Consider the following 228,579-nt stretch of genomic DNA (forward strand, 5'->3'; position numbering starts at 1 on the left):
CGAGATTGGATTGGTTCTCGCTGATCCAAGGCACTTTGGGTGTCCTGAATTCGAGATTGGATTGGTTCTCGCTGGTTCAAGGCACTTTGGGTGCCTTGGATTCGAGATTGGTTTGGGTTTCGATGATTCAAGGCACTTTGAGTGCCCTGGTTTCGAGATTGGTTTGGGTTTCGCTGTTTCAAGGCACTTTAAGTGCCCTGGATTCGAGATTGGTTTGGGTTTCGCTGGTTCAAGGCACTTTGGGTGCCCTGGATTCGAGATTGGTCTGGGTTTCGCTGGTTCAAGGCACTTTGGATGCCCTGGATCCGAGAGTAAGCTCGTCCTCGCTGATTCAAGGCACTTTGGGTGCCCTGAATTCGAGATCGGGCTCGTCCTCGCTGGTTCAAGGCACTTTGAGTGCCTTGGATTCGAGATTGGGCTCGTCTCGCCCGCCTTTGCTGCCCGCGCGCGGCGTTCAAGTCGCCCTAAAGTCCGACTTCAAGGCATCCCGAAGCCCGACGTCAAGGCATCATTACTGTCGTCGCGTCCCCGCGCAGCTCCTCCCAGCGAAGACGGCGCGTGCAGATGCGCTCGAGCAGCGCCTCGTCGTGGCTGATCGCCAGCACGCCGAGCCCCCGCTCCTGCGCGACGCCGAGCGCCGCGCGCCAAATGCCGGCCTGCGTGAGCGCGTCGAGCATCGCCGTCATCTCGTCGGCGATCAGGACGCGCGTCGCCGGGCCGAGCGCCCGGGCGATGCAGACGCGCTGCAGCTCGCCGCCCGACAGCTCCAAAGGCCAGCGGTCCAGCCAGGAAGGCGCGATCTGCAGCGCCTCCAGCAGGCTCGGCTCCGGCGCTCCCGCTTCGGCGAGGATGCGGCGGATGCGCCAGCGCGGATTGACCGCGCGCTCGGGATGCTGCAGCACGAGCTGCGCCGGATGCGGTCCGCGCCGCGCGGCCGGCCGGCCGCCGTACCGGACCTCCCCTTCGTCCGGAGCCAGATGGCCCGCGAGCATCCGCGCCAGCGTCGATTTGCCGACGCCGCTGTCGCCGCTGATGCCGACCACTTCGCCCGCCTCCAGCGTCAGGCTCATGTCGCGGAGCAGCCAGCGTCCGCCTAGATGAATCCCCACTTTGTCCACTTCCAGCATATCTAGCCTCCTGCCCGGCTCATCCGCCTCGACACGACCGGCGCCTTTTCCGGACCGATCCATGACCATCACTCTGCCCTCATTCCGCCTCGACACGTCCCAACTCCCTTCCAAGCCAAACCGCTCCTCCGCTAACTCACGCGTCCATCCCACCGCCCTCAATCCGAGATCCCCTCCAAGCCAAACCGCTCCGCCGCCACATCGCGCGTCCATTCGACCGTCCTCAGTCCGGCTTGAAGCATCGCACCTGGCCGCCTCTCCACACCCGCATCGCCGGCTTGGCGGCGCGGCACTCCGGCGCGGCCTGCCCGCAGCGGGCGGCGAAGGCGCAGCTGGCCGCGGCTTCCTCGGGCGCCGGCTGCACGCCCGGCAGAGGCCGGAAGCCGTTCGCCGGCAGCGCCTGCCACAGCGCCCGCGTATACGGATGGCGCAGCCGCTCGCCGGCTCCGGCAAAATCGGACGCGGCGGCCAGCTCGACCGCCTCGCCGGCGTACAGCACCGCGACCCGGTCCGCGACGCGCAGCGCCGCCTCGATGTCATGCGTCAGCAGCAGCACGCCGCAGCCGCCGTCCGCCAGCTCGCGCAGCGCCTGCAGCGCTTCCGCCGCCTTGCCCGCCTCCATGCCGGGCGTCGGCTCGTCCGCAACGACGAGGCGCGCGCCGCCGAGCGCCGCGGCGGAGACGAGCACCTTGCGCGCCATGCCGCCGGACAGCTGATGCGGATACAGCCGCTCGGCCCGCTCCGGCAAGCCGAAGCGGGAGAAAACCGCGCGCAGCCGGCTCCGCGCCTGCGGCCCGCGCTGCCGGCCGAGCGCCTGCTCGCCCGCGCGCAGCAGCGGGTCCAGGTACGTGACGCCTTGCGGCACGAGCGCCAGCTCCTTGCCGCGCAGGCGCAGCAGCCTCTCGCCGTCAAGAGGCTCGCCGGCATACCGGATCGAGCCGGATGAGCGGGCATTGTCCGGCAGCAGCCCCATGACGGCATGGGCGAGCAGGCTTTTGCCCGAGCCGCTGGAGCCGACGAGCGCGACGAGCTCGCCCGCTCCTACGCTCAGGTCGACGCCGGCGAGCGCCTGCACGGTCCTTCTTTGCAGCCCGCGACCATACTGCAGGAACGATACGCGCAGCCCTTCGATCTCCAGAAGCGGTGCCGCCGCGCCGAGCGCGGCTTCCTCCGAGCTTGCTCCGCGCCGGGACGCCTCCTGCGCCGGAACACGCTTTGCCCCAATCGCCATCGTCTTCTCCTCCTCGTGCCTCCTCGTGCTTGCCTTTCGTCCGGATGCCGGCCTCACTGCTGCGACCGCCCCGGATCGAGCAGCGCCGACGCCGCATGGCCGAGCCGGTCGAAGGCGCCGACGAGCAGCAGCAGCGCCACGCCCGGGAATACCGCCAGCCACCACAATCCGGCATTGAGATACCGCATCGACTCGGACAAGATGACGCCGATCGCCGGCTGGTCGGGAGGCAGGCCGAGCCCGATGAAGGTGATCGCCGCTTCATGCAGGATCGCATGAGGGAATAGAAGCAGGCAGCCGGTCAGCAGCTGCGGCAGCAGATGGGGCAGCAGATGCCGCGTCATGATCCAGACGCGGGACTTTCCGAGCGACCGCGACACGGCGACATAATCGGCCGACCGCAGCTGCATCGCCTCCGCGCGGATGAGCCTGGCGAGCGAAGGCCAATGGGTCAGGGCGACGCCGATGAGGACGCCGCGCAAGCCGCCTCCGCAAACGAAAGCGATCAGGATCAGCGTCACCAGATGCGGCAGGCTGAGGAACAGATCCATCAGCCAGGAGACGATCCGGTCCGCCGTGCGGCCGAGCAGCGCGGCCGAGAGGCCGGCGGCGGCGGCGATCGCCGTTCCGGCCAACGATGCGAGCAGGCCGACCTGCAGGCTGAGCCACAGCCCTTGCACAGTGCGGACCAGCATGTCGCGTCCGAGCCAGTCCGTGCCGAGCGGATGACCCCAGGACGGCGGCAGGCTGCGCTCGGCCAGATTCGTGCGCAATCCCTCTCCGCCGCCGGAGAGCGACGCCCAGAGGCCGAGCCCCAGCAGAGCGGCGACGAGCAGCGCGGCTCCGACGAGCAGCCGGAGCCGTCCCGACGGCAGGCTTGCCGCCGGGACGGCCTTCCGCTGGGTCGCAGCCTTCATTTCAGGGCGCTCCATCATGATGTACGGCTCCTTTCGCGCAGCCTCGGATCGACCAGCCGATAGCTCAGATCGGCGAGCAGGTTGCCGGCAAAGACGAACAACGCGCTGCCGAGCACGAGCCCCATGAGCAGCGGCACGTCGCCGCGAAGTCCCGCTTGCACCGTCGCCTGGCCGAGCCCCGGATACGAAAACACCTGCTCCGCCAGCACGGCGCCGCCGAACAGCTCGCTGAAGCCGGCCAGCTGCAGCGAGAGCGCCGGCAGGGCGACCGCCCGCAGTCCATGCCTGCGCAGCAGCGCCCAGCCGCGCTCGCCGCGGGAGCGGGCGTACAGCGCATGGTCGCTCGCCAGCACCTCGAGCAGCTTCTGGCGCGTATGGAGCGCGACCGGCGCGATGCCGACGACGCTCAGCGTCAGCGCCGGCAGCGCCATGTGGCGCAGCCGGTCCAGCCAGCCGACCTCCTCCGCCGCCATTCCGGCCGGAGCGGCCAGGCCGATCGGGAACCAGCCGAGCGCGACGCCGAACACCGTGAGCAGCAGCAGCGCCAGCCAGAACGGCGGCGTCGAGGCGAGCAGATAGCAGCAGCGGCGGATGAGCCGATCCGGCCAGCGGCCATGCGCCATCGCGGCCGCGATGCCGGCGGAGAAGCCGAGCGCGCCGGACAGCAGCCACGCCGCGGCCATCAGCAGCGCCGAGCTCGCGAAGCGCTCCGCGATCACGTCCGCCACCGGCTCGCGGTAGATCATCGACGTGCCGAGGTCGCCGCTCAGCAGCGCCCCGACCCAGCGGAAAAACCGCTCGAGCGGAGGCTCGTCCAGCCCCCAGTAGGCGGCGATCTGCGCCTGCTGCTCCGGTCCGACGCGGAGGATGTCGGCGCCGATGTACGCCCGCACCGGATCGACCGGCGAATGGCTGACGAGCGTGAACGTGACGGCGCTCACCGCCGCGAGCAGCAGGATGAGCCGGAGCGCCTTTCCAAGGAGGTACAAGCCCCAGCCGCCCTTGATGCCTTCGCCTCCCGAAGCGGACTGCGCCGCCTCTGCTCCGGCCCCGCGCCTCCGCCCGTCTTGGATGTCCGCGCTCAGCTTTTCCATGTCCAGTCCGCGATGTTGTCGGTAATCGGCCAGCCGTGTCCATGCGGCTGGATGCGCTGCTTGCCGACGTCCAGCTTGTCGCTCACGAGATACAGATGGTCGAGGTTGACGAGCCAAGCCCATGGCGCGTCGCCTAGCGCGCTGAAGCCCGTCTCGCCGTCCCACTGCGCCTTCTTCCAGAACTCCAGCGCTTCGGTCTCGGACGGCGCGGCAAGAGCTTTGTCCATCCAGGCTTCGACGGTCTTGTTGGCGTAATAGCCGGCGTTGTAGTAGCCGACGCCGCCGGACGCGCCGCGGAACAAATGGTCCATCTCCAGCGGATCATGGCTCCCCCAGCCGAACAGCGTCGCATCCGCATGCATGCGCTTCTCGATCTCCTCCCAGCTCTTGCCGTCCGGGCGGATCTCGATGCCTGCCTCCCGCACCATGTCCGCCGCGGCCAGCGCGAGCGACTGGCGGGTCACGTCTCCGGCGGGATAGAGCAGCGTGAATTCCGCCCGTCGGCCGTCCTTGTCCAAAATGCCGTCGCCGTCGGGATCGCTCCAGCCGCCCTGCTCCAGCAGCTGCCGCGCAGCGGCGGGATCTCCGTCCGGCACCGTCGTATCCGGGTTCCACCAAGGCAGACCGTCGCTCGGAGAATAGGCGGGAGAGCCGTAGCCGTCCAGCACGCCGTCGACGAGCGCCTGCCGGTCGATCGCCGCGTTCACCGCTTTGCGGATCGCCGGGTCGGACGTCACGTCGTTGCCGATCGGATCGCCGCCTGACGTCTTGCCGCCGGCGGGCTTGTAGGGGAATTGGATGCCGCGATTGTCCACCGACTTCACGTCGACGAGCGTCATGCCCGCCACCGGCTGACGGCTGAACGACGACGGGATGTAGGCGACGTCCGCCTCCCCGGCCTTGGCGGCCGCGAACGCCGCGTCCTCGCCGAGAAACAGGAACGTCAAGCGCTTGAAGGACGGCTTGCGCCCGTAATAATTGGGATTGGCCTCTACGATCAGCTGCTGGCCCTTGTCCCACTGCACAAGCTGGAACGGCCCCGAGCCGATCGGCTGCTCGGCGTAGCTCGGGCCATACGCATGCTTCGGCACGATGCCGGTGGAGACGAGCAGGCTGACGAACGTCGACTGCGGCGAATGGAGGCGGAATACGACCACATCCACGGCCGGGGCTTCCACGGCCTCGAGATTCGTCAGATCGACGGCCGCCCCGCTCTTCGCCGTCTGCTCGAATGTGAACGCCACATCTTCGGCCGTCACCGGCACGCCGTCCGTGAAGACAGCGTCTCCCCGCAGCTTGACGGTCCACTCCAGTCCGTCGCCGCTGACCTCGTAGCCGGTCGCCAGATCGTTCACGATGTTCAAGTCGTCGTCGCGCTTCAGCAAGGTGCTCTGGAAAAGCGGCGAGCCGTATCGGCCCCAGCCGGTGACCGGGTCGAACCCCGTCTCCGGCTCCGAGCCGACAGCCAGGATAAGGCTGTCCTTCGCCTGGGCTGCGGCTTGCCCGGCGTTGCCGCCCGTCTCCGCGCCGGCCCCTGCCGGCTTGGCCGAAGGCGCCGGCGTTCCTTCCGCTCCAGCGCAGCCTGCTAGCGCGACGGCGATGAGCGCGGCTGCGACAGCCGGCCTCAGCTTTCGGCGCTTTTCCCGGCGGATGCCGGCTCCGCTCCCGTTCCTGACGTCCTGCCTTCCCCGATCATGCCTCATGTTCTCTCCCCCATTTTCCGCTGCACGGCTCCTGTGTGTTACGATTCCTCCCGATTGTAGCACACGATGCCGGATCTGCCTATGAAAAACTGCCTCTTTACGTCATATTATCTGACATATAGACGGATAGGGAAAACGAAAAAGACTGCCCGCAGGTCCGCCGACGCGACCTGGAGCAGCCGTGAGTTGTCCTGGCGCCAACGCGGAACGCTCGCCGCGCGGGACCGAACGAGAACGAAGCGCAGCCAGCCGAATCTCCCCGCGCTCGATCTCCTATTCCAAAAACGTGACCGACATTTCCGCGACCTGCACGCCTTTCTGCGCCTGGATCGCCCCATGGAGCCTGCGCAGCCTCTCCACGCGCCCGCGGATGAGGATGATCTCCATGCACTGATGATGCGTCAGATGGACATGCATCGTGCTGATGATCTCTTCGTGGTAGTCATGCTGCAGCTCGGTCAGCAGCAGCGGCAGCTCCCGCACATGATGGTCGTACACGAGCGAGATCGTGCCCGCGACCGCCGTCTCCGGCGCGATCCCCTCGTCCTCCAGCATGGCCTTGCGGGCCATGTCCCGGATCGCCTCCGAGCGGTTCGTATAGCCCTTCGCCTCGATATAGCCGTCGAACCGCTCGATCAGCGGCGCCGGAAATGCGACGCCGAACCGGACGAGCTCTTCTTTTTCCGCCATGCTCTCCCTCCTCTTGCCTTCGATTTTAGCATAGCGGGAGATTTTTAAGCGAACGCATGTATAAGCGGCGCGCCGGGCGGACATCCTTGTACTACCGGCGTCGAGAGATGCCGTAGACACCGCGGAGAAGGCTTACGTTTCCCCATAAGCTCTTCGTCCGGTTTCTCCTCTCCCATGAAAGAGGCCCCCGCAAGGGGGCCTCGCTTTTTTTGTTGTAAAACCTTATATATCAAGGACTTTTTCGTTTTATCGCAGCTGTTCATCATGACGATTTTGAGAGCTGGGCACCAATTGGGCACCAAATTATCCAAGCCAATTTAAAAAGCCCTGCTTTGGAATCAGAATCTTCTTCCTTTTTAGCCCCTATCCGAACTTGGACAGCACACCCCTTATTCCGATACACTAAAATCAATCGGAGGGGAAGACGGATGGAGAGAAAACGGTACGATCTGAATTTCAAAAAAATGGTGGTAGCCAAAGGCCTGGAGACGGGGAACATGACGGCGGTCGCCAGGCAGCATGAGCTTGATCCCAAAATGGTGCTGCGCTGGGCGAAAGAGCTGAAGCGAAGCGACCTGGGACAGTTGGACGGAGAGGCGTTGAAACAAGCGGCGTTCATTCCTTCTTCGTCAGACTACGCGGCCTTGGAAAAAGAACACGAGAAGCTCAAAAAGCTGTATGCGGAGCAGGCGCTGGAGAGGGAAATCCTCCGTGACCTGTTAAAAAAAACGAACCCTCACTTGCGGATAAAATAGCTCTTGCGCAGACCTACATTCTGCGCGGCCATTCCATCTGTCTCGTGCTCCGCATCCTGGACGTGGAGCGATCCACGTATTATGCCCATGTGAGTCGATCGGCGCCGAAGCAGGAGCGAATCTACACGGGCGGGCGCCCTGCGCCGGGCTACTCCTGCACGCAAGAGGGAAAGCGCATCAGCGATGAACAAATCAGCGAATGGATCATGGAGGCGTTGGCGGACGTTTCGACCGGGCCGTGGTCGCCTGTTATCACGGCTTGTCCTGCGAAGCCAAGGATCTGGTTCGAATCACGCAGGAAGCGCTCATGAGGCGCCAACTCTTTGACAAAGCGAATCGGCCCGTCATTCGATCGGACAATGGCCCCTAGTTCATCAGCCACCGGTTTGAAGAGGCCTGTGGACAGGTTGAAATGGTGCACGAACGCATCCCGCCGAAGACGCCGAATAAGAACGCTCACATCGAATCCTTCCATGCCATTCTGGAAGCAGAGTGTTACCAACGACATGAATTTGAGAGTTATCAACATGCGTACGAGGTCGTCAGCGGCTTTATCGACAACTACAATCGTCATCGCATGCACGGCAGCTTGTACGATCTGTCGCCGTACGAGTATCGGAAAGCGATTGGAGAAGGTGTTGTGGAGCCGAAGGTGATCAAAGTTTAGCCAAGCGTAAACCGACGAAAACAGGCGTAAAATCGTGTTATTCTACGTGCTCAATCGAATAAGAGGTGCGTGGTCCTGATTTAAGGGTTTGAACCGGCTCGATCAGCGTTAGGAGCAGACCCATGAAACCCAAAAAAACCTTACAGACTAATTTTATTCCCGGTCCTGGCGATGAAGCAGCGATCAGCACCTGCTACGCTTATCCTCGTAAGAAAGCTCGAATAGAATTAGAAAGAAACAATCTGACCCACACAAGAAATGACAACTTCTTATATGCTCATAAATTCTTATATCAACCTTCCGTTAAAGGCATAAAAAGAAGCAATGTTAAGTGAGCACTTGACCTTCAACTTTAGTCGGGGTATATTTGCTTACAAGAATTTGGTTGTTACAGGCGTTGGTTCGAATCCAACACTTGCCGAAGGAATGATTCAGACAATGCAGAACCCATTTTCCAACATGCTCGCATCCGGTGCTGTTGGTTGGGCTCTTTCATATCTGCTTCCTCTTATTTCTCCTGAGGGGATGATGCTTATGAGCATATTCATTATTTCGCTGTCCCTGGCAGCACGTGGCAAGAATGGAGCCTTATACAATATGTGGTGCAGGGACCGCGGGGCATTATCCACAAACGGATGATGCCTTTTCAATTTTCACTCTTCTTTCAGTACCTGCGACGTTGCTGCATCAAATAAAAAAACACCCTCATTGGGGTGCTTTCAACCTCATCTGTCTTATTACGTGCCAATCCTCACTCGCTGGAGCAAGAATATTGACTCTATAATCATCCAATTCGAAAATATTCTCGATACAGCCTATTGCTAAAATGATGCTTTGGATCAAATGGAATCTTATTGAGTAATCGGCTTCCTCATCATATACGTACTTATTGAATGTGAATGTGTCATCTTGTTGTTCTCCGTGCAAGTTTCTTGTGTTAGGACTAAAGTGGACAAATCCGCTCATTAAGGTGTACAACTCAACATAAAAATCATAACGTCCCACCTCTTTAGCAAGCAGGTAGACTTTTTTTAATTTATTGGGAACATTAGGTTCTTTCTTTCCAGCATAATGATTTTTGATAACATCTAAATAATCTTGATGAATGTCCGTTTCCAAAGACCAATAGTGGTAATACTTCCCTAAATTAAACAACTCAAGTTTGGCTAAATTCTCATATTGAGAAGCAATCAATCTCATTCTACTCTTATTTTTGTTTATGTAAGCAATGTGGAAATATGATTCAACAATAATTCGTAAAAGAGGAATGGTTTCGATGTAGCTATTTTTAATATCACTCTTCAAAATAACATCAATTGATTTGAAGGTTCTTTTAATTTTAGAGTATAGATGATAAACATACTTCGATATTACAAGGTCGGAATTTTTGAATTTTGAATCAGCCTCTAACTTAGACATAAGAAAATGAACTTGCTCGTTGAATTTTATTGTTCGATCGATTTTCCTCAAAACTTCCACCCCCATCTCATCAGTATGCAAGATCTTCCAAATATCTGCAATAGTCTGTTGTATTGGGAATCATCAAAAAGCTTGAATCGACATTCTGCCTTATCAATATTTAGTAATTTGGATTATTTGAAGTTTGTGTGCTAAAATGAAGCTCTTGGTGAAAGGCCCTCCTATAATGAGAGGAGTCAATCCATGAATATCAACATTTATCTTAGTACAGCAGATTTAGCTATTTGTTTTATTGGAATTCTAGCAATCCTTATCTTGAAACGGTGGACTAAAAAAACTATTACTAAGGATGTTATCAAGGCAAGCAAACAAAACTAGCCAGGCTAATTGGGTCTAACACCGAGCGGACCTTCCTTAAAGGGAGAACTCCGCTCGTCATAAAAATAAAAAATGCAAATCAATGAAAAAAGAGCTCAAGTTTTTTCTTTTCAAACCAAGCCCCCCCCTTTACACAAAGGCATACTGTGACTTGCTACAGACAATGTGTTCATGCTAGATACCGTAAGAGACTTTGCTGCAATGGGGCTTTCACAGTTACACTTCCGCCCCATACGAAAAAACCACTTCCGCTTTGGAGGTGGTTTTTTCGTATGTCTTCATACGGACGTTAGATGAAGTGATAAATAAAAACCGCCCCATTCTGGACTACCAGAAGCGGAAGTGATTTTTTGAATTTGCGACTAGCCGGGTTCGGGGGTCCATCGCACCCGCCGGGGGTCAGGGTCGCCAGGAGGAACCGCCTTGCCTGATTTTCGCCACGATTCGACATGAATCTCGTATAATTCGACAGGTAAACGACATGAATGTATGCTAGTTGCCATACGAGTCGGCTGTTCTTCTGTCAGCAACCTAATCCCGAGATCGGCTTCGATTGCATCGTATGTCGCTTTGATTCTATCGTCAATCTCCCACTGCAATGCCTTGTCATCCCGTGCTATCTCATTGAACTTTCCCAGGTAGTCCACTCTGACGAGGATAATGTCTACGATCTCATCAATGCTCTTCTCTTTCTCCTTGCGGATGTTGTTCGGTGGCTGTAAGATCTAAGGGCAAACAAAAAGGCCACTCTATTGAGTGACCAAAAATTAATTACTGATTACCAAATTTTTGAATTTACTATCAAATGCCCAAAATTCTTTGAGTTCATCAACAAACAAACTTTCATCAATCCCTTCTAAAAAATTGTATTCGTGTAGAATGTACTTCAAACCTACATCATAAGAGTGACAGTAGTAGAAAAGAAAGATTTTCTCGTGATCACCAAATTGTGTCTTGTAAAAATCAAGATACTGTCGCTTTGATGTATAAGTTAATGAGGATTGAGACTTTACAAAATCAACTATTGTAACAGTAGTTTTTATGAAGTTATCAAATGCCAAATTGGATTCCTCATATACCTGCTTAAATGTAACGATGCTATTGTCGGTAAGTCTGGTTCTCATTTTGGTATGAAACTTTTTAAATACCTGATGTCCTTTAATGTTATCTGGGTATTCTAAGCTTTCTAGAACTTGTGAATGCAACGACAATAAATTGAAGAACGTATTGTCAAATTGCTGTTTAGCCATCAATTCCTTTTGCCCAGCAAGTTCGTCCGTTGATTTACTAATCTCTTCTCTTTGTAGGACCAACTCATCCCTCTGAAGGGCGAGCTCTTTGCGCTGCATTTGTATGGTGTAAATGATTCCTGCAAAAGCCAAGCCAGAAAACAAGGCATTCACGGCTCCGAACATATCACCAAATACTCCTCGCCCTTGCGACCACTCATCCTTTGTAAAGATCAAGAATGTGCTCGCCCATAGTACAATAACGAGCAATACGCTCCAGTAGAAGCTCTTTAGTCTCTCCACTTCTTTTCCCCCATTAATCCATAATGAGGGAATTATAGACTGGTATGTGCTTCCTGTACAGCATAAAAACCAGCTAATGTTTGTCAAGCTTGGGCCGCTTGGTCTTATGAAGAAAAGTTGATATAATTTCTGTACACACCAAATAACCTCCATTGGCGTGGAGGGTGTTGGTTAAATATGGGTTACGTTTGATAGGGCTGGCTCTTCTTTAAGATGGCGTTAATGTGATGCAGTAGCTTGTTGGCGCAAGCAATCACCGTCACCTTATAGGGCTTGCCCTCTTCTCTTTTCCTATCGTAATACATCCTTAATTTCACGTTCACACCGCCTCGAATGCCGCATAACACCGCCAAGTACAACGCTCTTCGTAATCGTTTTGAGCCGCGTTTAGTGATCCGATTACGGGAAAGGCGGCTGTCGCCCGCTCTCCCCAGGGCTCCCATTTTATCCGTGTCCGCGGAGCTGCGCCAGAGCGCAGGCGCCTATCCTTTTAGGCCGGAGGTGGCGATGCCCTCGACGAAATGCTTCTGCGCCAGGAAGAAAATGAGCACCGGCGGAAGCACGGACAAGAGCGACATCGCCAGCAGCTGGCCCCAGGCGACGGCGGACTGCGTGTCGATGAACATGCGCAGGGCGAGCGGAACGGTGTACTTGTCCACGGTATTGAGGTAGATCAGCGGGCCGAAGTAGTCGTCCCATCCCCAGATGAACGAGAAGATCATGACCGTGATCAGCGCCGGCACGGTCAGCGGCATGACGATCCGCGCGTAGATGCCGAACCAGGAGCAGCCGTCGATCTTCGCCGACTCGTCGAGCTCTCGCGGGATGCCCCGGATGAACTGCACGAGGAGGAAGATGAAGAACGCTCCGCCCATCGCGGACGGCACGATCAGCGGCAAATACGTGTTGATCCAATCAAAGGCGTGGAACATCGTATACTGCGGAATCAGCGTCACTTGGCCCGGCAGCATCAAGGTGAGCAGCAGGATCGAGAACCACATGCCCTTGAGCGGAAAGGTCAGCCTCGCGAAGCCGAAGGCGACGAGGCTGGCCGAGACGACATGCAGCAGCGTCGTCGTGGCGTTCAGCAGGAGGCTGTTCTCGAAAAACCGCGTGAAGGTGTATTGCGGCAGGGCGACCCAGCCGTCGGAGTAGTTTCGCCAGAGCCACTGCTCGGGAAACAAGCCGGGATTGCCGAGCTCCGCCGCCGATTTGAACGACGCGCCGATCCACCACAGCAGAGGATAGGACATGACCAGGCAAGCGGCGATCATGACCAGATGGACGAGCAGGTTGCTTTTGCGAGGCTTGCCGTTCATTTTCGTCCCTCCGTTTCATAGAACACCCAATACTTCGACGCGACGAAGTTGAGCGCCGTCACGACACCGATGATGACGAGCAGAATCCAGGCCAGCGCCGAGGCGTATCCCATCTGCAGCGAGCCGAACGCCTTGTTGTACAGGAACAGCGCGAACATCTCCGTGGAGTTGACCGGGCCGCCGTTCGTGACGATGTAGGCGGACGTGAACATCTGGAAGGCGTTGATGATGCCCATGACGAGGTTGAACAGGATGACCGGCGACAGCATCGGCAGCGTGATCCGCGCGAACTTGCGCAGCCTCGACGCGCCGTCGACCGAGGCGGCCTCGTACAGCTCGGACGGAATCTGCTTGAGTCCGGCGAGGAAGATGATCATCGCGGAGCCGAACTGCCAGGCGGTCAGAAGCACCAGCGTGCCGAGCGCGGTGGACGGCGTGCCGATCCAGTTCTTGGGATCGATGCCGACCAGGACGGCCAGCTGGTTGACGAAGCCGTTGAGGCCGAAAATATTGCGCCACAGCACGGCCACGGCCAGGCTGCCTCCGATCAGGGAAGGCAGATAGACGAGGGTGCGGTAGAACGAGATGCCCCGGATCTGCCGGTTCAGCAGCATGGCGATCAGCAGGGCGGCGATCAGCTTGAGCGGCACCGAGGCGGCGACATAAACGAAGGTGACACGAAGCGAATTGAAGAACAAGCGGTCCTGCGAGATGTCCCGGTAGTTGTCGAGGCCGATCCAGCGGGCCGGCTCCAGCAGCGAGAACTCGGTCATCGACAGATAGAAGGACTGGATGATCGGCCATAGCTGCAGGATGAGAAAGCCGAGCAGCCAAGGAGCGATGAACAGATAGCCGACGACTGGCGCGTTCCAGCGCTGCCCGGCCTTTTTGGTAATCGCTTTCACATCGGGTCGCGCGCGGGCTGGATCGGCAGGTTGAAGGGAAGGCAAGTCCATGAATTCACCTCTCGCTAGTGGATGAGGCTAGTATAGAGGATGAGGACTCGGGGCTGTAGGCGGCGATCGTACGAATTCTTTCACGATTGACCGATCGGGGGCGGACGAGCCCGTCCTCGGCGATGCCCGGACGCGAGATCGGCGCTCCGGCCCGGCATGGAACGCAAAAACGGGACGAAACGGTGTGGATCTCCGCTTCGTCCCGTTCGCCGGGAGCATGATCGTTCATCGGCCGCAGCCGTCCGGCAGACCCGTCGGTCATGCCTGCACGTCCGGCAAAGCCGCCCTTACGCCGTCCAAAGCCTCCTGCTCCGTGCGCGCCCGCACGAGCCGCTCCCGCTCCTGGTCGTAGCGGTCCGCTCCATGCTCGTAGCGCGGATCGTAATAATGCTCCAGCAGCAGCTCGGCCGCGACGTCGAAGCGGTCCTGCTCGATGCTCTGCTGGATCTCCTTCGCCACGGGAGTGTGCATGCGCGGCTTGATGATCTTGAACGCATGCAGGCAGGCTTCCTTGTGCTCCGCGGGCCGATAGTCCTGCACGATATGCCGCACGCGCGCCGGCATCGGCAGCTCGAGCCGGATCGGCACGCCGCTCTCCTTGGCGTCCATGAGGAACTGCGGCATCGTGCATTTGCCGATGCGCCGGCTCTCCGCCTCCATGATGACATAAGGAGCCCGCTCGAAGCGCAGCAGCGTCTCCAGCAGCTCGGCGTCGAACGTCTTCTGGTTGCTCCCCCGCAGGCCGACGTCGCCGAAGATCGAGCCCCGATGGCACGCGAAGCCCTCGAGATCGAGCACCGGATAGCCTTCCTCGGCAAGCTGGCGGAGGATGGCCGTCTTGCCGGTGCCGGTATTGCCGTGCAGCACGTAGGCCGGCTTGTCCAGCCGGTACGTCTCCAGCGTCTCCACGACCCAGCGGCGGTACTCGCGGTAGCCGCCGGCCACCCGGTAGCAGTGGATGTCCATGAGGCCGAGCAGCGTCGCCGTCGTGCGGCTGCGGCCGCCGCCGCGCCAGCAGAACAGCGCGATCTTGCCCGGCAGCGCCGCGAATTCGGCGATGAACGCCGGCAGCTTGGCGCTCATGAGCTCGAGCCCGCGCCGCTTGGCCTCGGCCATGCCGCGCTGCTTGTAGAGCGTGCCGATCTCCGCCCGTTCGGCGTCGTCGAAGAACGGGATGTTGACGCTGCCGGGAATCGTCGCGTCCGCGAATTCCGAGGGCGAGCGGACGTCGACGATCGTCAGCTCCTTGCGGTCCCTCATGTCCCGCAGCTCGGGTACGGTCAAGTCTTGAAACATCGCCATTCCTTCTCTCTCTTATACGGTCCGGATGCGTCCGGCCTGCTCGGCCGACGCCTCGCCGATGATGGCGGCGTCGACGCCGCCCTCGCGCAGCTCACCGAGCAGCGCCTGCGCCTGCTCCGCAGCGACGGCGATCAGCAGGCCGCCCGACGTGACCGCGTCGCACAGGATGAAGCGGTCGATCTCGTCATGCTGGTCGGCAAAATCGACCGAAGGGCTCACATGCGCATGGTTGTTGCGCGTGCCGCCGGGGATGAAGCCGGCTTCGGCCAGCTCGCGGGCGCGCGGCAGCACCGGCACGGCGTTCTTGACGATCGTCAGGCCGACGCCGCTTCCCTTGGCCATCTCCATCGCGTGGCCGAGCAGGCCGAAGCCGGTCACGTCCGTGCACGCATGCACGTCGTAGCCGTCCATGATCTCGGCGGCGCGGCGGTTCAGCGTCGACATGACGCGCGTCACTTGCGCGACCTCGTCCGGCGAGAGCTGGTCCTTCTTGATCGAGGTCGTGTAGATGCCGACGCCGATCGGCTTCGTCAGCAGCAGCGCGTCGCCCGGCTTCGCCCCGGCGTTGGTCCGCACCCGGTCCGGATGCACGAGGCCGGTGACGGCCATGCCGAACTTCGGCTCCTTGTCGTCGATCGAGTGGCCGCCGAGCAGCGTCGCGCCGGACTCGGCCAGCTTGTCGCCCGCTCCGCGCAGGATGTCGGCCAAAATGGCCTTGTCCAGCGTCTGGATCGGGAACGCGACGATGTTGAGCGCCGTCAGCGGCTTGCCGCCCATCGCATAGATGTCGCTGATCGCATTGGCCGCGGCGATCTGCCCGAACGCATACGGGTCGTCGACGATCGGCGTGAAGAAATCGACCGTCTGCACGAGCGCCATGTCGGCGCTCAGCCGGTAGACGCCGGCGTCGTCGCTCGTATCGAGCCCGACGAGCAGGTCGGGATTGGGCACCGACGGAGGGAGCTGGCGCAGCACCTGCGACAGGTCGGCCGGTCCGATCTTGCAGCCGCAGCCGCCCTTGCTGGACAAGGACGTCAGTTTGACGCTTGGAGTTTTCGACATCGGTTTCCCTCTTTTCCGTAAGCTATCGTTCAACCCATCCATTATACGACAAGCTCGGTCCGGCTCCAACTCCGGCCGGCCGCCGCCTGGCGCTTCGCTTCCGCTTCCGCTTTTGGAGCGCTGTGCTATAATAGTCGAGCATCTGACACCATTCTAGGAGGTTATTCCGTCTTGAGCCCTTCTTCCCCCATGCCCTCCGGGCAGCAGAACGACGGCCGCAAAGCGCTGTGGCTCGCCGTCCTGTTCATCCTCATCGCCGCCGCCGGCCTGACCTACATCAAGTGGTGGCCCTACTACGGCAAGGCGATCAAGGCGATCACCGAGCATACGATTGGCAGCTCGATCCTGACCGGCGGCCAGGAAGCGATTCCGAATCCTTCCTGGCAGTCCGCATGGGACTATGCCGTCGTCTACTATAAAGCCGTATGGAAAGCCGCCGTATTCGGCATCCTGCTCGGCTCGCTCGTGCAGGTGCTGCTGCCCGCGAACTGGCTTATGCGCGTGCTCGGCCAGCGCACGTTCCGCAGCACCGTATGGGGCGGCGTCGCCTCGCTGCCCGGCATGATGTGCTCCTGCTGCGCCGCGCCGATCGCCGCCGGCCTGCGCAAGAAAAACGTCTCCGTCGGAGCCGCGCTCGCGTTCTGGCTCGGCAATCCGCTGCTCAATCCGGCGACGCTGATCTTCATGTTCTTCGTGCTCGGCTGGGACTTCACGCTGCTGCGCCTCGCCTTCGGCCTGGCGATCACGTTCGGCGTCAGCTACTTGGCGAACCGCTTCGCGGGAGACGCGTCCGTCTCCGAGGACAAGCTGCCGGCCGAGGCGCTCGCTCCAGCCCAGGCGGACGACCGGCCGTTCCTCGTCCGCTGGGGACGCAGCCTCGGCACGATGCTGCTGAACGTCATCCCGGCGTACATCCTCGCCGTGCTGCTGCTCGGCGCCGCGCGCGCCTGGCTGTTCCCGACGCTCGGCGAAGGAGCCGGCACGACGGTGCTGGCGCTGATCCTGTTCGCGATCGCGGGCACGCTGTTCGTCATTCCGACGGCGGCGGAAATTCCGATCGTACAGTCGTTCCTGTCGCTCGGCTACGGCGGCGCGGCCGCCGGCGCCCTGCTCGTCACGCTGCCGACGGTCAGCCTGCCCTCGCTGCTCATGCTGCGCCGCGCCTTCCCGGCGCGCGTGCTCTGGCTCGTGTTCGGCTCCGTCGTCGCGTCCGGCCTCTTGAGCGGGCTGATCGGCGCGTTCCTGTTCTAATCGGCTGCATGTAAAAAAAGACGGAAGCCCGGCTGCGGCCGGAAGCTTCCGTCTTTTTTATTTCGAGTAGGGATCAGGCCATCCCGACGCTCAGCCGCCGTCCGGCTCCAGGCAGGCGGCCGCTTCGCTGCGCTTTTCCCGAGCGAGGCGGCCGAGCAGCCGTACGACGACGATGAACAGCGCGAGGGCGAACAGCACTGATGCAAAAGGATGCTCCGGCAACGCCATATAGCCGAACATCGGCCCCATCAGGCCGCCCATCGCGCCGCCGAGCAGACCTTCCAGCGCCGGCGCGGCTCCGTGGCGGCTGCCCGCCGCATAGCCGGCCCAGGCTGCGGCGGCTCCCGCGCCGATCGCAGGAAGCGTGAACTGGCCGAGCAGCACCGACAGGATCGTGCCGCCGGCCAGTCCGGCCGCCATCGAAAAGCCCATGCAGCACATCATGAGCGGCATCTCGGCCGGCCGCTCCATGTATCGCAGCCGCAGCATCTGGCGGATCGTCAAGGCGCCGATCAGCAGCAGCGCCAAGATTTCGAACACGGCCGCAGCGAGCGGCCAGCCCTGCAGCGGCGCCTGCAGCCCGCCGCCCGCCGTTCCACCGCCGTGACTCATGCCATGGCTGGCGGGAGCCGAATCCGGAGCCGGCGCTTGCTGCACGGCTACAACCTGGGTCGTCTGCCGGATCGGATCGGCGCCGGCCGCTTTCGCCGTCCCCGCCATCCCGGCCGATCCGCAGCCGAGGGCGAGCCAAAGCAGCAAGCCCGCCGCGGCGGCGATCAGCCCTTTTGCGGCAGCGCGGACAGCCATGCCGCGCCGATGCTCCGGCAGCCGTCCGTCTGCGGCTTGTCCCGCGTCGGCGGCTGTCCGTCTCGGGGCGGCAATCCTTTTTCGCATCCCATTCCCTCCTCTGGCCCGGTGAGCGAAGTCCATCTCTCATCTGTATGAACCTTGAGGCGGGGCTAGAAGCGGTCGGCGTCCTTTCCAGTTCCTGGTCTTCCCAAACGTACGTTCCCTGTTATACTGGAGACAAGCTCCGTACAGGAGAGAACCGACCAGGAGGACGACCATGACCCGCACCGACAGACGACCGCTTCGCCTGCTCTTCTCCCTGCTCGCCGCGCTGCTGCTGGCGGCGCTGCTCGGCGGCTGCTCGTTCGAGCTCAAGCTGCCGCAGCCATCCGCCGCGCCCTCCGGCCATGACGCGACGATTTATTTCCCGTCCGAGCGGTATCCCGATACGGCCGAGCATATCCGAGCCGCGATCGCCGCCGGCGCCTCGGCCATCTGCACGATCGACCGGGACGGAGCGGACGCCAACCGCCGCGAGTCGCTCCAGGGCATCCCGACGCGCAAGAAATACGACCGGGACGAGTGGCCGATGGCGATGTGCCGCGAAGGCGGAGCCGGCGCGGATGTCGCCTACGTCAAGTCCTCCGACAACCGCGGCGCCGGCTCCTGGATCGGCAACCAGCTGCGGGGCTACGAGGACGGGACGCGCATCCGCTTCGTCGTGCCTTGACCCATGGCGCCGCGGCCCGGATCGAGCCGCATCCGGCGCCGGCCGCGACGCTCCGGCGCAGCTCGAGCGATCTGCTTCCGCCGGTCCAAATGCAAAAAGCCCGCTCCGTCCGACTAGTCGGATGAAGCGGGCTTTTTGCCGCTGAAGCCTCGTTTTACAGCACCTTTTCAAGGAAGCTGATCGTCCGCTCCTGGCGCGGCCGTCCGAACAGCTCCTCCGGCGGGCCTTCCTCGACGATGTAGCCGCCGTCCATGAAGATGACCCGGTCGGCGACCTCGCGGGCGAAGCCCATCTCATGCGTCACGACCATCATCGTCATGCCCTCGCTCGCCAGGCTCTTCATGACGCCGAGCACCTCGCCGACCATCTCCGGATCGAGCGCCGACGTCGGCTCGTCGAACAGCATGATGTCGGGGTTCATCGCCAGCGCCCGGGCGATCGCCACGCGCTGCTTCTGGCCGCCGGACAGCTGCGCCGGGTAAGCGTCCGCCTTGTCGGAGAGCCCGACCCGCTCGAGCAGCCGCAGCGCGGTCTGCCGGGCCGCCGCCTCGTCCAGCTTGCCGAGCTCCGTCGGAGCGAAGGCGATGTTGCGAAGGACGTTGAAGTGTGGGAACAGGTTGAAATGCTGGAACACCATGCCGATGTTTTCGCGCACCTTGTTGATGTCCGTATCCTTGGCGTTGATGTCGACGTCGTCGACGACGACGCTGCCGGCGGTGATGTCCTCCAGCCGGTTCATGCAGCGCAGCAGCGTGCTTTTGCCGGAGCCGGACGGTCCGATGACGCAGACGACCTCGCCGGGCTGCACTTGCAGGTCGATTCCTTTCAGCACCTCGTTCGAGCCGAAGCTCTTCTTCAGCCCCTCGACGCGGATCTTACCCATGGCGCACCTTCCTTTCCATGCGCTCCGCCAGCTTCGTCAGCGCGATGATGACGATCAGGTAGAGCACCATGACCGTCGTCCAGATCGTGAACGACTCGAACGTGCGGGCGATGATGATCTTGCCGGACTGGGTCAGCTCGACGAGGCCGATGACCGACAGGATCGACGTATCCTTGAGCGTGATGACCATCTGGTTGATGAAAGACGGCACCATGACGCGGATCGCCTGCGGCAGGATGATCTTGCGCATCGCCTTGCCGTAAGGCAGGCCGAGCGAGCGCGCCGCCTCCATCTGGCCGCGGTCGATCGACTGGATGCCGCCGCGGATGATCTCGGTCACGTACGCGCCGGCGTTGAGGCTGAGCGTCAGGATCGCCGCCAGGAACAGCGGCATCGTGAAGCCGAACGCCTGCGGGATGCCGAAGTAGATGAAGAAGGCCAGCACGATGAGCGGGATGCCGCGGAACACGTCGACGTACACCGTCGCCACGCCTCGCAGGAAGCGGCTGCCGCCGACCTTCATGAAGGCGAACAGCAAGCCGAGCAGGAAGGCGAAAAACAGCGAGACGATCGTATACAGGAGCGTTTTGCCCAGCCCTTCAAGTAAGTACGGCAGCGACTCGGTGATCAGGTTCCAGCCGCCTCCGCTCGCCTGCTGCGCGCCCTCGCCCAGATAGGCTTCCTGAATGCGGGCATGCTCGCCGCTGTTTTTCAGGTTGGCGAGGCCGTCGTTGAACATGCGCAGCAGCTCGGCGTTCTGCCCCTTGCGCACGGCGAAGCCGTAGGAAGCTCCGGCCACCTTCTCCTCGTCAGTCAGCTGCAGCCCGTTGCCCTGCTGGATGCCGTAGGCGATGACCGGAAAATCGTCGAAGCACGCGACCGAATTGCCGCCTTTGACATCGTCGTACATCTGCGCCGAGTCGTCGAACGGCACGATCGTGAAGCCATACTCGCCGGCGATCGACTCCGCGTAGCGGTAGCCCTCGGTTCCGGTCTTGACGGCGACCTTCTTGCCCCGCAGATCCTCGTACGTCCGCGTCTGGCTGTCGTTCTCGCGCACCGCCATGATGACGCCGGAGTCGAAGTACGGCTCCGAAAAATCGAACTTGAGCTTGCGCTCGTCCGTGATGCTCATGCCGGCGATGACGCCGTCCACCTGGCCGGACTCCAGCGCCTGCACGGCGGCATTGAAGCCGAGCGGCTTGATCTCGTAGCGGAAGCCTTGATCGCGGGCGATCGCCTCCATCAGATCCATGTCGATGCCGACGAACTTGCCGCTCGCATCCTGGAACTCGAACGGCGCGAATGTGACGTCCGTTCCGATCTGATACACCTTGCCGGCGGCCGGCTCCGACGCCGAAGCGGTTCCGGTCCATCCGGCCGCGCCCGTCACCGTCAGGATCAGGAGCAGCCATGCCAGCCCAAGCGCGCGAATCGTTCTCATAGTGACCTCCCTTGATGTGTCAACTCCGATGTTTGTTACCCACCAAAAGAACTTTCGTAACAGGCTGAGCTCCATTCGATGGCGGAGGCGGTTGTTCGATTAGAATATCCAGATCGAAAAAAGGGATTCCCGTCCGGCGTGATGCCGGGCAGAAATCCCTGGCTTGCAAGTCCAGCCGCGCTCAGGAGGCGGAGCAGTGGGGCATGGCGAGGCCGCCTAGCGGCAGACCCGCACGAGCAGCGCTCAGTAGGCGGAGGAGCGATCGAGCAAGGCGAGGCCGCCTAGCGGACCTGCGCGTGCAGAAAATACAAGAATTCCGCAAGGCGAGGCCGCCTAGCGGACCTGCGCGTGCAGCGAGTGCGGGATCGAGCCAGGCGAGGCCGCCTAACGGACTCGTACGAGCAGCGCGTTGCTGAGCAGGCGTCCCGGGCGGGTGAGGTAGCTGCCGTTGTAATAAAGGCCGCTCGATGCGCCGCCGTCGAGGTTCATCGCCTGCCAAGCGCCCGCCGCCTTCATGATCGAGGCGAGCTGCGGAATCGTCGCGCCGCCGACGGTGAGCAGCAGCAGCTCGTGTTCCTTCGTCAGGCCGAGCGCGCTGCGCGCCCCGCCGCCCGTCAGGATTTTCGGATCGCGGAAGCCTTCCGTCTTCGGATCGAGCTTCGTCTCGCCGTTCACGAGCAGACGCGGACCGGCCTGGAGCGCGCCGTCAATGTCCTCGCCGATCCGCTCCGCGAAGTCGAGGCCCGGCAGCAGCTCGGCCAGATGGTTGGCGTCGTAGGTGAACACCGTCTTTTTGTCGCCGCTGCTCTTGTACAGCATGCTGCCGCCGTTGAACAGATAGCCGTACGGGTTTTTGACGGCGCCGTCGGTGTAGGCGTCGAAAAACGTGCCGTTCACGGCGAGCAGCGCTCCGCCGCGCCGCGCGATGGAGGCGAGCTCCTCGGTGCTGCCGATTTTGTCCTTGGCCGCCGCCACCTCCAGATCGACCCGCGGGTCGAGCAGCGACACGGTCGCCAGCTGGACGGAGAAGCTGCGGCCGGCTGCCCGGATCGTCCGGCTCTCGACCTTAACCGGCTTGCGGGCCAGACTGACCGAGCCGCGCGGAGCGACGGGCACGCGAAGCTGCGCTTCCCCTTTGCCGAGCACGATCGAGCCGGAGGACGGCTCCTGCTTCACGCTCACGCCGAACCGCTCGATCAGCAGCCGCACCGGCACATAGGCCGTTCCTCCGTCGAGGAAAGGCGCACGCGCCAGCGCGAAGCTCTCACCGCCGGAGCGGGCCGTCTTCGAGCCGATCGTGACGGTCGCGCTCCTCTCCTGCTCCGCGATCGAGGCCGTCTTTGACGCCGCGTCCCAAGCGACGCTCAGGCCGGGCAGCTGCTTGACCGCGCGCAGCGGCACATAGCTGGAGCCTTCCTCAGCGTAAGCGAATGTTTTTTCGGCGGCGGCGGCAGGCGCCGCGCCCAGGACGAGGGCGGGCAGCATGCTCGCGGCGACCGCGGCGGCGATCATTTTAGCGGCGCTATGCGCCTTGCTGGCGGCGCTATGCGCCTTGCTGGCGGCGCCATGCGCCTTGCTGGCGGCGCCATGCGCCTTGCTGGCGGCGCCATGCGCCTTACTGGCGGCGCCATGCGCCTTACTGGCGGCGCCATGCGCCTTACTGGCGGCGCTATGCGCCTTACTGGCGGCGCTTTGCGCCTTACTGGGTAATCGGTTCATTTCGGTCCAAGCTCCTTCTCGACATCGTGAAATCGTGGAATGGCATGCATCCTAACGATATCGGCCGCTGCCTCCGTCGACGTTAGCTTGCGGCGATGCGGCGGCGTCCGGCTCGCCTGCTCGCTTATCGCACTCCGAGCCGAATGCCGCTCGGCCCCATCCAAGGCACATTTCTGCCCTGGATCCTCAAATTCCGGCCGCCCATCCGAATCCAAGGCACATTTCTGCCTTGGATCCCCAAATTCCGGCCGCCCGCCCAATCCAAGGCACATTTCTGCCTTGGATCCTCAAAATCCGGCCCGATCAGCCCCATCCAAGGCACATTTCTGCCTTGGATCCCCAAATTCCGGCCGCCCGGCCCAATCCAAGGCACATTTCTGCCCTGGATCCGCGAATCCCGGCCGATCGGTCCCATCCAAGGCACATTTCTGCCTTGGATCCCCAAATTCCGGCCGCCCATCCGAATCCAAGGCACATTTCTGCCCTGGATCCTCAAATTCCGGCCGCTCGGCCCCATCCAAGGCACATTTCTGCCTTGGATCCGCAAAATCCCGGCCGCTCGGCCCCATCCAAGGCACATTCCTGCCCCGGATCCTCATAATCCCGGCCGCTCGGCCGAAGCCGGCCGTCTCCCTCCCATCGGCCGGCTGCAACGAGCAAAAAAGCCCTCTTCCGCGGATCGAAATCGCACGGAAGAGGACTTCGCCCCAACTTTTCCCCGCCGCCAACTCGGCAAGACCGCCAGGACGCGGATCAGACCGCTTCCGCCGCGTCGCCGACCAGCTCGCCGCGGACATGCCAGCTATGCGCCTCGGTCACCTTGACCTGGACGAGCCGGCCGACCAGCGAGCGCGGACCGTCCAGATGGACCAGCTTGTTCGTGCGCGTGCGGCCGGAGAGGACGTCCGGGCGGGTCTTGCTCTCGCCCTCGACGAGCACCTCGACCGTCTGCCCGACCATCGCCTCGTTCGCCTCGCGCCCGAGGACGGCCAGCAGGTCGTTGAGCCGGCGGAGACGTTCTTTTTTGACCGCTTCCGGCACGTTGTCCTCCATCCCCGCCGCCGGCGTGCCGGCGCGCGGAGAGTAGATGAACGTATAGGCGGAATCGAAGCGGACCTCGCGCACGAGCGACATCGTCTCCTCGAACTGCTCGTTCGTCTCGCCGGGGAAGCCGACGATGATGTCGCTCGTCAGCGACGCGCCCGGGATGGCCGCCTTGATCTTGCGCACGAGCTCCAAGTAGGACTCGCGCGTATACTTGCGGCTCATCCGCTTCAGCACCTCGGTGCTGCCGGACTGCACCGGCAAATGGATATGCTCCGCCAGATTGCCGCCTTGGGCGAGCACCTGTATGAGCCGGTCGTCGAAATCGCGCGGATGCGAGGTCGTGAAGCGGACGCGCGGCACCGCGATCCGCGAGATGTCGTGCATGAGGTCGCCAAAGCGGTACGTCCGGTCCTCGAAATCCTTGCCGTAGGCGTTGACGTTCTGCCCGAGCAGCGTAATCTCCTGAAAGCCCTGGCGAGCCAGCTCGCGCACCTCGGCCAGCACGTCCTCGGGCCGGCGGCTGCGCTCCTTGCCCCGGGTATAGGGGACGATGCAGTACGTGCAGAACTTGTCGCAGCCGTACATGATGTTCACCCAAGCGCGCAGCCCTTCCCGCTTCTTGGGCAGGTTCTCGATGATGTCGCCTTCCTTGGACCAGACCTCCACGACGAGCTCGCGGCTATGCGCCGCATCCCGCAGCAGCTCGGGCAGCCGGTGGATGTTGTGCGTGCCGAAGACGAGGTCGACGAACGCATGCTTCTGCAGGATGCGGCTGACGACCGTCTCCTCCTGCGACATGCAGCCGCAGACGCCGAGCAGCAGCCCGGGCCGCTCGGTCTTGAGCTTCTTCAAATGGCCGAGCTCGCCGAACACTTTGTCCTCCGCGTTCTCGCGGATCGCGCAGGTGTTGAGCAGGATGACGTCCGCCTGCGCATACTCGTCCGCCTGCTCGTAGCCCATCGCCTCGAACATGCCGCGCATGACCTCGGTGTCGTGCTCGTTCATCTGGCAGCCGTAGGTGCGGATATGATAGCTCTTGCCGCGGCCGAAGCCGGCCATGTCTTCCGGGATGCCGAAGCCGCGGTGCACCTCGACCTCCTGCTTGCCGCGCTTCTTCTCGTCGCGATGCGAAGGAGCGCTGCTGACCTGGATCGTGCGCCCGTTGATCCGATAGGCTGTCTTTCCGTCTTCTTCCCGGATGATCTTGGCGGTCGAAAAGTCAAAATACTTGGCATAGTCCTTCGCTTCTCCGGCCGTCGCGCCGGATCGATTCGAGCTGTCGCGTTCCATGGTTCAGTTCTCCCTTCTGGAAATCAAGCATTCGCCGGCAGAGCTTCTCTGCGAGCGGCGATCAGGAAAAGACGAGGCGCAGCTGCACGACCTCGGAGCGGCTGCCCAGGCGGATCGGCGGTCCCCAGAAGCCGAAGCCCGAGGTGACGACGGACGTCATCTGCTCCTTGCGCAGCACGCCCCAGTCGTTCTCGTAGATCGCGCCCGTGATCAGATGGCCCGGAGCAATCTGGCCGCGATGCGTATGGCCCGACACCATCAGGTCGATGCCGCTGCGCGCGGCGATGTCCAGCTCGTACGGCTGGTGATCCAGCAGGAGGAGCGGCTTCGACGGATCGGCCTGCGCGGCCAGCTCCGCGAGCGGCGCCCGGTCCTGCTCGGTGCGGTCCTTGCGGCCGATCAGCGTCAGCTTGTCCTCGATCGTCACGACCTCGTCGTACAGCACCTGCATGCCGCTCGCTTCGAGCGACTCGATGATGCGCTCCGTCGGGCCGTCGAACTTGTCATGGTTGCCGAGCGTCGCATAGACGCCGTACGGAGCTTGGATCCTGGCGAGGATCTCGCCGATGCCGCTGCTCTCGTACAGCTCGAGATCGTCGTCGATGATGTCTCCCGGGAACAGCACGAGATCCGGCTGCAGCTTCTCGATCTCCCGCACGAGACGCTCGGCGTGGGCCGGACCGGAAAGCAAGCCGAAATGCATGTCCGCCGCCATGACGACGTTCAGCTCCTCGAGCCCTCCCGCCGGCTTGTCGACGCGCACCTCATAGGTGCGGACGACCGGGCTGTACGCTTGGTACGAGCCGAAGGCGAGCAGGCCGAGCAGCACGGCCAGCGTGAGCGCTCCGCCCCATTTTTCCGCCCGATGGCGGGGAATCCGCGTAAGCCTCAGCAGAAGCAGCAGCAGCTGCGCGACCGGCAGCACCATGAGCAGCAGCGCGAACAGCGCGAGCCAGTACGAGCCGATGCGGCTGATCAGAGCTTGTTCGGGGAAAAAGCGCCCGAGAAAAAACGACAGCGCCAGAAACGACAGTCCGGCGATGTAAAGGACGCGGAACCAGGCGGCCGCGGCCGGCCTCAGCCAGCGCCAGCCGCTCCAGCCGACATACCAGACCAGCCCTCCGTAAAGAAGCAGAAAAACGATTCCAAGCATGATGTGCACCAGCTGCAGCTCTCCTTTGATCGCATGTTCTCCATCTATCGTACAGGATCGGCGGAGGCGCGGTCAAAAAACGGGCTTGCAAAAACTAATACAATTAGTTAAAGTAAAGCTAATCGGATTAGCAAACCCCGAAACGGAGGTTTTTCCCATGAAAATGACCCGCTCGAACGGCATCGTTCAGCTGGCTTTCCTGCCGCGCTTGTTTCCTGTCAACGCCTATCTGGTCGAGGAGGAGGACGGCCTGACGCTGATCGACGCCGCCTTGCCCTACAGCGCCAAAGCCATTTTGGACGCCGCCCGCGCGCTCGGCCAGCCGATCGCGCGCATCGTCCTGACGCATGCCCACGGCGACCATGTCGGAGCGCTCGACGCGCTCAAGGCCGCGCTGCCGGACGTTCCGGTGCACTTGTCGGCGCGGGACGCGCGCCTGCTGGACGGCGACCGCTCGCTCGATCCGAACGAGCCCCCGTCCCCGATCCGCGGCGACGTGCCGCGCAAGCTGCGCACGCGTCCCGATGTCCTGCTGCAAGACGGCGACCGAATCGGATCGCTGCTCGCCGTTGCGGCTCCGGGCCATACGCCGGGCTCGATGGCCTTTTTCGATACGCGCAGCAAAGCGCTCGTCTGCGGCGACGCTTTTCAGGTGCGAGGCGGGTTCGCCGTCAGCGGCCAGGTGCAGTGGCGCTTCCCATTCCCCGGGATGGCGACCTGGAATGCCGCGACCGCGCTCGCATCCGCCCGCAGGCTGGCGAAGCTCGGTCCGTCGCTGCTGGCCGCCGGGCACGGCCGCATGCTGGAGCGGCCGGAGGCAGCGCTCGAAAAAGCGATCCGCGCCGCCGCCGCGGCGCTCGAAGGAGGCTTCGGCGATGCCGCGCATCGGGCTTGATCGGGATACGCTGCTCGCCGCTGCCGCGGAGCTGGCCGACGAGCGCGGCTTCGAGGCGCTGGCGCTGAACGCGCTCGCGCTTAAGCTTGGCGTCCGCTCGCCTTCCCTGTACAATCACGTCTCCGGGCTGCCGGAGCTGCGCCGCCTGCTCGCCATCCGCGCGGTCGAGCGGCTGACGGCAACGCTGGAAGCGGCCGCATCGAGAGCGAACGAAGACGCCGCATCCGCCATTTCACTCGCCTATCTTGCGTTCGCGCGTGCCTATCCGGGCCAGTACGAGGCGATCCAGCGGGCTCCCGAGCCGGACGATGCCGACCTGCAGGCCGCCGCCGATCGGCTCGTCCAGCTCATAATCCGCATCTTGTCCGGCTACGGATTGGCGGAGGACGAGTTGATCCACGCCGTGCGCGGCATCCGCAGCCTGCTGCACGGCTTCGTCTCGCTGGAGCGGATCGGCGCCTTCGGGATGCCGCAGGATCGGGACGCCAGCTTCCGCTTCATGCTGCATGCGTACCTGTACGGCTTGAGCCGCGGCGGCGGGGAGTAGAGGCGGAGAGTACAGGCCGGCGATGACGGGGGAGAACCATTTCCAGGCCGCTGTGCTTTCTGCAAAAGAACGGACTTGACCCCATGGCCTCCTGCGCCTGGGTTCAAGTCCGTTTTTACTCCTCATTCGGCCGTTCTGCCGCATCTTCAGCGCGGGAGCTGAAGATGGCCTCCTATTGTATGCGGTCCCGCTTGATGCAGTCCCGTTTGATGCAGTCCCGCCGCTGCTCAGCGCAGGCCGTACAGCCTGCGGGCATTGCCCGCCAGAGCCTCGGCCGTCTCCCGCTCGCCGAGCCCGCGCAGGCGGGCGATTTCGCGCGCCGCCTCGCGCACCAGGAGCGGATGCGTCGGCTGCCCCGCGAACGGACCTTCGAACGGCCAAGGGCCGTCCGTCTCGGTCATCAGCTGTCCGAGCGGATAGCTCGCCGCCAGCTCGCGGATTTCCGGCTCGTACAGCACGTCGGGCGTCACCGACACGCTCCAGCCGGCCTGCGCCAGAACGCCCGTCGTTTCCGCATCTCCCTTGTACCAATGGAAATGCGCCCGGCGTACTCCATGTCGGAGCAGCAGCTTCGCCGCCTTGAAGGCGTCCTCGTAGACGGCATGCAGGACGAGCGGCCGATCCAGCTCGGCCGCCAGCGCCGCGAAGCGGTCCAGCGTCCCGATATAGCCGCGCTCGTCGAACGAGCCCCCGGCGCTTTCCACCTCGGATCGCGTGTAATAGGGCAGGCCGACTTCCCCGATCGCGAACCGTTCGCCGTCCGCATGCCGCTCCCGAATCCAGCCGATCAGCTCGTCCAGCTCCCCATCCTGCAGCAGCGGCTGCTCCGGATGCCAGCCGTACGCCGGCAGCACGAGCTCCGGATGGCGCAGCGCCAGCTCCCGGGTGCGGCGGCTCGACGCCAAATCCATCGAGACGGCGACGATGCCGCGCACCCCCTCCCGCCTGGCCTCCTCCAGCATCGACTCCCGTTCCTGCTCGCCGTATTGCTCCAGATGCAGATGCGTGTCGTACAGCGCCGCGGCCGCCGCTCCACGCTCCGCCTGCCCGCCGGCTTGTCCTTGCTTCGCCTGCCCGGGGGCTTGTCCTTCCTTGCCGATGCCTTCCATTCAATCCGCTCCTCTCGTCCGCTCCAAAAAGCGCCCGGCTTCCGCCGAGCGCTTCTAATTAGTACTCCCTCACAGCTGGCTTCCCGGCGTCAGCCGTCAAGCCCGGCCTTCGCCGGACCCGCCCCGCTCGCGGCGGAGCGCCTGGTACAGCTCCTCCTTGAGCTCGCCGAACGCGGACTCGCTCCACAGCTGCCGCCGGCGCGGCCGCCCGAACGGCACGGCCAGCTCCCGCACGATCGTCGCCGGTGCGGACGAGAGCACGAGGATGCGGTCCGACAGCAGCAGCGCCTCCTCGATCGAATGCGTGACGAGCAGCACCGAGCGCCGGTCCTGCTCCCAGAGCGACAGTAGCCACTCCTGCATCTCCTGCCGCGTCAGCGCGTCGAGCGCGCCGAACGGCTCGTCGAGCAGCATGAGCGGCTGCGGCGACAGCAGCGCGCGCAGGAACGAGACGCGCTGCTGCATGCCGCCGGACAGCACCTGCGGATAGCTGCGCGCATGACGCTCCAGGCCGAGCCGCTCCAGCCCCTCGCGCGCCAGCCGCCGCGCCTCCTCCCGACTGCGCCCGGCGATGCGCAGCGCCAGCTCGATGTTGCCCTGCACGGTGCGCCAGGGCAGCAGCGCCGCCTGCTGCGGCATGTAGGCCGCGAGGCCCGGGCGGCTGCCGGCAGGCTCGCCGGCGACGAGGATGCGGCCTGAATCCGGCCGCTCCAGCCCGCCGACGAGCCCGAGCAGCGTCGTCTTGCCGCTGCCGGACGGGCCGAGCAGCGACACGAACTCGCCCGCGCCCACGCTCAGGCTGACGCCGCCGAGCACCTGCGTCCGCCCCGCGGCCTGCGGATAGGACAGCGCGACCCGGTCGACCTCAAGCACGAGGGGAGCGGACGGCGACGCTCCGTTCGATCGCTTCCTGTTCATGCCGCTCCCCCTCTCTCCGAGCGCCAGCGCAGCGCGAGCCGCTCCGCCCCCGCGACGGCGGCGACGAGCAGCAGGCTGAGCGCGACGACGATGGCGACGCCCGCGAACACGAGCGACGTCTTGAAGCCTTTGGACGACAGCAGCATGAAATAGCCGAGCCCGCGGTCCGAGCCGATCCATTCGGCGACGACCGCGCTCGTCACGCTGTACGATGCCGCCAGCTTGAGCCCGGAGAACAGATGCGGCGCGGAGCTCGGCAGCTCGAGGCTGGCGAAGCGCCGCCAGCGGCCGGCCCCGATCATGCGCAGATAGCGCTCCAGCGCCGGATCCGCGCCGCGCAGCCCGCCGAGCATCGCGACGCAGACGGGGAAGAAGCAGACGAGCATGACGAGCAGCAGCTTCGGCAGCAGCCCGAAGCCGAACCAGATGACGAGCAGCGGCCCGAGCGCGATGATCGGCACGTTTTGCGACAGCACGAGCAGCGGGTAGACGCCGGCGCGGACGAGCGGCAGCAGATGCAGCAAGGCGGCGAGCGCGAAGCCCGCCGCCGATCCTCCCGCGAAGCCGAGCAGCGTCAGGCTCAGCGTCGCGCCGGCATGGCCGGCGAGCCGCTCTCGCGCTTCCCACGCATCGGACAGGATGCGGCCCGGCGAAGGCATGAGCCATGCCTCGACGCCCCACAGCCGCACTGCCGCCTCCCAGAGCAGCAGCAGCGCCGCGAGCACGGCGAGCGGCGGCCACGCCGCCTTCAGCCGCGCGCGCGTTCGGCCGCCGGCCCGCGCACGCGCCGACTTAGCGCCATTGGCCGCCGCTCCAGCCCGCTCCGACGCCGCGCCATCGGCTGCCGCTCCGGCCCGCTCCGACGCCGCGCCATCCGCCGCCGCTCCAGCCCGCTCCGACGCCGCGCCATCGGCTGCCGCGTCGCGCCGGACGGCTTCGCGTCCGTCCGCCTCGTTCCGATCCGGCCCGCGATGGCCGCTACCGGCCATCCGGATATTTTTCGAGCAGGCGGTCCATCGAGGCTCCGCTGCCCGGATTGTAGTAGATTTTCACCTGGGAGATGACGGACGGGCAGCCGAGCTCGGCCAGCGCCTCGCTCATGCGGGCGACGACCGCGAGCAGCTGCTGCAGGTCGCCCTCCATCGTCGTCTCCAGCGGAGCGACGCGATAAGGCACGCCGGCCTCCTTGATGATGTCGATCGCCCGGTCGACGTACGGCAGGACGCTTTCTCCTCCCGGCGTCGTCGGCAAAATCTGGATGCTTACCAGCGCGTTGGCCATGTCGATGCTCTCCTCTCGTTCGAAACAGGGATCAATTTCCGTCTGCGGGCAGGAACTCGTTCGTGAACGCCTTCGCCAGGTCCGGCTTGGCGTCCATCAGGCCGTGCTCGACCATCCAGTCGGCGTACCCGTTCCACACCTCGGCCTTCTGCTCGCCCCAGCGGGCGGCGTCATCCTGGTATTTCGGGCTCAGCCACTTCTGGCTGGCGCGCACGAGCTCCGGGTTCAGATCGGGCACGGCCGCGATCAACGTTTCCGCCGCGCCTTCCGGATCGCGGATCGCGTCCTCGTAGCCGGCTGCCGCGCCGGCGACGAACGCGCGCACGAGCTCCGGCCGCTCGGCGATCAGCTTCTCGCTCGTCTGCAGCAGCGGCGTATAGTAGTCGAGCTTGTCGCTATAGTCGGTCAGATAGACCATGTTCAGCTGCTCGCCGCGCAGCTCCGCCTCGACGCCCGTCCATCCGTAGAAGATCCAGGCGAAGTCGATGTCGCGCTTGACGGCGGTGAAGAAGTCGGCGTTGCCCATGTTGACGATCTTGACCTGGCCGACATCCGCCTGCTGCTCCTGCATGAGCGAGGCGAGCACCTCCTGCTCGACCGGCGCTCCCCAGCCGCCGTACGTCTTGCCCTCGAAGTCCTTGGGCTCCTTGATGCCCTTGTCCGCCGGCGAGGCGAAGCCCGACGTATTGTGCTGGATGACCGCCGCGACCGAGACGAGCGGCAGCTCTTGCGTGCGCGCGAGCGTCAGGTTTTCCTGATAGCCGATGCCGAACTCCGCCTCGCCCTTGGCGACGAGCGTATCGGCGGCCGTCCCTTCGGGCGGCTGCACGATCTCGACGTCGAGCCCTTGCTCCTTGAAGTACCCCTTGTCGCGCGCCACATAAAGGCCGGTATGGTTCGTATTCGGCGTCCAGTCGAGCACGACCTTCACCTTTTGCAGCGGCGCGTCCGTCGCCGCCGCTCCGCCGTTCTCCTGCTCGGCGCTGCCGCCGCAGGCGGCCAGCGCGAGCGCCAGCGCCGCCGTCAGCATGCCGCTTGTCCATCTTGTCTTGCTCCCCATGTCTCTCCCCTGCTTTCTTCTCTCTCATGCCCGCATCGCCTTCGTCGCCGTCCGCCGTCCGATCCGCGCAGCCGATCCCGCCCGAACAAAAAAAGACGTCTCCCCAAGGAAGACGTCGTGATGGATCGCAGATCGAGACTTGCCGTACGGAAGCTCCCGAAAGGGCTGCTCCGCGGCGAGTCGGCTGCATACGGTTCCTACGCTGGCATTATCCAGATCAGGTGTACGGGTCGGGATGCTTCTCCCCTCTCAGCCGGCGTGCGCCAGCTCCCCAGCTATGCGGTTGTCAATAGTGCCATTATAGCAGAGCTCGGGCCGATTGCAACCGGATTGAAAAAGGACGCGGCCGGATTGCGGCAAGTCCGCAAGCCTGCAAGCCCGCAGGCCCGTCAGCGCCCTCCCGGCCGGACGCCGCTTTTGTCAGAGCCACTCCAGCTCGACGCGGACGCCCGCAGGGCGGCCTTCGTGGCGCAGCAGCAGCGTGGACGAGGCGGCATGGAACTCCGCCTCTACCGCATGGCCGCCGGATGCGTCAGCGCCCGGCCCGGCCAGCGGGGTATCCGCCGCGCAGGCGCGGATGCGGCTCGGCATGGAACAAGCGCGCAGCCTCGTGCTCACCGTCATCTCGGACGGCGACTCCGACACGTAGCGGAACCGTCCGCCTTCCCGAGCCGCGTCCCGGACGCGGGAGGAGCTGACAAGCACGGAGGCGCGCCGCGCCGCCTCCGCCGCTCCCGGGCCGGCGTGCGCAGAGCCTGCCTGTGCCGCTCCCGCTCCCGGGCCGCCGTGCGCGGACCCCGCCTCCGCCTCTCCCGCTCCCGGGCCGCCGTGCGCGGACCCCGCCTCCTCCGCTCCCGCTCCCGGGCCGCCGTGCGCGGAGCCCGCCTGCGCCGGCTCCCCCTCGCCCCGGCCGCCGGCCGCTTCGCCCAGATCGTACAGCAGGGCGTCCTCGCCCGGCGCGAGCTCGATCCGATTCCGCACCGTCAGCTCCGCGTCGAACAGATCGACAAACGCTCCCTCGAGCACGGCCGAGCCGCCTGCCGCTTCGCTCTCGTCCAGCGCATGCGCGATCACATAAGGACCGCGCCGGATGCGCAGCAAGCCGCTCTCGCGGTAGTCGTCCGCCTCGCCGCGCAGCTCCAGCGCGCGCCGGATCGCGCCGAGCACGCGCTCCGCGCCTGCCGCGGAGCGCGACAGCTCGGCCGGATGGCAGCGCAGATGCAGCAGCGCGCCCTCCCCGACGGCATGCTCGCCCGGCTCCGGTTCCCGGCCTAGCCCCATCGCCTCGAACAGATGCTGCTCGGGACGCTCGTAGACGCGGCTTCCCGCCCCGCGATTCCACCATTCGCGCACGCCGTGGAACGGATCCGAGCCGTCGCCGGCATAGATCAGCACGCCGCCCTCCCGCGCCCATTGGGCGAGCGCCTGATGGATGCCGGGATGCTCCGGCTTCATGAACTCGTAGCTGAGCAGCAGGACGCGGTAGCCCTCGAGATAGCCGGGGAACGTCAGGATGTTGTCGAGCTGGACCGGGCGCAGCGGGATGCCCTTCTTGACCGGCGGCAGCGCCAGTCCGTAAAAGGCCGAGAAGTCCAGCAGCTCCAGCTGCCGCGTCGTCAGTCCGTCCGCCGCCTTCGTGCCGTCGTAGTTGAACTCGCCTCCGTCCTCTCCCTCCCCGAGCACGTCGCCCCGCTGGTACATGGACGAGTTGGCCAGGCAGAGGCCGATGCCGGACGGTCCGGCCCCGGCGCCGGACGGATCGGGAGCCTCCTCGTGGCGATGCATGTCTCGCAGCAGGTTCATGACGGTCAGCAGCTCCGTCTTGTAGGCTTCGGGGATCGGCTCCTTGCCGCTGCCGTCCTCGGTCGGATAGTCCAGCTCGAACACCCGCCACGGCCACGGGCACACCTCGTACTGCTTCACGTCCGGATGCAGCAGGGAGGCGACGACCGTCGCCCGGTAGTTGCGGCGGTAGTCGCTCCAGCTGTAGCGCGGATTGTCCTCGATCGGATCGTGCAGGAACCACATCTCGCGGCCGGTGCCGCGCGTCAGCTCCTGCATGATGCCATATTCCAAATAGGCCGTCTCGAACGTGCGCTCGCGGCGCACGCCCCGATAGACGTTGGCCGTGCGCGCCGTGCCGGTCCAGATCTGGGCGATATAGCCGTCGCATGACGGCATCGAGACGAGCAGCGCCTCCGGGCTGACGATCCGCCACTGGGCGTAGTTGATCAGGCTGTGCGTCGGCACGTAGAAGCGGATCGCCCGATCATAGGCGACGAGCGCGTATTCCTTCATCTCGCCGCAGATGCGCTCGAGCGTGCGCGCGTACATCGCCGCCTTCAGCTTCGAGGCCCGGTACTGGGCGTCCGGCGAGCGATGCGGCTCCTGCCAGTCCTCGCCGTAATAGCTCCGCCACTCCCGCTTGAACGCCTCCTCGTAGCCCGACTGCGCCCAGAACTCCGGCTCCTCCAGATGGATCGCCTCGACGCCGCAGTCGATCGCCCGGCGGATCTGCTCCGCCAAATACCGGGCGAACGAGATCGTCGGCGCCATGTACGGCACGTCCTTGCCGTGCAGCATCGGGTCGCCGGAGCGCAGCGTCTGCGCCTCGTCCCAGTGCTCCCGCCCGTCGAACCTGCCGTACAGGTAATCCTGGTACTCGCCCCACGAGACGCCGGTCATGAGATGGATCGTGTAGCCGGCCTTCCTCCAGCCCTCGATCCGCTCGGGCAGATCGTCCGAAATGCCGTACACCATGACGAAATCCGTCCGCAGATCGTACTTGGGCCCGTACGGACGGGATTCCTGGAATCCCGTCCGCTCCTGCCGGCCCGCTTCCTCCCGCTTCATGTCGCGGCCTCCTTTCAGGCAAGCGCCCGGATCAGTTCGGCATCTGCAGCTGCACGACTTCCTTGCCCTTCAGGTTCTCGTTCACATACTGGATCGCCTCCGGATAGCCGGTCTTCTTGATCTGCTCGCGCAGCGCGCCGATGATGTCCAGCGCCGCTTCGTCGGACTTGGCGAATACCGCTTCCTTCCAGACGTCGCCGATTTTGTCCATCGACGGCTTGAGCTCCTCCCACTGCGGCGACTTGGCCATGACGTCGGCGGCGTTGTAGGCCGAGATGACGGAGATGCCGTTCGGACGGAGGATTTTGCGCGCGCTTTCCATCTTGGCGATCCGCTCCTGGTCCGCCCAGATGTCGCCGCCGAGCGTGTTCGTCCGGTCCTGGCCGGTCATGTCCTCGAAGCCGGTCGCGAAGCCCTCGTTTTTCTTGGCCTTGCCCGTCGTGTCGGCCGCGAACTTGTCGAAGAACTCCGCCTTGGCGACCGGCTTGCCGTCCACCATGTCGTAATGCGTGCCCTCGATGCCGTAGCGGACGAGCTTGAAGCCTTCCTCCGAGGCGAGGAACTCCAGCAGCTTGAGCGCCGCGTCGACATTTTTGCATGCCTTGGTGATGACGGTGACGTTGTTGCCCTGGATGCCGAGATCGACGGGACGATCCGGCTCGGCGCCGGCCCGCTCCAGCGGCCCGATCGGCACGTAGTCGCTGCCTGGATGCGCTTTCACATAATCCTTGGAGGCGTCGATGATCGCCGGCAGATGCGCCGCCAGCACGGCGATGCGGCCCTGCTTGATCTTTTCCTGGGCGATCGGATCGGTCTGCGTGAACGCCTCCGGATCGAGCAGTCCCTCGGCCAGCAGCTTGCGGTAATACAGCGTGTAGTCCTCGTACGGCTTGGTGAAGAACACATGCTCGAGCGTGCCGCCGCCCTGGTCCAAATACTCCGTGCCGTAGAACATCGTGTTGCCGATGCCGACGGCCCAGCCGTTGGAGAAGCCGCCGAGCGGGAACACCGGCATGCCGTTCTCCTTCAGATCCGCGTCCTTGATCTTCTTGAGGAAGGCGTACAGATCGTCCTTCGTCCGGACCGACTGCGGATCGACGCCGACCTGATCGGCGATGTCCTTGCGGACGTAAAAGCCGTACAGCCAATCCATGGCGTCCTTGTCCGTCAGCGGCTGGTTTTGGAACAGCATGTAGCTCTGGTCGCCGAAGGCTCCGATCGCCTTCTCGTACAGCGCCGGCGGCACGTTTTCCTTGGCGATCGCCCGGGACAGGTTCGGATACGCGTCCAGCTTGCCCGACAGGTCGACGAGCTGGTCCTCGCGCGCCGCCTTGACGATGCCGTCCAGCTCCCCGCCCCAGGCCGGTCCGGTGTAGATGTCGGGCAGGTCCTGCGTCGCGAAGATCTGGTTCACCTTTTCGACCTCGCTGCCCTTCGTGTAGTCCATCTTCACCTTGACGCCGGTCTTCGCCTGGATCGCCTTGGCGATCGGCGTCAAGTCCGCCTCCACGTCGCCCGCGCCGGAGCCGTTCCAGTTGTGCAGAATCTTCAGCGTCACCTCGCCGCCGTCGCCGCTGTTCCCTCCGCCGCCCCCGTCGCTGCATCCGATGAGCGAGCCGCCCATCGCCATCGCCGCCAGCAGCGCCGCGGCGGCCTTGATCCGCTTGTTCCTCATGAGAACCCCTCCCGATCGTCGTAAGTGGTATATGACAAAGTCCGGCGGCTGCGGCGGACCCGCCGCCCGCAGCCGCTTGCGGACGTTCATCCTAGCCTTTGACCGAACCCATCATGACGCCCTTGACGAAGTACTTCTGCAGAAAAGGATAGATGCACAGGATCGGAAACACGGTGACGACGAGCAGCGCCATCCGCAGCGACTCCGGCGTCGATCCGGCCGCGCCGGTGTTGATCGTCTGCCCGCCCTGCTGGGCGGCCCGCTGCATCGAGGACGAGAGCGCCTCGGCCTCGGTGAGCATCTGCTGCAGCAGCGTCTGCACGGGAATGAGGCTCTTGTCGGAGACGTAATAGGCTCCGGTGAACCAGTCGTTCCAGTGGGCGACGCCGATGAACAGCGAGATCGTCGCCAGCACCGGCCCCGACAGCGGCAGGACGATCTTGAGGAAGATCTGGAAGTCGCCGTAGCCGTCGATGCGCGCCGACTCCTCCAGCTCCTCCGGGATGCCCTGCAGGAACGTGCGGATGATGACGATGTGGAAGAAGCTGAACAGCATCGGAATGACGTACACCCAGAAGCTGTTGATGAGCTGAAGCTTCTGCAGCGTGATGAAGTAAGGGATGAAGCCCGCGCTGAAGATCGTCGGCAGGAAGATGTAGAAGGTGAAGAACGTCCGTCCCGGCAGCGTCTTTTTGGACAGCGCGTAGGCGGTCAGCGTGCATAGCGCCACATGCAGCGCCGTGCCGAGCGCCGTGCGCAGCAGCGTGATCTTGTACGCCTGCCAGATTTTCGCGTTGTCGAAGATCTGGGCGTAGTTGTCGAGCGTGAACTGCCGAGGGTAGAAGTAGAGCGCTCCGAGCATCGAGTCCTTGCCGTCGTTCAGCGAGTAGACGAGGATGTAGATGAACGGATAGATCATCGTGAAGCCGAACAGCGCGAGCAGCGTGTAGTTGGCCGCGCTGAACAGCGAGAGCTTGCGCCTTCCCATGCGGATGCTCCTTTCGGGTTAGAAAAGGGATACGTCGCTGACCTTGCGGGCGATCCGGTTGACCGCCAGGATGAGGACGAGCGCGATCGCGCTCTGGAACAGGCCGACCGCGGCCGCGTAGCTGAGCCGCCCCTCGCCGATGCCGGCGCCGATGACATGCACGTCGAGCACGCTGCCGATCGCGGCGGTCGCCGGTCCGTTCAGCAGCAGCAGCTGCTCGTAGCCGGCGCTCATGAGGCTGCCCGCCGCGAGGATGAACAGGATGACGGCGATGTTGCGCACGCCCGGCAGCGTCACATGCCACATCTGGCGGAACCGCCCGGCTCCGTCGATTTTCGCCGCCTCGTACAGCTGCTGGTCGATGCCGGCGATCGCCGCCATGTAGATGATGGAGTTCCAGCCGATGTTCTTCCAGATGTCCGAGCCGATGACGATCTGGTAGAACCAGCTCGTATTGTTGAGGAACTGGATCGGGTCCTTGAGCAGGCCCGACGAGACGAGCAGGTCGTTCACCGGTCCGCCGTAAGGCGTGAGCAGGCGCTGCATGAGGGTGACGACGACGACCCAGGAGACGAAGTACGGGAGATAAGAAAGCGTTTGCAAAGTTTTCTTGAACTTGAGGTTCCGGATCTCGTTGAGCAGGATCGCCAGCACGATCGGCATCGCGAAGCCGATCGTCAGCTTCAAGCCGCTGATGAGTATCGTGTTGCGGATCAGCTGGCTGGACTGATAATAATCGAAAAACTGGCGGAAGTACTTCAGGCCGGCCCAGGGGCTGCCGGTGAAGCCGCCGGAAAAGCGGAAATCGCGGAACGCGATCTGGATGCCGTACAAAGGAACGTAGGAGAACAGGAAAAACCAGACGACCGCCGGCAGCAGGAACAGATAGAGCAGGCGATGCCGCCAGATCCGCTTCAGGAGCGGGTTCGTCCTCATAGGCTTCGACCTCCTTGTCGGATGAAAATCAAGCCGGATGCGGCGGCGCCCTCCCGCATGCAGAAAGCGCCGCTTCTCCGGATGGCGCCTGGCTCGGAGCCTGGCCTCAGCTCCGCGTCAGCTTGAGCGTCTTGACCTCGAACGGGCCGAACTCCAGCTCCACCGCGCCGCCGCCGAGGTCGAGCGGCTCCTCGTCCCGCTCCAGCAGGTCGGCGAGCCGCGCCGCGGACACCGGGAAGCCGGGCCGCAGCTTCGTCCGCAGCCTCGTGCCGGCCGTTTCGTACAGCCGCACGACCAGCTCGTCGCCGTCCTCCGCCCGCTTGACCGCCTCCGCCATCACATGGGGATGGTCCAGCTCCAGGAACGAAGCGCCCTCCCGCCAGCCGGCCGCCGCAGATCCCGCTGCGGCAGAGGCCGGATCGACGAGGCGCAGCGGCACGTTGAGCTCGTACCCGCGCCGGCATACCTGCGCCTGCACATGATCGCCGGGATGCGGATAGAGGGAGTAGAGGAACTCATGCTCGGCCCGGTCGGCCTCGGGATCCGGGTAGGACGGGCTGCGCAGCAGGTTGAGGTCGAGCTCGCCGCCCTCCGCGCGATGCCCGTACTTGCAGTCGTTGAGCAGCGCCGCGCCGTAGTCCGGCTCGGACAGGTCCGCGTACTGATGCGCGCAGATCTCGTCCTTGGCGTAGTCCCACATCGTGTTGCGATGCGTCGGCCGCCGCAGGTAGCCGAACTGGATGTCGCAGCTGGCGTGGTCGGCCCGGATCGCCAGCGGAAACGAGGCGCGCAGCATCTTGCCGGACTCCCGCCAGTCGACCTTGGTGTCGAAGTCGAGCCGGCGGCTGCCGTCCGTCAGCGCCACCCGCTGCGTCAGCGTCGACTCGCCGGTCGCCCAGGTGAGCATCAGGCCGGCCACCGGCCCGTCCGCGAACGCCTCCAGCCGCAGCAGCGACAGCTCCGCGCCGCCTCCCGCCCGGTAGTCCTGGCGGAAATCCCAGGCGTCTCCGTCGTCGGCGTAGACGCGCAGCGCATTCGCCTCGCGGCCCGCCTGCACGAGCTCCCGGCCCGCCTCCTTGTCGACGATCGAGACGATGCCGCCGCTTGCGCCGAGCGCGACCTTGAGCAGGCCGTTCTCGATCGTCCGCTCCTCGGCCGACACCTTCAGGCCGGGGAAGGCCGGCTCCGGCTCGTCTGCGCCGGCCGCCGCATCCACCGCGGCGAAGCCCATTGGTGGCACCGCCACGCGCCGCCAGCGGCCGCCGATCCGCAGCCACTCCTCCCGTTCCCACGGAAGCGAGTTGAACACGGCGGTGCCGGCCGCGCCGGCCGCCGCCGCGGCGTAGGCTTCGCCGAGCATCCGCTCGACCTGCCGCAGCAGCGCCTCGTACCGCTCGAGCGACTCGTCGTACACCCGCTTGATCGAGGAGCCGGGCAGGATGTCGTGGAACTGGTAAAGGAGCACTTCCTTCCACACCGCCTCCAGCTCCGCGGCCGGGTACGGCCGTCCTGCCGCCGTCTCCGCCAGCGCGGCGGCGAACTCCAGCTCGCGCAGCGACTTCTCCAGCTTGCGGTTGTAGCGCTTGCTGCGCCCTTGGCTCGTCAGCGTGCCCTGATGCTTCTCCAGGTACAGCTCTCCGCGCCACGTCTCGTAGCGCTCCGCTCCTTCCGCAAGGCGCTCGAAAAAGCGCGACGACGGCTCCTGCTCCACCGGACTGAGGCCGAGCAGGTCCTTCTCCCGGGCGAGCCGCTCCAGATGCTCCTCCCCGGGACCGCCGCCGCCGTCGCCGATGCCGAACAGCATCAACGCGCGGTCCGAGACGCCCTTGTCGAGGTAGTCCTGCTCCGCCTTGACGATCGAGCGCGGCGCCGCCGGACTGTTGTAGGTATCCTCCGGCGGCATATGCGTCAGCACGCGCGAGCCGTCGATCCCCTCCCAGTGGAACGTGTGGTGCGGATGCTTGTTGTAGACGCTCCAGCTCAGCTTCTGGGTCATCATGTAGTCGACGCCGGCCTTCTTGAGCAGCTGCGGAAGGCTCGCCGTATAGCCGAACACGTCCGGCATCCACAGCGACTTCATCTCCTGCCCGAACTCCTGCTGGAAATACCGCTTGCCGTAAAGCAGCTGGCGGACGAGCGACTCGCCTCCGGGCACGTTCGTATCCGACTCGACCCACATCGCCCCCTGCGGCTCCCAGCGCCCCTCGGCGACGCGTTCCTTGATCTCGCGATACAGCTTCGGATAATGGCGCTTCATCCAATCGTACAGCTGCGGCTGGCTCGCGCCGAACACGTAGTCCGGGTAGCGCTCCATCATCCGCAGCGCCGTGGAGAACGTGCGCGCGCCCTTGCGGATCGTCTCCCGGATCGGCCACAGCCAGGCCAGGTCGATATGCGCGTGGCCGATCGCGCTGATCGTCAGCACGGGATCCCCGCCCCGCTTGGCCAGCAGCTCGGCCAGCATGCGGCGCGCCTCGGCGATCCGCTCGTCCGTCAGGCTCGCGAGCCGATGCGAGACGTCATGCAGCGTCCGGAAAATCCGCTCCTTGCGCGCGGATCCGGCCGGCAGCCGCTCGGCCGTCTCCAGCAGCACCTCGAAGTCGTAGTACAGCTGCCGCAGCTCCTCCCGGCATGTCGCCACGACCGCTTCCTTGAGCGTGCCGCTGCGATATCGGCCGAACAGATCGTTGCAGCCCGCGTCGGCCCACAGGTCGATCGTCTCCGAGCCGCTCGCGCGCTCGCTCACGAGCACGACCCGCTTCCCCGGGAGCCCGAGCGAGAAGTCGAACTCGGAATTGATGTTGGTCAGGCCCTGAACCGGGGAGCCTTCCTCGTCGACGAGGCACAGCTCGCCGTTCACGTCGATCAGCAGCACGACGTTGGCGTCCTTGGCGCTCTCGGGCACGCGTCCGGAAAAATGGAACCAGGCGCAGTCCCACAGCTCGCCCCAGCGGTCGCCGGGCTGCAGCCGCAGCGGCCGTCCGGAGCTCCGTTCCCCATAGGGCACCGGCTCCGGGGTGACCCAGGCCGATACGCTCAGCTCGGCGATCGGCTCGTAAATGCCCGCCCGCAGGCGCTCCAGCACGCCCTTCAACTGCTCAGGCCGGATGACTTCATATGGCATGCGTTCATCGTCTCCTTTTTGGCGAGCCCGCCCTCAAGCTCCACTTTCTTCCCCCCAACTATAATCGATGCATTGTATATGTTCAATATATTTTTATAAACCACAAAAAAACCGGCTCCCTGAGGAGCCGGCTGGCGTTTCTCGCTTGATCAAGCTAAACGGCGTCCGCCGCAGGCGGCGGTCCGGACGTCTGGCGGACGACCAGCTCGGGCTCGAGCAGCGTCTTCGCGTAGCGTCCGCCCGCCCCGCCGCCCGCCTGGATGACCTCCAGCAGCTTGTCGGCGGCCTGCGCGCCCATGTCGGACTCGAATTGGCGGATATGGGTGAACAGGCTGAACTCGTCCACGATCGAGGTCGGATCGTCGAAGCTGACGATCGACAGATCCTCCGGCACGCGCAGCCCCGCCTGCTTCGCCATCTGGTAGATCTGCACGGCGAGGCGGCCGTTCAGCGTAATGTAGGCGGTCGCCATCCGGTTGCGAATATACCGGAACAGCGGATGCGACTCCGCTTCCTTGAGGCTGTCCACCCGGAACCCGCTGATCATATGCGCGGGATTGATGAGCGCGCCCTTGCGCCGCAAGCCGTCGATATACCCTTCGATCCGCTCCTGCACGGTGACGGTCTGGATCGGCGAGTCGGAGCAGATGGCGATCTCGCGGTGGCCGAGCTCCCACAGATGGTCGACGGCGAGCGAGGTGCCGAGCCGCCCGTCGGCGGCGATGTAATTCGTCTCCACGCCGGGCAGGTAGCGGTCCATCAGCACGAACGGGAAGCCCGCGAACTTCATCGCGAGGATCTCCTCGTTGTACTGCTCCTCGTCCACGGGGAAGATGAGCAGCCCCTCGGCACCGATCTCCTTCAGCGTCTTGATCGCTTCCTTCTCCTGCTCCAGCTGGCCGCCGGACAGCAGGATGACGCTCCGGTAGCCGCGCCGCTCGAGCGCCCTGCGGGCGCCGTCGATGAGCCGGATCGCAAAATAGTCGTCGATGGACGGCATGACGAGCCCGATCAGCCCGGTCCGCCCGCGCGGGGCTGCGGCCGGCGAGGCGTCATGCGGCGCCAGGCCGGCGGGCGCGCCGGCGGCTGCGGCCCCTGCCGTCCGGTCGCTCACGAAGCTGCCCCGCCCCGGCACGCGGGTGATCCACCTTTCGTTGGCGAGGCCCGAGAGGGCGTTGACGACCGTGATCTTGCTGACGTTGAACTGCTCCATCAGCTCTTTTTCCGTCGGGATGCGGTCGCCGGCCTTGAGGCCTTCGCTTTCGATCCGCTCGCGGATGTAGTCTTGAATTTTCTGGTACAGCGGCGTTCGTTCGGTCGAGCTCATCGTTCCATCACCAGTTTCGGTTCGAGATTTGTATATATGATATAGGCTGAGTCCTCGAGAAGCAACCGCCGCCCTCCGGCGACATGGGCTCAAAGCCGCATCCCGCGCCGTTTTCTCGTATGACGATGGTCCTGGCCGGGCGCCCTTCGATGCATTTTGCGCTCCGAATTTGTCGAAGCCCTTGAATCATATATGTAAAATATATTAAATATAAATGCAAGCGATTTCAGTCCTCCATTCTCCGCCGAGGAGGTGAAGGCAAGCTTGCGGCCTCGCCGGCCGCGACATCCCGCCCTTGTTTCGCCATTCTGAGAAAAAGAGGTGCTTTTGTTAATGAAACGCAAGCTTACCGCCGCCGCTCTCGCGCTTGCCTGCTTCGGATCGTTCGGCCTCGGCGCGTCCGCCGAGCCCGGCCCTGCGGATGCCGCGGCCGGAGCCGCCAAGCCGCCGTCCGGCTCCATCTCCTGGCCCGCGCAGCAGCAGCTGCCCCGCTTCGCGAAGGTCAAGCAGCTCGAGGTCGCGGACATCTACGACGCCCCGGGCGACGTCAAGCTGCTTTTCGCTACGCTGCAGGGCCTCGTCAACCGCAGCGAGCCGCGCATTTACCTGCTTGAGAACAAGGAAGAGGGCAAGTTCGCCTGGCTGAACGAGCTGGACGTCCCCTACAAGGTCCGCGACAGCGAATGGTCGATTCTCGACAAGTTCAAGCAGGACGTCAAAGGAATCATCGTCTACGATCCGCAGCTGCCCGATTCGATCAACGTCGCCACGACGCTCGCCGGAATCAAAAGCGCCGTCGTCGCCAGCCCCGAGCTGGCCGAGAAGCTGACCGCCCCGCCGTATGCCTTCCCCGTGCTGGACGATCTGCGGGGACGCTTCAAGGACCGTCTCGACGCCTACGCCTGGCAGTACGAGCAGCTGTGGAGCCGGACGACGCGGCGCATGCTCGTCGGACTGAGCCCGGATACGTCCGTCCGCCTGCCGGAGAGCGGCATCCCGTCCTCGTTCAAGACGGTCGCCGAGGAGACGGCGCAGGAGCGGGACGCGGCCAACCGCAAGGTGTACGAGCTGGATTTGTCGCCGTTCCTCGGCCAGGAATCGGTCTACCTGCGCTTCGACGACGCCTTCCCGCAGGACGGCTGGGGCCCTGCCGTCCATGAGGTGGCGGTCCAGGCCGACGGGCAGGAGATCGCCCGCTTCGTCGCCGGCACTCCGCAGGAGCAGCCTTATCTGTACGACGCCCAGCAGTCGCAAGCATCGGAAGGCAGCGGCGGCCACCGCTTCGCCGACAACGGACGCTACTTCGTCTACCGCTTCACGCCGCCCGCAGGCGCCAAAAAGCTGACCGCCGCCGTCGAGATGTGGAACCAGTTCAAGGTCAGCGCCGGCAGCGCGCAGCCGCCCACGTCCGAGCAGAAGGAGCCGTACGGCTACCTGCGGGACTATGCCGTCGCCAACAAGGCGATGGTGTTCTGGCTCGACCCGAACCTCCCCCGGGAGCGGGAGCTGTTCGAGCGCATTCTCGCGGATACCGCCCCCGGCACGCCCTACCTCGGCTGGTTCAGCAACGATACGGCCGGAGAGTTCAGCGGCGTGGAGATCGCTTCGCGGCATAGCGTCTACGTGCTCGCCGCCGACTGGTTCAGCAACCTGACCGTCTTCTCCGGCGAGCGCCCGATCGGCGCGCCGCTCAAGCCCGCCAAGGCGCCGAAGCTCCAGAACAAGATCTACGTCAGCTATACGTTCAGCGAAGGCGACAACTTCCAGTACAACCAGCACCGGATGCGCGTCCTTTGGGACGATCCCGCGCGCGGCCAGGTGCCGATCAACTGGACGTCAAGCCCGCTGCTGCTGGACGGCGCGCCGGCGATGCTCCAGTATTACCTGAAGACGGCGACGCCGAACGACCAGCTCGTCTCCGGTCCTTCCGGAGCCGGCTACTTCTATCCCGAAGCCTGGCCGGACAGCACGTTCGCGTCCTTCCTGAAGCAGACGTATCCGTATCTGAAAAAGACCGGCATGACGATTCCCTACGTGCTCAACCGCATCGACAGCGACAACGTGCCGCTCAGCGCCGCCAAGGCGAGCGCCTATGCCGACGAGTACGATGCTCCCGGCCTGTTCCTCAGCTGGGAGGACCGGTTCGGCGTCGAGATCGCCCAAAACAAGCTGCCGATCTCGACGATCCAAGGCATCGGCACGGTCGACGACGGGAAGCGGGTCCTCGCCGCGGCCAAGGCAGGCTGGGACGGCAAGTCGCCGCTCTTCGTCTCGCTCGGCCTGCTCGCCTGGAGCTTGACGCCGACGGACGTCGCCGCCCTGAACGGCTCCCTCGGACCGGAATTCGAGGCGGTCCTCGCCGATCCGTATTTCTCGCTCGTGCGCGAGGCGAACGGCCTCAAGCGCTGATCCGCCGCATGGCGTGATCCGCCGCATGGCGCCCCTGCCCCTGCCCGGCCCGCCGCCGTTCGCGTCCGTTTTCCGTGCGCGGACGCGGGCAGCGCGGCCGGCCGAGGCGGCGCAGCGCCAAAAAAGCCCTTGGACGCGTCCAAGGGCTTTTTCGCTTGCGAACCAAGGACCGGGCTCAAGACGAGGATCGCGGCTCCCCGCCGCTTCGGCTTCCGCCCTTCGCTCCGTCCGCTCCGCCGGCCTTGCCTGCGCCGGTCTTGCCTGCGCCGGCTCGGCCTCCCTCCGCGCGCTGCCGCTCCGCCTTGCGCTTCACCCAGCCGATGCCCATGACGAGCATGAGCGCCGGGAGCAGCAGCTGGTAGATCGGCGTCAGCTTGAGCGACAGCTCCAGACCGAGCCACAGATGGAACGTGTTCGTCGGCTCCAGGAACGCCGCCCCGTAGATGATCGGTCCGATCATCAGGGCGCCGGCCGGCAGCGGCAAGCCGCAGGCGGAGCGCAGCAGCAGCGCGGACGCCAGATAGAGGGCCGAGATCTTGACGTACAGGCCGATGTAGAGCAGCAGCGTGACGAGGATGTCGAGCCGCTCGATGAAGCTGGCCAGCCGGATCAGCTCGACCGCCTCCAGCGTCGGCAGCGCCTTGATCGAGGCGATGGCCGGGCCGAGCACCATCATGATGACGGCGTTGACGGCGACCAGGAACAGAGCCACGACGGCGTAGGCGCCGTAGCTGGCCGCGCCCGCCCGCTTGCTGGCGGCGGCGTATTTCCAATAGACGAGCAGCACGATCGTCTGGCTGAACGGAAAGGCGAGCAGGTCGGGAAACGCCGTATCCAGCACCGGACCGAGGCCGTTCTCCAGCATCGGCCGCAGCCGGTCCGGCTCGATCCGCCCGGAGGCCAGCAGCAGCACGAGCAGCAGCACGTAGCTGCCCGCGAGCGCAGGCAGCAGAATCTGCGTGATCCGGAAAAACGTCTCGACCCCTTTGGTGACGGTATAAAACGCGATGCCCGTAATAAGCAGCATGACGCACCAGATCGGCGTTTCCGGCAGCAGCGTCATGCTCGTCAGCTCGCCGAAGTCGCGGACGTTCCGCATCGACTCGTAGGCGAGCAGCAAGCCCATCGCCAGCCCGAGCGCCGTGCCGATCGCCCGGCCGAAATGCAGCTTGAACAGCCCGGCGAGATCTTCCTCCGGAGCCCGGTTTTGCAGCGTCCGGTAGCCCCACAGCACGCCCAGGCCGGCGATCGCGGCGGCGCCGAGGGCGATCCACGAATCCTGCCTCGCGTCGATGCCGAGCTCGAACATCGGCGTGCTGCCGATGCAGAATAGGATCAGGAAGATCCCGATCTGCCCGGCGCTTATTCCTTCCGGCTTGCTCATGCCGCCCTCACTCCTTCCCGCGGCTGTCCTCGGCCGCCTGCTCATAGGAGCCGTTGCTCCGTCCGGTCCGGACGATCGATACGGCGACGTCCAGCTGGGTCTCGAGCTGCGGGAACAGCCTGTCGTTCCATTCCTGCTCGAGCGCCTTCCATTCCTTCGGATAGCGGAGCCTCAGCTCGTTGCCGAAGCCGGTCAGGTCCGTCCCCAGCCTCTGCGAGGCCTTGATGCCGTCCTCCATGTCCGACTTGAGCTCCTGCGCGATCCGCAGCTCCAGCTCCAGCAGGTCGGCGGGCTTGTCGAGCGCTCCCTTGCAGTTGTACTCGAGCAGCGTGCCGGCCGCCTCGGCCTTCACCCGCATGAGCCAGCCCCCGTCCGGCTTGCGCGTCGGAATCACCTGCGTCCGGACCTGCTTGAGGCGGATGCTGTTGCGCTTCAGCCTGGCGTCCGGACAGCCGAAGGAGACGGTCGTCTCCCGTTCCTTTCCCTTGACCCACATGAGGCCGCGCGTCTCATGCGTGGAGAGCCAGCCGACGAGCCGGTCCTCCTTGAAGACGCCGAGCTTCTGCAGCCTTACCTTGGCGCCGGTATGCGTCATCTTGGCCGCATCCACGGTGTCCACCGGCTCGTCCGATCCGCTCAGTCCGATGCCCGGCACGCCGGTCGTGCGGATCGGACTGAGCAGCTCCTGCGCGACGTCGAACACCGTCATCTGGCGGAAGTTGCCTCCCTGCTTCTCCTCCTGCGTGATGAGCCGGACGATGCCCGCCCCGGAAATCTTCTCCATCGGCAGCAGCTGCTCGAGAACCAAGCGCGCGCTGCCCTCCGTGACGAACATCATGACGGTCTCGCGCGAGTCGCCGTTGCGCATGTAAGCTTCGATCAGCTCGGCGATGCCCTTGCGGGCGGCCGCTTCGCCGACGATGACGACCTGGTTGTGGGCGAAATAAAGCCGCCGCGACATCTCCTGGGTCGCCTTGGACACCGCGCCCCGGAAGCTGTCGCCTTCGGTCGTGAACACATTGACCGGCGCATGGCCCGTGCCCACATACGAGCCCTGGGCCGAGATCGCGCTCGGGATGACGAGCTGATAGCTGAGCTTCCAGCGCCCGCTCTCCGTCACGTCTACCCCGGTCGCCGAGATGATGCCGAGCTCGTTGAGCTCCTGCCGGTCCCAGCAGCCCGCCGCGCCGAGCGGGAGCAGCGCGAGCAGCAGCGCGAGCGCCGCGAGCCGCCTCATGGCTTGCCGCCGGCCTGCCGCTTGCGGCTTCCTTTGCGGGCCAGCGCGGGACGCAGCGTCATGCTCCAGCGCGGCATGCGCAGGATCGTATCCCGCCAGCTTCCTTTGACCCAGGGCGCCATCGGCGCGAGGTACGGAATCCCGAACGAATGCAGCCCCGCCAAGTGGATGATGAGGATAAGGTCCAGGGAGATGATGCCGACGAACCCGAGCACGCCCGCGCTCAGCATGAACAGGAAGCGCATCAGGCGGGCGGCGTTCGCGATGTTGACCTGCGGCGCGACGAAGCTCGAGATCGCCGTGAAGGCGACGATGATGACCATCGCGGCGGAGACGAGCCCCGCCTGCACGGTCGCCGTGCCGATGACGAGCGCGCCGACGATCGAGATCGCCGGTCCGATCGCCCTCGGCATGCGCACGCCCGCCTCGCGCAGCACCTCGAACGTCAGCTCCATCAGCAGCGCCTCCACGAGCGCCGGGAACGGAACGCCCTCCCTCTGGGCGGACAGGCTGATGAGCAGATTGGTCGGCATCATTTCCTGATGGAAGGTCGTGATCGCAATGTACAGCGCCGGCAGGTGCAGGGAAATCAGAAAGGCGCCCATGCGTATGAGGCGCAGGAAGCTGGCGATGTCGAAGCGCTGGTAATAGTCCTCCGGCGACTGGAAGAAGCGGTACAGCGTGACCGGCGCGAGCAGCGCGAACGGGCTTCCGTCGGAGAGGATCGCCACATGGCCCTCCAGTAGGTAGGCGGCCGTCTGGTCCGGCCGCTCCGTATTGAGCAGCGTCGGAAAAAACGTGAACGTCTTGTCCTGGATATACTCCTCGAGGTAGCCGCTGTCGATGACGCCGTCGACGTCGATCGCCGCCAGCCGGCGCCGCGCCTCCTCGACCAGCTCCGGACGGGCCGTGTCCTTGAGGTAGACGAGCGCCACCTCCGTGCAGGTCTGGCGGCCGATGCGCCGCGACTCCACGATCAGCCGCTCCGAGCGGATGATGCGGCGCAGCTGGCCGAGATTCGTGCCGATCGACTCCGTGAAGCCCTGCTGCGGCCCGCGGATGACCGTCTGCGAGATCGGCTCCCCGACCGGGCGCCGCTCTCCCCCGTCGGCGTCGGCGGCGAGCGCCGTGCCGCTGCCGTCGATCAGGATGAGGCAGCAGCCGAGCAGCAGCGAGTCGAGCGCCTTCTCGATCGTCGCCACCGGCTCGGTCAGGCCGGCGGTGATGACGCCCGCGCGCAGCCGCTCCGTCGCCTCGGCCAGCCCGCCGCGGTCTGCGCGGCGGCCTTCCTCCGCGGGCGGAGGCGCCGATTGCAGCTTGTCGAGAATGCTCTCGCGGATGCCGTTCTCGTCCACGATGCCCTGCAGGTAGAGCACGGCGAGGCGGACGCCCGGAAAAGCCGGCGATTCCGTCATCCGCAGCCGCAGATCGGCGGAATCGCCGAATTGGCGGCGAATCGCCTGCGCGTTCGCCGCCAGCGACGCGCTGAGCGGCGTCGCGCTTTTGCGCCGGCCGGGCGAAGGGGCCGCCTTCAGCGGGCCCCCCGTCCGCTTCTCCGCTCCGCCGCCGCTCCGGTCCGCGGCGCTTGTATCGCCGGCGCCGCTCCGCGCGCCGCCGCTTCCCGCTCCGGTTCCGTCCGACGCTCCCGGACCGGATCCGGCCGTCTTGTTTCCGCCGCCGCTTTCCATCTCTTGTCCCTCCTTTGCCAAGTCGTCCTTATTTTGGGCCAGGAACAGGAAAATTATGTCCGCTCCATGCTGCGGCTCGCTCCTCGCTTTTTCGAACGTTTCCGGGGAACTATGGAGGACGCGCGCTGCGCTGGCTTCGCGCGGTTTTTCCGCGCGCAGGGCGCCCCAGCGACTCCTCCAGTGGTACATTTACCATTGACGCGCGCTTTCTCCGCCCCAGCGGCTCCTCCAGTGGTACATTTACCGTTGATGCGCGCTTTTTCCACCCCAAGCGCTCCGCCTCGTCTAACCGAATGGACGGCGAGACGGACTCTGGGGCCGCTTGCAGAAGTCCTTTGACGAAAAACTCGGGCTGCAGACTCCCTGGCACGCGATGCCAAGGCTGCAGCCCGAAAAACGGGGCAAGGCCTCCCCTGTTCGTTCCATCCCCTAACCCGCCTGCGAAGATAGGACCGCTTTAACGCCAAAAAACCTTGCCGCCGCTCGAGGCGAAGGCAAGGCCAGACGGGACGACTGCAACGATTGCAACGGCTGGACCGATTGGAACGGCTGGAACCCGGACTGCGGCTCCCGGCGACCGCCGGCTGGACGCCTCCAGCGGCGGGCGGACACCAGCTGGACGGCTCAGCGGCGAGCGGACGCTAACCGACGTCTCCACCGGCAGGCGACCGCCAGCCGGACATCTCCAGCGGCGAGCGGCCGCTAGCCGGACGCCTCCGGCTGCTCCGGCGGCAGCAGCCGCAGCCGGTACAGCGCCGACTGCTCCTCCGCCCAGCCGTCGAACGCCAGCCCGTCCTGCAGCAGCGACGCTCCGGACCGCAGGAGCGGCTCCGACGTCCCTCCGAGCTCCCGCAGCTCGTAGGCTCCGTCCGGCCGCAAGCCCCGGAGCCGGACGACTCGGCTCGCCTCGCCGCCTTCCAGGCGGAAGACGGCCAGCAGATGCTCCTCGCCGAGCGCGTACTGGAACGCCGCCCAGCGGCTGCCTCGTCCATCGCGCAGCGGCTGCGCCGTCAGCCGGTACAGATCCGCTTCGCGCACGAAGCGGCTGACCTGCTCGCGGTAATCGCGGACATGGACGGCCAACCTTTCCGCCAGCCGCCGCGGAAGCTCGGGCAGCTTTTGCGAGACGCCGAACGCGCCGAGCATGCCAATGCGCGTATAGTAGTCGAAGCGGACTTCCGACAGCGTCGGATCCTGCGGATCGAAGCGCTGCTTGGCGAAGTCGCCGAGCCAGTGCGAATAGCTCCAATGCAGCGCGCGCTCGGGCGCGAGGAACGTGCTGGCGCCCCAGAACACCTGCAAGCTGTGCTCCGGCCAGTCGGGATCGCTGAGAAACGACAGATGCGTGACGCGGGCCATGCCGAGATCGAGCCGCAGCCCGCCCGAGGAGCAGTTTTCCAGCAGCACCTCCGGATGGACGGCGCGCAGCCGCTCCAGCACCTCGTACAGGCCGCGCACATGCTCGAACAGCCCGTCTCCCTCGCCATGCCCGTGATCGGTACGGTCGCAGCCCCCGAGCGGATCGACGTTGAAATCGAGCTTCACCCATTCGCAGCCGCTCTCGCGGATGAGGCGGTCTAGCTCGGCGAACGCCCACTCGCGCGCTTGCGGATTGCCGAGGCAGACGTAGCCGAGCGGCTCGCCCTCGCGCCGCGCCGGGAAGTCCGGCCTGCGCCCCGCGAGCTCCGCGTGCCGGCCCAGCCCTTCGATCTCGCACCACAGGCCGAAGCGCATCCCGAGCCGCCGAGCCTCGTCCGCGCACTCCCGCACTCCACCCGGAAACCGCATGCGGTTGACCTTGTCCCAATCGCCGCGCTGCTCGTGCCAGCCGCCTTCCGCATCCTCGCTTCCGAACCAGCCCGCGTCGAGCGTGCAGACGCCGAAGCCGAGCTCCGCCGCGGCCGCCGCGTTCGCCTTGAACGTCGCGGCGTCGATCTGCGTGTCTTCGTAGCTCCACCAATGGTTCCACTCGGCGGGCAGCTCGCGGCTCACCGCGTTGTCCGGGTACCAGTGGCGGCGTCCGACCCGCGCCAGCGGCAGCGAGAGCGCATGCCAGTCTCCCCCTTCCCCGGCGACGACCGCGACGGACGGCGTCCGCATCGACTCGCCCGGCTGAAGCGTCTTGAAAAACGCCCACTCGTTCAATCCGGCTCCGGCGTCGATGCCGCTCGGCGTCCGCCGGCAGGAGGCCGACCAGTTGCCGGACCAGATCGGCGACAGATGCACCAGGCGGCCGTCCGAGCGCTCCAGCGTCAGCCAGGGATGCATGCCCTTCGACGAGCGTCCCCAGCGCGTCTGCGCGATAAACTCGACATCCAGCTTTTCCGAGCGCGGCTCGAATTCCGCTCCCCAGTCGCTGTCAAACGCATGGACGATGTACTCGCCATCCTCCAGCCTCAGCCGCATCGGCTCGATCCGCTCGATCCGGAGCGGCTGATCGCCGGCGTTGCGGATGTCCAGCCAGCGCTCCGCCACCGCTTCGCCCTCATAAAATACCGTATGGCAAACGATATCGAGGCCCGCCCCGGCAAGCCGGGCCGACTCCCGCCAGCGACCCTCCTCCTGCCGCGTCTCCGTGCCGAGAGGCTGCAGCAGGGGAGACAGGCCGGTCAGCTCGGCTCCCCCGGCCGTCAGGCGAAACCCCTCTCCCGCGTCGCTCTCTGCGCCGAACAGGCCGATGCCCGTACCGAGCCGATGCGCGCTTCGCGACAGCAGCCGGCCCGGCTCGCTGTCTGCTCCTCTTGCCTTCATCCTCCGCTTCCTCCTTCCGGTTCGCTCGCTTCGATTGGTTCGACCGCCGTCCGGCCCTGTCCAGGCCTATCCAGCCTATCCGGACCTGTCAAAGCCAAATCCAGTCCTATCCGGCCCTACCCGGCCCTAACCGGACCGGCCCGGGCTCAAGCGCCGCCCGTTGCCGACCGGCGGATCCGCCGCACCGTGAGCGGCGTGCCGCCCCGGGCTTCCAGCCGCAGCTCGCCGTCGGCGCGGCCGACGATGCGGCAGTCCGCCCCGGCGGCCTCGACCTCCTCCCGCTCGCCGCAAGGCAAGGAGAGCTGCATCGTCCAGTCCGGAGCGCTCAGCTCGATGCGGTATTCGTCACCGTCCTCCCCGAGCCGGATGGCCATCGCCAGCTCGATGCCGTCCTGCTCGCCGCCGAGCAGGAGCCGGTCCAGCGAAGCCTCCTTCCAGGCTTCGGGCAGACGGGGCCTCAGCTCGACCCGCCGCTCATGGGCGCGCGGCGTCACGCCGAAGAACTGGCGCACGAGCGGGTAGTGCAGGCCGTAGCCCGTCCACGCCTGGACGAAGCAGCCGTAGTCCGGCGACATCTCGCTGATCGAGCCCGGCAGACGCCGGCCCAGCGTGCCGGCGATCTTGCCCATATTGCGCAGCGCCTCGTCCATCCGGCCGTAGCGCGCTTCCGCCACCGCCTGCACGGCGGTCGAGATCGTCATCATCTGCGTGCGGTACATGCCCGACAGATACATGCCGTCCGGGCCGGAGAACTCCTCGCCCGCCAGCCGGTCCAGCGCCCGCAGCGCCTTCTCCCGCGGAGCGAGCCCCGCCTCAAGAGGGGTGTTGACGACCCAATTCTTGAACAGCCAGGCACGCCGCTCGTCTGCGGGCGCCTCCTCGATCGACGCCAGCAGCCGCTCGAGCTCGCGCGCGGCCGCCGGCGCCTCCATCGCGTCGGCGCGGGCGACATGTACCGGCAGCCGCTCGCGCACCTCGCCGACCGACGCGACGGCATCGGCGTACAGCCCTTCCTCCTCGAGCCACAGCTCCTCGTCGATCTGCCGCTCCAGCCGATCCGCCAGCCGCCTCCAGCGCCGCGCCTCCTCGCCTTCGCCGACAAGCTCCGCCATCTCCGCGCCGTCCTTCAGCGCCTTCCAGGCGTAGACCGCCGTATCGACGAGCCGCACGTTCAAGCCTTCGATCTCGATGATGCCGTAGCCGAGAGGCAGCAGGTCGTCCGTCTCCTCCTTGCCGGCGAACAGCCATTCCAGCCCGTCCCGGACGGCCGGATAAGAGCGCTGCAAATACGCCCGGTCCCCGGTCCAGCAGAAGATTTCCCAGACGCAGGAGATGAAATGCGGCGTTTCCTGCGCGTTGCCCGGATGGGCCGCGACGCCGAGCGTCGTCAGCTCGTGCAGGATGCGCCCGTTGCCGTTCGCCTTGGCGGAGGCTTCGCGGATCAGCTCCGACGTCTCGATCGCGAGCGACTGGCGGCCGATCGTCAGCAGCGCCGGCAAGGCGTAGCTGTTGTCGCAGCCGAACCACCACGGATACTCCGGTATGCCCGCCGCCAGTCCGCGGCCGACGCCGGGAACGTCGACATGCAGCCACTCGGCATGGACCTTCGCCCAATCGAACGCCTCGACCAGCCGCTCGTCGGGCAGCTCGACCGTCGTGCGCCCCGCGTATTCCTCGTAGCGAAGCCGCTTCTGGCCGCGCAGCTCGGCATGCCGCTCGCGGATCGTACGGAACGAGGCGAGCGCCTCCTCCTCGGAGACGGACGAGCCCGCCACGAAATAGCGCAGCCGCGCCGTCCCTCCAGCGGCAAGCTCGATCCGCCGCTTCACATGCCCCGCCGCTCCCGGTCCGGCGGTGCGCGGCGCGTCCGGACCGTAGTCCCCGACCGCCGCCTCCGCCTCATCCGTCTCCGCGCCGAATACGACGGTCCACGGATGAGCCGTGTCGCGAGCCGCGATGCCGATGCCGGGAACCGCCGCCGCCTCATCCGGGGCGTCCTCGACGCCGGCCTGCTCGCTGAACCAGACGGGACGCAGGTCGGAGCGCGCCTGAAACACGACTTCCAGCTCCCGGCTCCGGCCGCTGCGATCGCGCAGCTCGAGCTCTACGACCAGTCCCGCCAGCCCGTCGGGGCAAAACTGCGAGCGGACAGCCTCCAGCTCCAGCGCCGGCAGCGTGTAGACATGCTCGTTGAAATAAGCGTAGTTGCGGAACTGCTCCGCCTTTTGCAGCCATTCGCCGCCGGCCGATCCGCCAGCGCCAGCTTCGGCCACATGCACCCAGAAGCCGTCCAGCAGCTTGATCGGATGCGCCCACAGCCCGCCCATCTCGTCCGGAATATGATGGCCGAAATCGGGAAAGCCGCCGTCCTGCGCGCCGATCAGCATGCTGCGCGTTCCGGCCGCGACGAACAGATCGAGCGGCTCTCCCTCGCGATTGCGGCGGCTCGCCTGCAGCCCGCGCAGCCGCTCCGCTCCCGCGGTCCGTTCCGCCCCTTCGGTCCGCTCTACTCCCGCGGTCCGTTCCGCTCCCGCGAACGGCTCGTTGTCTCTATCGGTTGACATGGGCCCCTCCCCTTTCCTTGGCTTTCGACGCTTCCCCGCGCCCGAAGCGCGCGGCGGGAAGCAGCAGCAAGTAGCATAGGCATGCGGCCGCCAGCGTCCAGCGCAAGCCCGCCGTCAGCGCCAGCGCGGCGCCGAGCCAGGAGCCCCACAGCCCCGCGATGCCGGAGACGGCGAACAGCAGCGGCGAGCTGCCCGGCCGGCGCCGCTCGGCGACGGCCAGGCGCTGCGGCAGCGGCACGCCGGCCAGCAGGCCGATCGCCGCGCCCGCCAGCCCGAGCGCCCCGAGCCGGGCCGCGGCCGGCAGCGCCGTCAGGCTGCCGCCCCACAGCGCCTCGGCGGCGGTCAGCGCGGCGATCAGCAGCGCCGCCCCGATCGCCGCCGCCGATTCCGGCAGGCGGCGCCCGGCGAGCCGGCTGCCGAGGCTGCCCCCGGCCAGCATCGCCGCCAGCACGATCGCGGCCGCCAGCGCCGGACTGCCGGCATATTTGAGCGCCTTTTGGATCAGCGCCGCCTGCAGCAGCATATAGCCGGCTCCGGCCAGCACGGCGACGAGCAGGCTCGCCTGGTCCGCCCGCGCTCCGGACGGACCGGCCGCCCGGGACAGCGCGCGCTCGCGCCTCCAGATCCAGACGCCGAGCAGCGCGGTGAGCAGCGCGACGGCCGCCAGCCACGTCCGCAGCGATGCCGGCAGTCCCGGCGTCAGCAAGTAGAAGAACGGCCGGTCGTCGACCGTCGGATAGACGTTGTAGTCCGAGTCGGCGACAAACCGATCGAACGGCATGGCGCCGTCGATGAGCGGCTTCAGCAGCTGCTCGCTGCTCCCCGGCAGGAACAGCGTCTGCAGCTTCAGCGCCTGCGCTCCCGCGAGCAGCGTATCGAGCTGCTTCTGCTGCAGCGGCTGCCGCTGCAGCACCGTCAGCGCCAGCCCCGGCGACTTCGATTCGGGCGAAGCGAGCAGCAGCGCGGCGTGGCGCACCGCCTCCGCCGGCTTCGCTCCGGTCAGCTCCATATGCGCCGCAAGCGCCGTATAAAAGGCGCGTACGCCCTCGATGCCCTGATGCGAGACGACGATCAAGCGGCCGTTTTCGTTCAGCTTCTGCATATAGGCTTGAAACGCTTCCCGCGTGAACGCGTAATTTTCGCTCAGCGCGTGCCCGTTCGTCCCTCCGACCTGGGAGTAGACCAAATCGAGCGCGATCAGGTCGAAGCCGCCGTCCGAGCGCTCCAGCACGCTGCGCCCGTCGCCGACGACGACCTCGACTCCGGGCTCGGCCAGCAGGGCTCGGCCGAACTGCTCGTCCTCGCGCATCGCCTGGACGAGCGAGCCGCTCATCTCGACCGCGGTCACCGACTTCGCGCCGGCGAGCAGCGCGTACAGGATGTCGCGCCCGCCGCCGGAGCCGACGATTGCCGTCTTGCCGGCCGGACCGGCGGCGAACGGCAGGAACTCGATGTCGCCGGCCAGAGAGGCGACCGAGCGCAGGTTCCCGTCGTAGCGGTACATGTAGCTGCCCGCTCCGCCGTCGACGAATACCGTCTTGCGGTCCGCTTCCGCGCCGCCGACGACGTCGGCGCGCGCGAACGCGTCCCAGTAGGAGCGCTCCAGCTCCGCTCCCGGCTGCCGCAGCGCGGCGACGATCGTTTTGTCCGGAGCGGCCCCCGACAGTCCCGCGAAGTTGATCTGCCACAGGCCGGGCCCGCCTGCCGCGGCGACCAGCGGCACGGCCGCGAGCAGCAGCGCCGCCGTCCAGCGGCGCTGCGCCGGCCTGCGCTCCGGCCTGCCGCCGGGCAGCAGCAGCGCCGCGGCGAATGCCGGCGCGGCCAGCGCGAACAGCGCCGCCAGCCCGCCCAGCAGCTGCAGCAAGCCGTAGGCGGCGGCGACGCCGAGCGCGGCGCCGAGCAGGTCGGCCGCATACAGGCGGCGAGGCTCGGCTCCGGACGACAGCGCCTTGCCCATGCACCAGCCGAACAGCACGAACGGCACGGACGCCGCCAGCGCATAAAGCGGCAGCTGGCCGACATAGGGGTAGCGGGCAAGCGCGAAGCTCAGCAGCGCCGCGTAGAGGCCGGTCGCGAGCGCCGCTCCCGCGGCGGACGAGCCGGGCCGCTCCGGCAGCGCCCGCGCCGCGTAGCCGCCGATGCCGATGCCCAGCACCGCGAGCGAGACGACGAGCGAGACGTAGTGATATTGCAGCAGCACGCCGAATACGCGGGTGAGCGCGATTTCCAGCCCGAGCGCCGACGCCGACAGGCAGCCGATGCCGAGCATCCAGCGCAGAGAGGCAGGGCGGGCGTTCGCGGGAGCCACGATCGATCTCATCCTTTCATGCCGGTCAGCGTGATGCTTTCGACGAAGTATTTCTGTCCGATGAAATAAAACACGAGCGAAGGCAGCATCGTGACGACCGAGGCGGCCATCAGGAAGTTCCACTGCACGTCGTTCTGGCTCTTGAAGAAGTTGATGCCGAGCGAGAGCGTATACAGGTCCGGCTTGCTCAAATACAAAATCGGCTGCATGAAATCTTTCCAGGAATCGTTGAACTGGAAAATCGCGATCGTCACGATGGCCGGAACGGTCAGAGGGAGGATGATCCGCAGCAGGATGCCGAACGTGGACGCGCCGTCGATCTTGGCCGCTTCCTCGAGGTCGGCAGGGATGGAGAGGAAAAACTGCCTAAGCAGAAAGATGAAGTAGGCCTTGCCGAAAAACAGCGGCACGATGAGCGGATAAAACGTGTTGATCCAGCCGAACTCGCTGAACAGATAGAACTTCGGAATCATCGTGACCGTGTCCGGCAGCATCATCGTCGCCAGCGTCAGCAGGAACAGCGCGTTGCGTCCGCGCGCGCGGAAGCGGGCGAAGCCGTACGAGACGACGATGCAGGAGACGACGGCGCCGACGATCGACAGCGACGTGATGAGAAGCGTGTTGTTGAACCAGGTGCCGAACGGCAGCGAGGTGAACGTCGTTTTGTAGTTGCTCCAGCGGATCGGATCCGGCACCCACTTCGGCGGCCAGGCGAACACCTGGTACGATTCCTTGAGCGAGGTGGACAGCATCCAGGCGAACGGCACGAGCATGACGAGGGAGCCGAGCGCCAGCAGGAAATAGACGGGCGCTTGCCGCAGCAGCGCGCGGATGGGATTCGTTTTGGCCATGGCGGCTCAGCTCCTTTCTCCTTCGTAATAGACCCAGGCGGCGGATGAGCGGACGACGAGCGCCGTCAGGCCGAGGATCAGCACGAACAGCACCCAGGCAAGCGCGGAGGCGTAGCCCATGCGGAAGTTCTGGAAGGCGTGGTCGAACAGGTAGAAGTTGAAGAACAGCGTCGAGTTCATCGGTCCGCCCTTGGTCATGACGTACGCTTCGCCGAACGCCTGCATCGCCCCGATGATGCCCATGACGAGGTTGAAAAAGATCGTCGGCGTCAGCATCGGCACGGTGACGCACCAAAACTTCTGCAGCGGTCCGGCGCCGTCCAGCTCCGCCGCCTCGTACAGCGTCGACGGAATGCCCTTGAGCCCGGCCAGCCAGATGATGACGCTGCCGCCGACCGACGACCAAAGGCTCATGATGACCATCGACGGCAGCGCCCAGTCGGGGTCGAAGATCCAGCCCGGGCCTTCGATGCCGAACGCGCCGAGCACCATGTTGATGAGTCCGATCTGCGGGTTGAAGATCCACATCCACAGCACCATGACCGAGACGCCGCTGACGACCGACGGCAGGTAGAAGATCGTGCGGAACAGGCGCATGCCGCGTACGGCCTGGTTGAGCAGCAGCGACAGCAGCAGCGAGAAGACGAGGCCTAGCGGCACCGAGAACAGCGCGTACAGCGTCGTCACCTTGAGCGACTGCCAAAACAGCGGATCGCCGGTGAACGCCTGGGTGTAGTTGCGCAGGCCGACGAACTCGGCCGGCGTCAGCATGTCCCAGCGGGTCAGGCTGATGCCGAGCGAGACCGCCATCGGCACGGCGAAAAAGACGGCGAGGCCGATCAGCCAAGGCCCGGTCAACGCGTAGAACGCCAGCTCCTCCTTGCGCTCCGCGCGCGTCAGCCGCCGCTTCGTACGCTTGCCGCTCCCAGCTTCGCTTGCGGGTTGCGTTTTCATGGACAGACACCTTCTTTCCTAGGCTGCGACCGGTAGACCGCCCGTTGGCGGGTCTGCCGGAGAGAAATGCGGCGGGAAGCCGCTTCGAGGCTTCCCGCCGGATCGTTACTGCTGCTGCGCCGTCGCCAGATCGGCGGTCGCCTGCTTGGCCGCGGCGTCCAGCTCGCTCTTGATGTCGAGCGGCTTGCCGAGCATCATTTTGTCGAGCACCGTCTGCATCGCCTTGCCTCCCGAAGCGCTGAAGTGCTCGCTCGTCTTTTCCGGGAATTCCTTGATGTTCGGGATGTCGTCGAGGAACGGCTTCAGATGCTCGTTGGACGACTGGCCGAGCTTCTCGGTCGTCGACTTGACGGCGGTGAACGCGTACTGCGCCATGATTTCCTGGCCTTGCGGGCCGGTCAGGTACTTCAGGTAGTCCCAGGCCGCATCCTTGTTCGCCGACTTGGAATAGAGGCCGTAGCCGGAGTAGCAGATCGTGTTCGCCGCTCCCGCAGGTCCGGCCGGCATTTGCGCGACGCCGAAGTCGAGCTCCGGATTTTTCTCGTATTCCGCGACCGGCCAGCGTCCCGTCACCGTCATCGCGACCTTGCCGGCGGCGAACAGGTCGACGCCCTGGAAGGCGGCCGAATCGGTGCTGGAAGGCGTGATCTTATCCTTCAGGTACATGTCCTGGTACAGCTCGAGCGCCTTGACGGTGCCGTCGCTGTTCATATAGCCGTCGTACGACTTGCCGTCGGGGCTGATGACGCTGCCGCCGTAGCTGTGGATCAGCGGCAGAATCGCGCGCAGCCACGTGCCGGGCAGATTGGCCCCCCACTGCGTCGTCTTTTCGCCCTTTTTGACGGTCAGCTGCTTCGCCGTCGCATAAAAGTCGTCCCACGTCCAGCCCGCCTGCGGATAAGCGACGCCCGCCTCGTCGAACAGCTTCTTGTTGTAGTAGACCGCGATGTCGGAATAGTCCTTCGGCAGCGTGTAGTACTGGTCGCCGAGCTTGCCGACGTCGAGCACGCTTTCAAAATAGTCCTGCAGATCGATGCCCGAGGAGCCGCCGATATACGGCGTCAGATCCTCCAGCGCGCCTTTTTGCATGAACATCTTCACGTCGCCGTCGCCGACCTGGAACACGTCGGGCGCCTGGCCGGCGGCTACTTGCGTCAGCAGCTTCGTGCCGTATTGGTCCGGCACCGACTCGATGGCGATTTTGACGTTCGGGTGCTCCTTCATATAGTTGTCTGCGATCTGCTGCTGCTGCTTCAAGCCGTCGCCGCCATCCCAGGTGCCGATGCGAAGCGTTACGTTCTCGGCCTTCGGCGCGGCCGAGCCGTTCTCGGAAGCGCTTGCACTTGGCGCCGGAGTCGATGCTCCCGTGTCTCCGATGCTGTTGCCTCCGCTGCAGCCGGACAAAGCGACCGTAGCGGCCAATCCGAGCGCGGTGAATGCTGTTCCCCTTTTTCTCATGCCCAAAACACTCCTTTTTTGGATGGTGTCGGTATGTGTTTCAAAGGCTGCCGCCGCCCAGGGCGGCGGAGCCTGAAAAACCTTCGGTTAAACGGTCCGCGGAGCTCAGACCGGGGCCGCGGCCGCCGCCTCGCAGCGGACGGCGAGCCCGGTCGTGTTGGCGGTGACGACGGCGCGGAAGCCGTCCCTCTCGCGGCGCACCTCCACGTCGAGCCGTCCTTTGCCGATGCGGATTCCTTTCGCCTCCAGCCGGTCCATGCCGTCCGGCAGCGACGGAGACAGCGTCACGACGCCGTCTGCGCAGTCGGGGCGAAGGCCCAGCATCGCCGTCAGCATGACGAGCGGCGTGCCCGCCGCCCACGCCTGCGGCGAGCAGGCGACCGGATAGCGCACCGGCTTGCCGGCGTCGCGGCCGTAGCCGCAAAACAGCTCCGGCAGCCGCGCGCCTTCGAAATGGGCGGCAGAGGCGAGCAGCCCCTCGACGACGGTCGCGGCTTCTGCCGCGAAGCCTTGCTCGGCCAAGCCGAGCAGGCACATGGAATTGTCATGGGGCCAGACGCTGCCGTCGTGATAGCTCATCGGATTGTAGCCGGTCTGCCCGGCGGCCATCGTGCGGATGCCGTAGCCGCTGAACAAATCCGGCGCGACGAGCCGCCGTGCGACGGCTGCCGCCCGCTCCGGCGCGAACAGTCCGGATGACAGCGCATGGCCCGGGTTCGAGGTGACCGACCGCACCGGACGCCCGTCGCGGTCGAGTGCGATCGCGTAGTACGACTCGTCCTCGAGCCAGAATGCCGCCTCGAACCGCTGCCGCAGCGCCTCCGCCTCCGCCTCCAGCCGCCGGGCCCATTCGTCCCATCCGTCGCCCGGTCCCTCGCTCAGTCCGGCGAACTGCCGGGCGAGCTGCGACTTGGCGCGGTAGACGTAGCCCTGCACCTCGACGAGGGCGATCGGCGTCGCCGCGTACTCTCCCTCGCAGTGCACGATCGAATCGGCGGAGTCCTTCCAGCCTTGATTGGCGATGCCCTTGGCCGACTCGCTGTGATAGGAGACGAAGCCTCCGTAGCGGGCGGCGTTGTCGTCGACCCATTGCAGCGCCCGCTCCAGATGCGGCTTCAGCTCGCGCAGCGCCTCGGCCTCGCCGGTCCAGCGGACGTATTCGGCGGCCAGCAGCAGGAACAGCGGCGTCGCGTCGACCGTGCCGTAATACGGAGAGAACGGCACCTGATCGGTGGCGGCCAGCTCTCCGCGCCGCAGCTCGTGCATGATCTTGCCGGGCTGCTCGTCGCGCCAGGCGTCGTGGCGGTCGCCTTGCCAGCGGGCCATCATGCGCAGCGTCGCCAGCGCCGTTTCCGGACGGATCGGCAGCAGCTGCAGCGCCGTGATGAGGCTGTCGCGGCCGAACAGCACGGCGTACCACGGCAAGCCGGCGACCGGGAAGCGGCCGAGCCCCTCGTCGTTCAGCAGCACGCGCAGATCCATCAGCCCCCGCTCGTAGAGCGCGTCGAGCAGCGGACGGTCGCTGCGGACGGAGCAGCTGCCGTCCCTCCAGTCGGCGTACTCCGCCTCCAGCCGAGCCAGCGCCTCGGCCGGCCGCAGCGGCGACGGCTCGACCCCCGCCAGCGAAGGCAGCAGCCGCAGCGACAGCTCGGCGCTCGCTCCCGGAGCGAGCGACACCGGCCGGCGCAGGACGCCGTCCGCGCCGGCGACGGCCGCCGCGTCGTCCCAGACGACGCGCAGCGCCCGGGCGATGCCGTCGGAGCCGTCATAGGCGAAGCGCAGCTCGCCGGGAGCGGCCTGCGGCGGATGCGCGACGCCGAGCTTGCCGCCCATGAAGCCGCGCACGACGAACATGTCGGTGAAGTCGGCCTCGAAGCGGATCGCCAGCTCGAAGTCCAGCGGCTGCGGGCTGAAATTCGTCATCCGCACGGTCTCATACAGCACGTCTCCGTAAATGAAGCGCTCTCGCCGCAGCTCCACCGACTCGCGCCACAAGATCAGCTTGCCGTCCTCCTCCATATGCGGATTCGTCAGCACGACCGTCGCCGCGTAGTTCTGATCCGCCTCCGAGGCGAGCACGATCGGCCTGCGTCCGTTGACGAGCAGCTCCATCCGGCTCAAGAAGCGGGTATCGCTCCGGTACAGGCCGTATCCGGTCAGCTGCTCCTCGCCCGCCGTCTGCTCGGGCGTGACGTCGCCCGCCAGATTCGTCAGGAGGAACAGATCGTTTTCTTTCAGGACCCGGTAGTTCATGTTCATTCTCCTTCGTCGGCCGCATCGCTCGGGATGATGCCGCCCTTCATTTCTAGGAGCGCTCGTACCGCTCCAGCTTTATCCAAAACGTTTCGGATTTGATGGAAACGAAACCGCCTCGCACAGGCGGCATCTCCATTTGAAGCCGTTACTCCTTGCAAGGCGCCGTGCTTTTGCGGACGACCAGCTCGGAATGAAGAACGATCTTGCGGCCGACCTCCCGCTGCTCCAGCATGTCGATCAGCAGCTGCGCCGACTGGTAGCCCATCTCGTAGCGGTCCTGGCGGATCGTCGTGAGCGGCGGCGAGCAATGCGCGGCGATGGCGATGTCGTCGTAGCCGACGATCGACATCTGCTCCGGCGCCTTGCGTCCCATCCGCTCGAGCGCCCGCAGCGCCCCGAGCACCATCAGGTCGCTCGCCGAGAAGACGGCGGTGACGTCCTTACGGTTGTAGCCGATCTCGTACATTGCCTCGAAGCCGCCCTCCTCGCGGAAGCCGCCGTTGTAGACGAGCTGCGGATCGAACGGAATGCCGGCCCCTTCCAGCGCCCGCCGGTATCCCTCCAGCCGATCCCGGCTGACCGCCGCCTCGTCATGCCCGTTGATCATCGCGATGCGCCGGTGCCCCAGCCCGATCAGATGGCCGACCGCCGCAGCCGCTCCCTTCACGTTGTCGGTCGTCACGTGGCCGACCTCGCGGCTTTCCAGCGGGATGTCGATCAGCACGCACGGGAAGTCGGTATCGTGCACGACCTCCTCCAGGTACGGATCATGCAGCCGCAGCCCCGACAGGATCGCGCCGTCTACGTTGCGCTCCTTGCACAGGTCGGCGTAGGACTTGGACTTCTGCTTCTTGGAGCTGGTGCTGAACAGCAGGATGTCGTAGTCCAGCTCCGTCGCCCGGTCGTTGATGCCGCACAGCGTCTCGAATGCGAGCGAGTCCTTCGCGCCCTCGCGGTTGATCTCGGACAGGATGACGCCGATCGTGCGCGTCTTTTTCGTCACCAGGCTGCGGGCTACGGCATTGGGCCGATAGCTCAGCTTCTCCGCGATCGCCTGGATTTTCTGCCTCGTCTTTTCGTTCACGTCGTAATAGCCGTTGAGCGCCCGGGATACGGTCGTGACGGATACGCCTGCCGCCTTCGCGATGTCTTTGATCGTTGTCAAACGTACCCCCCTCATCTTTCCAAAACGTTTCGGAAACCTGTGAGCTCATTATAGGCGGAGATGTAAGCCTTTGCAACCCTTTTTTTCCCCGCCGCAAGCAGCCCCGGTCAAGGGGCTCCCTCCGTCCCTCGCTTTTTCTTGCCGTCATCCTTCATCCGCTCGGCCAGCTCCGCCGCATACCGGGTCAGGCGCCAGCTGATCTCCGAGCGCATCACCTCGCGGGTCATGCCGAAGTGCTCCTCGTAGCCCCGGCAGTAGTAGCGATGATGGACGATCGAGGACGACTGCTCCTCCGCGACGATGCGGATGTTGCGGGCCTTCAGCTCGCGGCGCAGCGCGTACTGGTCCTGCATGATCCGGTTCAGCACGAGCTGGCCGGCGGTGCCGTACAGCCGCCGCAGCATGTTGCCGGAATGCTCGAGCTCGGCGAGGCTCTTCTCGACCATGACGGCCATATGGGGAAGGAGGATGGAGTCGCGGATCATGACGCGCTCCTCCGCCGTCGTCACCTTGGCCTCCGCTCCCGCCTGGCTCCGGTCATACTGCTCCACATGCTCGGTCAGCAGCATCTTGGACTTCCAGCGCTCGTTGCCGTCCAGCTTGCTCATCGGTAATGCCCCCCAATCTGTTCGGCGCGCTCGCGCGCCACTCCCGCTTCCAGCAGCGACGACGCCCGCATGATGGCGTCCGCTCCGAACCGTTCCTTGATGCGGTCGATCGTCTGCTCCTTGCGATAAGCCCGGTCCCGGTCCTCGAACAGCGTCAGCTGCATGACGCCGTCGTCCGTCAGTCCCGAGACGGTCACGCTCAGCCGCCCGACCGGCAGGCCGCTCCAGTGGCGCGCGAACAGCTCGCGCGCCGCCGCGGCGACCTCATGCGTCAGCGACGTCGGCTGCCCCAGCGTCAGCTGGCGGCTGAAGCCGCCCGTCCGCTCGCCGTCGGTCTCCGTCGCGGACACCGCGACGACCGTTCCCATGCAGCCGTGCCTCCGCATGCGCTGGCACACCTCGAGGACGAGCTCGAGCAGCACGACCTCGATATCCGCCCGGCAGCGGTACATCCGCCAGCGCAGCGCCTTGCCGTGGCCGACGGACTTCAGCTGGTGGCGGATGCCGGAGACGACCGGGCTCGGGTCGATGCCGCGCGCCGTCTGCCAGTAGTAGCCGGCCTGGATGTCGCTCTGCCGCCCCATCTCGAGCCGCATGCGCCGCTTGAACTCCGGGAACTCCAGCCGCGCGATGTCGCCGATCGTCGTCAGCCCCATCCGGTTGAAGTGCCGGGTCATCCGCGAGGCGACCATGAACATTTGATGCACCGGCAGCGTCCACAGCGTCGCGTCCAGCGTCTCCGGCCTCAGCTCGAACACGCCCTCCGGACTCTTCTTGGCGTAATTGTCGGCGGCCATCTTGGCCAGAATCTTCGTCGGGCCGATCCCGATCCGGGACTTGATGCCCGTCGACAGCAGGATATGGTTCTGGATGTCGCGCGCCGTCCGCCTCGGCCCGCCGTAGTAGGCCGCGGAGCCCGTGACGTCGAGGAACTGCTCGTCGATGCTGTAGGGCTCGACCTGATCCGTGTACCGTTTGAAAATCTGCGTGATGAACAGCGACACCTCGATGTAGCGCTGCATCCGCGGCCGGATGACGACCAGCTCCGGACAAAGCGTCAGCGCCTCTCCGACCCGCGAGGCCGTCGTCACGCCGCGCGCTTTGGCGAGCGGGCACGCCGCCAGCACGATGCCGCTCCTCCGCGACGGATCGCCGACGGCGACCGGCTGGTCGCGATATTCGGGATGCGCCGCCTTTTCCGCCGAGGCATAGAACGACTGGCAGTCCGCCAGCAGGATCGCTCTCTCCACCGGGCATACCTCCTGCTCTCTAGGGATCGGGCCTGCGAAGAGCCGGCCGCGAGCCCTGTTGCTCGTTGATCGAATATATGTTCGCATTTCGCTCTAAACGTATTATATACCGAATGTATGTTCCCTATGCAAGAGGGAAAATAAGGAAGCGCAAGCAGCCCGCAAGCCTCTGCAGAGGCTTGCGGGCTGAAAGGGCGGCGGGCGAAGAGCGGACGGCGGACGAGAGCGGGAAGCGGGCCGGGCGCTGCGAGCGAAGGCGGACACGGCGAGCGGACGGGCACGGGCCGCGGACGGCGAACGAGAGCGGGAAGCGGGATAGCGAGCCGGGCGCGGGTGAGCGAAGGCGGACAAGGCGAGCGGACAGGCACGGGCCGCGGACGGCGAGCGGCGAGGCGCTATCGGCTCCACGAGGGAGCCGAATGTTCCTTGATTCGACGATCTCCGGCGCTTCGGCTCCACGAGGGAGCCGAAGGTTCCTTGATTCGACGTTATCCGGCGCTTCGGCTCACGGGGGAGCCGAAGGTTCCTTGATTCGACGTTATCCGGCGCTTCGGCTCCATGAGGGAGCTGAATGTTCCTTGATTCGACGTCACCCGGCGCTTCGGCTCCACGAGGGAGCCGAATGTTCCTTGATTCGACGATCACTGGCGCTTCGGCTCGACGAGGGAACCGAATGTTCCTTGATTCGACGTTATCCGGCGCTTCGGCTCCACGAGGGAGCCGAAGGTTCCTTGATTCGACGATCTCCGGCGCTTCGGCTCCACGAGGGAGCCGAAGGTTCCTTGGCTCGCGCCAGCGCTTTGAATAAACGCCCTAACCCGCCGATCATGAATCCTTAGCCGCTTCAACCGCATGCTTCAACAATATAGAACTGGCAATAGGTCCTGTTCTGCCTGGAACCAGCGTTATTGCACTTGGCAGGTCCAAGCAGCCCTCGTAGTCGACATCATGCAAATTTGATGTCCGCGATCACGCCCGCCGGCTCGAAGCCGAGGCGGCGGTAGACGCGGTTGGAGTCGGGATAGGCGCAGTCGGCATAGAGCATCGGCACGAGCCCTTGGCCAGCGATGCGGCCGGCAACGCCGGCGACGAGCGCGCTCCCGTAGCCTCTGCGCCTGCGGTCCGGGGGCGTGTACACGGCGTTGATGCGCCCGTGCCGCGGCGAGGCGCCGCCGTAGCCCGCCATCGCGGACGGCTCGCCGCCGTCTTCCCACAGGTAGAGCTTGGCCGCGCGGATGAGCGTGTCGGCCGTGGCCAGCTGGCCGGCGGCGTCAGCCGGCTCGCCGTACACGTCGCGGACCATGCCGGCGAGGAATTCCGCCGCGAGCCCCCGCTCGTCCGCCCCGAACAGGCGCATCCGTCCGGAGACGCCGGTCGGCGGAAGGAGGGCCGGCGCCGCGTAGGCTTCCATGACCATGCCGACCCGCGTTCCCCTCCCCGTGCGCTCCCCGTGCCGCGCCGCGAAGCTTGGCGCCGCGTCCGGCGAGCCGGATACGCCTGGCAGCAGCTCGTCCGCCAGCGCTTCGTCCAGCTCGCCCAGCAGGCGCTCCCGCTCCGGCGGCTCGAGCTCCGGAGACAGCCAGAGCCAGCCGTTGCGGCCTGGCGACTGGGCGAACACGAGCCGTCCGTCGCCCGAGCGCAGCCGCCTCGATTCCGGCGCCGCGCTGATGGTGTGGATCAGATTGAAAGCCGTCTCTTCCCGCACGAACGCTTTCTGCTCCAGCGTGCCGTCTCCCGGCAGAAACGATTGCAGCATGGCCGATCCCCTCCTTTCATGTCTGGCTCCGGCGGGAGCCAGGCGGGCCGTCAGCCCGATTCGCCGTCTCCGGCCCGCCCGTCCTCCAGGGCGTCGCGGAGCGCGCCAAGCGCCTGCTCCCAGCGCCGCTTCATGAGCTCACGCTCGGCGGGACCGGCCAGCCGCTCCTGATGGAAGCTCACCGCCGTCCGGCCCTCGCCGGAGGGCAGCAAGCGGATCTGCAGCGTCGAAGGCTCGTCCCATTCCGGCAGCCGCCAGCGAAGCCGCAGCTGGCGCCCGGGCTTCACGACGACGAAGCGGCTCTCGATGCCTTCCGAAGAGACAAGCTCGCTTCCCGGCTCCAGCTCCCGAGGCCGCGCGTCTCCGAGCCACAGCGCGAGGCCTGCCTCTGTCCCCGTCAGATGCCGCCAGATGCGCTCGGCGGAAGCGCCGAGCGTGCGGCGCACGCCGATCTGCCAGCCCGCATCCGCCGTAAGGCCGACGGGCCGTCCCTCGGCCTGATCCGCATTCCGATCCATCTCTTCCCCTCCTAAAATCGGACGTTTTTTCCAGCTTACCTCGTTCGCCGGCGGCTGTAAATGCTCGCCTCCGCCGGATCCCCGCTTCCAGCCGGGAAGGATCGGAAGCGCTGCCCGCCGCGCGCCTCGGCCGAAGCGCTGCCCGCGCCTCGACTCCGCTTGCCGGCAGAGCCGGGGGAGCGGCCGATCAGCGCCATGCCGAGCATGACGAGCAAGCCGCCGCTCCACTGCGTCCAGCCGGCATGCTCGCCGAGCACGAGCACCGACAGCAGCAGCGCGCTGAACGGCATCATCCCGGAGCAGGCCGCCGCCGTCGACGCCGGGCAGCGCCGGATGCCGGCGTACCACAGGCCGAACGCCGCCGCCGTCACGACCGGGCCGTACCAGAGAAGCGCCAGCCACTCGGTCGCGCCGAGCGCGGCGAATGCTCCGAGCGGCCGCTCGAAGGCGGCGAGCGGCAGGCTGAGCAGCAGCGCCATGCCGGCGACGAGCGCCGTCTGCAGCGCCGGACGGAGCGGCGCCTCCGCGCCCTCGGCCGGTTGCGCCGCCGCCCCGGACGGCTCGCCCGCGTCCCCGCTGCTACCCGCCCCCGCCTCTGCAGACGGCCGTCCTACGGCCCCGCTCCCGCTCGCCGCCTCTGCAGACGACCGGCCCGCGTCCCCGCTGCTGCCCGCCGCCGCCTCTGCAGACAACCGGCCCGTGTCCCCGCTGCCGCTCGCCTCCGCCGCCCCGGACGGCTCGCCCGCGGCCCCGCTCCCGCTCGCCTCCGCCTCCCCGGACGGCCGTCCTACGGCCCCGCTCCCGCTCGCCTCCGCGCCGCACGCCGCACGCCCCCCGGCCCGGCCGGCCGCCGTCCAGCGCGACAGCACGCTGAACAGCGCCTCGCTCCCGGCAGCTCCGAGCACCCACAGATTGCCGGCCAGATGCGCCGCCGTCAGCGCGCCTCCGCCGGCCGATGCCGCTCCCTGGATGAGCATGACGCCGAGCACGGTCGCCAGCACGCCGCCCAGCCGCGCCGGACCGCTGCGCTCGCGCAGCAGCAGCCAGGCGATTCCGACGGTCAGCGCGGGCGTCGCGCCGATCATGATGCCCGCCTCCGCGGAACTCGTCCGCTCCAGGCCCAGCTGCAGGCAGACGCGGAACAGCACGATGCCGAACGCCGCCTGTCCGGCCAGCTGCAGCCATTGTCCTCGCGACAGGCGGCGCAGCGAGGCGATCGCGCTGCGTCCGAGCGCGGGCAGCAGGCAGAGCAGCGACAGCAGCAGGCTCGCCGCCGTCAGCGTGAACGGCTGCAGATGCCTGCCGAGCAGCGCCGCCGCGATGACGGAGCTGCCGGCCAGGCTGAACGAGGCGAGCAGCAGCAGCATGCCTGTTCTCGATGATCGATCCATGCGCTTCCCCTCCTTTTTCTGCCATCTTAGTCCAGAAGCTGGTATGATGAAAGAGCCAGTCGGGCCCGGCATCGGCCGGACCAGTGACAAGAGAACGGAATGGGGGCATGAGGGCGATGTGGGGAATCCGCCTGGACCGGGACGGCGACATGCCGATGAAGCGCCAGCTGTTCGCCGCGCTGCGGGAGCGGATCTGGTCGGGAGCGCTCGCCGCCGGCGAGGAGCTGCCGTCGACGCGGCGGCTCGCGGAGGCGCTCGGCGTCTCGCGCAATACGGTGAACGAGGCGTTCGAGATGCTGCTCGCGGAAGGCTACGCAGTCAGCCGTCAGGGGGCGCCGACGCGGATCGCCGACGGCGTGCGGCTGGACCCTCGGTCCGCGTCAGCGCCGCGTCCGCCCGCCCCTCCGCCCGCGCGGCTGCTGGCGGACTTCCGCACGGGGCAGCCGGACCTGCGGACGTTCCCCCGCTACTTGTGGCAGCAGCTCGCCGCCAAGGCGATGCGCGACATGCCGGAGCCGTGGCTCGGCTATACGGGCCCGCAAGGGCTGCCGCGGCTGCGCGAGGAGATCGCCGCCTGGCTGCTGCGCAGCAAGGGGCTGCAGGCCGATCCTTCCGACCTGTTCATCACGGCGGGAGCGACGCACGCCCTGCATCTGGCCGCCGACCTGCTGTACGAGCCGGGGCTCGATCTCATCACCGAGGATCCGTGCCATGCGGAGATGATCCGCGTCTTTCTGGAAAAGGGCTACGCCGCCAAGCGCATCCCCGTGGACGAGCACGGCATGGTCACGTCGCGGCTCGGAGGGCGCCCGGGCAGCCCGATCTACGTGACGCCGTCCCACCAGTTCCCGCTCGGCGGCATCCTGCCTGCCGCGCGGCGGGCGGAGCTGCTGCGCTTCGCGCGCGAGAGCGGCAGCTACATCCTCGAGGACGACTACGACAGCGAGTTCCGCTACTACGGCGATCCGGCGACACCGCTGGCCGCGATGGACGCGGAGCGGGTCGTCTACATCGGCACGTTCAGCAAGGCGCTCTTCCCCGCCCTGCGCATCGGCTACGCGATCGTGCCGCGCGCGCTCCAGAGCCGCTGGACGTACGCCCGCCTGCATGTCGACGTCCAGAACCCGGCGTTCGACCAGGCGGTGCTGGCCGAATTCCTCGCCGCCCGCAAGCTCGACCGCCACGTCGCCCGCATGCGCCGCCTGTACCGCGAGCGCCGGCAGGCGCTGCTGGAGGCGCTGTCCGAGCAGTTCGGGGACCGCTGGCGCTGCTGGGGCGACGCGGCGGGGCTGCATCTCGCCGTCGAATTCCCCGGACGCCGCTTCGGCGAGACGTTCCGCGAGCTCGCGCTGCTGCGCGGCATCCGCATCGTCCCGCTGGAGCAGCATTGCCTCCAGAAAGGCCGGCACGAGAGCAAGCTGCTGTTCGGCTACGGCCATCTCGAGCCGGAGGAGATCACCGCGGGGATGCGAGCGCTGAAGGCGCTGCTGGACGAAGCCGGAAGCTGATCCGCACCGCCATGCCCTGCGCCGCGGGATCGGCCGCGCTCCTCGCCGCTCCTGCCCCCATGCGCCCCAAGGCGAAAGGCAAAGCGAATCCAAGGCACATTTAAGCCTTGGTTGATGCGGAATCCGCGATTCAAAAAGCCGCCGGCCGCTCCCGAAGGAGCCGCCGGCGGCCGAGAACAAGAAAAAGGGGTCGCCCCCGGGTCCGTCGAAACGGCTCCCGGAGGCGGCCCCTTGCGGCTTTCACAAACCGATCCGGCAGGCCGGATCAGCCCTTGGACGCGCCGGACATCATGCCCTGCACGAGGAAGCGCTGCAGGAAGAAGAACAGCAGCGTGATCGGCACGGCGATCAGCACCGCGCCGGCGGCGAACAGCGTAAAGTTGCTGTTCTGGAAGGAGTTGACGAGATCCCACATGCCGACGGCGAGCGTCCAGTTCTCTTTCGTGCGCAGCACGAGCCGGGCGAAGATGAAGTCCACCCACGCGCCGGTGAAGGTCGTCAGCGCGACGTAGGTGAGCATCGGCTTGGACAGCGGCAGCATGATCTTCAGGAACACCTGCAGATGCGTCGCCCCGTCGATGCGGGCCGCCTCGTCGAGGCTGCGCGGAATCGTGTCGTAGAAGCCCTTGACGACGAAGCCGCCGAGCACCGAGCCCGCCGAGTAGACGAGGATGAGCGCCGCGTGCGTGTCGAGCAGGTTGAGCTGCAGCAGGAAGATGAAGATCGCGATCATGCTCATGAAGCCCGGGAACATGCCGAGCACGAGCATCGTCGTGAGGATGTTCTGCCGGCCGCGGAAGCGGAAGCGGGACAGCGCGTACATGCTCAGCGTGATCAGGATCGTCGAGAAGACCATGGTCAGCGTCGCGATCTTGAGCGTATTCAGGTACCAGCGGCCGTACTGGAAGCTCGGGTTGTTGAACAGCTCCTTGTAGTGCGCGATCGTGAACGTTTCCGGAATCAAGGTCTCGCTGTACAGCGACGTGCCGGGACGGAACGAGGAGAGCAGGATCCAGAGCGCCGGATAGATCGCAATGACCGCGATCGCGATCAGCAGCAAGTATTTAAGCACGAGAAAGATCGTCGAGCGCGTTTTCATTGGATCATGTCCTCCTCTTTGAACGACCGCGTGCGTCTGTAGTTCCAGATGGAGAACGACGCCACGATCAGGAATATGATGATGCCGATGGCCGAGGCCATGTTGAACTGGCTGTTGTTGAGCGTCAGCTTATACAGCCAGGTGACGAGCAGGTCGGTGCTGCCGGCGTACTGGTAGCTGCCGTTGACCGGATCGCCGTTCGTGAGCAGGAAGATGACGTTGAAGTTGTTGATGTTGCCCGCGAACTGCGTGATGAGGATCGGCGCGGTCGAGAACAGGATGAACGGCATCGTGATGATGCGGAATTTCTGGAAGCCGGTCGCTCCGTCCACGTCCGCCGCCTCGTACATGTCCTTCGGAATCGCCGTCAGGATGCCGAGGATGAGCACCATCGTCACCGGGATGCCGATCCACATGTTGACGAGGATGACCGTCGCCTTGGCCCAGAGCGGATCGGTCAGCCACGGCAGCTTGCCGAGGCCGAAGTAGCCGAGATACTGGTTGATCGGACCGAACTGGCCGTTGAACAGGTTGCGCATGGCGAGCAGCGAGATGAGCTGCGGGATCGCATACGGCAGGATGAAGATCGTGCGCCACAGCTTCTTGAAGCGCACGCCCTTGGACTCGATGAGCAGCGCGACGAGGATGCCGCCGAAATACGTCGTGACCGTCGCGACGACGGCCCAGACGATCGTCCAGGTGAAGACGCCGACGAACGTGCCGCTCCAGGTCTTGAGCGTGAGCAGGTTGGCGAACGTGCCGAAGCCGACCCAGTCGACGAGCGACTTCGGCGGGATATGGTTCGGCGAGGCGTAGTTGGTGAACGCCAGCATGATCATGAACACGATCGGCATGATCGTCAGGAACAGCACCCCGGCCGCCGGCAGCGCCAGCATGAGATGCGGGAACTTCTTATCCGTCACATAAGCGAACGTCTGCTTGAACGAGGCCGGCTTCGCTCCCGCTTCGCGGGCAGCTCCCGTCCGGTAGGCGTCGCGGATATTCATGATATAGATGATGAGGAAAATCGCGAACAGGAACAGCGTGATCAGTCCGCTGATCAGCAGATAGATCGAGTGGTCCCCTTCGACGCGGACCGTGACCCTGCCGACCTTTTCGAATCCTTGCGTCTTCTCTCCGAGCGTGTACACGCCCCAGATCGCCTTGCCGAGGCTCGGCAAGAACGTGAAAATAGCCAGCGCTTCAACGGCTGCTAGCAGCAGGCCCTTGAGGTATTGGCGGTTGTACAGCTGTCCGAGGCCCATGAAGAGCGTGGACAGCACAGCTGCGAGGCTACGATGGCGCATCCTGCCGGCTCCCTCCCTTGTCTATCTAGGCTCCATGTGAATGAACAGGGCCCGCCGGCAGCTTGCGCTGGCCGGCGGGCTTGCTCAGTCGATTGTTCCGTTCCGCCAGCTTACTTCGGAGCGGCTCCGTTGTTGGCGTCTTTGATTTGCTGCACGGCGTTGTCGAGCGCCGTCTTGGCGTCCTTGCCCTCGTTCCATACGTCGGACAGAGCGGCGCCGACCGGGCTCCATACGTTGCCCATTTCCGGGATGGAAGGCATCGGAGTCGATTGGTTGAACTGCTCGAGGAAGCCTTTGACGATCTCGTTGCTCTGCACGGAAGGATCGTTCGCCGCTTCCTTGTTGGCCGGCAGCGCGCCCGTCATCTCGAAGTTCTTGAGCTGGGCTTCCTTCGTCGACGTGAAGTGCGCGAACAGGCGAGCCGCGTTCGGGTACTTGGAGAAGGAGTTGACGTACCAAGCCTTGACGCCGGAGAAGGAAGATGCCGGCTGGCCGTTGATCGACGGCAGCGGAGCGACTCCGAAGTCGAGGCCGGCATTGCGGTACTCGGCCGTCGTCCAAGGACCGTTGATGTCCATCGCCAGCGTGCCGTTCATGAACAGGCCCTTCTTGATGTCGTAGGTGATGTCGCCGGAGTTCAGCGGCAGCAGCTTGTTTTTCAGCGAGCCGTAGTACGTCATGCCTTGGACTGCGCCTTCGTTGTTCAGGCCGATGTCTTCCTTGTTCTGGCCGTTGTCGCCGTAGATGTAGCCGCCGGTGGACAGGAACGGATAGTTGAAGTACAGGTTGCCGACTTCCCACATGATGGCGAATTTGTTCGCTTTCGGATCATTGTAGGTTTTGGCGAAGGCTTCGACTTCCTCGAACGTCTTCGGAGGCGTCGGCACGAGCTTCTTGTTGTAGAACAGCGCGTACGTCTCGACCGAGCGCGGGTAGCCGTACAGCATGCCGTCATAAGTGACGGCGTTCAGCGCGATTTCGGAGCTGGCCGCTTTGGTCTCTTCCTCGTAGTAGTCGTTCGGCAGAACGAGGCCGGCGGATACCGCCTTGCCGAGGTTGTCATGCGGGAACAGCACGACGTCGGCGCCGAGGCCGGCCGGACCGTCGTTGATCAGCTTGTTGACCTGGTCGCCCGCGCCCAGCTCCTCGAATTTCACTTGAACGCCGTACTTCTCGGTGAACTCCTTGGCGATCGCCTCGACGAACGGACGCTCCTCCTTGCTCTCCCAGACGAGCAGGGAAGCGCCTTCCTCCGGCTGGAGCTCCTCGGCTGCCGCGCCTCCGGCGTCCGCGTTCGCGGCCGGGCTCGGAGCGGTGCTGGCCGCAGGCTCTGCCGAGTTTCCTCCGTTGCCGCCGTTGTTGCCGCATGCCGATACGAGCGCCATCGCCGCGACCATCGTCCATACATAAGCCTTTTTCATGTTCGTACTGACCCCTTTCGTATGTTCCAGCTTAATGATCAGGGAAAGAAAGACCGAAATCCGCCAAAACGCGCAAACGTTTGCCAAATTTGCGAAACTTGTCGAACGGATCTTTCTTTCCCCTGACTTGCGTTTTGACCGCCTTTCATGAAAGCGGTTCATTCATTAACCTCATCCATCATACATCAGCAAAACCGGTTTGTTAAATCGTTTGCACTGCTTGTTTTCCGCCTATAATCGCTCGTTTACAGTATTTTTCCCTTAATACCTCTGTTTTACGCAGGATATCTCTTTTTTTGATCCGTTTGTCCCTCCCGCACGCGGGACGAGCCTACTGCCACGTATAGACGACAGTATCGGCCGAGCCGGATGTCGGCGCAGTGAACGTGCGGTTCGATCCGCCTTCCCAGACGACATTGCCGCTCGCGTCCTTTTTGACGAACTTGAACTGGAACGTCGCGCCCTTCGGCACGCTGACCGGCAGGAACCAGACCGGATAGTTCGGGTTCATCATCGCTTCGGTGGACTTGGCCGCATCCCAGCTGCCGAGCTCCGCGATGCTGCCGACAAGATGGATGTTCTGTCCCGGCGTGGTCGTCGCGTTCACCTTGAAGATGACCTGCACCTGATCGTCAGTCAGCACCTCATAGGCGAACGTATTGCTGACGCTGCTGCCCTTGGTCACGGTAATCGTCTGCGGGCCTGCGGCGACGCTTGGCACGACCGCTTCGATGAACGTATCGCTGCTGCTGACGACGGTCGCCGTCGTCGCGCCGAACTTCACGACCGGCGAGCCGCCGAGTCCGGTGCCGTAGATGTAGACCGTATTGCCCGGACGGCCGGAGGTCGAGACGACGTCGCCGATGCGCGGCACGGTCGTGCCGAGGGAAGGATTGTACGACCAGACGTTCACTTGGCCGCCGGCGAGCGTGAAGCTGCCGATCTTGTTCTGGCCGGAGACGTTCGTCACGCTGGCCGAAGCGCCGGACAGCAGTCCGCCAAGCGTGTCGGCATAGGTGCCGGCAGGCAGCGTCGTGTTGATCGCCGGCACGGTGAAGCTCGAGTTCGGCTGGCGGTTCACGGCGACGACGACCTGCTTGTCGTAGAACTGGCGCTGGTAGACGAGCACGTCGTTCGTGCTGTACAGCACCGACGTCGTGCCGTAGGCGACCGCCTCGTTGGACTGGCGCAGCGCCGACAGGCTCTTGATGACCTTGTACGCCGTCGAGTTCTGGTTGAACGACGCGGCCTTCTCCATGAACACGCGGCCCGCGATGTCGCTGCTGTCCGCCGACGACAGGTACTGCTCCGTGCCGTAGTAGATGTTCGGCGTGCCGCGGCTCGTCATGAGCGTCGCCAGCGCGGCATGGTACGGCTTGTCGTTCGGCTGGATGTAGCGGAAGCGCGTGACGTCGTGGTTGTCGAGGAACGTCACCGCCTGGTTCTCGTAGGTGTAGTCCGCGCTCGTCGTCAGCAGCATGTTGCCGAAGCTGCTCATCGTCTCGGAGAAGTTGCCGAACGCGTTGGTCGACGCGCGGAAATACTCGAAGTCGAGGTTGTTCACGCCGGTACGGTCCGGGAACGTCCGGTACTCGTCGTACTTCGGATCGGGACGCGAGATGAAGAATTCGCCGAAATGCGTCATCGGACCGCCGGAGGCGGAGTCGATCGCGTCTTTCAGCCCTTTCGTGAAGGCCGGGTTCATATGCAGCGTCGCGTCATGCCGGAAGCCGTCAACGCCCTTGGACTTCCAGAACGTCGCCGCTTTTTCCAGATGGGCGATGACCGCGCTGTTCTCCTGCGAGAAGTCGGCGAGCGAGCCGAGATCCTTGTGGCGGAAGCCGTAGCGGGAGCTGTCGGCGCCGCGGTCGCCGAGCCCGTGGAACCAGCCGTTCACGTCGTTGTGCGGATCGGCGAGCAGGTTGTCCGTCTTGCCGTCGCCGTTGGCGTCGAGCAGGTCGCCGGCGGCATTGAACTGATAGGCGCCCGCTGCGTTTTTGTCCGGCTCGTACAGCTTGCCGTCCTCGGCGCTGTAGCCGCTTGTCGGGTTCTGCCAGCGGCTCGTATGGTTCGTGACGAAGTCGATGACGAGCTTGATGCCCTGGGCGTGCAGCGCGTCGCGCAGCCCCTCGAAGTCCTTCATCAGGCCGAAATGCTTGTTCGTCGCGAAGTAGTTGCGCACATGGTAGCCGTGGAAGCTCGTCCAGCGGTTGATGGCGCCGCCCGCCTGATAGTCGTTGATGGCGGTATCGCGGTTGGAGTAAGGCGCGGAGATCCAGACGGCCGTGACGCCCATGTTTTTCAAATAGGGGATCTTGTCGATGATGCCCTTCCAATCGCCGCCCTGATACAGCTTGAGATCGTTGCCGTCGCCGCGCCCGTCGCCGTTCGCGTCGTCGAACAGCGTCGGGTCGAAGCCCGCCGGCTTGTTGTTGCTCGTATCGCCGTCTACGAAACGGTCCGTAATGATCTGATAGACCGTGTCCTTCGGCGTGACCGGGCTGAGCGCCCCGGAAGCCGTAAGCGCTTCCGCTTTAGGCGGGTGGATCGCTCCGGACGGCAGCAACAGGCCGCCTGCCAGCACCGCGATCGTCAATTTTTTCCATACCTTCACTCGTCAACACTCCCCGCTAGAATGGATGGTCGAACAAGAGCTCCTTCCGAGCTCCGGGTTCCCGAACGGTTCCCCCCACCTCCTTTCATCGTTCGGGTCCGGTTCGAATCCATCCGTCCTAGGCCGGCCGGGAGCGCGGGCCTGGACGCTGCCCCTCCGGGACTAGCGGGAAGGCGGCGCCGTGCTTTGGCGCGGCACGAGCTCGACGCCGAGCGTCACGCGCCGCTCCGCGAGCGGCTCCCGCTCCAGCTGGGCCGTCAGCAGGCGGACCGCGGTCCGCCCTTTTTCTACGATGTCCTGGCGCACCGTCGTCAGCGCGGGGATGCAATAGCGCGCCCGCTCGTCATCGTCGAAGCCGACGACCGAGATGTCGCGGGGCACGACGATTCCGAGATCGTGCAGCCCCTTGACGAGGCCGATCGCCGCCATGTCGGACAGGGCGAATACGGCGGTGATGCCGCCCGTCTTGGCCCCGATGCGCGAGGCGGCGCGGTAGCCGCCGAGCGAGGAGGTCGGCTCCTCGTAGACGAGCTCCGGCCGATAAGGCACTCCCGCCTCCTCCAGCGCCCGCCGGTACCCCTGCCAGCGGCAGTAGTTGACGCCGCCTTCGAGCAGCACGCCGGTCAGCAGCGCGATCCGCTCGTGGCCGAGCGACAGCAGATGCTTCGTGCCGATGTAGCCGCCGAGCTCGTCGTCGAGCGCGACCTGGTAGAAGGACGGATCGTCGACGAGGCTGTCCATGAAGACGCACGGTACCCCGAGGCGCAGCATGCTTTCCACAAGCTCCGTGCGGGCGAACGCGCCGACGAAGATCAGGCCGTCCAGATGCTGCTCGCGCACGAACGAGAACGTCTCGTCCGGGCCGATGCCGACGAGGATGACATGCAGCTTGACGCCGCGCGCGCTCTCCTCGATGCCCCGGACGAGATGCCAGTAGAACGGGTTGTCCTGCAAGCGGCCCTTCTCCAGCAGCGGGACGACGACGGCGATCAGCGACGATTTCTTGTCCTTGAGGTTGCGCGCCGACGCGCTCGGCGCGAAGTCGAGCTGGCCGATCGCCTGCTCCACCTTGCGCTGGGTTTCCGGGGAGACGCGCCCCGTGCCGTTGATGACGTTGGATACGGTCGCGATGGACACTTGGGCCAGCTTGGCGACATCCTTGATCGTAACGCGACTGGCGCTCATGCTTGAAGCTCCTTGCTCTTTGGATTAAACGTTTCATCGCATGAAGCAACGACCCCTTCACCGATACCAAAACAGACATGTTGCAGCTTTGACTTGTCTATGATTAAACGTTTCACACCCTGATCATAATCGGCGTCCCGAATTTTGTCAACGAGAAAATGAAAGCGTATTCTATCGAAGGATCGCCGCCGCTTCGCCCGGCCGAGGCGCTTCGGCCCCCCTCGCGAAAAGGGCGCTTGCCGGTTAGCTCGGCAAGCGCCCCTTCCATCAGGACTCGCTTGTGCGGATCCGCACGCTGCGCACGACGAAGCCGTCGCCCGCGGCGTTCGGCCGCGAAGGAAGCGCGCGGATATAGCGGCCCTGCACCATGACGCCGCGCTGGGACAGCTTGAGGCCCGGACTGCGGCCGTCAACCCGGCAGCGGCGGAACGGCAGCGGCGTGATGCGCGCGAAGGTCGCGATGTCTCCGCCGATCTGCGGCGCCTCGACAATCCATTCGGCCGAGCGCTGCGGGCCGCGATACGTCTGGACGGTGCGGAACGTCCAGCCGCGCGTGACGTTGCGCAGCGCGATCGACCAGCGGCCGCGGCTCACGCGGGCGATGCGGGCGGCCATGACGTCGCCGGGGCGGACCGGATGCGGGATGCGCGTCTCCGAGGCGGGCAGGATTTCCCACCAGGCGTAATACTCTGCACGGCCGTCGACATAGTCGTGGGCGGTGCCGGTCTGGATCAGATCGCTGTTGCTGTAGCCGTCGATGCCGATCCAGGCCGACGAATAAGTGGATTGGGACGTCGGGCGCGCGACCGGGACGGTCCAGCGGGCGGAAATGCTGGAGAAGGCGCCTCGCGATCCTTCGATCGCGTAGCCGCTCCAGTTGCCGGAGCTCCAGTTGGAGCGCCCGGCTTTCTTTTGATCGCGCAGCCTGCGGCAAGGCGGATGCAGGCTGGCGCTGCGTGTACGGACAGGCATCGTTTCACATCCTTAGCGGAAGGATGCTCTATTCGATGCGCCGGACGCCGCGTCCGCCTGTACGGACGCCCTTGGCGGGCTCGGCTTTTTTGCGCCGCTACGCTCCGTCCGCGGGCCGGCCGATCCGGCCGAGGAACAGCCAGGCGCCCGAGACCCCGTCCTCGATCGCGAGGAAAAACGGCCGGTCCGCCCGGAATTCGAACGGATCGCTCGGGGGCGCCGCGCCGCCTTCCGCCATCAGCGTCGCCGCGGCCGCTTCCGTCCCCTTCTCGTTCACCTCCAGCACGACCTGCTGCAGGACGAGGCTGAGCTGGAGGTCCGGGCTGCCCTCCAGCATGCCGCCGAAGTCGGCGCCCGGCGCGAACGCCTGCCGCATGCCGAGCTGCCGCAGCGGCTCGTTCAGCACGCTGCGGACCGCGGCCTTGAAGCGCGGCAGCGCGACGCTGCCGGCCTTGGCCTGCAGCTCGTCCTGCCACTCCTCGTAGCGCTCCAAGTCCGGCAGCAGGTCATCCACGCCGAGCCCGCGAGCCGGCAGGACGAGCAGCAGCCGGTATCCGCCCTTCAGCCCGTACGGCAGGCGCACCGCCTCGAAGCGCTCCGTCCGCAGGTGCGGATAGCTGCCGCCCCGCTGCATCATCGCGACATCGAGCCGCTCGCCGCCGTCCATCGCGAACGCGGCCTGCTCCGTCCGCGCCGGATCGAACTCGTCCTGCCAGCCGCCCTTGAAATAAACCGTGTTCAGCAGCACGGCGAGCGTCTCCGGATCAAGCGGCTCGTTCGAATCGACGATTTGCGGGATCATGCCCTCGGTATGCCGGTCGACCCAGCGGTTCATGCGCTCCGCCGCTTCCGCGCCGCCGCCAGCGAAGTCCGCCGTCTCGAGCTCGGCTCCGTAATCCGCTTGCAGCGTCTTGCGGTAGGACGGCAGCGGCTCCCGCCGGACGTCATGGACGTCATCGACGTCGCTTTTGGCCGCTGGCTGAGACCAGCCGCGCCGAGCGGGCCGCAGGGCCGGGCCGTCAGCCCGGCTTCGGGCCGAAGCCCGAGCCGGAGGCCGCCAGCACGGCGAGCTCCACCTTGCCGAGCGCGATGCGGTAGTCCGCCGTCAGCTCGAACCGATCCGGCACCGGCAGCGCCCGGAAATACGGCAGCACGTCCTCCGGCCCTTTGAACCAGTCGCCCGGCTCCGGGTCGTCCACCGGCCGGTCCGCCCAGGCGGCCGACAGCGGCGGGCTGTACAGCGGCTCCGCTCCCGGCAGCAGCCTGCCGCCGCGCAGCCGCTCGCGGTAGGCGGCGCCGGGAGCCCCGTGCCGTACCGGCGCGTACAGCTCCGGCGCGTAATCCGATCTCGATCCGGTATGGCGCGTCGCCTTGACGAAGGCGAGGGCGCCTTTCGCGACGCCCGGAACCGCGAACAGCATCGCATACAGCCGCTTGCCGAACTCGATGCGCTCGGCCAGGTCGGAGAAGTCCTCGAGGATGAGTCCCGCGACGAGCGGATCGCCGCCCTCGTCCTTGCCGTACGGGAACAGGACCTGGTTGAGCTGCAGCACCGACTGCATGCCGAAGAAGAACGTGTTCAGCACCTTTCGCCGATAATACGGATTTTGCACGACCCGCTCCTCGATGAAATGCTGCTCGTTGACGATCAGGCCGACCGTCAGCGGCACCGCGTCGCCTGTGCGCAGGAACTGCTGCCAGACGGGACGCATGAACGCGGACACGCCGAGCTGCGGCAGCAGATGCAGCAGATTGCGCCTCGTGCGGCGGCATTCCTCATAGAGCAGCAGCTGCGGATAGGCGTCGTGGAAAATGAGCGCGTTCGCCCGCTCCAGCATGCCGAACGTGCAGCGGCGCTTGTGTAGGTCGAGCAGCCGGGGCAGCCACTCGCCCTGCAGATCGGACATGTTCCAGCCGCCGTTGCGCGAGACGAGATGCGCGAGCAGCGCCCAGTGCACCTCCGGCCGACGCAAATAAAACGCGCGGTATGCCTCCGTGCGCGTCACGTTGTTGCGATTGAGACGCGCCGTCTCCGCGCGCAGCCGCTGCACGAGCGCGGCATCGCCGGCCGGGCCGGCCGGCAGCGCCGGCGGCGCGCCGAGGGCGGCCGCCGCCTCTGCGCTCCAGGCAGGGCTCGCCTTCGGCAGCCCCGCCCATGCGGCGGCCTTGCCGCCCGCAGGCGCGCTCGGCGCCGGAGCGGCCGCGGCTGCCGCGGCTTTAGCCTTGGCGGCGGCGCGCTCGAGCTTGCGCCACGCGGCGCGCAGCTCCGCGACGGCCGGCGCCGCCAGCGCGAGCGGCGGCGAGCCTGCCGCCAGCGCCGCGGCCGCCTTGCGGCTGCGACGCTTGCCGGCGGCATACGCATAGGCTGCCGCCGGCAGCGCCGCCGGCAGCAGCAGCAGCTCCAGCAGCCGGCGGCGCTGCGGCGGGGCAGCCTTTGCCGATGCGGAAGGCCGCTCCTGCCTGCCGCTTCCTTGCCCGTTTTCCGAACCCGATCCAGCCTCCATGACTCTCTTCCTCCCGCTCTGACGATCTGTTAGAAGTATAGTCGGGAAGAAGGCCGCTTAACCCCCGGACGGGCATGCGCTATACTAGGAGCAACGAGAGTGAGCGAAAGGAGCGGGAGACGATGTGCGGACGCTACACGCTGACCGTCACGCTCGAGGAGCTGATGCTGCGCTTCCTGATCGGCGAGGCGGGGCTGGGGGACTACGAGCCGAGGTACAATATCGCGCCGGCCCAGATGGTGCTGGCGATCATTCATGACGGGGAGAAAAATCGGCTCGGCGAGCTCAAGTGGGGGCTCGTGCCGCCGTGGGCCGACGATCCGAAGATCGGCAGCCGCATGCTGAACGCCCGCTCCGAGACGGCCGCCGCCAAGCCCGCCTTCCGCGAGGCGCTGCGGCGCAAGCGCTGCCTCATTCCGGCGGACGGCTTTTACGAATGGCAGCAGCAGGACGGGGCCAAGCAGCCGCTGCGCGTCACGCTGAAGAGCGGCGCGCCGTTCGCCATGGCCGGCCTGTACGAGACATGGATCTCGCCGGCCGGCGAGAAGCTGTCCACCTGCACCGTGCTGACGACGGAGCCGAACGAGCTGATGCGCCCGATCCATGACCGGATGCCGGTCATCCTGCGTCCCGAGGACGAGGCGCTCTGGCTCGACCGCGGCCTGCGCGATCCGCAGCGGCTGCAGCCGCTGCTCCGCCCTTATCCGCCGGAGGAGATGCGCGCGTACCCGGTCCGCCGCGAGGTCGGCAGCGTGCGCAGCCAAGGCCCGGTCTGCATCGAGCCGCTGTCCGACTGAGCTCGACTGCATGGAGGACAGTCCGATTCGGCGGATCCAAGGCACATTTGTGCCCTGGTTGTCCGTTGCAAGCCCAATTTCGGGCGAATCCAAGGCACATTTGTGCCTTGGTTGTCCGTTCCTAGCCCGATTCGGCGAATCCAAGGCACATTTGTGCCCTGGTTGTCCGTTCCTAGCCCGATTCGGGCGAATCCAAGGCACATTTGTGCCTTGGTTGTCCGTTCCTAGCCCGATTCGGCGAATCCAAGGCACATTTGTGCCCTGGTTGTCCGTTCCTAGCCCGATTCGGGCGAATCCAAGGCACATTTATGCCCTGGTTCCCAGTTCCAAGCCCGATTCGGCGAATCCAAGGCACATTTATGCCCTGGTTGTCCGTTCCAAGCCCGATTCGGCGGTTCCAAGGCAGGAGCAGCCGCGAATCGCAAAGCGGATGGCAAAGCAAAAGCTCCTTTCCCCTCGGACAAGCGGGGAAAGGAGCTTTTGCTTTTTGCGAGAAGGCGCTTCTTCGTCGTTCGCGCCTCCGGCTCGCGAGCGCCTTCAGCCGTCGACCTGCCGAGAGATCCCGCTCAGCTCCCGTCCTAGGCGCCGGCCGGATCGAGCTGCGGCCGCGGACCGCCCGCCGTGCGGGTGCGGCTCTGCTTGCCCTCCACGCTGACCGGCACGTCGCCCGCCAGCGTCACGCGGCGCACGATGCGGCGCTGCTCGCCGTAGTCGTTGACCGCCACATGCTGCGTCGCGCGATTGTCCCAGATGACGACGTCGCCTTCCTCCCAGCGCCAGCGCACCGTATGGTTCAGCCGCACGACATGCTCCTGGAACAGCTCGAGCAGCTGCCGGGACGCCGAAGTGGATACGTTCAGGATGCGCTTGGCGAAGCTGCCAAGCACGAGCGCCTTTTCGCCCGTATCGGGCAGCACGCGGACGAGCGGATGCTCCGTCTCGTAGACGGTGGACGCGAACACCTGGCGGTAATCGCGCTCCTGCTCCAGCGGCACGCCCTTGCGCTGAGCCGCCACCGCATAGTCGAAGTCGTTGCTGTGCACCGCCCACAGCCGCTCGGCCAGCTCCTTCAGCTCCTGCGGAAGGCTCTCGTAGGCCGCGGCCGTATTCGCCCATACGGTGTCGCCGCCGGCCTCCGGAACGACGACCGCGCGCAGGATCGACGCCGACGGATACGCATCAAGGAACGTGATGTCCGTATGCCACTGGTCCGCCCGGCCGCCATGCTGCGAGTCGACGTCAAGGATGTAGCCCGTCCCTTCCTTGGAAGGGACCGTCGGATGGGCGAACGGCTGCCCGAGCCGGGCGGCGAACGCCTCCTGCGCGGCGTCGTCCAGATGGCCCTGGCCGCGGAAGAACAGCACCTTATGCCGCGCGAGCGCCTCGCGCAGCCGGACGATATCCTCCTCGCCGAGCCGATCCGACAGCACCACTCCGCTCACTTCCGCTCCCGTCGCCGGCGTGACCGGCCGGATTTCCCATGCTCCACTCTGCTCTGCCTGCTGCTGCTCGCTCATCCTTTTCATCCTCCTGTTGCCCTTCTGCCTGGAAAAAAAGCCAAAAAGGCCCACGACAGCTCCTGTACGCTGTCATGGACCTCCGGTTTGACCGGCGGGCCTATTCCCAAGTTTCCCGGGCTATTTATTTGGTCTTTCTGCATTCATCCTACCGCTCGATGCAGCAGCTGTCAATCTATATTTTTATATTCCTACCCGAATAGTGTGAATAGGTGGATTCCAGCCGCTTTTTCATCGCGATGCCCGCCAGCGGCTCCAGCTCCGGACCCAGCTTGCGCAGGATCCGGTACGGCTCCCAGCCCAGTCCGCTGTAAAGCAGCAGCGCCTTGGCATTCGGGCTATGGCAGACGAGATGCAGCTCGTCCGCGCCTAGCCTTTCCCCGGCGTCCCGGCACAGCTTCAGCAGCAGCGCCTCGGCGGCGCCTCGCCCCCGCAGCTCGGGATTCACGATGACGTTGCCGATCCACCATTGCCCCTCGTCCTCATACACGTTGGCGTAGGCGGCCGGCGTCCCAGAGGCGTCCAGCATCAGCGTCGGCAGCCGGCGCTCCGCGGCGCGCGCCTGCAGCCGCTCCGCCCGCAGCGGCCAGCCGCCGCTCGGGAACATGTAGTACGCTTCCGATCGGCTGCGCGGCCAGCCTGCGATCTTCTCGAAGTCGGCCGCCTCCGGCTCGCGGCTGCCGTAGCGGCGCAGCTCGCAGCGCCAGCGCTCGCGGCCGGGATGGAGCTCGCCGAGCGGACGCGCCGTGCAGCCGATGCGCCGATAAAAGCCGACGGCGTCGTCGTCCGTCTCGGCGACGAGCCGGCCTGCCGCGGAGCGCTCGAGCGCATGCCGGACGAGCCTGCGGCCGATGCCGCAGCGCTCCGCCTCGGGCAGCACCGCCAGATGCCGCAGCTCGACGCCGCCGTCCGCCTCCCTCCGCCACCCGGCCAGTCCGACGAGCCTTCCTTGCTCGATCCGTCCGGCCAGCTCCAGCTCCGGCTCGCTTTCGTAGCGGGCTGCGATCTCCGCGGCCCGGCCGGGATCGAACAGCGAGCGGGCGAGCAGCGCGTTCCGCTCCTCCCGAGGCCCGGTCCGCAGATCGATCCATCCGCCCTTCCCCTCCGGCGCCGTCAGATCGCCTGCACCGCCTTCAGCCAAGCCTCGGCGATCAGCGCCGCGCCCGCCGCGGACGGGTGAACGCCGTCCGGAGCCCAATAGGCCGGACCGGTCCGAGCCGCCGCTTGCGCGAACAGGCCGTCCAGCGGCACATAGAGCGTCTTGTACTCGCCGGCCAGCTCGCGGACGGCCTGGATTTTCGGATCGAGATCTTCCCGCCACGCCTTCTGCCCTTCGTTCACGGGCAGCACGAACGGCTCGACGAGCACGAGCCGCGGCGAAGAAGCCTCGAGCGCCCGCTCGATCAGCCGGCGATAGCCGTCCTTGTACGCCTGCGCGGTCGTCGGCGAGCCGCTGTCGTACCGGCGCCAGGTGTCGTTGATGCCGATGTAGATCGACAGCCAGTCCGGACGCAGCTCCAGGCAGTCCCGCTCCCAGCGCTCCTGCAGGTCAGCGACACGATCGCCTCCGATGCCCCGATTGAGGAAGCGCACCCCCTTCTCCGCATGCAGGCTGCCGAACCGGCCCGCCGCCAGAAGCGCGTAGCCCGCACCGAGGCTTGCCGCGTCGCCGCGGTCGCGTCCCGCGTCGGTAATGCTGTCTCCCTGGAACAATACGAGCGAATGCTCTTGAATAAGCGTCGTCATCTGTGCAAAGCACCTCCAAGAGCCAGTATAAACCGGGGCCGCTGGAAAAGGATACCGTGAAAATCGGACGTTTCGCCGAAACGCCCGATGCGCTCTCCTGGCTCATGCCCGCTCCGGAGACGGAATCTCGTTCCGCTTCGAAACGGCAGGCTTTCGGCCCGCTCATCCTCCCAGTCCGAACAAGCGGACGAGGCCGTAGCCGAGCGCGGCCAGCAGCAGCGAGCCGATCAGGCCGGCGGCGAACACGCGCCCGCCCAGCCGGCGGAACGTGGCGAAGTCGACGCCGAGCCCGAGGCCCGCCATCCCCATCGCGATCAGCAGGTAGGCGGCCGTCGTCATGCCTTGCGCGGCCGCCTGCGGCACGATGCCGAGCGTATGGACGCCGCTCATCGCCAGGAAGCCGAGGATGAACCACGGCGCCGCCACGCGCGTCCGTCCTGCGCCGCCGCCAGCCGAAGCGTCCTGCGCGGCGGCGCGCCGCGACTCGCGGCGCTGCGCCCACAGCCCGATCAGCAGCGCCGCCGGCACGAGCATCGCGACCCGCGTCAGCTTCACGAGCACGGCCATGTCCAGCGCCTCCTGGCCGAACGGCTCCGCCGCCGCCAGCGCATGGGCGACCTCGTGCAGCGTCGATCCGGCCCAGGCGCCGTAAGCGGCCGGGGCGAGCTGCAGCAGCGGCTGCAGCAGCGTGTACGCGATCGTGAAGATCGTGCCGAGGATGGCGACCGTCGCGGCCGCGACAGCGGTCTCCTCGCCCCTCGCCTTCAGCTGCGGCGAGATCGCCGCGACAGCGGCGGCGCCGCAGATCGCCGTGCCGCAGGCGGTCAGCAGAGCGAGCCTGCGGTCCGCTCCGAGCCTGCCCGCCAGCCAGCAGACGAACGGGATCGTCAGCGCGACATGGATCGCATCGATCGCCAGCACGCCGGGACCTGCCGCGACGATGTCTCCGAGATCGAGGCGCATGCCGAGCAGCACGATGCCGAGGCGCAGCAGCTGCTTGGAGGAAAAGGCGATGCCGGCGGCCGCGCTCAGCGGCACGCCTCCCAGCCATTCGCGGTAGGCCATGCCGAGCAGGATGGCCAGCACGAGCGGCCCCAGCACGCCGAAGCCCGGCAGCTCGCCGAGCATCCTGCCGGCGGCGGCCAGCAGCGCGGTCAGGAACAATCCCGGCAGCAGGCTCGGCCTGCGCCAGGCAGCGCCTTGCCTCCGCGTCGGGCGAAATGCCTTCGTCTCCAACCGCATCCGCGCCCTGCCGTCCGCCTTCGCCTCGGCTGGCATCCGCGCCGCCGCGCTCCGTGCGCCTGCGCTCCTCTCGAGCCCGACTGCTATTTTCCCGACATTGCCCGCCATGCGCCTCGCCTCCAGCCCGCTCTTGCTTGTTGCTATCCACGATACCGCAGAGGGGCCGGAATTCCCAATCCGAATGTCCGATGCGATCGATCAGCAAATCTTATAAGCGGCGCAGGAACGCGGTCACCTCCTCGATGAAGGCGGATTCCATCTCCACATTCGGCAGATGGGCGGAGGGCAGGACAAGCAGCTCTGCGCCCGGTATCGTCTTGGCCAGCAGCTCTCCGTGCTCGGGCAGCGTCACCGGATCCTGCTCGCCGGCGATGACCAGCGTCGGCCGGTCGATGAGCGAGGCCGTCCGGCGCAGGTCCATGTCGCGGATGGCAGCCCAGCTTCCCGCGATTCCCTGCGGACGGGTAGCGAGCACCATCTCGCGGAACGACTTGACGATCGGATTGTCCGGCGTCAGCATGGACGAGGGGAACCAGTTCTTCATGAACGACTCCGCGGTCTCAGGCATGCTGCCCGGCTTCAGCACGGACGCGATCAGGCCTTCCCACAGCTCGGGCGAACCGAGATGAGCGGCGGTATTGCTCAGGATGAGCCGATCGATCCGCTCCGGCGCGTGGATCGCCACCCATTGCGCGACGATGCCGCCGAGCGACAGCCCCAGAAAATGGACCCGATCGATCCGAAGCGCGTCGAGCAGCTCGACGGCATCCCTTCCCAATCGGTCGAGCGAGTAAGGGCCAGCAGGCGTATCCGAGCCTCCATGCCCCCGATAATCATAGCGCAGCAGCCGGAAATGCTCCTTCAGCCGGGCAGCCTGCCCTTCCCACATGTCCATCGAAGTCGCGATCGAGTTCGCCAGCAGCAGCACCGGCTTATCCACCGATCCGTCGAGCCGGTACGCGATCCGCACGCCGTCTCCCGTCGTGAACTCGAGCGCGCCTTGCTTCGTTTCAAGTGTCGCCATCGTCCTTCACTCCCTCTTTCGTTGATAGTGACAGTTTACGGAACCGGCACTACAATCGAAATAAGAAATCAACGGAGTTCGAGGGCTGAATCTTTATTTCTATCGTACGTTCAGGCCCTTGCCCGATAAAAACGAGGTGGCTCAGCATGGATTCGATCGATTTCAAGATTTTGGCCATTCTGCACGACAATGCCAGGATCACAGTCTCGGAGATAGGCCGGATGATCGCGATGTCGCAGCCTGCCGTGACCGAAAGACTGCGCAAGCTGGAGGAGCGCGAAGTGATCACGGGGTACGGAGCCAAACTGTCGCCGTCCAAGCTAGGCAAGCATGCGGCCGCGTTCGTCCTGTTCAAGACCGCTTCGTGCAAGGACTTCGAAGCTTTTGCCGATACGGCCCCCGAGATCGTCGACCTCTACCGGACGAGCGGGGAGTACAACTATTTGATGAAGGTCATGACCGAAACGGGCGAGTCGCTGGAAGCGTTTCTGGAAACTTGCCACGCCTTCGGCTTCTCCTCGACTCTGGTCGTCCTTTCGACCCGATTCGAAGACCGAAGCCTCGTCGCCGGCCGCGAAGCGCCCAACTAAGCGAGAGAAATAAAAGCGGCTCCGCCCGAAGGCGGAGCCGCTTGGCGTTCGAGGCGCCTCCGCCCGTTCAGCGGAACATGCCCCACAGCTTGATGAGATGGAACGTATTGTTCGGATCGATCTTCTGGCCGAGCACGAACTGCACGAGCTGCTCCTCCTGCGTGTCCGTCAGCTTCTCGTGCAGGATGCTCGCCGCGCTCTTGACGAGCTTGCGCACTTTGGCGCGGTCGGCGAGATCGTACTTGGTCAGCCCGTTCACGAGCAGCTTGATCCGCTCCTTGACGGCCGGGTTTTTCAGCTTCAGCTTGACGCGTTCGACGAATTCGGGCCGGATTCCGTATTTGACGTAGCTCATGCAGCAGGGCACCTCCATCGATTTGGTCGGGCTTCCGCCCCTAACCACCGATGTTACTATATGCCCTCGTCTGCCCGGAGTTGCCTCCTCCGCATTCGTCCATGCCGATTCAGTCGAGCTGGCTGCCCTGGAAAATCGGATCCTTGGCGAGGATCGCGCGCAGCGGCGCGTATTCCTCCTCCGTCCAGAATCCGTCCTCGGCGGCCAGCTCCGCCGCGTCCTCGCGGGCCGCCTCCAGCACGGCGAAGTCCGCCGCCATGTCGGCCAGCTTGAAGTCCGGCATGCCGCTTTGCTTGGTGCCGAAAAAATCTCCCGGTCCGCGCAGCTCCAGGTCGCGGCGGGCCACCTCGAAGCCGTCGTCGGTCTCCTGCATGACCGCCATCCGCTCCTTGCCGGTCTCCGTCTTGGGATCCGCGACGAGCACGCAGTACGACGCATGGGCGCCGCGTCCGACGCGTCCGCGCAGCTGATGCAGCTGCGACAGCCCGAAGCGCTCCGCGTCCATGATGATCATGAGCGTCGCGTTCGGCACGTCGACGCCGACCTCGACGACCGTCGTGGCGACGAGCACCTGCACGTCCGCCGCGGCGAACGCCGCCATGACCTCGTCCTTTTCCGATGCCGTCATGCGCCCGTGCAGCAGCCCGATCCGCAGATCGGGAAACGCCTGCTGCAGCTGCACGAACTGGTCGATCGCGTTCTGCACGTCGAGCTTCTCCGATTCCTCGATGAGCGGGCAGATGACGTACGCCTGCCGGCCGCCGTCGATCTCGCGCCGGATGAAGCCGTACACGCGGTCCATCATGCCGTGCTTGACCCAGTACGTCTGGATCGGGATGCGCCCCTTCGGCCGCTCCTTGATCGTCGAGACGTCCATGTCGCCGAACGCCGTGATCGCCAGCGTCCGCGGAATCGGCGTCGCCGTCATCGTCAGCACGTCGGGGCTCGGCCCTTTGCGCCGCAGCACGCTGCGCTGGTTGACGCCGAAGCGATGCTGCTCGTCGGTGACGACGAGGCCGAGCGAGCGGAATTCCACATCGTCCTGGATGAGCGCATGCGTGCCGATGAGCACGTCGATCAGCCCCATCTGCAGGCCGGCGAGCAGGTCCCGGCGCTTCTTGTCGCTGACGCTGCCTGTCAGCAGCGCCGTCTGCAGCCCCGTCCCTTCGTACAGGCGCGTCAAGGAGCGCATGTGCTGCTCGGCTAAAATCTCGGTCGGCACCATGAGCGCGCCTTGATGGCCCGCCTTGACGGCGGCGAGCAGCGCGATCGCGGCGACGACGGTTTTGCCGGCGCCGACGTCGCCCTGCAGCAGCCGGTTCATCGCCGACGGCTGGCGCATGTCGGCGAGAATCTCGTTGACGACCTTCTTCTGCGCATCGGTCAGCTCGAACGGCAGCGAGGCCGCGAACTGCCGGATGATCTCCGGGTCGACGCGATGCACGATGCCGTCCGCCTTGCGCCGGTTCAGCATGCGGTACGCCTGCAGCTTGAGCTGGAACAGGAACAGCTCCTCGTAGACGAGCCGCCGCCGCGCGCCCTGGCCGTCCTTCGGATCGTCGGGATGATGGATGTGATAGACCGCCTCGCTTCTCGGCATGAGGCGGTATTTGCGCAGCAGCCGCTCCGGCAGGTTCTCCTCCAGCAGCGGCCCGAACTGCTCCAGCGCCTGGCGGATCGTCTTGCGCATCCACGATTGCGTGATCGTGCCGCCGACGGAATAGACCGGCTGCAGCGTGCCGGTCTTGGCCGTTCCCTTGTCCGGAAACTCCGAATCGGTGACGGTGATCTGCATGCGCCGCGCATCCCACTTGCCGGTCAGCGTAATTTCCCGACCGAGCTGCAGCTGGTCCTTGATGAACATGCGGTTGAACCAGACGGCGGTGATCAGCTGCCCGTCCGCCTCCGTCTTCGCGGTGATGCGCGTCTTGCCCTTGCCGAAGCGGGCGACCATCGGCAGGCCGCGCACGATGCCTTGGATCGTGATCTTCTCTCCGTCCTTGACCTCGGCCAGCGAGCGCAGCCGGTAGTCCTCATAGCGGAACGGGAAGTAGTTCAGCAGATCCAGCACGGTATAGATGCCAAAGGCGTGAAGCTCCTGCTCCTTCGGAGCGCTCACGCCTTTGATTTGCCTCGCCGGAACGGATTCCGGCAGGGCAGATGGAGGATTCATTTGCGGTGCATGAACACGGCGACAGTGCCGGGACCGACATGGGCGCCGACGACCGGACCGAGCGTCGTGATGGAAGTCGACTGCACGTTGAAGCTCGACGTGATCGCCTCCTGCAGGTCCAGAGCGGAGCCTCTCTGATGCGTCCAGGCGAAGTGAACGGCGACCGGCTGCTCCGGCGGGAACTTCTCGCGAAGCATGTCGACGATGCGCTGGATCGCTTTTTTGGAGCCGCGCACCTTGTCTACCGGCGTGATCACGCCGGTAGGGTCGATCGTCAGGATCGGCTTGATATTTAGGATAGAGCCGATGAGTGCGGAAGCCTTGCCGATCCGTCCGCCTTTTTGGAGGTATTCGAGCGTGTCGACGAGGAAGTACAGCTCCGTCTCGCTGCGCATGCGCTCGATCTCGGCCAGGATCTCGTCCTTGGAGCTGCCCTCGCGGGCCATCTGCGCGGCGCGGATGACGAGCATGCCGATGCCGCAGGAAGCCGAACGGGAGTCGAACACGGCGATGTCCGCCTCGCGCTCGAGCATCGTGCTCGCGAGCAGCGCCGACTGGTACGTGCCGCTGAACTGCGAGGACAGATGGATGGAGAGGATCGGCGCGTCCGGCGTCTCGTCCAGCAGCCGCTCGTAGACGACCATGAATTCGGCCGGCGACGGCTGGGAGGTCGTCGGCAGGCCGCTGAATTCGACCAGCTTGTCGTAGAACGCCTCCGACTTCAGCGTGATCGAGTCCAGAAAGGCTTCCGTGCCGAACAGGACCTGCAGCGGCACCATCTCGATGCCGAGCTCCCTTCGGATCTCCTCCGGAATATCCGACGTGCTGTCGGTTACGATGCGAACCTGAGTCATAGGGCTACCTCCACGGCCCTGCGTCCCGCTGTCGGGGAACGCAAGGAATGATATGCCGCTCCGGCGGCGCGGCTTCGATTATTCGAGGGCGAATAAATACGGATAAAGAGGCTGTCCGCCCTCATGCACTTCAAGCTCGATGTCCGGATAGGTCTCGGAGACCCAGCTCGCCAGCTCGTCCGTGCCGGACGGCTCGGAGCCCTCGCCGGTGAGGATCGTCAGCAGGTCTCCGCCGTTCTCGAGCAGCTGGCCGATGAGGCCGCGGCACGCTTCCTGGAGGTCCGGCTCGGAGATGACGATCCGTTTTTCGACGATGCCGATGTAGTCGCCCTCCTGCACCTCGACGCCGTCGATCTCCGTCTGGCGCACCGCCTGGGTGACGCTGCCGGAGCGGACCGCTTCCGCGGCGCCGGCCATGAGGGCCGTATTGCGCTCCGGCGTCTCGCTCTCCTTGAAGGCGAGCACGGCGGCGAGCCCTTGGGGCACCGTGCGGGTCGGGATGACGGATACGGAGCGTTCGGACAGCTCGGCCGCCTGCTCCGCCGCCAGAATGATGTTGCCGTTGTTGGGCAGCAGGAAGATATGCTCCGCCGGCAGCGAGTCGATCGCCTTGAGGAAGTCCTCCGTGCTCGGGTTCATCGTCTGGCCGCCCGAGAGGACGACGTCGACGTTGTTGTCGCTGAAAATGCCGGAGATGCCGTCGCCGATCGCGACCGCGACGATGCCGTACGGCGCCCATTCATAAGCGGCCTCGGCGATGCCCTGCGGCGAGGCGCCGGTCAGCACCTCGGCGACGGCCAGCGCCTCATCCGGCGCAAGGTCGGAGCCGAGAGCGCTGAAGTCGATCTCCTCGCCGACGATCTCCCGATGCTGCTCGCGCATGTTGAGGATATGCAGCTCGGTCAGCTCGCCGTACTGGTACGCCAGGTTGAGCACGTCGCCGGGACGGCGGGAATGCACGTGCACCTTGACGATCTCGTCGTCGGCGATCACGATGATGGAGTCCCCGTCCACGGCGAGCGCCCGCCGGAACGCGTCCTCGTCGAACGCCGGAGCTCCCGGAGGCGCGAGCCGGCGCTTGATGAAGAACTCCATGTCGTAGAAGAACTCGATCTCGCTCGTCGACAGCTGGGCCTGGGCATTGCCACCCGCGGAAGGGATGGACGGCCTGGCCGGCTCGGCGGCGCGCGGAGCGTCCGCCAGGTAGCGGAACGACTCCGCCGGAGCCGCCTCGCTCGCCGTGTCGCCCGTCTCCGCCGGGCTGCCGGCAAGGTACTCGAGAAAGCCTTCGTAAATGAGCACGAGGCCCTGGCCTCCGGAGTCGACGACGCCGACCTGCTTGAGCACCGGGAGCAGCTCCGGCGTGCGCTGCAGCGATTCGTTCGCCGCCGCGTACACCTCCTGCAGCAGCGACTCCATGTCAGGCGCCCGGCGGGCGGCCTGCTGGGCATGCCGCGCCGTCTCGCGCGCGACGGTGAGGATCGTGCCCTCCACCGGCTTGACGACGGCCTTGTAGGCCATGTCGACGCCTTGCTGGAGAGCCGCCGCGAATTGGCTCGGGTCGGCCTCGTCGAGTCCGGACAGCGCCTTGGCCGTGCCGCGGAACAGCTGGGACAGAATGACGCCGGAGTTGCCGCGAGCGCCCATCAGCAGTCCCTTGGACAGCGCCTCCGCCGTACGGCCGACCGAGTCCGAGCGCTTGCTCTGCAGCTCGCGCACCCCCGAGGCCATCGTTAAGTTCATGTTCGTTCCCGTATCGCCGTCCGGAACGGGAAATACATTCAGAGCGTTGACGCGCTCCGCGCCGCGCTGCAGCTTCTCCGCACCGAGCAAAGCCATACCGGCGAAGTCCGAACCATTAATAAAGCGCTTTCCCAAGCAAAATTTCCCCTTCCTGACTAACGGATGACCCGCACGCCCTGGACAAAAATATGGACATGGTCGACCTTCAGGCCGATCACTTCATTCAGTACGTATTTGACCTTGGTCTGGATGTTGTGGGCAACCTCGGAAATCCGGGTGCCGTAGCCGACGATGATGTGCAGGTCGATATGCGTCTCCTCGTTCTCGCGCCGCACCTCGACGCCTCTCGAGAGGTTGTCCCGCTTGAGCAATTCGGCGATTCCGTCCTTGAGCTGCTTGCGGGATGCCATGCCGACAAGGCCGTAGCATTCCAGCGCCGCCGAGCCCGCGATGACGGCGATTACATCGTCTGTTACGTTGATTTTACCTAATTCGTTGGCAAGCTGCATAGGCATGGCCGGTCACACGCTCCTTCTCTGCGGGCCGTTCGGCTGATGCCGACTGCGCCCAAAGCCCCGATTTGGCCGGGACTGACCTTCATTGTACTATAAACGGAGCCGTTTATGAAGTCTGAAACGCCGTTCTCTTCCGTTTTCGCGTATTTGCGCCGTTTTCCCGCCCGCGTCTCCTGCCAAACGATGGTTGATGAGACGGACGTTCTATGATAAGATAACCAAGTATGTTTGCCTACGGAATCCTTCGGTTTCGTACTTGCAACCTGCAAGCTGCAAAGGAGGTGTACTGCATGTCTCGCAAATGCTTCGTTACGGGTAAGGCACCCGGCACAGGAAACCATGTTTCCCACGCGAATAACCGCAACCGCCGCACTTGGGGCGTCAACGTTCAGAAGGTCCGCATTCTGGTCGACGGCAAGCCAAAACGCGTTTGGGTCAGCACCCGCGCACTGAAATCCGGCAAAGTCACTCGTGTATAACCGCAAAAACAGCGTTCCGCCGTTCACCAGACGGCAGGAACGCTGTTTTTTTTCGCCCTGCGGCGGCTTGCCCCTGCCGCGGCACGCGAAAAAGAGCGTGCGCCGTGCCGGCGCGGCGCTCTCTGACGCTCGGGATCGAAAGTCGGGCGGCCGGCAGCCGCAGTCGCCATCGCTCAGCTTTTCTGGAAGGTGTTCAGGATCGCCTTGACGAATCCGCCCAAAAACTTCGGCAGCTTGATCGTATAGAACTTCATGCTTCATCCCTCCTCGAGATCGCTGATCGTTGACGGGCAGCACTGCCGGGCCTGCATGTTCATCCCCGTTTCAGGCCGCACGGGCCCATTCCCTCGAAAGCAAAAAAGGCTACAAGAACCTAGGTTCATGTAACCATCCTATGCGGACCCGCGATGTCCTATTCCGGGGGCCGAGCCCAAGTTGCCAGCGAGAAGGCGCCGCATGCCGGCGCTCCGCTGCCTCGTCCCGGCCGTGAAGCCGCTAGGGCGCGGTCGGCATGCCGTCGCGGATGAACATCACCATCGTGACGAACAGCACGATCAGGAAGAAGAAAACGAGCGCGGAAACGACGAAGCCGATGCGGCGCCAGAGCGATTCGTGGCTGCGGAAGAAGCGCACGCCGAGCCAAAGCGCGATCAGCGAGAAGACGAAGCGGAGCATGCTCTGGACGAGCACGAACATCGCCAGCAGCGCTCCGCCGAGCAGCGCGTAGCCGGCGACGACCGCGATGGTTTTCAGCCTCTCTCTCATCCGGCCTACCTCAGCGCGGCGATCGCCGCGGCAGGCGACTGATGGCCGAAGACGAAGCTGCCGGCGACGAGCACGTTCGCGCCGGCCTCGCGCACGAGCGCCGAGGTCGACGGATTGATGCCTCCGTCCACCTGGACGGAGACGCCGCTCAGGCCGCGCTCGTGCAGCCGCGAGCGCAGGTCGCGCAGCTTCTGCAGCGAGTACGGGATGAACGACTGGCCGCCGAAGCCGGGATTGACCGTCATGACGAGCACGAGGTCGACATCCTCCAGCACCGGCTCCAGCAGGCTGATCGGCGTCGCCGGATTGATCGCGACTCCGGCCGGAAGCCCGAGCTCCTTGATCTGATGCAGCGTGCGGTGCAGATGCGTGCAAGCCTCGAGATGCACGGTGATGCGGTCCGCGCCGGCCGCCGCGTAATCGGCGATGCTGCGCTCCGGCTGCTCGATCATCAGATGCACGTCGAAGGGAAGCTTCGTCGCTCCCCTCACGGCGGAGATGACCGGCGGGCCGAACGTCAGGTTCGGCACGAACCGGCCGTCCATGACGTCGACGTGGATCCAGTCGGCGCCGGCCTGCTCGATCGCGGCGATCTCATCGCCGAGCTTGGCAAAATCAGCGGATAGAATCGAGGGTGCGATGATGGTCATGGTCAGTACCTCCGCTTTTTCTCTTTCATCTCGCCCAGGAACTGGACGTAGCTGTCATGCCGGCTTTGCGCCGCCTCGCCCGCCGCCAGCGCCGCCAGCACGGCGCAGTCCGGCTCATGCGTATGCGTGCAGCCCCGGAACTTGCAGCCTGCGGACAGCGCCCGGAACTCGCGGAAGCCGTAGCCGAGGTCCTCGATGCCGAGCTCCTGAAAATCGAGCTGGCTGAAGCCCGGCGTATCCGCTACATGGCCGCTGCCGACGCGCACCAGCTCGACGTGCCGGGTCGTATGCCGTCCGCGGCCGAGCCGGGCGCTGATCTCGCTCGTCTCCAGCTCGAGCCCGGGCAGCAGCGCGTTGAGCAGCGAGGACTTGCCGACGCCGGACTGTCCGGCGAACAGCGCGAGCCGCCCTTCGAGCGTCCCGCGCAGCTCCTCGAGGCCGGAGCCTTGACGCGAGCTCGTGCCGATGACCCGGTAGCCGATGCGTCCGTAGATCCGCTGCACCGTCTCCGCCGCCTCGATCGCCTCCTTGCGGCCCTCCTCCGACAAGTCCTGCTTGCTGAGGCAGAGCACCGCCTCCAGCCCCGCATGCTCGATGTGCACGAGGAACTTGTCCAGCAGCGTCAGGCTGAGCGAAGGCTCCGTGACCGAAAAGACGAGCACGGCCAGATCGGCGTTGGCGACCGGCGGCCGCACGAGCTCCGTCGTCCGCGGATGGATCGCCTCGACCGTGCCTTCTCCCGTGCCGCTGACGCTGAAGTCGACGCGATCGCCGACGAGCGGCGACTCGCCGCGCTTCTTGAAAATGCCGCGCGCGCGGCATTGGATCGGCTGCTCCGAGCCGCCGTCCTCCGCCACATAATAGTAGCCGCTCAGAGCTTTGACGATCAGTCCTTGGCCCTCGCGGGCCGAGCCGTCCTTAGTCATCGTGTCCGTCCTCCCCGTCGCCGCTGCCGAATGCGGTCTCCTGGCCGTCGCTCTGCCCGTCGGGGCTCGCGGCCGCGTTCGGATCGGCCGACGGGCTCGTTTCCGGCGAGGCGACAGGCGGCGGGCTCGGCTCGGAACCCGGCACGGTCGTCGGACCGCTGTCGGCGCCGCTCTTCACCTCGTCGTAAGTGCGGGAGAACGTGTCGGCGAGCTGGCCGTCGCGGTAGACGCTGACGAACGCCTCCGTGTTCGGCGCGAGCACGACCTTCACCGGGAAGCTGCGCGTATCCTTGATCGCGCGCTTGTGGGCCTCGATGTCCTTGCCGGTCGCGTCGGTGTAGACGATGCGGATCTCGCTCGCCTTGCCGGCCCGAGCCGGAGAGATGAGCAGGTCGAACGTGTACTCCAGCGCGTCCTTCGGCAGGCCCGAGCTGACGGTGATCGACACCTGCTCGCCCTTGCGGGCCGGACTGCCGGCATCGTAAGGGAACTGCGAGAGCACTTCGCCCTCCGGCCTGTAGCTGCCTTCCTTGACGATGTTGTCTTCTCGAAGCTGCAAGCCCGCGTCCGCGATGAGCTTGCGGGCCTCCTCGGTCGTCTTGCCGACGAGATCCGGCATCTTCACCGTCTCCGGACCTTTGCTGACGGTCAGCGTCACCGTATCGACGAGCGGATCAAGCTGGCTGTTCGCGCCCGGCTCCTGGCTCAGCACGACGCCCGGCTCCGCCGAATCGTCGGCGACCTCGTTCAGGCGGATCGATCCTTCCGGGAAGCCGAGCGCCCGAAGCGCCGCGACGACGTCGGAGGCCTTCTGCCCCTTGTAGTCCCCGAGCTGCTTGAGCTCAGGCCCGTCGCTGATCGACAGCCGGACCCTCGAGCCGGTCTTCACGCGCATGTTGGACTTGGACTGGGCGAATACCTGATCCTTCGGCACGTCCGGCTTGAACGCCCGGATGGACGGCTCCTCCAGCAGCAGCCCCTTTGCCTCGAGCGCGGCTTTGGCGTCCGTCTCGGTCATGCCGACGACATAAGGCACGTCGACCTCCGCGACGTCGAGCGAGCCGGAGACGAGCCGGAACACGCCGTAGACGACGGCCAGCACGGCCAGCGTCGAGAGCACGATGACGAGCGGCTTCACCCAGCCGCGCCGGCGCGCCGGCTCCTCGTCCTGTTCTTCGTCGACGGCCTCCTGGCGAGCGGTCGCCTGTCCGTCCTCCGGCAGCGGAGGCGGCTCTGCGCCCGCACGGACCGGCTCCTTGAGCCCGAGGCCCGGCCGGATCGCCGGCATGACGCGCGTCTCGTCGAAGTCGCCGCCGCCGAACTGCAGCTTCGGCTCGTTGCGGCGCGCAGGCGACAGCGCCGTCTCCAGATCCTCCAGCATCTCGCCCGCCGAGCGGTAGCGCTCGGACGGATTTTTGCGCAGCGCCTTGATGATGATGTTCTCGACGCTCTGCGGCACAAGCGGATTGACCGTGCGAGGATCCTCCAGCGGCTCCTGCAGATGCTTGAGCGCGACGCTGATCGGGCTCTCTCCGAGGAAAGGCAGCTTGCCGGTCACCATCTGATAGAGCACGATGCCGAGCGAGTAGATGTCGGATTTCTCGCCGGCGCTGACGCCCTTGGCATGCTCCGGCGAGAAGTAATGCACCGAGCCGATGACGGAGCCCGTCTGGGTGATCGTCGACGAGGTGACGGCGCGCGCGATGCCGAAGTCCGTCACCTTGACGCGGCCGTTCTTGCCGATCAGGATGTTGTGCGGCTTGATGTCCCGATGGATGATATGGTTCTGATGGGCATGGTCGAGGGCGTCGGCGATCTGCGCCGCGATGCGCACCGCCTCGTCCGCCTGGAGCGGCGCGCGCTCCTGGATGACCTCGTTGAGGTTTTGGCCGTCGACGCATTCCATGACGATATAGTGGATCTCTTCTTCCTGGCCGACATCGTAGATGCTGACGACGTTCGGATGGGACAGCGCCGCCGCCGACTGGGCTTCCCGCCGGAAGCGGCGGATGAACTCCTCGTCGTGCACGTACTGCTGCCGCAGCACCTTGACCGCGACGTTGCGGCTGAGCAGCAGGTCATGGGCCTTGTAGACGAGCGCCATGCCCCCGCCGCCGATGCGCGTCAGAATCTCGTAGCGGCCCCCTAGTTCTCTTCCGATCATGATGAAGTCCTCACTCCTCCCCGTCCGCTGCGGCGCCGGATTGCATCAGGACTACCGTGATATTGTCGTCTCCGCCGGCGGCGAGCGCGAGCGAGATGAGGCGGTCCGCCTTGGCCTCGAGGCTCAGGCCGGCCTCTCCCGCCACTTGCAGCAGCTCGCTGTCGTCCAGCATGCCGCTCAGGCCGTCGCTGCACAGCAGCAGGATGTCGCCCGGCTGCCAGTCGAGCATCCGGACGTCCAGCTCCACCTCCTCGTCGGTGCCGAGCGCCCGCGTCAGCACGTTGCGGCGCGGATGATGGGCCGCCTCCTCGAAGCTGATCTGGCCGGAGCGCACGAGCTCGTTGACGAGCGTGTGGTCCTCGGTCAGCTGGGCGATGCCCTGCTCCGAGATCCGGTACGCGCGGCTGTCGCCGATATGGCCGAGGATGAGGCGGCTGTCCTCGACGAACAGGGCCGCGACGACCGTCGTGCCCATGTTGTGGTACTGCTCGTTGCGGGACGCCATGTCGTACACGACCTCGTTGGCGCGCCGGATCGCCTCCTGCAGCATGCGGCTCGCCTCGTCGGCGGATACCCCCGCCGGAAGCGGCTCCATCGCCTCGCGGAAGGCGTCGACGGCGAGCTGGCTGGCGACGTCGCCGGCCTGATGGCCGCCCATGCCGTCGGCCACGATCGCAAGCGTCAGCCCTCCGGCCGTCACGCCTGCCCAGGAACGATCCTCGTTGGCCATCCGGATGCGGCCGATATCACTGCGGTTCACTGTCAACATCCCGTCACCTCGTTACGTTAGTTCCATATGTTTCGCTCGAAGCTGCCCGCAGGCAGCGGCGATGTCATGGCCCTGCTCGCGACGGATCGTCGCGTTGATGCCGTTTTTCTCGAGAATGCGCTGGAACTCGAAAATATCCTCCCGCGGCGTGCGCACGTACTTGCGCTCCGGCACATGGTTGACCGGGATGAGGTTGACGTGGCAAAGCATGCCCTGCAGCACCTCGGCGAGCTCCTGCGCATGCTCGGGACGGTCGTTCGTGCCGCCGATGAGCGCGTACTCGAACGTGATGCGGCGCCCGGTCTTGGCGATGTAGTTGCGGCAGGCGTCGATGACCTCCTGGAACGGATAGCGGCGGTTGACCGGCATCAGCTTGGAGCGCAGCTCGTCGTTCGGGGCATGGATCGAGATCGCGAGGTTGATCTGCGTGTTCTCCTCCGTGAACTTGTACATGCTCGGCACGATGCCGCTCGTGGAGACGGTGATGTGGCGCTGGCCGATGTTCAGTCCCTTCGGATGGATCATCATGCGCAGGAACGCCATCGTCGCCTCGTAGTTCTCGAACGGCTCGCCGGAGCCCATGATGACGATGCTCGACACCCGCTGATCCTCCGGATCGAGCATCTGCTGCGCCTTGACGACCTGCGCGACGATCTCGCCCGACGTCAGGTTGCGCTTGAGGCCGCCGAGCGTCGAGGCGCAGAACGTGCAGCCGATCCGGCAGCCGACCTGCGTCGTGACGCAGACGCTGTTGCCGTAGTTGTGGCGCATGATGACCGTCTCGATCGCATGGTTGTCATGCAGGCCGAACAGGAACTTGACCGTGCCGTCCTTGGACTCGAAGCGGGTGATCTCGTTCAGGGTGATGAACTGGAACGAGGCCGCCAGCTTGTCCCTCAGCGGCTTCGGCAGATTCGTCATCTCGTCGAACGAGGAGACGCGCTTGACATAGAGCCAGTCGAACAGCTGGCCGGCCCGGAAGGCGGGCTCTCCCTGCTCCTTCATCCAGTCCTGCAGCTGCTCCAGGGAATAGTCATATATAAAGGGTGTTTCCACGATATAAGGCTGATCGAATGCTTTCATCTCAATGCTTCATCTCATTTCATCGTTCTTGGAGCGCCGTCCGGCACTGCCTCCGCAGGACGCTCGTCGCTCTAGTTTACCACAAACGTCCATTCCAAGACCACAGCCATGCCTGGCCCGGGCTCGCTGCCGCTGGCCGCCCGCGCGAGGACGGGCGGAAGAAGCCGGCTCGAGACGGCCCGGCGCAACAAGAAAGGACGGAGCCGCCGCTCCGTCCATCCTTGCTCCCGCCTTAGCTTCCTTCCCCGAACAGCAGCTCCTTGGCGTACCCTTGGCCTTCGAGCAGGTCGAACTGGATCATGCGGTAGTCGTCCAGCAGGCGCTGCTGCTCCTCCGTCAGCGCCGCCTTGTCGAGCGCCGCGCCTCCGGCGCCCAGCGTCACCTTTTTGCCGAGGCCGGGCAGCTGCTGCCGCACCGCCTCGAGCAGCTTGTAGAAAGCCGGCTGCGGAAGTCCCGCATAACGCAGCGCGAGCGGTCCGGCGAACGACGGGCTGATCGTCCCGAGCGGCTCGCGTCCGAGCTCGTAGTTGGCCAGCAGCAGCAGCGGCGTCTCATGGCGCAGGCGCTCGTCGGTCCAGCCGGCATCCTCGTAGATTTTCGCCGGAAGCCCCGGCAGATGGTCGCCCCAGAGCACGACGAGCGTCGGCCGGTCCAACTTCTGGATCGCTTCGTTCAGGTAGCGGAGCGCGCCGTCCGTCTGCTTGATGCCCTCGACGTACGTCTCCAGCTGGTCCTTCAGCGCCGGATCGACGCCTTCGGCCTCGATCGAGTTGCCGCCGTGGATCTCCTTGTTCGTATACGGGTAATGGTTCTGCATCGTGACCAGATGCAGGAACAACGGCTTGCCGTCCGCCTTCTCCAGCTCCTGCGCCGCTTCCTTCATCGCCGCCATGTCGGACAGATAGCTGCGCGAGCCGAGCCACTCGCGGTTTTTCATGTCGTCCTGCCCGATGAACCGCTCGAAGCCGAGCATCGGATAGACCTGGTTGCGGCTGTAGAACGTCTTGTCGTACGGGTGGAGAGCGAGCGCGTCGTAGCCCCGGCTCTTGAGGATGCTCACGACCGAGGGCAGATCCGTCTGCTTCGTCAGATTTTGCTGGAACGGCACCGCGCCGTCATGAAGCAGCGACATCGACAGCCCCGTCAGCGCCTCGAACTCGACGTTCGCCGTGCTGCCGCCGAATTCAGGAGAAAGGACGTAGCCCGACGGCCGGGACTGCTGCGCGCCATGCCAAAACGGCAGCGGATCCTCGGCGAGCTTGTATTCCGTCAGCCGCGTCGCGTCGAACAGCGCCTCGTTCATGACGAACACGATGTTCGGAGGCTCGGACGGCGATGCCGCCGGCGGAGCCTCGGGCAGCGAGCCGTAGCGCTCCGCGATGGCCTCCACCGCCTCCCTCCCGTAGCCTTCCGGCTCGTCGATCAGCGTCTGGTTCAGGTTGGAGGCGAAGGCGAGCACGAACCCGTTGTAGCGGTAGTTCGCCTTTTGATCCCAGAAAATGTTCTGGTAGCTGAGCTTGTCGAGCAGCGCCGGATATTTGCCCCCTGCGGTCTGCACGAACAGCGCGACCGCCGTGATCGACGCGGCGGCGAGCGCGACGCGCAGCACGAGCGGAAAACGCAGCTTCGGAAGCTTGAAGATGAGCCAGCCGAGGCCGGCCAGCACGAGCGCGGTGAGGATGAGCACGACCGGCGAGAACAGGCCGTCGGCCATCGAGACCATCTCGGACATGTTCTTCAGCTGCATGAGATCCCAAGGGAACAGCGGCTCCCCGGTCGCTTTCATCTTTTCGTAAACGGCCAGGCCGGTCAGGCCGGCGACGGCGCCGACGAGCAGCGAGCCTCCGTACACGTTGCGGAACAAGGCCGCCGCCCCGCACAGCAGGAAAAAGAAAAACGTGCTGCCCCAAAAGAACATCGGCAGCTGTCCGGCCGCCCAGTCCCAGGCGGCGCCGGCGTCGAAGCCGAGCGCCGAGGCCTGGATATAGAAATGAATGATCATGCCGAAACCGTAAAGGCCGAGCAGCGTGGACAAATATCGGATGCTCCGGCGGAACTTGCTCTTCATGCGCATCTTCTCCTGTAAGCGGTCTTCGCGAGCTTTCCTTTTACGATAGTTTAATATAAACCGCTCCGAGGCGCCAATGAAAAAGCGCTCGCGAACCGGTTCGCGAGCGCGGAAAGCGACGGCTGCGGCGCCGGCGCGCGGCCTCAGGCGCGCAAAAAAAACCTCGCTCCGACGGTCGGAGCGAGGAAGGCTAGCGGTGATCTCCCCGGCGCAAGCGGGCGATATAGAAGCCGTCGCTGCCGAAATGATGCGGCAGCAGCTGCAGCGAGCCGTCGAAGCGGCCGGCATCCGCGTCGCCGATGCCGGCGGCGCGCAGAGGAGCGAGCACGGACTCCGGCCAGCCGGCCGGATCGAGCGCGAACGCCGGATGCCGCTCCAGGAAGGAAGCGATCTGCGCGGAGTTCTCCTCGCCGGCGATCGTGCAGGTGCTGTAGAGCAGCGTGCCGCCGGGCTTCACGAGCTCGGCCGCCGCGTCCAGCAGACGCTCCTGGACGGCGGCGATGGCCTCGATGTCGGCCGGCGACTTGGTCCATTTGATTTCCGGCTTGCGGCGGATGACGCCGAGGCCGGAGCATGGAGCGTCGAGCAGCACGAGATCGAACGAGCCGGGCGCGAAATGCTCCGGCAGCTCCACCGCATCGCCGGCGACCGCATGGATGAGGCCGAGGCCGAGGCGGGCGGCCTGGCTTTCGACGAGAGCCTTTTTATGCGGATGCAGGTCGTTGGCGACGATCTCGCCGCGCCCGTCCATCAGCTCGCCGAGATGCGCCGACTTGCCGCCCGGAGCGGCGCAGCAGTCGAGCACGCGGAAGCCGGGCTGAGGCGCGGCCGCGGCGGCGACGATCATCGAGCTCTCGTCCTGGATCGACCAGAGCCCCTCCGTATAGCCGTCCGTGCCGGCCAGATTGCCGCCGCGGTCGACGACGACGCCCGCCCATGGGGCGGCGGCGGACGGACGGGCGTCGAGCCCCGCCTGCCGCAGCCGCTCCAGCGCCTGCTGCGGCGAGAGCCGCAGCCGGTTGACGCGCAGGCTGCCCTGCGGCGCCTCGTTGCCGGCGCTCATCATCGCCTCGGCTGTGTCCTCGCCGTATGCCGCGATCCACCGCTCGGCCAGCCATTCCGGGTAGGAATGACGCAGCGACAGCCGCCGCGCGGCATCCGGCTCGGAGGCGAAGTCCTCCGCCTTGAGCTGCGGCAGCTGGCGGACGGCGCTGCGCAGCACGCCGTTCAGCATGCCCGCGATGCCGGCATGTCCGCGGCGGCGGCCGATCTCGACCGCCTCGTTGACCGCCGCATGAGGCGGCACGCGGTCGAGGTAGACGAGCTGGTACAGGCTCATCCGCAGCAGCGACAGCACCCATGGCTCCAGCTTGGCGAAGCCTTTGGCCACGAATTGGCGCAGCCAGCGGTCGAGCGTCAGCTGCCGCTGCAGCGTGCCGTAGACGAGCTCGGTCGCGAGCCCGGCGTCGGCGCGCGACAGCTCGGCCTCCTGCAGCGCGTGATGCAGCTGCAGGTTGCTGTACGCGCCGCTCGTCGCGACGCGGACGAGCGCGTCCAGCGCGAGCTCGCGCGCGCTGCGGCGCCTCCGCGCCGGCGGCTGCGCGGCGCGCGGCTTGCCGCCGGGAGCAGCGCCCCGGCGGGACGCGCCTGCGGCGCCGGCTTTGCCCGGCGCCGCGCCCTGGCGGCGGCCGCCTTGCGGGCCGCCGCTCATCGGCGGCCGCCTTCGCCGGCGGCCGCGTCTGCCGCGCCCGGCTCCGCCGCGGGCGCGCCGAGCACGGTGCCCGCTGCGAGCCGGGCACCCTTGAGCCATTCGGCAGCGGGCATCGCCCGCTTGCCGGCCGGCTGAATTTCCGTCAGCCGCAGCACGCCGCTGCCGGTCATGACGCGGATGCCGTCCGGCCCGGCATCCAGCACCTGCCCCGGCGCCGCGCCTGCCGGCCCGGGCTTGTCCTCGGGCGCGCAGGCGCGCACCTTGAACGGCTCGCCGCCGAGCAGCGTGAAGCCGCCGGCCATCGGCGACAGGCCGCGCACCTGCAGCCACAGCTCGCGCGCGCCGCGCGTCCAGTCGAGGCGCTCGTCCTCGCGCGTCAGGTTCGGCGCATGCGTCGCCTGCGAGTCATCCTGCGGCACGCGCGGAGCTCGTCCCTCAAGCAGCTCCGGCAGCGTCTCGGCGAGCAGCCGCGCGCCGGCCTCGCTCAGCTTGGCGAACATCGTGCCGGAGTCGTCGGCGTCCGTGATCGGCACCTCGACGCGGCTGATCATGTCGCCCGTGTCGAGCCCTTCGGCCATGTACATGATCGTCACGCCCGTCTTGTCCTCGCCGTTCATGATCGAACGCTGGATCGGCGCTCCGCCCCGGTACTTCGGCAGCAGCGAGCCGTGCACGTTGATGCAGCCCAGGCGCGGCATCTCCAGCACCGACAGCGGCAGGATCTGGCCATACGCCGCCGTCACGATCAGCTCCGGCGCAAGCCCCTTCAGCTCCTCGACCGCTTCCGCGCGGCGCAGCCGCTCCGGCTGCAGCACGGGCAGCCCGTACTCCAGCGCGGCCGCCTTGACCGGCGTCGGCGCGAGCTCCTTCTTGCGTCCCTTCGGACGGTCGGGCTGGGAGACGACGCCGACGACCTCGACGCCGAGCGCTTTCGCCTCCTCGCCCATCAGCCAATGCAGCGAAGGCACGGCGAACTCCGGCGTGCCCATGAATACGACGCGCATCGGCCTCACTCCTCGCCTTCGCGGCGGTCGCGCGCGGAGCCGTCGTACAGCTCTTCCGCGAGGTCGATGAACAGGATGCCGTTCAGATGATCCACCTCATGCTGGAACGCCCGCGCGAGGAAGCCTTCCGCCTCCAGCTCGAATGTCTCGCCGTCGCGGTTCTGGCCGCGCACGCGGATTTTGTTCGCCCGGCGCACGTCGCCGTTCAGGTTCTGGATGCTCAGGCAGCCCTCCGGACCGAACTGCTCGCCCTCGCGCTCGACGATCTCCGGGTTCACCATCTCGATCAGCCCGTTGTCGTCTCCGACATCGACGACGATGACGCGCTTGGAGATGCCGATCTGCGGCGCGGCGAGTCCGACGCCTTCGGCGTGGTACATCGTATCGGCCATATTGTCCAGCAGCTTGTGCAGGTTGGCGTTGAACTTCGTGACTTCCTTGGCGACCTCGCGCAGGACGGGGTCGGGATTTTGAACGATAAGACGGATTGCCATGAGGCATGCACCTTCCTTGGATGAAATCGAACGTTATAAAATCATATGCGGATCGACATCGACGCTGAACAGCACGCCGCTGCGCGGCGCCTCGGCCTCGGCCTGCCGGATCGCCTCCGAGACGAGCTCGGCGGCCGGCACCGCTCCGCGGTATTTGACCATGCACTGGAACCGGTACCGGTCCTTGATGCGGGAAATCGGCGAGGCGACCGGACCGAGCAGCTCGAGCGCCCGCGCGCCGCTGCCGTGCAGCGGCTGCAGCACGCCGCGCTGGCCGGCCAGCTCGATCAGCCGGCGGGCGAAGCGGTCGCTCGCCGCCGACAGCGTCGCGAGCTGCTCATGGGACATCGTCACGAGGATGAGCCGGCAGAACGGCGGATAGCCCATCATCCGGCGATGCTTCATCTCTTCCGCGACGAAGCCCTCGTAATCATGCCGCTGCGAGGCGATGACCGCATAATGCTCCGGGTTGTACGTCTGGATGATGACCTCTCCCGGCAGATGATGGCGCCCCGCGCGCCCGGCCACCTGCGTCAGCAGCTGGAACGTCCGCTCCGCCGCCCGGAAGTCGGGCAGGTTGAGCGACGTATCCGCCGCGATGACGCCGACGAGCGTCACATAAGGGAAGTCGAGCCCTTTGGCGACCATCTGCGTGCCGAGCAGCACGTCGGCCTTGCGCTCGCCGAACAGCTTGAGCCATTTTTCATGCGCGTTCTTCTCCGTCGTCGTGTCGACGTCCATGCGGATGACGCGGATGCCGGGGAACAGCTTGGCCAGCTCCTCCTCGACCTTTTGCGTGCCCGCGCCGAAATAGCGGATCTGCTCGCTCTCGCAGGACGGGCAGGCGCTCGGCGCGAGCTCCGCATGGCCGCAGTAATGGCAGCGCATCGCCCGCGTCTTTTGGTGGTAGGTGAGCGAAATGTCGCAGTGCGGGCAGAGCGCCGTATAGCCGCAGGAGCGGCAAATGACGAACGTCGAGTAGCCGCGCCGGTTCAGCAGCAGCACCGACTGCTCGCCGCGCTCGAGCCGCGCCTGCAGCGCCTCGTGCAGCGCGCGGCTGAACATGGAGCGGTTGCCGCTCTTGAGCTCGTCGCGCATGTCGGTCACCGTCACGGGCGGAAGAGCGCTGGCGACGGCGCGCTCGGACAGGCGCAGCAGCGCGCCGCCCGCCCCGTCCCGCGCCGCGGCCGCGTACGTCTCCAGCGACGGCGTCGCCGAGCCGAGCACGACGACGGCGCCGTGCTGGCGGGCCCGCTGCACGGCGACGTCCCGGGCGTGGTATTTGGGCGTCTCCTCCTGCTTGTAGCTCGACTCATGCTCCTCGTCGATGACGATGAGGCCGAGCCGGGCAAACGGAGCGAACACCGCCGAGCGCGCCCCGATCGCCACCTTGGCGCCGCCGCGGCGGATGCGCCGCCACTCGTCGTAGCGCTCGCCGCTCGAGAGGCGGCTGTGCAGGACGGCCACCTCGTCGCCGAAGCGGCCTTTGAAGCGCTCGACCATCTGCGGCGTCAGCGAGATCTCGGGCACGAGCACGATTGCCTCGCGGCCGAGCTCCAGCGCGCGCTGGATGGACTGCATGTAGATCTCGGTCTTGCCGCTGCCGGTCACTCCCTGCAGCAGGAACGTCGCGGGAGCCGTCCGCTCCACCGCATCCCGGATGCGCACGAATACCTCGCGCTGCGCGTCCGTCAGCGGCAGCGGCTCGGAGCGGCGGAACTCGCGTCCGGCGTACGGGTCGCGCTGCTGCTCCGCCTCCTCGACGAGGATGTAGCCCTTGTCCGCCAAAGCCTTGGCCGACGAGGCGCTGGCGCCGGTGTCGGCCAGCATCGCCTGCAGCGTCACCGGCCCTTCGAGCGCGAGCACGTAAAGGAGCAGCTCCTTTTGCCGCTTGGCCGTGCCGGGCAGCGCCTCCAGCGCCGCCTGCGCCGCTTCGCGGTCCAGCGGCGGATAGACGGTGAGCTGCGTGCGCACGCCGATGCGGTCGCGGATCGACGTCTCCTCGATCAGCACGCCTTGCGCGAGCGCGCGCTTGATCGCGCCGCCCGCCTCCGGCCATCGCTGCCGCGCCGCTTCCAGCTTCAGGCTGCCGTGGCGGCGCAGCTCGCGGACGAGCTCCTGCGGCAGCGTCTCGGACGGCGGCAGCTCCGGAGCCGCCTCTCCCGGCATGGCCCAAAACGCCTCCGGCCGGCCGTCATCGGACCGCGCCGCAGCCGACTCGGCCGCAGCTTCGGCAGCCGGCTCGTCTGCGCCCTCTGCCAGCCGCAGATGCCGCTCCGCCTTGCCCTTGATCGCCGAAGGCACCATCGCCTGCAGCGCCGCCGTCCATGTGCAGCAATATTTCTCGCTGATCCACCGCGCCAGCTCCACCAGATCCGGCAGCAGCGGCGGCAGCGGATCGAGCAGCTCCGCGATCGGCTTGAGCTTGGCCGGGCCTTCGGCCGGAGGCTCGTCCGCCAGGCTGACGACGAACCCTTGCAGCGTGCGGCCGGCGAACGGCACGCCGACGCGGCTGCCGGGCTCGATCCACGCCCGCATGTCCGCCGGCACGGCATAGCTGAACGGCCGGTCCGTGCTGCGGCTCGGCACGTCGACGATGACGCCGGCGACGCGGCTCATCGCGAGCCCTCCGGCGACGCGCCTCCGAGCCGCGAGGCGACGAGTCCGAGCAGCCTTTCGGCCGTCTCGCGCTTGCTCTGCACCGGCAGCGAAAGCGCCGCGCCGTCCCGGTCGAACACCTGCACCGCGTTCGTATCGCCGCCGAAGCCCGCGCCTTCCATCGTCACGTCGTTGGCGACGATCAGATCGCAGTTTTTGCGGCGCAGCTTGTCCATCGCATGCTCCGCCAGCCGCTCGGTCTCCGCCGCGAAGCCGACGAGGAACTGGCCGCTTTTGCGGCGGCCGAGCTCCGCCAGGATGTCCGTCGTTTTTTCCAGCTCCAGCGTAAGCGTGCCGGCCGACTTCTTGAGCTTGGAGGCATGGCGCTCGACCGGCCGGTAGTCGGCGACGGCGGCCGCCTTGACGACGATGTCCGCCTCCGCATAGCGGGACAGCACCGCCTCCAGCATCTGCTCCGCCGACTCGACGCGCACGAGCTCCACGCCGCCGGGCGCCGGCACGTCCGTGCGGGCGGCGACGACCGTCACCTCGGCGCCCATGTCGCGTGCCGCCTCCGCGATCGCGAAGCCCATCTTGCCGGAGGAATCATTGGTCAGGTAGCGCACCGGATCGAAGCGCTCCACCGTGCCGCCGGCCGTGACGAGCAGCCGCTTGCCGGCCAGCAGCGTCCGCGAGGCGAAGAACTTCTCGACCGCGAGCACGATCTCCTCCGGCTCGGCGAGCCGTCCCTTGGCGACATAGCCGCAGGCAAGCTGGCCCGTGCCCGGATCGAGGAAGCGAACGCCCCGCCGGCCGAGCGTCTCCATGTTGGCGACCGTCGCCGGATGCTCGTACATGTGCACGTTCATCGCAGGCGCGGCGATGATCGGCGCCGTCGCCGCGAGCAGCGTCGTCGACAGCATGTCGTCGGCGAGCCCTGCGGCCAGCTTGGCCAGCGAATTCGCCGTCGCCGGCGCGATCAGGATGAGGTCGGCGCGGTCCGCGAGGTCGATGTGCGTCACGACGGCCGGATCCTTCTCGTCGAACGTATCGAGATGCACCGGGTGGCGCGAGAGCGTCTGCAGCGTGAGCGGCGCGATGAAGCGGACCGCCGATTCCGTCATGATGACATGGACCTCGGCGCCCTTCTGCACGAGCTTGCTGCACAAGGCGGCCGCCTTGTAGGCGGCGATGCCGCCGGTGACGCCGAGTAGGATCGTTTTGCCGCGTAGCATGTCCGCAGCTCCTTTCTGCTATCTGCCTGTTTTGCCTGGCGATAAAAAAATAACAACCGCAAGGGTTGTTAATTCATGCGCTATGCGGCTGCTGGCTCCGCCGGGCCGAGGGGCCAGGCGGACCGATCCGAAAAGCCGGCTAGTCCTCGTTGCGCTGCTCGACCTGCAGAAGATCGTGGTAGATCTCCTCGAGAGCGACGCCGACCTGCTTATGGGACTTGGCCCCTTTGAGCTCGCTCTTCTCTCCGTCGCGCAGGGAGCGCGCGCGGCGGCTTGCCGCTACGACCAGAGAATACTTGCTGTCGACCTTCTTCATCATTTCGTCAATGGATGGATACAACATCGTTCGAATCACTCCGTTCAGGCTTTTTCGGATGCGGCGGTCTTCACGGTCTCCGGCAGATTGGCGAGGAAGCGCTCCTTGCGGCAGTGCTCGGCCGTGACGATGCTCTGGATGCGGTGGCAGGCAGCCTCGATCTCGTCGTTGACGACCGCGTAGTCATAGTAGCGGATGAGTCCGATCTCCTCGGCGGCGACCGACATGCGCGAGTCGATCACGTCCTGGCTCTCGGTGCCGCGGCCGACGATGCGCTGCTTGAGCACGTCGAGCGAAGGCGGCATCAGGAAAATGAAGACGCCCTGCGGGAACGTCTCCTTGACCTTGAGCGCCCCCTGCACCTCGATCTCGAGGATGATGTCCTTGCCGCTGTTGATCGTCTGCTCGACGAAATCGCGCGGCGTGCCGTAGTAGTTGCCGACGTACTCCGCGTGCTCCAGCATGGCTCCGCGCGCGATCATCTCCTGGAACTGGTCGCGCGACTTGAAGAAATAGTTGATGCCGTCCGTCTCGCCCTGGCGCGGCGAGCGCGTCGTGGCCGAGACGGAGTAGACGAGCTCCGGCATCTTGTGGCGGAGCACCGAGCAGACCGTGCCCTTGCCGACTCCCGAAGGGCCGGACAATACAATCAATAATCCCTTGTTCATAGTACTCCCCGCTATTATTCGTCGTGATCGTCGTCCTTGGCGGACAGACGGTGCGCGACCGTCTCCGGCTGGACTGCCGACAGGATGACATGATCGCTGTCCGTGATGATGACCGCGCGAGTACGCCTGCCGTAGGTCGCGTCGATCAGCATGTGGCGGTCGCGCGCCTCCTGGATGATCCTCTTGATCGGCGCCGATTCCGGGCTGACGATCGAGATGATCCGGTTCGCCGATACGATGTTCCCGAAGCCGATATTGATGAGCTTGATAGCCATGTCAGGTTCTCCCTCCGGACGATATGGAACAGGATCGGACGCCTGTCTCCGGGTCCATCCTCTGGCAATGGGCAGAACCATTGCAACTAGTGTTGACACAAATTCCACGGCCCAAACTCCGGCCGCCGCTCGCGGGCAGCCCGCTCCCGCTTGCCCTGTCCGCTCCGGCTGCGGCCGGGCGGGCATTCGTGTACCTATTCTAATCGATAATCGGTCCGCGAACAAGGCACAATGCGAAATCCGGAGCGAAAGGGCGATTCGCGCGCTTTTTCGGCTATTGGCGGGACAGCCGCAAAAAGCGGAAAAGCCCTCTCCCGCATGGGGAGAGGGCCGACAAAGCAGATGCGCCGCGCCACGCGCTTGGCGATTACGGATGAAGCTCCTTGCCGAGCTTCTCGACGGCGGCGAAGATCTGGTCGCCGTAGCCCCAGTACGCGTTGAAGTCGATGAAGTAGACGCGCTTGTTCTTGATGGCGGAGATGTCCTTGAGCGCCTCGTTGGCGTAGAACGACTCGAGCGTCTTCTCCTTGGCCGGCGAGCCCGTGTAGATCGTCACGAGCAGCACGTCGGGGTTCAAGGCGACGAGCTCCTCGACGCTGGCCTCGTCCGAAGGCATGTCGGCAAAGCCGTTCTTCAGCTTGAGCAGGCTCAGCGCGTCGGCCTGGAACGTATCGGTGATGCCGCTGTACGGAGCGATCGCGCCCTCTCCCGGATCGGAGGCGAAGGCGAAGGTCAGCTCGTCCTGCGCGGCATACGCCTGCTTGATCGACTCCGCATGGGCCTTCAGCTTCGCCACATGGGCGGCCGCGCTTTCCTGGACATCGAAGATCTGTCCGATCTTGTCGACATCGTCGTAAAGGCTGTCCAGCGTCGCGCCCTTGATGCTCGTCGTGTTCACGAAGGTGTTGATGCCGAGCTCGTTGAGGCCGTCCACCGTGCCTACGCCCCAGTCCGCGTCGGCGAACAGGCCGCCGCGGCCCATGACCAGATCCGGATCGGCCGCCACGACCGGCTCCTTGCTCACATAATCCTTGGACAGCACCGGCACCTTGGCGAACGCCTCGGCCACCTCCGGATCCAGCTCCCCGTAGAGGGCGGCGACGCCGACCAGCTTGTCCGCGAGACCCAGCTTGATCATCAGCTCGGCGATCGGCTGCGTATTGACGACGACGCGCTCGGGCGCCTTGTCGAAGGTCTGATCCTTGGCCTCCCACTCTCCGCCCTCCGCTTTCAGCGTGAAGTTCTGGATCGTCAGCGGATACGCCGTCTTGGCGGCGGCAGGCGACGGAGACGCGGAGGCGGCCGGCGGAGCCGAGGATGGAGACGGCGTGGCCGAAGAGGCGGGAGCGTTGTCCCCGTTCGCCGAGCAGGCGGACAGCAGCAATGTCGCGAGCAGGATGGAGCCGGCTTTGAAGCGGGCGGAAACGGATGTGGAAGCGTTCATGAATAGACCCCTTTTGTCGTGAGTTTATTGAGAATGATTATCATTTTCGCCTCGGAGACTCCCCTTGTCAACTCTTTTTTCTAATGTTGACAACGATAATCGTTCTCATTTACTCTCGATAGATAGCTTCATCCCGAGTCTATCGCTTCTGGAGAAAGGATCGATCCGCTTGTCCATGCCCTCTGCCGTTCCCAAACGCCGCTTCGCCGCCTTGCCTTCCGGCAAGGCCGGCTTCGCCCTGCTGCAGCTGCTGCTCGCCGGCTTCACGCTGCTGTCCATCGGCATCGCCGTCTCGCTCGGACAGGTCGACGTCCCGCTCGGACAGTCGTTCCAGATTCTCGCCCATCGCTTGTTCGGCCTGACCATCGGCGATTCCGCCGACATCCTGAGCGGGCCGAACGCCAACATCATCTGGACGATCCGCTTTCCCCGCGTGCTGCTCGCGCTCCTCGTCGGAGCCGGACTCAGCCTGTGCGGCACGATCATGCAGGCGTCCGTCCAGAATCCGCTCGCCGATCCGTACATTCTCGGCATCTCGTCGGGCGCCTCGCTCGGCGCCACCTTCTCCATCATGATCGGCTTCGGAGCCGGAGGCGTGCTCGGACAGCTCGGCCTCGCCTTCTGGGCGTTCGCCGGCGCGATCGGCGCTTCCGTGCTCGTGCTCGCCCTGTCCGGCATCGGCAGCCGGATGACCTCCGCCAAGCTCGTGCTGTCGGGCATGGTCATCCATGCGCTCTGCACGGCGTTCGCCAATTCCATCATCTATTTCGCCAACAACACGGAGGGCATCCGCACCGTCACCTTCTGGACGATGGGCAGCCTCGCGGCGGCCAAATGGGACCGCCTCCCGCTCGTCGCGGCGGCGGTGCTGCTGGCGGCGCTGTTCTTCCTGCTGCAGTCGCGCATCCTCAATACGATGCTGCTTGGCGAGGAGGCGGCCGTCACGCTCGGCGTCAACCTCAACCGGCATCGCCGCTTCTATCTGATCGCCACGGCGCTGCTGACCGGCGTCCTCGTCTCGAGCTGCGGGATGATCGGCTTTGTCGGCCTGATCATCCCGCACATGGTCCGGGCCGCCGTCGGCTCGGACCACCGCCGGCTGCTGCCGCTGTCGATCTGGGCGGGCGGACTGTTCCTGATCTGGACCGACATCATCGCCCGCACCGCCATCCCGAAGGTCGAGCTGCCGATCGGCATCATCACGGCGCTGATCGGGGCCCCGCTGTTCATGTACATGCTCATCAAAAAAGGCTACGAGTTCGGAGGGAAATGACATGCAGCTCGATGTGAACGACGTATCCGTAACGCTGGCGCGCGCCGACATCGTGAAAAGCGTAAGCCTCCGCGTCGAGGACGGCCGCTTCGTCGGCCTGATCGGGCCGAACGGCTGCGGCAAGTCGACTCTGCTCAAGAGCATCTACAAGGTCGTGCAGCCGTCCGCCGGCAGCGTCGTCCTCGGCGGCGCCGACGTGCTACGCGCCTCGCCCAAGACCGTCGCCCGCATGATGGGCGTCGTCGGCCAGTTCAACGAGCTCAGCTTCGACTTCACCGTGCGCGAGATGGTCATGATGGGCCGGACGCCGCATAAGAAGCTGCTGGACGCGGACAGCGCGGAAGACGAGCGCCTCGTGGAGGAGGCGCTGCTCACGGTCGGCATGCTGCCGATGGCCGGACGCAGCTTCCTCTCCTTGTCCGGCGGCGAGAAGCAGCGGGTCGTCCTCGCCCGCGCCTTGGCCCAGCAGCCCCGCTTCCTCGTCCTGGACGAGCCGACCAACCATCTGGACATCAAGTACCAGCTGCAGATTCTCTCGCTCGTGAAGTCGCTCGGCATCGGCGTCCTGGCGGCGCTGCACGACCTGGAGCTGGCCGCAGCCTACTGCGATCATCTCTATCTCGTCAAGCAAGGCCGCATCTACGCCGAAGGGCCTCCCCGCAGCGTCCTCACCCGCGAGATCATCTCCGAGGTGTTCGAGGTGGACTGCCAGATCTACGAGAACCCGGTTACCGGCGGGCTCGGCATCGCCTACCTGGAGTCCGGGCCGAGCGCGGCGGCGGAAGCCGCCGCGGCGCGGGCCGGGAGCTGAGCTTTTTCGGGAGCCGCCTGCGCGGGCCTCTCGTCGCCGCCAGACGCAAGAAAAACCCCCTCCGTCTTCCTGCGAAGACGGAGGGGGTTTTGTTCATTCGGCCGCAGCTGCCTGTCGGCTCGCGCGAGGCGTCCGCCGGCTGGCCCGCCTGCCCGGCCGGATCGGCGCGCCCTTACAGCTCGCCGCGGAACACTTCCGCCGCCGGACCGGTCATGTACACATGATTGTCGCTCTCGCTCCACTCGATATGCAGGTCGCCGCCCTTGAGGGAGACGACCGCCTTGCGGTCGGTGAGGCCGTTCAGCACGGAGGAGACGAGCGTAGCGCAGGCGCCGGTGCCGCAGGCGAGCGTCGGACCCGCTCCACGCTCCCAGACGCGCATGTCCGCCTGCTCGCGGCTGTTCACCGTGACGAACTCGACGTTCGTCTTGCGCGGGAACATCGGATGCGTCTCCAGCTTGGGCCCCCACTCGGCGAGGTCGAACGATGCCGCGTCGTCGACATAGATGACCGCATGCGGGTTGCCCATGGAGACGGCGGTGAAGCGGAACTCGCGCCCGCCCGCTTCGATCGGGTGGGAGACGACGCGCTCGGCGTCGATCGTCGTCGGCACCTGCAGGCCGCTCAGGATCGGCTCGCCCATGTCGACGCGCACGAGCTCGACCTTGCCGTCCCGAGTCGTCAGCTCGACCTGCTGCACGCCGGCGCCGAGCGTCTCGATCGTCAGCGACTCCTTGTCGGCATGGCCGTGGTCGTAGACGTACTTGGCGACGCAGCGGATCGCGTTGCCGCACTGCTCCGCCTCGGAGCCGTCCGAGTTGATGATGCGCATGCGGAAGTCCGCGCGCTCCGACGGCAGGATGTAGACGAGCCCGTCGGCGCCGATGCCGAAGTAGCGGTTGCACAGCTCCACCGCCAGCTTGTCCACGCCGGCCGGCAGGTCGCGCTCGCCGTAGACGACGATGAAGTCGTTTCCGAGTCCGTTCATTTTGGTGAATTGCATCTCTATGCACGCTCCTTGAATGGTGGAAGTAAAGGTAGGGAACGGCGGCACCGCCGCCTGTTGACGATTTCTTTAGCATAGCTCATCCGGGTCCGGCACGCTATTCCCAAATGCGTCGAAGATTTGCACTTTTAAGCGAAAAAGCCGCTCCCCCGAGCGTCCGCGCGGAGCGGAGCCCAGAGGAGCGGCCGATGGTCAGCGGAGCGAAGGCTGGCTGCCGCCGCTCGTGTAGCTGATGCGCGACTTCGGCTTGCGCTTCTTGGACGAGCCGAGCACGCTGCCGATGCCCATGACGAACGTCGGGATGCCGGCGGCGACGAGCGAGAGGCACCATTCGCGCAGTCCGATCGGCACCGTCTTGAAGATCGGCTGCAAGGCAGGCACGTACAGGACGGCCAGCATGAGGCCGAGCGACGAGAGCACGGCGAGCACGAGGTACTTGTTCTGCAGGATGTTGCGATGGAAGATCGAGCGCGAGCTGCGGCAGTCGAACACATGGATCAGCTGCGCCATGACGAGCGTGACGAAAGCGACGGTCTGCGCAAGAGCGAGGCCGGCCGCTCCCTCCGGAGCGCTCCTCAGCGTGATCCAGAACGCGCCGAGCGTGCAGACGCCGATCAGGATGCCGCGGCTGACGATCTTCCAGCCGAGCCGCCGGGCGAAGATGCTCTCGCGCGCCGAACGCGGCTTCTGCGTCATCAGGTCGTTCTCCGCCTGGTCGACGCCGAGCGCCATCGCCGGCAGTCCGTCGGTGACGAGATTCACCCACAGGATCTGGATCGGCAGCAGCGGCAGCGGCAGGCCCGCCATCATCGCGAGGAACATCGTCAGGATCTCGCCGACGTTGGAGGCGAGCAGGTAGCGGATGAACTTGCGGATGTTCTCGTAGATGCTGCGCCCTTCCTCGATCGCCGACACGATGCTGGCGAAATTGTCGTCGCCGAGCACGAGCGAGGACGCCTCCTTGGACACGTCGGTGCCCGAGATGCCCATCGCGATGCCGATGTCGGCCGCCTTGATCGCCGGCGCGTCGTTCACGCCGTCGCCGGTCATCGCCACGACATGGCCCTTGCGCTGCAGCGACTTGACGATGCGCAGCTTGTGCTCCGGCGAGACGCGGGCGTAGACGTAGATGTTGTCGACGACCTTGTCGAGCTCCTCGTCCGACATCGCGGCGAGCTCGCGCCCGCTGACCGACAGCCCGCCTCGCGGCATGATGCCGAGCTGCGCGGCGATCGCCTCGGCCGTCAGCTGATGGTCTCCGGTGATCATCACCGTCTTGATGCCGGCGCGGCGGCAGGTCGCGATCGCGGCCTGCACCTCGCGGCGCGGCGGGTCGATCATGCCGGCGAGGCCGGCGAAGACGAGCTGGCATTCCGCCTCCTCCGCCGTCTCGCAGCTCTCGTGCGGCTTGAGCTCGCGATAGGCGAGGCCGAGCACGCGCAGCGCCGACTGCGCCATCGCTTCCTGCGCCTGCTGCACCTTCGTGCGGAGCGTGCCGGTGAACGGCACGACCTTGCCGTCCCAGAGGATGTACGCGCAGCGCTCCAGCAGCAGATCGGGCGCGCCCTTGACGCAAGCGAGGCGGCCGCCCTGATGGCTGACGACGACCGACATGCGCTTGCGCTCCGAGTCGAACGGGAACTCCTGCTCCCGCTTGTACAGCCCTTCCAAGGAGGAGGCGGAAAGGCCCATCTTCGCCGCCAGCACGACGAGCGCGCCCTCCGTCGGATCGCCCTTCAGCTCCCACGCCTCCTCCGGCTCCGGCGCGCTCGAGCGGACCGCAGCGGCCGGCTCGGCCGTCCGCTGCAGCACGGCGTTGTTGCACAGCGCCGCTATTTGCAGCACGCGCCGCAGCGACGCGTCGTCCTTGGCCTCGACCGGCTTGCCGCCGTCGAAGCAGCCTCCCTGAGGCACATAGCCCTCGCCGGTCACCTCCAGCTCGCGGCTGCCAGTCCATACCCGGGTCACCGTCATCTTGTTCTGCGTCAGCGTGCCGGTCTTGTCGGAGCAGATGACCGACGCGCAGCCGAGCGTCTCGACCGAAGGCAGCTTGCGCACGATCGCCTTGCGCCGGATCATCCGCTGCACGCCGAGCGCGAGCGCGACGGTGACGATCGCGGGCAGCCCTTCCGGGATGGCCGCCACCGCGAGGCTGACGCCCGCCAGGAACATGCCGTAGGCCGGCTGGCCGTGCAGGATGCCGGCGACGACGACCATGACGGTCAGGCCGAGCGCGACGACGATCAGAATCTTGCCGAGCTGCTCGAGCCGGCGCTGCAGCGGAGTCTCCATTTCCTCCGTCTGCTGGATGAGGTCGGCGATCTTGCCCATCTCCGTGCCCATCCCCGTGCGCACGACGACGCCGCGCGCGGTGCCGCTGGTCAGCAGCGTGCCGAGGAAGGCCATGTTGCGCCGGTCGCCGAGCGGCAGATCGTCCTCGTCGATCGGATCGGCATGCTTCGATACCGGCACGGACTCGCCGGTCAGGGCGGATTCCTCGGCCTGGCAGCCGTTCGCGCTCAGCAGCCGCAGGTCGGCCGGCACGCGATCTCCGCTCTGCAGCAGCACGATATCTCCCGGCACGAGCTCGCTCGCCGCCACGGAGACGATGCTCCCTCCCCTCAGCGCATGCGCCGTCGGCGCCGACAGCTCCTTGAGCGCCCGCAGCGAGCGCTCGGCGCGGAACTCCTGGATGAAGCCGAGCACGGCGTTGATGACGATGATCGCCAAAATGGTGATCGCGTCGAGGTATTCGCCGAGCAGGCCGGAAATCAGCGTCGCGCCGATCAGCACGAGCACCATGAAGTCCTTGAACTGATTCAGGAACAGCTTGGCCGGCGACAGCTTCTCGCCCTCCGACAGCTCGTTGCGGCCATGCTCCGCGAGCCGCCTCGCCGCCTCGTCCGGAGCCAGCCCGCTTTCCGGCGAGCAGCCGAGCCGGGCCAGCAGCTCTTCTTCCGACAGCCGATGCCAATTCGTATTTTCCATTCGACTCTTCTCCCTCCCGCTGCCCGCACTCATGCTGCCGCCAGCATCCGCAAGGCTCTAGGACACTATATGAGGACAATCTCCGAATTATCCCTTGTCCGGCGAGCCGGCCAGGCTGCCGGATGCCATGCGCCGCAGGGTGTGGTACACTTGAGGACGCATCGATCCATCCATCCGCGCGCGCCCGGCGCTTCTTCTCTTCCGCACGCCGCGCCCATTCGCAAAAAGGAGAACGACCCGACATGGCCCTAGACGGATTCGTCCTGCGCGCCGCCGCGCATGAGCTGCAGCAGCTCGTCGGCAGCCGCATCCATAAGATCCACCAGCCCTCTGCCCACGATCTCGTGCTGCAGACCCGCGGCGCCGGCGGCGGCAAGCGGCTGCTGCTGTCCGCCAACCCGACCTACCCGCGCGTCCATCTGACCGAGCGGACTTATCAGAACCCGATGGAGCCGCCGATGTTCTGCATGCTGCTCCGCAAATACTGCGAAGGCGGCCAGATCGAGTCGATCCGCCAGATCGGCATGGAGCGCGTCCTGCACATCGAGATCCGCCAGCGCGACGAGCTCGGCGACCTGTCGCTCAAGACGATCATCGTCGAGCTGATGGGCCGCCACAGCAACATCATCCTGACCGACTCCGCCAGCGGTACGATCCACGACGGCATCCACCATGTCACGCCGGCGATCAGCGCCTACCGCATCGTCATGCCCGGCTCCCGCTACACGGCTCCGCCGGAGCAAGGCAAGCAGGACCCGCTCGGCATCGTCACCCGGGAGCAGTTCGAAGCCGCGTTGGAAGCGGTCGAGGCCCGCGCCGACGCGGATGCCGAGGCGCCGCGTCCCGCGCCCGCGCCGGAGAAGCGGCTCGTCGCCGCCTTCAGCGGCTTCAGCCCGCTGCTCGGCCGCGAGCTCGCCTACCGCGCCTCCAAGGCGGCGGGCACGGACCCGGCCGAGGCGCTGTGGACGGAGTTCGACCGGTTCCTGAACGCCGCGCGCGATCATGACGACGAGCCGGGCATCGTCGAGCAGCCGGACGGCAAGGCGCTCTTTTCGATCACTCCGCTCACTCATGCCGCCGGCGAGCGCCGAGCGTTCGCCACCATCAGCGAGTGCCTGGAGGCGTACTACGGCGACAAGGCCGGCCGCGACGCCGTCAAGCAGCGCGTCTCCGACATGCTGCAGTTCCTGCACAACGAACGCGCCAAAAACGTCAAGAAGCTCGAGAAGCAAGCCGCGACGCTTGAAGAAGCCAAGGACGCGGACAAGCACCGCAAGCTCGGCGAGCTGCTCACGACGTACATGCATTCGTTCCAAAAAGGCGACCGCTCGGTCACCGTCGTCGACTACTATGACGAGAACGGCGCCGAGATCGACATCGAGCTCGATCCGCAGCTGAGCCCGTCGGACAACGCCCAGCGGTACTTCCGCCGCTACGCCAAAGCCCGCAACAGCACCGGCGCGGTGCTGGAGCAGATGGAGCTGGCGCGCGAGGAGATCCGCTACCTCGACTCGCTGCTGCAGCAGCTCGGCTCCGCCTCCCTGCAGGATGTCGAGGAGATCCGCGACGAGCTCGTCGCCGGAGGCTACCTGCGCGCGCGAGAGAAGCGCGGCGCCAAGCGCAAGAAGCCGGCCCGTCCGTCGCTGCTCTGCTACACCTCCTCCGAGGGGCTGCCGATTTATGTGGGCAAGAACAATACGCAGAACGAGCATCTGACCAACAAGCTGGCCGCCTCCGGCGACACCTGGCTGCATACGAAGGACATCCCCGGCTCCCACGTCGTCATCCGCGCGGCCGAGTTCGGCGATCCGACGCTGGAGGAAGCCGCGATGCTGGCGGCCCACTACAGCCAGGCCCAAGGCTCGAGCATGATCCCGGTCGACTACACGCTGATCCGCCACGTGCACAAGCCGAGCGGCGCCAAGCCCGGATTCGTCATCTACGACCGGCAGAAAACGCTGTTCATCACCCCCGACGAGGAGCGCATCAAGGCGCTGCCGTCGACGATCAAAAGCTGATACGCGAAAAACAAAAAAGCATCCCCCAGGTCCGTGAATGGACCCGGGGGATGCTTTTTTGTTCCTGCTGTCGCCGCGGATGGCGGCATCGACGGCGGCATCGACGGCGGCATCGACGGCTTCCGCCCGTCAAGCAGACGGCGTCCAGCGGGGCCTAGCCTACAGCCGCGCCGCGAGCCGCTCCAGGAGCGGAGCGGCATCGGCGGTCTTGGCCCCGACCGCGCTGTGGCGCTGCTCTCCTCCGCGATTCCCGTGATAGTCGGAGCCGCCCGTCGCGAACAGGCCGAACCGATCCGCGATCGCCGCGTAGCGCTGCTCCTGCCGTTCGTCATGGCTCGGATGGCTCGTCTCGATGCCGGCGAGGCGGCCGCCGGACGCCAGCCGCTTCACGATGTCGTCGCGGCCGTACAGGCCCGGATGGGCGAGCACGGGGACGCCGCCCGCCTCGATAATCCATTCGACCGCCTCCTCCGGCGCGATGCGCGGCAGCGCCGCATATCCCGGAGCGCCTTCGCCGAGATATCGGTCGAACGCATCGCGGATGCTCGCCGCCGCTCCTTTGGCGACGAGCACCGACGCCAGATGCGGGCGGCCGAGGCTGGCCGGCTCCGCGCCGGCCGCCCGAGCGGCCTCCATCGCCTCCTCGAGCGTAAGCTCGATGCCGAGCGCCTGCAGCCGCTCGACCATCCGCTCGTTGCGCCGCGTGCGCGCGCTGCCCTGGAGCAGCAGCCGCTCGCGCCAGAGCGGATCGTCGGCGTCCATGCCGTAGCCGAGCACATGAATGTCGATGCCGTCCTCGGAAGCGCTCAGCTCGATGCCGGGCAGCACCAGCAGGCCGAGCCGCTTCCCTTCGCGGACCGCCTCCTCGACGCCGGCCATCGTATCGTGATCGGTGATCGCCAGCGCATCGAGTCCGGCCTCGGCCGCCATCCGCGCGACGGACGCCGGCGAGTCGACGCCGTCGGAGGCGTTCGTATGCGCATGCAGATCCGCTCGAATCACAGCCACTGGCTCAGGTCCCTCCCCCGCAGGAAATTCAGCAGCGAGACGGCCGGCAGCGGCAGCACCGCCGACTTGAGATAGATGGAATAGAACTTGCGGCTGAAGTCGGCGTCGACGATCCGGACCGTCTCCAGCAGGCCGAGCGACAGCTCATGCTTGATCGACGAGGCCGATACGAACGACATGCCGATGCCCGCCTCGACCGCCGACTTGACCGCCCCCGTGCTGCCGAGCTCCATGACGATCTGCAGATCCTGCGGATGGATCGCCTGCAGCGTCATCTGATCCTCCATCACCTGACGGGTGCCGGAGCCCTCCTCGCGCAGCACGAGCGGGTACCCGATCGCCTCCGCCAGCGTCACCTCGCCTCGTCCCGCGAGCGGATGGCGGCGGCCGACGATGAGCTGCAGCTCGTCGCTCAGCACCGGCTCCGTCTGCAGGTCGGGATGGGTGATCGGCGCTTCGATCAAGCCGAAGTCGAGCTGATGGTTCTGGATGTGGTCCATGATCTGCGTCGTGTTCATCACCTTCATCCGGATCGAGATGTCGGGATGCTCCCGATTGAAAGGACCGAGCAGCCGCGGCAGGATGTAGTCGCCGATCGTCAGGCTCGCGCCGAGCTGCAGCCGGCCCTTGAGGCCGCTGGCGTAACGGGCCATCGCGCCTTCGGCCTCGCGGATGAGGTCCATGCTCCGCCGGGCGTACGGCATGAGCACGCTGCCGGCGTCGGTCAGCTCGATGCGCTTCGTGCTCCGCAGCAGCAGCTTCGTCCCGAGCAGCTCCTCGAGCGACTGCACCTGCATCGTCACGGCAGGCTGCGTCATGTGCAGCGCCTGCGCCGCCGCCGAGAAGCTTCCTTTTTCGGCAACGGTATGGAAGATATGCAGCTGATGAAAATTGAGAGCCACCGGTTTCGCCTCCTTAAGCGACATTATACCGCAAACCGTGCCTTTGGGCATTTTCATAGGAAAAAGATTAAACCAACAAAAACAAGCCTTTTCATCGGGGGCTGAAAGGCTTGTTTTAATCCAAAGAAATCCATATTTGACTGAGGTTAGTCAAATTATTCTTTTTATCTGCGTTTCCGGCTGCTTTTTATCAGCGTCATCCGCCTGGAATGCCTGAGCCAGGAATAATAGGACTTCAAGTCCCTCAATTCGATCGTTTCCGACATCCGGCCCAGGAACGTGACGACAATCATCTTGTGCAGAGGCGTGCCCGCGAGGTCGAAATCCTTTTCGGAATCGGTGAATTCCGCGACGAACACGAGATCGTCGTCGATCAGATACACGTCCTCTTCCTTGCGGTAGTAGGGCTCGACCCTTCCCTGCTTGAGGCACTGCCAGATGAAGTCTGCGATATCCTCGTAGCCGGTCTTCTGGCTCTCCACCCGATCCGTCCAACGGTCGCGGGCATGGTTCGTAATGATGATGTCCGCCACGCGCTTGTCGCCGAGCTGCACGTGGAACGTCTCGTAGGTGCTCCATCTCTCCGTTACTCGATCCTTCACCTTGTCCACTCCTTCTGAGGAAGCAGGCCTTTATATCTATATATAGTTTAGGCTTATTCTACCATGACTATTTCCTTTTTCAAATATAAAATAAGTCCTCCCCATTATTGGCACATTTTGGATTATCAAGCGAGGCCTCTCCTCCTCTAGACGATTCGGCAAGCAAAAAAGCCTTCGCTCCCGAATCGGGAGCGAAGGCTTGAAGGCGCGCATCCGATCGTCCGCGCCAAACGGGAGGCTACATGCTGTAGAAGCGCGTCTTGTCCTCGGATTCCTTGGTGTACTCCGTCTTGAGCTCGCTGCGCAGCGAGCGCTCGATCTTCTTCACGTAAGGAAGCCGCTGCAGGTTGCGAAGCGTCTCTTCCTCGCGGTCCGCGTCCACGTAGACGACCGCATAGTGGAGGCGGCGGGAAATGAAGTGGACGTTGCCGTATTTCTCCAAACTGCGGGCGGCCTTGACGTCGCTCACCCAGACGATATGTCCCTTTCTCTGTTCCGAAAGCATGCTAGGATTCACCGTCCTGATCCTGTGTAAATGTCGGTCCGGCCTTAAAAATTCGGTCACATCTGCTTCCTTCGGGGCATGCAGACACGCCCTAGCCGCAGCCGCCGCTTCCGCAGCTGCAGGAGCCGCCGCTTCCGCAGCCGCCCGTCGGCAGCGGGTTGTTGCTCGGCACCTTGATCGCGCTCGACACCGATTCGGCGATGAGCAGCGACACGTCGTAGAGCAGCGCGTCCACCTCCGCCTCCGTCTCCTTGTAGCGGCGGATGCTCTCCACCTCGGCCATCTCGGCCTCGACTTTTTTGACGGCGTCCTTGGCCGCATGGTAATCGGGGTGGAAGCGTCCGAAGCGCTCGCATTCGGCGAACAGCTCCTTGGCCTTGGCGAATTCCCGCTTCAGCCGAAGCGCCTCCGGGTCCTGTTCCACGCGGTCCTTCCAATATAGATATTCGGCGACAAGCGCCGACTGATTGATCGAATCGCCGAGCTCGTAGGCGCGCAGCACGAGCGGCGCCATGTCCAGCGGGGCAGGCTCCGCGAGGGAAAGATCCTGCATCATCCGCGATCACTCCTTTCCGCAGCTGCAGCCGCTTATCGCTTATCATAGCACAACCGCGAGCGAATCGGATACTGCCGCCGGCGGACTTTCCCGGCCGTCCGGCTGCCGAGGGCGGGCCTGTCCCGCAGCCAGGCCGCTGCGCAGGAGCTTGATCCCGGCGAAAGGATGCGGACGGGACTCAGCGCGGGAGAAGCAGGCGCAGCGCCGCCTTGTCCGCGGAATCCAGCTTGCCCGCCCCGGCGGGACAACCGCCGCTGTCGCGGAATCTGCCGCCGGCCGTCCAGCCGCCGCCCGGCTCGCGCTCGACCCGCTCCGGCACGAAAATGTGCCGGCCTTCGGCGGTCGACAGCTCGACCGGCAGTCCGATCCGCAGCGCGCTCTCGAGCAGCTGCAGCGCGGTCGAGGCGTGATAGCGGCGCGGCTTCTCGCACCAGGCGGCCGGCAGTCCCGGGCGCGACCGCTCCAGCTCGGTCCGCCCTTGCCGCGTAGGCTCGGCTGCCGGCAGCTGCTGGAGACCGAACGGATCCTCCGCCTGGGCGCAGGCCTGGCGCAGCTGGCCGCGCGCGGCGGCCGCCCCGGCGGGCGTGGCGGCCGGCTGCGGCAGCAGGCCCATGCAGCCCGCCCAAAACTTGTCCTCGCCGGACTCGGCGGCAAATGCGCGGACGCGCTCCGCACCGCCCGCAGCGACCGCTTCGCTACTCGCCGTCCATTCCCGGATCGCGCCGAGCGTTGCGGCCGGCAGCGGGCAGCCGCAGGCCTGCTCCAGCAGGCTCGCCAGCCCGCTTCCGTCCCCGCCTTGGCCGAGCCTCGCCAGCGAGCGCGGCGTCAGCCGGTAAGAGGTCAGCTCGCGCAGCTCCCCCCGCTCGGCGACCAGCTCCAGCAGCCAGATTGCGCGGTAGTCCGACCAGCTCGCCGCCCACAGCTCGCCTCCCGGCTGCGCCAGCAGCGGCTCGCAATCCGCCGTTTCCCCGTCCTGTCCGTCAAAAGCAAGCTGCATCCGCAGGACCGGCTCGCCATCATGCGTCTCGGCGAGCTCCGCCCAGCCGCAAGAGCGCAGCAGCTCGAGCCAGGCGCGCAAGCAGCGCTGCGCCGCCTCCGGCTCGCCGCGGACGCTCGCGGCCTGTTCCAGCTCCCGGATCCGGTACCAGCGGTCCGGCTCCAGCCCCGCCGTGGCGGAAGCGGCGGCAGCCTCGCTCGGCCCCTTTCGCAGCGCCCGGCGGGTCAGCGCGCGCAGCAGCGAGCTTTCGCGCTGCAGCATCGGCCGCTCGAGCCAGCCGCGCAGGCGCTCGCCGTCCAGCAGCCAGCCTTCGCCGCTCGCGGAGAGCCAGCCATGCTCCGCCATCAGATCGAGCGCAAGCGCGAGCGGCGGCTCATACTCCAGCGTCCAGGCAGGCGGCAGCCGCAGCAGGCTCAGCCCTTCCTCCGGCAGCCGCAGCTCTTCCTCCAGGCTCCGGCACAGCTTGCGGTGCAGCCGTCCCTTGGCGGTGACGGCGAAGCCGTCGCGCGCCAGCTGCGCCGCCGCTCCGAGCAGCACCCGCGACAGCAGCCGCGTGCTGGCGCCGCCCGGCAGCTCCCGCACGCCTTGCTGCAGCGGCAGCGGCTCCGCCTGCGCGGGAAACTCCCGCTGCAGCAGGGCGAGCGCGTCCGCCTCGGGCACATGCACGATCCGCTCGCCCCAGAATCGGGCGCGCACCTGGGCGTCGCCGGATCGCGCAAGCGCCTCCAGCGCCGCCTCCGCTTCGAGGCTGGACCATGCATGCTCGGCGCAAGCGGCCTCCAGCAGCCGCCCCTCCTCCGCTCCGGCAAGCCCGTAGCGGCGAAGCAGCAGCCGCAGCAGCCGCGCAGCCGGCCGGCTGCGCTCCTCGGCGGCGCTGCCGGAGCGCCCGGTCGCCCCCTCCGCAGGAGCGCCCGTCAGGCCGGCAAGCGCGCTCCATCCCGCATCGTCAGCGGACGGAGACGGCTGCGCTTCCGCCGCCGCTCCGGCGCCGTGAAGCGCCCCGCCAGACTTCTCGACGGGCGCGCCGCCCGCACGAACGGCCGGTCGGCTTCGTTCCCACGGCTTGCTGCCGCTCATCCGCTCCATCCCCTTTCCGCCGTTTCCGGTCCAATCGTCTCGTACGCATAGCCCTGCTCCACCATGAACAGCTGCCGCTTGAGCGCGAACTCCGTCTCCTTGGTGCCCGCGCTGACAACCGTATAAAACAGCGACGGCATGCCGTCCGCCTTCGGACGGAGCAGGCGCCCGATGCGCTGCGCCTCCTCCTGGCGCGAGCCGAACGTCCCCGACACCTGCACCGCGAGCGAGGCGTCCGGCAGATCGACCGCGAAGTTCGCGACGCGGGAGACGACGAGCCGCCGCAGCTCGCCGGCATTGAAGCGGCGGAACAGCTCCTCGCGCTCCGGCGCCGGCGTGCTGCCGCACAGCACCGGCGCCTCGAGCGCCTGGCCGAGGGCATGCAGCTGGTCCAGATACTGGCCGATGATGAGCGCGGGACGGTCCGGATGAGCGCCGAGCACCCGGTTCACCGCCTCCAGCTTCGCCGGATTCGAGCTCGCCAGGCGCAGCTTCGTCTTGCGGTCCGCGCGCTCGTATCGCTCGGCGATCGAGTCGCACAGCGGCACGCGCAGCTCGCGGCAGCGCACGCCCGCGATCCAGCCCTGGCGCTCCAGCGTCCGCCACGGCAGCTCGTACAGCTTCGGACCGATGAGCGAGAACACGTCCTCCGCCCGGCCGTCCTCGCGCACGAGCGTCGCCGTCAGGCCGAGCCGGCGCGTCGCCTGCAGCTCCGCTGTGAGACGAAAGACGGGCGCCGGCAGCAGATGGACTTCATCATAGATGATCAGGCCCCAGTCGCGGCTGCCGAACAGGTCGAAGTGGCCTCCGTCCGCCCGGGCTCCCGACGCGCCCTTGCCATGGGCGACGATCTGGTACGAGGCGACGGTGACCGGGCGGATCTGCTTGAGATCGCCCGTGTATTCCCCGATGTCGCTCTCCCGCAGCGTCGTTTTTTCCAGCAGCTCTCTTTTCCACTGCCGAACCGAGGTCGAGCCCGACGTCAGCACGAGCGTCGCCTGGCCGAGCCGGGCGAGCGCCGCCGCGCCGACGACCGTCTTGCCCGCTCCGCACGGCAGCACGACGACGCCGCTGCCGCCGGCTCCGTCCTCGCGGCAAAAGCGGTCCACCGCCTCCGCCTGATAGTCCCGCAGCTCGAACGACCGCCCGCCCGCCAGCTCGCCGCGCAGGCGGATGTCAAGCGACTCGCCTGCCCGGTAGCCCGCCCGATCCTTCACCGGCAAGCCGAGCCGCAGCAGCTCGCGCTTCAGCTCTCCGCGCCGGTCGGCGGGCAGCTCCCATCCCTGCTCCGTCCGCCGGGCCGCATGCGATTGAAAAAACGGCTCCGGCAGCTCCTCCAGGAGCGCCTGCTCCCCGACGAGCAGCAGAGCTCCCTCCCGGCCGCTCCGCAGCTCGAGTCCGCCGCAGCGCCCGACCCACTGCCGGATCTGCTCCGCCAAAGCGGCCGGCACCGGGTAGCGGGCATGACGCCGCAGCGGCTCCAGCATCTGCTCCGCCGTCATTCCTTGCGAAGCCGCATTCCAGACCGGAAGCGGCCCGATTCGATAGTGATGAAGCGTGCCCGGCCGTTTGACGAGCTCGGCGAACCGTCCGAGCGCTTCCCTCGCCTCCTCCGCTGCCGGATGCGACTCGTCCAGCAGCACCGTGCCGTCCGCCTGCACGACCAATGGGCCGCTGCTTCGTTTCAGCATCGCCAGGGCTCCTTTCCCCAATCCTGTTTTTGACAGTATGGGGCAGCGAAGCCTGATTTTATGCCCTCTGTGCGCCCCTCCCTCCGCCGCGGCGCGCCAAAAAGCCCTTCTCCCCGCCTGTGCAGGCAGAAAAAAGGGCCGAGGGCCGCCGTACGGCGCTGCGGCGCCAGGCGCCGCGAAAAAGTCAGCCGTTCGCGTCTGCGAACGACTCCGCGCAGCCGATGAGCAGCAAGGCGGCCTGCTTCATCGAGCTCTCGTCGATGTCGAAGCGCGGATGATGATGCGGGTAGACGGCGCCAAGCTCCGGATTGCCGGCTCCGACGAAGACGAAGCAGCCGGGAATCCGCTCGAGATAGTAGGCGAAATCCTCGCCCGCCGTAATGAGCTCCGACAGGCCCGCGGCGTCCTCGCCGAACAGCATCGCCGCCGTCCGCAGGCAGCGCGCGGCTTCCGCCTCGTCGTTGATGACCGGCGGATAGCCTTCGCGGTAGTCGAGCCGCCCCTCGGTGCCGTAGCCGGCGCAGACGCTGCGCGTCAGCTCCCGGATGCGGGCGCGGATCTGATCGCGCACGCCGAGGTCGAACGTACGCACCGTCCCTTTGAGCCGGCAGTGGCCGGCGATGATGTTGCTCGCTTCTCCGGCCTGGAACGAGCCGATCGTCACGACCGCCGTCTCGAGCGGACTGACGTTGCGGCTGACGATCGTCTGCAGCGCCGTCACGAGCGCCGCGCCGGCGACGATCGCGTCCGCCGTATGCTGCGGCATGCCGCCGTGGCCGCCGCGACCGACGATGTCGATCGTGAACTCGTCCACTCCGGCCATGAACGCGCCGGCTCTCGTCTCGACCCGGCCCGCCGGCAGCGGGCTCCACAGATGCACGCCGTAGATGGCGTCGACTCCGCTCAGCGCGCCGGCCTCGATCATCGGCTTCGCTCCGCCCGGCGTCAGCTCCTCCGCCGGCTGGAACAGCAGGCGCCGCGTCCCCTTGAAGGCGCCCTGCAGCGACTCGTAGTAGGCCGCGACGCCGAGCAGGCCGGCCGTGTGCGCGTCATGGCCGCAAGCGTGCATGACGCCCGGCACGGTCGAGGCGTAGTCCGCTCCCGTCTCCTCCTCGATCGGCAGCGCGTCCATGTCGGCCCGCAGCGCGACCGTAGGACCTGGCTCGAGACCCGTCCACTCCGCGACGATGCCGAAGCCGCCGACGGCGGTCCGCACGCTGCCGCAGCCGATGTCGGCCAGCCGCTCCGCGATCCAGGACGATGTCCGCGCCTCCTGGAAGCTCAGCTCCGGATGGCGGTGAAGATGGCGCCGATGCTCCACCATCCGCGGCATGAGCCGCTCCAGCGTCCGCTCCGCCTCCAGACGTCTTTGGTTGTCCATTCCCATCTCCTCCTTGCTCTCACGGACTAGTGTACCAGAAGGCCGGCCGGGGGAGATAGAGCGCCGTTTCAAAAAAAGCCGCGCCCTTGCGCTCGACTTTGAAACATACTAATATGAATGATGAACGTGCATACAGTCTTTGCCAAGCTGCTGAGGAGGATATTCATGATTATTGAAAACACCGGCCTTGACGGAATGAAGAGCGATCTGGCTCACCTGGACGAGAGCGCGGAAAGTCTCGGATTCGTCCGCTGGCAGTGGGAATATTACCGGGCTACATACGACCTTAAGTTCGTCGACCGCAGCACGGACTTCGAGTACTTCCTGCGCTTGAATACCCGCGCCGTCGAAGGCAAGCTGGAAAACCCGGCCGCCGTGCTTGCGATCGAGCATGTCTACATCGGCCGCGCCACCTTCCCCCACGGAATGGAATATGAATCTGCCGTACCGCAGCCGATCCTGAGCGCCGCCAAGCAAAAGCTGGCCGAGCTGAAGCAAAAGCTGGCCGAATAAGGTGATGGTATGAAATGAAAGCAAACCCGGAAAGCCGCCGCGGCCGACCGGACTTCCTGCTTCTCATCCTGACGCTGGCGCTGGTCGGCTTCGGCCTCGTCATGGTTTTCAGCGCCAGCGCCAGCATCGCAGAGGTGGACAGGCGGTACGGATACGATCCGCTGCACTTTTTCAAGAAACAGCTTCTATTCGCCGGTCTCGGCACGGGATTGATGCTCCTTTTGATGAACTTCCGCTATCAGTTCTTCAAGAAGGGCTTCATCCTTTTTTTCATTCCGGCCATGCTCATGCTGCTCCTCGTGCCCTTCGTGGCGGATGAGATCAACGGGGCGAGAAGCTGGATCAACCTGTTCGGCTTCACCATCCAGCCGACCGAGTTCGCCAAGATCGCCCTCATCCTTTATCTCGGCTCGCTCATCGCCAAAAAGGGCGAGCGGTTCCGCAGCTTCAAGCGCGGCCTCGTGCCGGTCATCGTCATCGTCGCCGTCGTCTGCGGCATGATCATGCTGCAGCCCGACATGGGCTCCTGCCTCGTCATCTGCGCCTGCGCGATGATGATGATTTTCGCCGGAGGCGCCAACCTGCGCCAGCTCGTCGCCTCGGGGTTTTTCGGCGCCATCGCCATCGCGATCGTCATCGCGATCAGCTTCCTCGTCGACAGCGACGGCTGGGCATATCGGCTGGAGCGGTTCACCAGCTACCGCGATCCGCTCGCCCACGCGCTCGAATCCGGCATGCAGGTGAGCCGCTCGCTGATGGCGCTCGGACATGGCGGCTTCACCGGAGCCGGCCTCGGCCATAGCGTGCAAAAGGTCCAGTACCTGCCCTTCGCCTACAACGACTTCATCTTCGCGATCATCGGCGAGGAGCTGGGCTTCCTGGGCAGCAGCCTGTTCCTGCTCGTCTTCCTGATGTTCCTGTGGCGCGGCATCATCGTGGCGCTCCGCTGCCCGGACATCTACGGCACCGTCGTCGGAGCCGGCATCGTCTCGCTGTTCGCCATCCAGGCGTTCGTCAACATCGGCGGCGTCACCGGCGCGATCCCGCTGACCGGCGTCACGCTGCCGTTCATCAGCTACGGCGGATCGTCGCTGCTCGCCTCGCTCATCGCGATGGGCGTCATGCTGAGCATCTCCCGCGAGGCCAATCGGGATCCGGCGATCCAGACGTCGCCGAACGCGCGGCCTCGATCTGCGAAGCAGCCGATGCTGTCCGAAAACTAACGCTTTCGTCCTTCTCGGCGCCTCTGCCCGAATCACCGGCAGAGGCGCTTTTGCCTGCTCTTTTCGCTGTCTCCCCTCCGCCTTCCGCTCCTCGCCTGCGAGCGGCCACGCCGTCGGATCAAAAAAAAGCCTGTCCCGCTCGAGCGGGACAAGCAAAGGCGAAGCTATTTGATCGCACGGCTGGCGCCGGAAGCCGGCTCCTCCGCCGTCTCTTCCTTGAACATGACGCCGTCGACCTTGACGTTCACCTCGACGACATGAAGGCCGGTCATGTTCTCGACCGCCTCCCGTACGCCGAGCTGCAGCTGCCGGCATACTTCCTGGATCGGAATCCCATACTGCACGATGACGCGCAGGTCGATCGCAGCCTCCAGCTGTCCGACCTCGACCGTCACGCCCTTCTGGGCGTTCTTTCCGCTCAGCCGCTTGGCCAGCCCTTCGGAGATGCCGCCCGACATGGCGGCGATCCCCGGCGTCTCGAGCGCGGCGAGTCCTGCGATCGTTGCGACTACGTCATCTGAAATCCGAATCATTCCTGTTTCAAGATCTTCCGCCACGACGCTCCACCCCTTCGTTTGACTCCACTTTCATCCATTGTAAAGGATGCGCTCTCGGAAATGCAAGACAGTCCGGAAGCCGCTCGCCTCCGTTTACTTTAGTCCTTGAATTGGGTATAGTAAGATACATATTTTGCCGGGTCCCGACCCGGCTCATCCTTGCCAAAGAGGTGCATTATGGCCAAGCGTCGCCAGCTGTTCTTCGCCGGGCTCATCCTCACGTTCGTCGTGAGCGGACTCGCCCATTATCTCCACTGGAACGAGATGCTCCAGTTCGCCGTATCGGCGATCTCGGTCATCTTCGTCGCCGGCTTTCTCGGCCAGGCGACGGAATCGGTCGCCCATTACGCCGGCCAGCGGCTCGGAGGCTTCCTCAACGCCACGTTCGGCAACGCGGCGGAGCTGATCATCGCCATCTTCCTCGTGAAAGCCGGCTCGTTCGAGACGGTCAAGGCCAGCCTGACCGGCTCGATCATCGGCAACCTGCTGCTCGTGCTCGGCCTCAGCATCCTGCTGGGCGGCCTCAAGTTCAAGGAGCAGCGCTACAACGTGCAGCTCGCCACCCACAACTCCACGCTGATGATCCTGGCCGTCGTCGCCCTGTTCATTCCGGCGACGTTCGTCACGTCCGAGCATTTCAGCTTCCGCCAGGACCAGATCCTGAGCATCACGGTCGCGATCATCCTGATCGTCAGCTACCTGCTCTGGCTCGTGTTCTCGATGGTCACCCACAAGGACATGCTGTCCGAGATGGAGGACAAGGCCGAGGCCGGAGCGGACGCGCATGAGGAAAAGCCGCTCTGGTCCCTCAAGCGCTCGGTGCTCTACCTCGTCGTCGCGACCGTCATGGTCGCATTCGTCAGCGAATGGCTCGTCGGCACGCTGCACGGCGTATCGGAGCGCTTCGGCCTGTCCGAGCTGTTCATCGGCGCCTTCGTCGTCGCGATCGTCGGCAACGCGGCCGAGCACAGCGCGGCCATCATGCTCGCGATGAAAAACAAGATGGGCGCCGCCGTCGAGATCGCCGTCGGCTCGAGCCTGCAGATCGCGCTGTTCGTGGCGCCGGTGCTCGTCCTCATCAGCGGCTTTTTCGGCCCGACGATGGACATTGTCTTCACGCCGATCGAGCTTGCCGCCATCGCCGTCTCGGTGTTCATCGCCAAGGCGGTTTCGAGCGACGGACGCACGAACTGGTACGAGGGCTTCCTGCTCGTCATGGTGTACATCATTCTCGGCTTCGCGTTCTACCTCGTGTAGCGCATCTAAGCAAAAAAGCGGCACCGCTGTCTGTCGACGCGGCGCCGCTTTTTCATTTGCCTTCGGTCCATCCTATAGAAGCTGGGATTTTTGGTCCAGCGCTTCGTACAATTGAGCCAAGTTGCGCTCCAGCTTGCTGATGATGGCCTTCCCTGCCGATTCCTCGATCAGGCCAGCCCGCACCGCAAAGTCTACTTCCCGGGAAAAACCGTACATCTGGGTATCCAGAACCTCTTCGTACAGAGGACATTTGCGGGTCGCAAGATTTTCCATCTGCACTTCGATGAGCTTCTCGATCTTGTTTGCGTCATCCTGCAGCAGTAGAACCGCCTTCTGATGCAGATGGACCAGAACTTCCGGTGAAGACATAGTTTCCCCCCCTGTGCGGATGTCTCGCCGTTGTTGTCATTGGTTTGCCTAATATCTCTAATAGTAGACGATTCGGGGGGAATACACAAGGACAAACAAAGAAGGCGACTCCGCCCGCATGACGGGTAGAGTCGCCCTTCGCCGGCATCTATTCGCCGATGATCGTAATGTTGAGATTGTGCTTGGCGAATACTTCGGCAAGCGCCTTTTTCGCCTCGTCGGCGTCAGGCCCGTGGACGTGAAGCTCGTAGGAATGCGTACCCACCAACGTCGTGAACAGGCCGAGGATGCTCTTCACGTCGATGTACTTGTTTTCGGCTTGAAGCACGATCGACGAGCGGAACCGGCTGGCAACTTGGGAAATTTCTACGATAGCCGCATTGTTGGACATGGGTATTCCTCCCTGTTAAAAAACTTAAGAAAACGTTTCCTCCATCATACTCCGAAACGCTCCCCCGTTCAAGATGAACAGGATATTTTTACCCGGAAGCCCATCTGCGGAATCCGCTTATTTCAATCGCTCGGGATTGAGCCCTTCCAGCTCCGGCAGCACGAACAGCCCGTCCTTGCGGATCAGCACGTCGTCGAAATAGATCTCGCCGCCGCCGTACTCGGGACGCTGGATCAGGACGAGATCCCAGTGGACCGCGGACCGGTTGCCGTTGTCCGCTTCCTCGTAAGCCTGTCCCGGGGTGAAGTGCAGCGAGCCGGCGATCTTCTCGTCGAACAGCGTATCGTTCATCGGGTGCAGGATGTACGGGTTGAAGCCGAGGCTGAACTCGCCGATGTAGCGGGCTCCTTCGTCCGTGTCGAGAATCTCGTTGATCCGGTCCGTATCGCTGCTCGTCGCCTTGACGATGCGGCCGTTCTCGAACGTGAAGGAGATGTTGTCGAACGTCACGCCCGAGTTGACGCTCGACGTGTTGTACGTGATCGTGCCCTGCACGGAGTCGCGGATCGGCGCCGTGTACAGCTCTCCGTCCGGAATATTGCGCTCGCCGGCGCATTTGACGGAGCCGATGCCCTTGATCGAGAAGCTCAGGTCCGTGCCCGGTCCGACGATGCGGACCTTGTCCGTGCGGTCCATCAGCTGCTGGAGCGGCGTCATCGCCTCCTCCATGCGGCTGTAGTCGAGGTTGCACACGTCGAAGTAGAAGTCCTCGAACGCCTCGGTGCTCATTTTGGCGAGCTGGGACATCGAGGCGTTCGGATAGCGCAGCACGACCCACTTCGTCTTCTTGACGCGGATCTCAGAGTGCACCGGATGGGAGTAGAGCTGCTGGTACAGCTTCATCTTGTCCTCCGGCACGTCCGACAGCTCGTTGACGTTTTCACCCGATCGGATCCCTATGTACCCTTGCATCTGCTTCATGCGCTCCTGGTCGAGCTTCGACCACAGCCCGATCTGCTCCGGCGTCGCGTGCAGCAGCATCGAGCGCAGCACGGAACGGTCGCTCGTCTCGACGAACGGACGGCCGCCGGCGCGGGCCACTTCTTCCACGAGGCATTTGGCCAGTTCCCGCTCCGGGCCGATCATGTCGATCAGGATGTTCTCGCCAGGCTGGACGCGCACGGAGTGGCGGACCAGATTGGCGGCTAATGTTTGCAGGCGCGGATCGCGCATGGCTGCATACCTCCTCGAATAGATGAATTCCGTTCCCATCCTATCACGAGCGTTCCTGCTTCTGCACGGCTCCGCGTCATCGCATCACGGTTCCGTCTCGAAGCGGAACCGCAGCGACCGCTCCTCCTCGACCCGCTTTCCGCCGTCGGCAAAAACCAGCCTGGACCGCTCCGTCAGCTCCACCGGCACGAGCCGATGCCGATCCACGACAAGCTCGCAGCGCATGTCGGCCGCCTGCAGCGGACGGGCCGCGGAGCTTGGCTCGGCCTGCGAGCGCAGCCGCTTGCTCCAGAGGCCCGACGCGAAGCTCGCACTAGGCTTGATGAGCAGCACTGCCTCTCCTCCGTCCGAGCGGGCCTCGTCCAGCCGGACGCTCGCCGCTCCATCCAGCAGCCCCTCCAGCAGCGCCGAAGGGTTGTAGCTGTCCTCGCCGTACCGGTCGCTCCCGTCGATCCGGACCGCCGCTCCCGCTCCGCTGGTCAACAGGCGAAGTCCGTCATGCCGGCGCACTTCGCCCTTCCACTCCTCCTGCCGCGCCGCTCCGGCACCGGACGGATCGGTCTCGATCAACGCGAAGCGATAGCTTTCCGGGACGGACAGCCCCGATACGGCGAGGCGCAGCAGCTCCCGCGGCGAGCGCTCCGCGGACGTTGCCGCGCAGCCGGCGAGCAGCGACGCCGCGGCGAGCAGCGCCAGCAGCGTATGAATTCGCTTTATGGGGATGCGGAAGGTCATCAAAAGCACTCCTCTCATTCCTGCGTTCCGTAGGATTTTCCCTCGCTTGCCCTTCCCTTATGCAGAAGCGGCGATTCCCTTGACATGTCGAGCATGAATCCTTTAAAATTAGTTGTTGAATATAGGCCAAAGGTTTTGTGACACCCTCATGGGTGCTGCAGCTGCGGGGGCAGCGGCTGAACTTCCCCTTCAGGTCATGGCTCGTCCATGTTCATGCAGCATTCGGCGAAACGTTGGACCCTTTTCAAACATTCCATTTGAAGAAGGAGCTACACCCAATATGTCACGTTATACAGGTCCCAAGTTTAAACTCAGCCGCCGCCTCGGCATCTCCCTGAGCGGCACCGGCAAAGAACTCGCGAAGCGCGCTTTCCCTCCGGGTCAGCACGGCCAAGCGAGCCAGCGCAAAAAAGTGAGCGGCTACGGCCTCCAGCTCGCGGAAAAGCAAAAGCTGCGCCACATGTACGGCGTGAACGAAAAGCAATTCCGCAACCTGTTCGACAAAGCTTCGAAAATCAAAGGTATCTCCGGCGAGAACTTCATGTTCCTGCTTGAGAGCCGCCTGGACAACCTCGTGTACCGTCTTGCTTTCGCCAACTCCCGTGCAGGCGCTCGCCAGCTCGTAGCGCATGGCCACGTGACGGTGAACGGCAAGAAGGTCGACATCGCTTCCTACCAAGTCCAGCCTGGCGATGTGATCGGCCTGCGTGAGCGCAGCCGTTCCCTCAAGCTGGTCAAAGAAGCTATGGAAGGCCGCCATCACCTGCCGGCGTACCTGGAATTCAACGAGCAAGCTCTCGAAGGCAAGTACATCCGCCTGCCAGAGCGCGGCGAGCTGAGCTCCGACATCGACGAAAAGCAAATCGTCGAGTTCTACAGCCGTTAATCCGACTTCGGATCAGCAGCCTCAAAAGCCTCGCGGCATATGCCGCGAGGCTTTTTTGCGCGCTCCTTGCTAGACGAAAAAAGCCGTTCCCGCCGCTAGGGCGGAAACGGCTCGCATTCCAGCATGAATGCGGAGGATCAGGACTTGCTCGGCGCCTCGGCTGCGGCCGCGCTCAGCGCAGCCGCGGCGGGCAGCGCCGGCTCGGCCTTCGGAAGCGACGCCGCAGCTGCCGGCGACGCCGATCGGGACGTCAGGCTGCGCATCAGCTCGTTGACGTCGATGCCGGCGACGCTCTTGAGCATCTCGGGAGCGGTCGCCATCAGGTCGGTCACGTAGTTGGAGAGGCGCGCCGCTCCGGCGCCGTTGCCGGTATCGACGACCGTCAGCTTGTCGATCGACTTGATCGGCTCCGCGACGTTCGCAGCCAGCTCCGGCAGCATCTTGACGATGATGTCGAGGACGGCTGCCTCGCCGAACTTCTCGAACGCCAGGGCGAGCTTTTCCTTCGCCTCGGCTTCGGCGAGACCGCGCAGCCGGATGACTTCGGCTTCCGCCGTACCTTTGGCGCGCTCGGCGTCGGCTTGCGCCTGGCCCTCGAGCCGCTTCTGCTCGGCCATCGCGTGAGCTTCCGCCTCGATGCGATATTTGAGCGCATCGGCAGCGCGGTACTGCCGCTCCTTCTCCGCCTCGGCGGCCTGCACGACGGCATACCGGTCGGCGTCGGCCTTTTTCTTGACCTCGGAGTCGTACTGCTTCTCGCGGCGCAGGATCTCCTTCGTCTCCAGATCGATCTCGCGCTCCTTGCGGACCAGCTCGACCTTCATCTGCTCCTCGACGACCTGCTGCTTGATGCGGGCTTCCTGGATCGTATACGCCTGATCCGCCTCTGCCTTGGCCGTATCCTGCTCCTTCTTGAACTCGGCCACCTTCAGCTGGTTCTGCTTGGACGCCTCGGCGATGTTCGTGTCGCGCAGCAGCTCGGCCTTCTGGCCTTCTTCCTCCGCCGCCGCCTTCTGAATCCGCGAGTCACGGAGCGCCTGAGCCTCGGCGATTTCCGCATCCCGCTTGACGGCGGCGATGCGCGGCTTGCCGAGAGCGTCCAGATAGCCGTGCTTGTCGCGCAGATCCTTGATCGTGAACGAGACGATCTGCAGCCCCATCTTTTTCAAATCCTTCGCCGCGACCGACTGCACCTCCTGCGCGAACTTGTCGCGGTTGCGGTACACTTCTTCGACCGTCATCGAGCCGAGGATCGCCCGCAGATGGCCCTCCAGCACTTCCTGAGCCTCGCTCTTGAGCGCCTCGACCGGCTTGCCCATGAACTGCTCGGCCGCCGTCGCGACATCCTCGATCGAGCCGCCGATCTTGATGATGGCGACGCCGTCGGCCATGACCGGCACGCCCTGCTCCGTGTACACCTCCGGCGTGGAGACGTCGAGCTTCATCGACAGCAGCGACAGGAACTCCACCCGCTGGAACACCGGCAGGATGAACGCGCCCCCGCCGCGGACGATCTTGATGCTCCGGCCGGAATCATCCGACGCGACATTGCTCGCGCCGAGGAAAGAACCGGTGACGACCATCGCCTCGTCCGGGCTCGCCGTCTTGTAGCGAGCCCAGAAAGCGAGGCCCAGCAAGACGATGACGCCGACGACAATCGAAGGAATTACGAGAAATTCTGGCATTACAGGTCTCCTCTCTCATTCATCATGGCGACCGAAAGCGCGTCCGGCTTCACCTCGACGACGACGACACGGCTGCCGGACGGAATGTCCCGGCTCTCAAAGCTCTCCGCCGTATGGTTCGTAACGCCTGCGCCGATCCGGATCAGCACCTCGCCGCATCCATGGGCGGGGATCGGAGTGATGACCTCGCCGATCATCCCGCCCAGCTCCCGGACCGAGTAGCCCGACGACACCTCACTGTTCCTCATCGGCTTCACATAAAGGAAGAACATCGCCACGGAGCCGGCGATCGCGAGCAGAACCGACAGGCTCGCCGTCGCTCCCGCGCCAAGCTCGGTGTACTTCTCCAGCATGAGGCCGGCCCCGCCGAACGCGGTGATCCCGCCCGCCAGCGCCGCCGGCTGGAAAATGCCGCCGGCATCCGCCGAGAGGAAATCCAGCGCTCCGTCAAGCGCCGAGCCGAGCAGATCGCCAAGCACGACGCTGACGAGCGCGAACAGCACGCCGAAAGCCAAGCAGGATAAATATAGCGTCTCCATTTCACTCACCCCCCATTATTGGAAGCGATTGTAACCGCCTGGTCTTCTATACGCCCGATTCAAGGAAATGTTTCACTACTTTGACAAATGACCGGTCAACTTTTATCGAAGCGGATCCGCGCCATCCTCCGGCGTCCGACCTGAACGACATCCCCATCCCGGGGACGCAGCTCCGCGGACGCATCGTCCAGCCGCTCTCCGTTGATCCGGACAGCGCCTTGCTGCACGCTCCGGCGCGCCTCGCTGCCGGATTCGGACAGTCCGAGGACGGTCAGCAGCCGGGACAGCCGGATCGCTCCGTCCTCCAGCTCCGCTGCGGGCAGAAACGCTTCCTCGATCTCCTCCGGGAGCTCCCGCTGCTGGAATACCTCGCGGAACCGCTCGGCCGCTGCGTCGGCCGCTGCGGCGCCGTGGTACTGGCGGACGAGCGTCCAGGCGAGGCGCTGCTTCGCTTCCATCGGATGGAGAGCTCCGCTCTCCAATCCGTCGCGGATTCCGGCCTGCTCGGCTTCGTCCAGATCGGTCGCCAGCAGGAAGTATTTCGCCATCAGCTCGTCGGGGATGCTCATCGCCTTGCCGAACATGTCGGAAGGCTCGTCGGAGATGCCGATGTAGTTGCCGAGGCTCTTGCTCATCTTCTGCACGCCGTCGAGGCCTTCGAGGATCGGCATCGTGATCGCGATCTGGCGGCGCTTGCCGTACTCTTTTTGCAGCTGGCGTCCCATGAGCAGGTTGAACGTCTGGTCGGTGCCGCCAAGCTCGACGTCCGTATCGAGCGCGACGGAATCGTAGCCCTGCATCAGCGGGTAGAAGAACTCATGGATGCCGATCGGCTGGCCCGCCCGATGCCGCTTGGTGAAGTCGTCCCGCTCCAGCATGCGCGCGACCGTCGACTTGGCCGCCAGCCCCAGAATGTCGCCGAACTGGAGCGGAGACAGCCATTCGGAATTGTAGTACAGCTTGGTCCGCTCAGGATCGAGAACCTGGAACATCTGATCCTGGTACGTCTGCGCGTTGCGCCGCACGTCCGCCTCCGACAGCGGCTTGCGCGTCTCCGACTTGCCCGTCGGATCGCCGATGCGGCCGGTAAAGTCGCCGATAATGAGCTGGACCTGATGGCCCAGGCTCTGGAACTGGCGCAGCTTCTGCAGCACGACCGTATGGCCGATATGGATGTCCGGCGCCGACGGGTCGAGGCCGAGCTTCACGTTGAGCGGCCTGCCCTCGAGCACCGACTGCTCCAGCTTCTCCCGCAGCCCGTCCGCCGGGACGATCTCCGCCGCTCCACGGGCGAGAATGTCCAGCTGGCGCCTGACCTCCTCCTGCTGCGCCTCCGACAAGCGCTTCTTCTCCTGCTCCTTCTGCTCCTCAACGCTCATGATGGGGGTCCCCTTTCTTAAATGAAATGCAAAAAGATCCTTCTTGTCCGAAGGGACGAGAAGGATCAGCTCGCGGTACCACCCTTGTTGGAGCGGCGGCTTCTCCATTCGGAAAAGCCAAAACTGCCCCCACTTCGTTGAAGATAACGGAAGACTGCTTCCGGGACCGGACTACATGCCGATCGCTCAGCCTCGTCCAGCCGGCTCCGGGCGGTAATTCGCCAAGACGCTGCGCACCGGTTCGCACCACCCACCGGCTCTCTGATCCGCTTCGACGTCCGGCTACTGGAGGCCCATCCATGCCGTTCACGCTATGCGCTTCCGCGGACCGGGCCGGGATGCGGTTTGTTGCTGCAAGTTATATCATGCCCCTGGCGCGGCTGTCAACCCGCAGCATTTTCCGACAGCAGACGGCAGGCGGCGAATCGCAGCGAACGCTGTCCGGCCGTGCCGATTCAGGAAGCATGTGATATAATAGCTCTGTTCATTTGGAGGAGGATACGTACATATGGCTCAAGACCAGGAACAGCTCCGCAAGCCGCGCAGCGGCTGGAGGACCTTCGGCCTTGTCGTCTGGATAACGGTCAAATGGCTCGTTATATTCGGCATCACGGGCGCCTTGTTCGCGGGAGGCATCGCCACCGGCTATGTCGCCGCGCTCGTCAAGGACGATCCGGTGCGGCCGGGCAGCGAGCTCGAAGCCAAGGTCAACGAAAACGCCTTGACCGGCTTCGTCTACTTCAACGACGGCACGACGCCGGTCGGCCAACTGAGGACCGACGAGGATCGCCGGCTCGTCGACCTGTCGAACATCCCGCAGTCCGTCATCGACGCCCTGCTTTCGACCGAAGACAGCAATTTTTATAATCATATCGGAGTCGACTACAAAGGCCTCGGCAGAGCGGTCAAGGAAAAGCTGCTGAACGAGGACCGGCAGACCGGGGGCAGCACGCTGACCCAGCAGGTCGCCCGCCGCGTCTTTCTCAGCCTCGACCGCACGGACAGCCGCAAGTTCAAGGAGATCCTGCTGTCCATCCGGATGGAGCGCTACCTGACCAAGGAGCAGATCCTGGCCGCGTACCTCAACAAGATGCCGTTCGGCAACGGCTCGTCCGGCTACAACCTGTACGGCATCAAGTCGGCCTCGATCGGCATCTTCAACATCGCCGACCTGAACAAGCTCAATCTGGCGCAGTCGGCCTATCTTGCCGGCCTGCCGCAGCTGCCGTCCGCCTACTCGGCGTTCAACGGCAAGGGCCAGTTCAACGAGTCCGGCTTCAACCGGGCGATCTCCCGCCAGAAGTTCGTCCTCTCCCGCATGCTGGAGACCGGCCGCATCACGCAGGCCGAGTACGACGAGGCGCTCGCCTTCGACATCAAGGGCTCGCTCGCGCCGCATCGCGAGAAGGCGTACAACACGTTCCCGTACCTGATGCTCGAGACGGAGCGGGAGGCGGCCGAGCTCATCGCCCTCAAGCAGAACCCGAATCTCCAAAAAGCGGATCTCGCCAAAAGCGAGAACGCCGAAATCGTGCAGGCGGCGCGCGAGCAGCTGCTCCGCTCGGGCTACCGCATCTACACGACGATCGACAAGGTCATCTACAACAACATGCGCGAGATCGGCAACGATCCCGACAACTTCGGCCCGACGAGCAAGTCCAAAGGACCGGAGCAGGCGGCCGCGATCATGATCGACCATCATACGGGAGCGATCCTCGGCATGCTGGAAGGGCGCGACTTCAACATCGAGCAGATGAACTACGCGACCCAGATGACCCGCCAGCCCGGCTCGACGATGAAGCCCATCTCGGCCTACCTGCCGGCGCTAGAAGCCGGGCTCGTACAGCCGGCAAGCGTGCTGGACGATTCGCCGATCATCCTCAAGGACGGCCAGAAGGGCTACCATATCCCGATGAACGCCAACAAGAAGTTCAACGGCCTCGTCACGGCGAGGGATGCGCTCAACCGCTCGCTGAACATCCCGGCGCTCAAGCTGTTCCTCGACAAGGTGACGATCGAGAAGGCGTGGGAATTTTCCCGCTCGCTCGGCATCACGACGCTGCAGCCGGAGGACGACAACGCCCAGACCGGCGTCATCGGCGGACTGAGCAAAGGCGTTTCCGTCAAAGAGCTGACAAACGCGTACGCGACGATTCCTAACGGCGGCAAGTACAACGAGCCGTATCTCATCAGCAAGATTGTCGACGCCTCCGGCCATATCGTCTATGAGCACAAGCTGGCGCCGAAGCAGGTATACTCGGAGCAGACGGCGTTCCTCATGACGGACATGCTGCGCACCGTCATCGCCGACCGGAGCGGCACGGGCCACAGCGTAGCGAGCAGCTTCGACGCCTACGGCAAGATTCCGATCGCCGGCAAGACCGGCTCGACGCAAAGCTACGGCGACGTCTGGTTCATGGGCTTCAGCCCCGACATCACGCTTGGCGTCTGGGTCGGCTACAAGGAGCAGAAAAATACGCTCGTCAAAGCCTCCCAGTCCAGGGCGCGCACGCTCTGGTCCAAAATCATGAACGAAACGGTCAAGGACCGTCCGGACATCTTCAAGACCGACGCGTTCCCGCAGCCGGGCGGGCTCGTCAAGGCGACCGTATCGAGCGTCAGCGGCCTGCTGCCGAGTCCGCTGATCCGCTCGAGCGGCCTGCTCACGACCGACTGGTTCAACAAAAAATACCTTCCGGTCAAAGTCGACGACGTGCTCGGCGCGATGAGCTTCATCCGCTACAACGGCGTCAACTACATCGCCCAGGACGGCACGCCTGCCGACTTCGTGTTCACGAAGACGACGATCCGGCGCGAGAAGCCGCTCGGCGATCTGATCGAGGAGATCAACAAGGCGCAGGCCGTCATGCCGGCCGAATACCGCAAGCCGATCTCCGCGTTCATCCCTAAAGACGCCGAGAGCGAGGCTCCGTCGAGGCTCGATCCGCGGCAGGATGACGGAGCGGCGCCGTCCGCGCCGTCCAATGTCGTGCTGGAGTCGCTGAGCGGCGCCTACCGCATCACCTTCTCGGCGAGCCCGCAAAACGACGTCGTCGGCTACCGCCTCTACCGCTCGTCGGGCGGCGACTTCGCCAAGGTCGGCGATTCCATCCTGGCCGGCGACGCCACAGCATTCGTCGACCGCTCCGGCGGCTTCGGCAGCACGTATTACGTCACCGCGGTCGACGTCGCGGGGCATGAGTCCGAGCGCAGCCAGACGGTAAGCCCTGGCGGCTCGATCACGCTGCCGGGCCTTCCGGGCTTCCCGGGCACGGGCAACGGCTCCGGAGACGGCGAAGCTCCTCCAGCTACGGAGCAGCCCGGCAACGAGCAGCAGCAGCCTGCAGCGATGAAGCCGTCCGGTCCGAGCGGGCTCAAGGCTTCCGGCACCGGCACCGGCGTCAAGCTCGAATGGAGCGGCAACAGCGCCGCGGAAGGAGTCACCTCGTATCAGGTGTACTTCAGCGCCGGCAACGACGGCAGCTTCCAGAACATCGGCTCGACCGGCGGCACGAGCTTCGAATACGTCGCTCCGATCAGTACCGGCACGTTCCGGATCACGGCCGTCAATGCGGCCGGAGAGTCGGACTTTTCCCAAGCGGTCACCTGGTCGGCCCGCTGATCCTTCTTGCCAAGCTTGCGGACAGCTTCCTCGGTCCGCAAGCTTTTTTTCTAGACAAAAACACGAAGAAGCCCTGCTCCGATCGGAGCAGGGCTTCTTCGTGTGCGGCATGAAGGATAACGGGGATCAGTCCTCGATCGTCGACAGGTCGCCCGTCGGCAGGTTCAGCTCCCAAGCCTTGAGGACGCGGCGCATGATCTTGCCGCTGCGCGTTTTCGGCAGCTTGTCTTTGAACTCGATCTCGCGCGGCGACGCGTGCGCGGACAGCCCTTCCTTGACGAAGCGGGCGATGTCCGCCTTGAGCTCGTCGGAAGGCTCGAAGCCTTCGCGCAGGGAGATGAACGCCTTGATGATCTCGCCGCGCATCGGATCGGGCTTGCCGATGACGCCGGCCTCGGCGACGGCGGGATGCTCCACCAGCTTGCTCTCGACCTCGAACGGTCCGACCCGCTCGCCCGCCGTGTTGATGACGTCGTCGATGCGGCCTTGGAACCAGAAGTAGCCGTCCTCGTCGCGGTAGGCGGAGTCGCCGGAGATGTACCAGCCCGGAATGCGGAAGTACTCCTCGTACTTGGCCGGATTGTTCCAGATCTTGCGCATCATCGACGGCCAAGGCGTGCGTACCGCCAGATTGCCCATGCGGTACGGCGGCAGCTCGTTGCCGGCATCGTCGATGATGGCGGCTTCGACGCCTGGAATCGGGCGTCCCATCGAGCCCGGCTTGATCTCCATCGACGGGTAGTTGCAGATGAGCTGTCCGCCCGTCTCCGTCATCCACCACGTATCGTGGATGCGCTGGCCGTACACTTTGAGTCCCCAGCGGACGACCTCGGGATTGAGCGGCTCGCCCACGCTCAGCACATGGCGCAGGCTGGAAAGATCGTATTGAGCGACGCTGTCGTCGCCTGCGCCCATCAGCATGCGGAACGCCGTCGGCGCGCTGTACCAGACGGTCACGCCGTAGCGCTGGAGCGTCGTGTACCAGTCCTGCGGACTGAAGCGGCCGCCGCGGATGACGTTCGTGGCGCCGTTCAGCCAAGGCGCGAAAATGCCGTACGACGTGCCCGTCACCCAGCCCGGGTCGGCGGTGCACCAGTAGACGTCGTCTTCCTTCAGGTCGAGGACGACCCGTCCCGTATGGTAATGCTGCAGCATCGCGTTCTGCACGTGGAAGACGCCCTTGGGCTTGCCGGTGGAGCCGGACGTGTAGTGGATGAGCAGCCCGTCCTCGCGGTCCAGCCATTCGATCTGCGCCTCTTCGGAAGCGGCGGCCATCTCGTCCTTGTAGGAGACCGTGCCCTCCGGCACGTCTTCATCGGATACGACGATGACATGCTTCAGGTCCGGCAGCTCGTCGCGCTTGATCCGGGGCAGCAGCGCCGGCGTCGTCACGATCGCCGTCGCCGTGCTGTCGAGCAGCCGGTCCTTGACCGCCGTCTCCATGAACGCCTCGAACAGAGGGCCGACGACGACGCCGACCTTGAGCGAGCCGAGCAGCGCCACGTAGAGCTCCGGAGAGCGGGGCATGAAAATGAACAGCCGCTCGCCCTTGCTGAGGCCCAGCTTGCGGAGGACGTTGGAGAAGCGGTTCGACAGGCGGCTCAGCTGCTCGAACGTATAGGATTCATCCCGCTTCGGATCGCTGTAGAGCAGAGCGGTCTTCTGCCCCCGGCCCTCGGCCAGATGGCGGTCGATCGCCTCGTGCGCCATGTTGACCTTGCCCGTCTCATGCCAGGTGAAATGCTTCTCTACCTCGCTCCAGTCAAACGAAGCATGCTCTTCCTCATAGCTGCCCATATTCGGAGAAGCAGCGGAAACCGCGATCTTTTCCTTGTGGTCAATCGACATGCTAATCACCTTCCATCGTCATCATCGTAGTGTACTGCAACGGATCGGATGCGCTTACAAGCCAAGGATGAATCGGAATTCATGTTCTTCCAGTATAGCATATGGAAATGTATGCGCCTACTTTTCGCCTATTTTTACCCCTGTTCGACTAAAAAGTCGCCCTCCGGGCGTGACGCTTGTCCTTTCCATCCCGCTTTTTTTCTGCTATAAGTGATAAGAGGCGCGGACCGCCTATTTTTGGTCTGCCGCCATTTCGCTTTGGAGGTGCGATCACGTTGGAGCCTATCAAGCGCCACCATTCCCTTGTCGTTCCTTTCGGCAATCGGGAGCTCGTGCTCGAAGGGCCGGTCGATCCGTCCCGGCTCGCCGACTGTACGATGCATCCCGGCCTGGATGCCTTCCGCCGGCCGAAGGACCAGCTGGAAGCGTTGATCGAGATCGCCGGCCTCGAGGAAGGCCGCATCATCATAACCCGCGACGGAGACATGATCGTCGGCTACGTCACCTTCCATTATCCGGACGAGCTGGAGCGCTGGTCCGAAGGCGGCATGGACGATCTGATCGAGCTCGGCGCCGTCGAAGTGGCAAAGGACTACCGCTCCGTCGGACTCGGCAAAAAAATGATCGCGCTCGCATTCGAGGACGGGCAGCTGGAGAACTTCATCGTCTACACGACCGAGTACTATTGGCACTGGGATCTGGAGGGCACCGGCCTCGGCATCTGGGACTACCGCCGCATGATGGAGAAGCTGATGAAATCGGTCGGCATGGTCTGGTTCGCCACCGACGACCCGGAGATCTGCTCCCATCCGGCCAACTGCCTCATGGTGCGCATCGGCAAGCAGGTCCCGCTGTCGTCGGTCGAGCAGTTCGACCGCGTCCGGTTCCGGCAGCGATTCATGTACTGATCGATTCAGGAGGAAGAACATGAAGGATAAAGCCGTCTATGTCCGCTCGACCGGCGCAAGCCCGTATAGGTTCAACGATGAGCATCCGTTCAGCCCGCTGCGCGTGGAGCTCGCCGAGACGCTGCTCGAAGCGAGCGGGGCTCTGCCTTCCGAATCCGTCTTGAAAGCGGATACGGCCCTGGATGAGCAGCTCGCGCTCATCCACCGCCCCGACTACATCGAGGCGGTGCGCGGCCTCAGCCAGCCGGTTCCGCCGGCCAGCGCCGCGGGACTCGCCCGCCGCTTCGGCCTCGATTCCGAGGATACGCCCTATTTCACCGGCATGCATGAGGCGGCGTCCGCCATCGTCGGCGGCTCGATCGCGGCGGCGGACGCGGTTCTGTCGGGACGCGCCCTTCACGCCTATCATATGGGCGGCGGGCTGCATCACGCCTTTCCCGGCCATGGCTCCGGCTTCTGCGTCTACAACGACGCCGCAATCGCCATCGCCGCGATGCGGCGCAAGCACGGCGCGCGCGTGCTCTACATCGACACGGACGTCCATCACGGCGACGGCGTGCAGTACGCGTTTTACGAGGATCCGGACGTGTTCACCTACTCGATCCACGAGACCGGCAAGTATTTGTTCCCCGGCACCGGCTTCACCCATGAAAAAGGCATCGACAAAGGCTTCGGCGCCTGCTGCAACGTGCCCGTGCAGCCGTATACCGAGGACGAGTCGTGGCTGGAGTGCTTCACGGAGACCGTCACGCGCATCGCCCGCGCCTTCAAGCCTGACCTCATCGTCAGCCAGCACGGTTGCGACGCGCATGCGTTCGATCCGCTGTCGCATGTGCATTGCAGCATGCGGATCTATCTGGAGATGCCCCGGCTGATCCGCCAGCTTGCCCATGAGCTGTGCGGCGGACGGTGGGTGGCGCTCGGCGGCGGCGGCTACGACCCGTGGCGCGTCGTCCCGCGCGCATGGTCGCTCGTCTGGCTCGTCATGTCCGGCCACCCGCTCGCTTCCCGGCTGCAGGAGCCGCAAGGCGGCCTCTCCCTTCTGCCCCAAGCCTGGCTTGACCGCTGGCAGCCTCAGGCTCCGGTCGCGCTGCCCCTCCACTGGCTCGACGATACGTCGGCCTGGAGCCCGATGCCGCGGCGCGCCGAGATTACGCTCCAAAACCGGCGGACATGGGAGCTTTCGGCCCAGGACTATTGATGTCGACATGGCAAAAAGCAGCCGCCGGCCTCCTCTCGGAGACCGGCGGCTGCTGGTCTAGAAATCGCGCTCAGCCTTGGCTGAGGCGGCGGATCATCGCGTCGATGACTTCGAACGACTGGTTCGCGGCCAGCATCGTGAATTCCTCGAAATTCATATGCGCGCTGCCGTCCGCCTGATCGGACATCGACCGGATGACGACATACGGCACCTCGTTGAGATGGCAAACTTGAGCGACCGCCGCGCCCTCCATCTCGGCGCAGGCTCCGCCGAAGCTGTCGCGCAGCTGCTGCACCTTGTCCCGGCTGGCGATGAACTGGTCGCCCGACAGCACGATGCCGCGGATCGCCTTGCCCTTGGCGGCCGACTGGCCGGCTTCCGCCGCCAGCTCGACCAGCTCCGCGTCGGCGGGGAAGACCGATACTTCCTGATACGGAATGACGCCCGGTCCGAAGCCGAGGGCGGTCACGTCCATATCATGCTGGATGCAGGCCGTCGACACGACGATGTCGCCGATGCGCAGCTCGGGATCGATCGCGCCGGCCACGCCGGTGAACAGGACGCAGTCCGCGCCGAGATCGACAAGAGCCTGCGTGCAGACGGCGGCGTTCACCTTGCCGACGCCCGACTTGACGGCGAGGATCGGCTGTCCGTGCAGCGTGCCGCGACGAAACGTCATGCCCGCCTTGCGCGTCTCCTCGCCCATTTCGGCGCTGCGGAAGAGCAGCTCGAGCTCCTCCGCCATCGCGCCGATGATTCCGATCGTTCCGTACGTCATGCTTTTGCCGCTCCGGCCGAGTTCCGCTTGACGATGTCATGAGGCAGGACGACCTTCGCCTGCTCGACCGGCTCCTTTTTCATCAGCTTGGTGAGCAGGCGCATCGATACGGCGCCGATATCGTACATCGGCTGGGCGACGGCAGACAGCGTCGGACGGACCATCTCCGCCATGCGGCTGTTGTCGACGCTGATGACCGAGATGTCGCCGGGCACGGCGAGGCCCTTGTCCTGGATCGCATGGATGGCGCCGATCGCCATCTCGTCCGTCGCCGCGAAGACGGCGGTCGGCAGCTTGTCCAGCTCGAGGAAATGGCCCATCGCCTCGACGCCGGACTCGTACCGGTAATTGCCGATGCGCACGAAGTCTTCGCGCTCCGCGATGCCGGCTTCCTGCAAGGCGCGCTTGTAGCCTTGGTAGCGGGCGTAGCCGTTCGACGGATCCTGCAGCGTGCCGCTGATCATCGCGATGTCGCGATGGCCTTGGCCGATCAGCGTCTTGACGGCGTCGTAGGCGGCCGCCTCATGATCGATGTCGACGGACGGAATCTCGTTCTGCTCGTCCGTCGTCGCGCACAGCACGACCGGCACGTTGGCCGTCTTGAACGCCTGCTTGTGCTCCTCCGTCACCGCGCCGCCCATGAAGAGGAGGCCGTCGACCTGCTTCTCCAGCAGCGTGTTGATGACGCGGATCTCCTTTTCCTTGCGCTTGTCGGCGCTGCACAGGATGATATTGTAGTGATACATGTTGGCGATATCCTCGATGCCCCGCGCGACCTCGGCGAAGTTCGAGTTGGAGATGTCGGGGATGACGACGCCGACGGTCGTCGTCTTCTTGCTGGCGAGTCCGCGCGCGACCGCGTTCGGGCGGTAGCCGAGCCTTTCGATCGCCTCGTACACCTTCTTGCGCGTTTGCGGCTTGACGTTGGGATTGTTGTTGACGACGCGGGAGACTGTAGCCATGGACACTCCCGCTTCTCTTGCAACATCGTAAATGGTTACAGTCACGGTTCCTTCTCTCCAATATGATGAATTATTTGGCAGCATGATACCCCTTTACGTTACGGCTATCATACGACAAACGCAGGGGCGGTTGCAATGTCAGCGGGCGTTCTCGGCCAGCGAGGACTCCGTAATGTTCCAGTGCGAGGCGTTCCACTCGGCCTTGCCGTCCTTCACCAGAATCGCCTGCGGCGAAGCGTGCTTGACGCCGAGGCTCTCCTCGATGGCGTTCGATACCGGACGCTCCTCGACGACGCGCACGAGCGCCGTCTCCACGCCCTCGTCCTTGGCCGTACGCGTCCAGCTCTCCCAAGCTTCATGCGCCTCCGCGCTGACCGAGCAGCGCGTGCTGTGCTTGAACACCAGCACCGGCTTCTCATGCGACTTTTCGAGCACGCGGTTCCAATCCTCTAGCGTCTGAAGGGAAATGAAGCTCATCGGTTCCCACTCTCCTATTCGTTCGATAGTCAGCTCTTGTTCTTATGTATGCAAGGTGCAGCGGCTCAGCTGGGCGAGCCTTTTCTCGATATCCTGCCTCCACGCCTCGTCTCCGACCGATCCGGCCAGCAGCAGCAGCTCCAGCAGGCTGTCGATGCGCTCGTCTACGATCTGCTGGACGGCGGCGCCGTTCGGCGTCTTGCGGGTGGCGGAAGCCTCTAGCAGTAAATCTGCCCACTCGTTCAGCTCGTTAAACAAAAGCGTCTGCTTGGCCGGCTCTTCGCCGAGCTGGCCGATCAGGCCCGTCAGGTCGGGCTTCACTTCCGGCAGCACCTCGCTGCGGCTGCAGGAAGGGCAGGAATAGATCGGAACATTGTCGATTTCGACCTTGCCGGAGTAAATGACGGTGCGCAGCTTCATCGTCATCGTCTGTCCGCAAGTACAGGTTTTGTGCATGATTGGTCCACTCCTTCGTCATCGGCAGCATGGCCGCCCGGCCCGGCAGCGGCGAATCCGCTTGCTCGGCGCCCGGGCTCCGCTCTGCCCGGCGGCGCTGGGAGGCACGTCGTTCCCGTCCGTGCTCGCTTTTGCTTACTTCGACCTTTTTCGCGAAAATTCCTGCTGACGCGCGGCAAGCATTTTCTGTCAGCGGTTTCGCCGCGCCCGTCCGTTTGATTTGTCCCGTCTCCCTGCCTTACAATGGCTGCTAGAGGAGAGTGATCGAACATGACGCTGCAAGGAAAACGAGTCATCTGCCTCCTGGATGACGAATTCGAGGATCTCGAGCTGTGGTATCCCGTCTATCGCGTCCGTGAGGAGGGAGCTCTCGTGGAATTCGCCGGTCCGTCGAAAGGCAAGACCCATATCGGCAAGTACGGCGTGCCCGCGACCGCCGATCTCGCCTACGAGGAGGTCGACGCCTCGCAGGTGGACGGGCTGCTCGTGCCCGGCGGCTGGGCGCCGGACAAGATCCGCCGCTATCCCGAGGTGCTTCGCCTCGTGCAGGAGATGGACCGCGACGGCAAGCCGATCGGCCAGATCTGCCATGCCGGCTGGGTGCTCATTTCCGCCAAGATCCTGCAGGGCCGCCAAGTGACCTCCACGCCCGGCATCCGGGACGACATGGAGAACGCCGGAGCGGTCTGGCATGACGAGGCCGTCGTCGTGGACGGCAACCTGATCTCGGCGCGCCGTCCGCCGGATCTGCCGCCCTATGCCAAAGCGTTCGTCGATGCGCTGAAAAGCCGCTGAAGACGAGTGCCGCCCCAAGCAAAAGCCTTGCCGGAAACGTTCCGGCAAGGCTTTTTTGGTCGTCCGCCTATCCGTTGCAGCGCCGGCCGTCGGCCAGCTCCGGCGTCTCGCGCTCGTCGACCTCGCGCTTGAAGCGCTGCAGCTGCAGCTTCGCCTCGGCCGCCGTGCTGCTCGCCATCACATGCTCCAGCGCGGCGCGGCTCTCTTCCTGGCTCGTGCGCAGCAGCCGCTCCTTGACCTGCAGGATCGAATGCGACGACATGCTCAGCCCGTCGACGTTGAGCCCGAGCCAGATCGGCAGCGCCGCCGGATCGCCGGCCATCTCGCCGCATACGCCGACCGTGATGCCCTGCCTCCGCCCGGCCTCCACCGTCGTGCGCAGCATGCGCAGCACCGCCGGATGGTAAGGCTCGTAGAGATGCGAGATCTTGTCGTTCATCCGGTCGACGGCGAGCGTGAACTGAACGAGGTCGTTCGTGCCGATGCTGAAAAAGTCGACCTCTCTGGCCAGCAGCTCCGCGATCATGACGGCGGCCGGCAGCTCGATCATGACGCCGGTCTCCATCGCTCGATTGAACGGCTTGCCTTCCGCCTCGAGCTCCGCCATCGCCTCGCGCAGCAGCCGGTTCGCCTCCCGCACCTCCTCGACCGAGGAGATGAGCGGGTACATCACCTTGACGTCTCCATAGTGAGAGGCGCGGAGGATGGCGCGCAGCTGCGTGCGGAACAGGTCCTTGCGGTCGAGGCTGATGCGGATCGCGCGATAGCCGAGAAAAGGATTCTCCTCCTCCGGCAGCTCGAAGTAGTCGAGATGCTTGTCGCCGCCGATGTCGAGCGTGCGGATGACGAGCGGACCGCCGTCCAGCTTTTCGGCGACGCTGCGATACACCTCGAACTGCTCCTCTTCCTTGGGAAAGCGGGTCCGGTCCATGTAGAGGAACTCCGTGCGGAACAGCCCGACGCCGTGCGCTCCGCTCGACAAGGCGATCTCCAGCTCCTTGAGGGAGCTGATGTTGGCCGACAGCCGCAGCCGCTTGCCGTCCGGCGTCGACGGATCGACATGGGCCAGGCCGCGCAGCCGTGCCTTCTCCTCCTCCTGCTCCTGCTTGAGCCGGGCATAGGCCGCGACGAGCTCCGCCGAAGGGCTCAGCTCCACGAAGCCGCTCCCGCCGTCCAGCAGCAGGACGTCGCCGGTCTGCACGCGCTCCTCCAGGTCGTCGTCGACCGCGACGACGAGCGGGATGCCGAGCGCCCGGGCCATGATCGCCGAATGCGACGTCGTGCTGCCGCCGAAGGTGACGATGCCGAGCACGTTGCGCGGATTGAGATGGGCGAGCTGCGAAGGAGACAGCTCCTTGGCCACGAGGACGTAAGGCTGCGTATCGGAAGGAAGGGTGATCTCGGGCGCGCCGAGCAGATGCTTGAGCAGCCGGTTGCCGACATCGCGGATGTCGAGCGCCCGCTCCTTCATATACTCGTCGTCCAGCAGGTCGAACATCGTCACGAAGTGGTCGATCGCTTCCTTGACCGCCACCTCCGCCGCCTTGTACTGCCGCTCGATCATGCCCTGGATCTCGTTCATGAAGACCGGATCGTCCAGAATCGCCAGATGGGCGTCGAAAATGCTCCTCTCGTCGGGACCGACAACCTCGCTGAGCTCGTCTTTCATCTGCTCGATCTCGACCTTGGAGGTGCGGATGCCCTCGTAAAGGCGCTCGAACTCCCGCGCCAGGTCGGCGACGTCGATCTTCTGCTCCGGCAGGTCCCATTCCCAGTTCGGGAGCACGAAGCACTTGCCGATCGCGATTCCCGCCGAAGCTCCAATTCCCTGTGTCATGAGCGTTTCCCTCCAGCCTGACTGTCCTTGGATTCGCGGAGCATGACGGACATGACGGCCGTCTGGCCCCGCTTCACCGTCTTGAATGGTCCGAAGCCCCACGAACGGACGAGCTGCGGATTCGTGATGAGCATCGGCGTCGCCAGCGACTTGCCCGCCTTGCGCAGCCGCTGGATGTCGAACGAGATGAGCAGCTGGCCGGGGATGACCTCATCCCCTTCCTTGACCGCCGCATGGAAATAGCCGTCCAAGGACGACGTATCGATGCCGATATGCATCAATACCTCCAAGCCCTCCGGCGTACGCAGGCCGATGGCGTGCATCGTCGGATAGAGCAGGATGACCTCGCCCTTGACCGGGGCGACGAGCTCTCCGCGCTCCGGCAGGAACGCCGCCCCGTCGCCGACGAGCTTGCCCGCGAAGATCGGATCGGGCACCTCGTCCAGCGGGATCATCCGGCCCTGGACCGGCGAGCTGAACAGCACCTGCGCGCGGTCGCGCTGCATCGTCTTGAGCATCTCCTCGCGGATCAGCTCGGAGAACGTGCCGAAGACGACCTGCACGTTGCCGCCGCCGAGTCGGATGACGCCGGCCGCGCCGAGATCGCGCAGCGCCGCGTTGTCGAGCAGCTTGTCGTTGCGCACCTTGATCCGCAGCCGAGTGATGCAGGCCTCGAGCGTCTCGACGTTCTCCTTGCCGCCGATCGCCTGCAGGATGAGCGGCGCGCGGTACGGGATGTCGCCGGCCCACTCGTCGAGCGCCGAGCCTTCCTCGCGTCCCGGCGTCGGAATCTGGAAGCGGCGGATCGCCCAGCGGAAAAGTCCATAATACAGCAGAAACACGACGATGCCCAGAGGAAGAAGCAGCCAGCCCTTGGTCGCCAGATGCATGTTGATGACGTAGTCGATCGCGCCGCCGGAGAACGAGAAGCCGTGCCGGATGCCGAGCTCGTACGCGGCCCACATGATGAGGCCGGACAGCACGGAATGGATGACGAACAGATAGGGCGCGACGAACAGGAAGGCGAACTCCACCGGCTCCGAGACGCCGGTCAGGAACGAGGCGAGCGCCGCCGACAGGAACGTGCGCTTGATCTTCGGCTTGAGATCCTCCCGCGCCTCCTGGATGATCGCCAGCGCGATCGCCGGCAGGGCGAACATCATCGTCGGATACAGCCCGGCCATGAACGCCCCCGCAGTCGGGTCGCCCGCGAAGAAGCGCGGCAGGTCGCCGTACACCATCTCGCCTCCGTCCATCCGGTAGCCGCCGATCTGAAACCAGAACACATGGTTGAGCAGATGATGCAGGCCGAATACGACGAGAATGCGGTGCAGGAAGCCGTACAGGAACACGCCGAAGCCTCCGGCCGAGGCGACGACGTCGCCGAGCCAGAGCAGGCCGCGGCTCAGCGAAGGAGCCGCCGCGACCATGAACAGCGAGAACAGGATGCAGACGAAGCTGACGAACAGCGGCACGAACCGCGGACCCCCGAAAAACTGGATCGACTCGGGCAGCCGGATCGACTTGAACCGCTCGTAGCTGTATCCGGCGAGCATGCCGATCAGCGCGCCGATCAGCACCGTCGGCTCGATGTCGTAGCTGCTCGACTGCACGATGCCCGAGTAGATGAACATGCCGGCCAGCGCGGACAGGCTCGCCGCTCCCCCGTTGCTCGAGGTGCCCCAGGCGACTCCGGCGGCGAACAGATAGGGCAGGAAGAGGAACAGCGAGCGGCCGGCGATCTGCAGGTACTCCGCCATCGCCGGCAGGCCCGCCGCATCCCACGGAAGCTGCGCCAGGCTCATGCAGATCGCCGCGGCAGGCAGCACGATCATCGGCAGCATGACGGCCCGGCCGAGCTGCTGCAAGTTGCCCATGAAGTTCAAGCCTGCTCCTCCTTTCTTGCTACCGATCTAGATTACGCCGCGCGCCCTATCCTTGTCAAAAGAAAGAAGGCAGGCCGGCTCGGCCTGCCTCCGCGCTTGTCCGGACGGCTGCTCGGCAGCGTCCGCCTCAGCGGATTCGGGGCTGGAGGATGGAGTCCTCCACCTTGATGCAGCGGTCCATCACGACGTCGAGCCCGCCCTGGCGGGCGATCTCGGCCGCTTCCTCGCTGTAGACGCCGAGCTGCAGCCAGAGCACCTTGGCTCCGGCTGCGACCGCCTCGCGCGCGATGTCGGGCGTGAACTCGCTGCGCCGGAACACGTTGACGATGCCGATCGGCTCCGGCACGGAGGCGAGGTCGGGGTAGCAGCGCTCCCCCAAAATGTCGCCTTGCACCGCCGGATTGACCGGAATGATGCGGTAGCCCCGCTGCTGCATCGCCTGCGAGACGGCATGGGACGTGCGGTCCGGCTTGTCGGAGAGGCCGACGACCGCGACGGTCGTGTGCGCCTCGAGCAGGCTCTTGATCTGTTCGCGTTCGGGATTGGCAAACGGCATGGCGTACGATTCCTCCTCGGCATGGGTAAGGATGGGTTGCGTCAAGATATACGTTGCCCCGAGCGGCGGGCGCTTACGCTACTCCTGCCACTGCACGTTCGCGCCGAGCGCCTGCAGATGGTCGAAGAAGATCGGGTACGACTTGGCGACATGATGCGCGTCGCGGATGCGCAGCGGCTGGCGGCAGCGCAGGCCGACGACCGTCAGCGCCATGATGACGCGGTGGTCGTAGTGGGCGTTGATCTCGACGCCGCCCTCCAGACCTTCCGGCTTGCCGTGCACGATGATCTCGTCGCGCTTCTCCTCGACGTCCGCTCCCGCCTTGCGCAGCTCCGCCAGGTAGTCGGTGATGCGGTCGCATTCCTTGTAGCGCAGGTTCTCGACGTTGTAAAAGCGGGACGTGCCCTCGGCGTACACGGCCGCCGCGACCATCGCCAGCACCGCGTCGGTGGCCGCGTCCCCGTCGAATTCGACCGCCTTGAGCTTGCCGTTGCCGCGCACGGTAATGTCGTCGCCGTCATGCACGAGCGGCGTCTCCATCATGCGCAGCACGTCGACGACGGCGCGCTCGCCCTGGCGGCTCTTCTCCGGCAGGCCGTGGATCGTCACCTCGGAGCGCGTGACCGCCGCTGCGGCCAGCACCGCCGCCGAGCCCGGATAATCGCCCTGCACCCGGTAGGTGCGGGCCTGGTAGCGCTGGCCGCCCGGCACGCGATAGCGCATCAGGTCCTCGGACGCTTCGATGACGATGCCCGCCTGCTCCAGCACCTCCAGCGTCTGGCCGACGACGACCTTGGACTTGAGGTCGTCCAGCACCTCGATCTCGCTGTCCTCCTCCAGCAGCGGCGCGAGGAACAGCAGCGCGCTCAGGAACTGCGAGCTGACGTTGCCCGATACGGTGATGTTGCCGCCCTTCGGCGCGCCGCCGCGGATCGTGATCGGCAGCTTGCCCTCATGGTCGTCGACCTCGACGCCGAGCTGGCGCAGCGAGACGATCAGATCGTCGTGCGGGCGCTTGCCGAGCGAGTCCGGGTACGCATTGACGAACGTCACGTCCGGACAAAGCGCGGCGACCGCCATCAGGAAGCGCAGCACGGCGCCGGCATTGCCGACATTGAGCTCGCGCACGTCGCGCGGCTTGCTGCCGAAGCCCTTGATGACGATCTTCTCGCCATCCTCCTCCAGCTCTGCGCCGAGGTCGCGGATGCAGCGCCGCATCGCGTCGCTGTCCTCGCTGTGCGCCGGATGATAGATCGTGCTCGTGCCTTCCGCCAGCGCGGCCACGAGCAGGTAGCGGGTCGTGTAGTTTTTGGAGGATAGAGCCTGGATGCTGCCCTTCAGCTCCGGTGTCGGCGTTACCACTACGTCCATGTTCGTCATACCCCTTTGTCTGTTGGTTGAAAATTTGTCTGCCGGAGGGCTACAGGTCGGAAGCGCGGTAAAGCCTTGAAGCGTCTTGATACGCCAAGGCTACCGCCTCCGCCGCCTGCTCCGGGGAAAGTCCGTCCGTCATCACCTGCAGAGGCGCGAAATCGTACGCCCCCCGGCGCTTCTCCAGCAGCTCGCGGACTTTGGCGGCCGGATCGCCCGCCAGCAGCGGACGGCCCTGGTCATGGCGCACCCGCTCCACGATGACGGCCTCGGAAGCCTGCAGCGCCGCGACGAACGCGCCGCCCAGCATGAGCTGCCGGTTGCGCTCGCGCAGCACCGCTCCGCCGCCGGTCGCGATGACGAGCGGATCTCCGCATGCCAGCAGCCGCTCGAGCGCTCTTGTCTCCGCGTCGCGGAAGAAGGCTTCTCCGCGCGTCGCGAACAGCTCGGCGATCGAGCTGCCTTGCTCCCGCACGACCTCGGCATCGGTATCGGCGCATCGCCAGCCGAGCCGCTCGGCCAGCATGGCGGCTACCGTCGATTTGCCCGTGCCCATGAAGCCGATGAGGACGATTTTGTCCCTATCCTGTTCTGCCTGGCGCATCGTGTCTGTCTTCCCACCCTTGCGGTCGTTTTCCTTCCGAATATCATATCATCAATTGCTAGAGACGGGGTATAAAAATCTCTATTTTTCATAAGGATTGAATAGAGAACGAGAACGGCATAAGGAGGCGGTTCCATGACCGGCCGCAGCTTGGATCCAGGGGCCGCCGAACGGCGGATGAGCCGGATCGTCGGGTCCGGCGAGACGCTCTCGCGGGAGGACGTCATCTGGGCGCTCGATTATATCCGAAAAAAAGTGGCTGACGGCGCCCCTGCCTTGCAGGGGCTGCCGCAGCCACGTTGGTTGACTTGCTTCGAGGGCTTCGCCGAGGCCTCCATGAGCCTGCTGCGCTCGCCGCGCAGCGGCCCGCTGGAGGCGGACCGGCTGCGCCGGAAGCTGCGCGAGGCGCTGGAAGCGCTGGAGCCGGATCGGCCTTAGCCTTCGCTGGAGTCCATCCACTCGAAGTGGAAGGCGCCTTCCTTGTCCGTGCGCTGGAACGTATGCGCGCCGAAGTAGTCGCGCTGCGCCTGCAGCAGGTTCGCCGGCAGGCGCTCCGTGCGGTAGCTGTCGAAGTACGCCAGCGCGCTGGAGAAGCCCGGCACCGGGATGCCGCTCGCCACGGCCGCCGTGATCACTTCGCGCCAAGCTCCCTGGTACGATTCGACGATGTTCTTGAAGTACTCGTCGAGCAGCAGGTTCCGGAGCTCCGGATCGCGGTCGTAGGCGTCCTTGATGTTCTGCAGGAAGCGGGCGCGGATGATGCAGCCGCCGCGGAAGATCATCGCGATGTCGCCGTAGCGCAGGTTCCAGCCGAACTCGTCGGATGCCGCGCGCATCTGGGCGAAGCCCTGCGCGTAGGAGCAGATCTTGCTCGCGAACAGCGCCTTGCGCACCGCTTCGACGAAGGCGGCCTTGTCGCCTGCATACGGAGCCGGCTTCGGTCCGCTCAGCACCTTGCTCGCGGCGACGCGCTCTTCCTTCATCGCGGACAGGAAGCGCGAGAAGACGGACTGCGTGATGATCGACAGCGGCACGCCGAGGTCGAGGGCGCTTTGGCTCGTCCATTTGCCCGTGCCCTTCTGGCCGGCGGAGTCGAGGATGACGTCGACCATCGGCAGGCCCGTCTCCGGATCCTTCTTGGAGAAGATGTCGGCCGTGATCTCGATCAGGTAGCTGTCGAGCTCGCCTTTGTTCCACTCGGTGAAGATCTCGTGCAGCTCGTCGGTCGACAGCCCCAGCACCGAGCTCAGCAGATGGTACGCCTCGGTGATGAGCTGCATGTCGCCGTATTCGATGCCGTTATGCACCATCTTGACGTAGTGGCCGGCGCCGCCAGGCCCGATGTACGTGCAGCAAGGGTCGCCGTTCACTTTGGCGGAGATGCCCGTCAGGATCGGCTCGACCAGCTTGTAGGCCGATTCCGGACCGCCCGGCATGATCGAAGGCCCTTTGAGCGCGCCTTCCTCCCCGCCCGATACGCCCGTGCCGACGAAGCGGAAGCCTTGGGCTTCAAGCGCCTTGCTGCGGCGCTCGGTGTCCGGGAAGTAGGCGTTGCCGCCGTCGATGATGATGTCTCCCTGCTCCAGATGAGGCACGAGCTCGTCGATGACCGCGTCCGTAGGACCGCCCGCCTTGACCATGATGAGGATTTTGCGCGGCACTTCCAGGGAAGCGACGAATTCCTCGATCGTGTAGGCCGGATGAAGGTTCTTGCCCGGCGATTCGGCCAGAAGCTCGTCCGTCTTCTCGCGGGAACGGTTGTATACCGATACGGTGAAGCCTTTGCTCTCGATGTTAAGCGCGAGGTTCTTGCCCATGACGGCGAGACCGACGACGCCGATTTGCTGTTTCGACATGAATGACCATTCCTTTGCTGAGTTAGTCCCGATATGCATCTTGCCCTAGTGTACCCTTTTTGATCGGTTATGCAAATGATTGTACCACGAACGATTCGCCGTGCGGAACGCCCGCTACATGAATATTGGATGAACGGCGGACGGAACGCTTCAGCGGCTGTCCGCTCCCGCCCGCTGGATGTCCGCCAGCTCGCGGAACGTTCCGGCCAGCCGGCCGAACACCGGGCGGTAGATCCCGTACAGGCGGTCGTAGGTCAAGCCGGCGGCCGGATCGGGCTCGCGCCGATCGGTGATCGGCACCTCGGGCGCCGCCTCCCCGCCGCGGCCGAGCGCCTCGAGCGCGAGCCGGCCCGCTCCGACGGAGGAGGCTTCCGCCGTGTCCGTGAGCAGCACGGGCAGCCCCGTCATGTCCGCGAGCATCTGGCGCAGCGGCGCGGAGCGGAGCAGGCCGCCGCTGGCGCGGATCTCGCGCAGCGGGCCGGCCGTCTCCCGCAGCGCTTCCAGCACCGAGCGCAGGCCGTACAGGATGCCCTCCAGGGCGGCGCGGATCAGGTGGCGGCGGTCATGCTCCAGCGACAAGCCGACGAAGACGCCCCGGGCATCCTCGTTCCAATGCGGAGCCCGCTCGCCCGCCAGATGCGGCAGGCAGAGCAGGCCGTCCGCCCCCGGCGGCGTCTGCAGCGCCAGCTCGACCAGGTAGGAGTAAGGGTCCATTCCTTTGCGCTCCGCTTCCTCCGCGATGCCGGGAAACAGCTTGTCCCGCACCCAGCGGAACACGACGCCGCCGCTGTTGACCGGGCCGCCCGCGATCCATCGCCCTTCGCCGAGCTCGTAGCAGAACAGCCTCCCCTCGGCGTCCGCCGCCGGGCGGCTCACCGCCGCCCGCACCGCGCCGCTCGTGCCGACGGTGACCGAGGCGATGCCGTCCTGCACCGCTCCCGCGCCGAGATTGGCGAGCACGCCGTCCGCGCCGCCGAGCACGAGCGGCGTGCCCGCAGGCAGGCCGAGGCGCTCCGCCGCTTCTTCGCTCAAGCCTTGCCGATCGATCCAGGCTGCCGGCGCCAGCTCGGGCAGGCGATCGGCTCCGATGCCCGCGAGCTCCAGCGCTTCGGCATCCCAGCGGCGTCCCTGCAGGTCATACAGGCCGGTGCCGCCCGCGATCGACGGATCGACGCGGCAAGGACGCCCCGTCCAGCCGCGCATCACATACTCGCGGATGCCGACGAAGCAGGCCGCCTCGCGATGCAGCTGCGGCCGCTGCTCGCGCATCCAGACGAGCTTGCACAGCGGCAGCATCGCATGGACGGGCACGCCGATTCGGCCGCGCAGCCCCTGCAGCGCCTCGTCCTCGCGCAGCCGCCGCGCCTGCTCCGCCGCCCGCTGGTCGGCCCAGGTGATGCAGGGCGTAAGCGCCCTGCCTTGTCCATCGAGCGCGATGAGCGAGTGCATCGCGCTGCTGAACGATAGCGCCAGCACCTGCAGCGGGCGGCCTGCCAGCGCCTGCAGCGCTTGCCGCAGCGCCTGCTCCGCCGCCTCGCGGATCTGATCCGGATCCTGCTCCGCCCAGCCGGGCTCGGCGGCAAGCAGCGGATAGCCGCAGTCGGCGGCGGCCTCGACCGTCAGCCGGCCGCCCGACGCATTCATCAGCACCGCCTTCGCGCTCGTCGTCCCGAGATCGATCGCCGCCACCAGCTCCAGCCGGTCCCCGGGACCGCTAACCCTACCATCCATCGTTCGTTCTCCCCCCGAAGTCGCTTCCGAACCGCTTGGCTCAAGCGGCCTTCCTCTAATAGTAGACCGGGCAGCCGTCAAACGCAAAGCCGGAACGGACGCGAAAAAGCCCGTCCGGCGGCGGACGGGCCTCGAGCACGGCCTTCAAGCGGAACAAGACGGAGCGCTGATCCAAGCGGATCCGCGTCTCCGTCTTCCGGCCGGCTTCAGCTCGCGGCGATGCCGCCGCCAAGCTTCGATTCCGGTCCGCTTGTCACCTTTTGTCACCTTGCCGAATAAGATGGGCTTAACCGCTCGCCTAGTGACTCGCGTGGTTAAAGCTCGTCAATTGACTTACAGCTCCCTGCCCGCGTAACCGCTCGCCTGACCGGTTCGCGTGGTTACAGCTCTCTGTTCGCGTAACCGCTCACCTGACCGGTTCGCGAGGTTACAGCTCTAGCTGAAGCATTTCCCCACGCATCTGGACGAGGCGGTCGCGGCTGTCTTCCGCGGCCTGGCTGTCGCCTGCCTGCAGCGCGTCGTAGAGGACGCACAGCTCGTAATCCAGCTCGTAGCGGAGCACCGCTGCCCGCTCCTCCGCTCGGGTCGACTGGAAGGCTTTCGTAATTTCCTCCAGGGTGACGACAGGCTTCTTCTGATAAATAATCCGATGCTCCATCCCTGACACCTCCACGAGTCGAATGATTTCGCCGAACATAATATTTTCAATGACGATCTGACGGTCCTTCATCCGTTTTACGACCGCATGGCCGCGCGTATCGCCGATCAGCTTCTCGATCAGCTCCGACAGCTTTTCGTCCTTGATGATGTAGTCGCCCACGATCTTGTACCGGTTCTTCATTTTTTGGAACCTGAGCTTCACCAGCTTGCGGCCCGTGCGGATCGAGATCAAAAATTGGGCCTCGGTCTCGCTCCAGTAGAGGGAGTAGCCTTCATGGATCAAATCGCGGATGAGATTCTGGATTTGCCGGCGGTCAAATCTCAGCTCCAAGTTGCAATATTCCACTTCGTAGCTTTTATTCACGGCAATCCCTCCCCTGCTTTAGGTTGTTTTGACTAAATGTTCAGACAATTTGATCTTACCCGTAGTTTATACTCCATCTTATGTGATGGCAACTTGGTTTATTGACTAATTTTGAAGAAAAGGGCGCAAGCCTGTTCGGAATGACAGCGCTCCCAATGTCGACTTACGCCGCTCGCGTCCGCCGCGCCTGTCCGGCACGCGGTCTTTCCGCTAAAAGGGAGACTTGTCCAGCCTCGATGCACGCTGTGATATACTATATGGACGACGATCCGTCCTGATGACCGGGAGCCGGTTCGTCCGCGAACTTTTCATTTACGAAAGGACAACAAGCCTATGACCCAACCTCCATCCCGCGGATCCAGCGCCTCGGCACTGGACGAGCGCCATAAGGACTTCCCCGGCTTCGGACCGGCCGATTTCGACGTTTTCGCCATCGACGGCCTGGAGCCGCGCATGTCGGCCCTCATCTCGGGCATCCGCCCCAAGCTGGAGGAGCTCGGCAGCCGCCTCTCCCCCGAGCTGTCCGTCCTGTCCGGCACGGAGTTCCACCCTCACGTCGCCAAGCACGCCCGGCGCACGGTCAATCCGCCGAGCGACACCTGGGTCGCCTTTGCCGCCAACAAGCGGGGCTACAAGGCGCATCCCCATTTTCAGATCGGCCTGTGGGGCACCCATGCCTTCATCCAGTTCGCCGTCATCTACGAGGCGGAAGGCAAGGCCGAGTTCGCGAGACGCGCCCTCGAGAGGCTGGACGCGATCTACGCCCTGCCTCCGGCCGGACAAGGCTACGTCTGGTCCGGCGACCATACCCGGCCGGAAGCCGCGCCGCATGACGGCATGAGCCGGGACGAGCTGCGGGCGTTGTTCGAGCGCTTGCGCACGGTCAAAGCCGCCGAGCTGCTCTGCGGCGTCCATCTGGACCGCAGCGACCCGCTGCTGCAGGACGGCGAGGCGTTCGTGCGCAAGGCCGAATCGGTGTTCCAGACGCTCATGCCGCTCTACCTGCTGGCGTCTCGCTAAATTCGGACGCGCGCCGGGCGGAAGCCCGCGCTCCGGAACGACAAAGGGGCTGTCCCCAAAGCAAATGGAGACACTCCAAAATCTCCAAAAGAAACAAAGACCTCGAATGAAGCATGAAGCCAGCTGCCTCGGCTCCATTTCCATTCGGGGTCTTTGTGCATCCACAGCTGCCCTCTTCAGTAGATTGTGGGCAAGGGAAGGCCACCCGACCTCCAAGCTTGCTTTTGGTAAGCCGCGAAGCAGAAAACACCGGAACCTCGGGAACCCCCCGGGGCTGACATTGATTTCTCGGTTTCCTTCCGCTTTCGTGCAGGTTGGTTTCCGGCGTGCCGGATCCAAGGCACATTTCTGCCTTGGTTGGCCCGCTTCCCGGCCGGCGTGCCGGATCCAAGGCACATTTCTGCCTTGGTTGGCCCGCTTCCCGGCCGGCGTGCCGGATCCAAGGCACATTTCTGCCTTGGTTGGCCCGCTTCCCGGCCGGCGTGCCGGATCCAAGGCACATTTCTGCCTTGATTGGCCCGCTTCCCGGCCGGCGTGCCGGATCCAAGGCATATTTCTGCCTTGGTTGGCCCGCTTCCCGGCCGGCGAGCCGGATCCAAGGCACATTTCTGCCTTGGTTGGCCCGCTTCCCGGCCGGCGTGCCGGATCCAAGGCACATTTCTGCCTTGGTTGGCCCGCTTCCCGAAGGCGGTTCGCGAGAACATCCCATTCATGCAGCTGTCTCGGCAAACATCTTGTCGTTCATGCGGCCCACCGCCGCCGCATTCACGACACGAACGAGGCGGATTTCGGGGAGTCCTCGACAAATCCATGGGCAGGGCAAGCGGATCCGTGGTCTGCTGGATGCCCAAAAAAAATCTTCCTTTCTGGCCCATGTTGGGTGATGCCTGCATCTTGCCAGAGGAAGATTTTTTTTGTGTACAACCCATTTAGAAGATGTTGTCCCTAGTAAGCCAAGGTGTCGGAATCCCCTCTTTTGGTGCGTCACGGGCCTGCAGCTGCGCTCTAAGCGAGAGAGATGCGTCCCCGGCGGATGATGAGCAGATGCAGGACGAACAGCACGACGAGCGAGGCGCCGCTGATGAGGAACGGCGCGTGCGGACCGAAGCTGTCCCACAGGCGGCCGGAGAGGATCGAGCCGAACACCATGCCGAGTCCCTCGATCGTCAGGAAGAAGCCCCAGACGGCGCCGCGCTCCTCCTTCGGAATCGCCTTGGCGATGAGCGCGTTCCACGCCGGGATGATGCAGGCGTAGCCGAGCCCGACGACGGCGACGACAACGAGCACGAGCGGCAGGTAGCGCATGTAGCCGAGCACCGGCAGCGACACCGCGGCAAGCAGGAAGCCCGCGTGCAGGAACCAGCGGGTGCCGTAGCGGTCGACGCCGCGCCCGATCGGAATGAGGCCGAGCACGGTGATCGCGCCTCCGGCGAGCAGGAAATAGCTGTACTGCTGCGGCGACAGATGCAGCACCGTCCGCGCGTACTGGGTCAGCACCGGCGTCAGCAGCCCGAGCGCGAAGTTTTGGATGAACATCGCGGGATAGAGCAGGCGGCTCGCATGCAGCGACTGTCCGACCTTGCGGAAGTACGCCCGGATCCGCTCCGGCAGCGGCTCGGAGCTTTTGCTCGGCGCTTCGTCCGCCAGGCGGCCTTCGATTTCCCGAGAGGCCCGCCGGCCCGGCAGCGTCATCGTCACGGCGACGATCGCCGCCATGATCGCGCCCATCAGCCAGAACGCCGGCTCGTAGCGGCTGATGATGAAGAAGTTGATGACGATCGGGCCCATGCCGACGCCGACGAGCCAGCTCATGTAGATGACGCTCATCATGCTGCCGCCGGCCTCGTCGCCGGCGACCGCCGTCGCCCCGGTGATGACGCACGGCCAGAGCGGCGAGGTGCCGATGCCGAGCAGCACGCAGGCGACGATGATCCAGCCCGTCTGGTCGGTCAGCGCGATGACGAGCACGGACAGTCCCGTGAACAGCACGCCGAGCAGCATGACCGTGCGGTAGCCGATGCGGTCGATGATCCAGCCGAGCGGGCTGCGGAAGAAATTGTCGCCGATGTACTGGCTCGCCAGCGCCCATCCGACCGCGTAGGCGGTCAGGCCGAGCTCGTCCCTCATATAGACGGGCAGCACGGAGACGAGCATCGCCCCCTTGACGAATTCGACGCCGAACATGATGATCAATAGCTTGATGACAAACGGAGAGCGGATAATCTTCTTGCTGTTTTTCGGCAGGCTCAGCTTCACGGATCGACAAGCTCCTTTCCCAGTTCGGGCGGGGGAATCCGCAGGCTTGCAATCCCCCCCGTACATGCTATACTCAACCTTGTTTGTTATCCTTGAATCCGAATCTGAAAGGCTGTGGATGAATACGGTGGACCATAACCGCACCCCTCTCTTCAGCGCGCTCCGCCGCCATGCGGAGAACAACCCGCTGCAATTCCATATTCCCGGGCACAAAAAAGGCGCTGGAACCGACTCTGAATTTCGCTCCTTCATCGGCGACAACGCCTTGTCGATCGATTTGATCAATATAGCTCCGCTGGACGACCTGCATCAGCCGACCGGCGTCATCGAGGAAAGCCAGAAATTGGCTGCCGATGCGTTCGGAGCCGATTATACCTTTTTTTCCGTCCAAGGCACAAGCGGCGCCATCATGACGATGATCCTCTCGGTATGCGCGCCGGGAGACAAGATCATCGTGCCGCGCAACGTCCATAAGTCCGTCATGTCGGCGATCATCTTCGCCGGAGCCCGTCCCGTCTTCATCTCTCCGGCGCGCGACGGCAACCTCGGCATCGACCACGGCATCACGACGCGCTCCGTGCGGCGCGCGCTCGAGCGCCATCCCGACGCCAAGGCCGTGCTCGTCATCAACCCGACCTACTTCGGCATCTGCGCCGACCTCAAGGAAATCGTCGATCTCGTCCACAGCTACGACATCCCGGTGCTGGTCGACGAGGCGCACGGCGTGCTGATCCATTTCAGCGACCGGCTGCCGATGAGCGCCATGCAGGCCGGAGCCGACATGGCGGCGACGAGCGTGCACAAGCTCGGCGGCTCGATGACGCAGAGCTCGGTGCTCAACCTGAGGGCGGGACGCGTCAATCCTCAGCGCGTGCAGACGATCATCAGCATGCTGACGACGACGTCGACCTCGTACATCCTGCTCGCCTCGCTCGATACGTCGCGCCGCAATCTGGCCGTGAACGGCCAGGCGATGGCGGAGAAGGCGATCGGCCTCGCCGAGTTTGCCCGCGAGGCGATCAACGCGATTCCCGGTCTGTACTGCTTCGGCAAGGAGATTCTCGGCGGCGAGGCGACGTTCGACTACGATCCGACCAAGCTGACGATCCATGTCCGCCATCTCGGCATCACCGGCTACGAGGCGGAGAACTGGCTGCGCGACAACTTCAATCTCGAGGTCGAGCTGTCGGATATGTACAACATCCTCTGCCTGATCACGCCGGGCGACTCCGAGGACACGGTCGGCCAGCTGCTCGGCGCGCTGCGCGCGATGGTGGAGCGCTATCCGCAGGTGGACGAGGTGCAGGAGCTCGTCGTCAAGATCCCCGAGATCCCGCAGCTGTCGCTGACGCCGCGCGAGGCTTTCTACGGCGAGACCGAGGTGCTGCCGTTCAAGGAATCGGCCGGCCGCATCATCGCGGAATTCATCTACGTCTACCCTCCGGGCATCCCGATCCTGCTGCCGGGCGAGGTCATCTCGCAGTCCAACATCGACTACATCGTCGATCATGTCGAGGTCGGCCTGCCGGTCAAAGGCCCCGAGGATCGCAGCATCCAGTTCGTCAAGGTCATCGTCGAGGAATCCGCCATTTTCTAAAGCTGTTCGAGCCGCCCCGGCCAAGGGGCGGCTTTTTTTGCGAACGCCGGGCGAAACGTCAAAAAGCCCGGCCGCAACGGCCGGGCTTGACAGGCTTGGAAAGCTGGGCTCAGCCCTGCTTTTCGTTCTCTTGACGCGCGAATTCCTCGTAGATCGCCGTGACGCGCTCCCACTCGGCATCATCCTCGATGCCGACGAGGAAAGCTTCGTCGTCCTCTTCCTCGACGCGCAGGATCAGCCCGTCCTCTTCGGGATTGTTGCGGTCCAGAAGAACGGCATACGCCTGGTTGTCGGATTCGAACTGGTACACCATCACCATCTCGCGCTCGACGCCCTCTTCGTCGGAAACGACGAATACCGGCTCTTCGTGGTCATGGTCATGGCCGCAGCCGCAGTTGTCGTCATGCTTGTGCTCGCTCATATCTATCCCTGCTTTCATCAGTGCTCTCGAATTAACTCTGGTATCGTACCATGAGCCGCCTCACGGGTCAAATCGGGATTACTTGGCAAGCAGATTCTTCTCGGACACGACGCTCCAATCGTCTGCGGCCGCCAGCCGGATCGAAAAACGGACCGAATACTTGCCCGCGCTGTCGAAGCTGTATTTGAAATCATCCGTCAGAAACCAGAAGTTGTCCTTGCTCGCCTTCATCGTATCCTGCTGGATCAAAGACTCCTTGCCGGACGGGTCGGTGATGGTGATCCGAAACGAATGGATGTCCGTCGTCAGCGTGTCGATCTGCGCGAAAACGCTGAACGTGACCTTCTTGCCGACTTCGACGCCGCCGAAGGTGGACTTGTCCGGCTTGAACAGAAACATATGTACGTTGGGCTTGATGATCGATGCCTTCTTGCCGTTTTCGTCCCAAAGGACGAGCGCCTGCATCTGGCTCGCCAGCTGTCTAAGCGGGAGGTAGCTCTTGCCTTCGCTCATGATGCCGCCCTCGGACAGCTCGCTGCCGTTGAGCGCCACCCGGATCGCTTGCGAGGCCGAGTTCGCGAAAATCATCGTCCCGCCCCAAAGCGCCATGGCCAGCGTCAGCACCAGAACCTTCTTCCCTTTCATGAATATCCCCTCTTCCGGAACCAGTTGAACAGTTATACTCATCGCTTGAGCCAAAGTTGCGGGAGGCGGCGCAACCATTTGCTCGGCTTGAGCCAAAGTTGCGGGAGGCGGCGCAACCATTTGCTCGGCTTGATCCAAAGTTGCGGGAGGCGGCGCAACCATTTGCTCGGCTTGAGCCAAAGTTGCGGGAGGCGGCGCAACCATCTGCTCGGCTCCGGGAATTCCGCATCCTCTTCGGCGCGGGGAGCGTCTTGTCGGAAGATGCGGTATTTTGCGCTTGCCCGGGAAATACCGTGCCGCCGGCGCTCAGCCGTAGGTGCGGGTAAGGACGCACGGCACGCCTTTGCCGAGCGCTCCCGGCTGGCGCATCCGGGCCAGATACTGCTGTCCGCGGGAGCAGGGAGTCTTGCATACCGCGCATGTGTCGGACAGGACCAGCTTCATCTGGACCTGCCGACGGTCGGATGCGGGCGCCTTTTTCTTCGCGGTCTTCGTCTTGGAGCCGCCTTTGCTCATGCTGCCATTCTCCTTCCGGGCGTCCCGCTGCAGGACGCTTCCCCGCTATCCTATGCAGCGGTCCGGCGGATGGCCCGCCCGCGGACGGGCAGAGACAGCAAAAAAGCGCGCCTCCGCCAGCCAGCGGAAAACGCGCGGTTCGAGCTGTCCGAAGGCTCGTCAGAAGAGCGGCAGCTGATCCAGGTTGTTGGTCGGGTCTCCGTCCGCGTCTCCGCGCAGGTAGTGGCCGCCATCCTTGCCCTTGAACACGTTCACGCCGGCGAGCAGGCCCTGGTTCGCCTCGGCGATCGCCTGGTCGTACGCGAGCACGCGGCCGCTGTCGGTTTTGAACGAGGTCAGATCGCCGTCGCCGTTTTTCTGCACGGCAACGATGCTTTCGCGCTTCTGCGCTTCTCCGTTTCCGATCTCCATGGGGGATTCCCCTCCTTTTCATGTAGGGAAGCGGAACGATCCGCTTGCAGGTTCAGCTTTCCCTCGCCGCCCCTTTTTTATCCGCGAGTAGCCCGTGCCGCCCAGATGCGGTATGATGAAGGCATGACTGCACGCCCGCAAAGCGGCGGGCGGACTCGGGAAGAGGTGACGTTGACATGGGCATGGGAGGCGTGCTGTTCCTTTCCGGCTTGATGGTAGCGCTGATGATCTGGCTGCTGCTGGCCGTAACCAAAAAAGCCTACTCCAAAAAATGGGACGAGGAATGATTTCCTCGTCCCATTTTTCCGTCTCAATAAGCCTGCTTCCACGTCCGGTCCCGGTCATGGCGCCGCTGCGGAGCGAGTCCGCCGTCCGACGACGGCCGCTCTCCGTAGAGGGCCGATCGGACCGACTCCGGATAAAGGGCGGAGCGGACCGATTCCGTTCTGCCCTGCGTCGGCTCCGCCGCGCCGCGCAGCGTCCAAGCTCCTTGGCAGCCGGCGGCCAATCCGAGCAGCGCCGCCAGCAAGGCCGCTTGTCCCAACTTATTTTTCACGAGGCGTCGGCTTCCTTTCTACGAGCTGATCTTGCGATCAGTATCGCCCTATCGCCCCGTTCCTTATTCCGGCTTGCCGTTTCTTTCGGAACGGTCCAGCTCCTCCCCGTACCCGACCCACACATACGTCCGGTCATATTTGTACGAATCCCATCGGATCAGCCGGCTGAGCGGATAGACCGCCGTTCCGACCAAAGCCGCCAAGCCGAGCAGCCAAATTGCCAGCTCCGCCGTCCATACCGCCGCATTGCCCATCGCTTCAGCTCTCCTCCCCGTCTTTGCGAACCGCTTCCCTCGTCTGCTTGAACAGCTGATGGCCGTAAACGGATACGGCTCCGCACAGCAGCCCTTGCAGCGCCACCTCCAACGTGAAGCCCTGGAGCGCCATCGCAAGCAAGATCGCCGCTCCCGACACGATGTAGACGATGGTCCAGTTCGGAATTTGAGGCGTCCCCTTCAAGATCATGCCGATGACCCAGCACGCGGCGACGACAATGGTCAGCTCGGGATCGATCATCTCAGATAGCGCTTCGACCGTCATCCTCGTCCCCCCTCTCTTCCTTGGCAAGCTACTATATGATGGAAGCGGGACAAATATGACGAGCGGTCGGCGGAAAAACGCAAAAAAGCCGCAGCGCGAGGCTGCGGCGGTCGATCGTCGATTAGTGGCGTTCCGGATTGCGCGAGCGCATCCCGGCCAGACCGAACAGGCCGAGCAGGCCAAGCCAGCCCCAGCCGGCATGGCTGCGCGTGTTGGTCGTAGCGGCAGCCGTGTAGTGGCCTGTCGTGCCGACATTGTGCGCGCGGTACGTTCCTGCCGCCATGCCGTCGTAGGTTCCGGCGCGGTAGCCGGTCGGGCTCGTCACCGTGCCGTTTGTGTTGATGCGGTGATGGCGGTTCAGATCCAGATCGTTCTCCAGACGGTTCACGCCGCGTTCCAGATGGTGCATGCCGCGGTTCGCTCCGCGCTCCAGACCGGTCATGCCGCGGTTCATGCCGCGCTCTACATCCGTCGTGACGGATGACGGGTTAAGGTTCTGGCCGATGTTGCGGGTCATGTCCTTCATGTTGGCATGAGCAGGAACGCTCAGCATGGAAGCCAGCACGGCTACGGAAGCTAGGGATGTCATCGTTTTTTTCACAGGTCAGACCTCCAGGTTCGCTAATGGGATGGGATGAAACGGCCAAGTGGAACAGCCGCAAAAGGAAGCCCTCCTAGCATCCCCCCGGAGGCGATCCGCAACCCCGTCAACCGTTGGCTCGTCTGGTCCTCCTTGGACGGAAAGAGCAAACTCTCCAGCGATGAAGGGTCCGCCGCATCAATCGCGCTCGGCAATGGCCGCAGAAGCCGCCGGGACGAGTTCCGTCACAGGCGCCCGCCGCTTGTTCGCGAGGAAGAACGACAGCGCCAGCGCGACCGTCGCGAACCCGATGATCCAGACGTAGGCGTCGTTGATGCCTTGAATCGAGGCTTCCACGATCATCTGTTCCTTGGTGAGCGCTCCGCCTGCCGCAAGCTCGCCGATATGGACTTTCGTGCGATCGGTCATGATCGTGACGAGCAGCGACGTGCCGACCGCTCCCGCGACCTGGCGGACGGTATTGGAGATGGCCGTGCCATGGGGGTTCAGGCGCGAGGGCAGCTCGTTCAGCCCGGCGGTCTGGATCGGCATCGTGAGCAGCGCCATGCCGATCCGCCGGCCCGTCGACAGAAGCAGCAGGTCCATATAGCTTGTCGAATCGGTCAGGTTGATGAAGCTGAACGTCGTCCCGATCGTAACGACAAGGCCGATGACGGCCAGCCATTTGACGCCAAAACGGTCGAACAGCTTGCCCGCGACCGGCATGAGCACGCCCATGACGAGCGCGCCCGGAAGCATCAGCAGGCCGGTCTCCAGCGCCGTATAGCCGCGCGCGTTTTGCAAATAAAGCGGAAGCAGCATCATGTCGGCATACATGACCATCGTGACGGCTACTTGGATGAGCGTCGTCAGCGCGAACTGCCGATAACGGAATGCGCGCAGATCAAGAAGCGGAGCCTTCAAGATGAGCTGCCTCCAGATAAAGGCGCCCAGCGCCAGCGCTCCGCCGCCGATTGTGACGAGAACCTCGGCGCTTGCCCATCCCGCGCTCGCGGCGCGGCTGAAGCCGTAGAGCATGCCTCCGAAGCCGATCGTCGACAGGATGACGCTCCCGATGTCGAGGCGGGCGTCGATTTTTTCCGAAACGTTCCTTAAATAAATGAAGCCGCATCCGATGGCGATGAGCGCCAGCGGAATCATGCCGTAGAACATGACCTCCCAATCGTAGCTCTCCAAAATATAGCCCGCCAGCACCGGACCGATCGCCGGAGCGAAGATGATCGCGAGTCCGACCATGCCCATCGCGGCTCCGCGGTTGTCCGCCGGGAAGATCGTCAGGATGACGTTCATCAGCAGCGGCATGATGATGCCTGCTCCCGCGGCCTGCACCATGCGCCCGGTCAGCAGCAGCGGGAAATCCGTCGAAATCGCCGAGATGACGGTGCCCGCCAGAAAAATCCACATCGAGGCCTGGAACAGCTGACGCGTCGAGAAGCGCTGCATGAAAAACGCCGTGATCGGAATAAGCACTCCGTTCACCAGCATGTAGCCCGTCGTCAGCCATTGCGCCGTCGATGCTTCGATGCCGAACTCCACGATTAGCTTTGGGATCGCTACCGTCATGACCGTCTGGTTCAGCGTCGCCAGAAACGCTCCGAGAATCATGACGAACAAAATCGGTCCCTTTTTGATTCCATCCCTTTCTCCTGCATGGCTGTCGCCCATTCTCCATCACCCTCCGCCGACTCTGGAATCTTTTTTACACAGTGTTGTATACTAAACACGGCATAAAGGAGATTATAGTCCGTTTCAACGGAGGTTCAAGCGACAGAATCCATCGATCTGTAAAGAAAATCCGATTGAAAACGCTCGCTGTCGTTTTGATGGATGATATTAAACATTTACCACTAAATTGTTTAGGAGGGGCGGAAATGGCGGAAACGGGGCCTCGTGTCGATCCCCGCATCCTGCGCACGCGCCAGCTGCTGAAGGATGCCTTTATCGAGCTGCTCGGAGAAACGGAGCTTGATAAAATTACGGTGCAGCGGCTGACCCAGCGCGCTTCGATCAACCGGGTGACGTTTTATTTGCATTACCGGGACATTCCGGATCTGATGGATCGGCTGGCGGAAGAAATGGCCGAGCAGATCCGGCTGATCCTGTTCGCCTCCTCTTCCCAGGAAACGGAGGAGCTCGAGCAGACGTTGATCGACCTGCTGGAGCATATCGCCATGCACTCCTCCTTTTACAAAGCCGTGCTCGCCGCGCGCCTCATGCCGGCTTTCGCCGATAGGCTGCTGCAGCTCCTGTCGGAGCTTATTACCAGCCGCATGCAATGGAAGGCGGAGCAGTCGGGCGAAGAACCGGCTGTTCCGAAGGATATCGTCATCTGGTACGGCTCGTCCGCGCTGATCGGATTGATCGTCTCGTGGCTCCGTAGAGACATGCCCTATACCCCCCGCTTTCTTGCTAAGCAATTCATGCTTCTGACCAAGCGCAAAGGAGCCTGAAGCCGCAAGAAGAGCCAGAGCGAGAACGCTCGCTCTGGCTTCTTTGGCCGATCAGGCGTTATAAGGGCTGCTTGCTCCTGGAATCCCGCAACGCTCCATTTAACTCCGGCGGGGAGTCAGGACCAGAACATGAACGGAGTGGGGCGGGATGTCGATCGCCAGCGGTCCGCTTTCCGATAGGTCGAGCTCCCGCTCCATCACTCGGATATCATCGGGACAATGCACGTCGTTATAAGCGTCCTTGCCGGGCGCTACGATGCTGTGCAGTACGGCCGATGCCGCATCCCCCGGCATGCCGAGCGCTGTCAGATCGAGCGGCACCGCCTTGTCCGGATGGCGGTTGACGACAGCCAGACGGAGCGATTCGTCCTCCGAGGATACGGTCGCAGCGACATCCAGTGCCGGAACCCGGATCGCCTGGCCCTTGCGGTCAACGCTCCCGAAGTCCTCATTGCCGTCCAGCCAGCTGTCCACGACCCGGTCGCCGAGCAGCTTGCCGTACAGCTGGAACACGAAGTAGGTCGAGCGCAGCACGATGCCATTCTCGTGGGCATAGATGGCACCGCGCGTATTGACGGTCGGGGCAAAGTTGGCCATGCCAACTGCATCGCAATGCTTCAGGCACTGATTCAGGAAGCAGGCGTTGAAAACCGCGTCCGCCATCGTATAGCTGTCGTTCCGGTTGTTCAGCTTGCGGGGCGTCAAATAATCCTCCGTCGCCGAATCGACATGCGGGTGATGCCATCCGCGAAGATTCCACTCATCGAACGCGATGCGGATTTTTCCGAGGTATCCGAATGCGCCCAGCATGTGCTTCGTAGTGACGATGCGGTTCTCAATCTCCAGCGAGTATGCCATGCAAGTCTCGTACGAGGACAAATCGTTGTTCTGCCATCTCTCGTCCCAGTAGCCATGGATGGAGATCCAGTCGAGATAGCTCCCTGCTTCCTGCAGGAGATGCCGGTTCCATTCGAGATCGGGAACGCTGGCTGCAAGCACCTCGATGGTCGGATCGACGCGCTTCATCATCTTGGCCGATTCCCGTACGAATACCCCCCACTCCAGCGGCGTCTTGGCTCCGATTTCCCCGGGCAGATAATTCTCGTTCCCGATGCTCCAGTACTTCACCTTGAACGGCTCGACATGACCGTTGGCGATCCGCTTCCTGGCGTATTTTCCTTCACTGCGCAGATTGCAATATTCCACCCAGTTGCTCATTTCCTCCGGAGTCCCCGTGCCGGCGTTCGTGCAGATGTAGGGCTCCGCGCCGATCCTCCGGCATAACGCGATGAACTCGTCCGTTCCGAACGTATTCGGGTCCTCCACCCGCCAGGCCTTATCGAAGGACGGCTGGCGCTCCGGTCCGACTCCGTCTTCCCAGTGGTAGGCGGAGACAAAGCAGCCCCCGGGCCAGCGCACGACGGGAGGATTCAAAGCCGCGATAGCCTCCGTCACGTCCATGCGCAGGCCGCTCTCATCGGAGAGAGGCGAATCCGGCTTGTAAACGCCTCCATAAATCTGATCATCGAAATGCTCTATAAACTGCCCGAACAGGTTCGGGTCCTTCGTCCCCAAGCTTCGATTCACCTGAATGACGGCTTTGATCGGCTTCAATGGCTCATCTCCGTTCTACGGCATGAATTTCCTGGCCTCAGTCCAACCCAGTGTAGCTGATCCATCAGCACGCATCAATGCTCGTTTGCTGTGCGACATCTAGGAATGCATTTCAATGTGTCCAGCCCCAATTATTGCATAAAGAATTTAGGGAATCTGCATAATACCTCAAAAGAGGTGGTTGATGTTGCAGTATTTGGATCAAGACTATGCTCAAAGCTTGGAGAGCGAGCTGCAGGAACGACTTCATCAAAGAGCGGATTTTCTATGCAAGCACGTTGTCATTGCAGGAGAGAAATTTAAAGGCTATTATCTGCGAACTCTAGTAAACTTGCCGGTGACGCTGTCGATTCTAAATCAAATCGTCATGGATAAAAATAATGACTTGAAATGGGATGCGCTCCATTCGATGGAAGTGGATGCTTCGGGATCGCTGAATGCCTTGTTTGATTATGTGCTGAAAGGAAAGCTTATCCTTTTTGGCCAAGAGGGATTTTTCGCCATCATTGAACCTGAGGGGGCGGAGCTCTCCAGGGCTGTCATGAGTCCCAACAGCGAAAATCCCCTGCAGTCGGCATTTGATGCCTTTACGGAAGATCTGGATACCAATATCGGGTTGATTCAAAAAAAAATGATCTCGGACCAATTAGTGATCGAAACTCGATCCGTCGGCAACCGAGCCTTAAAGAAAATCGCCATGGTTTATCTAAAAGGAACAACACTTCCGGAAGTAATTGAATCAGTGAAGAAAAAGCTGGATGAAAATGCCCATTTAGAGCTTTCCACCGTACGGGATTTGACCCGAATTCTGGGACATCCTAAACTCACTCTTATTCCAACTTATATTTCCTCGGAATTGCCCGAGGAGACGGTGCAAAATCTGCTCAATGGCAAAGTGGTTATTTTAATGGACCAATTTTCCTTTGCTTTCGCATTTCCCGCTATCGTCAGCGATTTATGGTCCACTACCCTGGATGTCCAATACCCGCTTCTGTTTCAAGTGTTTCTTCGTGCCATTCGCGGCGCATCCTTGTTGCTATCCGTCACGCTTCCAGGCTTATACGTTGTTCTCAACTCCGTGAATCCGGAGCTGCTCCGCATCCAGCTGGCCATTACCGTAGCCAAGAGCAGGGAGGGCGTGCCGTATCCATCGCTCATTGAAGCACTGTTGGTGTTATTGTTGCTGGAGATGATTATAGAAGCGACAATAAGGCTGCCCAAAAACATTGGTCCGACGATAACGATGATTGGCGGCATCTTGCTGGGACAGGCCATCGTTCAGGCTAAACTGGTCAGTAATTTGCTTATTATTATTTTAGTTGCGTCTGCCATTTCAAATTTTGCCTTGACGAGCTACATGAATGCGGTCGGAGTAAGACTATACAAGTATGTGGTGTTGGTTGTCAGTTCCATCTTCGGCATTTGGGGTCTAGAGGCTGCCCTGGTTTGGGTCATTCTTTACTTTGCATCGTTGACGACCTGTGCGGTGCCTTACTTGAGCTGGAGTGTGAAGGGAAGGATGGCTGATGAATAAATTCCAGACGATTATCCTTTTCTTCTTGCTGCATCTAGCTTCCATATTCGCCATCTTTCCGGAGCGAATGATAGCTTCCGCCTCCAAAGGACACTGGATGCCGGTTGCGATCATTTTTTTGGCGGAGCTGCTGGTATTGTGGCTCTACCTGAAGGCTATGTCAAAATTTCCAGAAAAAACGGTCATGGAGCTTTGCTCGGATTCTATCGGAAAATGGGGGGCCGGGCTGATCGTGCTCCCGCTGTTGGTTTTTCTATTTCTAGAAGTAGTCCTGCTTACTTATTACCTGTCTTCAGAGATCCGAACTGTCCTGCTCCCAGAAACACCTGCATACGCTACTTCGGCCATTTTTGTCGCCATCTGTTTCTACGGAGCCTGGACGGGACTAGCCGCAATGATTCGGGCGAGTATGGGATGGTTTATTTTGTTCATGCCTTTCATCCTTTTCTCCTTGCTGATCAGCATAGGCAACTTTAATTTCCACTACATTTTCCCGGTTTGGGACAGCCAGTTTTCGTTCCTGTTGCGGCCGGATTTTTATGTGGGGACCATTATTTTCGCAGGGTTTCTGTTTCTTGGCATGACTCCGTCCCATTTAAGGATCCGTTTTGGCACTGCTGCTGCGCTAGTCGGAGTTATCTTCCTGATTGCGCTGACCTCCGTCTACGTCCCTCTGCTCATTTTTGGACAGGAAACGGCCATTCATTTTCAATATCCGATGCTCATGGCCTCCGATACCGTCGATTTGGAATGGGTCGTTTTTGACTGGCTTCCGAGTTTTTATGTCGTTTCTTCCAGCGGGTTGGGATTAATAAAAGTTGCTGTTCTGCTCTGGATGTTCACGTCTATGCTGAAACAGCTCTATTTGCCTAAGGCGAAAAGTCGATGGATCCTGGCCGTTGTATGCCTGTTCCTGTATGCCGCCAGTCAGTGGATTCCTAACATTATGGCTCTCGATAAATTTCTTTATATCAACGCTTGCTTATGCTTGTATTCCACCGTTGGTTTTCCAATTATCGTCTACTTGTCGACATTGTGGCGCAGAAAGGAGGTCCGCGCATGATAAGCTTAAGGATGAAGATTGTTGCCGTCATGATTGGAATGATGATCTTGTTGGAAGGATGCTGGGATACGAAAGATATTAACAAGCAGTATCTTCCGGTCGTTATGGGGATCGGGAAGGGTTCGAATGAAAAATACAACATTATTTTAGAAATCCCGGATGCAGCAGGAAAAATTCAGTTTTTGGAAAAGGAAGCCAAATCTATCAGTAAAGCGATTGATCTCATTCGTACCGATTCCGAAAAAAGCATCAATTTGGTGCATTTAAGGCTCTTATTGTTCGATTACAAGATTGCCGGCGAAGGTATTCGAGACATTATCGATTATGCCGTCAGAGCAAACGACCTTTCAATTAAAGGCATGGTCGCCATTGTCGATGGCGATTTCGACAAGACGATGTATCATGTTATCTCGCCAACACCAGAAATATCTACCTATGATTTTTTCAACAAAGAAGCAGGCTGGACTCCAAACCAATCCCTTTTACGGATATGGGAAGCTTATCGCAGCCAGAATTCCTATTCCGAAGACATGGCCATACCCTTGCTTCAAAATGGTGAACGCACCATGTATAAGTTTAAAGGAACAGCCGTCATGCGTGAGGACCGCATGGTTGGGAGGCTGAATCGAGAAGAGACGTTTCTGTACAATTTATTTAAAGGCGAATATACGGGAGGAACGATTGAGATTGCAGAGAATACAAGCGTTCTCATCAAAAATGTAAAAATAAGACATTATCCCCGCTGGTCGGCTAAAGGGCCCTCATTAAGAACGGATATCACCCTTGATGTTACCATTGCTGAAGGCCCTAGCGGAAAAAGCAATATGGAGATTGAAAGAGAGGTTCGCAAGCAGTTAAATCGAAACTTTGAAAAGACCGTCAAAAAATTAGAGCTTCTTCGCTCAGATGTGCTAGGCGTCGGCGTTATTTACCGTCCACAGCTATCGGAAGAGCAGCTAAAAAATTGGAAATCAGAATGGTTTCCTAAGCTTGAGCAGAAAATCAATGTTCAAGTTAACGTCATCAACGATATCTTCATTAAAAATGAAATTCAAAAGGATAAGACCTTAATTCGATAAAAACGTTCTCAGGTCACATTTATAGCCACGTTGTTGACCAGGGCATGATCTGTCCTCGGACGCCGGACGCTTATCCATACAAGAGGAACACTGATATCGCTTTCTTCCTCAAAATGAAAAAAACCCTTGCTCCGCAAGGGTTTTTGGTATGATCTGTAGTGGGCTCGAACCACTGACCCCCACCCTGTCAAGATGGTGCTCTCCCAGCTGAGCTAACAGATCATGTTTAGAAGGGATATTTCTTTCTTTCATCTCGTCCGCGTTTGTCCCGCGAACAATTAATACTATACCAGCTCGACCAAACATCGTCAACACTTTTTTCAAAAAAAGTTTCCGGCCTGTTTCGCAGGCGATTCCATCGGCTATACTGCAAACCAAACGGCCAACGAAAAGGAGTGATCCGCCGCCATGCCGACAAAACCGAATCCTCATCCTCTGCGCCTAGCCGCCGTGCTTGCCTGGGCCGGCCTCCTGCTCATGCTCACCGGCACGGAAAGCCTCCGTCAGCTCCTCCTTCATCGGGAGCTGGTTTTCTCCTTCGATCTTTCTCCCGACTTCCGGCCGTTTTTCCATTGGGCGGACATCCGCTCCATCCATAGCGAATGGCTGCTCGTCAAGCTCGGCCACTTTCTCGGCTTCGCGGTGCTCGACCTGCTGCTCATGCTGTGGTTAGGACGCAAGCTCCCGGCGCTGGCTCTTTCGCTGCTGTTCGCGTTGGCGACGGAAGCGCTGCAGCTGTTTCAGCATCGGGACGGCAGGCTGTACGACGTGATCATCGATCTGTCGGGAGCCCTGACCGCAGCCTTTTTACTCGTCTGTTTTGCCGCCTTGTCCAAAAAAGACCGGTGACCCCTGTTTCAAACCGAGTTCAATCGCTTTAAGAATAGTCATAGAGAGTGGCAATATATAGTAAATTATGCATAAGTTGTCGACATCATCCATCAATTTTTCTAAGGATGTGACTGACCATGTCGAAAAAGACCGAGATCATGAAGGATATCGAACGGTTGCGCGAAGCCCTCAATAAGGCTCCCGTAAGCTCTTCTGGATACAGTCTGGAGCTAAGCAGACGTTTGGACGAATTGATCGTTTCTTTTTATAAAGCAGGCTGATTCCGTATAATCGTTCTTTCGTCCTATTGCCTCTTCCATTCTACAGGCCTTTTATGATACAATTCGTATCATAGTAGATTGGTTTAGGGGTTGCTGTCATGCTAGTGCTGAGGCTGCTGAGCGAGCCGGCCCATTTCCAGCAGGCCGTCGACGAAGGATGGACCGTGTCCGTTTACAAGGATTCCCGCCTGATCCTAAGCGGCCATCCGATCGAGATGTTCAATCGCGATACGGTGAAAATTGCCGGAACTTATTTTTTCATGGAACAATGCAAGTTCGAGGGCTGCCGCACCGTCCTTCCGCATCGCCCTGCAGTCGAATCGCTCGCGCCGCGCGTCCGCAGGCGCAAGCAGCCCCCTCCTTCGCTGCACCAAGCATCCGACTCCTAAATAAAACGAAATCGACCGCGATGGTCCGCCGGCAGGGGACGATCGCGGTCTTTTGACGATGGGCCATGGAAGCCTCTCGGCGGCGGCAGGAGCGCCCGCAGGAACGCCTGCCTCATCCTTGCCCAAAACCTAGGCGCGCCGCGCGTTCCACCAGATCGGGATGCGCAGCAGCAGATTGAGCAGCAGGACGACGATCAGCAGCACGGCAGCCGCATGCGAAGCGATGTCAGCGGCGTCCGGCACGATCGCCTCGGATTGCACGTACCAGAGATGCACGGCCAGCGTCGCTCCCGGCGACATCGGATCGAAGTCCCACATGAGCCCTGAGGTGGAGACGCCCGATACGAGCACGATGACGGCGCTCTCTCCGAACGCGCGTCCCGCCGTCAGGCTGATGCCGGTCATGATGCTGGACAAGGCGGCCGGCAAGCACACCTTGAAGATCGTCTGCGTATGCGTCGCGCCAAGCGCCAGCGAGCCTTGCTTGTACTCCGGCGGCACCGAGCGCATCGCCTCCTCCGTCACCCGCGTCAGCAGCGGCAGATTGAGCAGCGCGAGCGTCACGGCCCCGCCGATGATTGTCAGACCGATGCCCATGCCCTCCACGAACAGCGCGATGCCGAACAGGCCGAAAATAAGCGACGGCACGGACGCCAGTCCCTCGACGCAGATGCGGATGAGGCCGATCGCGCGGTTGTCGGGAGCAAACTCCGCCAGATAGATGCCGGAAGCAAGGCCGAGCGGAATCGAGATGAGCAGCGAGAGCACGAGAATATACAGCGAGTTGAACAGCGCCGGTCCGATGCCGCCTCCTTCCTCGATCTCGCTTGGCAAGCCGAGCACGAAGCTCCACGACAATCCCGGAAGCCCCTCCGCCAAAATCGTGCCGAGCAGCGCGAGCGTGAACAGCACGCAGCCGAGGCCGACGGACCAGACGACGGCGGTGAACGCCTTGTCGGCGCGACGGCTGCGGCGGAGCGCGGTGCGCCGCGCTTGATTCGCAGCTTGACTCATGCCGCATTCTCCCCTTTCTTCTGCAGCATCCGGACGACGCCGATCATCAGCAGCGAGATCGCGAGCAGCAGGAAGCCCATCATGTACAGCGCGTTGTTCCAGGTCGAGTCGAAAGGCACGTTCGGCAGCTGCATGACGATATTGCTCGTCAGCACCGACGTCGGCTTGAGCAGGCTGTCCGCCAGCTGCGGCGTATTGCCGATGACCATGACGACGGCCATCGTCTCGCCGATCGCGCGCGCCATGCCGAGGATGACCGCCTGCACGATGCCGCGGCCGGCGGCCGGCAGGATGACGCCCGTGACGGTCTGAAAGCGCGTCGCACCGAGCGCGAACGAGCCCTGGACATACTTGCGCGGCACGGCGCGCAGCGCGTCGTCGCTGATGCGCGTAATCGTCGGCAGCACCATGACCGCCAGCACGAGCGATGCCGCCAGCACGCCGTCGCCCAGATTCGAGCCGGTGACCGCGCGCAGCGCCGGAATGAGCAGCGTCAGGCCCATATAGCCGTACACGACGGACGGGATGCCGACGAGCAGGTCAAGGATCGGACGCACGACTCGGCTGAGCCGCTGCGGAGCGAGCTCGGCCAGGAACAGCGCCGCCAGCAGCGAGATCGGCACGGCGATGAGCAGCGTCAGGCCCGTCACCGCGAACGTGCCGAGAATGAAGACGAGCGCGCCGTACTTCTCGTTTTCCGGCTCCCAGGCCGTAGACAGGAAAAACTCGCTGACCGGGACGTCGCGGAACGTCAGCACGCCGGTGCGGAACATGAAGAACAGCATCGCCAGCAGCACGCCGCAGACGAGCACGGCCGATGACGCGCACAGCAGCCGGAACGAGCGATGCTCCAGCCTCAGGCGCAGCCTGCGGACGCTGGAGCTGCGCGAAGGGCGCTGCGGGGCGGATAGGGTTGGAATGGTTTTGCTCATGGGCGGACGATCCTCTCCGAGAGATGAAAAGCATCCCCGGAAGCCGGCCTCCCGGGACGTGTTTGCAAACCGGCTTAGGAGCCTTGCAAACACGCCCTGGGCGCGGTTTCCGGGGAGCGGGTTAAGCGGGAATGACACCGGAATGGAAGGCGAGATTATTACTCGCCTTTCATTGCCGTAATCGGGATGAACTTCAGCTTCTTCAGCGAGCCGTTTTGGAACTTGGCGCTCTGGATGTACTCGATGAACGCTTTCGTCGCGCCGGTCGGCTGGCCCTTCGTCATGTAGTAGCCGTAGCTCCACACCTTGTACTTGCCGTTGATGACGTTGTCCGTCGTCGGAGCGACGTTGTCGATTTTGACGGCGTTCATCTTGTCCGTCACGTAGACGAGGTCGATGTAGCCGATCGCGTTCGGCGTCGTCTCGACGGCCGTTTTCATGTCGCCGCTCGATTTGACTTCTTTATAGTTGTCGCCTTTGGAGATGAAGTCGGTGCCCTTGAGCGCCTTCAGCTGGAAGTTGACGCGCGTGCCGGAGCCGAAGGCGCGGTTGACGACGACGATGTCGGCATCCTTGCCGCCTACTTCCTTCCAGTTTGTCACCTTGCCGGAGAAGATGTCCTGCAGCTCTTTCGTCGACAGCTCGGTCACGCCCGTGCTTTTGTTGACGATCGCCGCGAACGGGATGACCGCCACTTTATTGGCGACCTGGCCGTCGAACTTCTTGAAGCCCGGAACGTCCGTGGAGGCGTCCCAGTCGCAAGCGCCGATGTCGGCGATGCCTTTGCGGACCGATTGAGGACCGGTCACGGAGCCCGCGGCGGAGGCGGAGATGCGCACCTTCGGATGCAGCTTCTTGAATTCGCTCGCAGCTTGCAGCGACAGCGGCAGCAGCGCGGAGGAGCCGTTGATGACGATTTTGCCGCTCAGTTTGGAGGCGGCCGCCGTGGCGGAGCCGGAGTAGGAGCCGAGCAGCAGCGTCGCCGCCAGCGTGATCGTAGTCATTTTGCCGAACCATTTCATGTGGAAGTTTCCCCTTTCGATTGGACCCGTAAAAATTGGCCGTCAGGCCGTGCTTGCCGCTTACTTGCTGAGAGTTGTCCAGCGTCCGTCCGCGCCGAGCGACTGCAGCCGTCCGTCCGCGATCAGCGCGGCGCGCTTGCCGTCCTTGGACAGCGTCAGGCCGTAGGCGCCTTCCGGAGCGGCAGCCAGCTTCGTCACCGCTTCGGTGGACTCGTCCAGCACGTAGACCGACGTTTCGGTCAGGATGCCGATGAAGCTGCCCGCCTGGACGGCTTCCAGCACGTCCTCTTTGTCGAAGGCGGTTTTCGCTTGCTCGCCTTTTTGCGAGACGAGCGTGGAGATCGTCTTCTCGTCGCCGGCCTTCACATAATAAACAGTGCCGGATGCGGAGCGCTGGATGAACAGCTTGTCCTCGTCGCCCTTGGTCAGAGCGGCCGGCTTGGCGTCAGCGGCGCCAAGCGCCAGATCGAACAGCTGCGGGCTCGTGCCGGCCAAGTCGATCGCGACATCGTCGAGGCTGACGTCCTTGTTCGCATCGGCGGTCACCTTGCCGGTCTTCACGACCGAATACGTCAGGCCCGCTCCGTTCACGGACAGGTCGCCCTTGTACTCGACCTTGTCGTCCAGCACCTTGGACACTTTGCCGTCTTCGAGGGAAATCGCCGCGATGACAGAGGTTTTGTCGCCTTGCAGGAAGAACAGGCTCTTGCCGTCCGGCGCCCATTGCAGATTGCTCTTGATGCTCGTGTCCGTGCCGAGCTTGCGCATCGTCCGCGCCGCCAGATCGACGATCCGCACGACGCCGTCAGCATCCGCGAACGCCGCCGAGGCGCCGTCCGGCGAGACGACCAGCTCGGAAGCGCCGTTCGAGGTGAGCAGCTGTGTCCGCGCTCCGGTCGCCGGGTCGACGATGTAGTCGAGGCGGCCGTCCTCCGTCGTGACGGATGCGATCAGTCCGCTGCCTGCCCATTGGACCGAGTCGACCGCATCGAGCAGGTCGAGCGTCTCGATCGACCAGCCGTCCGCTCCGCCCTTCCACGTCGCTCCGAGAGCGGCCGCATAGGCGCCAGGCTCGATGTAGTTGACCTGCTTCCAGCTCGTGACGGCGCTGGACAGAGCGACCGGACCTTCGTCCGTCTGGATCTGCTTGGAGCCGGCTTGCAGCAGCAGCGTGCGGTCTCCGAGCGTGACGCGCACGCCGGCTCCGCCGGGAAGAACCTCCAGCTCGGCGCCGAGAGCATGGGCGAGATCAGCGGCGGACAGCAGCTGGCTGCCCCCCTGGACGATCGAGCGTACGATCACTTCGTTTCCATTGACGCTGATCGTGGCTTGCTTCGCTTCGGCCGCGGACACCGCTGTTGCCGCACCGGCTCCGATCGCGGCGACCAGCGCCGCTGCAATTGCTTTAGATCCTCTGTTCATGGTTGGCTCTTCACCCTTCTTTGCGACTATTGTCCCGTACAAGCTGATCCTAAGGCATAATTGTTTAGGCTATATTTGGAATTTTTAACGATTATGTAAAGGAAAGACCCAGGCGAAAGGGGGCTTCGGTCGCATATGCTACCGGGAAGGGAGAAGGTCCGCATGCCTAAATACCGCATCATCGTCGATCTGTCCGATCGCGCGCTCTATCTGCTGGACGGAGATATTGTCGTGAGGCAGTTTCCGATTGCTGTCGGCAAGATGCTGACCCGGACTCCGACCGGAGAGTACACGATCATCAACAAGCAGCTGAATCCGGGCGGGCCGTTCGGAGCGCTATGGATGGGGCTGTCGAAGCCTCACTACGGCATTCATGGCACGAACGATCCCGCCTCCATCGGGCGCGCAGTCTCTCATGGCTGCATCCGCATGCACAACGAGGACGTGCTCGAGCTTTCGGCGCTCGTGCCGCTCGGGACCAGAGTCACGATCCGTCCCTGAGCCGCAACCATTCGCTCCTGGACTGCGTCTGTAACGGCAGAATGGTCTTTGCTTGCCGGGCCGAGTTTTGGGCCAACCTACAGATAGCGGAATCGAGAAGGGAGCGAGGGAAGATGACGAGGAATAGAAAGAAAAGCCGGCTGCTGGCCGGCGGTCTGGCAGCGGCGCTGCTGCTGGCGGCCGCGCCGCTCCATGCCGGCGCTTTTGCCGATGTGGAAGCGGATCCGAACGCGGCCGCCATCCGCAGCTTGGAACAGGCCGGGCTGCTGAGCGGCGGAGACGGCAAGTTCCGGCCGGCGGAGGCGCTGACGAATGCGGAAGGAATAGCTCTGCTCGTGAAGGCGTTCGGACTCAATCTGGACCGGATCCGGTTCATTCAGGCTCCGCAGGCGAGCCAGTACTATCCGGGCATGAGCGACAGCGCATGGTATTCGGAGTCGTTTCTGATCGGCGCGGCGCTCGGCGTCGGGCTGCCGAAGGACGTGAAGCCGGGCGCGCCGATGTCCCGCGAGACGTTCGCGGCGCTGCTGCTGCAGGCGATGAAGGCGGCTGACGGCGGGTGGAGCGGAGCAAAAGGCGAGGCGCCCGAGGACGATTCCGCGGTCGGAAGCGCCTATCGGGACAGCGTGCTCGAGCTGATCGGCGCGGGTCTGCCGCTGCTCGATCCGTCGGGAAATTTCCAGCCCAAAAAGGCCGTCTCGCGCAGCGACGCGGCAGCCTGGGTCGAAGGAGGAAGGAAGCTCGTGAAAGGCATAAAACCGGAAAGCGAATCTCCCTCTCCCGTCTCGCCGCTTGCAGGCGTCGAGCTGACGACGGCGAAGCTGGCGGACGGCGTCGTCAAAGTGACCGTATCCGCTCAAGCACCGAATCCCGGCTACGGCATCCGGATCGCCTCGATCCGCTTCGACGGCGGACAGGCGATCGTGAGCGTCGCCGTCGTACGGCCGAAGCCGGGCCAGATGTACCCGCAGGTCATCACCGAGGTGAGCGCCGACACGTATGTCGACGAAGCTTATACGGCCGTGCTCGACGAAGCGGCGGCCAGCAGCGGCGAGCCGCTCAAGGGAGGAATCCTGCCCGGGAAAAATGCACGCTGACGTCCGGGCTTGCCAGCAGCGACTCATAGAACCGGTCCGCGGCGGCCGGCGCATAGTCGGCCTCGAGGCCGAGGGAACGGTACTGCTCCCTCATGCCGAGCTGGCCGGAGCGCCGGCCGCCGCTGCCGTCTCCGCGGTGGAAGTCGTCGACGACGATGCGCGGCGCCTCGCGGACGAGACGGCTTGCGAACCGCTCCGTATGGGGCAGCAGCGGCGAGACGGCCGCCTGCACGGGAATGCCCGCCTCGCGCAGCTCCTTCAGCGCGCGCCAGCGGGCGGCGAGCGGCGGCGCCTGCGGCGTGAACCGGCGGCGCATCGCCTCGTCGTCCGTCTCGATCGTCACGCTCGCGCGCAGCCTGCCGCCGAAGCGGGCCAGCAGCTCCTTGTCCCGCAGGATCAAGGCGCTGCGCGTCTGCAGCAGGATGAACTCCGGCGGGCGCTCCAGCATGAGCTCGAGCAGCGAAGCGGTCGTGCGCGCCTGCGCCTCCGCGGGCTGGTACGGATCGGTCGCCGAGCCGAAAAAGAGCCGGATCGGTCCTTTGTCTGATTCGCGGCTCCATTCGCGCCGGAACGAGGCCGCATCGAGCTTCTTGACGTCGACCCAGCTGCCCCACGGCTCGGCCCGGAACAGTCCGACCGGCATCCGGCGGACATAGCAGTAGCTGCAGCCGAAGCTGCAGCCCGTGTACGGATTGAGCGTATGCGTATAGCCTTCGAGATAGCCTGCCGCAGGATTGAGCCAGCGGGCCGGCCGTTTCGCCGGGCCGCTCATCGGGCGCCGCGCTCGTGCCCGGCGGCGGCTTCGTCGCGAGCGGCCGGCTCGGCCGTCCGGCACCAATCGATCGGCTCCATGCCGTGCTTTTCCAAAAAAGCGTTCGCCTTGGAGAAGGGCCGGCTGCCCAGGAAGCCGCGATGGGCCGAGAACGGACTCGGATGCGGCGTAGACAGCAGCAGATGCCGGCTCCCGTCCAGAAAAGCGGCCTTGTTCTGCGCATGCTTGCCCCAGAGCAGGAACACCGCCGGACGCTCCCTTTCGCCGATCAGCCGCACGATGCGGTCCGTGAACCGCTCCCAGCCGAGCCCCTGATGCGAAGCGGCTTGTCCCCGCCGCACGGTGAGCACGTTGTTGAGCAGCAGCACGCCCTGGCGCGCCCAGCCGCGCAGGTCGCCGCTCTCGGGCAACGGACAGCCGATGTCGTCCTGAAGCTCCTTGTAGATGTTTTGCAGCGACGGCGGGATGCGCACGCCCGGCTGTACGGAGAAGCTGAGGCCATGCGCCTGGCCGGGGCCGTGATACGGGTCCTGGCCGAGGATGACGACCTTCGTGTCTGCGAGCGAGGTCAGATGCAGCGCGTTGAAAATATCATGCATGTCGGGATAGACCGGACCGCTGCGGTATTCCTCCGCCAGCCGGCCTCGCAGCTCGCGGTAATACGGCTGCTGCATCTCCTCCCGGATAAACGGCTCCCAGTCGTTGCGGAACGTCACGGTCATTTGACATCGCCCTCCGTAGAAAGTAAAATTGATTAGCCCATATCGAAGAAAGTCGCAGGTGATGGCCATGAGTTACCGTCCGCTCGTAACGAACGTCAAGCTCGCGGAGCGCAACGACTCCACCCAGCTGTACCAGGTCGTCGTAAAGCTCAAGGACGGCGGAGAATGCCGCCTGTTCTACGGCCCGGAAGGCACCAAGATCAATCGTCTCCAGACGACGCCTTGTCCGGTATGCCGCCGAGACTACTACTGCAACTGCATGGACAAGTTCATCGAGGAAATCAGCAGCCAGGTCGACCTGGAAGAGCTGAAGGCTGCCGAGCCGGCAGCGAAGTAAGAGGCCTCCAGGGGCTTCTTTTTTTCTGTCTCCAGTGTACTGGATTCAGCCAAGCCGGGCAATCCGGCGTTATTTTTCACGCTGATCCGTTTAATGGAATGAAAAAACCTGCCGATATAGTTCGTATCCACGGGAGGGAGCGTGATTGCCATGCGCTTGGCTACAGCCGTCGGCTGGATGATGGCTCCGTTCGTCATGCTGCCGGCCAGATGGAGCAAGCTGTCTGCGACGAGCCGCCTGGTCGGCGCCGTCTGGTCCTCCGCTCTGCTGCTGTCGCTGCTCGCTCTGGCGATGCCCCACGGCGCGCCGAGCAATCCGGCCCAGCAGGTGCAGGCCAAGGTCGTTCCCGCCGCCGCAAGTCCGGCCGCTCCTGCCACGCCGGATTCGGACGAGCTTCCTTGATCGGCCGCGCGAAAGCATGATCCACGCAAAAAAGCAGCCCGAGGGCTGCTTTTTTGCGTATGATGCCGAAGACCGGACTCGAACCGGTACGGGGTTGCCCCCGACAGATTTTAAGTCTGTTGTGTCTGCCATTCCACCACTCCGGCAAGACGAGATGCGCCGTATGAGCGACATGACGAAAGACAGCTTACCATACTTCGCCAGCGCGCGTCAACGGATTGTCCGGACCGCCGGGAAATAAAAAACCGCCTCGCATCGCGAGGCGGTCCGTTCGTTCTGATTGGTGGGCCCTGCAGGACTCGAACCTGCGACCAATCGGTTATGAGCCGACCGCTCTAACCAACTGAGCTAAGGGCCCTTTTGAGGGATAGGTTGACTCGCATAAGGGCGAATAAGTTGCGGGGGCAGGATTTGAACCTGCGGCCTTCGGGTTATGAGCCCGACGAGCTACCGGGCTGCTCCACCCCGCGTCAAAAATCACGGTTCCGCTTGGGAACACAAACATAAATATACTACAGCCGCTCTGGCAAAGTCAACCTGCCGGCCGGCGGGCTTTGATTCGATGCAAACTCTCGCAAATCGCAATTGACGACTCTAGCAGGAATTGGTAAGATCACCCTATAAATCATGCGTCAAAAGGCCCATATATACCGATTTTTATCGGTTTATAGGACCTATGACCTTGTTTATATCCATCACCTGATAGGAGGGGTAGAATGAAGAAAAAAGCAACGCTGCTCGTTGCCGCTGCAATCGCGGTCCAAACGCTGCTCGCTGGAAGCGCCTTTGCCGCCTACAAGCCTGAACAGGACATTACCGTCGGCATCAACCTGCTGCCAAGCGTCATCAAGCCTTCGGGCGCACTGGGCGAAGCGACCTTCAATCTGCAAGAAGACGTGCATGGGACGGTAACCGGCCTCACCGGCCTTTCCATCGATCATTCCTACGCCATGGTCAAGCTGAACGGCTTCTCCCTGCTGGCCGTCGATCCGCCCCTGGCGCTGATCAACAGGCCAAAAACGTAAAACCTGCCTGGCTGCGGGCTCTCTCGAGAGCTCGGGGCCAGGCAGGTTTTTTTATAGCTGATGCGCCAGCTTGAAAAAGGCGTCCATGACATCGGGATGATATTTTCCGCGGGAGCGCTCCATCTCTTCCCATGCCTGCTCCTTGGGCACGGCTGCCTTGTAGACGCGCTGGGCCGTGATCGCATCGTAGGAATCGACGACGGCGACGATCGCCGAGCCGATGTGGATGCTGCCGCCCTTCAAGCCATACGGATAGCCGCTGCCGTCGAATCGCTCGTGATGCTGCTCCACGATGAGCCCGGCCGCCTTCAGATGGGTCATCCCGGTTTCGTTCAGGATGCTGCGCCCTAGCGCCGCATGGGTCTTCATGATTTCGTATTCCTCGCTCGTCAGCTTGCCGGGCTTGCCTAAGATGCTGGCCGGCACCCTCGTCTTGCCGATGTCATGAAAGAACGAGCCGTAATTCAGCTCCATCAGCTGGGCGGAGGTGAGGCCCATGCTCTCCCCGATCATCATCGCCATCCTCATGATCGTGTAGCAATGGTCGGCGGTGTAGCCGTCTTTCTGCTCGATGTCGACAGCCAGCCTCATGAGCTCCTTGGCATTTTCGCTATAGTGGTGGAACACGGGCTGCGAAGCGACATACAAAAACTCGCAATCCGTCTCGGCGATGAAAATCGTCTCGTCCCGAACCGGCTCTCCGGAGACGGAGTCCCCGCTCCTCAGCACATGGTCGCCCGACGGAGAATGCCAGATCAACGAGCCCGTCAGCACGTAGACGAACTCCAGCGCTTCCCATCCGTCGGCGGGATACAACGCCCAGCGGCTTCCGGCCTTCAGCCGGTGGTGAATGATCTCGGTGCCGTCGCCGGATGCGATCAGCTTCAGCTCCAAGCCGCTGCTCGTCAGCGAGACCGTCTCCATGGGCTGGTCGAAGCTCCGAATCGTCAAGCCGGACTGGCTTTCCTTCATGCGCGCCCCTCCCTTCGCTCTCTGCCAAGCTGACGTTTGAACGCGTCATTCGGCTTCATGCTACCGCTATTCTATCGCGTTCAATTTCCGGCTGCAACGAGATTTTGGAGAGCGGCCCCGAGCAGGCTCAGGGCATGTAGCGGACGCCGTACTTTCCCCGTTTCGATTGAAACACTTCGATTTCCTTCGGGCATTCGTAGCCGTAAATCCACCAATCGTTCTCCATCCGCTTGACGAGGCAGCCCGCCTGGAACTTGCTGTCGTACAGGCGTCCCCAATAAATCCATCTTGTCATCGCTGTCATCGCGTCGCTCGCATCCTTTCGTCGTCGGGCGGCTCCTGCCTGTCGTCCGAGCCTCTTTATCGTCATCGTTCCCCTGATGTACGCGCTTCATTCCGGATGCACGCGCGAAAACGGCAGGATTGCCGGACGCGCCTTCCGTCCGTTAAGATGAAGGAAACCGCGCATGACATGGCCAGGCATTCGCCTGGCTGACGCAGAGGAGGCTACCATGGAACCGACATCGTTGCAGCTGTCCGTCCTCGTCCTCTGCTCCATCCTCATCGGCTTTTCCAAAACCGGCATGCCGACGCTCGGCTTGTTCGTCGCCGCCGTCATGGCGAGCGTCTATCCGGCACGGGAATCCGTCGGCCTGATCACGCCGGTGCTTATCATCGGCGACATCATCGCGATCCTCTATTACCGCAAGGAGGTCGTCTGGCGGCATCTGGCGACGCTGCTGCCGTGGGTGTTCGCCGGCTTGATCGGCGGCTTCCTCGTGCTCGGGCGCATCCATGACCGGCCGCTCTCGATTCTGCTCGGCAGCCTCGTGCTCGCCTTGCTGCTGCTGCATCTGTTCAAGAACCGCATCGAAAGCGCCGCGTCCGTCTCGCTGAGCTCCGCTCCGGCGTTCAACAACAGCCTCGGCGTGCTGGCGGGCTTCACGACGATGATCGGCAACGCCGCCGGCAGCATCATGTCGATCTACCTGCTCGCCAAGGGCATGGACAAAATGCGCTTCGTCGGCACGAACGCCATGTTCTTCTTCATCGTCAACGTCGCTAAAGTGCCGTTCACCGCCTCGCTCGGGCTGATCACGGCCGATACGCTCGTCCTGAACGCGTGGATGATTCCGGCGGTCGCCGCCGGCGCCTGGGTCGGCATCAAGCTGCTGCCGCTCATTCCGCAAAAGCTGTTCCAAGCGCTGATCCTCGGGCTTGCCGCGCTTGGCGGCCTCAATCTGATCCTTTTCTAGGACGCAACGCATCCCGCAGGACAAAAAGGGACGAAGCGCAGCGATGCGCGCTTCGTCCCTTTTTGACGCCTGCCGGAACGATCCGGCCGGCAGTCCGACAATCGCCGGCTCGGCTCGGGACGCCGCCCCGAGAGCCGGCGGATTCGAATGCCTTCCGTCAGCCGGCCGGCAGAACCTCCACCGCTCCTCCGTCCGTGCTTCCGCCTTCCTTGCCTTCCGGACTGTTCGTCGGGTTCGTCTTCAGCTTCGCCAGCAAAGCGTTGCCCTTCGTCGCCCAGTCCTTGACCGCTTCCTCGGCCGTCATCTTGCCGCTGAGCGCCTGCTGGAACGACTGCTGTCCAATCGATTGCACCTCGTAGATGCCCGGCTTCTTGCGCGCGAGCTCTTCCATCGCGCTGCTCGTCGGCGGCACCGGCTTCAGCGAGTAGAACGCCTTGATGTTGTACTGCATGCCGTCGATCGGCTTGATGAACTCCGCGCGCGCCGGAATTTCATAGGTGCTGCGCGATTTCAGCTTCGCCCATTCGCGGCTGTTGAGGAACTTGATGAATTCCCAAGCGCCGTCCGGATTCTGCGCCTTGGCGTTGATGCCCATCGGCTGGCCGAGGTAGGAGTTGCCGCCGACATCCGGGTGCTCCTCGAACACCGGCACCGTCACGACGTCCCAGTCGATCGGCTTCATGTTTTTGTTCGTCGCGGCCGCATCCTTGATGTTCTTGAGCTCCATGATGTAGTTGTAGTCGGCGATCGTCATCGCGACGTTGCCGGAGTTGAACAGGTCGTTCTGGTACATGAACGAGTTCTGGTCCTTTTCCCGCTGCTTCTGCTGCGCTTCGTTGATTTTCTGGATCTTCTCCTGCGTCGGCAGGACGTCCTCCTTGTACAGCTTGAGGATCGTATCCCAGGCGTTGGACCAGGCCGGTCCGCTGTCGACGAGCATTTTCTCGCCCTTATCGTCAAACATCTTAAGCTGCAGCGGAGCGATATACGTCTGAAGGTCGCTGAACGGATCGCCGCCGCTCCAGCGGTTCATCGTCAGGCCGAACACCTGCTTCTCCCCCGTGCCGCCCTTCACCTTGCGGGCGAGGTCGAACACCTGGTTCCATGTCATCTTGTCGGTCGGCGGCTGCACGCCGGCGTCCGAGAAAATCTTCTTGTTGTAGAACAGGGCGGAGCCGGAGAAGGTCGGCGTCAGCACGTAGATCTTGGAGTCTCCGGCCGCCTTGATGCCGTCGATGACCGTCGGCACGTAGTCGCTGATATCGAACTTATCCTTGGCGATGAGCGGGTCGAGCTGCTGCAGCAGGCCGTCCTGCACCATCCGCTGGAGCTGGTAATAGTCGACCATCACGACGTCGACCGGATTTTGTCCGGTCAGCAGCTCCTGCATCTTCTCGTACGGATCCGGCTGCTCCTTCTGCTGGTCGCCGTTCGTGTAGCGCATGTCGTTGTAATTGTTCGCATAGACGATTTCCAAGCTGACGTTCGGATGCGTGAACTCGAACGTATCGGTGTACTGCTGGCGGAACCACGAGTCATTGTCCGGCGAGCCGTACAGCATGCCGATGCGCAGCACGCTCTGCTCCGCCTGCTCCGACGAGGAGCCGCTGCAGCCTACAAGCGTTCCCGCGGCCAGTGCCGCCGCCATCGCGGCCAAGCCGGCCGCGCGCAGGCGCGTCCCCTTCTTTTTTACCACGGCGTTTTCTCCAAGCTCCTTCATGCCTGTTCCCCCTCAATTAGCTTCGGTTTCGTAATGATGATGCGCTCCCCGTCGAACTCCATCGACGCCTTGCCTGTAATGCCGAGCGCGGTCAGGTACTCCTTGGGCACTTGCAGCCGCCCGGCCCGGTCCACGACGGCGAAAGCCTCGTGCACGTCCTGCAGGCCGCCCTGTCCGAAGCCGGTCGCTTCGTCGAGATGCGTGTTGCGCCGCAGGAACTCGGTGCTCGTGAGGCCGTCGCGGATGGCGACGACCCGGTCGACCTTGCCCGCGAGCGACAGGTCATGGGTGACGATGACGATCGTCAGGCCGAGCTCGCGGTTGAGCGTGCGGAAAATGTCCATGATAAGGTCGCTCGTGCGGCTGTCGACGGAGCCGGTCGGCTCGTCGGCGAGCAGCATCTGCGGCCGGTTGGACAGCGAGATCGCGATCGCGACCCGCTGCTGCTCCCCGCCGGACAGCTGATGCAGCTTGTTGTGCATCCGCTCCTTCAGACCGACCCACTCCAGCAGCTGCCGAGAATAGGCGCGGTCCACCTTGCCGCGCAGCATCATCGGCATCTCGACGTTTTCGATCGCCGACAGGTACGGCAGCAGGTTGCGGGCGTTGTTTTGCCAGATGAAGCCGACCGTCTCCCGCTTGTACTTGACGAGCTGCTCGTCGGTGATCTTGAGCAGATCCCACGGGCCGACGCGCACCGTTCCGGCCGACGGCCGGTCGAGGCCGCCGAGGATGTTGAGCAGCGTCGACTTGCCGCTGCCGCTGTTGCCGATGATCGCCATCAGCTCGCCGTCCTTGACGCTGAGGTTGAGCCCCTGCAGGGCGACGACCTCGAGATCGTCGGTCTTGTAGATCTTGACCAGCCCTTCGCAATCAATCATGACCCATCATCGCTCCTCTCCCATCTTGACCGCCTGATGCACCCGCAGCCTGCGGATATGGAGCATCAGCAGCAGCGCGCCGACGAGCATCATGAAGGCGACGACGACGTACAGCTGCATCGTATCCTGACTGTTGAACACGACGCGGAAAGGAGGCACGTTGCCCGATGCGTTGTCCGCCGTCTGCAGGAACGGCAGGAACAGCAGGCTCGCGATTTTGCCGATCGCGACGCCGAGCCCGATGCTGAGGCCGGCGGTGAACAGCTGCTCGAGCAGCAGCATCCCGGTCAGCTGGCGCTTGGACAGCCCCATCGCCCGCAGCACGCCGAACTGCACGACCCGTCCCGACAGGTTGAAGAACCAGTACAGGATGTAGCCGGTCAGCGTGACGATGACGGAGACGAGGAAGCCGAGGCTCAGGATGCCGAACACGCCGCCGCGCGTCGGCAGCTTGCTCTGGGCGATCAGCGCCGAGCGCACGTCCTTGACGCTCGCCAGCTCGATGCCGTGCTGCTGAAGCTCGGTCATGAGCGGGGCGACCTTGGCGTCCGGCTTCATCTTGAGCCAGACCTCGTACGGAAGGAGCGGCACCTGATCGTAGATGTAGTCCAGGTTGGCGATCAGGAACGGCGATTCGTCCGGATACTGCGACGGCCAGTACGGCAGGATGCCGACGACCGCGAAGTCGATCATGCCGTCGGAAAGCCCCATCGAGATCGTATCGCCGAGCTTGAGCTGATACTTCTCGGCGAGGCCGGACGGGACGATCGCTCCGGCGCCTTCGGCATAGATGCCGAGGTTGTTGAGATAATGGTTCGGATGGACCGGATACAAATCGTCCCGGAACCAGCCCACCTTGGCGAAGTCGACATTGTCGATGCCCATCAGCGTGCCCTGGCCGATCGAGCGGCCGGAGACGACGAGGTTGCCTTTGGCCTGCAGCACGCGGGCCGCCGCCTCGACGCCGTCCAGCGATCGGAACACCTCGAACGGCGGCTCCGAATACCGGACCTTGACCGGCTGCTGGCCGCCTCCGCCCGGATTGCCGCCTCCGCCGCCGCCGTTGCCGCCGCCATTGCCGTTTCCGCCGTTGCCGCCGTTTCCTCCATTGCCGCCTCCGCCATTGCCGCCGTTGCCGCCGTTGCCTCCGCCTCCGTTGCCGCCCTGGCCGGGCTGCAGCTCCGGCGTGCTGGACCATACGGTCTGCATGACGACGTCGGTGCCGTATTGGTAGAGCGTGCGCTCGGTCGAGTTGAGGTCGATCGTGCGCGCGGCCGAGGCGTTGTAGACGCCGAGCCCGAGCGTCAGGATGAGCAGGATCATGAGCGGATAATAGCCTTGGGACGAGCGCGACAGCTGCGTCAGCGTCAAGTAGAGCGGCACCGGCAGCAGCTTGCGGCCGAGCCAGTTGAACAGCCGCAGCAGCCACGGGAACAGCCGCAGGAAGAACAGGCCGAGCGAGAAGATCGCCAGCGCCGGCACGAAGAACAGGAACGGCTGCACGTTCAGCTGATCCGTCGTCATTCCGGTCTGGAACGTCAGCATCTGGCGCTCGCTCAGCAGGTACCAGCCGTAGCCGCTCGCGCCGAGCAGCAGCACGTCGAGGAACCAGCGCTGCCAGAACGGCGCGCGGTCCGAGCGCGCCAGCTTCTGCTTGTAGCCGACGATCGACGCCCGCGCGTAGACGACGGCCGGGATGACCGTCGCCAGCACGGCCAGCAGCACGGCCGCGCTGCCGGCGATGATCGCATCGGTCGTGAAGCCGACCGGAATCGACTTGCGGTCGACGAATTCAAGGAAGCCGTTGGCCGAGCCGATGCTCTTGGCCATGAACCAGCCGAGCAGCGGGCCGAGCACGAACGCCGCGCCGCCGAGCAGCAGGCTCTCCAGCAGATAGAGCCCGATGATCTGCCGGGTGCCGGCGCCGCGGCTGCGCAGCACGGCGATGTCGCTGCGCTGCTTGTCGAGCGCCTGGCGGGCGTTCATCGCGATGAAATAGAACACCATCGCGATCATCGGCGCGGCGAGCGTGAACAGCAGCGTCTGCAGCTGCAGGCTCGTCGTCCGGAACTGCTGCAGGATCGACGCGAAGCTGATCTCGACGCGCGTATCCGGCAGCTTTTGGTACAGCTCGATGTTCAGCCTCTCCAGCGTGCGGCTCAGCGGAGCGAGCTCGCCGGTGCGAATCTCGCGCAGGTCGAACGCGTAGTACCAGGTGCCGCTGTGGAGCGGCAGCTTGCGGTCTTTCAGGATGCCGTCCGTCATGGCGGGCTCGCTCGTGAGGAAGGTGTTCATCATCCCTTCGAGGCCCTGGTACCAGAACGGATCCGTATCCTGCTTCGGCTTGAACGTGCCGACGATCTGGACGCGCAGCGTCTGGTTCGAGCCGCCTCCGTAGGCCGGGTAAAGGAACACGTCGCCTACGTGCATGTCGGCGCGGTACAGCGCCTCCTCCAGCACGACCGCCTCGATCGTATCCCCGCCGCCCTTGCCGGGCACGAACCAGCGCCCCTGCGTCAGCTCGGCCTTGCCCTCGAGCCCCGTCAGCGCCTGCAGCGAGAACTTGCGGCTGACGCTGGCGCTGACCTTGGTCGGGTCCTCCGGCGTGATGTCGGCGCTGCGGATCGAGTAGCTGCGCGTCGCCGTCTCGATCGGGAAGCCGATCTGAGCCGGGACGTCGTCGCGGATGTAGCCGTCGACGCTGCCGAGCGCGGCCAGATCGGTCGGGCCCGGGCTTGCATTGTAGCGCATGAGCAGGGAGCCGGCCGGCAGCCCCTCGCTCTCCTCCTGCAGCGATTGCGTGACGACGCGCTTCAGCGAGCCGTCCGCGTACATCGGGATGCTGACCGCGAACGCGACCGCCAGCACGAGGCCGGCGAGCGAGCTGAGCGTCAGCCATCTGGTGTTCCACATCTTGCGGAACAGGAATCGGATCAGCAGCACGTTACCTGCCCACCACTTTCATCCCGGGCTCGAGGCCCTTCAGAATCTCGACCGCAGTCGCCGTCTGCTCGCCGACCTCCACGTCCACCTCCCGCTTCGTCTCGCCCTCGACGACCTGCACGTAGGTGCGGGAGCCGATGCTGCGCAGCGTGGACGGCGGGATGACGATGGCGTTCGGCTTGCTTTTGACGACGATGCTGACGGAGAGCATCGTGCCGCGCGCCACGTTCGCCGGCACCTTGTCGAGCTGGATGAGCAGGAAGTCCTCCGGACGCTCCGGCGTGGACGCGCCTCCGTTGCCTCCATTGCCTCCGTTTCCGTTGCCGCCGTTGTCGTCAGGCTGCGCCACCGGCAAAGCGGTGATCTTGCCGCTGACCTCGCCGACGCCGTTGATGTCGACGACAGCCTTCATGCCGACCGTCACCTGCTCCAGCTCGTCGGCGTCGAGCTTGATGCCGGGCACGAGCTGGCCCGTATCGGCGATGACGCAGATCGGATCGTAGGCCTTGATCGCGTCTCCCTTCTGCACCGGCAGCTGCACGACCGTGCCGGCGAACGGCGCGACGAGCGTCGCCTTGCCGATCTCCTCCTCCAGGTCGCCGATCGCCTGGCGCTTCTCCTCGAAGGCGATGACGGCCGCCTCGAAGTCGACCGGCGGCATTTCGTCCTTCTTTCGCAGCGTCTCCTTCATCGCGACTTCGTCCTTGCGGAACTGCAGGCGCTGGTCGCGCAGCTGCTTCTGCATGTCCTCGACGTCGAGCGACGCGATCGGATCGCCTTTCTTCACTTTTTGTCCGGGTTTTATGTACAAGTCCTTGAGCCGTTTTCCATCCAGCGTGTAATAGAGCGTCTCCTCGCGCAGCGAGATCAGCTTGCCGGCGGCCTCGACGCGCGTCTCCAGCGTCTGCGTCGTGACCTCGTACTCCGGCTTCTTGGAAATCTGCGGCGGAGCGATGGTCGGCAGCACCTCTTCCTCCGGCTCGGCCGGCAGCAGCGAGCAGCCGGCGGAGAGCGCCAACGAGCAGCCCAGCAGCAGAGCGGCGGCACGCTTAGATGAACGTCCCGTCCACCATTTCGTAAACATGATCGGCAACCTCCAAAATCGTAGGATCGTGAGTCGTCATGCAGATCGTGACGCCCTCGGATTGAATCATTGTGCGGAATACGGACATGATCTGCGCCGACATCTGCGTGTCGAGCTCCGCGGTCGGCTCGTCGGCCAGCAGCAGGCGCGGCCGATGGGCGATCGCCTTGGCGATGGCGACCCGCTGCTGCTCGCCGCCGGACATCTCGAACGGGCGGTGCTTCATGCGGCGCTCGAGGCCGACCATCGCGAGGCAATGCTCCACGCGGCCCTTCCACTCGGAGCGGGGCGTTCCGGCCATGCGCAGCGACAGCTCGACGTTCTCGTACGCGGACAGCAGCGGCATGAGCGCGAACGCTTGGAAGATGAAGCCCATCCGCTCGCGCCGGATAACCGTGCGCTTGTCGTCGCCGAGCTTGTGGATCGGCTCACCGTCGAACCAGATCTCGCCGCTGGACGGCGTATCGAGTCCCCCGATCAGATTGAGCAGCGTCGTCTTGCCGGAGCCCGAGCGGCCCTTGAGCATGACGAGGCGGCGATGCGGCACCTCCATCGTGATGCCCTTGAGCACATGGATGGGACCGCCCGAGGCCGGAAAGCTGCGCTGGACGCCGCTGACCTGAAGCAGCGGCTCGCCGGACAGGACGTCCGTTTCCGCTGCCGCGGCTTCGATGCGGCCGGCGGCAGCGCCCGAATGCGTGCCGCCCTGGAGCCCGGCGGGATCGGCCGGATGCGTGCCGCCCTGGAGCCCGGCGGGATCGGCCAGTCCGACCGCCTCGACAAGCTCGCCTTCGGCGGTCGGTTCCGGCGACAGTTCATCCGGCGGCGCCTGAGCAGGAGAATCTTTTTTCTTCTTTTTCCAGATCATGGTGAATCTCGACCCTCCATTTTCTCATCTTTCTCATTTTTCCTGTAGACGGATGGAAATGCTTAAAGGTTACACCGGAAATTGCCTTTTTCGAAAAAAAACCAAAAAACGCGACAAAAGTCCCGTTTCAGATGCGGCTTCCCGGGCTAAAGCTCCGGACTTGAACGTCCGAGTGACGGAGACTCTTCTCGATCTTCGTGGAGCCCAAAGCCACGATTTCCCTTTTCCGGCACAAGCGCCGGTCCGGCAAGCTCCTCGAGAACGGAGGCATCTTACAGCCGCTTCCATTTGTGTTGTCCGCATCCTTGGAGGGCTAACAATACGGAGAGACGCTATTTCGCCGAAAACCGCCTTTCTGAACTTTTAACGAAACTGACGAGCGCTATGGGGCCTTCAACTCCGAAAAATCGGTGTTGAAGCCTTCAATAGCACTTCTCAGTATCGTTACAATTTTATTTGCGCCTATTTCGGACAAATAACGTTCCTCAGTTTCGTTAGCTCCGCCCGCGCCTCCCGGCCGCCCGCACCGCTCGCGTCCCGCCTTGCACATCCCGCGCTCCCGCTGCCTGCATCCTCGCCTCCGCAGCCCGCACTCCCCCACGCCGTCCGCGTCCCGCTCGAATGCCACCGTTTGCATTCTCCGCTCGCGCCCCCCCGCTCGCGCCCCCCGACCGACGCCGCCCGAGCTCAGCAGCCCGCACACGTCTCCTCGTCTCCACACCCCAGTTGCTCGGTTTTTCCGCGTATCTCCCCCCGTCTACTCGTCTTCGCACCCGAGCTACTCGGTTTTTCCGCGCATCTCCGTCGTTTCTCCAACTGTCCTCCAGGTAACATGATTTTTTCGACTTCATGCCTCGATCACGCTCCTCCGTTCACCAGCTAGCTTCGCCAATGGCTGGCTGACGAGGCAGTAGGGTCGGCAGCTTGGCAGATCATAGCCTGCTTAGAAGTCGACGCGGGTTGGGCGGACGCGGAGATGGAGCAAAGCCGAGCTAGCTTGGCGAGCGCTGGGCACAGTCGAGGCTGCCGTCTCCCAGGTTTGCGGGAGACGGCCCTCCCCCCTAAAAAAAGGGGAAGCGGGCGGCGGACGAAGGGAGCGAAGCGAGACGATGCCTTTCGGAGAAGCGGCAGCGGTCCTCTTGGAAGACGGATGGCCTCCGAATAGGAGGTCAGGGGATCAAGCCATCCGGCTTCCAGTGGAATCGGAGAGAGGCTCGGCTCGCGCAGCGACCTGTTCGTCCCACAGGCTTGGCTCGGCTCACACAGCGGCCTATTCGTCCCACAGGCTTGGCTTGGCTCGGCTCGCGCAGCGGCCTGTTCGTCCCAGTCAGCCCGCACAGCGGCTTGTCCGCCCCCGAACGCCAGTCCCCTTATCCCGCACACAAAAAGAAGCCGTCCCCAACCGGCGCGCAGCCGGCCTGGAAGCAGCCTCTTCCCTCATCTCTTGTACCCTTGATTCGCGCCGCCCCTGCCCTTACGCCCGGTCCGCCGGGAACACAAGCCCGATCTGGCGGCGCGCCTCGTCCATGACCTCCATCACGGCGAGCGACAGCTCGAACGTGTTGATGTCCGACTCGGTCCGGCCTTCGGCGATCAGCCGTACGAAAGCCTCGATCTCGTACTGCATCGTATTGGCTGCCTGCGGCCGGCTCAAGTCCTCTTCCGGCCCGCCGCGGAGCTGCAGCCGAACGGACGCCGGCTGGCTGATCCGCTCAATGCGCATGACGCCCTGCTCCCCCTGAATCTCGGCCGGCAGCGACGAATCGCTGATCTTGGAGTGCGCGATCAGCGCCTCCATCCCCGGATAGCCGAGCAGCAGGCTGCCGCGGCCGTCGACGCCGGTATCCAGCATGACGGCGCTCGCCTGCACCGTCTGCGGCTTGCCGAACAGCGCTACGAGCGGATACAGGCAGTAGACGCCGATATCCATCAGCGAGCCGTTGGACAGCTCCGGCTTGAAGGCGTTCAGCACCTCGCCCGCCTTGTAGCGGTCATAGCGCGAGGAATACTGGCAGAACGAAGCGAAATACTGCCGCACCTCGCCAAGACGGCCGAGGTTGTCCCGGATCGCGGCGAAGTTCGGCAGGAACGTCGACTTCATCGCCTCGAGCAGCAGCACTCCATGCTCCCTGGAGGCGGCGATCATCTCCCGCAGCTCGCGGCTGTTGGAGGCGATCGGCTTCTCGCACAGCACATGCTTGCCGCGCTTCATGAACAAGACCGCCTGCTCCGCATGCAGCGAGTTCGGGCTGGCGATGTAGACGGCGTCGAGCTCGCGGCTCGCCGCCATCTCCTCGAGATCCGTGAACCGGCACGGGATGCCGTGCTTGTCCGCAAATTCCGCCCCCCGCTCGGCGCTCCGCGAATAATGGGCCGCGAGCTGCAGCCCGTCGACATGCCGAGCCGCGTCGATGAACGTTTCCGTGATGAAATTGGAGCCGATGATTCCGATACGCAGCATGCTTGTTCCTCCTTGGATCTGGATCGTATCCAGTCTATCACAGAGCGGCCTTAGGCAGATAGAAAAGCCCGCCTCCGAATTCGGAGACGGGCGGGCGGCGACCGGCATCATCGAACGGGCTCCTCTGCGATCGGGCCGCTCATCGAACGACCTCCTCTGCTCGAGCCGCTCATCGGACGGGCTCCTCTGCGATCGGGCCGCTCATCGCCCGGCGCGGCTCACGCCGGAGCGCCGGCTCCGAGCAGCCTTCGGATATGGCTCTCGATCTTCTCCGGCTTGTCGGTCGGCGCGAAGCGCTGCACGACGCGGCCGTCCCGGTCGACGAGGAACTTCGTGAAGTTCCACTTGATCGCCTTCGTGCCGAGAAAGCCCTTGGCCTCGCTCGTCAAGTATTGAAACAGCGGCGACGCGCCGTCGCCGTTCACGTCGACCTTGGCGTACAGCGGAAACGTGACGCCGAAGTTGATGCGGCACGCCTCCTGGATCTGATCGTCGCCGCCGGGTTCCTGATTGGCGAACTGGCCGCACGGAAAGCCGAGCACGGCCAGCCCTTCGTCCTTATACGTCTGATGCAGCTTCTCCAAGCCGTCGAACTGCGGCGCCAGCCCGCATTTGGTCGCCGTATTGACGATCAGCATCACCTTGCCGCGATAGGGCTCCAGCGTCGTCTGCTCCCCGCCGGACTTCTCCACTGGAATCTCATAGATCAACATCGGCATCGCCTCCCAATTAAATCGTTTCTGATTCAATTGTATAAAATTAATTCAATGCCGTCAACGCGACGATCCTCCCCAGCCGAGATCCTCCAGCCAGCTCCGGGAAAGCTCCAGCCAGCCGCCGGCGCGGCGGTCGTCCGCCGCCATGCCGATGCCGTGCCGCCCGCGCTGATACACATGGAGGTCGTAGGAGACGCCGTGCTCCGCCAGCGCCATCGCGAATCGGAGGCTGTTGCGAGAAGAGACGCCTTCATCCTCCGCCGTATGCCACAGGAACGTCGGCGGCGTATCCGGGCCGACCTGCTCGTCCGCGCTCAGCAGCGCCTCCAGCTCCGGATCGGGCCGCTCGCCGAGCAGGTTGCGCCGCGATCCGCCATGCGTCACGTCCGGGCGCATGCTGATGACCGGATAGCAGAGCAGCAGCGCGTCCGGGCGGCAGCCGATCCGCCGGATCGGGTCGTCCGACAGCGGGTCGCCGTCGTTGCTGAGCGTGCCTGCGCTCGCCGCCACATGCCCGCCTGCCGAAAAACCGAGCAGCGCGATCCGCTCCGGATCGACGCCCCACTCCTGCGCGTGCAGCCGTACGAGACGGATCGCCTGCTGGGCGTCCTCCAGCGCGCTCGGATAGGCGTACGGGGCGACGCGATAATGCAGGACGAACGCGTGGAAGCCGCGTTCCTGGTACCAGGCCGCGATCGGGTCGGCCTCATGTCCGGCCCGCATCGCGTAGCCTCCTCCGGGGCAGACGACGACGGCCCCTCTCGCTGCCGTGCCGGCCGCGGGGAAGCGCAGCAGATGCGGCCGATCCTCCTCTTGCGTGCCGAGCGCGCCCGGCGCTCCTTGCGGCCATAGCTCGATTTTTTCCATGATGCATGCTCCTCTCGAGTGCTGATGCGGCGTTTCGTTTCCTTAATGCCTTATACCCTCTTCCTCGCCGCTCTGCCGTTCTCCTCCCTCTTCTCTACCCCATATCGGGCCGGTCGATTATACTAGCAGAAGCATGCCCCACCCGAAGGAGGAATCGACGGTGACGAAAGTCGGTCTCGTCATGAGAAAAATTCAATTCGCGGAGGCCCAGGGCCCCCGCATCTATGCCGAAAGGCTGCAGGCGCTCAGCCGCGAGCTCGGCGTCGAGATCGTGTTCGTCGCGCCGGACCGCCATGTGAGCGGATACGACCAGGCGCCCGGCTACGAGTACGAAAAAGGCGATCTCGTCAACTACGACCTCGTGCTGGAGCAGCTCGACCGGGAGCGGATCGAGCATGTCATCTACACGGTATCCGGGTTCACGTTCCTCAAGATGTTCCGCGACAAGGCGGTGCTGTTCCCGCACAGCTACCCGCATCCCGACCTGACCGGCTACGAGATGATGAAGCCGTTCTACTCGATCGTGGACAAGGCGGTCGTGCATACGGACTATCTGAAAGGCCTGTTCCGCGCCGATTGGGGCGTCACGGACGTGGACGTCATCCCGATCGGCTTCGAGGAGGAGCTCGCCGAGCGCCATTACGACCCGTCGCAGGTGGTCGAGAACCGCATCCTGTGGATCGGGCGCGACGAGCCGAACCGCCGTCCCGACCTGCCGCTCGAGTACGCGCGCCGCAATCCGGACAAGGACGTCGTGATGGCGATGGGCGGCCTCCGCTACCGCGAGAGCATGAAGCGCTACGACATCCCGTCCAACGTGACGCTGAAGTTCGCGCTGTCCAGGGACGAGGTGTTCGAGCTGATGAATTCGGCAAAGGTGTACTGGAGCAGCAGCCGCTTCGACACGTTCTCGATGCCGCTCGCGGAGGCGATGGCGATGGGCAAGCTCGTCGTCAAGCCCGAGCATCCTTGCTACGGGCATATCGCGTCGACGCATACGTTCGCCGGCAGCGAGTCCAACTGGTTCGAGCTGCTGAACATGGCGGCCGCGCATCCGCGCCGGGTGTCCGAGGACAACCGCGACCAGGCGTTCAGCCGCTTCGGCGGACGCGTCATGAAGGCCGGCTACGAGAAATTCTACTCCGGCTGGCTGTAGGCATTCGCTGGCCGCAGCCATTCCGCCGGCTGGACGTCAGCTCCTCATCGCCATCCGGTTGCCCGAGCTGTAGCGCCGCAGGCCCGCATAGAACAGTCCGAGCGACAGCGCCGCCAGCAGCAGCAGCATGCCGGCTGCCGCCAGCATGAACGATCCGTCCCAGCCGCGCAGCAGGCCGATCGGCATGTAGCTGATGAAGCCCGCCGGAACGATCGTGAACAGCAGCAGCCGGCCGAGCCCTTTGAAGATGTCCGCCGGGTAGGTCGTGAACGCGAGGAAGCTGTTGAACAGCTGGAAGGCGATGCCCTCGGCGTTGCCGAAGAAAAACGCCAGCGAGCCGGCCGCGAGCGTGAAGAACAGGAAGAACAGGCCGGACATCAGCAGCGCGAGCAGGAAAGAGGCCAGCCCTGTCCAGCTATGGTCGCCGACGTACGCATAAATCGCCGCGCCGAACAGGAAGTCGCCGATCGCCGTCAGCGACATGCGGCTCGCCAGCACGTTCAGCAGCAGCGGCTTCGGCTGGGTCAGGTAGACGTCCAGCTCCCCGTTCGCCGTCAGATAGGCGATGCGCGTGAAGTTGCCGAGCAGCACGCTCGCCCAGCCGAAGCCGCCTGCGCTGACCGCCCAGAGCAGCATGACGTCCTTCAGCTCCCAGCCGGCGACATCCGGGAAGCGGTCGAAAAAGATGCCCCAGAACAGCAGCCAGATGACGTTGTTCAGGAACATCATGCCGGCGGTCATGAGGAAGCTCAGGCGGAACTCCATCGCGCCGGCGAGATTCAGCTTCCAGCAGGTGAGCAGGAACGGCAGCGTGCCTCGCCAAAACGTTCCTTTGCGCCGGTCCGCGGCCGCCGCGGAAGCGGCCATGGTCGCGGCCCGGGTCGGCGCGGCCGCCGACGCGGACCGCTCGGCCGGCTTGCGATCAGCCTCCATTGGCATTCAGCCTCCTTATGCCCCGCGAATAGATCCAGGCGCACAGCGCCGCCATGACGGCGATCCAGCCGAGCTGCTGCGCCACGTAGGCGCCCAGCTCCGCCCCGCCGCTGACGGCCGACTTGGCCGGAAAATACAGCACCGCCTGGAACGGCAGCCAGGCGCATATCTGCTGCAGCCAGTGCGGCATCAGGTCGAGCGGGATGAGCATGCCGCCGACGGTGAACTGCAGCTTTTGCAGGATGAACTCCAGTCCCCGCGTCTCCTCCACCCAAAAGGAGCAGAGCGCGATCGACAGGTTGAGCAGGAACGCCAGCGTGAAGCTGCCGAGCCCGAGCACCGCGATCGAGGACCAGCCGGCTCCGAGCTCCGGCGGGCCGACGAGCATCCAGCCGATGAGGCTGCCGCAGGCCAGATTGACGACGAACCGCAGCGCCGCCTCCCCGAGATAGGACGCGTACTGGTAGCCGGCGTACGAGATCGGCGTCAGCAGGCGGACGGCGATGCCGCCGCTCTTGACCTCCTCCTCGATGCGCGTGCACAGCTGCGGAAACGCCATCGTGAACGCCTCGGTCAGCACGAGGTACCAGATGATGTCCTTGAGCCGGAAGCCGGCGATCTCCGCGCCCTCGCCCTGGCCGCTGTACGCCGCCGACCAGAGCTGCATGAACACGTAGAGGATGAGCAGCAGGAACAGCGAGCGCATGAGGAAGTCCATCCGGTAAGCGGTCTGCTGTTTGAGCGTGATGCGGACGACGGCGGCGTATTTCGCGCCTTTGGCGGCGATCATGGCGCATCCTCCTCTCGCGCGGCCACGCCTTCGTCCCGGCCTCGGGCGAACAGCGTCTTGATGACCTCTTCCATCGGCGGGTCTTCGATCGTCACGTCCGCGATCGCCAGCGTCGACATGAGCCCTTGCAGCACCTGCTCGACGCCGATCTCCGTCAGATCGACCGACAGCCGCAGCTGGCCGGCGTCGGCCGGCAGCCGCCGCGCCCCGGGAGGCAGCGGCAGCAACTCGGCGGGCGGGGACGACTCGGCGAGCCGCACGGCGACCGTCTTGTAGCGGAGGATGTCGCGCTTCAGCCGCTGCACGGAGCCGTCGACCATGATGCCGCCGTGATGGATGACGACCGCCCGCCGGCACAGCCGCTCGATGTCGCCCGCGTCATGGGACGTCAGGAACACCGTCGTCCCCTCCTCCCGGTTCAGCTCCGCGATCAGCTCGCGGATCCGCTCCTTGATCATGGCGTCGAGGCCGATCGTCGGCTCGTCGAGGAACAGCAGGCGCGGCCGGTGCAGGAACGAGCAGGCGATCTCGCAGCGCATCCTTTCGCCCAGCGACAGACGCCGCACGGCCGTATCGAGGTACGGCCCGAGCTCGAAGCGCTCGATCAGCAGGTCGCGCCGGCGGCGGTAGTCGTCCCGGTCGAGCTCGTAGATGCGGCTCATCAGCTCGAACGTGTCGCTCGGCGGCAGATGGTACCACAGCTGCGACTTCTGCCCGAAGACGGTGCCGATCCGGTAGGCGAGCTGCTTGCGCTCCTGCCACGGCACATGGCCGAGCACGGTCGCCTCGCCGCCGCTCGGATGCAGGATGCCGGTCAGCATCTTGATCGTCGTCGACTTGCCGGCTCCGTTCGGACCGAGGAAAGCGATCGTCTCCCCCTCCTCGACCGCGAGGTCGATGCCCGACACCGCTTCCTTCTCGCTCCAGCTCGGCGCCCACAGCGAGCGGAGGCTCGCCGCGAATCCCGGCTCCTTGCGCTTGACGCGGAACGTCTTCCGCAGTCCCTTCGTCTCCAATACGTTCATGCTCTCCGCTCCCTTCGTCCCTGTTGTCTGAGCTGCCTCCGCACGCCGATGGAGGTCGCGCCGGCCTCGGCCGGAATCGGCAAAAAGACCTTCGGAAAGCCGGCCGGCACAGGCGTGCAGGCGGAACTTTCCGAAGGTCTTTTATCCCTTACGGTGTACGCGGCCTATGGCGCCGCGCCGGTCTCGCTCGGTTCGGTCGAAGAGGGCCGCATCGGCGCGGCCGCTTCCCGGATCCCTAGAAACCCTTCCGTTTGATGATTCATCTTACACGGAAGGGAAGGTTTGGTAAAGGCTTTTTTCACCATACCTGATCCAGCTTGTCCGCATAAAAACGGATCGCCCGCGCATAATCCCGCACGCCGGCGGCGGAGCTGCTGTCCGCCAGCTCGCGCAGCAGCAGCTCCATCGCGCGGGCGGCCTCGCCTTCGTTGTACAGCGCCATCGCCAGGAACACGCGAAATTCCGCCCGCTCCGGGTACCGCTGCGCCGACGCCTCCAGCAGCTGCCGCGCCTCGGCGTAGCGGCCGAGCGTCCGCAGCGTGCTCCCGAGTCCGAGCCTCGCTCCCGCATCGTCTCCCGGCTCCGCCAGTCCGATCGAGAGCGCCCGCTCGTAATGCGGCACCGCCTCCCGCTCCAGTCCGAGCGAGTCATGCGCCCAGGCGAGCTGGTACTGCAGTTCGGCGTCATCCTCGGCATGCTCCGCCAGCGCCTTCAGCAGCCGCAGCGCTTCCTCGCCCTGGCCTTCGCCGCGCAAGCGCGCCGCGGCGCGGATCGTTTCCTCTCGATTCATCTGGGCCTGCCTCCTTCTTCCGCTTCACTTAAAAAAGCCCATCCGACAATGCGGACGGGCTCGGTTCCTATACGCTTGCCGCGGTCTGCTGCAGCAGCGCGGTCAGCTCGGCGTTGCCGAGCTCCTTGGCAAGATCCAGCGGCGTTTTTTCCGTAGACGGATTTTTCTTGTTCGGGTCGGCGCCCTTGGCGAGCAGCAGCTTGACGATGTCCAGCGCCTCGGCGTCGACTGCCTCGTACAGCGCATGATCCCGCTTCGGATCGGCTCCATGCTGGAGCAGCAGCTCGACGACGCGGGCTTCCGGCTTGTAGGCGATGCCGTCATCCTGGGCGTCGTACAGCATGCCGCTCGCGAGCTCAAGCGGCGTGTAGCTCTCCTTGACGTCGCAGTTGCAGTCGTTCGGATCGGCGCCGTTCTTGAGCAGCAGCTCCATCATGGCGTACGCGCGGCTGCCGTCAGCGCCGACATAGCCGGCAGCGGCGGCGAGCGGCGCAGCGAATTGCTGCTTGCCGTCGGACTTGGCGCTCGCTCCGGCCGCCAGCAGCTCCTTCACGATCTCCAGGCGTCCGGCGTGGATCGCCGTCCAGACGAGGTTGCCGTTCTCCTGCTCGAGGCCGGCGATGTCCGGCTTGGCGGAGAGCAGCAGCCGCAAGAGCTCCAGATCGGACGCCTCGGTCGTTGCCGGATATTCCCCGTCCGCCGTCTCGCGGTAAGGCAACGTCGCCGCTTCGACGAGCGCGATGGCGTCGCCCTCTTCCATCGTGACGATCATGTTGACGTCGGCTCCGTTGTCGAGGAACAGCTTGACGATGTCCTTGTTTTTGGTGAAGACGCTCGTGATGAACGCCTGCTCGCTGAGCGCCGGCTTCCAGCCTGCGGCAAGCATCGCCTTGAGCTTGTCCAGCTTGCCGGCCCAGGCGAAGCTGTTGGCCTTGTCCGCCCAGCGCGCCTGCAGCTCGGCGCCTTGGAGCGGAGCGACCGTCACCTGCTGCTTGGCGGCGTTCCAGCCGACCTTGCTGTCAAGCGCTTCGCCGATGAAGCGAAGCGGCACGAGCGTGCGTCCTTTGAGCACGAGCGAAGGCTGGGACAGCTCGACCTTCTGGCCGTCGACGAGCGCCCAGTTCTGGCCGATCGTATGGACGATCGTCGTGAAGCCCTTCGTCGCGGTGATCTGCTTGCCGCTGACGGACACTTTGGCGCCGAGCCCTTCGAAAATGCCGCGCAGCGGCACGAGCGTCGAGCCGTTCACGATGACCGGCGGCTGATCGTACTTCTGCGTCTTGCCGTTCAGCACGACGCTGATCGCCGGCTTGGCGGCGGCCGCCGCGGCCGAATCGGCCGCGCCGCTTCCGAGACTCGTCGCGATGACGGCCGCAGCGATTGCCGTGGCGGCAAGACCTTTCCAATGGTTCATGATTGGCATTCCCCTGACCTCGATTATGTAAGCTCCACGTATGGAAAACTTCAACTCTATTATCGGAGGTCGGCCTCGCCTTGTCTATCGGAAAATCAACGGGGGCCGGAAGTCCCGGCACCCGCGTCGGAGCGGGGAAGATCCATCGACAGCCGAATCATGTCGACGCACGGAATTCCATTCTCCACGATCGGCTCGTCGTAGTGGCGCACGAAAAAATCGCGGTCGACGCCCGCGATGCGGAAGCCGCAGCGCTGATAGAGCGCCAGCTGGCCGATGCTGGAGTTGCCCGTGCCGACCTCGAGCGTCGCCGCCCCGAGCTCGCGGGCGCGCTCGACCGCATGGAGCACGAGCCGCTTGCCGAGGCCTTGGCCCTGGCGCTCCTCGGCGACCGCCACATTGACGAGCTCCAGCGTCGCCGGCCTCGTCGGCAGCAGCATGTACGCGCCGATCGGCGGTTCGTCGCCGTCGGCCAGCAGCCAGCATTCACCGCGCTCCGCGTAGGAAGCGACCATCTCGGCGGACGGGTCGGAGAGCAGCAGCAGCTCCATCGGCAGCGGCTCTTCCGGATTTCGTTTACGAATGATGATCATAGGGTTGGCGCCTCCTTGTCGACTCTGTGCCTGCGGACACGGGCTAGACGGAACGGCAGCCGCAGCGCCAGCAGCTCGGCGATGCCGAGCAGGAGGACGCCGCCTCCATACCAGACCCACCACTGCAGCTCCTCTAGATTGAACTGGAACGGATAGAACACCAGCAGGACAAAAGCGAGCAGCGCATAAAACGTCCGCCTGCCTCCGGCCTGATGCTGGATATCCCTCGCTTTCGCCTTGGATGCCGCCTCGCGCAGCCCTGTGCAAAGCAGCACGATCAGCACGGCGTGAAGCGCCAGCATCAGCTGGCCGTACAGCTGGACCGGCAGCGGCAGCTGCGAGATTCCCTCCGTCGGATTCATGGTATACGGCATGAGCACAGCCGGGAGCGAGACGGCCGCCAGCCCCCAGGCGAGCCGCCCGGCGCGGCGCATAGCGGGAAACTCGCTGCCGAGCCGCAGCGATCCCGACGCCGCCATCATATAGCCCACGAAGTCCGGCAGCCAGTCGATGCCCGCGATCCGCACGTCGAGCAGCACGAGGAGGAGGCCCCAGCCGATGCGGCGAAGCGGCTTTCGCCAGGATACATTCATCGCGAGCTCCCTCCGTTCATGGCCGGATGCGGCTCGCTTCCTTTTCGAAGCTGCTTCACCAGCGCCGTCAAGTCGTTCTCGTCGATGGCCAAGTTCGGAAAAGCAAGCGGCTCCCGCTCCCGGATGATCCGGCCGTCCTCCGTCCGGAACGTCAGCTCCAGGCCCATCTCGTAATAATGGGCTCCGCGAAGGCTGTTCCCGCCGTCAGGCGCGAACGACCAGTCGATCCGGATCGTCTCCCCTTTGGTCAGCGCGACCGGCGGCTGCAGCGACTTAGCCCCGAAGCCGTAAGGCTTCAACCGGATCGAGTCGCCAAGCTCAGCAGGAACGACTTCGATTCTTTCGAGCGTGCAGTCGCAAGCGGCTGCGCCGTTTACGGAACCGTTGTCGGACCCGCCCCCCTTGCCCTTGATGCCTAGAACCGACTCCTCGCGCTTGCGCAGCGTGCCGGCCCGGACCTGCTTTATGGTTCCATTGCGGTAATGTACGGTCAACGTTATCGGCTGCGGCTCCTTGAGCTGTTCATAGGCCTCTTGATCCACTTCCCAACTGGCATAGGCCGTCAGCTGGCGCTGGTAGCGGAAGCCCATCGTCTCTTGCAGCACGATGGCAGCATCGGGCCGCTCGTTCCATTGCACGAATAGGACGGAATTCCGCTCTCGGCGATTTTCCAAGTAAGGGATGTAGAGCTGATTGGTGCCGGGATGGACGAGCTGATCCTGCGTGAAAAAATAAGGCTCTTCCAATAGCTGCGTGCCGCGATAGAGCAGATTCCCGGTCCAGCTCGCCGCGATCAGCACGACCGCCGCCGCTGCCGCCGTCCACGGACGGCGCTTGATCCAGCCTAGCATTGCGCGTCTCCTCCTTCAACCTGCCTATCATAGCATGATCCAGGAGTATTTTGGGAAAGTATGCAAAAAATCCCCGGAACCGTTCGGTCGGCACCGGGGAGGGAAGACAGCTTATTTGGCTGGATGCAGTTCCTTGAGCTGGAGCGCCTTGGCCGTAGAGGCCTCGATCTGCGCGATCAGCTGCGGGTGCTGGAGAAGCTTGAGGCCGTAGGAAGGGATCATTTGCTTGATCTTCGGCTCCCATGCCTTGAGCTGCTGCGGGAAGCATTTTTCAATGACCTCCAGCATGACGGAAACCGCAGTCGATGCTCCCGGCGAGGCGCCAAGCAGCGCCGCGATCGAGCCGTCGGCCGCGCTTACGACTTCCGTACCGAATTGCAGGATGCCTTTGCCCGCCGGCGTATCCTTGATGACCTGCACGCGCTGGCCGGCTACGACGAGCTCCCAGTCCTCGCTCTTGGCTTCCGGAACGAACTCGCGCAGCGCGTTCATCCGCTGCTCCTTGGACAGCGACAGCTCCTTGAGCAGGTACTTCACGAGCGGCACGTTCTTGGCGCCGGAAGCGAGCATCGTCACCAGGTTGTTCGGCTTGACGGACGTGATCAGATCGAGCATCGAGCCGTTCTTGAGAAACTTCGGCGAGAAGCCGGCGAAAGGTCCGAAGAACAGCATTTCCTTGCCCTCGATATAACGCTTGTCAAGATGAGGCACGGACATCGGCGGCGCGCCGACGGCGGCCTTGCCGTACACCTTGGCGTGATGCCGGGAGACGACCTCCGGATTTTGGCATACCATGAAGATGCCGCTGATCGGGAAGCCGCCGATGGCGCGTCCTTCTGGAATGCCGGACTTCTGCAGCAGATGCAGGCTGCCGCCGCCGCCGCCGAGGAAGACGAACTTGGCGTTATGGCGTTCGACCGCTCCTCGGCCGTCGCGCACCTTGATCTCCCAGCTGCCGTCGCCGGCACGCTTCACGTCGTCGACCTGATGGTTGTAGCGGACATCGACGCCTTGCCTTTGCAGATGGGCGAACAGCATGCGCGTTAAAGCGCCAAAGTTGACGTCCGTTCCGGAGTCGATCTTCGTCGCCGCAATCGGCTCGTCGACCTTGCGTCCGTCCATGATGAGCGGAATCCACTGCTTGAGCTGGTCGGGACGGTCGGAATACTCCATACCCCGGAACAGCGGGTTGTCCTTGAGCGCTTCGTGGCGCTTGCGGAGGAAGTTGACGTTGTTCTGCCCGAACACGAGGCTCATATGCGGCAGCGCCTTGATGAACTCCTGAGGATGCTGGATAAGTCCGCTTGCCGCCAGATGCGCCCAGAACTGCTTGGATACCTGGAATTCCTCGTTGACCTTGACCGCCTTGCTGATGTCGATCGAGCCGTCGGCCTTCTCGGTCGTGTAGTTGAGCTCGCACAGGGAGGAGTGGCCCGTACCGGCATTGTTCCATTCGTTCGAGCTTTCCTCGCCTGCCGAGGCGAGCTTTTCGAACACTTTGATGTTCCAGTCCGGCGCAAGCTCCTTCAGCAAGGCGCCAAGGGTGGCGCTCATGATGCCGGCGCCGATCAAGATCACGTCAGTTGCAGGTTGTCGATTGCTCAATGTTATCGGTCCTTACCCATGAATTTTTTAAAGCCGGATCGACTCGGATCCACAATCACTCCCTCTAGTATAGCACGATTCGACGGCGCTTTGTAATGACCGCTCGAGTCCTATCTTCGCTTGTCGGAGCGCGGACACCGGGACCGATCCGCTTCGCGGAGCGGGGACTCGTTCCGATCTTCCTAGAGCCCAGATTCCTCTGATTCCATTCTCCAGCAGGGGTGGAACCCGGCCTCCAAGGGACCCGCGGCCGCTTCTTCGCGAGTCTCCCGTCCGCTTCGCTCCTGGTCCTGGCATATTGCTCACGCTTCGCGCATGTTGCACGGTTCCGCGCCTGTTGCAACAAGTGCAGCATCTTACTTCTGCATTCAGATGCGCAACCAGACCGCTCCACCAACCGCCCCTGAACTTCCAGCTCCACAGCCGCACCGAGTTGCTCGATTTTTCCGCGCAGCTCGCTCCGTTTCGCTCCGTGGACACTCGAGTTACTCGGTTTTTCCGCACAACTCGTTCCGTTTCTCCCCCTGGACACCCGAGTTACTCGGTTTTTCCGCGCAACTCGCCCCGTTTCTCCCCCGGGCACCCGAGTTGCTCGGTTTTTCCGTGCAACTCGTTCCGTTTCTCCCCCTGGACGCCCGAGTTACTCGGTTTTTCCGCGCAACTCGTTCCGTTTCTCCCCCTGGACGCCCGAGTTACTCGGTTTTTCCGCGCAGCTCGCCTATGTAATTGGTCGAGCAGGGCTGGGATGGTTTGTGCAGGCAGCTTTGCCTGCTTGCTGGCTCGGTCTGTTTTAAGGCCAGTTTGTTGGCCGCGCGAAGCGCTGTCGTCTCCCAGTATTCGGGAGACGGTCCTCCCTCCTAATAAGAAGGGGGGAGGGAGCAAGCTTGCGGGGCGAGGCAGAGCGGAGCGAGACGATGCCTTTCGGAGAAGCGGCAGCGGTCCTCTTGGAAGACGGATGGCCTCCGAATAGGAGGTCGGGAAATCAGGGCATCCGGCTTCCAGTGGAATCGGAGAAAGGCTCGGCTCGCGCAGCGGGCTTCCTGCCCCTCAGGGTCTGCTTCTCCGGCTTCACCGGAGAAAGGCTCCTCCCCCTCAGCCCGCGCAGCGGCCCTCCTGCCCAAACAGCGAAAAGGACGGTCGGCCTCATGCGCCGTCCCGCCCCTCTATCGCTCTGCCTCGGCGCGAGGCCGATCTCGCCGCCTACTTGCCGTAGCTGGCCGGGTCCTCTCGCCACGCCTGCAGCGACGCGAGCTGCCCGCTCTGCACGATGCCGCGCTCGGCCGCCACGTCGATCAGCGCCGAGTAGCCCGACAGCGTGCGCAGCGGCACGCCCGCCTCCGCGAAAGCCTTCTCGGCGCTCGCGAACTGATACGAGAAGATGGCGACGACCGCCAGCACCTCGCCGCCCGCCTCGGCGACCGCCTGCGCCGCCTTGATCGAGCTGCCGCCGGTCGAGATCAGATCCTCGATGACGACGACCTTCTGCCCCGCGGCGATGCGGCCTTCGATCTGGTTCTGCTTGCCGTGGCCCTTGGCCTTGTCGCGGATGTAGGCCATCGGCAGGTTCAGCTTCTGCGCGACCCAGGCGGCATGCGGGATGCCCGCCGTCGCCGTGCCGGCGATGACGTCGGCGTCCGGATAGCTCTCGCGAATGACCGCGGCAAAGCCCTCCGCCACGAGGTCGCGGATATCCGGGTAGGACATCGTCAGCCGGTTGTCGCAGTAGATCGGCGACTTCAGCCCGCTCGTCCAGGTGAACGGCTCCTCCGGCCGCAGCGCGACCGCTCCGATGTCCAGCAGCTTGGCCGCGATCTCGCGCGGAAGGCTTTCGACTTGAAGCATGCTCATGCTTGGATCAGCTCCTCGATAATGGATTCAATGGCGGCGCGCGGATCGGCCGCCCGGGTGATCGGCCGTCCGATCACCATGTAGTCGGTGCCGGCGCGAAGCGCGTCCTGCGGCGTCATGACGCGCGTCTGGTCGCCGACATCGGCGCCGGCCGGACGGATGCCCGGCGTGACCGTCTGGAACGCCGGTCCGCAGGTGTCCTTGACGAGCTGCACCTCATGCGGCGAGGCGACGACGCCGTCGAGGCCGGACGCGATTGCGAGCAGCGCGTAGCGGGCGACCGCCTCCTCGACCGTGCCGGGGATGCCGATCTCGTCGTTGAGCATCTCCTCGCTCGTGCTCGTCAGCTGCGTGACGGCGATGACCGTCGGGCGGGGCAGCGAAGGATCGGCGGCGAGCGCCTCCTCGACGCCGTCCATCGCCGCCTCCATCATGTCGCGGCCGCCGGCGGCATGCACGTTGAACATGTCGACGCCGAGCCTCGCGATGCTGCTCGCTCCGCCTTTGACGGTGTTGGGAATATCATGCATCTTCACGTCGAGGAACACGCGGTAGCCGCGCTCCTTGAGACGGCGGACGAAGTCCAGTCCGGCGGCGTAGAAAAGCTGCATGCCGACCTTCATGTAGCAGGGGATGCCTTGGAGCTGCTCCAGCAGCTGCTCGGCGGAGGCGGCGTCCGGGTAATCCAGCGCCACCATCACCTTGGCTGCCGCCTGCTCGCGGCTCAGGGCCGTTGTGCTCATCGCTTGCTCCTCCTTGTGATCGATCTGTTCGGTCGACTGGGCATAGAGAAAGGCCATCCGCCAGAAGCGCGCCGCCGGCAGCGCCTAGGAAGGCGGTGCTGGAGACGGCGCGCTCATCGGCGCTGGCCGTGCTTCATCGGATTATTGCAGGACCGGCATCGGGTTCGAGCTGAAGTTGATCGTCTGCAGCATGTTCAGCAGCGCCCGCACCGTATCGAGCGACGTCATGCAGACGACGCCGTTCTCGACCGCCTCGCGGCGGATGCGGAAGCCGTCGCGCTCCGGCGTCTTGCCCTTGGTCAGCGTGTTGAAGACGAACTGCGCCTGGCCGCTGCGGATCAGGTCGAGGATGTTCGGCGAGCCTTCGCTCAGCTTGTTGACGCGCTGCACGACGATGCCCTCGGCCTCGAGCGCGGCGGCCGTGCCGCCGGTCGCGATGATCTTGTAGCCGATCGCATAGAAGCCCTTCAGCAGCTCAAGCGCCTCTCCCTTGTCCTTGTCGGACACGGTCGCCACGATGGAGCCTTGCAGCGGTATCTTCATGCCGGCGCCGATCAAGCCCTTGTACAGCGCCTTGGCGTACTGCTCGTCGCGGCCCATGACCTCGCCCGTCGACTTCATCTCCGGCGTCAGCGTCGGATCGACGCGGCGCAGCTTGGCGAAGCTGAACACCGGCACCTTGACGCTGACGAACTTGTCCTCCGGCCAGAGGCCGTCGACATGGCCGAGCTCGGCCAGCTTCGTGCCGAGGATGGCGCGCGTCGCCAGGTTCGCCATCGGCAGGCCCGTCACCTTGCTGAGGAACGGCACCGTGCGCGAGGAGCGCGGGTTGACCTCGATGACATACGCCTTGTCGTTATGGATGACGAACTGGATGTTGACCAGGCCGACCACCTTCAGCGCCTTGGCGATCTTGATCGTGATGTCGATGATCTGCTCCTTGATGTCCGCGGACAGCGACTGCGGCGGGTACACCGCGATGGAGTCGCCGGAGTGCACGCCTGCGCGTTCGACATGCTCCATGATGCCCGGGATGACGACCGTCTCGCCGTCGCAGATCGCGTCGACCTCGGCTTCCCTGCCGAGCATGTAGCGGTCGATCAGCACCGGATGCTCCGGATTGATCTTGACCGCCTCGGCCATGTAGCCGACCAGCTCCTCGTCGGAGTAGACGATTTCCATCGCGCGGCCGCCGAGGACGTACGACGGACGCACGAGCACCGGGTAGCTGAGGCGGTTCGCCGTGACGATCGCCTCCTCGAGGTTCGTCACCGTGCTGCCTTCCGGCTGCGCGATGTCGAGGCCGCGCAGCAGCGCCTCGAACTTCTTGCGGTCCTCGGCGGTGTCGATGCTCTCGAGGCTGGAGCCGAGGATGCGCACGCCCGCCTTCGCCAGCGGAGCGGCGAGGTTGATCGCCGTCTGGCCGCCGAACTGCACGATGACGCCGATCGGCTGCTCCTGCTCGATGACGTTCAGCACGTCCTCCAGGAACAGCGGCTCGAAGTAGAGCCGGTCGGAGGTGCTGAAGTCGGTCGATACCGTCTCCGGGTTGTTGTTGATGATGACGGCTTCGTAGCCGGCGTTCTGGATCGCCCAGACGGCATGCACGGTCGAGTAGTCGAACTCGATGCCCTGGCCGATGCGGATCGGGCCGGAGCCGAGCACGAGCACCTTCTGCTTGTCCGTCTCGGTCACTTCGTTCTCCACCTCGTAGGTGGAGTAGTAGTACGGCGTGCTCGCCTCGAACTCGGCGGCGCAGGTGTCGACCATCTTGTAGACCGGACGCAGCCCCTGCTCCAGGCGGAACGTGCGCACCGCATGCTCGTCCGTCAGCGTCTGCTGGCTGCCCTCGCGGCGCAGCTCGGCGATGGAGCGGTCGGAGAAGCCGCGGCGCTTGGCCGCGTAGAGCAGCTCCTTGGTCAGGCCGGGAGCGCGGCGCAGCTCGTCCTCGAAGGCGACGATGCTCTCGATCTTGTCGAGGAACCACCAGTCGACCTTGGTCAGGTCCTGGATGTCGGCGAGCGTCCAGCCGCGGCGGAACGCCTCGGCGATCAGGAACATGCGCTCGTCGTCCGGCTTGGCCAGGCGGGTGCGGAGCGTCTCGTCGCCCAGCTCATGCGCGTCCTTGAGATGGAAGCGATGCGTGCCGATCTCCAGCGAGCGGATCGCCTTGTGCATCGACTCCTCGAACGTGCGGCCGATCGCCATCACTTCGCCGGTCGCCTTCATCTGCGTGCCGAGCTTGCGGTTGGCGCCCGTGAACTTGTCGAACGGCCAGCGCGGAATTTTGGACACGATGTAGTCGAGCGTCGGCTCGAAGCAGGCGTACGTCTGGCCCGTGACCGGGTTGACGATCTCGTCGAGCGTGTAGCCGACGGCGATCTTCGCGGCCATCTTGGCGATCGGGTAGCCCGTCGCCTTGGAGGCGAGCGCCGAGGAGCGGCTGACGCGCGGGTTGACCTCGATGACATAGTATTGGAAGCTGAACGGATCCAGCGCGAACTGCACGTTGCAGCCGCCCTCGATGTTCAGAGCGCGGATGATCTTGAGCGACGCGGAGCGCAGCATCTGGTACTCGCGGTCCGACAGCGTCTGGCTCGGCGCCACGACGATCGAGTCGCCGGTGTGCACGCCGACGGGATCGAAGTTCTCCATGTTGCAGACGACGATGCAGTTGTCGTTCGCGTCGCGCATGACCTCGTACTCGACTTCCTTCATGCCGGCGATCGACTTCTCGATCAGGCACTGGCCGATCGGGCTGTAGCGGATGCCGGAGGCGACCGTCTCCAGCAGCTCGGCCTCGGTCGCGCAGATGCCGCCGCCCGTGCCGCCGAGCGTATACGCCGGGCGAACGATGATCGGGTAGCCGATCTCATTGGCAAAATCGACCGCTTCCTCGACCGTCGTGACGATGACGCTCTCCGGCACCGGCTGCTCCAGCTCGCGCATGAGCTCGCGGAACAGGTCGCGGTCCTCGGCTTTCTCGATCGCCGTCAGCTGCGTGCCGAGCAGCTGCACGTTCTCGCGCTCGAGCACGCCGGCGCGCGCCAGCTCGACCGCCATGTTGAGGCCGGTCTGGCCTCCGAGCGTCGGCAGCAGGCCGTCCGGACGCTCCTGGCGGATGATCTGGGAGACGAAGTCGAGCGTGATCGGCTCGATGTACACTTTGTCGGCCATGTTCGTATCGGTCATGATCGTCGCAGGGTTGCTGTTGATGAGGACGACCTCGTAGCCCTCTTCCTTCAGCGCCTGGCAAGCCTGCGTGCCGGCATAGTCGAACTCGGCGGCCTGGCCGATGACGATCGGGCCGGAGCCGATGACGAGGATCTTCTTGAGCAGGTTATTTCTGGGCATACAGCAGCTCTCCTTTGGACGCTTCCGACAGTTGGGCTTGACGCGGCTTGGAAGGGTTAGTGCGGCGATGGGTGCGGATCAGCTCCAGGAATTCGTCGAACAGGTAGCTGGAATCGAACGGCCCCGGGGCCGCCTCCGGATGGTATTGGACCGAGAAGGCCGGATGCTGATTATGCTTCAGCCCTTCGACCGTCTTGTCGTTGTTGTTGATATGGGTCACGGTCAGCTCGGTGCCGGCGATGCTGGACTCCGGCACGGTGTAGCCGTGGTTCTGGCTCGTAATGTAGCAGCGTCCCGTGGAAAGCTCCTTGACCGGGTGGTTGCCGCCGCGATGGCCGAACTTGAGCTTCTCCGTATCCGCGCCGCAAGCGAGCGCGAACAGCTGGTGGCCGAGGCAGATGCCGAAGATCGGGTATTCGCCGAGCAGCTCGCGGATCGTCGCGACCGCATGCGGCACGTCCTGCGGGTCGCCAGGGCCGTTGGACAGCTGGATGCCGTCCGGATTGAGGCGGCGGATCGTCTCCGCGGACGTGTCATGCGGCACGACGACGACGTCGCAGCCGCGCTTGGTCAGCTCGCGCAGGATGCCGGTCTTGGCGCCGTAGTCGATCAGCACGATGCGCTCGCCGAAGCCCGGGCTCGTGAACACCTGCTTCGTCGACGTGCGGGCGACCTGGTCGCGCAGCAGCGGCGTGCCGGTCAGCTGCTCGACGATCGCCTCGACGCGCTCGCTGCCGGTCGTGATGACGCCGCGCATCGTGCCGAAGTGGCGCAGCTTGCGGGTCAGCATGCGCGTGTCGATCTCGCTGATCGCCGGGATTCCGTGCTCCTTGAGCAGCCAGTCCAGCGACACCTGGGCGCGCCAGTTGCTCGGGATCGGCTCGTGGCGGCGTACGGCGAAGCCGTGGATGAACGGCGCCACCGTCTCGAAATCGTCGCGGGTGATGCCGTAGTTCCCGATCAGCGGGTACGTCATGGTGACGATCTGTCCGCAGTACGACGGATCGGAGAGCACCTCCTGGTAGCCGGTAATGCCGGTGTTGAATACGACCTCGCCGGGCTTGAACGTCTCGGCGCCGAACGACTGGCCCGCAAATACGGTTCCATCCTCAAGAATCAGTCTCGCTTGCATCCGTATCACTCCTTATGCGCTTTGGTGGGACCAGACGACGCTGCCGGCGACGACGGTGGCTTCGGGCCATCCGTAGAGCTTCCAGCCGCCGAAAGGCGTGTTGCTGCTTTTGGAAAGGAAGGCAGAGGGATCGACCTCGCGCTTCTCCTCCAGCTCGACGACGGTCAGATCCGCCGGAGCTCCGACTTCCAGCCGCCCCGAGTCGAGGCGGAAGACGGAAGCGGGAATTCGGGTCATGCGGTTCAGCAGGAAGCCGAGCGACCATTTGCCCGTGCGGACGAAGGCGGTGTACAGCAGCGGGAACGCCGTCTCGAAGCCGACGATGCCGAACGGCGCGAGCTGCATGCCGCGGGCTTTTTCCTCGGCGCTGTGCGGGGCGTGGTCGGTGACGATCATGTCGATCGTGCCGTCCTCGAGGCCTTGGATGACCGCCTCGACATCGCGCGGCGTGCGCAGCGGCGGGTTCATCTTCCAGTTGGAATCCATGCCGGGGATGTCCTCGTCGCTCAGCACCAGATGATGCGGGCACACCTCGGCGGTGATGCGGACTCCGACCGACTTGGCGAGCCGGATCAGGCGCACCGACTGCTCGGTGCTCACGTGGCAGACGTGGTAATGGACGCCGGTCGATTCCGCCAGCAGCGCGTCGCGGCCGACATGGATCGCCTCGGACTCGTTCGGGATGCCCTTGATGCCGTTGTCGCGGGCGAACTTGCCCTCGGAGACGTACAGCCCTTCGACGAGGCTGTCATCCTCGCAGTGGGCGATGATCGGCATGTCGAGCGACTGCGCCAGCTCCATCGCGTCCTTCATCGTCTGCGCGCGCTGCACGCCGACGCCGTCGTCGGTGAAGCCGATCGCGCCGGCCGCCTTCAGCGCCGCGAAGTCGGTCAGCTCGCGGCCGAGCTGGTTTTTGGAGATGGCCGCGTAGGGCAGCACCTTCACGCCGTTTCCTTGCTCGCGGGCTTTGTCGATCACATAGCGCACCGTCTCCGGCGTGTCGATCGAAGGCCGCGTGTTCGGCATGCAGGCGATCGTGGTGAAGCCGCCCGCCGCCGCCGAGGCGGTGCCGGTGACGATATCCTCCTTGTGCTCGAAGCCCGGGTCGCGCAGATGCACGTGCATGTCGATGAAGCCCGCCGAGACCAGCCTTCCTCGCGCGTCCAGCACGCCCTCGCCTGCCGCCGCCGGCGCGTCGCCGGCCTTGATCTCGGCGATCCGGCCGTCCTCGATGCGGATATGCCTCGTCTCCAGCTCGCCGCTCTCCTCGTTCCAGATCCGTCCGTTCACGATCCATTCCACAGCTGCCATTGCTTGATCCGTCCCCTTTCGCAGCGAATGCCGCCTTGCCTGCCTGCTTCCGTCGTCCTTGCTTCCTGGCGGCGCTCGCCGCCTCTATCCTCTCAGCGCCCGTTCGATGACGGCCATGCGCACCGGCACGCCGTTCTGCATCTGCGGGAAAATTCTCGACTGCGGATGCTCGACCAGATCGCCGTCGATCTCGACGTCGCGGTTGACCGGCGCCGGATGCATGATGATCGCATGCGGCGCAAGGCGCGCCGCCCGTTCCGCCGTCAGACCGTACTGCTCGCGGTACTCTTCCGCGGAGCGGAGCATGCCGCCCTCATGCCGCTCGAGCTGCACGCGCAGCATCATGACGACGTCGGCTTCGAGCGCTTCTTCCATGCTCACGTAGGCCACATCCAGCTCGTTCTCGCGCATGTTTTCCGGCGCGCAGAAGCGCACCTGCGCTCCGAACTGCTTCAGCCCCCAGTAGTTGGAGCGGGCCACCCGGCTGTGCTTGATGTCGCCGATGATCGAGACGCGCAGCCCCGAAAGCGATCCGAACTGCTGCCGCATCGTGTACAGGTCGAGCAGCGCCTGCGTCGGATGCTCGTTGTTGCCGTCTCCTGCGTTGATGAGCGGCACCTGGATGCGCTCCGCGAGCTCCTCGAGCACTCCGGCCGGCTTGAGCCGGATGATGCCGGCGTCGATGCCCATCGACTCCAGCGTCCGCACCGTGTCGTAGATCGACTCGCCCTTCTGCACGCTCGATTCCGCCGCCGAGAAGTTCAGCACCTCGGCTCCGAGCCGCTTTTCCGCCACCTCGAAGCTGAACCGCGTGCGCGTGCTGTTCTCGAAGAACATGTTGGCGACGAAGCTTCCCGCGAGCACGGGCTGCACCTTCTGCTCTTGCCGCTCCCAGTGGGCCGCGCGCGAGAGGATCGACTCCAGCTCCTCGCGCCCCATTCCTTTCAAGCCAAGCAGGCTTTTTTGCCGCAGCTGCAATGCCGTCATCCTGATCATCCTCCCTGTCTTTCCGTGATGGTGACGTTGTCTTCTCCATCCACTTCCTGAAGGGAGACGCGGATGCTCTCCTGCTTGGAGGTCGGCACGTTCTTGCCCACATAATCCGGCCGGATCGGCAGCTCTCGGTGGCCGCGGTCGAGCAGCACGGCCAGCTGGATCGACTGCGGACGTCCCTGATCCATCAAGGCGTCCATCGCCGCGCGGATCGTCCGGCCCGTGTAGAGCACGTCGTCGACCAGGATGACGCGCTTGTCGTGGACCGGGATCGGCTGGCCGCCGGCATCGGGCACCGCGATGGCTCCCCGCTGGCCGTCCGGCGAGCGGTCGTCGCGGTAGCCGGTGATGTCCAGCTCGCCGCAAGCGACAGGCGTTCCCTCGATCTCGCGGATCTGCTCGGCGAGGCGGCGAGCCAGGTAGACGCCGCGCGTCCGGATGCCGACCAGCACGCAGCCTTCGATGCCTTTGTTCTTTTCGACGATCTCATGGGCGATCCGGGTCAGGCCTCTCCGTATGGCGGTATCGTCCATGATGGCGCGCTTCTCGCCTTCTGACATGGGTGATCGAGCTCCTTCAGCGTCCGGCCGCAGCCGCTGCGCATGGGTAGTGTACGGCTTTATCCTCCCTCGGCAGGGCAAAAAAAAACTCCCTGCTGAACGCTCAGCAAGGAGAGGGAAAGAAGCATGTGCCGTCTTGAAGAAGAGCAAGCGGGCGGATCCCTCTCCGGCGGCGGGCAGGCGCAAGGACGCGCCGAGCCGGCCGCGCGGAGGCAAGGACTCCGAGCTGGCTGACAAGCTTCATCGACGACGGCACATATCACGCTACCTTGCCAGCCTCTCTGGACTGAGTTAAAGGTACTGCCGTTATCGGATACGATTATCCCATGCGAGGCCGATGAAGTCAACCCCGACCCTGTTCCTTGGTTGTGTTGTATTAATATTCAACTTACTGAATAATAATAACACCTTATCCCGGAAAGGGCAATGGCCGGGCAAAGAAAAAGCCGGTCCGCTTGGCGGACCGGCTGTCGAATCGGCTTACAGGCTGAGGCCGCGGATGCGCTCCACGGCTTTTTCGGTGTTCTCGCGGCTGCCGAACGCCGTCAGGCGGAAGTAGCCCTGGCCGCTGCGGCCGAAGCCGACGCCCGGCGTGCCGACGATGTTCGCCTCGGACAGCAGCTTGTCGAAGAACGCCCACGAATCGAGGCCCTTCGGCGTCTTGAGCCAAATGTACGGCGCGTTGACGCCGCCGAATACGTCCAGCCCAAGCGACGCAAGGCCGTCGCGGATGATGCCGGCATTGGTCATGTAGTAGTCGACGAGGCCGCGGATCTGCTCCTTGCCCTCCGGCGAGTAGATCGCCTCCGCGCCGCGCTGGGTCACGTAGGAGACGCCATTGAACTTGGTCGTGTGGCGGCGGTTCCACAGGTCGTTGATGACGACGGAGTTGCCGTCCTTGTCGAGGCCCTTCAGCTCGCGCGGCACGACCGTGTACGCGCAGCGGACGCCGGTGAAGCCGGCCGTCTTGGAGAAGCTGCGGAACTCGATCGCGACCTCGCGCGCTCCCTCGACTTCATAGATGCTGTGCGGCACGTCGGCTTCAGTGATGAACGACTCATACGCCGAGTCGAACAGGATGAGGCAGTTGTTCGCGCGAGCGTAGTCGACCCATACTTTGAGCTCGTCCTTCGTGAGCGTCATGCCGGTCGGGTTGTTCGGGTAGCACAGGTAAATGAGGTCGACCTTGCGGTCCGGCAGCGACGGCTTGAAGCCGTTCTCCGCCGTGCAGTCGAGGTAGACGATGTTCTCGTAGCGGCCGAGCTCGCTGTTGAACGAACCCGAACGGCCCGCCATGACGTTGGTGTCGACGTAGACCGGATAGACCGGATCCTGGACGGCGACGACGGCATCCTGGCTGAAGATCTCCTGGATGTTGCCGACGTCGCACTTGGAGCCGTCGCTGACGAACACTTCGTTGGCGGCGATGTCGACGCCGCGCGCCTTGTAGTCGTTCTCGATGATCGCCTGGATGAGGAAGTCGTAGCCCTGCTCCGGGCCGTAGCCGCGGAAGCTGCCCGGCACGGCCAGCTCGTCGACGGCGGCGTGCATCGCCTTGGTGACGGCTTCCGGCAGGCCGCGCGTCACGTCGCCGATGCCGAGGCTGATGATCTCGGCTTGCGGGTTGTCCTGGATGAACTTCGTGCGCCGCTTGGCGATTTCCGAGAACAGGTAGCTGCCTTGCAGGTTCAAATAATTGGAATTGATCGAGGTCATGGGATCGGATCCCCTTTCGGTTTCATGAATGGACCCGGGAGCGGAAGGCCGCGCCCGGGTCGTGGAGGTCTCATGCTGGCACGGCCGCTTCCGGAGGGTCGCGGCGCGCGAGTGCAGCCTGTTTCAGCATAGCGCAAGGCGCTTGCCGTGCTAATGGAACATTGCGCGAAAAATTTGCATTTTTCGCATCGTCCGCAAATGCCCGGAGCGTCAAGGCCGGCACAGCTGCCGCTAGCGGTTCCGCAAGCTCGTCAGCACATGCTGCATGTCGTCCGGGATCGGCGCCTCGAACTCGAGCCGCTCGCCCGTGCGCGGATGGGTGAAGCCGAGCGCCGCCGCATGGAGCGCTTGTCCTCCCAGCGCGACGGTCTTGTTGCGCCCATAGACCGGATCGCCCGCGAGCGGATGGCCGATGTACTTGAGGTGGACGCGGATCTGATGGGTCCGGCCCGTCTCCAGCTGCAGCTCGACCAGCGTATAGTCGCCGATCCGCTCGATCACCTGGAAATGCGTCACCGCATGCTTGCTGCCTTTGGTGGTGACCGTGAACATCTTGCGGTCCTTTTCGTCCCGTCCGATCGGCGCGTCGATCGTGCCGATGTCATGATGCAGGTTGTCGTGCACGAGCGCGACATACTTGCGCGTCACGCTATGCTCCTTGAGCTGCTCGGCGAGCGACAGATGGGCCAGATCGTTTTTGGCCGCCATGAGCAGGCCGGACGTGTCCTTGTCGATGCGATGCACGATGCCCGGACGGAGCACGCCGTTGATGCCCGACAGGTCGCGGCAATGATGCATGAGCGCGTTCACGACCGTGCCGCCGGAGTGGCCCGGCGCCGGATGCACGACCATGCCCCGCGGCTTGTTGATGACGATGACGTCGGAGTCCTCGTACACGATGTCGAGCGGGATGTCCTCCGGCACGATCGCCGCGTCCTCCGGCTCCGGCACCGTCACGGAGAGCGAGTCGCCTGCGGAGAGCTTGTAGTTCGCCTTGACGGCGCGGCCTCCGACCGATGCGGCGCCGGACGCGATCCAGTCCTGGACCTGCGTGCGCGAGATGGCGGGATCGGCGAGCTGGTCGGTAATGAACTTGTCGATGCGCTGTCCCGCCTGCTCCGGCGCGATCGTCCATTCGAGCTGCCGTTCGTCGTCTTGCTCGACGACATGTTCAAGCGGGTTGTTTTGGAATGTCATAAGGCGAAGTCAGTCCTCTGTATGCAATATTTCCTTCGGCTGCTCCGGGTCGCGGCCTTCCTTGGCCGCCGCCCGCGCGCGGCGGTCCTCCCGCAGCGTGTCGATGATGATCATGATGACGCCGATCGTGATCGCCGAATCGGCGATGTTGAACACCGCGAACGAATAGGAGCCGAAATTGAAGGATAGGAAGTCGACGACATGCCCGTAGAGCAGCCGGTCGATAAAGTTGCCGAGCGCTCCGCCGAGCACGAGGCCCAGCGCGGTCAGCAGCCAGACGTTGCCGGATCGGCGCTGCTGGTGGATGTACCAGGCGATGCCCGCCGCGACGATCGGCGTGATGATGAGGAAGAACAGTTGTTTCCCCTCCAGCATGCTGAAGGCCGCTCCCGTGTTGCGGATGGAGGTGATGATGAAGAAATCTCCGATGACTTTGATCTGCTCGTAGAGCTCGAGCCGGTTCATGATGATGATTTTGGTGATCTGGTCGAGCAAGATGGCGGCCAGCGCCACCACGTATGAATACCCCTTGACCTTCAAGCTTTTCCCTCCTCGTCCGTCTCATTGTAGCATAACCGTTCCGGGCGGAGCCAGCGCTCAGGCATGCCTGGCAGCAGGCTTCAGGACAGCTTCGAGGCAAGCGTTGGAGCCGGTGCCGGGACGGCGATAAGGACGGATTCGGGACGGCGCGGCGCCGGCCCGCAAGCCATTGGCCGGAGGCTCCTCGCTTCCAGAGAACCCCATCTGTAATCCGGCTGCAAGTCGTCCACACTAACAGCAGCAATTCCAGTCCCCTCGCAGCCTGCGCGGCTGCCGAAAGGTGTGTGCGACATGACTCATTCCCCAGCTCTCATCGGGCGGTTGAAGCAAAGGCTGCTCCGGCAGCGCGAGGAGCTGATCCGCCGCGACGTGGAGTCCGATCACGACGGCTTGCAGGAGTCGCTGCGCGACGAGACCGGCGAGCTCAGCACGATCGACAACCACCCTGCGGACATAGCGACGGAAATGTTCGAGCGCGGCAAGGATATCGCGCTTCAGGAGCAGATGGACCTGCATCGCGAGCGCATAGATGCCGCCCTGGCGGCGATGATCGACGGCAGCTACGGCCGCTGCGCGGTCTGCGGCGAAGACATTCCGGAAAAGCGGCTGTCGGCGCTTCCCGATACGCTTTATTGCATCCAGCATTCCCCGCGGCAGCATGTGTCCCACCGCCGTCCGGCCGAGGAGGCGGTGCTGCGTCCTCCGTTCGGCGATTCCGACCGCGACGGCAAGGACGATCCCGGATTCGACGGCGAGGATGCGTGGCAGACCGTCGAGCACTGGGGCACGTCGACCTCTCCGGCCATGGACGAGATGCCGGGAGACAGCTACCAGAGCATCGGCATCGAGTCCGACGAGAATGTCGGCTACGTCGAAGACATCGAAAGCTTCCTTGCGACAGACATGACCGGCCGCCATGTGAGCGTCGTGCGCAACCGCGAGTACAAGAACTACATGGACAGCGGCCGGGGAGAAGAGCTGCCGTCCGACTGATCCGCCTCGTTCAATACTGCTTGCCCTCCAGCTGGATCTGCACGATGCGCACGAGGTCGGCGATGTAGTCGCCGATGATCGGCAGGTTGAGCTGTCCGAGCGCCTGCAGCAGATACAGGATCGCGGTCGTGAAGAAGGCGATGCCGATCGCGTAGCCGACGCCGCGCGAGACGCCTGCGACCAGATTCCGGCGGATGAGCTTCCACGGCCGATTGAGCAGATCGACGTATTCGGCCATCTGGGACCGCTCCAGATCGGCGGCGATCTTCTCCAGCCGATCCTGGAGCAGGCTGATCCGCTCCTGCTCGCTCGCCTTGTTCCTCCGATGCTCTTCGCCCATGCCGCTCCTCCTTCCGTATGTTCAGGCTCAAGAATTCCCCGCTAGTATGTCCCGGAAAATGCTGGCGGATTCCACAGGAAAAGGCTCCTTTCTCCCGTCCGGGAGAAAGGAGCCTTTTTGTCCGTCCATCCTGCCGCTGACGCGACGCCTGGCCTCGCGGCCCGAATCAGCCGCGGATCAGCAGGCCGAGCGAGCGCTCGCCAAGCTGCACGCGCTCCATGCCGGCCTCGCTGCCGTAGCTGACGCTGCTCAGCA

Annotated in this window: 202 protein-coding genes, 4 tRNA genes, 2 pseudogenes and 1 riboswitch (1 of these 209 only partly in view); of the genes and pseudogenes, 42 read left to right on the top strand and 166 right to left on the bottom strand. The window is 64.4% G+C overall.

What is annotated here, in order from left to right; translation table 11 throughout:
- Positions 1–500 precede the first annotated feature (500 nt).
- The 6 genes from H582_RS0100005 to nikR all read right to left on the bottom strand — a co-directional run bounded on the left by H582_RS0100005 (position 501) and on the right by nikR (position 6,762).
- Positions 501–1,127 (bottom strand): ABC transporter ATP-binding protein, encoded by a 627-nt coding sequence (locus H582_RS0100005; protein ID WP_028596827.1) that lies wholly within the window; start codon positions 1,125–1,127, stop codon positions 501–503.
- A 223-nt stretch (positions 1,128–1,350) separates the two neighbouring features.
- Entirely contained in the window at positions 1,351–2,358 is a 1,008-nt protein-coding gene (locus H582_RS0100010) for an oligopeptide/dipeptide ABC transporter ATP-binding protein (protein ID WP_084136411.1), read from the bottom strand.
- 53 nt (positions 2,359–2,411) lie between these two features.
- Complete coding sequence (locus tag H582_RS0100015) at positions 2,412–3,293, bottom strand: ABC transporter permease (protein ID WP_373864136.1); 882 nt, start codon at positions 3,291–3,293, stop codon at positions 2,412–2,414.
- Positions 3,290–4,369 (bottom strand): ABC transporter permease, encoded by a 1,080-nt coding sequence (locus tag H582_RS0100020; RefSeq protein WP_084136412.1) that lies wholly within the window; start codon positions 4,367–4,369, stop codon positions 3,290–3,292. The genes H582_RS0100015 and H582_RS0100020 overlap by 4 nt, the downstream gene beginning before the upstream one ends.
- Positions 4,357–6,072: an ABC transporter substrate-binding protein gene (locus tag H582_RS0100025; protein WP_084136414.1), complete on the bottom strand. Its 1,716-nt coding sequence runs from the start codon at positions 6,070–6,072 to the stop codon at positions 4,357–4,359. Before H582_RS0100025 ends, H582_RS0100020 begins: the two co-directional genes overlap by 13 nt.
- A gap of 273 nt (positions 6,073–6,345) precedes the next feature.
- The gene (gene nikR / locus H582_RS0100030; protein WP_028596831.1) at positions 6,346–6,762 is read right to left on the bottom strand and encodes a nickel-responsive transcriptional regulator NikR; all 417 of its coding nucleotides are present in this window, start codon (positions 6,760–6,762) and stop codon (positions 6,346–6,348) included.
- Between the two features lie 428 nt (positions 6,763–7,190).
- On the opposite strand from nikR, the gene H582_RS0100035 reads away from it, so the two are divergent.
- Positions 7,191–7,517, top strand: a complete 327-nt coding sequence (locus H582_RS0100035) for a transposase (RefSeq protein WP_028596832.1) — start codon at positions 7,191–7,193, stop codon at positions 7,515–7,517.
- A 148-nt stretch (positions 7,518–7,665) separates the two neighbouring features.
- On the opposite strand, the gene H582_RS33295 is transcribed toward H582_RS0100035, so the two are convergent.
- Positions 7,666–7,938 (bottom strand): hypothetical protein, encoded by a 273-nt coding sequence (locus H582_RS33295; protein ID WP_127464578.1) that lies wholly within the window; start codon positions 7,936–7,938, stop codon positions 7,666–7,668.
- Between the two features lie 57 nt (positions 7,939–7,995).
- On the opposite strand from H582_RS33295, the gene H582_RS33300 reads away from it, so the two are divergent.
- Positions 7,996–8,184 carry an IS3 family transposase gene (locus H582_RS33300; protein WP_373864137.1) on the top strand — a complete coding sequence of 63 codons (189 nt, stop codon included), beginning with the start codon at positions 7,996–7,998 and terminating at the stop codon, positions 8,182–8,184.
- Positions 8,185–8,306: 122 nt separating this feature from the next.
- The gene (locus H582_RS31530; RefSeq protein ID WP_127464579.1) at positions 8,307–8,519 is read left to right on the top strand and encodes a hypothetical protein; all 213 of its coding nucleotides are present in this window, start codon (positions 8,307–8,309) and stop codon (positions 8,517–8,519) included.
- A 370-nt stretch (positions 8,520–8,889) separates the two neighbouring features.
- Here H582_RS31530 and H582_RS31535 read toward each other — a convergent pair whose 3' ends face one another.
- The 7 genes and pseudogenes from H582_RS31535 to selD all read right to left on the bottom strand — a co-directional run bounded on the left by H582_RS31535 (position 8,890) and on the right by selD (position 16,152).
- On the bottom strand, positions 8,890–9,603 hold the full coding sequence (locus H582_RS31535; RefSeq protein WP_127464580.1) for a DUF5677 domain-containing protein: 714 nt from the start codon (positions 9,601–9,603) through the stop codon (positions 8,890–8,892).
- Positions 9,604–10,748: 1,145 nt separating this feature from the next.
- Complete coding sequence (locus H582_RS29650) at positions 10,749–11,396, bottom strand: putative phage abortive infection protein (RefSeq protein ID WP_028596834.1); 648 nt, start codon at positions 11,394–11,396, stop codon at positions 10,749–10,751.
- Positions 11,397–11,695: 299 nt separating this feature from the next.
- Positions 11,696–11,938 (bottom strand): annotated as a pseudogene (locus H582_RS25290) (transposase); the annotation flags it as partial.
- Between the two features lie 57 nt (positions 11,939–11,995).
- Positions 11,996–12,832 carry a carbohydrate ABC transporter permease gene (locus tag H582_RS0100055; protein WP_028596835.1) on the bottom strand — a complete coding sequence of 279 codons (837 nt, stop codon included), beginning with the start codon at positions 12,830–12,832 and terminating at the stop codon, positions 11,996–11,998.
- Positions 12,829–13,788: a carbohydrate ABC transporter permease gene (locus tag H582_RS0100060; RefSeq protein ID WP_028596836.1), complete on the bottom strand. Its 960-nt coding sequence runs from the start codon at positions 13,786–13,788 to the stop codon at positions 12,829–12,831. The genes H582_RS0100055 and H582_RS0100060 overlap by 4 nt, the downstream gene beginning before the upstream one ends.
- Positions 13,789–14,046: 258 nt before the next feature.
- Complete coding sequence (gene mnmH / locus H582_RS0100065) at positions 14,047–15,084, bottom strand: tRNA 2-selenouridine(34) synthase MnmH (RefSeq protein WP_028596837.1); 1,038 nt, start codon at positions 15,082–15,084, stop codon at positions 14,047–14,049.
- Positions 15,085–15,102: 18 nt separating this feature from the next.
- A complete protein-coding gene (gene selD / locus H582_RS0100070; RefSeq protein WP_028596838.1) occupies positions 15,103–16,152 on the bottom strand; it encodes a selenide, water dikinase SelD in 1,050 nt (349 codons plus the stop codon).
- A gap of 189 nt (positions 16,153–16,341) precedes the next feature.
- On the opposite strand from selD, the gene H582_RS0100075 reads away from it, so the two are divergent.
- Positions 16,342–17,403: a permease gene (locus H582_RS0100075; protein WP_028596839.1), complete on the top strand. Its 1,062-nt coding sequence runs from the start codon at positions 16,342–16,344 to the stop codon at positions 17,401–17,403.
- 90 nt (positions 17,404–17,493) lie between these two features.
- On the opposite strand, the gene H582_RS0100080 is transcribed toward H582_RS0100075, so the two are convergent.
- Entirely contained in the window at positions 17,494–18,297 is an 804-nt protein-coding gene (locus tag H582_RS0100080) for a hypothetical protein (protein WP_028596840.1), read from the bottom strand.
- A 172-nt stretch (positions 18,298–18,469) separates the two neighbouring features.
- Between H582_RS0100080 and H582_RS0100085 the strand changes: the two genes are divergently transcribed.
- Positions 18,470–18,922 (top strand): NucA/NucB deoxyribonuclease domain-containing protein, encoded by a 453-nt coding sequence (locus tag H582_RS0100085; RefSeq protein ID WP_043110721.1) that lies wholly within the window; start codon positions 18,470–18,472, stop codon positions 18,920–18,922.
- Positions 18,923–19,076: 154 nt separating this feature from the next.
- Here the strand turns inward: H582_RS0100085 and H582_RS0100095 are convergent, their stop codons facing one another.
- The 5 genes from H582_RS0100095 to H582_RS0100115 form a co-directional block, all read right to left on the bottom strand.
- Entirely contained in the window at positions 19,077–19,805 is a 729-nt protein-coding gene (locus tag H582_RS0100095; protein ID WP_028596842.1) for an amino acid ABC transporter ATP-binding protein, read from the bottom strand.
- A complete protein-coding gene (locus H582_RS0100100) occupies positions 19,798–21,249 on the bottom strand; it encodes an amino acid ABC transporter substrate-binding protein/permease (protein WP_028596843.1) in 1,452 nt (483 codons plus the stop codon). The genes H582_RS0100095 and H582_RS0100100 overlap by 8 nt, the downstream gene beginning before the upstream one ends.
- A gap of 384 nt (positions 21,250–21,633) precedes the next feature.
- Positions 21,634–22,968 (bottom strand): phosphodiester glycosidase family protein, encoded by a 1,335-nt coding sequence (locus H582_RS0100105; protein WP_240478892.1) that lies wholly within the window; start codon positions 22,966–22,968, stop codon positions 21,634–21,636.
- 753 nt (positions 22,969–23,721) lie between these two features.
- Positions 23,722–25,305 carry a tRNA (N6-isopentenyl adenosine(37)-C2)-methylthiotransferase MiaB gene (miaB, locus tag H582_RS0100110; protein WP_028596845.1) on the bottom strand — a complete coding sequence of 528 codons (1,584 nt, stop codon included), beginning with the start codon at positions 25,303–25,305 and terminating at the stop codon, positions 23,722–23,724.
- A 61-nt stretch (positions 25,306–25,366) separates the two neighbouring features.
- On the bottom strand, positions 25,367–26,467 hold the full coding sequence (locus H582_RS0100115) for a metallophosphoesterase (RefSeq protein WP_028596846.1): 1,101 nt from the start codon (positions 26,465–26,467) through the stop codon (positions 25,367–25,369).
- A gap of 148 nt (positions 26,468–26,615) precedes the next feature.
- On the opposite strand from H582_RS0100115, the gene H582_RS0100120 reads away from it, so the two are divergent.
- Together H582_RS0100120 and H582_RS0100125 are read left to right on the top strand one after the other, a co-directional pair.
- Positions 26,616–27,353, top strand: a complete 738-nt coding sequence (locus H582_RS0100120) for an MBL fold metallo-hydrolase (RefSeq protein WP_028596847.1) — start codon at positions 26,616–26,618, stop codon at positions 27,351–27,353.
- Positions 27,334–27,900, top strand: a complete 567-nt coding sequence (locus H582_RS0100125; RefSeq protein ID WP_028596848.1) for a TetR-like C-terminal domain-containing protein — start codon at positions 27,334–27,336, stop codon at positions 27,898–27,900. Before H582_RS0100120 ends, H582_RS0100125 begins: the two co-directional genes overlap by 20 nt.
- 227 nt (positions 27,901–28,127) lie before the next feature.
- Here the strand turns inward: H582_RS0100125 and H582_RS0100130 are convergent, their stop codons facing one another.
- The 11 genes from H582_RS0100130 to H582_RS0100180 form a co-directional block, all read right to left on the bottom strand.
- The gene (locus H582_RS0100130; protein ID WP_084136422.1) at positions 28,128–29,009 is read right to left on the bottom strand and encodes a TatD family hydrolase; all 882 of its coding nucleotides are present in this window, start codon (positions 29,007–29,009) and stop codon (positions 28,128–28,130) included.
- Positions 29,010–29,105: 96 nt separating this feature from the next.
- A complete protein-coding gene (locus H582_RS0100135; RefSeq protein ID WP_052332826.1) occupies positions 29,106–29,927 on the bottom strand; it encodes an ABC transporter ATP-binding protein in 822 nt (273 codons plus the stop codon).
- Positions 29,924–30,916, bottom strand: a complete 993-nt coding sequence (locus tag H582_RS0100140) for an ABC transporter permease (protein ID WP_205621408.1) — start codon at positions 30,914–30,916, stop codon at positions 29,924–29,926. The genes H582_RS0100135 and H582_RS0100140 overlap by 4 nt, the downstream gene beginning before the upstream one ends.
- Complete coding sequence (locus H582_RS0100145) at positions 30,906–31,208, bottom strand: thiamine-binding protein (RefSeq protein WP_028596852.1); 303 nt, start codon at positions 31,206–31,208, stop codon at positions 30,906–30,908. The genes H582_RS0100140 and H582_RS0100145 overlap by 11 nt, the downstream gene beginning before the upstream one ends.
- A 31-nt stretch (positions 31,209–31,239) precedes the next feature.
- Positions 31,240–32,268: an ABC transporter substrate-binding protein gene (locus H582_RS0100150; protein ID WP_028596853.1), complete on the bottom strand. Its 1,029-nt coding sequence runs from the start codon at positions 32,266–32,268 to the stop codon at positions 31,240–31,242.
- A 176-nt stretch (positions 32,269–32,444) separates the two neighbouring features.
- Positions 32,445–32,552, bottom strand: a riboswitch (TPP riboswitch).
- Positions 32,553–32,688: 136 nt separating this feature from the next.
- Entirely contained in the window at positions 32,689–35,121 is a 2,433-nt protein-coding gene (locus H582_RS0100155; protein WP_028596854.1) for a hypothetical protein, read from the bottom strand.
- 31 nt (positions 35,122–35,152) lie between these two features.
- Complete coding sequence (locus H582_RS0100160; RefSeq protein ID WP_028596855.1) at positions 35,153–36,796, bottom strand: extracellular solute-binding protein; 1,644 nt, start codon at positions 36,794–36,796, stop codon at positions 35,153–35,155.
- 91 nt (positions 36,797–36,887) lie between these two features.
- Positions 36,888–37,784 carry a carbohydrate ABC transporter permease gene (locus tag H582_RS0100165; RefSeq protein WP_028596856.1) on the bottom strand — a complete coding sequence of 299 codons (897 nt, stop codon included), beginning with the start codon at positions 37,782–37,784 and terminating at the stop codon, positions 36,888–36,890.
- An 18-nt stretch (positions 37,785–37,802) separates the two neighbouring features.
- A complete protein-coding gene (locus H582_RS0100170) occupies positions 37,803–38,720 on the bottom strand; it encodes an ABC transporter permease (protein ID WP_028596857.1) in 918 nt (305 codons plus the stop codon).
- 106 nt (positions 38,721–38,826) lie between these two features.
- Positions 38,827–41,844: an alpha-mannosidase gene (locus H582_RS0100175; protein ID WP_028596858.1), complete on the bottom strand. Its 3,018-nt coding sequence runs from the start codon at positions 41,842–41,844 to the stop codon at positions 38,827–38,829.
- 154 nt (positions 41,845–41,998) lie between these two features.
- Positions 41,999–43,171 carry a GntR family transcriptional regulator gene (locus H582_RS0100180; RefSeq protein WP_028596859.1) on the bottom strand — a complete coding sequence of 391 codons (1,173 nt, stop codon included), beginning with the start codon at positions 43,169–43,171 and terminating at the stop codon, positions 41,999–42,001.
- Between the two features lie 333 nt (positions 43,172–43,504).
- Here H582_RS0100180 and H582_RS0100185 point away from each other — a divergent pair, with 333 nt between their 5' ends.
- Complete coding sequence (locus H582_RS0100185; RefSeq protein WP_028596860.1) at positions 43,505–45,580, top strand: GxGYxYP domain-containing protein; 2,076 nt, start codon at positions 43,505–43,507, stop codon at positions 45,578–45,580.
- A 175-nt stretch (positions 45,581–45,755) separates the two neighbouring features.
- Here H582_RS0100185 and H582_RS25295 read toward each other — a convergent pair whose 3' ends face one another.
- From H582_RS25295 to H582_RS29655, 16 genes are all read right to left on the bottom strand, one after another.
- Entirely contained in the window at positions 45,756–46,964 is a 1,209-nt protein-coding gene (locus tag H582_RS25295; protein WP_052332827.1) for a GerAB/ArcD/ProY family transporter, read from the bottom strand.
- 7 nt (positions 46,965–46,971) lie between these two features.
- Complete coding sequence (locus tag H582_RS25300) at positions 46,972–48,201, bottom strand: Ger(x)C family spore germination protein (protein WP_052332828.1); 1,230 nt, start codon at positions 48,199–48,201, stop codon at positions 46,972–46,974.
- Positions 48,198–49,889 (bottom strand): spore germination protein, encoded by a 1,692-nt coding sequence (locus tag H582_RS25305; protein WP_084136425.1) that lies wholly within the window; start codon positions 49,887–49,889, stop codon positions 48,198–48,200. The genes H582_RS25300 and H582_RS25305 overlap by 4 nt, the downstream gene beginning before the upstream one ends.
- Positions 49,890–50,591: 702 nt before the next feature.
- On the bottom strand, positions 50,592–52,640 hold the full coding sequence (locus H582_RS25310; protein ID WP_052332829.1) for an alpha-galactosidase: 2,049 nt from the start codon (positions 52,638–52,640) through the stop codon (positions 50,592–50,594).
- Between the two features lie 146 nt (positions 52,641–52,786).
- A complete protein-coding gene (locus tag H582_RS25315) occupies positions 52,787–55,204 on the bottom strand; it encodes an alpha-L-rhamnosidase-related protein (RefSeq protein ID WP_052332830.1) in 2,418 nt (805 codons plus the stop codon).
- Entirely contained in the window at positions 55,191–57,512 is a 2,322-nt protein-coding gene (locus H582_RS0100215) for a class I SAM-dependent methyltransferase (RefSeq protein WP_028596861.1), read from the bottom strand. Before H582_RS0100215 ends, H582_RS25315 begins: the two co-directional genes overlap by 14 nt.
- An 8-nt stretch (positions 57,513–57,520) precedes the next feature.
- Positions 57,521–58,363: a carbohydrate ABC transporter permease gene (locus H582_RS0100220; protein ID WP_052332831.1), complete on the bottom strand. Its 843-nt coding sequence runs from the start codon at positions 58,361–58,363 to the stop codon at positions 57,521–57,523.
- 6 nt (positions 58,364–58,369) lie between these two features.
- Entirely contained in the window at positions 58,370–59,317 is a 948-nt protein-coding gene (locus tag H582_RS0100225; RefSeq protein ID WP_052332832.1) for a carbohydrate ABC transporter permease, read from the bottom strand.
- 105 nt (positions 59,318–59,422) lie between these two features.
- The gene (locus H582_RS0100230) at positions 59,423–60,775 is read right to left on the bottom strand and encodes an ABC transporter substrate-binding protein (RefSeq protein WP_028596864.1); all 1,353 of its coding nucleotides are present in this window, start codon (positions 60,773–60,775) and stop codon (positions 59,423–59,425) included.
- Between the two features lie 105 nt (positions 60,776–60,880).
- Positions 60,881–63,028, bottom strand: coding sequence for an amylo-alpha-1,6-glucosidase (locus H582_RS0100235; RefSeq protein ID WP_028596865.1), 2,148 nt, complete (start codon positions 63,026–63,028; stop codon positions 60,881–60,883).
- Between the two features lie 148 nt (positions 63,029–63,176).
- Positions 63,177–64,196, bottom strand: a complete 1,020-nt coding sequence (locus tag H582_RS0100245; RefSeq protein WP_028596866.1) for a LacI family DNA-binding transcriptional regulator — start codon at positions 64,194–64,196, stop codon at positions 63,177–63,179.
- A gap of 107 nt (positions 64,197–64,303) precedes the next feature.
- Positions 64,304–64,804: a YhjD family protein gene (locus H582_RS0100250; protein ID WP_028596867.1), complete on the bottom strand. Its 501-nt coding sequence runs from the start codon at positions 64,802–64,804 to the stop codon at positions 64,304–64,306.
- Positions 64,801–66,054 (bottom strand): DNA polymerase IV, encoded by a 1,254-nt coding sequence (locus H582_RS0100255; RefSeq protein ID WP_028596868.1) that lies wholly within the window; start codon positions 66,052–66,054, stop codon positions 64,801–64,803. The genes H582_RS0100250 and H582_RS0100255 overlap by 4 nt, the downstream gene beginning before the upstream one ends.
- A gap of 946 nt (positions 66,055–67,000) precedes the next feature.
- Positions 67,001–67,810, bottom strand: coding sequence for a GNAT family N-acetyltransferase (locus H582_RS0100260; protein ID WP_028596869.1), 810 nt, complete (start codon positions 67,808–67,810; stop codon positions 67,001–67,003).
- 50 nt (positions 67,811–67,860) lie between these two features.
- Positions 67,861–68,328: an SRPBCC family protein gene (locus H582_RS0100265; RefSeq protein WP_028596870.1), complete on the bottom strand. Its 468-nt coding sequence runs from the start codon at positions 68,326–68,328 to the stop codon at positions 67,861–67,863.
- 35 nt (positions 68,329–68,363) lie between these two features.
- A complete protein-coding gene (locus H582_RS29655; RefSeq protein WP_164820198.1) occupies positions 68,364–69,719 on the bottom strand; it encodes a DMT family transporter in 1,356 nt (451 codons plus the stop codon).
- A 116-nt stretch (positions 69,720–69,835) separates the two neighbouring features.
- Here H582_RS29655 and pdxR point away from each other — a divergent pair, with 116 nt between their 5' ends.
- Entirely contained in the window at positions 69,836–71,227 is a 1,392-nt protein-coding gene (pdxR, locus tag H582_RS0100275; protein ID WP_028596871.1) for a MocR-like pyridoxine biosynthesis transcription factor PdxR, read from the top strand.
- A gap of 265 nt (positions 71,228–71,492) precedes the next feature.
- Here the strand turns inward: pdxR and H582_RS0100280 are convergent, their stop codons facing one another.
- From H582_RS0100280 to H582_RS25340, 8 genes are all read right to left on the bottom strand, one after another.
- Complete coding sequence (locus H582_RS0100280; protein WP_028596872.1) at positions 71,493–72,326, bottom strand: sugar ABC transporter permease; 834 nt, start codon at positions 72,324–72,326, stop codon at positions 71,493–71,495.
- Positions 72,323–73,633, bottom strand: a complete 1,311-nt coding sequence (locus H582_RS0100285; RefSeq protein ID WP_028596873.1) for a carbohydrate ABC transporter permease — start codon at positions 73,631–73,633, stop codon at positions 72,323–72,325. The genes H582_RS0100280 and H582_RS0100285 overlap by 4 nt, the downstream gene beginning before the upstream one ends.
- A gap of 110 nt (positions 73,634–73,743) precedes the next feature.
- Positions 73,744–75,054: a sugar ABC transporter substrate-binding protein gene (locus H582_RS0100290; protein WP_028596874.1), complete on the bottom strand. Its 1,311-nt coding sequence runs from the start codon at positions 75,052–75,054 to the stop codon at positions 73,744–73,746.
- A 331-nt stretch (positions 75,055–75,385) separates the two neighbouring features.
- Positions 75,386–77,668, bottom strand: coding sequence for an alpha-amylase family glycosyl hydrolase (locus H582_RS0100295; protein WP_028596875.1), 2,283 nt, complete (start codon positions 77,666–77,668; stop codon positions 75,386–75,388).
- 162 nt (positions 77,669–77,830) lie between these two features.
- Positions 77,831–78,853, bottom strand: a complete 1,023-nt coding sequence (locus tag H582_RS0100300) for a LacI family DNA-binding transcriptional regulator (protein WP_028596876.1) — start codon at positions 78,851–78,853, stop codon at positions 77,831–77,833.
- A gap of 267 nt (positions 78,854–79,120) precedes the next feature.
- Positions 79,121–79,825 carry a G1 family glutamic endopeptidase gene (locus H582_RS25330; protein ID WP_052332834.1) on the bottom strand — a complete coding sequence of 235 codons (705 nt, stop codon included), beginning with the start codon at positions 79,823–79,825 and terminating at the stop codon, positions 79,121–79,123.
- A gap of 97 nt (positions 79,826–79,922) precedes the next feature.
- Positions 79,923–80,834: a serpin family protein gene (locus H582_RS25335; RefSeq protein ID WP_084136427.1), complete on the bottom strand. Its 912-nt coding sequence runs from the start codon at positions 80,832–80,834 to the stop codon at positions 79,923–79,925.
- Between the two features lie 10 nt (positions 80,835–80,844).
- The gene (locus tag H582_RS25340; RefSeq protein WP_052332836.1) at positions 80,845–82,329 is read right to left on the bottom strand and encodes a DUF2515 family protein; all 1,485 of its coding nucleotides are present in this window, start codon (positions 82,327–82,329) and stop codon (positions 80,845–80,847) included.
- A 122-nt stretch (positions 82,330–82,451) separates the two neighbouring features.
- On the opposite strand from H582_RS25340, the gene H582_RS0100320 reads away from it, so the two are divergent.
- The gene (locus H582_RS0100320) at positions 82,452–83,126 is read left to right on the top strand and encodes an SOS response-associated peptidase (RefSeq protein WP_028596877.1); all 675 of its coding nucleotides are present in this window, start codon (positions 82,452–82,454) and stop codon (positions 83,124–83,126) included.
- Positions 83,127–83,704: 578 nt separating this feature from the next.
- Here H582_RS0100320 and H582_RS0100325 read toward each other — a convergent pair.
- From H582_RS0100325 to H582_RS0100350, 5 genes are all read right to left on the bottom strand, one after another.
- Positions 83,705–84,643, bottom strand: coding sequence for a TauD/TfdA dioxygenase family protein (locus tag H582_RS0100325; protein WP_028596878.1), 939 nt, complete (start codon positions 84,641–84,643; stop codon positions 83,705–83,707).
- A 175-nt stretch (positions 84,644–84,818) separates the two neighbouring features.
- Positions 84,819–85,784: a GNAT family N-acetyltransferase gene (locus H582_RS29660; RefSeq protein WP_052332837.1), complete on the bottom strand. Its 966-nt coding sequence runs from the start codon at positions 85,782–85,784 to the stop codon at positions 84,819–84,821.
- A complete protein-coding gene (locus H582_RS0100340; RefSeq protein ID WP_028596879.1) occupies positions 85,757–86,389 on the bottom strand; it encodes an SGNH/GDSL hydrolase family protein in 633 nt (210 codons plus the stop codon). The genes H582_RS29660 and H582_RS0100340 overlap by 28 nt, the downstream gene beginning before the upstream one ends.
- A gap of 162 nt (positions 86,390–86,551) precedes the next feature.
- Positions 86,552–87,739: a YeiH family protein gene (locus H582_RS0100345; RefSeq protein WP_240478893.1), complete on the bottom strand. Its 1,188-nt coding sequence runs from the start codon at positions 87,737–87,739 to the stop codon at positions 86,552–86,554.
- 100 nt (positions 87,740–87,839) lie between these two features.
- Complete coding sequence (locus tag H582_RS0100350; RefSeq protein ID WP_028596881.1) at positions 87,840–88,655, bottom strand: alpha/beta fold hydrolase; 816 nt, start codon at positions 88,653–88,655, stop codon at positions 87,840–87,842.
- A 146-nt stretch (positions 88,656–88,801) separates the two neighbouring features.
- Here H582_RS0100350 and H582_RS0100355 point away from each other — a divergent pair, with 146 nt between their 5' ends.
- On the top strand, positions 88,802–89,245 hold the full coding sequence (locus H582_RS0100355; RefSeq protein ID WP_028596882.1) for an Lrp/AsnC family transcriptional regulator: 444 nt from the start codon (positions 88,802–88,804) through the stop codon (positions 89,243–89,245).
- Positions 89,246–89,312: 67 nt separating this feature from the next.
- Here the strand turns inward: H582_RS0100355 and H582_RS0100360 are convergent, their stop codons facing one another.
- The 5 genes from H582_RS0100360 to H582_RS0100380 form a co-directional block, all read right to left on the bottom strand.
- Positions 89,313–89,600: a stage VI sporulation protein F gene (locus tag H582_RS0100360; protein ID WP_028596883.1), complete on the bottom strand. Its 288-nt coding sequence runs from the start codon at positions 89,598–89,600 to the stop codon at positions 89,313–89,315.
- 109 nt (positions 89,601–89,709) lie between these two features.
- Positions 89,710–91,773: an ATP-dependent DNA helicase RecG gene (recG, locus tag H582_RS0100365; protein WP_043110722.1), complete on the bottom strand. Its 2,064-nt coding sequence runs from the start codon at positions 91,771–91,773 to the stop codon at positions 89,710–89,712.
- Positions 91,770–92,627 carry a DegV family protein gene (locus H582_RS0100370; RefSeq protein WP_028596885.1) on the bottom strand — a complete coding sequence of 286 codons (858 nt, stop codon included), beginning with the start codon at positions 92,625–92,627 and terminating at the stop codon, positions 91,770–91,772. Before H582_RS0100370 ends, recG begins: the two co-directional genes overlap by 4 nt.
- A gap of 78 nt (positions 92,628–92,705) precedes the next feature.
- Positions 92,706–94,466, bottom strand: coding sequence for a DAK2 domain-containing protein (locus tag H582_RS0100375; protein WP_052332838.1), 1,761 nt, complete (start codon positions 94,464–94,466; stop codon positions 92,706–92,708).
- Between the two features lie 59 nt (positions 94,467–94,525).
- Complete coding sequence (locus H582_RS0100380; RefSeq protein WP_028596887.1) at positions 94,526–94,885, bottom strand: Asp23/Gls24 family envelope stress response protein; 360 nt, start codon at positions 94,883–94,885, stop codon at positions 94,526–94,528.
- Positions 94,886–95,175: 290 nt separating this feature from the next.
- Here H582_RS0100380 and rpmB point away from each other — a divergent pair, with 290 nt between their 5' ends.
- On the top strand, positions 95,176–95,364 hold the full coding sequence (gene rpmB / locus H582_RS30615; protein WP_048748286.1) for a 50S ribosomal protein L28: 189 nt from the start codon (positions 95,176–95,178) through the stop codon (positions 95,362–95,364).
- A gap of 173 nt (positions 95,365–95,537) precedes the next feature.
- Here the strand turns inward: rpmB and spoVM are convergent, their stop codons facing one another.
- The 17 genes from spoVM to H582_RS0100465 all read right to left on the bottom strand — a co-directional run bounded on the left by spoVM (position 95,538) and on the right by H582_RS0100465 (position 113,534).
- Entirely contained in the window at positions 95,538–95,618 is an 81-nt protein-coding gene (spoVM, locus tag H582_RS25355; protein WP_040711006.1) for a stage V sporulation protein SpoVM, read from the bottom strand.
- Between the two features lie 241 nt (positions 95,619–95,859).
- On the bottom strand, positions 95,860–96,129 hold the full coding sequence (locus tag H582_RS0100390; RefSeq protein WP_028596888.1) for a hypothetical protein: 270 nt from the start codon (positions 96,127–96,129) through the stop codon (positions 95,860–95,862).
- Between the two features lie 5 nt (positions 96,130–96,134).
- The gene (gene rpe / locus H582_RS0100395; RefSeq protein ID WP_028596889.1) at positions 96,135–96,779 is read right to left on the bottom strand and encodes a ribulose-phosphate 3-epimerase; all 645 of its coding nucleotides are present in this window, start codon (positions 96,777–96,779) and stop codon (positions 96,135–96,137) included.
- 2 nt (positions 96,780–96,781) lie between these two features.
- Positions 96,782–97,705 carry a ribosome small subunit-dependent GTPase A gene (rsgA, locus tag H582_RS0100400; protein ID WP_028596890.1) on the bottom strand — a complete coding sequence of 308 codons (924 nt, stop codon included), beginning with the start codon at positions 97,703–97,705 and terminating at the stop codon, positions 96,782–96,784.
- A complete protein-coding gene (gene pknB, locus H582_RS0100405) occupies positions 97,698–99,869 on the bottom strand; it encodes a Stk1 family PASTA domain-containing Ser/Thr kinase (protein WP_028596891.1) in 2,172 nt (723 codons plus the stop codon). The genes rsgA and pknB overlap by 8 nt, the downstream gene beginning before the upstream one ends.
- 10 nt (positions 99,870–99,879) lie before the next feature.
- A complete protein-coding gene (locus H582_RS0100410; RefSeq protein WP_028596892.1) occupies positions 99,880–100,638 on the bottom strand; it encodes a Stp1/IreP family PP2C-type Ser/Thr phosphatase in 759 nt (252 codons plus the stop codon).
- A gap of 12 nt (positions 100,639–100,650) precedes the next feature.
- Positions 100,651–101,721, bottom strand: a complete 1,071-nt coding sequence (rlmN, locus tag H582_RS0100415; protein WP_052332839.1) for a dual-specificity RNA methyltransferase RlmN — start codon at positions 101,719–101,721, stop codon at positions 100,651–100,653.
- A gap of 232 nt (positions 101,722–101,953) precedes the next feature.
- On the bottom strand, positions 101,954–103,789 hold the full coding sequence (locus H582_RS25360) for an LTA synthase family protein (protein WP_164820190.1): 1,836 nt from the start codon (positions 103,787–103,789) through the stop codon (positions 101,954–101,956).
- Positions 103,790–103,979: 190 nt separating this feature from the next.
- Complete coding sequence (rsmB, locus tag H582_RS25365; protein WP_084136433.1) at positions 103,980–105,500, bottom strand: 16S rRNA (cytosine(967)-C(5))-methyltransferase RsmB; 1,521 nt, start codon at positions 105,498–105,500, stop codon at positions 103,980–103,982.
- Entirely contained in the window at positions 105,497–106,504 is a 1,008-nt protein-coding gene (fmt, locus tag H582_RS25370) for a methionyl-tRNA formyltransferase (RefSeq protein ID WP_052332840.1), read from the bottom strand. The genes rsmB and fmt overlap by 4 nt, the downstream gene beginning before the upstream one ends.
- A 5-nt stretch (positions 106,505–106,509) precedes the next feature.
- Entirely contained in the window at positions 106,510–106,998 is a 489-nt protein-coding gene (gene def, locus H582_RS0100435) for a peptide deformylase (protein ID WP_028596894.1), read from the bottom strand.
- A 33-nt stretch (positions 106,999–107,031) separates the two neighbouring features.
- Positions 107,032–109,617 (bottom strand): primosomal protein N', encoded by a 2,586-nt coding sequence (gene priA, locus H582_RS0100440; protein WP_028596895.1) that lies wholly within the window; start codon positions 109,615–109,617, stop codon positions 107,032–107,034.
- Entirely contained in the window at positions 109,614–110,831 is a 1,218-nt protein-coding gene (gene coaBC, locus H582_RS0100445) for a bifunctional phosphopantothenoylcysteine decarboxylase/phosphopantothenate--cysteine ligase CoaBC (protein ID WP_028596896.1), read from the bottom strand. The genes priA and coaBC overlap by 4 nt, the downstream gene beginning before the upstream one ends.
- A gap of 139 nt (positions 110,832–110,970) precedes the next feature.
- Entirely contained in the window at positions 110,971–111,174 is a 204-nt protein-coding gene (gene rpoZ / locus H582_RS0100450; RefSeq protein WP_028596897.1) for a DNA-directed RNA polymerase subunit omega, read from the bottom strand.
- A 17-nt stretch (positions 111,175–111,191) separates the two neighbouring features.
- Complete coding sequence (gene gmk, locus H582_RS0100455; protein WP_043110725.1) at positions 111,192–111,815, bottom strand: guanylate kinase; 624 nt, start codon at positions 111,813–111,815, stop codon at positions 111,192–111,194.
- 14 nt (positions 111,816–111,829) lie between these two features.
- Positions 111,830–112,090, bottom strand: coding sequence for an extracellular matrix/biofilm regulator RemA (gene remA, locus H582_RS0100460; protein WP_006036475.1), 261 nt, complete (start codon positions 112,088–112,090; stop codon positions 111,830–111,832).
- Between the two features lie 367 nt (positions 112,091–112,457).
- Positions 112,458–113,534, bottom strand: a complete 1,077-nt coding sequence (locus H582_RS0100465; protein ID WP_028596899.1) for an ABC transporter substrate-binding protein — start codon at positions 113,532–113,534, stop codon at positions 112,458–112,460.
- Positions 113,535–113,709: 175 nt separating this feature from the next.
- Here H582_RS0100465 and H582_RS0100470 point away from each other — a divergent pair, with 175 nt between their 5' ends.
- Positions 113,710–114,807 (top strand): FecCD family ABC transporter permease, encoded by a 1,098-nt coding sequence (locus H582_RS0100470; RefSeq protein WP_052332889.1) that lies wholly within the window; start codon positions 113,710–113,712, stop codon positions 114,805–114,807.
- A gap of 1 nt (position 114,808) precedes the next feature.
- On the top strand, positions 114,809–115,618 hold the full coding sequence (locus H582_RS25375; RefSeq protein ID WP_052332841.1) for an ABC transporter ATP-binding protein: 810 nt from the start codon (positions 114,809–114,811) through the stop codon (positions 115,616–115,618).
- Between the two features lie 172 nt (positions 115,619–115,790).
- Here H582_RS25375 and dapF read toward each other — a convergent pair whose 3' ends face one another.
- Both dapF and H582_RS0100485 read right to left on the bottom strand, forming a co-directional pair.
- Positions 115,791–116,621 carry a diaminopimelate epimerase gene (gene dapF, locus H582_RS0100480; RefSeq protein ID WP_028596901.1) on the bottom strand — a complete coding sequence of 277 codons (831 nt, stop codon included), beginning with the start codon at positions 116,619–116,621 and terminating at the stop codon, positions 115,791–115,793.
- A 195-nt stretch (positions 116,622–116,816) separates the two neighbouring features.
- A complete protein-coding gene (locus tag H582_RS0100485) occupies positions 116,817–119,612 on the bottom strand; it encodes a calcium-translocating P-type ATPase, SERCA-type (RefSeq protein ID WP_028596902.1) in 2,796 nt (931 codons plus the stop codon).
- Between the two features lie 242 nt (positions 119,613–119,854).
- Between H582_RS0100485 and H582_RS0100490 the strand changes: the two genes are divergently transcribed.
- The gene (locus tag H582_RS0100490) at positions 119,855–121,630 is read left to right on the top strand and encodes an Rqc2 family fibronectin-binding protein (RefSeq protein ID WP_028596903.1); all 1,776 of its coding nucleotides are present in this window, start codon (positions 119,855–119,857) and stop codon (positions 121,628–121,630) included.
- 159 nt (positions 121,631–121,789) lie between these two features.
- Here H582_RS0100490 and H582_RS0100495 read toward each other — a convergent pair whose 3' ends face one another.
- From H582_RS0100495 to H582_RS0100530, 8 genes are all read right to left on the bottom strand, one after another.
- Positions 121,790–122,638: a PHP domain-containing protein gene (locus H582_RS0100495; RefSeq protein WP_028596904.1), complete on the bottom strand. Its 849-nt coding sequence runs from the start codon at positions 122,636–122,638 to the stop codon at positions 121,790–121,792.
- Positions 122,629–123,540, bottom strand: a complete 912-nt coding sequence (locus H582_RS0100500; protein ID WP_028596905.1) for a selenium metabolism-associated LysR family transcriptional regulator — start codon at positions 123,538–123,540, stop codon at positions 122,629–122,631. The genes H582_RS0100495 and H582_RS0100500 overlap by 10 nt, the downstream gene beginning before the upstream one ends.
- Positions 123,541–123,704: 164 nt before the next feature.
- Positions 123,705–124,142, bottom strand: a complete 438-nt coding sequence (locus H582_RS0100505; RefSeq protein ID WP_028596906.1) for a hypothetical protein — start codon at positions 124,140–124,142, stop codon at positions 123,705–123,707.
- 238 nt (positions 124,143–124,380) lie between these two features.
- A complete protein-coding gene (locus tag H582_RS0100510; RefSeq protein WP_028596907.1) occupies positions 124,381–124,647 on the bottom strand; it encodes a YlbG family protein in 267 nt (88 codons plus the stop codon).
- Between the two features lie 91 nt (positions 124,648–124,738).
- Positions 124,739–125,200, bottom strand: a complete 462-nt coding sequence (locus H582_RS0100515) for a YlbF/YmcA family competence regulator (protein WP_028596908.1) — start codon at positions 125,198–125,200, stop codon at positions 124,739–124,741.
- A gap of 181 nt (positions 125,201–125,381) precedes the next feature.
- A complete protein-coding gene (locus H582_RS0100520; protein WP_028596909.1) occupies positions 125,382–127,277 on the bottom strand; it encodes a hypothetical protein in 1,896 nt (631 codons plus the stop codon).
- Entirely contained in the window at positions 127,274–128,968 is a 1,695-nt protein-coding gene (locus tag H582_RS0100525; protein WP_028596910.1) for a DNA repair helicase XPB, read from the bottom strand. The genes H582_RS0100520 and H582_RS0100525 overlap by 4 nt, the downstream gene beginning before the upstream one ends.
- Before the next feature lie 184 nt (positions 128,969–129,152).
- Positions 129,153–130,349 carry an amidohydrolase gene (locus tag H582_RS0100530; RefSeq protein ID WP_043110726.1) on the bottom strand — a complete coding sequence of 399 codons (1,197 nt, stop codon included), beginning with the start codon at positions 130,347–130,349 and terminating at the stop codon, positions 129,153–129,155.
- A gap of 165 nt (positions 130,350–130,514) precedes the next feature.
- On the opposite strand from H582_RS0100530, the gene H582_RS0100535 reads away from it, so the two are divergent.
- Positions 130,515–130,862 carry a YugN family protein gene (locus tag H582_RS0100535; RefSeq protein WP_028596912.1) on the top strand — a complete coding sequence of 116 codons (348 nt, stop codon included), beginning with the start codon at positions 130,515–130,517 and terminating at the stop codon, positions 130,860–130,862.
- A 14-nt stretch (positions 130,863–130,876) separates the two neighbouring features.
- The gene (gene ftsW / locus H582_RS0100540; RefSeq protein WP_028596913.1) at positions 130,877–132,085 is read left to right on the top strand and encodes a putative lipid II flippase FtsW; all 1,209 of its coding nucleotides are present in this window, start codon (positions 130,877–130,879) and stop codon (positions 132,083–132,085) included.
- 164 nt (positions 132,086–132,249) lie between these two features.
- Here the strand turns inward: ftsW and H582_RS0100545 are convergent, their stop codons facing one another.
- Entirely contained in the window at positions 132,250–132,618 is a 369-nt protein-coding gene (locus tag H582_RS0100545; protein ID WP_043110727.1) for an Asp23/Gls24 family envelope stress response protein, read from the bottom strand.
- Positions 132,619–132,819: 201 nt separating this feature from the next.
- Between H582_RS0100545 and cax the strand changes: the two genes are divergently transcribed.
- The gene (cax, locus tag H582_RS0100550) at positions 132,820–133,899 is read left to right on the top strand and encodes a calcium/proton exchanger (protein WP_043110728.1); all 1,080 of its coding nucleotides are present in this window, start codon (positions 132,820–132,822) and stop codon (positions 133,897–133,899) included.
- Between the two features lie 72 nt (positions 133,900–133,971).
- On the opposite strand, the gene H582_RS0100555 is transcribed toward cax, so the two are convergent.
- From H582_RS0100555 to H582_RS0100570, 4 genes are all read right to left on the bottom strand, one after another.
- Complete coding sequence (locus H582_RS0100555) at positions 133,972–134,268, bottom strand: Fpa/YlaN family protein (RefSeq protein WP_028596916.1); 297 nt, start codon at positions 134,266–134,268, stop codon at positions 133,972–133,974.
- Positions 134,269–134,416: 148 nt separating this feature from the next.
- Positions 134,417–134,659 carry an HPr family phosphocarrier protein gene (locus H582_RS0100560; protein ID WP_028596917.1) on the bottom strand — a complete coding sequence of 81 codons (243 nt, stop codon included), beginning with the start codon at positions 134,657–134,659 and terminating at the stop codon, positions 134,417–134,419.
- A gap of 117 nt (positions 134,660–134,776) precedes the next feature.
- Complete coding sequence (locus H582_RS0100565; protein WP_028596918.1) at positions 134,777–135,892, bottom strand: aminopeptidase; 1,116 nt, start codon at positions 135,890–135,892, stop codon at positions 134,777–134,779.
- A gap of 84 nt (positions 135,893–135,976) precedes the next feature.
- Positions 135,977–136,627 (bottom strand): hypothetical protein, encoded by a 651-nt coding sequence (locus tag H582_RS0100570; RefSeq protein ID WP_028596919.1) that lies wholly within the window; start codon positions 136,625–136,627, stop codon positions 135,977–135,979.
- A gap of 280 nt (positions 136,628–136,907) precedes the next feature.
- Between H582_RS0100570 and rpsD the strand changes: the two genes are divergently transcribed.
- Positions 136,908–137,513: a 30S ribosomal protein S4 gene (gene rpsD / locus H582_RS0100575; protein WP_028596920.1), complete on the top strand. Its 606-nt coding sequence runs from the start codon at positions 136,908–136,910 to the stop codon at positions 137,511–137,513.
- 137 nt (positions 137,514–137,650) lie between these two features.
- Here rpsD and H582_RS0100580 read toward each other — a convergent pair whose 3' ends face one another.
- The 3 genes from H582_RS0100580 to tyrS form a co-directional block, all read right to left on the bottom strand.
- Positions 137,651–139,198: a flotillin family protein gene (locus H582_RS0100580; RefSeq protein WP_028596921.1), complete on the bottom strand. Its 1,548-nt coding sequence runs from the start codon at positions 139,196–139,198 to the stop codon at positions 137,651–137,653.
- The gene (locus H582_RS0100585) at positions 139,198–139,737 is read right to left on the bottom strand and encodes an NfeD family protein (RefSeq protein ID WP_028596922.1); all 540 of its coding nucleotides are present in this window, start codon (positions 139,735–139,737) and stop codon (positions 139,198–139,200) included. The genes H582_RS0100580 and H582_RS0100585 overlap by 1 nt, the downstream gene beginning before the upstream one ends.
- Before the next feature lie 95 nt (positions 139,738–139,832).
- On the bottom strand, positions 139,833–141,116 hold the full coding sequence (gene tyrS / locus H582_RS0100590) for a tyrosine--tRNA ligase (RefSeq protein WP_043110729.1): 1,284 nt from the start codon (positions 141,114–141,116) through the stop codon (positions 139,833–139,835).
- A 508-nt stretch (positions 141,117–141,624) separates the two neighbouring features.
- Here tyrS and H582_RS0100595 point away from each other — a divergent pair.
- Positions 141,625–144,738, top strand: a complete 3,114-nt coding sequence (locus H582_RS0100595) for a transglycosylase domain-containing protein (protein ID WP_028596924.1) — start codon at positions 141,625–141,627, stop codon at positions 144,736–144,738.
- A 126-nt stretch (positions 144,739–144,864) separates the two neighbouring features.
- Here the strand turns inward: H582_RS0100595 and acsA are convergent, their stop codons facing one another.
- On the bottom strand, positions 144,865–146,586 hold the full coding sequence (gene acsA, locus H582_RS0100600; protein ID WP_028596925.1) for an acetate--CoA ligase: 1,722 nt from the start codon (positions 146,584–146,586) through the stop codon (positions 144,865–144,867).
- Positions 146,587–146,861: 275 nt separating this feature from the next.
- On the opposite strand from acsA, the gene H582_RS0100605 reads away from it, so the two are divergent.
- Both H582_RS0100605 and H582_RS0100610 read left to right on the top strand, forming a co-directional pair.
- Positions 146,862–147,494, top strand: a complete 633-nt coding sequence (locus tag H582_RS0100605) for a GNAT family N-acetyltransferase (RefSeq protein ID WP_028596926.1) — start codon at positions 146,862–146,864, stop codon at positions 147,492–147,494.
- 19 nt (positions 147,495–147,513) lie between these two features.
- The gene (locus H582_RS0100610) at positions 147,514–148,695 is read left to right on the top strand and encodes an acetoin utilization protein AcuC (protein ID WP_028596927.1); all 1,182 of its coding nucleotides are present in this window, start codon (positions 147,514–147,516) and stop codon (positions 148,693–148,695) included.
- Positions 148,696–148,765: 70 nt separating this feature from the next.
- Here H582_RS0100610 and H582_RS0100615 read toward each other — a convergent pair whose 3' ends face one another.
- The 4 genes from H582_RS0100615 to H582_RS0100630 form a co-directional block, all read right to left on the bottom strand.
- Positions 148,766–149,473 carry a 5'-methylthioadenosine/adenosylhomocysteine nucleosidase gene (locus H582_RS0100615; RefSeq protein WP_028596928.1) on the bottom strand — a complete coding sequence of 236 codons (708 nt, stop codon included), beginning with the start codon at positions 149,471–149,473 and terminating at the stop codon, positions 148,766–148,768.
- Positions 149,470–150,480 carry a catabolite control protein A gene (gene ccpA / locus H582_RS0100620; protein ID WP_028596929.1) on the bottom strand — a complete coding sequence of 337 codons (1,011 nt, stop codon included), beginning with the start codon at positions 150,478–150,480 and terminating at the stop codon, positions 149,470–149,472. The genes H582_RS0100615 and ccpA overlap by 4 nt, the downstream gene beginning before the upstream one ends.
- 93 nt (positions 150,481–150,573) lie before the next feature.
- Positions 150,574–150,912, bottom strand: coding sequence for a bacillithiol system redox-active protein YtxJ (ytxJ, locus tag H582_RS0100625; RefSeq protein ID WP_028596930.1), 339 nt, complete (start codon positions 150,910–150,912; stop codon positions 150,574–150,576).
- Positions 150,913–150,954: 42 nt separating this feature from the next.
- The gene (locus H582_RS0100630; protein WP_028596931.1) at positions 150,955–151,368 is read right to left on the bottom strand and encodes a hypothetical protein; all 414 of its coding nucleotides are present in this window, start codon (positions 151,366–151,368) and stop codon (positions 150,955–150,957) included.
- A gap of 270 nt (positions 151,369–151,638) precedes the next feature.
- On the opposite strand from H582_RS0100630, the gene H582_RS0100635 reads away from it, so the two are divergent.
- Positions 151,639–152,163 (top strand): type 1 glutamine amidotransferase domain-containing protein, encoded by a 525-nt coding sequence (locus tag H582_RS0100635; RefSeq protein WP_028596932.1) that lies wholly within the window; start codon positions 151,639–151,641, stop codon positions 152,161–152,163.
- Between the two features lie 67 nt (positions 152,164–152,230).
- Here H582_RS0100635 and ptsP read toward each other — a convergent pair whose 3' ends face one another.
- The 5 genes from ptsP to H582_RS0100660 form a co-directional block, all read right to left on the bottom strand.
- Positions 152,231–154,000 (bottom strand): phosphoenolpyruvate--protein phosphotransferase, encoded by a 1,770-nt coding sequence (ptsP, locus tag H582_RS25380; protein ID WP_052332842.1) that lies wholly within the window; start codon positions 153,998–154,000, stop codon positions 152,231–152,233.
- Positions 153,997–155,886 carry a glucose PTS transporter subunit IIA gene (locus tag H582_RS0100645; RefSeq protein WP_028596933.1) on the bottom strand — a complete coding sequence of 630 codons (1,890 nt, stop codon included), beginning with the start codon at positions 155,884–155,886 and terminating at the stop codon, positions 153,997–153,999. The genes ptsP and H582_RS0100645 overlap by 4 nt, the downstream gene beginning before the upstream one ends.
- Before the next feature lie 127 nt (positions 155,887–156,013).
- Positions 156,014–156,442 (bottom strand): CoA-binding protein, encoded by a 429-nt coding sequence (locus H582_RS0100650; RefSeq protein WP_028596934.1) that lies wholly within the window; start codon positions 156,440–156,442, stop codon positions 156,014–156,016.
- A 78-nt stretch (positions 156,443–156,520) separates the two neighbouring features.
- On the bottom strand, positions 156,521–157,813 hold the full coding sequence (gene aroA, locus H582_RS0100655; RefSeq protein WP_028596935.1) for a 3-phosphoshikimate 1-carboxyvinyltransferase: 1,293 nt from the start codon (positions 157,811–157,813) through the stop codon (positions 156,521–156,523).
- Positions 157,814–157,862: 49 nt separating this feature from the next.
- A complete protein-coding gene (locus tag H582_RS0100660; RefSeq protein WP_028596936.1) occupies positions 157,863–158,417 on the bottom strand; it encodes a shikimate kinase in 555 nt (184 codons plus the stop codon).
- A 135-nt stretch (positions 158,418–158,552) separates the two neighbouring features.
- Between H582_RS0100660 and H582_RS0100665 the strand changes: the two genes are divergently transcribed.
- On the top strand, positions 158,553–158,855 hold the full coding sequence (locus tag H582_RS0100665) for a hypothetical protein (RefSeq protein WP_028596937.1): 303 nt from the start codon (positions 158,553–158,555) through the stop codon (positions 158,853–158,855).
- Here the strand turns inward: H582_RS0100665 and gndA are convergent.
- The 3 genes from gndA to H582_RS0100685 form a co-directional block, all read right to left on the bottom strand.
- Entirely contained in the window at positions 158,852–160,273 is a 1,422-nt protein-coding gene (gene gndA, locus H582_RS0100670; protein ID WP_028596938.1) for an NADP-dependent phosphogluconate dehydrogenase, read from the bottom strand. The two genes, H582_RS0100665 and gndA, sit on opposite strands and share 4 nt — an antisense overlap.
- Positions 160,274–160,423: 150 nt before the next feature.
- Entirely contained in the window at positions 160,424–162,004 is a 1,581-nt protein-coding gene (locus H582_RS0100675) for a gluconokinase (RefSeq protein ID WP_084136436.1), read from the bottom strand.
- A 427-nt stretch (positions 162,005–162,431) separates the two neighbouring features.
- Positions 162,432–163,028: a hypothetical protein gene (locus tag H582_RS0100685; RefSeq protein WP_028596940.1), complete on the bottom strand. Its 597-nt coding sequence runs from the start codon at positions 163,026–163,028 to the stop codon at positions 162,432–162,434.
- A gap of 333 nt (positions 163,029–163,361) precedes the next feature.
- Between H582_RS0100685 and H582_RS0100690 the strand changes: the two genes are divergently transcribed.
- Positions 163,362–164,048 carry a YktB family protein gene (locus H582_RS0100690; protein WP_052332844.1) on the top strand — a complete coding sequence of 229 codons (687 nt, stop codon included), beginning with the start codon at positions 163,362–163,364 and terminating at the stop codon, positions 164,046–164,048.
- Positions 164,049–164,213: 165 nt separating this feature from the next.
- Here the strand turns inward: H582_RS0100690 and H582_RS33305 are convergent.
- Positions 164,214–164,303: pseudogene (locus tag H582_RS33305) on the bottom strand (transposase); the annotation flags it as partial.
- 750 nt (positions 164,304–165,053) lie between these two features.
- Positions 165,054–166,370 carry an MFS transporter gene (locus H582_RS0100695; RefSeq protein WP_084136438.1) on the bottom strand — a complete coding sequence of 439 codons (1,317 nt, stop codon included), beginning with the start codon at positions 166,368–166,370 and terminating at the stop codon, positions 165,054–165,056.
- Between the two features lie 61 nt (positions 166,371–166,431).
- Between H582_RS0100695 and H582_RS0100700 the strand changes: the two genes are divergently transcribed.
- Entirely contained in the window at positions 166,432–167,901 is a 1,470-nt protein-coding gene (locus tag H582_RS0100700) for an aminotransferase class I/II-fold pyridoxal phosphate-dependent enzyme (protein ID WP_028596943.1), read from the top strand.
- A gap of 109 nt (positions 167,902–168,010) precedes the next feature.
- Here the strand turns inward: H582_RS0100700 and H582_RS0100705 are convergent, their stop codons facing one another.
- The 9 genes from H582_RS0100705 to H582_RS0100750 all read right to left on the bottom strand — a co-directional run bounded on the left by H582_RS0100705 (position 168,011) and on the right by H582_RS0100750 (position 173,257).
- Positions 168,011–168,322: a DUF1292 domain-containing protein gene (locus tag H582_RS0100705; RefSeq protein ID WP_028596944.1), complete on the bottom strand. Its 312-nt coding sequence runs from the start codon at positions 168,320–168,322 to the stop codon at positions 168,011–168,013.
- A gap of 78 nt (positions 168,323–168,400) precedes the next feature.
- Positions 168,401–168,967 (bottom strand): copper amine oxidase, encoded by a 567-nt coding sequence (locus H582_RS0100710; RefSeq protein ID WP_028596945.1) that lies wholly within the window; start codon positions 168,965–168,967, stop codon positions 168,401–168,403.
- A gap of 306 nt (positions 168,968–169,273) precedes the next feature.
- Positions 169,274–169,483, bottom strand: a complete 210-nt coding sequence (locus H582_RS0100715; protein ID WP_028596946.1) for a hypothetical protein — start codon at positions 169,481–169,483, stop codon at positions 169,274–169,276.
- A 159-nt stretch (positions 169,484–169,642) separates the two neighbouring features.
- Complete coding sequence (locus H582_RS0100720) at positions 169,643–169,894, bottom strand: DUF3892 domain-containing protein (protein WP_028596947.1); 252 nt, start codon at positions 169,892–169,894, stop codon at positions 169,643–169,645.
- Between the two features lie 310 nt (positions 169,895–170,204).
- Positions 170,205–170,450 (bottom strand): hypothetical protein, encoded by a 246-nt coding sequence (locus H582_RS0100730; protein ID WP_127464477.1) that lies wholly within the window; start codon positions 170,448–170,450, stop codon positions 170,205–170,207.
- Positions 170,451–170,513: 63 nt separating this feature from the next.
- On the bottom strand, positions 170,514–170,705 hold the full coding sequence (locus H582_RS25385) for a hypothetical protein (RefSeq protein WP_043110730.1): 192 nt from the start codon (positions 170,703–170,705) through the stop codon (positions 170,514–170,516).
- Positions 170,706–170,709: 4 nt separating this feature from the next.
- On the bottom strand, positions 170,710–170,991 hold the full coding sequence (locus H582_RS0100740; RefSeq protein ID WP_028596949.1) for a phage holin family protein: 282 nt from the start codon (positions 170,989–170,991) through the stop codon (positions 170,710–170,712).
- A 121-nt stretch (positions 170,992–171,112) separates the two neighbouring features.
- Entirely contained in the window at positions 171,113–171,592 is a 480-nt protein-coding gene (locus tag H582_RS25390) for a WGxxGxxG family protein (protein WP_043110731.1), read from the bottom strand.
- 177 nt (positions 171,593–171,769) lie between these two features.
- Entirely contained in the window at positions 171,770–173,257 is a 1,488-nt protein-coding gene (locus tag H582_RS0100750; protein ID WP_028596950.1) for a DHA2 family efflux MFS transporter permease subunit, read from the bottom strand.
- Positions 173,258–173,463: 206 nt separating this feature from the next.
- Here H582_RS0100750 and H582_RS0100755 point away from each other — a divergent pair, with 206 nt between their 5' ends.
- Positions 173,464–174,042 (top strand): TetR-like C-terminal domain-containing protein, encoded by a 579-nt coding sequence (locus H582_RS0100755; protein ID WP_028596951.1) that lies wholly within the window; start codon positions 173,464–173,466, stop codon positions 174,040–174,042.
- 99 nt (positions 174,043–174,141) lie between these two features.
- On the opposite strand, the gene H582_RS0100760 is transcribed toward H582_RS0100755, so the two are convergent.
- Positions 174,142–175,656: an alpha-L-arabinofuranosidase C-terminal domain-containing protein gene (locus H582_RS0100760; protein WP_205621409.1), complete on the bottom strand. Its 1,515-nt coding sequence runs from the start codon at positions 175,654–175,656 to the stop codon at positions 174,142–174,144.
- A gap of 184 nt (positions 175,657–175,840) precedes the next feature.
- Between H582_RS0100760 and H582_RS25395 the strand changes: the two genes are divergently transcribed.
- Genes H582_RS25395 through H582_RS0100775 form a run of 3 tightly spaced genes read left to right on the top strand, consistent with a single transcriptional unit; the run spans position 175,841 to position 179,332 of the window.
- A complete protein-coding gene (locus H582_RS25395) occupies positions 175,841–177,190 on the top strand; it encodes a spore germination protein (RefSeq protein WP_052332845.1) in 1,350 nt (449 codons plus the stop codon).
- Positions 177,183–178,253, top strand: coding sequence for a GerAB/ArcD/ProY family transporter (locus H582_RS0100770; RefSeq protein WP_028596953.1), 1,071 nt, complete (start codon positions 177,183–177,185; stop codon positions 178,251–178,253). The genes H582_RS25395 and H582_RS0100770 overlap by 8 nt, the downstream gene beginning before the upstream one ends.
- Positions 178,250–179,332 (top strand): Ger(x)C family spore germination protein, encoded by a 1,083-nt coding sequence (locus tag H582_RS0100775; protein ID WP_028596954.1) that lies wholly within the window; start codon positions 178,250–178,252, stop codon positions 179,330–179,332. Before H582_RS0100770 ends, H582_RS0100775 begins: the two co-directional genes overlap by 4 nt.
- 149 nt (positions 179,333–179,481) lie before the next feature.
- Here the strand turns inward: H582_RS0100775 and H582_RS0100780 are convergent.
- Positions 179,482–179,554 (bottom strand) — tRNA-Val (locus H582_RS0100780).
- Positions 179,555–179,740: 186 nt separating this feature from the next.
- Between H582_RS0100780 and H582_RS25400 the strand changes: the two genes are divergently transcribed.
- From H582_RS25400 to H582_RS0100795, 3 genes are all read left to right on the top strand, one after another.
- Positions 179,741–180,181, top strand: coding sequence for a VanZ family protein (locus tag H582_RS25400; RefSeq protein WP_052332846.1), 441 nt, complete (start codon positions 179,741–179,743; stop codon positions 180,179–180,181).
- 119 nt (positions 180,182–180,300) lie between these two features.
- Positions 180,301–180,444, top strand: a complete 144-nt coding sequence (locus H582_RS30620) for an aspartyl-phosphate phosphatase Spo0E family protein (RefSeq protein WP_084136441.1) — start codon at positions 180,301–180,303, stop codon at positions 180,442–180,444.
- Positions 180,445–180,542: 98 nt separating this feature from the next.
- Positions 180,543–180,833, top strand: a complete 291-nt coding sequence (locus H582_RS0100795; RefSeq protein WP_028596955.1) for a hypothetical protein — start codon at positions 180,543–180,545, stop codon at positions 180,831–180,833.
- 129 nt (positions 180,834–180,962) lie between these two features.
- Here the strand turns inward: H582_RS0100795 and pstA are convergent, their stop codons facing one another.
- From pstA to H582_RS0100815, 4 genes are all read right to left on the bottom strand, one after another.
- Positions 180,963–181,847: a phosphate ABC transporter permease PstA gene (pstA, locus tag H582_RS0100800; protein WP_028596956.1), complete on the bottom strand. Its 885-nt coding sequence runs from the start codon at positions 181,845–181,847 to the stop codon at positions 180,963–180,965.
- Positions 181,844–182,779, bottom strand: a complete 936-nt coding sequence (gene pstC, locus H582_RS25405) for a phosphate ABC transporter permease subunit PstC (protein ID WP_052332847.1) — start codon at positions 182,777–182,779, stop codon at positions 181,844–181,846. Before pstC ends, pstA begins: the two co-directional genes overlap by 4 nt.
- A gap of 158 nt (positions 182,780–182,937) precedes the next feature.
- Entirely contained in the window at positions 182,938–183,801 is an 864-nt protein-coding gene (locus tag H582_RS0100810; RefSeq protein WP_028596957.1) for a phosphate ABC transporter substrate-binding protein, read from the bottom strand.
- Positions 183,802–183,861: 60 nt separating this feature from the next.
- A complete protein-coding gene (locus H582_RS0100815) occupies positions 183,862–185,223 on the bottom strand; it encodes a stalk domain-containing protein (RefSeq protein WP_028596958.1) in 1,362 nt (453 codons plus the stop codon).
- A 162-nt stretch (positions 185,224–185,385) separates the two neighbouring features.
- Between H582_RS0100815 and H582_RS0100820 the strand changes: the two genes are divergently transcribed.
- Together H582_RS0100820 and H582_RS25410 are read left to right on the top strand one after the other, a co-directional pair.
- Positions 185,386–185,724, top strand: coding sequence for a L,D-transpeptidase (locus H582_RS0100820; RefSeq protein ID WP_028596959.1), 339 nt, complete (start codon positions 185,386–185,388; stop codon positions 185,722–185,724).
- Positions 185,725–185,837: 113 nt separating this feature from the next.
- Positions 185,838–186,821 carry an S-layer homology domain-containing protein gene (locus tag H582_RS25410; RefSeq protein WP_052332848.1) on the top strand — a complete coding sequence of 328 codons (984 nt, stop codon included), beginning with the start codon at positions 185,838–185,840 and terminating at the stop codon, positions 186,819–186,821.
- Here the strand turns inward: H582_RS25410 and H582_RS0100830 are convergent.
- Positions 186,784–187,593 (bottom strand): SPL family radical SAM protein, encoded by an 810-nt coding sequence (locus tag H582_RS0100830; protein ID WP_028596960.1) that lies wholly within the window; start codon positions 187,591–187,593, stop codon positions 186,784–186,786. The genes H582_RS25410 and H582_RS0100830 overlap by 38 nt on opposite strands.
- Positions 187,590–188,315, bottom strand: coding sequence for a uracil-DNA glycosylase (locus tag H582_RS0100835; protein ID WP_028596961.1), 726 nt, complete (start codon positions 188,313–188,315; stop codon positions 187,590–187,592). Before H582_RS0100835 ends, H582_RS0100830 begins: the two co-directional genes overlap by 4 nt.
- 61 nt (positions 188,316–188,376) lie before the next feature.
- Between H582_RS0100835 and H582_RS25415 the strand changes: the two genes are divergently transcribed.
- Both H582_RS25415 and H582_RS0100845 read left to right on the top strand, forming a co-directional pair.
- Entirely contained in the window at positions 188,377–188,652 is a 276-nt protein-coding gene (locus tag H582_RS25415) for a hypothetical protein (protein WP_323744204.1), read from the top strand.
- A gap of 150 nt (positions 188,653–188,802) precedes the next feature.
- Positions 188,803–189,054, top strand: a complete 252-nt coding sequence (locus H582_RS0100845) for a hypothetical protein (protein WP_028596962.1) — start codon at positions 188,803–188,805, stop codon at positions 189,052–189,054.
- Positions 189,055–189,117: 63 nt separating this feature from the next.
- Here H582_RS0100845 and H582_RS0100850 read toward each other — a convergent pair.
- The 3 genes from H582_RS0100850 to H582_RS0100860 form a co-directional block, all read right to left on the bottom strand.
- Positions 189,118–189,200, bottom strand: a tRNA-Leu gene (locus tag H582_RS0100850).
- 135 nt (positions 189,201–189,335) lie between these two features.
- Positions 189,336–189,412 (bottom strand) — tRNA-Ile (locus H582_RS0100855).
- Between the two features lie 38 nt (positions 189,413–189,450).
- Positions 189,451–189,524 (bottom strand) — tRNA-Met (locus tag H582_RS0100860).
- Between the two features lie 246 nt (positions 189,525–189,770).
- On the opposite strand from H582_RS0100860, the gene H582_RS0100865 reads away from it, so the two are divergent.
- Positions 189,771–190,079 carry a hypothetical protein gene (locus tag H582_RS0100865; RefSeq protein ID WP_028596963.1) on the top strand — a complete coding sequence of 103 codons (309 nt, stop codon included), beginning with the start codon at positions 189,771–189,773 and terminating at the stop codon, positions 190,077–190,079.
- A gap of 51 nt (positions 190,080–190,130) precedes the next feature.
- On the opposite strand, the gene H582_RS0100870 is transcribed toward H582_RS0100865, so the two are convergent.
- Both H582_RS0100870 and H582_RS31540 read right to left on the bottom strand, forming a co-directional pair.
- Positions 190,131–191,051, bottom strand: coding sequence for an HD domain-containing phosphohydrolase (locus H582_RS0100870; protein ID WP_043110732.1), 921 nt, complete (start codon positions 191,049–191,051; stop codon positions 190,131–190,133).
- Positions 191,052–191,178: 127 nt separating this feature from the next.
- The gene (locus tag H582_RS31540; RefSeq protein ID WP_153783803.1) at positions 191,179–191,355 is read right to left on the bottom strand and encodes a hypothetical protein; all 177 of its coding nucleotides are present in this window, start codon (positions 191,353–191,355) and stop codon (positions 191,179–191,181) included.
- A 208-nt stretch (positions 191,356–191,563) separates the two neighbouring features.
- On the opposite strand from H582_RS31540, the gene H582_RS0100880 reads away from it, so the two are divergent.
- Positions 191,564–192,307 carry a sulfite exporter TauE/SafE family protein gene (locus H582_RS0100880; protein ID WP_028596965.1) on the top strand — a complete coding sequence of 248 codons (744 nt, stop codon included), beginning with the start codon at positions 191,564–191,566 and terminating at the stop codon, positions 192,305–192,307.
- 157 nt (positions 192,308–192,464) lie between these two features.
- Here H582_RS0100880 and H582_RS0100885 read toward each other — a convergent pair whose 3' ends face one another.
- The 8 genes from H582_RS0100885 to H582_RS0100920 all read right to left on the bottom strand — a co-directional run bounded on the left by H582_RS0100885 (position 192,465) and on the right by H582_RS0100920 (position 203,847).
- Complete coding sequence (locus H582_RS0100885) at positions 192,465–194,027, bottom strand: ABC transporter substrate-binding protein (RefSeq protein WP_084136445.1); 1,563 nt, start codon at positions 194,025–194,027, stop codon at positions 192,465–192,467.
- On the bottom strand, positions 194,024–194,908 hold the full coding sequence (locus H582_RS0100890; RefSeq protein ID WP_028596967.1) for an ABC transporter ATP-binding protein: 885 nt from the start codon (positions 194,906–194,908) through the stop codon (positions 194,024–194,026). The genes H582_RS0100885 and H582_RS0100890 overlap by 4 nt, the downstream gene beginning before the upstream one ends.
- 6 nt (positions 194,909–194,914) lie before the next feature.
- A complete protein-coding gene (locus tag H582_RS0100895; protein ID WP_052332891.1) occupies positions 194,915–197,821 on the bottom strand; it encodes an ABC transporter permease in 2,907 nt (968 codons plus the stop codon).
- A 31-nt stretch (positions 197,822–197,852) separates the two neighbouring features.
- Positions 197,853–198,935 carry an efflux RND transporter periplasmic adaptor subunit gene (locus H582_RS0100900; protein WP_028596969.1) on the bottom strand — a complete coding sequence of 361 codons (1,083 nt, stop codon included), beginning with the start codon at positions 198,933–198,935 and terminating at the stop codon, positions 197,853–197,855.
- Positions 198,901–199,803 carry an ABC transporter ATP-binding protein gene (locus tag H582_RS0100905; protein ID WP_084136447.1) on the bottom strand — a complete coding sequence of 301 codons (903 nt, stop codon included), beginning with the start codon at positions 199,801–199,803 and terminating at the stop codon, positions 198,901–198,903. The genes H582_RS0100900 and H582_RS0100905 overlap by 35 nt, the downstream gene beginning before the upstream one ends.
- A gap of 1,474 nt (positions 199,804–201,277) precedes the next feature.
- Positions 201,278–202,264 (bottom strand): Gfo/Idh/MocA family protein, encoded by a 987-nt coding sequence (locus H582_RS0100910; protein ID WP_028596971.1) that lies wholly within the window; start codon positions 202,262–202,264, stop codon positions 201,278–201,280.
- A 218-nt stretch (positions 202,265–202,482) separates the two neighbouring features.
- A complete protein-coding gene (locus H582_RS0100915) occupies positions 202,483–202,977 on the bottom strand; it encodes a glutathione peroxidase (protein ID WP_028596972.1) in 495 nt (164 codons plus the stop codon).
- A gap of 60 nt (positions 202,978–203,037) precedes the next feature.
- Positions 203,038–203,847: an alpha/beta hydrolase gene (locus tag H582_RS0100920; protein ID WP_028596973.1), complete on the bottom strand. Its 810-nt coding sequence runs from the start codon at positions 203,845–203,847 to the stop codon at positions 203,038–203,040.
- A 160-nt stretch (positions 203,848–204,007) separates the two neighbouring features.
- Here H582_RS0100920 and H582_RS0100925 point away from each other — a divergent pair, with 160 nt between their 5' ends.
- A complete protein-coding gene (locus H582_RS0100925; RefSeq protein WP_028596974.1) occupies positions 204,008–205,003 on the top strand; it encodes a glycosyltransferase in 996 nt (331 codons plus the stop codon).
- Between the two features lie 36 nt (positions 205,004–205,039).
- Here the strand turns inward: H582_RS0100925 and H582_RS0100930 are convergent, their stop codons facing one another.
- Genes H582_RS0100930 through H582_RS0100940 form a run of 3 tightly spaced genes read right to left on the bottom strand, consistent with a single transcriptional unit; the run spans position 205,040 to position 207,751 of the window.
- Positions 205,040–205,936 carry an ABC transporter permease gene (locus tag H582_RS0100930; RefSeq protein ID WP_240478894.1) on the bottom strand — a complete coding sequence of 299 codons (897 nt, stop codon included), beginning with the start codon at positions 205,934–205,936 and terminating at the stop codon, positions 205,040–205,042.
- Positions 205,926–206,726: an ABC transporter permease gene (locus tag H582_RS0100935; RefSeq protein WP_240478895.1), complete on the bottom strand. Its 801-nt coding sequence runs from the start codon at positions 206,724–206,726 to the stop codon at positions 205,926–205,928. Before H582_RS0100935 ends, H582_RS0100930 begins: the two co-directional genes overlap by 11 nt.
- Positions 206,723–207,751, bottom strand: coding sequence for an ABC transporter ATP-binding protein (locus H582_RS0100940; RefSeq protein ID WP_028596977.1), 1,029 nt, complete (start codon positions 207,749–207,751; stop codon positions 206,723–206,725). The genes H582_RS0100935 and H582_RS0100940 overlap by 4 nt, the downstream gene beginning before the upstream one ends.
- Positions 207,752–207,799: 48 nt before the next feature.
- Here H582_RS0100940 and H582_RS0100945 point away from each other — a divergent pair, with 48 nt between their 5' ends.
- Entirely contained in the window at positions 207,800–208,006 is a 207-nt protein-coding gene (locus H582_RS0100945; RefSeq protein ID WP_028596978.1) for a hypothetical protein, read from the top strand.
- Positions 208,007–208,049: 43 nt separating this feature from the next.
- On the opposite strand, the gene H582_RS0100950 is transcribed toward H582_RS0100945, so the two are convergent.
- The 16 genes from H582_RS0100950 to lspA form a co-directional block, all read right to left on the bottom strand.
- A complete protein-coding gene (locus H582_RS0100950) occupies positions 208,050–208,541 on the bottom strand; it encodes a tetratricopeptide repeat protein (protein WP_043110733.1) in 492 nt (163 codons plus the stop codon).
- A gap of 67 nt (positions 208,542–208,608) precedes the next feature.
- Entirely contained in the window at positions 208,609–209,955 is a 1,347-nt protein-coding gene (locus H582_RS29665; RefSeq protein ID WP_052332849.1) for a stalk domain-containing protein, read from the bottom strand.
- A 95-nt stretch (positions 209,956–210,050) separates the two neighbouring features.
- Positions 210,051–210,545 carry a GNAT family N-acetyltransferase gene (locus tag H582_RS25425; protein ID WP_052332893.1) on the bottom strand — a complete coding sequence of 165 codons (495 nt, stop codon included), beginning with the start codon at positions 210,543–210,545 and terminating at the stop codon, positions 210,051–210,053.
- On the bottom strand, positions 210,545–211,141 hold the full coding sequence (locus H582_RS29670) for a hypothetical protein (protein WP_052332850.1): 597 nt from the start codon (positions 211,139–211,141) through the stop codon (positions 210,545–210,547). The genes H582_RS25425 and H582_RS29670 overlap by 1 nt, the downstream gene beginning before the upstream one ends.
- On the bottom strand, positions 211,138–211,992 hold the full coding sequence (locus tag H582_RS0100970; protein ID WP_028596980.1) for a hypothetical protein: 855 nt from the start codon (positions 211,990–211,992) through the stop codon (positions 211,138–211,140). Before H582_RS0100970 ends, H582_RS29670 begins: the two co-directional genes overlap by 4 nt.
- Positions 211,993–212,103: 111 nt before the next feature.
- Entirely contained in the window at positions 212,104–213,597 is a 1,494-nt protein-coding gene (locus tag H582_RS0100975) for a malate:quinone oxidoreductase (RefSeq protein WP_028596981.1), read from the bottom strand.
- A 1,200-nt stretch (positions 213,598–214,797) separates the two neighbouring features.
- Positions 214,798–215,439 (bottom strand): orotate phosphoribosyltransferase, encoded by a 642-nt coding sequence (gene pyrE, locus H582_RS0100980; RefSeq protein WP_028596982.1) that lies wholly within the window; start codon positions 215,437–215,439, stop codon positions 214,798–214,800.
- 2 nt (positions 215,440–215,441) lie between these two features.
- Positions 215,442–216,188, bottom strand: a complete 747-nt coding sequence (gene pyrF / locus H582_RS0100985) for an orotidine-5'-phosphate decarboxylase (protein WP_028596983.1) — start codon at positions 216,186–216,188, stop codon at positions 215,442–215,444.
- 141 nt (positions 216,189–216,329) lie between these two features.
- Positions 216,330–219,542, bottom strand: a complete 3,213-nt coding sequence (carB, locus tag H582_RS0100990; protein ID WP_028596984.1) for a carbamoyl-phosphate synthase large subunit — start codon at positions 219,540–219,542, stop codon at positions 216,330–216,332.
- Positions 219,529–220,674 (bottom strand): carbamoyl phosphate synthase small subunit, encoded by a 1,146-nt coding sequence (locus tag H582_RS0100995; RefSeq protein WP_028596985.1) that lies wholly within the window; start codon positions 220,672–220,674, stop codon positions 219,529–219,531. The genes carB and H582_RS0100995 overlap by 14 nt, the downstream gene beginning before the upstream one ends.
- 12 nt (positions 220,675–220,686) lie before the next feature.
- Complete coding sequence (locus tag H582_RS0101000; protein ID WP_043110734.1) at positions 220,687–221,985, bottom strand: dihydroorotase; 1,299 nt, start codon at positions 221,983–221,985, stop codon at positions 220,687–220,689.
- Positions 221,986–222,069: 84 nt separating this feature from the next.
- A complete protein-coding gene (locus tag H582_RS0101005) occupies positions 222,070–222,972 on the bottom strand; it encodes an aspartate carbamoyltransferase catalytic subunit (protein WP_028596987.1) in 903 nt (300 codons plus the stop codon).
- Between the two features lie 5 nt (positions 222,973–222,977).
- Positions 222,978–223,538: a bifunctional pyr operon transcriptional regulator/uracil phosphoribosyltransferase PyrR gene (gene pyrR / locus H582_RS0101010; protein WP_028596988.1), complete on the bottom strand. Its 561-nt coding sequence runs from the start codon at positions 223,536–223,538 to the stop codon at positions 222,978–222,980.
- Between the two features lie 480 nt (positions 223,539–224,018).
- Entirely contained in the window at positions 224,019–225,254 is a 1,236-nt protein-coding gene (locus tag H582_RS0101015; protein ID WP_028596989.1) for an LL-diaminopimelate aminotransferase, read from the bottom strand.
- A 231-nt stretch (positions 225,255–225,485) separates the two neighbouring features.
- Positions 225,486–226,451, bottom strand: a complete 966-nt coding sequence (locus H582_RS0101020) for an RluA family pseudouridine synthase (RefSeq protein WP_028596990.1) — start codon at positions 226,449–226,451, stop codon at positions 225,486–225,488.
- A gap of 9 nt (positions 226,452–226,460) precedes the next feature.
- Complete coding sequence (gene lspA, locus H582_RS0101025; RefSeq protein ID WP_028596991.1) at positions 226,461–226,991, bottom strand: signal peptidase II; 531 nt, start codon at positions 226,989–226,991, stop codon at positions 226,461–226,463.
- 291 nt (positions 226,992–227,282) lie between these two features.
- Between lspA and H582_RS25435 the strand changes: the two genes are divergently transcribed.
- Positions 227,283–227,984, top strand: coding sequence for a TraR/DksA C4-type zinc finger protein (locus H582_RS25435; protein ID WP_043110735.1), 702 nt, complete (start codon positions 227,283–227,285; stop codon positions 227,982–227,984).
- A 10-nt stretch (positions 227,985–227,994) separates the two neighbouring features.
- Here H582_RS25435 and H582_RS0101035 read toward each other — a convergent pair whose 3' ends face one another.
- Both H582_RS0101035 and ileS read right to left on the bottom strand, forming a co-directional pair.
- Complete coding sequence (locus H582_RS0101035) at positions 227,995–228,324, bottom strand: DUF5665 domain-containing protein (protein ID WP_028596992.1); 330 nt, start codon at positions 228,322–228,324, stop codon at positions 227,995–227,997.
- 166 nt (positions 228,325–228,490) lie between these two features.
- Positions 228,491–228,579 carry the 3' end of an isoleucine--tRNA ligase gene (gene ileS / locus H582_RS0101040; RefSeq protein ID WP_028596993.1) on the bottom strand. It continues 3,016 nt past the right edge of the window, so the window shows 89 of its 3,105 coding nt (coding positions 3,017–3,105); the start codon falls outside the window, past its right edge; it ends in the stop codon at positions 228,491–228,493.

The organism is Paenibacillus pasadenensis DSM 19293, from assembly GCF_000422485.1.
GTDB lineage: Bacteria > Bacillota > Bacilli > Paenibacillales > Paenibacillaceae > Paenibacillus_O > Paenibacillus_O pasadenensis.

Excerpts from the sequence above, each read along its gene's own strand:
- H582_RS0100005 (WP_028596827.1), bottom strand. The coding sequence starts at position 1,127 with ATGCTGGAAGTGGACAAAGTGGGGATTCATCTAGGCGGACGCTGGCTG.
- H582_RS0100010 (WP_084136411.1), bottom strand. The coding sequence starts at position 2,358 with ATGGCGATTGGGGCAAAGCGTGTTCCGGCGCAGGAGGCGTCCCGGCGC.
- H582_RS0100015 (WP_373864136.1), bottom strand. The coding sequence starts at position 3,293 with ATGATGGAGCGCCCTGAAATGAAGGCTGCGACCCAGCGGAAGGCCGTC.
- H582_RS0100020 (WP_084136412.1), bottom strand. The coding sequence starts at position 4,369 with ATGGAAAAGCTGAGCGCGGACATCCAAGACGGGCGGAGGCGCGGGGCC.
- H582_RS0100025 (WP_084136414.1), bottom strand. The coding sequence starts at position 6,072 with ATGAGGCATGATCGGGGAAGGCAGGACGTCAGGAACGGGAGCGGAGCC.
- nikR (WP_028596831.1), bottom strand. The coding sequence starts at position 6,762 with ATGGCGGAAAAAGAAGAGCTCGTCCGGTTCGGCGTCGCATTTCCGGCG.
- H582_RS0100035 (WP_028596832.1), top strand. The coding sequence starts at position 7,191 with ATGGAGAGAAAACGGTACGATCTGAATTTCAAAAAAATGGTGGTAGCC.
- H582_RS31530 (WP_127464579.1), top strand. The coding sequence starts at position 8,307 with ATGAAACCCAAAAAAACCTTACAGACTAATTTTATTCCCGGTCCTGGC.
- H582_RS31535 (WP_127464580.1), bottom strand. The coding sequence starts at position 9,603 with ATGTCTAAGTTAGAGGCTGATTCAAAATTCAAAAATTCCGACCTTGTA.
- H582_RS29650 (WP_028596834.1), bottom strand. The coding sequence starts at position 11,396 with ATGTTCGGAGCCGTGAATGCCTTGTTTTCTGGCTTGGCTTTTGCAGGA.
- H582_RS0100055 (WP_028596835.1), bottom strand. The coding sequence starts at position 12,832 with ATGAACGGCAAGCCTCGCAAAAGCAACCTGCTCGTCCATCTGGTCATG.
- H582_RS0100060 (WP_028596836.1), bottom strand. The coding sequence starts at position 13,788 with ATGGACTTGCCTTCCCTTCAACCTGCCGATCCAGCCCGCGCGCGACCC.
- mnmH (WP_028596837.1), bottom strand. The coding sequence starts at position 15,084 with ATGTTTCAAGACTTGACCGTACCCGAGCTGCGGGACATGAGGGACCGC.
- selD (WP_028596838.1), bottom strand. The coding sequence starts at position 16,152 with ATGTCGAAAACTCCAAGCGTCAAACTGACGTCCTTGTCCAGCAAGGGC.
- H582_RS0100075 (WP_028596839.1), top strand. The coding sequence starts at position 16,342 with ATGCCCTCCGGGCAGCAGAACGACGGCCGCAAAGCGCTGTGGCTCGCC.
- H582_RS0100080 (WP_028596840.1), bottom strand. The coding sequence starts at position 18,297 with ATGCGAAAAAGGATTGCCGCCCCGAGACGGACAGCCGCCGACGCGGGA.
- H582_RS0100085 (WP_043110721.1), top strand. The coding sequence starts at position 18,470 with ATGACCCGCACCGACAGACGACCGCTTCGCCTGCTCTTCTCCCTGCTC.
- H582_RS0100095 (WP_028596842.1), bottom strand. The coding sequence starts at position 19,805 with ATGGGTAAGATCCGCGTCGAGGGGCTGAAGAAGAGCTTCGGCTCGAAC.
- H582_RS0100100 (WP_028596843.1), bottom strand. The coding sequence starts at position 21,249 with ATGAGAACGATTCGCGCGCTTGGGCTGGCATGGCTGCTCCTGATCCTG.
- H582_RS0100105 (WP_240478892.1), bottom strand. The coding sequence starts at position 22,968 with ATGAACCGATTACCCAGTAAGGCGCAAAGCGCCGCCAGTAAGGCGCAT.
- miaB (WP_028596845.1), bottom strand. The coding sequence starts at position 25,305 with ATGGAACGCGACAGCTCGAATCGATCCGGCGCGACGGCCGGAGAAGCG.
- H582_RS0100120 (WP_028596847.1), top strand. The coding sequence starts at position 26,616 with ATGAAAATGACCCGCTCGAACGGCATCGTTCAGCTGGCTTTCCTGCCG.
- H582_RS0100125 (WP_028596848.1), top strand. The coding sequence starts at position 27,334 with ATGCCGCGCATCGGGCTTGATCGGGATACGCTGCTCGCCGCTGCCGCG.
- H582_RS0100130 (WP_084136422.1), bottom strand. The coding sequence starts at position 29,009 with ATGGAAGGCATCGGCAAGGAAGGACAAGCCCCCGGGCAGGCGAAGCAA.
- H582_RS0100135 (WP_052332826.1), bottom strand. The coding sequence starts at position 29,927 with ATGAACAGGAAGCGATCGAACGGAGCGTCGCCGTCCGCTCCCCTCGTG.
- H582_RS0100140 (WP_205621408.1), bottom strand. The coding sequence starts at position 30,916 with ATGGCCGGTAGCGGCCATCGCGGGCCGGATCGGAACGAGGCGGACGGA.
- H582_RS0100145 (WP_028596852.1), bottom strand. The coding sequence starts at position 31,208 with ATGGCCAACGCGCTGGTAAGCATCCAGATTTTGCCGACGACGCCGGGA.
- H582_RS0100150 (WP_028596853.1), bottom strand. The coding sequence starts at position 32,268 with ATGGGGAGCAAGACAAGATGGACAAGCGGCATGCTGACGGCGGCGCTG.
- H582_RS0100155 (WP_028596854.1), bottom strand. The coding sequence starts at position 35,121 with ATGAAGCGGGAGGAAGCGGGCCGGCAGGAGCGGACGGGATTCCAGGAA.
- H582_RS0100160 (WP_028596855.1), bottom strand. The coding sequence starts at position 36,796 with ATGAGGAACAAGCGGATCAAGGCCGCCGCGGCGCTGCTGGCGGCGATG.
- H582_RS0100165 (WP_028596856.1), bottom strand. The coding sequence starts at position 37,784 with ATGGGAAGGCGCAAGCTCTCGCTGTTCAGCGCGGCCAACTACACGCTG.
- H582_RS0100170 (WP_028596857.1), bottom strand. The coding sequence starts at position 38,720 with ATGAGGACGAACCCGCTCCTGAAGCGGATCTGGCGGCATCGCCTGCTC.
- H582_RS0100175 (WP_028596858.1), bottom strand. The coding sequence starts at position 41,844 with ATGCCATATGAAGTCATCCGGCCTGAGCAGTTGAAGGGCGTGCTGGAG.
- H582_RS0100180 (WP_028596859.1), bottom strand. The coding sequence starts at position 43,171 with ATGAGCTCGACCGAACGAACGCCGCTGTACCAGAAAATTCAAGACTAC.
- H582_RS0100185 (WP_028596860.1), top strand. The coding sequence starts at position 43,505 with ATGAAACGCAAGCTTACCGCCGCCGCTCTCGCGCTTGCCTGCTTCGGA.
- H582_RS25295 (WP_052332827.1), bottom strand. The coding sequence starts at position 46,964 with ATGAGCAAGCCGGAAGGAATAAGCGCCGGGCAGATCGGGATCTTCCTG.
- H582_RS25300 (WP_052332828.1), bottom strand. The coding sequence starts at position 48,201 with ATGAGGCGGCTCGCGGCGCTCGCGCTGCTGCTCGCGCTGCTCCCGCTC.
- H582_RS25305 (WP_084136425.1), bottom strand. The coding sequence starts at position 49,889 with ATGGAAAGCGGCGGCGGAAACAAGACGGCCGGATCCGGTCCGGGAGCG.
- H582_RS25310 (WP_052332829.1), bottom strand. The coding sequence starts at position 52,640 with ATGAAGGCAAGAGGAGCAGACAGCGAGCCGGGCCGGCTGCTGTCGCGA.
- H582_RS25315 (WP_052332830.1), bottom strand. The coding sequence starts at position 55,204 with ATGTCAACCGATAGAGACAACGAGCCGTTCGCGGGAGCGGAACGGACC.
- H582_RS0100220 (WP_052332831.1), bottom strand. The coding sequence starts at position 58,363 with ATGGCCAAAACGAATCCCATCCGCGCGCTGCTGCGGCAAGCGCCCGTC.
- H582_RS0100225 (WP_052332832.1), bottom strand. The coding sequence starts at position 59,317 with ATGAAAACGCAACCCGCAAGCGAAGCTGGGAGCGGCAAGCGTACGAAG.
- H582_RS0100230 (WP_028596864.1), bottom strand. The coding sequence starts at position 60,775 with ATGAGAAAAAGGGGAACAGCATTCACCGCGCTCGGATTGGCCGCTACG.
- H582_RS0100235 (WP_028596865.1), bottom strand. The coding sequence starts at position 63,028 with ATGAACTACCGGGTCCTGAAAGAAAACGATCTGTTCCTCCTGACGAAT.
- H582_RS0100250 (WP_028596867.1), bottom strand. The coding sequence starts at position 64,804 with ATGAGCAAGCTGGACGGCAACGAGCGCTGGAAGTCCAAGATGCTGCTG.
- H582_RS0100260 (WP_028596869.1), bottom strand. The coding sequence starts at position 67,810 with ATGCTGCAATCGTTTCTGCCGGGAGACGGCACGCTGGAGCAGAAAGCG.
- H582_RS0100265 (WP_028596870.1), bottom strand. The coding sequence starts at position 68,328 with ATGGATCGGAATGCGGATCAGGCCGAGGGACGGCCCGTCGGCCTTACG.
- H582_RS29655 (WP_164820198.1), bottom strand. The coding sequence starts at position 69,719 with ATGGATCGATCATCGAGAACAGGCATGCTGCTGCTGCTCGCCTCGTTC.
- pdxR (WP_028596871.1), top strand. The coding sequence starts at position 69,836 with ATGTGGGGAATCCGCCTGGACCGGGACGGCGACATGCCGATGAAGCGC.
- H582_RS0100280 (WP_028596872.1), bottom strand. The coding sequence starts at position 72,326 with ATGAAAACGCGCTCGACGATCTTTCTCGTGCTTAAATACTTGCTGCTG.
- H582_RS0100285 (WP_028596873.1), bottom strand. The coding sequence starts at position 73,633 with ATGCGCCATCGTAGCCTCGCAGCTGTGCTGTCCACGCTCTTCATGGGC.
- H582_RS0100290 (WP_028596874.1), bottom strand. The coding sequence starts at position 75,054 with ATGAAAAAGGCTTATGTATGGACGATGGTCGCGGCGATGGCGCTCGTA.
- H582_RS0100300 (WP_028596876.1), bottom strand. The coding sequence starts at position 78,853 with ATGAGCGCCAGTCGCGTTACGATCAAGGATGTCGCCAAGCTGGCCCAA.
- H582_RS25330 (WP_052332834.1), bottom strand. The coding sequence starts at position 79,825 with ATGCCTGTCCGTACACGCAGCGCCAGCCTGCATCCGCCTTGCCGCAGG.
- H582_RS25340 (WP_052332836.1), bottom strand. The coding sequence starts at position 82,329 with ATGGAGGCTGGATCGGGTTCGGAAAACGGGCAAGGAAGCGGCAGGCAG.
- H582_RS0100320 (WP_028596877.1), top strand. The coding sequence starts at position 82,452 with ATGTGCGGACGCTACACGCTGACCGTCACGCTCGAGGAGCTGATGCTG.
- H582_RS0100325 (WP_028596878.1), bottom strand. The coding sequence starts at position 84,643 with ATGAGCGAGCAGCAGCAGGCAGAGCAGAGTGGAGCATGGGAAATCCGG.
- H582_RS0100340 (WP_028596879.1), bottom strand. The coding sequence starts at position 86,389 with ATGACGACGCTTATTCAAGAGCATTCGCTCGTATTGTTCCAGGGAGAC.
- H582_RS0100345 (WP_240478893.1), bottom strand. The coding sequence starts at position 87,739 with ATGGCGGGCAATGTCGGGAAAATAGCAGTCGGGCTCGAGAGGAGCGCA.
- H582_RS0100350 (WP_028596881.1), bottom strand. The coding sequence starts at position 88,655 with ATGGCGACACTTGAAACGAAGCAAGGCGCGCTCGAGTTCACGACGGGA.
- H582_RS0100355 (WP_028596882.1), top strand. The coding sequence starts at position 88,802 with ATGGATTCGATCGATTTCAAGATTTTGGCCATTCTGCACGACAATGCC.
- H582_RS0100360 (WP_028596883.1), bottom strand. The coding sequence starts at position 89,600 with ATGAGCTACGTCAAATACGGAATCCGGCCCGAATTCGTCGAACGCGTC.
- recG (WP_043110722.1), bottom strand. The coding sequence starts at position 91,773 with ATGAATCCTCCATCTGCCCTGCCGGAATCCGTTCCGGCGAGGCAAATC.
- H582_RS0100370 (WP_028596885.1), bottom strand. The coding sequence starts at position 92,627 with ATGACTCAGGTTCGCATCGTAACCGACAGCACGTCGGATATTCCGGAG.
- H582_RS0100375 (WP_052332838.1), bottom strand. The coding sequence starts at position 94,466 with ATGGCTTTGCTCGGTGCGGAGAAGCTGCAGCGCGGCGCGGAGCGCGTC.
- H582_RS0100380 (WP_028596887.1), bottom strand. The coding sequence starts at position 94,885 with ATGCCTATGCAGCTTGCCAACGAATTAGGTAAAATCAACGTAACAGAC.
- rpmB (WP_048748286.1), top strand. The coding sequence starts at position 95,176 with ATGTCTCGCAAATGCTTCGTTACGGGTAAGGCACCCGGCACAGGAAAC.
- spoVM (WP_040711006.1), bottom strand. The coding sequence starts at position 95,618 with ATGAAGTTCTATACGATCAAGCTGCCGAAGTTTTTGGGCGGATTCGTC.
- H582_RS0100390 (WP_028596888.1), bottom strand. The coding sequence starts at position 96,129 with ATGAGAGAGAGGCTGAAAACCATCGCGGTCGTCGCCGGCTACGCGCTG.
- rpe (WP_028596889.1), bottom strand. The coding sequence starts at position 96,779 with ATGACCATCATCGCACCCTCGATTCTATCCGCTGATTTTGCCAAGCTC.
- rsgA (WP_028596890.1), bottom strand. The coding sequence starts at position 97,705 with ATGACTAAGGACGGCTCGGCCCGCGAGGGCCAAGGACTGATCGTCAAA.
- pknB (WP_028596891.1), bottom strand. The coding sequence starts at position 99,869 with ATGATCGGAAGAGAACTAGGGGGCCGCTACGAGATTCTGACGCGCATC.
- H582_RS0100410 (WP_028596892.1), bottom strand. The coding sequence starts at position 100,638 with ATGTTGACAGTGAACCGCAGTGATATCGGCCGCATCCGGATGGCCAAC.
- rlmN (WP_052332839.1), bottom strand. The coding sequence starts at position 101,721 with ATGAAAGCATTCGATCAGCCTTATATCGTGGAAACACCCTTTATATAT.
- H582_RS25360 (WP_164820190.1), bottom strand. The coding sequence starts at position 103,789 with ATGAAGAGCAAGTTCCGCCGGAGCATCCGATATTTGTCCACGCTGCTC.
- rsmB (WP_084136433.1), bottom strand. The coding sequence starts at position 105,500 with ATGAGCGGCGGCCCGCAAGGCGGCCGCCGCCAGGGCGCGGCGCCGGGC.
- fmt (WP_052332840.1), bottom strand. The coding sequence starts at position 106,504 with ATGCGCGTCGTATTCATGGGCACGCCGGAGTTCGCCGTGCCTTCGCTG.
- def (WP_028596894.1), bottom strand. The coding sequence starts at position 106,998 with ATGGCAATCCGTCTTATCGTTCAAAATCCCGACCCCGTCCTGCGCGAG.
- priA (WP_028596895.1), bottom strand. The coding sequence starts at position 109,617 with ATGAGCCGCGTCGCCGGCGTCATCGTCGACGTGCCGAGCCGCAGCACG.
- coaBC (WP_028596896.1), bottom strand. The coding sequence starts at position 110,831 with ATGCTACGCGGCAAAACGATCCTACTCGGCGTCACCGGCGGCATCGCC.
- rpoZ (WP_028596897.1), bottom strand. The coding sequence starts at position 111,174 with ATGTTGTATCCATCCATTGACGAAATGATGAAGAAGGTCGACAGCAAG.
- gmk (WP_043110725.1), bottom strand. The coding sequence starts at position 111,815 with ATGAACAAGGGATTATTGATTGTATTGTCCGGCCCTTCGGGAGTCGGC.
- remA (WP_006036475.1), bottom strand. The coding sequence starts at position 112,090 with ATGGCTATCAAGCTCATCAATATCGGCTTCGGGAACATCGTATCGGCG.
- H582_RS0100465 (WP_028596899.1), bottom strand. The coding sequence starts at position 113,534 with ATGAACGCTTCCACATCCGTTTCCGCCCGCTTCAAAGCCGGCTCCATC.
- H582_RS0100470 (WP_052332889.1), top strand. The coding sequence starts at position 113,710 with ATGCCCTCTGCCGTTCCCAAACGCCGCTTCGCCGCCTTGCCTTCCGGC.
- H582_RS25375 (WP_052332841.1), top strand. The coding sequence starts at position 114,809 with ATGCAGCTCGATGTGAACGACGTATCCGTAACGCTGGCGCGCGCCGAC.
- dapF (WP_028596901.1), bottom strand. The coding sequence starts at position 116,621 with ATGCAATTCACCAAAATGAACGGACTCGGAAACGACTTCATCGTCGTC.
- H582_RS0100485 (WP_028596902.1), bottom strand. The coding sequence starts at position 119,612 with ATGGAAAATACGAATTGGCATCGGCTGTCGGAAGAAGAGCTGCTGGCC.
- H582_RS0100490 (WP_028596903.1), top strand. The coding sequence starts at position 119,855 with ATGGCCCTAGACGGATTCGTCCTGCGCGCCGCCGCGCATGAGCTGCAG.
- H582_RS0100510 (WP_028596907.1), bottom strand. The coding sequence starts at position 124,647 with ATGCTTTCGGAACAGAGAAAGGGACATATCGTCTGGGTGAGCGACGTC.
- H582_RS0100515 (WP_028596908.1), bottom strand. The coding sequence starts at position 125,200 with ATGCAGGATCTTTCCCTCGCGGAGCCTGCCCCGCTGGACATGGCGCCG.
- H582_RS0100520 (WP_028596909.1), bottom strand. The coding sequence starts at position 127,277 with ATGAGCGGCAGCAAGCCGTGGGAACGAAGCCGACCGGCCGTTCGTGCG.
- H582_RS0100525 (WP_028596910.1), bottom strand. The coding sequence starts at position 128,968 with ATGCTGAAACGAAGCAGCGGCCCATTGGTCGTGCAGGCGGACGGCACG.
- H582_RS0100530 (WP_043110726.1), bottom strand. The coding sequence starts at position 130,349 with ATGGACAACCAAAGACGTCTGGAGGCGGAGCGGACGCTGGAGCGGCTC.
- H582_RS0100535 (WP_028596912.1), top strand. The coding sequence starts at position 130,515 with ATGATTATTGAAAACACCGGCCTTGACGGAATGAAGAGCGATCTGGCT.
- ftsW (WP_028596913.1), top strand. The coding sequence starts at position 130,877 with ATGAAAGCAAACCCGGAAAGCCGCCGCGGCCGACCGGACTTCCTGCTT.
- H582_RS0100545 (WP_043110727.1), bottom strand. The coding sequence starts at position 132,618 with ATGATTCGGATTTCAGATGACGTAGTCGCAACGATCGCAGGACTCGCC.
- cax (WP_043110728.1), top strand. The coding sequence starts at position 132,820 with ATGGCCAAGCGTCGCCAGCTGTTCTTCGCCGGGCTCATCCTCACGTTC.
- H582_RS0100555 (WP_028596916.1), bottom strand. The coding sequence starts at position 134,268 with ATGTCTTCACCGGAAGTTCTGGTCCATCTGCATCAGAAGGCGGTTCTA.
- H582_RS0100560 (WP_028596917.1), bottom strand. The coding sequence starts at position 134,659 with ATGTCCAACAATGCGGCTATCGTAGAAATTTCCCAAGTTGCCAGCCGG.
- H582_RS0100565 (WP_028596918.1), bottom strand. The coding sequence starts at position 135,892 with ATGCGCGATCCGCGCCTGCAAACATTAGCCGCCAATCTGGTCCGCCAC.
- H582_RS0100570 (WP_028596919.1), bottom strand. The coding sequence starts at position 136,627 with ATGACCTTCCGCATCCCCATAAAGCGAATTCATACGCTGCTGGCGCTG.
- rpsD (WP_028596920.1), top strand. The coding sequence starts at position 136,908 with ATGTCACGTTATACAGGTCCCAAGTTTAAACTCAGCCGCCGCCTCGGC.
- H582_RS0100580 (WP_028596921.1), bottom strand. The coding sequence starts at position 139,198 with ATGCCAGAATTTCTCGTAATTCCTTCGATTGTCGTCGGCGTCATCGTC.
- H582_RS0100585 (WP_028596922.1), bottom strand. The coding sequence starts at position 139,737 with ATGGAGACGCTATATTTATCCTGCTTGGCTTTCGGCGTGCTGTTCGCG.
- tyrS (WP_043110729.1), bottom strand. The coding sequence starts at position 141,116 with ATGAGCGTTGAGGAGCAGAAGGAGCAGGAGAAGAAGCGCTTGTCGGAG.
- H582_RS0100595 (WP_028596924.1), top strand. The coding sequence starts at position 141,625 with ATGGCTCAAGACCAGGAACAGCTCCGCAAGCCGCGCAGCGGCTGGAGG.
- acsA (WP_028596925.1), bottom strand. The coding sequence starts at position 146,586 with ATGTCGATTGACCACAAGGAAAAGATCGCGGTTTCCGCTGCTTCTCCG.
- H582_RS0100610 (WP_028596927.1), top strand. The coding sequence starts at position 147,514 with ATGAAGGATAAAGCCGTCTATGTCCGCTCGACCGGCGCAAGCCCGTAT.
- H582_RS0100615 (WP_028596928.1), bottom strand. The coding sequence starts at position 149,473 with ATGACGTACGGAACGATCGGAATCATCGGCGCGATGGCGGAGGAGCTC.
- ytxJ (WP_028596930.1), bottom strand. The coding sequence starts at position 150,912 with ATGAGCTTCATTTCCCTTCAGACGCTAGAGGATTGGAACCGCGTGCTC.
- H582_RS0100630 (WP_028596931.1), bottom strand. The coding sequence starts at position 151,368 with ATGCACAAAACCTGTACTTGCGGACAGACGATGACGATGAAGCTGCGC.
- H582_RS0100635 (WP_028596932.1), top strand. The coding sequence starts at position 151,639 with ATGACGCTGCAAGGAAAACGAGTCATCTGCCTCCTGGATGACGAATTC.
- ptsP (WP_052332842.1), bottom strand. The coding sequence starts at position 154,000 with ATGACACAGGGAATTGGAGCTTCGGCGGGAATCGCGATCGGCAAGTGC.
- H582_RS0100650 (WP_028596934.1), bottom strand. The coding sequence starts at position 156,442 with ATGCCGTTTGCCAATCCCGAACGCGAACAGATCAAGAGCCTGCTCGAG.
- aroA (WP_028596935.1), bottom strand. The coding sequence starts at position 157,813 with ATGGACGTAGTGGTAACGCCGACACCGGAGCTGAAGGGCAGCATCCAG.
- H582_RS0100660 (WP_028596936.1), bottom strand. The coding sequence starts at position 158,417 with ATGCGCCAGGCAGAACAGGATAGGGACAAAATCGTCCTCATCGGCTTC.
- H582_RS0100665 (WP_028596937.1), top strand. The coding sequence starts at position 158,553 with ATGACCGGCCGCAGCTTGGATCCAGGGGCCGCCGAACGGCGGATGAGC.
- gndA (WP_028596938.1), bottom strand. The coding sequence starts at position 160,273 with ATGTCGAAACAGCAAATCGGCGTCGTCGGTCTCGCCGTCATGGGCAAG.
- H582_RS0100675 (WP_084136436.1), bottom strand. The coding sequence starts at position 162,004 with ATGGATGGTAGGGTTAGCGGTCCCGGGGACCGGCTGGAGCTGGTGGCG.
- H582_RS0100690 (WP_052332844.1), top strand. The coding sequence starts at position 163,362 with ATGACCCAACCTCCATCCCGCGGATCCAGCGCCTCGGCACTGGACGAG.
- H582_RS0100695 (WP_084136438.1), bottom strand. The coding sequence starts at position 166,370 with ATGTACGGGGGGGATTGCAAGCCTGCGGATTCCCCCGCCCGAACTGGG.
- H582_RS0100705 (WP_028596944.1), bottom strand. The coding sequence starts at position 168,322 with ATGAGCGAGCACAAGCATGACGACAACTGCGGCTGCGGCCATGACCAT.
- H582_RS0100710 (WP_028596945.1), bottom strand. The coding sequence starts at position 168,967 with ATGAAAGGGAAGAAGGTTCTGGTGCTGACGCTGGCCATGGCGCTTTGG.
- H582_RS0100715 (WP_028596946.1), bottom strand. The coding sequence starts at position 169,483 with ATGAGCAAAGGCGGCTCCAAGACGAAGACCGCGAAGAAAAAGGCGCCC.
- H582_RS0100720 (WP_028596947.1), bottom strand. The coding sequence starts at position 169,894 with ATGGAGATCGGAAACGGAGAAGCGCAGAAGCGCGAAAGCATCGTTGCC.
- H582_RS25385 (WP_043110730.1), bottom strand. The coding sequence starts at position 170,705 with ATGGGCAATGCGGCGGTATGGACGGCGGAGCTGGCAATTTGGCTGCTC.
- H582_RS0100740 (WP_028596949.1), bottom strand. The coding sequence starts at position 170,991 with ATGACGGTCGAAGCGCTATCTGAGATGATCGATCCCGAGCTGACCATT.
- H582_RS0100750 (WP_028596950.1), bottom strand. The coding sequence starts at position 173,257 with ATGGGCGACAGCCATGCAGGAGAAAGGGATGGAATCAAAAAGGGACCG.
- H582_RS0100755 (WP_028596951.1), top strand. The coding sequence starts at position 173,464 with ATGGCGGAAACGGGGCCTCGTGTCGATCCCCGCATCCTGCGCACGCGC.
- H582_RS25395 (WP_052332845.1), top strand. The coding sequence starts at position 175,841 with ATGTTGCAGTATTTGGATCAAGACTATGCTCAAAGCTTGGAGAGCGAG.
- H582_RS0100770 (WP_028596953.1), top strand. The coding sequence starts at position 177,183 with ATGAATAAATTCCAGACGATTATCCTTTTCTTCTTGCTGCATCTAGCT.
- H582_RS0100775 (WP_028596954.1), top strand. The coding sequence starts at position 178,250 with ATGATAAGCTTAAGGATGAAGATTGTTGCCGTCATGATTGGAATGATG.
- H582_RS25400 (WP_052332846.1), top strand. The coding sequence starts at position 179,741 with ATGCCGACAAAACCGAATCCTCATCCTCTGCGCCTAGCCGCCGTGCTT.
- H582_RS30620 (WP_084136441.1), top strand. The coding sequence starts at position 180,301 with ATGTCGAAAAAGACCGAGATCATGAAGGATATCGAACGGTTGCGCGAA.
- H582_RS0100795 (WP_028596955.1), top strand. The coding sequence starts at position 180,543 with ATGCTAGTGCTGAGGCTGCTGAGCGAGCCGGCCCATTTCCAGCAGGCC.
- pstA (WP_028596956.1), bottom strand. The coding sequence starts at position 181,847 with ATGAGTCAAGCTGCGAATCAAGCGCGGCGCACCGCGCTCCGCCGCAGC.
- pstC (WP_052332847.1), bottom strand. The coding sequence starts at position 182,779 with ATGAGCAAAACCATTCCAACCCTATCCGCCCCGCAGCGCCCTTCGCGC.
- H582_RS0100810 (WP_028596957.1), bottom strand. The coding sequence starts at position 183,801 with ATGAAATGGTTCGGCAAAATGACTACGATCACGCTGGCGGCGACGCTG.
- H582_RS0100815 (WP_028596958.1), bottom strand. The coding sequence starts at position 185,223 with ATGAACAGAGGATCTAAAGCAATTGCAGCGGCGCTGGTCGCCGCGATC.
- H582_RS0100820 (WP_028596959.1), top strand. The coding sequence starts at position 185,386 with ATGCCTAAATACCGCATCATCGTCGATCTGTCCGATCGCGCGCTCTAT.
- H582_RS25410 (WP_052332848.1), top strand. The coding sequence starts at position 185,838 with ATGACGAGGAATAGAAAGAAAAGCCGGCTGCTGGCCGGCGGTCTGGCA.
- H582_RS0100830 (WP_028596960.1), bottom strand. The coding sequence starts at position 187,593 with ATGAGCGGCCCGGCGAAACGGCCGGCCCGCTGGCTCAATCCTGCGGCA.
- H582_RS0100835 (WP_028596961.1), bottom strand. The coding sequence starts at position 188,315 with ATGACCGTGACGTTCCGCAACGACTGGGAGCCGTTTATCCGGGAGGAG.
- H582_RS25415 (WP_323744204.1), top strand. The coding sequence starts at position 188,377 with ATGGCCATGAGTTACCGTCCGCTCGTAACGAACGTCAAGCTCGCGGAG.
- H582_RS0100845 (WP_028596962.1), top strand. The coding sequence starts at position 188,803 with ATGCGCTTGGCTACAGCCGTCGGCTGGATGATGGCTCCGTTCGTCATG.
- H582_RS0100865 (WP_028596963.1), top strand. The coding sequence starts at position 189,771 with ATGAAGAAAAAAGCAACGCTGCTCGTTGCCGCTGCAATCGCGGTCCAA.
- H582_RS0100870 (WP_043110732.1), bottom strand. The coding sequence starts at position 191,051 with ATGAAGGAAAGCCAGTCCGGCTTGACGATTCGGAGCTTCGACCAGCCC.
- H582_RS31540 (WP_153783803.1), bottom strand. The coding sequence starts at position 191,355 with ATGACAGCGATGACAAGATGGATTTATTGGGGACGCCTGTACGACAGC.
- H582_RS0100880 (WP_028596965.1), top strand. The coding sequence starts at position 191,564 with ATGGAACCGACATCGTTGCAGCTGTCCGTCCTCGTCCTCTGCTCCATC.
- H582_RS0100885 (WP_084136445.1), bottom strand. The coding sequence starts at position 194,027 with ATGAAGGAGCTTGGAGAAAACGCCGTGGTAAAAAAGAAGGGGACGCGC.
- H582_RS0100890 (WP_028596967.1), bottom strand. The coding sequence starts at position 194,908 with ATGATTGATTGCGAAGGGCTGGTCAAGATCTACAAGACCGACGATCTC.
- H582_RS0100895 (WP_052332891.1), bottom strand. The coding sequence starts at position 197,821 with ATGTGGAACACCAGATGGCTGACGCTCAGCTCGCTCGCCGGCCTCGTG.
- H582_RS0100900 (WP_028596969.1), bottom strand. The coding sequence starts at position 198,935 with ATGTTTACGAAATGGTGGACGGGACGTTCATCTAAGCGTGCCGCCGCT.
- H582_RS0100905 (WP_084136447.1), bottom strand. The coding sequence starts at position 199,803 with ATGATCTGGAAAAAGAAGAAAAAAGATTCTCCTGCTCAGGCGCCGCCG.
- H582_RS0100910 (WP_028596971.1), bottom strand. The coding sequence starts at position 202,264 with ATGCTGCGTATCGGAATCATCGGCTCCAATTTCATCACGGAAACGTTC.
- H582_RS0100915 (WP_028596972.1), bottom strand. The coding sequence starts at position 202,977 with ATGTTGATCTATGAGATTCCAGTGGAGAAGTCCGGCGGGGAGCAGACG.
- H582_RS0100920 (WP_028596973.1), bottom strand. The coding sequence starts at position 203,847 with ATGGAAAAAATCGAGCTATGGCCGCAAGGAGCGCCGGGCGCGCTCGGC.
- H582_RS0100930 (WP_240478894.1), bottom strand. The coding sequence starts at position 205,936 with ATGGAGGCTGATCGCAAGCCGGCCGAGCGGTCCGCGTCGGCGGCCGCG.
- H582_RS0100935 (WP_240478895.1), bottom strand. The coding sequence starts at position 206,726 with ATGATCGCCGCCAAAGGCGCGAAATACGCCGCCGTCGTCCGCATCACG.
- H582_RS0100940 (WP_028596977.1), bottom strand. The coding sequence starts at position 207,751 with ATGAACGTATTGGAGACGAAGGGACTGCGGAAGACGTTCCGCGTCAAG.
- H582_RS0100945 (WP_028596978.1), top strand. The coding sequence starts at position 207,800 with ATGGAGGTCGCGCCGGCCTCGGCCGGAATCGGCAAAAAGACCTTCGGA.
- H582_RS0100950 (WP_043110733.1), bottom strand. The coding sequence starts at position 208,541 with ATGAATCGAGAGGAAACGATCCGCGCCGCGGCGCGCTTGCGCGGCGAA.
- H582_RS29665 (WP_052332849.1), bottom strand. The coding sequence starts at position 209,955 with ATGAACCATTGGAAAGGTCTTGCCGCCACGGCAATCGCTGCGGCCGTC.
- H582_RS29670 (WP_052332850.1), bottom strand. The coding sequence starts at position 211,141 with ATGAATGTATCCTGGCGAAAGCCGCTTCGCCGCATCGGCTGGGGCCTC.
- H582_RS0100970 (WP_028596980.1), bottom strand. The coding sequence starts at position 211,992 with ATGCTAGGCTGGATCAAGCGCCGTCCGTGGACGGCGGCAGCGGCGGCG.
- pyrE (WP_028596982.1), bottom strand. The coding sequence starts at position 215,439 with ATGCTTCAAGTCGAAAGCCTTCCGCGCGAGATCGCGGCCAAGCTGCTG.
- pyrF (WP_028596983.1), bottom strand. The coding sequence starts at position 216,188 with ATGAGCACAACGGCCCTGAGCCGCGAGCAGGCGGCAGCCAAGGTGATG.
- carB (WP_028596984.1), bottom strand. The coding sequence starts at position 219,542 with ATGCCCAGAAATAACCTGCTCAAGAAGATCCTCGTCATCGGCTCCGGC.
- H582_RS0100995 (WP_028596985.1), bottom strand. The coding sequence starts at position 220,674 with ATGCAAGCGAGACTGATTCTTGAGGATGGAACCGTATTTGCGGGCCAG.
- H582_RS0101000 (WP_043110734.1), bottom strand. The coding sequence starts at position 221,985 with ATGGCAGCTGTGGAATGGATCGTGAACGGACGGATCTGGAACGAGGAG.
- H582_RS0101005 (WP_028596987.1), bottom strand. The coding sequence starts at position 222,972 with ATGACGGCATTGCAGCTGCGGCAAAAAAGCCTGCTTGGCTTGAAAGGA.
- pyrR (WP_028596988.1), bottom strand. The coding sequence starts at position 223,538 with ATGTCAGAAGGCGAGAAGCGCGCCATCATGGACGATACCGCCATACGG.
- H582_RS0101015 (WP_028596989.1), bottom strand. The coding sequence starts at position 225,254 with ATGACCTCGATCAATTCCAATTATTTGAACCTGCAAGGCAGCTACCTG.
- H582_RS0101020 (WP_028596990.1), bottom strand. The coding sequence starts at position 226,451 with ATGACATTCCAAAACAACCCGCTTGAACATGTCGTCGAGCAAGACGAC.
- H582_RS25435 (WP_043110735.1), top strand. The coding sequence starts at position 227,283 with ATGACTCATTCCCCAGCTCTCATCGGGCGGTTGAAGCAAAGGCTGCTC.
- H582_RS0101035 (WP_028596992.1), bottom strand. The coding sequence starts at position 228,324 with ATGGGCGAAGAGCATCGGAGGAACAAGGCGAGCGAGCAGGAGCGGATC.